At 58.9% G+C, this 230,686-nt stretch carries 214 protein-coding genes and 4 pseudogenes (2 of these 218 only partly in view); 112 read left to right on the top strand and 106 right to left on the bottom strand.

Going from position 1 to position 230,686, the window contains the following annotated elements; all coding sequences use genetic code 11:
• Positions 1-397 carry the 5' portion of a transglutaminase-like cysteine peptidase gene (locus LVY75_03170; GenBank protein ID XAZ20978.1) on the bottom strand. The gene continues 197 nt to the left of window position 1, outside the view, so 397 of the gene's 594 nt are visible here — the first part of the coding sequence; it begins with the start codon at positions 395-397; its stop codon lies off the left edge, out of view.
• 326 nt (positions 398-723) lie between these two features.
• On the opposite strand from LVY75_03170, the gene LVY75_03165 reads away from it, so the two are divergent.
• The 4 genes from LVY75_03165 (at position 724) to LVY75_03150 (ending at position 5,320) form a co-directional block, all read left to right on the top strand.
• A complete protein-coding gene (locus tag LVY75_03165; GenBank protein ID XAZ20977.1) occupies positions 724-2,157 on the top strand; it encodes an O-antigen ligase family protein in 1,434 nt (477 codons plus the stop codon).
• Positions 2,158-2,412: 255 nt separating this feature from the next.
• Positions 2,413-3,621 (top strand): polysaccharide export protein, encoded by a 1,209-nt coding sequence (locus tag LVY75_03160; GenBank protein XAZ21304.1) that lies wholly within the window; start codon positions 2,413-2,415, stop codon positions 3,619-3,621.
• Between the two features lie 219 nt (positions 3,622-3,840).
• Positions 3,841-4,395, top strand: a complete 555-nt coding sequence (locus LVY75_03155; GenBank protein XAZ20976.1) for a hypothetical protein — start codon at positions 3,841-3,843, stop codon at positions 4,393-4,395.
• A 154-nt stretch (positions 4,396-4,549) separates the two neighbouring features.
• Positions 4,550-5,320 carry a hypothetical protein gene (locus LVY75_03150; GenBank protein XAZ20975.1) on the top strand — a complete coding sequence of 257 codons (771 nt, stop codon included), beginning with the start codon at positions 4,550-4,552 and terminating at the stop codon, positions 5,318-5,320.
• Between the two features lie 14 nt (positions 5,321-5,334).
• Here LVY75_03150 and LVY75_03145 read toward each other — a convergent pair whose 3' ends face one another.
• Positions 5,335-6,168 carry a metallophosphoesterase gene (locus LVY75_03145; GenBank protein ID XAZ20974.1) on the bottom strand — a complete coding sequence of 278 codons (834 nt, stop codon included), beginning with the start codon at positions 6,166-6,168 and terminating at the stop codon, positions 5,335-5,337.
• A gap of 666 nt (positions 6,169-6,834) precedes the next feature.
• Here LVY75_03145 and LVY75_03140 point away from each other — a divergent pair.
• Entirely contained in the window at positions 6,835-9,039 is a 2,205-nt protein-coding gene (locus LVY75_03140; protein ID XAZ21303.1) for a polysaccharide biosynthesis tyrosine autokinase, read from the top strand.
• 66 nt (positions 9,040-9,105) lie between these two features.
• On the opposite strand, the gene LVY75_03135 is transcribed toward LVY75_03140, so the two are convergent.
• The 3 genes from LVY75_03135 to ung form a co-directional block, all read right to left on the bottom strand.
• Positions 9,106-9,714, bottom strand: a complete 609-nt coding sequence (locus tag LVY75_03135) for an alpha/beta hydrolase (protein XAZ20973.1) — start codon at positions 9,712-9,714, stop codon at positions 9,106-9,108.
• Positions 9,715-9,728: 14 nt separating this feature from the next.
• On the bottom strand, positions 9,729-10,661 hold the full coding sequence (locus tag LVY75_03130) for a VOC family protein (protein ID XAZ20972.1): 933 nt from the start codon (positions 10,659-10,661) through the stop codon (positions 9,729-9,731).
• Between the two features lie 129 nt (positions 10,662-10,790).
• Positions 10,791-11,483 (bottom strand): uracil-DNA glycosylase, encoded by a 693-nt coding sequence (ung, locus tag LVY75_03125; protein XAZ20971.1) that lies wholly within the window; start codon positions 11,481-11,483, stop codon positions 10,791-10,793.
• Positions 11,484-11,782: 299 nt separating this feature from the next.
• Between ung and LVY75_03120 the strand changes: the two genes are divergently transcribed.
• The 3 genes from LVY75_03120 (at position 11,783) to LVY75_03110 (ending at position 16,099) form a co-directional block, all read left to right on the top strand.
• Positions 11,783-13,207 (top strand): phosphomannomutase, encoded by a 1,425-nt coding sequence (locus tag LVY75_03120; protein ID XAZ20970.1) that lies wholly within the window; start codon positions 11,783-11,785, stop codon positions 13,205-13,207.
• Positions 13,208-13,250: 43 nt separating this feature from the next.
• Positions 13,251-14,678, top strand: coding sequence for a mannose-1-phosphate guanylyltransferase/mannose-6-phosphate isomerase (locus LVY75_03115; GenBank protein XAZ20969.1), 1,428 nt, complete (start codon positions 13,251-13,253; stop codon positions 14,676-14,678).
• Positions 14,679-14,782: 104 nt separating this feature from the next.
• Positions 14,783-16,099, top strand: a complete 1,317-nt coding sequence (locus tag LVY75_03110; GenBank protein XAZ20968.1) for a UDP-glucose/GDP-mannose dehydrogenase family protein — start codon at positions 14,783-14,785, stop codon at positions 16,097-16,099.
• A 222-nt stretch (positions 16,100-16,321) separates the two neighbouring features.
• Here LVY75_03110 and LVY75_03105 read toward each other — a convergent pair whose 3' ends face one another.
• On the bottom strand, positions 16,322-17,806 hold the full coding sequence (locus LVY75_03105) for an SGNH/GDSL hydrolase family protein (GenBank protein ID XAZ20967.1): 1,485 nt from the start codon (positions 17,804-17,806) through the stop codon (positions 16,322-16,324).
• 376 nt (positions 17,807-18,182) lie between these two features.
• Between LVY75_03105 and LVY75_03100 the strand changes: the two genes are divergently transcribed.
• A complete protein-coding gene (locus LVY75_03100; protein XAZ20966.1) occupies positions 18,183-19,244 on the top strand; it encodes an acyltransferase in 1,062 nt (353 codons plus the stop codon).
• Between the two features lie 379 nt (positions 19,245-19,623).
• Here the strand turns inward: LVY75_03100 and LVY75_03095 are convergent, their stop codons facing one another.
• Positions 19,624-20,826 (bottom strand): O-antigen ligase family protein, encoded by a 1,203-nt coding sequence (locus LVY75_03095; GenBank protein XAZ20965.1) that lies wholly within the window; start codon positions 20,824-20,826, stop codon positions 19,624-19,626.
• A gap of 534 nt (positions 20,827-21,360) precedes the next feature.
• Complete coding sequence (locus LVY75_03090; protein ID XAZ20964.1) at positions 21,361-22,215, bottom strand: calcium-binding protein; 855 nt, start codon at positions 22,213-22,215, stop codon at positions 21,361-21,363.
• A 1,151-nt stretch (positions 22,216-23,366) separates the two neighbouring features.
• Between LVY75_03090 and LVY75_03085 the strand changes: the two genes are divergently transcribed.
• The 3 genes from LVY75_03085 to LVY75_03075 all read left to right on the top strand — a co-directional run bounded on the left by LVY75_03085 (position 23,367) and on the right by LVY75_03075 (position 27,426).
• Complete coding sequence (locus tag LVY75_03085; protein XAZ20963.1) at positions 23,367-24,257, top strand: glycosyltransferase family 2 protein; 891 nt, start codon at positions 23,367-23,369, stop codon at positions 24,255-24,257.
• Between the two features lie 581 nt (positions 24,258-24,838).
• A complete protein-coding gene (locus LVY75_03080) occupies positions 24,839-26,104 on the top strand; it encodes a nucleotide sugar dehydrogenase (GenBank protein ID XAZ20962.1) in 1,266 nt (421 codons plus the stop codon).
• Between the two features lie 68 nt (positions 26,105-26,172).
• On the top strand, positions 26,173-27,426 hold the full coding sequence (locus LVY75_03075; GenBank protein ID XAZ20961.1) for a glycosyltransferase family 4 protein: 1,254 nt from the start codon (positions 26,173-26,175) through the stop codon (positions 27,424-27,426).
• Positions 27,427-27,595: 169 nt separating this feature from the next.
• On the opposite strand, the pseudogene LVY75_03070 reads toward LVY75_03075, so the two are convergent.
• The 4 genes and pseudogenes from LVY75_03070 to LVY75_03055 all read right to left on the bottom strand — a co-directional run bounded on the left by LVY75_03070 (position 27,596) and on the right by LVY75_03055 (position 34,374).
• Positions 27,596-28,853, bottom strand: a pseudogene (locus LVY75_03070) (HlyD family type I secretion periplasmic adaptor subunit).
• A gap of 49 nt (positions 28,854-28,902) precedes the next feature.
• The gene (locus LVY75_03065; GenBank protein ID XAZ21302.1) at positions 28,903-30,648 is read right to left on the bottom strand and encodes a type I secretion system permease/ATPase; all 1,746 of its coding nucleotides are present in this window, start codon (positions 30,646-30,648) and stop codon (positions 28,903-28,905) included.
• A gap of 371 nt (positions 30,649-31,019) precedes the next feature.
• Positions 31,020-33,395, bottom strand: a complete 2,376-nt coding sequence (locus LVY75_03060; protein XAZ20960.1) for a hypothetical protein — start codon at positions 33,393-33,395, stop codon at positions 31,020-31,022.
• 163 nt (positions 33,396-33,558) lie between these two features.
• A complete protein-coding gene (locus tag LVY75_03055) occupies positions 33,559-34,374 on the bottom strand; it encodes a hypothetical protein (protein ID XAZ20959.1) in 816 nt (271 codons plus the stop codon).
• 425 nt (positions 34,375-34,799) lie between these two features.
• On the opposite strand from LVY75_03055, the gene LVY75_03050 reads away from it, so the two are divergent.
• A complete protein-coding gene (locus tag LVY75_03050) occupies positions 34,800-35,294 on the top strand; it encodes an acyltransferase (GenBank protein XAZ20958.1) in 495 nt (164 codons plus the stop codon).
• An 11-nt stretch (positions 35,295-35,305) separates the two neighbouring features.
• On the opposite strand, the gene LVY75_03045 is transcribed toward LVY75_03050, so the two are convergent.
• Positions 35,306-36,481 carry an alginate lyase family protein gene (locus LVY75_03045; GenBank protein XAZ20957.1) on the bottom strand — a complete coding sequence of 392 codons (1,176 nt, stop codon included), beginning with the start codon at positions 36,479-36,481 and terminating at the stop codon, positions 35,306-35,308.
• Positions 36,482-36,758: 277 nt separating this feature from the next.
• On the opposite strand from LVY75_03045, the gene LVY75_03040 reads away from it, so the two are divergent.
• From LVY75_03040 to LVY75_03030, 3 genes are read left to right on the top strand one after another with little or no spacing between them, the layout of a single operon-like run.
• Entirely contained in the window at positions 36,759-37,508 is a 750-nt protein-coding gene (locus LVY75_03040; GenBank protein XAZ20956.1) for a hypothetical protein, read from the top strand.
• Positions 37,509-37,559: 51 nt separating this feature from the next.
• Positions 37,560-38,999 (top strand): lipopolysaccharide biosynthesis protein, encoded by a 1,440-nt coding sequence (locus tag LVY75_03035; protein ID XAZ20955.1) that lies wholly within the window; start codon positions 37,560-37,562, stop codon positions 38,997-38,999.
• Positions 39,000-39,021: 22 nt separating this feature from the next.
• Entirely contained in the window at positions 39,022-39,570 is a 549-nt protein-coding gene (locus LVY75_03030; protein XAZ20954.1) for a serine acetyltransferase, read from the top strand.
• A gap of 113 nt (positions 39,571-39,683) precedes the next feature.
• Here the strand turns inward: LVY75_03030 and LVY75_03025 are convergent, their stop codons facing one another.
• Both LVY75_03025 and LVY75_03020 read right to left on the bottom strand, forming a co-directional pair.
• On the bottom strand, positions 39,684-40,313 hold the full coding sequence (locus tag LVY75_03025; protein XAZ20953.1) for an SGNH/GDSL hydrolase family protein: 630 nt from the start codon (positions 40,311-40,313) through the stop codon (positions 39,684-39,686).
• A complete protein-coding gene (locus tag LVY75_03020) occupies positions 40,313-41,434 on the bottom strand; it encodes an acyltransferase (protein ID XAZ20952.1) in 1,122 nt (373 codons plus the stop codon). Before LVY75_03020 ends, LVY75_03025 begins: the two co-directional genes overlap by 1 nt.
• A gap of 604 nt (positions 41,435-42,038) precedes the next feature.
• On the opposite strand from LVY75_03020, the gene LVY75_03015 reads away from it, so the two are divergent.
• Positions 42,039-43,217, top strand: a complete 1,179-nt coding sequence (locus LVY75_03015) for an acyltransferase (protein ID XAZ20951.1) — start codon at positions 42,039-42,041, stop codon at positions 43,215-43,217.
• Positions 43,218-43,373: 156 nt separating this feature from the next.
• On the opposite strand, the gene LVY75_03010 is transcribed toward LVY75_03015, so the two are convergent.
• Positions 43,374-44,381, bottom strand: coding sequence for an acyltransferase (locus LVY75_03010; protein XAZ20950.1), 1,008 nt, complete (start codon positions 44,379-44,381; stop codon positions 43,374-43,376).
• 358 nt (positions 44,382-44,739) lie between these two features.
• Between LVY75_03010 and LVY75_03005 the strand changes: the two genes are divergently transcribed.
• The 6 genes from LVY75_03005 to LVY75_02980 all read left to right on the top strand — a co-directional run bounded on the left by LVY75_03005 (position 44,740) and on the right by LVY75_02980 (position 50,479).
• Positions 44,740-45,999 carry an ABC transporter substrate-binding protein gene (locus LVY75_03005; GenBank protein ID XAZ20949.1) on the top strand — a complete coding sequence of 420 codons (1,260 nt, stop codon included), beginning with the start codon at positions 44,740-44,742 and terminating at the stop codon, positions 45,997-45,999.
• A 62-nt stretch (positions 46,000-46,061) separates the two neighbouring features.
• On the top strand, positions 46,062-46,931 hold the full coding sequence (locus tag LVY75_03000; GenBank protein XAZ20948.1) for a sugar ABC transporter permease: 870 nt from the start codon (positions 46,062-46,064) through the stop codon (positions 46,929-46,931).
• Entirely contained in the window at positions 46,921-47,730 is an 810-nt protein-coding gene (locus LVY75_02995) for a carbohydrate ABC transporter permease (GenBank protein XAZ20947.1), read from the top strand. The genes LVY75_03000 and LVY75_02995 overlap by 11 nt, the downstream gene beginning before the upstream one ends.
• 23 nt (positions 47,731-47,753) lie before the next feature.
• Positions 47,754-48,503, top strand: a complete 750-nt coding sequence (locus LVY75_02990; GenBank protein XAZ20946.1) for a glycerophosphodiester phosphodiesterase — start codon at positions 47,754-47,756, stop codon at positions 48,501-48,503.
• On the top strand, positions 48,500-49,546 hold the full coding sequence (locus LVY75_02985; GenBank protein ID XAZ20945.1) for an ATP-binding cassette domain-containing protein: 1,047 nt from the start codon (positions 48,500-48,502) through the stop codon (positions 49,544-49,546). Before LVY75_02990 ends, LVY75_02985 begins: the two co-directional genes overlap by 4 nt.
• 45 nt (positions 49,547-49,591) lie before the next feature.
• A complete protein-coding gene (locus LVY75_02980) occupies positions 49,592-50,479 on the top strand; it encodes a MurR/RpiR family transcriptional regulator (protein XAZ20944.1) in 888 nt (295 codons plus the stop codon).
• Positions 50,480-50,558: 79 nt separating this feature from the next.
• Here the strand turns inward: LVY75_02980 and minE are convergent, their stop codons facing one another.
• Genes minE through minC form a run of 3 tightly spaced genes read right to left on the bottom strand, consistent with a single transcriptional unit; the run spans position 50,559 to position 52,401 of the window.
• Entirely contained in the window at positions 50,559-50,816 is a 258-nt protein-coding gene (minE, locus tag LVY75_02975) for a cell division topological specificity factor MinE (protein XAZ20943.1), read from the bottom strand.
• A complete protein-coding gene (gene minD, locus LVY75_02970; protein XAZ20942.1) occupies positions 50,813-51,628 on the bottom strand; it encodes a septum site-determining protein MinD in 816 nt (271 codons plus the stop codon). Before minD ends, minE begins: the two co-directional genes overlap by 4 nt.
• 29 nt (positions 51,629-51,657) lie before the next feature.
• Entirely contained in the window at positions 51,658-52,401 is a 744-nt protein-coding gene (minC, locus tag LVY75_02965; GenBank protein XAZ20941.1) for a septum site-determining protein MinC, read from the bottom strand.
• 313 nt (positions 52,402-52,714) lie between these two features.
• On the opposite strand from minC, the gene LVY75_02960 reads away from it, so the two are divergent.
• On the top strand, positions 52,715-53,344 hold the full coding sequence (locus tag LVY75_02960; protein XAZ20940.1) for an alpha/beta hydrolase: 630 nt from the start codon (positions 52,715-52,717) through the stop codon (positions 53,342-53,344).
• A gap of 196 nt (positions 53,345-53,540) precedes the next feature.
• Positions 53,541-54,809: an acyltransferase gene (locus LVY75_02955; GenBank protein ID XAZ20939.1), complete on the top strand. Its 1,269-nt coding sequence runs from the start codon at positions 53,541-53,543 to the stop codon at positions 54,807-54,809.
• A 9-nt stretch (positions 54,810-54,818) separates the two neighbouring features.
• Here LVY75_02955 and LVY75_02950 read toward each other — a convergent pair whose 3' ends face one another.
• Positions 54,819-55,013: a hypothetical protein gene (locus tag LVY75_02950; protein ID XAZ20938.1), complete on the bottom strand. Its 195-nt coding sequence runs from the start codon at positions 55,011-55,013 to the stop codon at positions 54,819-54,821.
• 69 nt (positions 55,014-55,082) lie between these two features.
• Positions 55,083-55,319 (bottom strand): 30S ribosomal protein S21, encoded by a 237-nt coding sequence (gene rpsU / locus LVY75_02945; GenBank protein ID XAZ20937.1) that lies wholly within the window; start codon positions 55,317-55,319, stop codon positions 55,083-55,085.
• A 490-nt stretch (positions 55,320-55,809) separates the two neighbouring features.
• Here rpsU and xth point away from each other — a divergent pair, with 490 nt between their 5' ends.
• On the top strand, positions 55,810-56,607 hold the full coding sequence (gene xth, locus LVY75_02940; protein XAZ21301.1) for an exodeoxyribonuclease III: 798 nt from the start codon (positions 55,810-55,812) through the stop codon (positions 56,605-56,607).
• On the opposite strand, the gene LVY75_02935 is transcribed toward xth, so the two are convergent.
• A complete protein-coding gene (locus LVY75_02935) occupies positions 56,561-56,857 on the bottom strand; it encodes a hypothetical protein (protein ID XAZ20936.1) in 297 nt (98 codons plus the stop codon). The two genes, xth and LVY75_02935, sit on opposite strands and share 47 nt — an antisense overlap.
• 206 nt (positions 56,858-57,063) lie before the next feature.
• Between LVY75_02935 and LVY75_02930 the strand changes: the two genes are divergently transcribed.
• Positions 57,064-57,618 carry a hypothetical protein gene (locus tag LVY75_02930; protein ID XAZ20935.1) on the top strand — a complete coding sequence of 185 codons (555 nt, stop codon included), beginning with the start codon at positions 57,064-57,066 and terminating at the stop codon, positions 57,616-57,618.
• A 74-nt stretch (positions 57,619-57,692) separates the two neighbouring features.
• On the opposite strand, the gene LVY75_02925 is transcribed toward LVY75_02930, so the two are convergent.
• Positions 57,693-57,956 carry a hypothetical protein gene (locus LVY75_02925; GenBank protein ID XAZ21300.1) on the bottom strand — a complete coding sequence of 88 codons (264 nt, stop codon included), beginning with the start codon at positions 57,954-57,956 and terminating at the stop codon, positions 57,693-57,695.
• Positions 57,957-58,246: 290 nt separating this feature from the next.
• Between LVY75_02925 and LVY75_02920 the strand changes: the two genes are divergently transcribed.
• Together LVY75_02920 and LVY75_02915 are read left to right on the top strand one after the other, a co-directional pair.
• Entirely contained in the window at positions 58,247-58,510 is a 264-nt protein-coding gene (locus tag LVY75_02920; protein ID XAZ20934.1) for a hypothetical protein, read from the top strand.
• A gap of 13 nt (positions 58,511-58,523) precedes the next feature.
• Positions 58,524-58,898 carry a GFA family protein gene (locus LVY75_02915; protein XAZ20933.1) on the top strand — a complete coding sequence of 125 codons (375 nt, stop codon included), beginning with the start codon at positions 58,524-58,526 and terminating at the stop codon, positions 58,896-58,898.
• A 91-nt stretch (positions 58,899-58,989) separates the two neighbouring features.
• Here the strand turns inward: LVY75_02915 and LVY75_02910 are convergent, their stop codons facing one another.
• Both LVY75_02910 and LVY75_02905 read right to left on the bottom strand, forming a co-directional pair.
• The gene (locus LVY75_02910) at positions 58,990-59,379 is read right to left on the bottom strand and encodes a hypothetical protein (protein ID XAZ20932.1); all 390 of its coding nucleotides are present in this window, start codon (positions 59,377-59,379) and stop codon (positions 58,990-58,992) included.
• 197 nt (positions 59,380-59,576) lie between these two features.
• Complete coding sequence (locus LVY75_02905) at positions 59,577-61,082, bottom strand: oligosaccharide flippase family protein (protein ID XAZ20931.1); 1,506 nt, start codon at positions 61,080-61,082, stop codon at positions 59,577-59,579.
• Positions 61,083-61,324: 242 nt separating this feature from the next.
• On the opposite strand from LVY75_02905, the gene LVY75_02900 reads away from it, so the two are divergent.
• The 5 genes from LVY75_02900 to LVY75_02880 all read left to right on the top strand — a co-directional run bounded on the left by LVY75_02900 (position 61,325) and on the right by LVY75_02880 (position 65,943).
• The gene (locus LVY75_02900) at positions 61,325-61,996 is read left to right on the top strand and encodes a hypothetical protein (GenBank protein XAZ20930.1); all 672 of its coding nucleotides are present in this window, start codon (positions 61,325-61,327) and stop codon (positions 61,994-61,996) included.
• Positions 61,993-62,622 carry an HAD family phosphatase gene (locus LVY75_02895; GenBank protein XAZ20929.1) on the top strand — a complete coding sequence of 210 codons (630 nt, stop codon included), beginning with the start codon at positions 61,993-61,995 and terminating at the stop codon, positions 62,620-62,622. Before LVY75_02900 ends, LVY75_02895 begins: the two co-directional genes overlap by 4 nt.
• Positions 62,619-64,112, top strand: coding sequence for a glycosyltransferase family 2 protein (locus LVY75_02890; protein ID XAZ20928.1), 1,494 nt, complete (start codon positions 62,619-62,621; stop codon positions 64,110-64,112). Before LVY75_02895 ends, LVY75_02890 begins: the two co-directional genes overlap by 4 nt.
• The gene (locus LVY75_02885) at positions 64,105-64,848 is read left to right on the top strand and encodes a hypothetical protein (protein XAZ20927.1); all 744 of its coding nucleotides are present in this window, start codon (positions 64,105-64,107) and stop codon (positions 64,846-64,848) included. Before LVY75_02890 ends, LVY75_02885 begins: the two co-directional genes overlap by 8 nt.
• 117 nt (positions 64,849-64,965) lie before the next feature.
• Positions 64,966-65,943 carry a glycosyltransferase gene (locus LVY75_02880; GenBank protein ID XAZ20926.1) on the top strand — a complete coding sequence of 326 codons (978 nt, stop codon included), beginning with the start codon at positions 64,966-64,968 and terminating at the stop codon, positions 65,941-65,943.
• Positions 65,944-66,267: 324 nt separating this feature from the next.
• Here LVY75_02880 and LVY75_02875 read toward each other — a convergent pair whose 3' ends face one another.
• The gene (locus LVY75_02875) at positions 66,268-66,666 is read right to left on the bottom strand and encodes a DUF1236 domain-containing protein (GenBank protein XAZ20925.1); all 399 of its coding nucleotides are present in this window, start codon (positions 66,664-66,666) and stop codon (positions 66,268-66,270) included.
• Between the two features lie 196 nt (positions 66,667-66,862).
• On the opposite strand from LVY75_02875, the gene LVY75_02870 reads away from it, so the two are divergent.
• The 3 genes from LVY75_02870 to LVY75_02860 are packed head-to-tail and all read left to right on the top strand — an operon-like array spanning position 66,863 to position 69,105.
• A complete protein-coding gene (locus LVY75_02870; protein ID XAZ20924.1) occupies positions 66,863-67,033 on the top strand; it encodes a hypothetical protein in 171 nt (56 codons plus the stop codon).
• 58 nt (positions 67,034-67,091) lie between these two features.
• Entirely contained in the window at positions 67,092-68,480 is a 1,389-nt protein-coding gene (locus LVY75_02865; protein ID XAZ20923.1) for a sensor histidine kinase, read from the top strand.
• A gap of 1 nt (position 68,481) precedes the next feature.
• A complete protein-coding gene (locus LVY75_02860) occupies positions 68,482-69,105 on the top strand; it encodes a response regulator transcription factor (protein XAZ20922.1) in 624 nt (207 codons plus the stop codon).
• On the opposite strand, the gene LVY75_02855 is transcribed toward LVY75_02860, so the two are convergent.
• Positions 69,102-69,668 carry a hypothetical protein gene (locus LVY75_02855; GenBank protein XAZ20921.1) on the bottom strand — a complete coding sequence of 189 codons (567 nt, stop codon included), beginning with the start codon at positions 69,666-69,668 and terminating at the stop codon, positions 69,102-69,104. The two genes, LVY75_02860 and LVY75_02855, sit on opposite strands and share 4 nt — an antisense overlap.
• A 189-nt stretch (positions 69,669-69,857) precedes the next feature.
• A complete protein-coding gene (locus tag LVY75_02850; GenBank protein XAZ20920.1) occupies positions 69,858-70,436 on the bottom strand; it encodes a BA14K family protein in 579 nt (192 codons plus the stop codon).
• Positions 70,437-70,653: 217 nt separating this feature from the next.
• Between LVY75_02850 and LVY75_02845 the strand changes: the two genes are divergently transcribed.
• The gene (locus LVY75_02845) at positions 70,654-71,946 is read left to right on the top strand and encodes a DUF763 domain-containing protein (GenBank protein XAZ20919.1); all 1,293 of its coding nucleotides are present in this window, start codon (positions 70,654-70,656) and stop codon (positions 71,944-71,946) included.
• 145 nt (positions 71,947-72,091) lie between these two features.
• Here the strand turns inward: LVY75_02845 and LVY75_02840 are convergent, their stop codons facing one another.
• Positions 72,092-72,649, bottom strand: coding sequence for a thioredoxin domain-containing protein (locus LVY75_02840; GenBank protein ID XAZ20918.1), 558 nt, complete (start codon positions 72,647-72,649; stop codon positions 72,092-72,094).
• A gap of 202 nt (positions 72,650-72,851) precedes the next feature.
• Here LVY75_02840 and LVY75_02835 point away from each other — a divergent pair, with 202 nt between their 5' ends.
• From LVY75_02835 to LVY75_02795, 9 genes are all read left to right on the top strand, one after another.
• On the top strand, positions 72,852-73,124 hold the full coding sequence (locus LVY75_02835; GenBank protein XAZ21299.1) for an acylphosphatase: 273 nt from the start codon (positions 72,852-72,854) through the stop codon (positions 73,122-73,124).
• Positions 73,125-73,274: 150 nt separating this feature from the next.
• On the top strand, positions 73,275-73,916 hold the full coding sequence (locus tag LVY75_02830) for a Rieske 2Fe-2S domain-containing protein (protein ID XAZ20917.1): 642 nt from the start codon (positions 73,275-73,277) through the stop codon (positions 73,914-73,916).
• Positions 73,913-74,761 (top strand): aromatic ring-hydroxylating dioxygenase subunit alpha, encoded by an 849-nt coding sequence (locus LVY75_02825; protein ID XAZ20916.1) that lies wholly within the window; start codon positions 73,913-73,915, stop codon positions 74,759-74,761. Before LVY75_02830 ends, LVY75_02825 begins: the two co-directional genes overlap by 4 nt.
• Entirely contained in the window at positions 74,758-75,417 is a 660-nt protein-coding gene (locus LVY75_02820; GenBank protein ID XAZ20915.1) for a glutathione S-transferase family protein, read from the top strand. Before LVY75_02825 ends, LVY75_02820 begins: the two co-directional genes overlap by 4 nt.
• 1 nt (position 75,418) lies before the next feature.
• The gene (locus LVY75_02815) at positions 75,419-76,798 is read left to right on the top strand and encodes an amidohydrolase (protein XAZ20914.1); all 1,380 of its coding nucleotides are present in this window, start codon (positions 75,419-75,421) and stop codon (positions 76,796-76,798) included.
• Positions 76,799-76,821: 23 nt separating this feature from the next.
• Complete coding sequence (locus LVY75_02810; protein XAZ20913.1) at positions 76,822-77,922, top strand: BMP family ABC transporter substrate-binding protein; 1,101 nt, start codon at positions 76,822-76,824, stop codon at positions 77,920-77,922.
• A 3-nt stretch (positions 77,923-77,925) separates the two neighbouring features.
• The gene (locus LVY75_02805) at positions 77,926-79,449 is read left to right on the top strand and encodes an ABC transporter ATP-binding protein (protein ID XAZ20912.1); all 1,524 of its coding nucleotides are present in this window, start codon (positions 77,926-77,928) and stop codon (positions 79,447-79,449) included.
• Entirely contained in the window at positions 79,446-80,546 is a 1,101-nt protein-coding gene (locus LVY75_02800; GenBank protein ID XAZ20911.1) for an ABC transporter permease, read from the top strand. Before LVY75_02805 ends, LVY75_02800 begins: the two co-directional genes overlap by 4 nt.
• The gene (locus LVY75_02795; protein ID XAZ20910.1) at positions 80,543-81,454 is read left to right on the top strand and encodes an ABC transporter permease; all 912 of its coding nucleotides are present in this window, start codon (positions 80,543-80,545) and stop codon (positions 81,452-81,454) included. Before LVY75_02800 ends, LVY75_02795 begins: the two co-directional genes overlap by 4 nt.
• Positions 81,455-81,491: 37 nt before the next feature.
• Here the strand turns inward: LVY75_02795 and LVY75_02790 are convergent, their stop codons facing one another.
• Both LVY75_02790 and LVY75_02785 read right to left on the bottom strand, forming a co-directional pair.
• The gene (locus LVY75_02790) at positions 81,492-82,394 is read right to left on the bottom strand and encodes a proline iminopeptidase-family hydrolase (protein XAZ20909.1); all 903 of its coding nucleotides are present in this window, start codon (positions 82,392-82,394) and stop codon (positions 81,492-81,494) included.
• 66 nt (positions 82,395-82,460) lie between these two features.
• Entirely contained in the window at positions 82,461-83,243 is a 783-nt protein-coding gene (locus LVY75_02785) for a LuxR family transcriptional regulator (protein ID XAZ20908.1), read from the bottom strand.
• Positions 83,244-83,364: 121 nt separating this feature from the next.
• On the opposite strand from LVY75_02785, the gene LVY75_02780 reads away from it, so the two are divergent.
• Genes LVY75_02780 through LVY75_02760 form a run of 5 tightly spaced genes read left to right on the top strand, consistent with a single transcriptional unit; the run spans position 83,365 to position 89,333 of the window.
• Positions 83,365-84,255 carry a proline iminopeptidase-family hydrolase gene (locus tag LVY75_02780; protein XAZ20907.1) on the top strand — a complete coding sequence of 297 codons (891 nt, stop codon included), beginning with the start codon at positions 83,365-83,367 and terminating at the stop codon, positions 84,253-84,255.
• A 51-nt stretch (positions 84,256-84,306) separates the two neighbouring features.
• The gene (locus LVY75_02775; GenBank protein XAZ20906.1) at positions 84,307-85,245 is read left to right on the top strand and encodes an ABC transporter permease; all 939 of its coding nucleotides are present in this window, start codon (positions 84,307-84,309) and stop codon (positions 85,243-85,245) included.
• Positions 85,242-86,093 carry an ABC transporter permease gene (locus tag LVY75_02770; protein XAZ20905.1) on the top strand — a complete coding sequence of 284 codons (852 nt, stop codon included), beginning with the start codon at positions 85,242-85,244 and terminating at the stop codon, positions 86,091-86,093. Before LVY75_02775 ends, LVY75_02770 begins: the two co-directional genes overlap by 4 nt.
• Positions 86,090-87,799, top strand: coding sequence for an ABC transporter ATP-binding protein (locus LVY75_02765; protein XAZ20904.1), 1,710 nt, complete (start codon positions 86,090-86,092; stop codon positions 87,797-87,799). The genes LVY75_02770 and LVY75_02765 overlap by 4 nt, the downstream gene beginning before the upstream one ends.
• A gap of 19 nt (positions 87,800-87,818) precedes the next feature.
• The gene (locus tag LVY75_02760; protein XAZ20903.1) at positions 87,819-89,333 is read left to right on the top strand and encodes an ABC transporter substrate-binding protein; all 1,515 of its coding nucleotides are present in this window, start codon (positions 87,819-87,821) and stop codon (positions 89,331-89,333) included.
• 122 nt (positions 89,334-89,455) lie between these two features.
• Here the strand turns inward: LVY75_02760 and LVY75_02755 are convergent, their stop codons facing one another.
• The 9 genes from LVY75_02755 to LVY75_02715 all read right to left on the bottom strand — a co-directional run bounded on the left by LVY75_02755 (position 89,456) and on the right by LVY75_02715 (position 99,294).
• Positions 89,456-89,986 (bottom strand): winged helix DNA-binding protein, encoded by a 531-nt coding sequence (locus LVY75_02755; GenBank protein XAZ20902.1) that lies wholly within the window; start codon positions 89,984-89,986, stop codon positions 89,456-89,458.
• A 24-nt stretch (positions 89,987-90,010) separates the two neighbouring features.
• A complete protein-coding gene (locus tag LVY75_02750) occupies positions 90,011-93,652 on the bottom strand; it encodes a hydantoinase B/oxoprolinase family protein (GenBank protein ID XAZ20901.1) in 3,642 nt (1,213 codons plus the stop codon).
• A 216-nt stretch (positions 93,653-93,868) separates the two neighbouring features.
• Positions 93,869-94,663, bottom strand: a complete 795-nt coding sequence (locus LVY75_02745) for a transporter substrate-binding domain-containing protein (protein XAZ20900.1) — start codon at positions 94,661-94,663, stop codon at positions 93,869-93,871.
• A 110-nt stretch (positions 94,664-94,773) separates the two neighbouring features.
• On the bottom strand, positions 94,774-95,502 hold the full coding sequence (locus tag LVY75_02740) for an amino acid ABC transporter ATP-binding protein (protein XAZ20899.1): 729 nt from the start codon (positions 95,500-95,502) through the stop codon (positions 94,774-94,776).
• Positions 95,486-96,139, bottom strand: a complete 654-nt coding sequence (locus LVY75_02735; GenBank protein XAZ20898.1) for an amino acid ABC transporter permease — start codon at positions 96,137-96,139, stop codon at positions 95,486-95,488. The genes LVY75_02740 and LVY75_02735 overlap by 17 nt, the downstream gene beginning before the upstream one ends.
• 8 nt (positions 96,140-96,147) lie before the next feature.
• On the bottom strand, positions 96,148-96,831 hold the full coding sequence (locus LVY75_02730) for an amino acid ABC transporter permease (GenBank protein ID XAZ21298.1): 684 nt from the start codon (positions 96,829-96,831) through the stop codon (positions 96,148-96,150).
• A gap of 87 nt (positions 96,832-96,918) precedes the next feature.
• Positions 96,919-97,674, bottom strand: coding sequence for a 2-dehydro-3-deoxy-D-gluconate 5-dehydrogenase KduD (gene kduD / locus LVY75_02725; protein ID XAZ20897.1), 756 nt, complete (start codon positions 97,672-97,674; stop codon positions 96,919-96,921).
• 5 nt (positions 97,675-97,679) lie between these two features.
• Complete coding sequence (kduI, locus tag LVY75_02720) at positions 97,680-98,516, bottom strand: 5-dehydro-4-deoxy-D-glucuronate isomerase (GenBank protein XAZ20896.1); 837 nt, start codon at positions 98,514-98,516, stop codon at positions 97,680-97,682.
• Positions 98,506-99,294 carry a GntR family transcriptional regulator gene (locus LVY75_02715; GenBank protein ID XAZ20895.1) on the bottom strand — a complete coding sequence of 263 codons (789 nt, stop codon included), beginning with the start codon at positions 99,292-99,294 and terminating at the stop codon, positions 98,506-98,508. Before LVY75_02715 ends, kduI begins: the two co-directional genes overlap by 11 nt.
• Before the next feature lie 448 nt (positions 99,295-99,742).
• Here LVY75_02715 and LVY75_02710 point away from each other — a divergent pair, with 448 nt between their 5' ends.
• The 4 genes from LVY75_02710 to LVY75_02695 all read left to right on the top strand — a co-directional run bounded on the left by LVY75_02710 (position 99,743) and on the right by LVY75_02695 (position 103,087).
• Positions 99,743-100,741 carry an ABC transporter substrate-binding protein gene (locus tag LVY75_02710; protein ID XAZ20894.1) on the top strand — a complete coding sequence of 333 codons (999 nt, stop codon included), beginning with the start codon at positions 99,743-99,745 and terminating at the stop codon, positions 100,739-100,741.
• A 104-nt stretch (positions 100,742-100,845) separates the two neighbouring features.
• Positions 100,846-101,733 (top strand): proline/glycine betaine ABC transporter permease, encoded by an 888-nt coding sequence (locus LVY75_02705; protein ID XAZ20893.1) that lies wholly within the window; start codon positions 100,846-100,848, stop codon positions 101,731-101,733.
• Complete coding sequence (locus LVY75_02700; GenBank protein ID XAZ20892.1) at positions 101,726-102,745, top strand: glycine betaine/L-proline ABC transporter ATP-binding protein; 1,020 nt, start codon at positions 101,726-101,728, stop codon at positions 102,743-102,745. Before LVY75_02705 ends, LVY75_02700 begins: the two co-directional genes overlap by 8 nt.
• A gap of 141 nt (positions 102,746-102,886) precedes the next feature.
• Complete coding sequence (locus LVY75_02695) at positions 102,887-103,087, top strand: hypothetical protein (GenBank protein ID XAZ20891.1); 201 nt, start codon at positions 102,887-102,889, stop codon at positions 103,085-103,087.
• A gap of 24 nt (positions 103,088-103,111) precedes the next feature.
• Here LVY75_02695 and LVY75_02690 read toward each other — a convergent pair whose 3' ends face one another.
• The 3 genes from LVY75_02690 to katG all read right to left on the bottom strand — a co-directional run bounded on the left by LVY75_02690 (position 103,112) and on the right by katG (position 107,730).
• Positions 103,112-104,917: a diguanylate cyclase gene (locus LVY75_02690; GenBank protein XAZ20890.1), complete on the bottom strand. Its 1,806-nt coding sequence runs from the start codon at positions 104,915-104,917 to the stop codon at positions 103,112-103,114.
• Positions 104,918-105,111: 194 nt separating this feature from the next.
• A complete protein-coding gene (locus LVY75_02685; protein ID XAZ20889.1) occupies positions 105,112-105,321 on the bottom strand; it encodes a DUF2945 domain-containing protein in 210 nt (69 codons plus the stop codon).
• 225 nt (positions 105,322-105,546) lie between these two features.
• A complete protein-coding gene (katG, locus tag LVY75_02680) occupies positions 105,547-107,730 on the bottom strand; it encodes a catalase/peroxidase HPI (GenBank protein XAZ20888.1) in 2,184 nt (727 codons plus the stop codon).
• Between the two features lie 189 nt (positions 107,731-107,919).
• Between katG and LVY75_02675 the strand changes: the two genes are divergently transcribed.
• Both LVY75_02675 and LVY75_02670 read left to right on the top strand, forming a co-directional pair.
• Positions 107,920-108,852 carry a LysR substrate-binding domain-containing protein gene (locus LVY75_02675; protein XAZ20887.1) on the top strand — a complete coding sequence of 311 codons (933 nt, stop codon included), beginning with the start codon at positions 107,920-107,922 and terminating at the stop codon, positions 108,850-108,852.
• Between the two features lie 105 nt (positions 108,853-108,957).
• Positions 108,958-109,643 (top strand): annotated as a pseudogene (locus LVY75_02670) (MgtC/SapB family protein).
• Positions 109,644-109,783: 140 nt separating this feature from the next.
• Here LVY75_02670 and LVY75_02665 read toward each other — a convergent pair.
• The 3 genes from LVY75_02665 to LVY75_02655 form a co-directional block, all read right to left on the bottom strand.
• Complete coding sequence (locus LVY75_02665; GenBank protein ID XAZ20886.1) at positions 109,784-110,263, bottom strand: carboxymuconolactone decarboxylase family protein; 480 nt, start codon at positions 110,261-110,263, stop codon at positions 109,784-109,786.
• Positions 110,264-110,469: 206 nt separating this feature from the next.
• Positions 110,470-111,366, bottom strand: coding sequence for a LysR family transcriptional regulator (locus LVY75_02660; GenBank protein ID XAZ21297.1), 897 nt, complete (start codon positions 111,364-111,366; stop codon positions 110,470-110,472).
• A gap of 10 nt (positions 111,367-111,376) precedes the next feature.
• Positions 111,377-112,861 (bottom strand): mechanosensitive ion channel, encoded by a 1,485-nt coding sequence (locus tag LVY75_02655; GenBank protein ID XAZ20885.1) that lies wholly within the window; start codon positions 112,859-112,861, stop codon positions 111,377-111,379.
• A gap of 470 nt (positions 112,862-113,331) precedes the next feature.
• Between LVY75_02655 and LVY75_02650 the strand changes: the two genes are divergently transcribed.
• Positions 113,332-114,513 carry an adenylate/guanylate cyclase domain-containing protein gene (locus LVY75_02650; protein XAZ20884.1) on the top strand — a complete coding sequence of 394 codons (1,182 nt, stop codon included), beginning with the start codon at positions 113,332-113,334 and terminating at the stop codon, positions 114,511-114,513.
• Positions 114,514-114,536: 23 nt separating this feature from the next.
• Here the strand turns inward: LVY75_02650 and LVY75_02645 are convergent, their stop codons facing one another.
• Positions 114,537-115,262 (bottom strand): winged helix-turn-helix domain-containing protein, encoded by a 726-nt coding sequence (locus LVY75_02645; protein XAZ20883.1) that lies wholly within the window; start codon positions 115,260-115,262, stop codon positions 114,537-114,539.
• 505 nt (positions 115,263-115,767) lie between these two features.
• On the opposite strand from LVY75_02645, the gene LVY75_02640 reads away from it, so the two are divergent.
• Positions 115,768-116,604 carry an alpha/beta hydrolase gene (locus LVY75_02640; GenBank protein XAZ20882.1) on the top strand — a complete coding sequence of 279 codons (837 nt, stop codon included), beginning with the start codon at positions 115,768-115,770 and terminating at the stop codon, positions 116,602-116,604.
• Positions 116,605-116,746: 142 nt separating this feature from the next.
• Here the strand turns inward: LVY75_02640 and LVY75_02635 are convergent, their stop codons facing one another.
• Both LVY75_02635 and LVY75_02630 read right to left on the bottom strand, forming a co-directional pair.
• Complete coding sequence (locus LVY75_02635; protein ID XAZ20881.1) at positions 116,747-117,508, bottom strand: SDR family oxidoreductase; 762 nt, start codon at positions 117,506-117,508, stop codon at positions 116,747-116,749.
• Between the two features lie 440 nt (positions 117,509-117,948).
• On the bottom strand, positions 117,949-118,587 hold the full coding sequence (locus tag LVY75_02630) for a response regulator (GenBank protein ID XAZ20880.1): 639 nt from the start codon (positions 118,585-118,587) through the stop codon (positions 117,949-117,951).
• Positions 118,588-119,215: 628 nt separating this feature from the next.
• Here LVY75_02630 and LVY75_02625 point away from each other — a divergent pair.
• Positions 119,216-119,971, top strand: coding sequence for an NmrA family NAD(P)-binding protein (locus tag LVY75_02625; protein XAZ20879.1), 756 nt, complete (start codon positions 119,216-119,218; stop codon positions 119,969-119,971).
• An 80-nt stretch (positions 119,972-120,051) separates the two neighbouring features.
• On the opposite strand, the gene LVY75_02620 is transcribed toward LVY75_02625, so the two are convergent.
• The 3 genes from LVY75_02620 to LVY75_02610 form a co-directional block, all read right to left on the bottom strand.
• Positions 120,052-120,492, bottom strand: a complete 441-nt coding sequence (locus LVY75_02620) for a hypothetical protein (protein ID XAZ20878.1) — start codon at positions 120,490-120,492, stop codon at positions 120,052-120,054.
• A gap of 290 nt (positions 120,493-120,782) precedes the next feature.
• Complete coding sequence (locus tag LVY75_02615; protein ID XAZ20877.1) at positions 120,783-121,562, bottom strand: alpha/beta hydrolase; 780 nt, start codon at positions 121,560-121,562, stop codon at positions 120,783-120,785.
• A gap of 458 nt (positions 121,563-122,020) precedes the next feature.
• Positions 122,021-122,767: an SDR family oxidoreductase gene (locus LVY75_02610; protein XAZ20876.1), complete on the bottom strand. Its 747-nt coding sequence runs from the start codon at positions 122,765-122,767 to the stop codon at positions 122,021-122,023.
• Positions 122,768-123,075: 308 nt separating this feature from the next.
• On the opposite strand from LVY75_02610, the gene LVY75_02605 reads away from it, so the two are divergent.
• The gene (locus LVY75_02605; GenBank protein XAZ20875.1) at positions 123,076-124,611 is read left to right on the top strand and encodes a PAS domain-containing protein; all 1,536 of its coding nucleotides are present in this window, start codon (positions 123,076-123,078) and stop codon (positions 124,609-124,611) included.
• 45 nt (positions 124,612-124,656) lie between these two features.
• Here the strand turns inward: LVY75_02605 and LVY75_02600 are convergent, their stop codons facing one another.
• Both LVY75_02600 and LVY75_02595 read right to left on the bottom strand, forming a co-directional pair.
• Positions 124,657-125,043, bottom strand: a complete 387-nt coding sequence (locus LVY75_02600) for a response regulator (protein ID XAZ20874.1) — start codon at positions 125,041-125,043, stop codon at positions 124,657-124,659.
• Between the two features lie 51 nt (positions 125,044-125,094).
• Complete coding sequence (locus tag LVY75_02595; GenBank protein XAZ20873.1) at positions 125,095-125,742, bottom strand: response regulator; 648 nt, start codon at positions 125,740-125,742, stop codon at positions 125,095-125,097.
• A gap of 869 nt (positions 125,743-126,611) precedes the next feature.
• Between LVY75_02595 and LVY75_02590 the strand changes: the two genes are divergently transcribed.
• Positions 126,612-127,262: a response regulator transcription factor gene (locus tag LVY75_02590; GenBank protein ID XAZ20872.1), complete on the top strand. Its 651-nt coding sequence runs from the start codon at positions 126,612-126,614 to the stop codon at positions 127,260-127,262.
• 60 nt (positions 127,263-127,322) lie between these two features.
• Positions 127,323-129,602 (top strand): PAS domain-containing protein, encoded by a 2,280-nt coding sequence (locus LVY75_02585; protein XAZ20871.1) that lies wholly within the window; start codon positions 127,323-127,325, stop codon positions 129,600-129,602.
• Positions 129,603-129,669: 67 nt separating this feature from the next.
• Here LVY75_02585 and LVY75_02580 read toward each other — a convergent pair whose 3' ends face one another.
• The 6 genes from LVY75_02580 to LVY75_02555 all read right to left on the bottom strand — a co-directional run bounded on the left by LVY75_02580 (position 129,670) and on the right by LVY75_02555 (position 137,191).
• Entirely contained in the window at positions 129,670-130,140 is a 471-nt protein-coding gene (locus tag LVY75_02580) for an AraC family transcriptional regulator (protein XAZ20870.1), read from the bottom strand.
• Positions 130,141-130,254: 114 nt separating this feature from the next.
• A complete protein-coding gene (locus LVY75_02575; protein ID XAZ20869.1) occupies positions 130,255-131,244 on the bottom strand; it encodes an ABC transporter permease in 990 nt (329 codons plus the stop codon).
• 3 nt (positions 131,245-131,247) lie between these two features.
• Entirely contained in the window at positions 131,248-132,102 is an 855-nt protein-coding gene (locus LVY75_02570) for an ABC transporter permease (protein XAZ20868.1), read from the bottom strand.
• Positions 132,099-133,877 carry an ABC transporter ATP-binding protein gene (locus LVY75_02565; protein XAZ21296.1) on the bottom strand — a complete coding sequence of 593 codons (1,779 nt, stop codon included), beginning with the start codon at positions 133,875-133,877 and terminating at the stop codon, positions 132,099-132,101. The genes LVY75_02570 and LVY75_02565 overlap by 4 nt, the downstream gene beginning before the upstream one ends.
• Before the next feature lie 58 nt (positions 133,878-133,935).
• Positions 133,936-135,489: an ABC transporter substrate-binding protein gene (locus tag LVY75_02560; protein ID XAZ20867.1), complete on the bottom strand. Its 1,554-nt coding sequence runs from the start codon at positions 135,487-135,489 to the stop codon at positions 133,936-133,938.
• A 187-nt stretch (positions 135,490-135,676) separates the two neighbouring features.
• Entirely contained in the window at positions 135,677-137,191 is a 1,515-nt protein-coding gene (locus LVY75_02555; protein ID XAZ20866.1) for an FAD-dependent oxidoreductase, read from the bottom strand.
• A gap of 50 nt (positions 137,192-137,241) precedes the next feature.
• On the opposite strand from LVY75_02555, the gene LVY75_02550 reads away from it, so the two are divergent.
• Complete coding sequence (locus LVY75_02550) at positions 137,242-137,727, top strand: MarR family winged helix-turn-helix transcriptional regulator (protein ID XAZ20865.1); 486 nt, start codon at positions 137,242-137,244, stop codon at positions 137,725-137,727.
• 53 nt (positions 137,728-137,780) lie between these two features.
• On the opposite strand, the gene LVY75_02545 is transcribed toward LVY75_02550, so the two are convergent.
• The 6 genes from LVY75_02545 to LVY75_02520 form a co-directional block, all read right to left on the bottom strand.
• Positions 137,781-138,554 (bottom strand): SDR family oxidoreductase, encoded by a 774-nt coding sequence (locus LVY75_02545; protein ID XAZ20864.1) that lies wholly within the window; start codon positions 138,552-138,554, stop codon positions 137,781-137,783.
• Positions 138,555-138,565: 11 nt separating this feature from the next.
• The gene (locus LVY75_02540) at positions 138,566-139,291 is read right to left on the bottom strand and encodes an SDR family oxidoreductase (protein ID XAZ20863.1); all 726 of its coding nucleotides are present in this window, start codon (positions 139,289-139,291) and stop codon (positions 138,566-138,568) included.
• Between the two features lie 24 nt (positions 139,292-139,315).
• Positions 139,316-140,590, bottom strand: coding sequence for a D-tagatose-bisphosphate aldolase, class II, non-catalytic subunit (locus tag LVY75_02535; GenBank protein XAZ20862.1), 1,275 nt, complete (start codon positions 140,588-140,590; stop codon positions 139,316-139,318).
• Positions 140,590-141,567 carry a sugar kinase gene (locus tag LVY75_02530; protein XAZ20861.1) on the bottom strand — a complete coding sequence of 326 codons (978 nt, stop codon included), beginning with the start codon at positions 141,565-141,567 and terminating at the stop codon, positions 140,590-140,592. Before LVY75_02530 ends, LVY75_02535 begins: the two co-directional genes overlap by 1 nt.
• 26 nt (positions 141,568-141,593) lie before the next feature.
• Positions 141,594-142,808 carry an ROK family protein gene (locus LVY75_02525; GenBank protein XAZ20860.1) on the bottom strand — a complete coding sequence of 405 codons (1,215 nt, stop codon included), beginning with the start codon at positions 142,806-142,808 and terminating at the stop codon, positions 141,594-141,596.
• Positions 142,809-142,872: 64 nt separating this feature from the next.
• Positions 142,873-143,757 carry a sugar phosphate isomerase/epimerase gene (locus LVY75_02520; GenBank protein XAZ20859.1) on the bottom strand — a complete coding sequence of 295 codons (885 nt, stop codon included), beginning with the start codon at positions 143,755-143,757 and terminating at the stop codon, positions 142,873-142,875.
• Between the two features lie 295 nt (positions 143,758-144,052).
• Here LVY75_02520 and LVY75_02515 point away from each other — a divergent pair, with 295 nt between their 5' ends.
• The 6 genes from LVY75_02515 (at position 144,053) to LVY75_02490 (ending at position 149,373) form a co-directional block, all read left to right on the top strand.
• Positions 144,053-145,486 (top strand): extracellular solute-binding protein, encoded by a 1,434-nt coding sequence (locus LVY75_02515; protein XAZ20858.1) that lies wholly within the window; start codon positions 144,053-144,055, stop codon positions 145,484-145,486.
• A 98-nt stretch (positions 145,487-145,584) separates the two neighbouring features.
• Positions 145,585-146,460 carry a sugar ABC transporter permease gene (locus LVY75_02510; protein XAZ20857.1) on the top strand — a complete coding sequence of 292 codons (876 nt, stop codon included), beginning with the start codon at positions 145,585-145,587 and terminating at the stop codon, positions 146,458-146,460.
• A gap of 4 nt (positions 146,461-146,464) precedes the next feature.
• Positions 146,465-147,301 carry a carbohydrate ABC transporter permease gene (locus tag LVY75_02505; GenBank protein ID XAZ20856.1) on the top strand — a complete coding sequence of 279 codons (837 nt, stop codon included), beginning with the start codon at positions 146,465-146,467 and terminating at the stop codon, positions 147,299-147,301.
• A 4-nt stretch (positions 147,302-147,305) separates the two neighbouring features.
• Complete coding sequence (locus LVY75_02500; GenBank protein XAZ20855.1) at positions 147,306-147,512, top strand: DUF2160 domain-containing protein; 207 nt, start codon at positions 147,306-147,308, stop codon at positions 147,510-147,512.
• Between the two features lie 115 nt (positions 147,513-147,627).
• Positions 147,628-148,635 carry a sn-glycerol-3-phosphate ABC transporter ATP-binding protein UgpC gene (gene ugpC / locus LVY75_02495; GenBank protein ID XAZ21295.1) on the top strand — a complete coding sequence of 336 codons (1,008 nt, stop codon included), beginning with the start codon at positions 147,628-147,630 and terminating at the stop codon, positions 148,633-148,635.
• 12 nt (positions 148,636-148,647) lie between these two features.
• The gene (locus tag LVY75_02490; GenBank protein XAZ20854.1) at positions 148,648-149,373 is read left to right on the top strand and encodes an SDR family oxidoreductase; all 726 of its coding nucleotides are present in this window, start codon (positions 148,648-148,650) and stop codon (positions 149,371-149,373) included.
• Between the two features lie 93 nt (positions 149,374-149,466).
• Here LVY75_02490 and LVY75_02485 read toward each other — a convergent pair whose 3' ends face one another.
• The 3 genes from LVY75_02485 to pobA form a co-directional block, all read right to left on the bottom strand.
• Positions 149,467-150,261, bottom strand: a complete 795-nt coding sequence (locus LVY75_02485) for an aldolase/citrate lyase family protein (protein ID XAZ20853.1) — start codon at positions 150,259-150,261, stop codon at positions 149,467-149,469.
• A gap of 208 nt (positions 150,262-150,469) precedes the next feature.
• Complete coding sequence (locus LVY75_02480) at positions 150,470-151,597, bottom strand: tartrate dehydrogenase (protein ID XAZ20852.1); 1,128 nt, start codon at positions 151,595-151,597, stop codon at positions 150,470-150,472.
• Positions 151,598-151,819: 222 nt separating this feature from the next.
• On the bottom strand, positions 151,820-152,992 hold the full coding sequence (pobA, locus tag LVY75_02475; protein XAZ20851.1) for a 4-hydroxybenzoate 3-monooxygenase: 1,173 nt from the start codon (positions 152,990-152,992) through the stop codon (positions 151,820-151,822).
• Positions 152,993-153,107: 115 nt separating this feature from the next.
• On the opposite strand from pobA, the gene LVY75_02470 reads away from it, so the two are divergent.
• Positions 153,108-153,998, top strand: coding sequence for a helix-turn-helix domain-containing protein (locus tag LVY75_02470; GenBank protein ID XAZ20850.1), 891 nt, complete (start codon positions 153,108-153,110; stop codon positions 153,996-153,998).
• Here the strand turns inward: LVY75_02470 and LVY75_02465 are convergent.
• Both LVY75_02465 and LVY75_02460 read right to left on the bottom strand, forming a co-directional pair.
• Entirely contained in the window at positions 153,995-154,855 is an 861-nt protein-coding gene (locus LVY75_02465) for a sugar phosphate isomerase/epimerase (GenBank protein XAZ20849.1), read from the bottom strand. The two genes, LVY75_02470 and LVY75_02465, sit on opposite strands and share 4 nt — an antisense overlap.
• Positions 154,856-154,925: 70 nt before the next feature.
• Positions 154,926-156,296: an amidase gene (locus LVY75_02460; protein XAZ20848.1), complete on the bottom strand. Its 1,371-nt coding sequence runs from the start codon at positions 156,294-156,296 to the stop codon at positions 154,926-154,928.
• Between the two features lie 233 nt (positions 156,297-156,529).
• Here LVY75_02460 and LVY75_02455 point away from each other — a divergent pair, with 233 nt between their 5' ends.
• Both LVY75_02455 and LVY75_02450 read left to right on the top strand, forming a co-directional pair.
• Positions 156,530-156,862: a hypothetical protein gene (locus tag LVY75_02455; GenBank protein ID XAZ20847.1), complete on the top strand. Its 333-nt coding sequence runs from the start codon at positions 156,530-156,532 to the stop codon at positions 156,860-156,862.
• 72 nt (positions 156,863-156,934) lie between these two features.
• Positions 156,935-157,375, top strand: a complete 441-nt coding sequence (locus LVY75_02450) for a DUF1810 domain-containing protein (GenBank protein XAZ20846.1) — start codon at positions 156,935-156,937, stop codon at positions 157,373-157,375.
• Here LVY75_02450 and LVY75_02445 read toward each other — a convergent pair.
• On the bottom strand, positions 157,372-157,557 hold the full coding sequence (locus LVY75_02445; protein XAZ20845.1) for a hypothetical protein: 186 nt from the start codon (positions 157,555-157,557) through the stop codon (positions 157,372-157,374). The two genes, LVY75_02450 and LVY75_02445, sit on opposite strands and share 4 nt — an antisense overlap.
• A 72-nt stretch (positions 157,558-157,629) precedes the next feature.
• Positions 157,630-158,253 (bottom strand): TetR/AcrR family transcriptional regulator, encoded by a 624-nt coding sequence (locus tag LVY75_02440; protein ID XAZ20844.1) that lies wholly within the window; start codon positions 158,251-158,253, stop codon positions 157,630-157,632.
• Positions 158,254-158,383: 130 nt separating this feature from the next.
• Here LVY75_02440 and LVY75_02435 point away from each other — a divergent pair, with 130 nt between their 5' ends.
• Together LVY75_02435 and LVY75_02430 are read left to right on the top strand one after the other, a co-directional pair.
• Positions 158,384-158,599, top strand: coding sequence for a hypothetical protein (locus LVY75_02435; GenBank protein XAZ20843.1), 216 nt, complete (start codon positions 158,384-158,386; stop codon positions 158,597-158,599).
• A 523-nt stretch (positions 158,600-159,122) separates the two neighbouring features.
• Positions 159,123-159,956 (top strand): IclR family transcriptional regulator, encoded by an 834-nt coding sequence (locus LVY75_02430; GenBank protein XAZ20842.1) that lies wholly within the window; start codon positions 159,123-159,125, stop codon positions 159,954-159,956.
• Between the two features lie 16 nt (positions 159,957-159,972).
• On the opposite strand, the gene LVY75_02425 is transcribed toward LVY75_02430, so the two are convergent.
• From LVY75_02425 to LVY75_02395, 7 genes are all read right to left on the bottom strand, one after another.
• Positions 159,973-160,779 (bottom strand): cytochrome c4, encoded by an 807-nt coding sequence (locus tag LVY75_02425; protein XAZ21294.1) that lies wholly within the window; start codon positions 160,777-160,779, stop codon positions 159,973-159,975.
• Positions 160,779-162,401, bottom strand: coding sequence for a b(o/a)3-type cytochrome-c oxidase subunit 1 (locus LVY75_02420; protein ID XAZ20841.1), 1,623 nt, complete (start codon positions 162,399-162,401; stop codon positions 160,779-160,781). Before LVY75_02420 ends, LVY75_02425 begins: the two co-directional genes overlap by 1 nt.
• Positions 162,391-162,948, bottom strand: coding sequence for a cytochrome C oxidase subunit II (locus LVY75_02415; protein ID XAZ20840.1), 558 nt, complete (start codon positions 162,946-162,948; stop codon positions 162,391-162,393). The genes LVY75_02420 and LVY75_02415 overlap by 11 nt, the downstream gene beginning before the upstream one ends.
• A complete protein-coding gene (locus LVY75_02410; protein ID XAZ20839.1) occupies positions 162,948-163,115 on the bottom strand; it encodes a hypothetical protein in 168 nt (55 codons plus the stop codon). Before LVY75_02410 ends, LVY75_02415 begins: the two co-directional genes overlap by 1 nt.
• Before the next feature lie 7 nt (positions 163,116-163,122).
• Positions 163,123-164,376: a cytochrome c gene (locus LVY75_02405; GenBank protein ID XAZ20838.1), complete on the bottom strand. Its 1,254-nt coding sequence runs from the start codon at positions 164,374-164,376 to the stop codon at positions 163,123-163,125.
• A complete protein-coding gene (locus tag LVY75_02400) occupies positions 164,373-165,035 on the bottom strand; it encodes a c-type cytochrome (GenBank protein ID XAZ20837.1) in 663 nt (220 codons plus the stop codon). Before LVY75_02400 ends, LVY75_02405 begins: the two co-directional genes overlap by 4 nt.
• Positions 165,036-165,359: 324 nt before the next feature.
• Positions 165,360-166,229, bottom strand: coding sequence for a sigma-70 family RNA polymerase sigma factor (locus LVY75_02395; GenBank protein XAZ20836.1), 870 nt, complete (start codon positions 166,227-166,229; stop codon positions 165,360-165,362).
• Between the two features lie 164 nt (positions 166,230-166,393).
• Between LVY75_02395 and LVY75_02390 the strand changes: the two genes are divergently transcribed.
• From LVY75_02390 to LVY75_02380, 3 genes are all read left to right on the top strand, one after another.
• A complete protein-coding gene (locus LVY75_02390) occupies positions 166,394-167,056 on the top strand; it encodes an HAD-IA family hydrolase (protein ID XAZ20835.1) in 663 nt (220 codons plus the stop codon).
• Between the two features lie 30 nt (positions 167,057-167,086).
• Entirely contained in the window at positions 167,087-167,779 is a 693-nt protein-coding gene (locus tag LVY75_02385) for a RibD family protein (protein ID XAZ20834.1), read from the top strand.
• A gap of 307 nt (positions 167,780-168,086) precedes the next feature.
• Positions 168,087-168,545: a carboxymuconolactone decarboxylase family protein gene (locus tag LVY75_02380; GenBank protein XAZ20833.1), complete on the top strand. Its 459-nt coding sequence runs from the start codon at positions 168,087-168,089 to the stop codon at positions 168,543-168,545.
• An 18-nt stretch (positions 168,546-168,563) separates the two neighbouring features.
• Here LVY75_02380 and rhaI read toward each other — a convergent pair whose 3' ends face one another.
• Together rhaI and LVY75_02370 are read right to left on the bottom strand one after the other, a co-directional pair.
• A complete protein-coding gene (rhaI, locus tag LVY75_02375) occupies positions 168,564-169,856 on the bottom strand; it encodes an L-rhamnose catabolism isomerase (protein XAZ20832.1) in 1,293 nt (430 codons plus the stop codon).
• Between the two features lie 50 nt (positions 169,857-169,906).
• Positions 169,907-172,003 (bottom strand): bifunctional rhamnulose-1-phosphate aldolase/short-chain dehydrogenase, encoded by a 2,097-nt coding sequence (locus LVY75_02370; protein ID XAZ20831.1) that lies wholly within the window; start codon positions 172,001-172,003, stop codon positions 169,907-169,909.
• Between the two features lie 208 nt (positions 172,004-172,211).
• On the opposite strand from LVY75_02370, the gene LVY75_02365 reads away from it, so the two are divergent.
• From LVY75_02365 to LVY75_02300, 14 genes are all read left to right on the top strand, one after another.
• A complete protein-coding gene (locus tag LVY75_02365; GenBank protein XAZ20830.1) occupies positions 172,212-173,024 on the top strand; it encodes a DeoR/GlpR family DNA-binding transcription regulator in 813 nt (270 codons plus the stop codon).
• A gap of 47 nt (positions 173,025-173,071) precedes the next feature.
• Positions 173,072-174,067, top strand: coding sequence for a rhamnose ABC transporter substrate-binding protein (gene rhaS / locus LVY75_02360; GenBank protein ID XAZ20829.1), 996 nt, complete (start codon positions 173,072-173,074; stop codon positions 174,065-174,067).
• Between the two features lie 72 nt (positions 174,068-174,139).
• Positions 174,140-175,675, top strand: a complete 1,536-nt coding sequence (locus LVY75_02355) for a sugar ABC transporter ATP-binding protein (protein XAZ20828.1) — start codon at positions 174,140-174,142, stop codon at positions 175,673-175,675.
• A gap of 10 nt (positions 175,676-175,685) precedes the next feature.
• Positions 175,686-176,675 (top strand): ABC transporter permease, encoded by a 990-nt coding sequence (locus tag LVY75_02350; protein XAZ20827.1) that lies wholly within the window; start codon positions 175,686-175,688, stop codon positions 176,673-176,675.
• Entirely contained in the window at positions 176,672-177,682 is a 1,011-nt protein-coding gene (locus LVY75_02345) for an ABC transporter permease (protein ID XAZ20826.1), read from the top strand. Before LVY75_02350 ends, LVY75_02345 begins: the two co-directional genes overlap by 4 nt.
• Positions 177,679-177,999 (top strand): L-rhamnose mutarotase, encoded by a 321-nt coding sequence (rhaM, locus tag LVY75_02340; protein ID XAZ20825.1) that lies wholly within the window; start codon positions 177,679-177,681, stop codon positions 177,997-177,999. The genes LVY75_02345 and rhaM overlap by 4 nt, the downstream gene beginning before the upstream one ends.
• On the top strand, positions 177,996-179,363 hold the full coding sequence (locus LVY75_02335) for an FGGY-family carbohydrate kinase (protein XAZ20824.1): 1,368 nt from the start codon (positions 177,996-177,998) through the stop codon (positions 179,361-179,363). Before rhaM ends, LVY75_02335 begins: the two co-directional genes overlap by 4 nt.
• Before the next feature lie 78 nt (positions 179,364-179,441).
• Positions 179,442-180,197 (top strand): fumarylacetoacetate hydrolase family protein, encoded by a 756-nt coding sequence (locus LVY75_02330; GenBank protein XAZ20823.1) that lies wholly within the window; start codon positions 179,442-179,444, stop codon positions 180,195-180,197.
• A gap of 117 nt (positions 180,198-180,314) precedes the next feature.
• Positions 180,315-181,199, top strand: a complete 885-nt coding sequence (locus LVY75_02325; GenBank protein XAZ20822.1) for an AraC family transcriptional regulator — start codon at positions 180,315-180,317, stop codon at positions 181,197-181,199.
• A gap of 162 nt (positions 181,200-181,361) precedes the next feature.
• The gene (locus tag LVY75_02320; protein XAZ20821.1) at positions 181,362-183,527 is read left to right on the top strand and encodes a TonB-dependent siderophore receptor; all 2,166 of its coding nucleotides are present in this window, start codon (positions 181,362-181,364) and stop codon (positions 183,525-183,527) included.
• Positions 183,528-183,617: 90 nt separating this feature from the next.
• On the top strand, positions 183,618-184,397 hold the full coding sequence (locus LVY75_02315; protein XAZ20820.1) for an ATP-binding cassette domain-containing protein: 780 nt from the start codon (positions 183,618-183,620) through the stop codon (positions 184,395-184,397).
• 3 nt (positions 184,398-184,400) lie between these two features.
• On the top strand, positions 184,401-185,276 hold the full coding sequence (locus tag LVY75_02310; protein XAZ20819.1) for an ABC transporter substrate-binding protein: 876 nt from the start codon (positions 184,401-184,403) through the stop codon (positions 185,274-185,276).
• Complete coding sequence (fhuB, locus tag LVY75_02305) at positions 185,260-187,257, top strand: Fe(3+)-hydroxamate ABC transporter permease FhuB (GenBank protein ID XAZ20818.1); 1,998 nt, start codon at positions 185,260-185,262, stop codon at positions 187,255-187,257. Before LVY75_02310 ends, fhuB begins: the two co-directional genes overlap by 17 nt.
• On the top strand, positions 187,254-188,303 hold the full coding sequence (locus LVY75_02300; GenBank protein ID XAZ20817.1) for a siderophore-interacting protein: 1,050 nt from the start codon (positions 187,254-187,256) through the stop codon (positions 188,301-188,303). The genes fhuB and LVY75_02300 overlap by 4 nt, the downstream gene beginning before the upstream one ends.
• 7 nt (positions 188,304-188,310) lie before the next feature.
• Here LVY75_02300 and mmsB read toward each other — a convergent pair whose 3' ends face one another.
• From mmsB to LVY75_02265, 7 genes are all read right to left on the bottom strand, one after another.
• Positions 188,311-189,192, bottom strand: a complete 882-nt coding sequence (mmsB, locus tag LVY75_02295) for a 3-hydroxyisobutyrate dehydrogenase (GenBank protein ID XAZ20816.1) — start codon at positions 189,190-189,192, stop codon at positions 188,311-188,313.
• Between the two features lie 9 nt (positions 189,193-189,201).
• Positions 189,202-190,797, bottom strand: coding sequence for a GMC family oxidoreductase N-terminal domain-containing protein (locus LVY75_02290; protein ID XAZ20815.1), 1,596 nt, complete (start codon positions 190,795-190,797; stop codon positions 189,202-189,204).
• Between the two features lie 111 nt (positions 190,798-190,908).
• On the bottom strand, positions 190,909-191,898 hold the full coding sequence (locus LVY75_02285) for a branched-chain amino acid ABC transporter permease (GenBank protein XAZ20814.1): 990 nt from the start codon (positions 191,896-191,898) through the stop codon (positions 190,909-190,911).
• 1 nt (position 191,899) lies between these two features.
• On the bottom strand, positions 191,900-192,787 hold the full coding sequence (locus LVY75_02280; protein XAZ20813.1) for a branched-chain amino acid ABC transporter permease: 888 nt from the start codon (positions 192,785-192,787) through the stop codon (positions 191,900-191,902).
• A 4-nt stretch (positions 192,788-192,791) separates the two neighbouring features.
• A complete protein-coding gene (locus LVY75_02275) occupies positions 192,792-193,493 on the bottom strand; it encodes an ABC transporter ATP-binding protein (GenBank protein ID XAZ20812.1) in 702 nt (233 codons plus the stop codon).
• A complete protein-coding gene (locus LVY75_02270; GenBank protein ID XAZ20811.1) occupies positions 193,493-194,278 on the bottom strand; it encodes an ABC transporter ATP-binding protein in 786 nt (261 codons plus the stop codon). Before LVY75_02270 ends, LVY75_02275 begins: the two co-directional genes overlap by 1 nt.
• 3 nt (positions 194,279-194,281) lie before the next feature.
• Positions 194,282-195,493: an ABC transporter substrate-binding protein gene (locus LVY75_02265; GenBank protein XAZ20810.1), complete on the bottom strand. Its 1,212-nt coding sequence runs from the start codon at positions 195,491-195,493 to the stop codon at positions 194,282-194,284.
• Positions 195,494-195,745: 252 nt separating this feature from the next.
• On the opposite strand from LVY75_02265, the gene LVY75_02260 reads away from it, so the two are divergent.
• A complete protein-coding gene (locus LVY75_02260) occupies positions 195,746-196,696 on the top strand; it encodes a LysR family transcriptional regulator (GenBank protein ID XAZ20809.1) in 951 nt (316 codons plus the stop codon).
• Here LVY75_02260 and LVY75_02255 read toward each other — a convergent pair whose 3' ends face one another.
• Complete coding sequence (locus LVY75_02255; protein ID XAZ20808.1) at positions 196,697-197,035, bottom strand: cupin domain-containing protein; 339 nt, start codon at positions 197,033-197,035, stop codon at positions 196,697-196,699.
• A 168-nt stretch (positions 197,036-197,203) separates the two neighbouring features.
• On the opposite strand from LVY75_02255, the gene LVY75_02250 reads away from it, so the two are divergent.
• From LVY75_02250 to LVY75_02235, 4 genes are all read left to right on the top strand, one after another.
• A complete protein-coding gene (locus tag LVY75_02250) occupies positions 197,204-198,391 on the top strand; it encodes an acyl-CoA dehydrogenase (protein XAZ20807.1) in 1,188 nt (395 codons plus the stop codon).
• A 95-nt stretch (positions 198,392-198,486) separates the two neighbouring features.
• Positions 198,487-198,945: a DUF4126 family protein gene (locus LVY75_02245; protein ID XAZ20806.1), complete on the top strand. Its 459-nt coding sequence runs from the start codon at positions 198,487-198,489 to the stop codon at positions 198,943-198,945.
• Positions 198,945-200,306 (top strand): FAD-containing oxidoreductase, encoded by a 1,362-nt coding sequence (locus LVY75_02240; protein ID XAZ20805.1) that lies wholly within the window; start codon positions 198,945-198,947, stop codon positions 200,304-200,306. Before LVY75_02245 ends, LVY75_02240 begins: the two co-directional genes overlap by 1 nt.
• 28 nt (positions 200,307-200,334) lie before the next feature.
• Positions 200,335-200,919, top strand: coding sequence for a VTT domain-containing protein (locus LVY75_02235; GenBank protein XAZ20804.1), 585 nt, complete (start codon positions 200,335-200,337; stop codon positions 200,917-200,919).
• On the opposite strand, the gene LVY75_02230 is transcribed toward LVY75_02235, so the two are convergent.
• Entirely contained in the window at positions 200,909-201,952 is a 1,044-nt protein-coding gene (locus LVY75_02230; GenBank protein ID XAZ20803.1) for an NAD(P)-dependent alcohol dehydrogenase, read from the bottom strand. The genes LVY75_02235 and LVY75_02230 overlap by 11 nt on opposite strands.
• A 240-nt stretch (positions 201,953-202,192) precedes the next feature.
• Here LVY75_02230 and LVY75_02225 point away from each other — a divergent pair, with 240 nt between their 5' ends.
• From LVY75_02225 to LVY75_02185, 9 genes and pseudogenes are all read left to right on the top strand, one after another.
• On the top strand, positions 202,193-202,393 hold the full coding sequence (locus LVY75_02225) for a hypothetical protein (GenBank protein ID XAZ20802.1): 201 nt from the start codon (positions 202,193-202,195) through the stop codon (positions 202,391-202,393).
• Positions 202,394-202,468: 75 nt separating this feature from the next.
• Complete coding sequence (locus tag LVY75_02220) at positions 202,469-202,831, top strand: copper resistance protein CopC (GenBank protein ID XAZ20801.1); 363 nt, start codon at positions 202,469-202,471, stop codon at positions 202,829-202,831.
• Between the two features lie 383 nt (positions 202,832-203,214).
• Complete coding sequence (locus LVY75_02215; GenBank protein XAZ20800.1) at positions 203,215-203,304, top strand: K(+)-transporting ATPase subunit F; 90 nt, start codon at positions 203,215-203,217, stop codon at positions 203,302-203,304.
• 52 nt (positions 203,305-203,356) lie between these two features.
• A complete protein-coding gene (gene kdpA / locus LVY75_02210; GenBank protein ID XAZ20799.1) occupies positions 203,357-205,060 on the top strand; it encodes a potassium-transporting ATPase subunit KdpA in 1,704 nt (567 codons plus the stop codon).
• Between the two features lie 210 nt (positions 205,061-205,270).
• On the top strand, positions 205,271-207,331 hold the full coding sequence (kdpB, locus tag LVY75_02205; protein XAZ20798.1) for a potassium-transporting ATPase subunit KdpB: 2,061 nt from the start codon (positions 205,271-205,273) through the stop codon (positions 207,329-207,331).
• A gap of 12 nt (positions 207,332-207,343) precedes the next feature.
• The gene (kdpC, locus tag LVY75_02200) at positions 207,344-207,913 is read left to right on the top strand and encodes a potassium-transporting ATPase subunit KdpC (GenBank protein XAZ20797.1); all 570 of its coding nucleotides are present in this window, start codon (positions 207,344-207,346) and stop codon (positions 207,911-207,913) included.
• A 64-nt stretch (positions 207,914-207,977) separates the two neighbouring features.
• A complete protein-coding gene (locus tag LVY75_02195) occupies positions 207,978-210,689 on the top strand; it encodes a sensor histidine kinase KdpD (GenBank protein ID XAZ20796.1) in 2,712 nt (903 codons plus the stop codon).
• Positions 210,686-211,378 carry a response regulator transcription factor gene (locus tag LVY75_02190; protein ID XAZ20795.1) on the top strand — a complete coding sequence of 231 codons (693 nt, stop codon included), beginning with the start codon at positions 210,686-210,688 and terminating at the stop codon, positions 211,376-211,378. The genes LVY75_02195 and LVY75_02190 overlap by 4 nt, the downstream gene beginning before the upstream one ends.
• 29 nt (positions 211,379-211,407) lie before the next feature.
• Positions 211,408-211,864 (top strand): annotated as a pseudogene (locus tag LVY75_02185) (PTS sugar transporter subunit IIA).
• Positions 211,865-211,954: 90 nt separating this feature from the next.
• Here the strand turns inward: LVY75_02185 and LVY75_02180 are convergent.
• The gene (locus LVY75_02180) at positions 211,955-212,968 is read right to left on the bottom strand and encodes a porin (GenBank protein XAZ20794.1); all 1,014 of its coding nucleotides are present in this window, start codon (positions 212,966-212,968) and stop codon (positions 211,955-211,957) included.
• A gap of 356 nt (positions 212,969-213,324) precedes the next feature.
• On the opposite strand from LVY75_02180, the gene LVY75_02175 reads away from it, so the two are divergent.
• The 5 genes from LVY75_02175 (at position 213,325) to LVY75_02155 (ending at position 218,110) form a co-directional block, all read left to right on the top strand.
• The gene (locus tag LVY75_02175) at positions 213,325-214,350 is read left to right on the top strand and encodes a sulfate ABC transporter substrate-binding protein (GenBank protein XAZ20793.1); all 1,026 of its coding nucleotides are present in this window, start codon (positions 213,325-213,327) and stop codon (positions 214,348-214,350) included.
• Positions 214,351-214,358: 8 nt separating this feature from the next.
• On the top strand, positions 214,359-215,216 hold the full coding sequence (gene cysT / locus LVY75_02170) for a sulfate ABC transporter permease subunit CysT (protein XAZ20792.1): 858 nt from the start codon (positions 214,359-214,361) through the stop codon (positions 215,214-215,216).
• Positions 215,206-216,093, top strand: coding sequence for a sulfate ABC transporter permease subunit CysW (gene cysW, locus LVY75_02165; protein XAZ20791.1), 888 nt, complete (start codon positions 215,206-215,208; stop codon positions 216,091-216,093). The genes cysT and cysW overlap by 11 nt, the downstream gene beginning before the upstream one ends.
• A 10-nt stretch (positions 216,094-216,103) precedes the next feature.
• Positions 216,104-217,144 carry a sulfate/molybdate ABC transporter ATP-binding protein gene (locus LVY75_02160; protein ID XAZ20790.1) on the top strand — a complete coding sequence of 347 codons (1,041 nt, stop codon included), beginning with the start codon at positions 216,104-216,106 and terminating at the stop codon, positions 217,142-217,144.
• Positions 217,145-217,303: 159 nt separating this feature from the next.
• Positions 217,304-218,110, top strand: a complete 807-nt coding sequence (locus LVY75_02155) for a cell wall hydrolase (GenBank protein XAZ20789.1) — start codon at positions 217,304-217,306, stop codon at positions 218,108-218,110.
• Between the two features lie 20 nt (positions 218,111-218,130).
• Here LVY75_02155 and pepT read toward each other — a convergent pair whose 3' ends face one another.
• The 14 genes and pseudogenes from pepT to LVY75_02085 all read right to left on the bottom strand — a co-directional run.
• Positions 218,131-219,363, bottom strand: coding sequence for a peptidase T (gene pepT / locus LVY75_02150; protein ID XAZ20788.1), 1,233 nt, complete (start codon positions 219,361-219,363; stop codon positions 218,131-218,133).
• A 137-nt stretch (positions 219,364-219,500) separates the two neighbouring features.
• Positions 219,501-220,559, bottom strand: a complete 1,059-nt coding sequence (ugpC, locus tag LVY75_02145) for a sn-glycerol-3-phosphate ABC transporter ATP-binding protein UgpC (GenBank protein ID XAZ20787.1) — start codon at positions 220,557-220,559, stop codon at positions 219,501-219,503.
• A 4-nt stretch (positions 220,560-220,563) separates the two neighbouring features.
• A complete protein-coding gene (locus tag LVY75_02140; protein ID XAZ20786.1) occupies positions 220,564-221,394 on the bottom strand; it encodes a carbohydrate ABC transporter permease in 831 nt (276 codons plus the stop codon).
• Between the two features lie 3 nt (positions 221,395-221,397).
• Positions 221,398-222,333 carry a sugar ABC transporter permease gene (locus tag LVY75_02135; protein ID XAZ20785.1) on the bottom strand — a complete coding sequence of 312 codons (936 nt, stop codon included), beginning with the start codon at positions 222,331-222,333 and terminating at the stop codon, positions 221,398-221,400.
• 94 nt (positions 222,334-222,427) lie between these two features.
• Entirely contained in the window at positions 222,428-223,690 is a 1,263-nt protein-coding gene (locus tag LVY75_02130) for a sugar ABC transporter substrate-binding protein (protein XAZ20784.1), read from the bottom strand.
• Between the two features lie 37 nt (positions 223,691-223,727).
• The gene (locus LVY75_02125) at positions 223,728-224,894 is read right to left on the bottom strand and encodes a PLP-dependent transferase (GenBank protein ID XAZ20783.1); all 1,167 of its coding nucleotides are present in this window, start codon (positions 224,892-224,894) and stop codon (positions 223,728-223,730) included.
• Positions 224,891-225,614: pseudogene (locus LVY75_02120) on the bottom strand (FadR family transcriptional regulator). The gene LVY75_02125 and the pseudogene LVY75_02120 overlap by 4 nt, the downstream one beginning before the upstream one ends.
• Before the next feature lie 182 nt (positions 225,615-225,796).
• Entirely contained in the window at positions 225,797-226,525 is a 729-nt protein-coding gene (gene queE / locus LVY75_02115) for a 7-carboxy-7-deazaguanine synthase QueE (GenBank protein ID XAZ20782.1), read from the bottom strand.
• Positions 226,522-226,878 carry a 6-carboxytetrahydropterin synthase QueD gene (gene queD / locus LVY75_02110; protein XAZ20781.1) on the bottom strand — a complete coding sequence of 119 codons (357 nt, stop codon included), beginning with the start codon at positions 226,876-226,878 and terminating at the stop codon, positions 226,522-226,524. The genes queE and queD overlap by 4 nt, the downstream gene beginning before the upstream one ends.
• Entirely contained in the window at positions 226,878-227,588 is a 711-nt protein-coding gene (gene queC / locus LVY75_02105) for a 7-cyano-7-deazaguanine synthase QueC (protein ID XAZ20780.1), read from the bottom strand. The genes queD and queC overlap by 1 nt, the downstream gene beginning before the upstream one ends.
• 259 nt (positions 227,589-227,847) lie before the next feature.
• A complete protein-coding gene (locus tag LVY75_02100) occupies positions 227,848-228,390 on the bottom strand; it encodes a hypothetical protein (protein XAZ20779.1) in 543 nt (180 codons plus the stop codon).
• 19 nt (positions 228,391-228,409) lie between these two features.
• The gene (locus LVY75_02095) at positions 228,410-229,594 is read right to left on the bottom strand and encodes a hypothetical protein (protein ID XAZ20778.1); all 1,185 of its coding nucleotides are present in this window, start codon (positions 229,592-229,594) and stop codon (positions 228,410-228,412) included.
• A 44-nt stretch (positions 229,595-229,638) separates the two neighbouring features.
• Positions 229,639-230,382, bottom strand: a complete 744-nt coding sequence (locus tag LVY75_02090) for a TfuA domain-containing protein (protein XAZ20777.1) — start codon at positions 230,380-230,382, stop codon at positions 229,639-229,641.
• A gap of 9 nt (positions 230,383-230,391) precedes the next feature.
• Positions 230,392-230,686: the end of a YcaO-like family protein gene (locus tag LVY75_02085; protein XAZ20776.1), read on the bottom strand. It continues 845 nt past the right edge of the window; the window shows 295 of its 1,140 coding nt (coding positions 846-1,140); its start codon lies beyond the right edge, outside the window; it ends in the stop codon at positions 230,392-230,394.

The raw sequence follows: 230,686 nt of genomic DNA, 5'->3' as shown, positions 1-230,686 counted from the left end.
AGCCCATCGCAATGAGATGATCACGCTTCGTCAGCGCGAAATCCTCGCAGTCACCCGATTTCACGTTCACCTGCCAGACATCGCCCTGATCCTGGCTGTCGTTCACCGGGCGGATCGAACGGTTGACCGAGGCATTGACCGATCGAAGCTGCTTGTTCGCGAATTCATTCAGCGAAATTTCCGAAGCTCCACCGCGTGCCTCGCATTCACCGGGGTTTTGCGCGCAGAACATCACATGGGCGAAAGGTGCCGTAGTCCGGCGCTTTTCGGAAATATAGCTGAATGCCGGCGCGGCCTTCAATCCGCGGGCAATACCGGCAGGACCGGCGGCCTGCGCGGTCTGAACCGCAAACAGAGATGCAAGCGTCACCGCAGTAACCAGCGCGTGCTTAAACATTTTCTTACCCCGTTTCGACGACCGCATTGCGGTCGAATATCCATGCCGGTTGAAATCCGGCTTCCATTGGTCGAAGCTCTATCCAGCTTCAGCCAACGACGGGAACATACGGAGGCAGGGCTCTCGATCCGTTTAAATCGTTCTGGACAATTTTAGCGAACTATCTTTTTTCCGAAGCAACCGAATGTGGCGGCCAATTCTGGTACGATTGTCGCACCGGATTCGTGCGGGGTTGCAAAAGTCGCACAATTCTTGCAGAGACAAAAACAGCGGCGCCGGAGGGGCGGCCGACCTCTCAAAGTTTGGCCGTGTCTGTGACGGATAGATTGAAGACCATACTTGCCGGCCTCTACAGCGCGGTGGTGCTGGCTGCGGTCATTCCGTTCGGCCTGGTCGATGCAAAGCCGTTCGCAGCCATCGCAATCTGCATGTTCACTCTGGGTCTTGCGGCGCTATTGCTTTTCGGTGAGCCCCGACGTGCTCGCTGGGTCTTCGTCTCGGCGCTGCTTCTCTTGATCATCACCTCGGCCTGGATCGTTATCCAGACCGTCCGCATCCCCTGGCCATCCCTCGTCAATCCGATCTGGAAGGATGCCGACGGGCTCGCTGGCGCCTCAAGAGACACGATATCGGTCGCGCCGGCAGACACCCTCGCCTCGCTTCTCTATATAGCGCTACCCGGCATGACTTTTTTGACTGGCCTCATCATCGCCGACACGGACAGGCGAGCGCGGCGTATTCTGATCGTACTCGCCGTTGGAGCAGGTTTGGTTTCACTCTTCGGACTTGGCCAGTTCTTGCTCTTTCCGAAGATGCTGCTGACCGAAAACAAGCGCTATTATCTCGACAGCCTCACTGCAGTCTTCGTCAACCGCAACACGGCAGCGACCTTCCTGGGGCTGAGTTTTCTGATGCTGGCGACATTTGCCTCGGAAAACGGCCGCGCCTATTTCGGCTTTTCATCCGCGCAACCAGGCGGATCCAACGAGGGCCTGCGTTTCTGGCTTTTCGCCGGCCTTGGCCTTTCCTGCCTGACCGCGCTCATGCTCACTCAATCCCGTGCCGGACTGTTTGCCACAGGCCTAGGCTCGATCATTTACCTCCCCTATCTCGCCGGTCAGTGGAAAAGCAGACGCTCCAGGCGGCATCCCCAGGCGGGCGCTTCGGCGACCGGAAAATGGTTGACGGCAGCCGGAGCGGTCGCCCTTGTTCTCGTTTTCGCGGCGATATTCGGCGGCCGAGCCATCCTGCGTGCAGACCAGCGAGGCGCTGATGACGATCGTTTCTGCGTCTGGTCCGATACGATACACGCCCTCTCTCAGAACTGGCTGCAGGGAACCGGATTCGGCACATTCCGCACCGTTTTTCCAGCCTATCGAACGCCTGATTGCGGAATTGGCGGCATTGTGGACAGGGCGCACAGCGCCTACCTCGAGGGTTTTCTGACACTGGGAATAATATTCCCTGTCGTCGCCTGCCTGATCTTTTTCGTGCTCATGCGCGCCTTCTGGAGCGGTTATCAGGACCGCCGTCGGCTCAGGCACTACTCAATTTTGGGTTGCGCGGGCACCTTGTTGACAGCAGTTCATTCCGCCGTCGATTTTTCGATCCAGATACCCGGTTTTGCCGTATTCTTCACCGCATTTCTCGCGACGATTATCTCAATTTGCTGCGGGCGCGAAGAAAGGGTCAGTGAAAACAAGAAGGACCTGCCATCCGGCATGAGAATCGAGCGCCCCGCGGAGATCCTCGAAATATGACGATTTAAAGGCTGACGACACATAAAATCGCCACTAAAGAAGATCATAATATTCGTTTGAGTTGTATGCGAATTACCACAGAATCTTAACGCATCAACTCTCGCTAATTTACCATAATTGGAACAATCCATGTTGCCCTATTGCCACAATAACCTTCTGTTAGGTATGCAGTATCTGACAGAGTCGGATATTTACTTGTCATTTAAGTTGCCACCGGGCTAGACGGTGTTAGTGCTATTACCAAGTAGGGTCATGATGGGCATTCCTGTAACTCGACGCGGCAGCATCATTGTATCGATGCTGATCGCGCTTTCCAGCTGCACTTCTCTCCCTAGGTCCGGTCCGGACCACAAGGATATCGACCGCGATGCAGCAATTAAGGTCACAACACCCGAGCGCAAGGTTGGAATCGACTACGTTCTGATCGATCTCAACAAGGGAATCCTGCCCTATTTCGATAAGATTCCGTCCAGCTCTCTGCGGACCGGATTCAGCGGTGGCCGAGGCGGCGCTCCGGACATCCCGCTCGGCTTCGGTGATGTCGTGCAGGTTTCAATTTTTGAAGCTCAGTCGGGCGGTCTTTTCATCCCATCCGACGCGGGCAGCCGCCCGGGCAACTACATCACGTTGCCTCAGCAGACCATCGACAAGTCCGGCACCATCAGCATTCCTTATGCAGGCCGCGTTCCCGCTGCTGGCCGCATGAAGGAAGAAGTTGAACAAGATATTGAGGATAAGCTGGCGAGCCGTGCTATCGAGCCGCAGGTCGTTCTCACGACCACGACCAGCCGTTCCTCCGAAGTAGCCGTCGTCGGTGACGTCAACGACCCGCAAAAGATCGTTCTTTCGCCGGCCGGCGATCGCATCCTGGATGCGATTTCCGAGGCTGGCGGTCTCACGACTCCGAATATCGAGACAAACGTGACGCTGCAGCGTCGTGGCAAGACGGCGACCGTCGCTTACGAAACTCTGCTGAAGAACCCGGCCGAAAACATCTATCTCGCGCCGGGCGACACGGTCTCGGTCGAGCATGAGCGCCGTACATTCATCGCTCTTGGCGCCTCCGGTACCAACAACCGCATCGACTTCGAGGATTCGAACCTGACCCTTGGCGAAGCCATGGCAAAGGCCGGCGGCCTCCTCGACAGCCGCGCAGATCCGCGCGAAGTCGTGGTTTATCGCAAGGTCGACCGCAGCACTTTGCAGCGCCTGAGCATCGACACCAGCCGTTTCAAGGGCAACGAGGTGCCAGTGATTTTCCGGGCAAACTTGCGTGATCCGGCGACCCTGTTCGCGGTTCAGGAGTTCCGCATGGCCGACAAGGACGTCCTGTACGTCTCCAACGCCAAGACTGTTGAACTCGTGAAGTTCCTGGACATCCTGAACTCGGTTACATCTACGGTCAGAGGCGTCTCTAACGATGCTCTCGATACCCGCGATGCAATCCAAGATCTTGGGGATTAAATATATTAAACGATACTTCGAGCGCCTGACATTGAACGGACTGGTGCTCATCGGAGTTTATGTTATAAGCGCCGATATATTTTGGAGGCTGGAATGGTAAGGGCAGGGAAAAATATATTGAAAGGTACGGCTGTATTCGCATTCGGCACTCTTTGCCTTGCGACGTCGTCCTTTGCAGGCAACTGCTTTTCAGGCCCGGGCGCGGCAAGCGGCTCTCAGATGGACGCCTTTAATGCAGCGCCAGCCAGCATTCTCACGGGCAATCCGTCCGATAGCGTGCTTACTGGCTCGGTTCGCGATCTTGCGGCAACCGAAACGAACGTCACGGCAATGCTGCTGACGCTGGCAGCCAATCCTGCAACAACCGATGCTCAGAGAGCAGCTATCGGCGCCGGCCTTGGGCGTGCCGTCAACGTTTGCCGTCCGCAGCACTCCGATCTTGCCGACGAGATTGCGGCAGCCGTGGCAGCAGCAATCGTCAGTAACCCTGCGCTTGGTAGCTTCCGCACAGCATTTGAAGCTTCGCTGACCAACCAGACCGCTGTTGCAGCACTCGGCGGCGTGGGCGCAGGCCCTGCAGGTGGCGGCGACATCAGCGGCCCTGGTGCGTCAGGCTTGGGTGGACCGGCTGATGGCACAGATGGTGGCGGCGCCGCGCAGGGCGGAGGCTCGCTCCAGACCAACGCTTCAGGAGTGGGTTCGCTCCGGACGGGCGCTTCAGGTGGGGGCAATTTTACGATCATCATCAACAACTCTGTTAGCGGCAGCATTTAGTCCGCTTTCAAAATTTGCGTAATTCTATCTTCTATCTAGAGAGGCCGTCCGGCCTCTCCTCTCCTTTCAACATTTAAAGAAAAGCTCCTATATCGCGCGAGTCGTTGCCGGCAGTGGAGCCGATCGTTCCTGCAGCAGGTCGGACCGGTAGGACATGTCTCAGCGCGCCAAGGCAAGCGGACAAACGCGGCGAAGGGCCACGGCCCGGGTTGCGCTGTCAGTTCCCTCTCCCCTATCCGTCCTTTTTAGCCTGACAGTCATTGCGCTACTGGCCTTCGCCATAGCCGATATCAGGCAGTCGGCACGCTTTGCCGATATCTTTCTTGTCGCCGAGAGACTTGAACAATCCGGACAGATCAGCCCTGAAACGCTGGCAAGGACGGCAGCCGACACCGACACGATCGTCTCCGGCGACTATTGCCGCTCGGATATCGTCATGGCAGGCACGACACTCGTGCTGAATAGACTGGATACGGCCAACGAGATCACGGGTTACGAAGCCTGGGCCAAGGCTGCAGACGACGCCGAACGCTACATGCGCCATGCCGTCTCTTGCACGCCGAGCGATAGCAATCTTTGGCTCAGGCTTGCGATCGTTCGTGCCGTAATCGCTCAGGAGCCGAAAGCAATTTCCCGGTTGATGACGATGTCAGCACGGCTCGCTCCTTCGGACGAGCTTGCCCTTCTCGCCCGATTCTACTTTTGGAACCATCTGAACATAACGACGCTTGAAAATGCTCGAACCACGGTCGAGAGCGACGTCAGCCTTCTCTTAAGACTAGGGGATTCGCGGAAAGTCGCACCGGCGTTGACGGCAATCAGCCCCGCCCTCCTGCCCTACGTCAAGCAGGCCGCTGTCGAATTGCCGGCCAACAAGAAAGGTTCACTCACCTGGTTCGGCTTTGATCCTGACAAATTGCCGTAAGGCAAACGGCCGCTTCAGCTTAGCACGACAGCTTGGCGGTTCACGATGCGCAGCACTGTCATCCTGCCAGTGGCGAATGCGCCGGTATCGATAGCGATCCGGCCATTGCCAAAAAACGGTCGAGCGACCGGCGTGTGACCGTGCACCACCAGCAAGGGCAGTTCCGGGCCCCGTGTCAGAAAGGGCTCACGAATCCACATTAAATCACTGTCCCTCTGCTCGGAGAGAGCGACACCCGGCCTGATCCCGGCATGCACGAAAACGATATCACCCACAGTGAGCATCGACGGCATCTCGGCTAATAATTTCTTATGGTGAGTCGGAACCGCATCATTTATTGCGCGCTCCGCTGCCCCATTGCTGCCATGCTTCAGCAAATAAGCAACGTCGATCCCGTATGATTTCAAGGTTTCCGAGCCGGCGAAGCGATACCAGCTCCGAAGCACGTCCGGCTCCTCAAGCAATTGAAGAAACGCGTCGTCGTGATTACCGCATAAGGCGACTTGCTTTATGTTGGGTGGTGTTGGCCTGCCGAGGTGCTCAAGGACATCTTTAGAGGACACGCCACGATCTACGTAATCCCCAAGCATGACTATCAATGCCGTTCCCGTATACCTCGAAAAATCTTCGATTATCTTCTGCTTGGCCTCAAGAAGCTTGCCGTGACAGCCGTGTATGTCACCGATAGCGTAAATGGCAGAAAAATCAGCCGGCTCGAAATGGAGCCTTTGTCGAGCCTGCTCGCGCACCAGAGGCAGCGGCTTGCCTTTGCCCATGAGCTTCTGAAACACCCCAAACAAAGTTGGGCTTATAAAGCTTTGATGGCGCTTCACATGAGAGTTCGACATTCTATTTTGATCCTCGAGGCCCTGTAGTGCGCTCAGCCGCAGCTCGCGCGCATAAGACAGCCCCGCACCTTCCGCGAACTTCTGGCAGGCATTAACAAATAATTAAAAATATACTCACCAGTAACGGAAGCATAATTCAATAAACACCACGGATTAAGCCGCCATACATCCATTTTTATCTCGAACATAAGCTCGATAGCTCCAAAGATTTTCTTACGAATCGTTAAGAATTAATGGATTCCGTTGACATCGGAGCGCTTTTGACCCATCAATACACGCCTAATCTAGAGCCAGAGAGTGAGAAAAAGCTAAATTCCTCTCATAAATTTCATAAAGGTTGGGGTGTCACAGCGGCGTTGCCGGATGCTAAGATAGTCACTGAAAATCACCGCAGCGCAAATATGGCGTCAATGCGGCCTGATGCAGATTGACGGTATCGATGCCGGGGCGCTTTGTCCCGGCTTGAGCTTAAACATTGATTGACGCCACTCGTTCATGTAGCGTGCGCCCACTTTCGCTTGGCTTCCTCGAAGCATTTGATTAAGCGCACCTACAGACCCTTTACCTAATATGACGCAACTTAATGGAGGTCTCGGATTGCTTTCGCCAGATAAGGTCCCGGCATACGCAAACGAAGAGTGGGAACACTCTGAGTCAAGAGACACTATCGACGTTGAAAAGCTGATCGCAATCGCCGGACGTCAATGGCGACCGGTTGCGATTGCAGCAATTGCCTTCCTTGTATTAGGGATTGTTTACATCGTCACCGCAGTTCCAAAATATACTGCAGCGACGAGCGTACTCATTGACCGTGGCAACAGCGAGCTCCTGAGCCAACTTTCCAATGCCGGCGTTCCCGTAGAGGATGACGCATCGGTATTAAGCGAAGTCGAGCTGTTCAAGTCCGACACGATCAGCCTGGCCGTCATAGACAAGTTAAAGTTGCTGGACAATCCGGCCTTTACCTCGCCGGACACCTCGCCAATCGCCATGCTTCGTTCGATGCTCAATTTCCGCAAATGGTTTGCGAGCGCGGATGTCGACGCCGATGATCTGGACGCCAAGCGACGGGCGGCATCTGACAAGATCGTTTCCAATATGGATGTCGAGCGCGTGGGACGCACATACGCTCTGTCCGTAAGCTACACCTCGACGTCGCCGGATCTCGCGGCAAAAATTGCGGGCGCAATCGCTGACGCCTACCTCGTGGACAAGCTGAACTCAAAATACGAGGCGACGCGCCGCGCGAGCGACTGGCTGCAGGAGCGCATCGACGAACTGCGGCAGAAGGCACTTGAATCGGACCTTGCGGTCCAGAAGTTCCGTACCGCGAAGGGGCTTGTCAGCACCGGCGGACAATACCAGCTTCTCAGCGACCAGCAGCTCTCTGAATTGACGACCCAGCTTATTACGGCCCAGGCCGAAACGGCAAAAGCCCAGGCGAAATATGAACGCGTCAAATCGATCATCGACAACAAGCGCACGGATGCGATCGTAACCGACGTTCTCGATAACTCCATTTCCAACGACCTGCGCAAAAAGTATCTCGAAGCTTCGAAGATCGAGGCCGATATCTCGGCTCGCCTGGGACCGGATCATATTCAAGCCGTTCGTTTGCGGGGCGAAATGGCCGAATACCAGCGGCTGATGTTCGAAGAGCTGAATCGTATTGCCGAAAGCTATCAGAGTGAGCTTCAGGTCGCCCAGAGCCGAGAAAAATCCCTTCAGGACAGTGTTACGCAAGCGACCAGCGTAACGGCTGCCGCGGGAGAAACCCAGGTTCAACTGCGCGAGCTTGAGCGTACCGCCGACACGTATCGCAACCTTTACCAGACCTTCCTGGCCCGCTTCCAGGAAGCAACTCAACAGCAGACCTTCCCCATCACGGAAGCGCGCGTCATCACCAGGCCGCAGGTGCCTGTATCAGCCAGCTCGCCAAAGAAGCCGCTCGTCCTTGCTCTTGCGCTTGCGCTTGGTGCGGTCTTTGGCAGCGGCGTTGGTGCCTATCGAGAATTCCGTGACCGGTTCTTCCGAACCGGCGATCAGGTTCGCGATGTCCTGTCGCTGGAATATATCGGTCATGTTCCCGCTGTTGATGCGAAAGAAGCCGCCAACGGCGCCAACGATCTGGAGGCAGGCCGCGGACTGCAAACCGGCAACGGGATCACCAATTACGTGGTCAATCATCCGCTGTCGGCCTTCGCCGAGACGATGCGCAGCGCCAAAATCGCTGTCGACATGGAAAATCCGAGCTCGCGCAGCAAGGTTATCGGCGTCATCTCCAGCCTTCCGGGCGAAGGCAAGTCGACCATCGCCATCAACCTTGCGCAACTCTTGGCGATGCAAGGTTCACGCACATTGCTGATCGACGCCGACCTTCGCAATCCGGGTGCGACGCGCGCCATCGGCCGCCATGCGGAACAAGGTATTCTGGAAGCATTGCTGGAAGGCCGGCCACTGAAGGACGTGCTGCTGCTCGACAGCAAGACTAAGCTCGCTTTCCTGCCGGCCGTGGTCAAGCGTCGGGTACCGCACTCCTCTGACCTGCTTTCCTCATCCATCATGGTCAACATGCTGGATGAATTGAAGGCACATTTCGACTATATCGTTCTCGACCTGCCCCCGCTTGGTCCGGTCGTCGACGCCCGTGCGATCAGCCCGATGCTCGATGCTTCTCTGGCTGTTATCGAATGGGGCCGCACATCGCGGCGCGTCGTTCGCACGACCTTCGCAGTTCAGCCTGAACTCATGCAGAAATGCATCGGCGTCGTGCTGAACAAGGTCGATACGGAAAAGCTGAAGCTTTATCGTTCCTATGGTTCCGGCGAGTATTATTACAACCGCTACTCCGCCTACTATCACGAATCGTAAGAACACATTTCGAGCAGAGCCTGAAATGGATTATGCGGCGAAATTCGCCGCATAATTTTTTTTTGCTCACGTCAGTTCCGAAAAGAACCCGCCGATCGCCTCAATCTCATTGGGGCGGATGTCATGGCCTCCCGAATGCCATTCCGTCTGCACCTGTGCATTCTGGCTCTCGAAATAGGCGGAAAGCGCTTCGGTCAGCGCGACAGGCGAGATCGGATCGCGCTGACCCGCCGTGATCAATATTCTGCGGCCGCTGAGATCGGGATTGGCGCGCGGTCGAAAAGGGATAAGCGGATGAAGCAGAGCTGCCACGTCGAACAGGCCCTTCTCGATAAGCACGTTCGCCAGAATGTTGGCGCCATTCGAAAATCCTAGCCCGAGAATCCTGGATGCACCATGCGTCGAGGCCAGATCCTGGACGTAACCACTCATCTTGTCCGTCGCCCGAGCGAGGTCAGCCATGTCGTAGACACCCTCGCCGGTTCGCTTAAAGAAGCGCGCCGCCCCATACTCGGATACGTCGCCGCGCGGCGAAACGATCGTCGCCTCCGGCAGCAATCGCCTGCCGAAATCGAAGAACTGATTCTCGTCACCCCCCGTCCCGTGAAGCACGAAGAGAATGGGCTTTCCGGGTGCACCGGCATGCAGCCGGTGCACATATCCATTGTTCGTCATCGTTCTGTCTCCGCTTAGGCTTCGAGCGGCTGGAGATGCTGCTCGATAAGGGCACGCAGATGCGCATGCTGCTGTGGCAGCTTCAATGCTTCGCCGAGGTGAGCCGTGTCCTCGTCGCGGTCGAAGCCGGGTTCGTTGGTGGCGATCTCGAACAGTACGCCGCCGGGCGTACGGAAATAGATTGCCCAGAAGTAATCGCGGTCGATGACCGGGGTGACCTGATAGCCCGTGTCCATCAGCGCCTTGCGCACTTCGAGTTGCTTCTCGCGGTTTTCGACGGCGAAAGCGACATGGTGGACGGAACCGGCGCCCGGAAGCGCACGGGCAATATTGGGCATGGTTTCAAGATCGACGAGATGCGCACCGTTCCCGCCGGGAATGATGAGACGTTTGACGCCGTCGCGTTCTTCCTGAACTTCATAACCCATGAACTTCAGAAGTTCGGCCGTGGCACCGTCATCTCTCAGCCGCATGGCAACGGAGTGGAGGCCTCTGATGGCATGATCTTCGCTGACGCCACCGTGCGTCCATGGAGCACGAGCGTCATCCTTGACCTCGACAAGTGCGAAGCCGTCGCCATCGGGACCAGCAAAACTCAGGCGTTTTTCACCAAAGGATTCATCCGTCTTCAAGCCAGTGACATTGAGCTTGGTCAGGCGATCGCTCCAGAAGCCCAGCGAGCCCTGCGGAACCGAGTAGACCGTGGTGCCGACTTCACCTGTGCCCGGACGCCCCTGCGCCATCTTCGGGAACGGGAAATAGGTCATGATCGTGCCCGGGGAACCTGTTTCGTCGCCATAGTAGAGGTGATAGACATCGGGAGCGTCGAAATTGACGGTCTTCTTGACGCGGCGCAGGCCCAGCGCATTGGTGAAGAACTGGTTGTTGGTCCGGGCGTCCTCGGCCATCGATGTAACGTGGTGCAGACCCTTGATTTGATCGAGCATTTGAGACCTCTTTCTGCCCGCAACAGGCGGGCTTTCTATGGGTCATAGATGAGCTTTTCGAGCCGGTTCTCATAGTCCGGCAAGCTGACACGCATTGTCTCCATTTTGTGAACGACAATGCGGCAGCGTTCAAGGATTGACTGGAAGCTGCCAATCAATAGGTTCACGGCCATGCGACTGCAGAAACGCATTCGCCTTGGAGAAATGCCGCGATCCGAAAAAGCCGTTATGGGCGGAAAGCGGCGACGGATGCGGCGCCTTCAGCACCAGATGCCGTCTTGCGTCGACAAAAGCCGCCTTCTTTTGGGCATAGGAGCCCCAGAGCATGAAAACGACGGCTTCACATTCGTCGTTCACCTTGCGGATGACCGCATCGGTGAAACGTTCCCAGCCTTTGCCCTGATGCGAGGCCGCCTGAGATTCCTCCACGGTCAGCACACTGTTGAGGAGAAGCACGCCCTGTTGGGCCCAATGTTCAAGGAAGCCGTGCCGCGCCGGCGAGATTCCCAGATCGGTCGCCATCTCCTTGTAGATATTGACGAGTGATGGCGGAATACGCACGCCTGGGCGAACGCTGAAGCAGAGTCCATGAGCCTGGCCGATGCCGTGATAAGGATCTTGCCCAAGAATCACGACTTTAACCTTCGCAAGCGGCGTCAGATCCAGGGCGCGGAAATACTCTCCGCCTTTGGGGAAAATCTGTCTGCCAAGCTGCTTCTGCTCGACGAGAAAGATCTTGAGCTGCTGCATGTAGGGACTTGCAAACTCGCCCGCGAGCGCCGCTCTCCAACTCTCTTCAAGAGTGACTGACGTGTCGTTCACGACGCAAACCTCCCGGATCGATGCAACCCATGTACGAAAGCCGTTTTAGCAAAATTACCCAGAGCCACAATACGCGACGGCTGTGACGCTATGCCTTGCTATCTCGCAGATGCGAAGAGAGCTTGGACTGTCATAAATTGGAAATTCTCCACCATTACCAAAAGTGCTGGTAACGATACGCAAATGATGGCAATACTTTGCTATGCCGTCTGCCGTTTTAACTATGCCCTAATTTTGCTGTTTACCCAAGCAAATCAGCACAGTAGAAATCGGTTGTTCACAGCGCGAGGGTGTTTCGCATGAAGTTTGGGACAAGCGGCCTTCGTGGTCTTTCGGTAGATCTCACAGGACGTGCATCGGCGCTTTATGCCATGGCTTTCGGCAAATATTTGCTGCAGAGCAACAAAGCCGCACAGGGCGATGTCATTCTGATCGGCCGTGATTTCCGGGAGTCCAGCCCGGAGATTGCCGGCAACTGCGCCGGCGCGCTCGCAAGCCTCGGCTTTAGAGTTCTAGACTGCGGCACGGTCCCGACACCGGCGCTTGCGCTTTACGGCCTGGAAAGAAATGCCGCTTGCCTGATGATAACGGGTTCGCATATCCCGGCGGACCGCAACGGCATCAAATTCTACCGCCCAGACGGCGAGATCGACAAAGCGGACGAAGCAGCGATTACCCGATTTGCCGCCGAAATCGAAGCCTCCGGCGAATCGGTCGTTAGCGAACCTGTAGCCGTTGAGGATCACTCTGCACCGTGCCTGCAGCTCTTCTTTGAGCGCAATGCGGGTCTCTTGCCGGCACGTGCGCTTCTGGGCATGAAGATCGGCATCTATCAGCACAGCACGGTCGCCCGCGACTTGATGGTCGATATTCTCGCCCATTATGGCGCCGAGGTGGTCGCTCTTGGTCGGTCCGAAACCTTTATCCCGGTCGACACCGAAGCCGTTTCTGAAGAGACGATCGCCCTTCTGAAGAGCTGGGCCTCTACACATGGCCTTGATGCGATTGTTTCCACTGATGGCGATGGCGACCGTCCGCTGGTTGCCGATGAAACCGGAACGCCGTTGCGCGGAGATCTTCTGGGATTGATTTCAGCCAATTTCCTCGGTGCCGGTACCGTCGTCACGCCGGTCACCTCCAATTCGGGAATTGAAGCCGCAGGATCCTTCAGAGTCATTCGTACCCGTGTCGGCTCTCCCTTCGTGATTGCCGGCATGGAAGAGGCCGTTGCCGCAGGCAAGAATCTGGTGATGGGCTTCGAAGCGAACGGCGGGCTCCTGACCGCAACACCCTTCGATATCAACGGCCGCAGCGTGCGAGCATTGCCCACGCGTGACTGCTTCCTGCCTATGCTGGCAACGCTTTCGCTCGCCGCAATCCGCAAGGAGCTGCTTTCGATCGTCGCGGCTTCATACAAACTGCCCTTTGCGGCGGCCGATCGTCTTGAGAACTTCCCGGTCGAAACCAGCGTAGCCTTGATGGCTTACCTGCGTGAATCCGACGCCAACCTCGCAGAATTCCTGCAGCCTATTGGCGAGGTCAGCTCGAAAAGCGATATTGACGGCTTGCGCGTGACGTTGCGCGATGGCCGCATCATTCATTTTCGGCCGTCCGGCAATGCGCCGGAAATGCGTTGCTATGTGGAAGCCGAAAGCGAGGCAGCCGCCTTACAACTCTTGAATGCGGGATTGACCCGAATTAAGCGCTGGGCAGAAGCCCGGTAAGCATGCGACAAACCTGGCCGTTCATTTCAAGGAAGAGCATCCGATGACACAGAAAATCGTTCCCGTGATCATGGCTGGCGGCAAGGGCACGCGCCTTTGGCCGCTCTCGCGCGCAACGGCGCCGAAACAGTTCATCCAGTTTGTCGGGGACAAGACCCTGTTTCAGGAAACCCTGGTTCGCGTTTCCGATCCGGCGCTTTACGAAGCCCCTGTCGTTGTGACGAATGAGGACTTTCGTTTCCTCGTCGCGGAACAGGCCCGCGAACTTGATATTCCGCTCGCCGCTGTATTGCTGGAGCCTGTCGCCCGCAACACTGCTGCCGCAGTGGCAGCTGCTGCGAGCCTTGCCTCCGAGCATTTCGGCAAGGAAGCCATCATTCAGATGCTGGCCTCTGATCACGAGATCCTTGCAGACGATGCCTATTTCGACGCCATCCGCACGGCACGAGATGCAGCCCTCAAGGGCAAGCTCGTCACCTTCGGCATTACGCCGACGGAACCGGCGACCGGCTATGGTTACATCGAGGTTGGCAAGCAGCTTGCAAGCGGCGCGCACGAGGTCAAGCGCTTCGTCGAAAAGCCGGCTCGCGAGAAGGCCGAGCAGATGCTGACCGCCGGTGGCTTTTACTGGAACTCAGGTATCTTCATGTTCCCGGTCGCCGAACTGCTTTCCGAAATGCAGGAATATGCACCTGATGTGCTGAAGGCGGCGGACAAGGCACTCTCCAAGGCTACGCGTGATCTCGATTTCACCCGTCTCGATGCCGAACACTTCGCGAAGAGCCCCGACATCTCCATCGATTACGCAGTCATGGAAAAGACGTCCAAGGCCGCAGTCGTTCCCTCCGCCTTCAAGTGGTCGGACATGGGTAGCTGGGATGCCGTTTGGAAAACCGGCACTCAGGATGAAAACGGCAATATCGCCGCGGCCAACACGACGGTCGTCAACACCCGCAACTCGCTCGTGATGACGCATGGCGTTCACCTTGCCGTCCAGGGCATGGACGACGTCGCCGTTATTGCCAGCGAAGACGCCGTTTACGTCGGGCCCCTGAAGGAAAGCCAGGAAGTCGGCAAGCTCGTCAAGCTGCTCGCCGGCCATAAGAAGACATCGAAGCTGACCGAGACCCATCCCACATCTTACCGTCCGTGGGGCGGCTACACCTCGATCTTCAACGGCGATCGTTTCCAGGTGAAGCGTATCTTCGTAACACCCGGCAAGAAGCTGTCGCTGCAGAAGCATCATCACCGTTCCGAGCATTGGATCGTGGTGAAGGGAACAGCCGAAGTTACGATCGGCGACAATGTGCAGATGCTGCGCGAAAACGAGTCAGTCTATATCCCGCTCGGTGAAGTCCATCGCCTTGCAAATCCGGGCAAGATTCTGCTGGAACTTATCGAAGTCCAGACGGGCTCCTATCTCGGCGAAGACGATATCATCCGTATCGTGGACGAGTTCGGTAGAACCTGAGCCTAAGCTTTTTGGCGGTCTTGAACTTGGTTCCCCGCCCCTGTAACACGGATGGTGGTCCGCCTTGATGGTCGGGCCACTTTTCGTTGAATGAAGGTTGCACCATGCGCATTGTGATGATTGGTTCGGGTTATGTTGGGCTCGTCTCGGGCGCCTGCTTCGCAGATTTTGGCCACCATGTAACCTGCGTCGACAAATCCGAAGCCAAAATCAACGCTCTAGAAGCCGGCGAAGTGCCGATCTATGAGCCCGGCCTCGAAGCCATCATCCAGCAAAATCGCAGCGCCGGCCGCCTCGATTTTTCGAAGAATCTCGCTCCTTCCGTCGGCGAAGCCGACGTGGTCTTCATCGCGGTCGGCACGCCGTCTCGCCGCGGCGACGGGCATGCGGACCTGAGCTACGTCTATGCAGCGGCGCGCGAGATTGCTGCCGCCGTCAGGGGCTTTACGGTAATCGTGACAAAATCCACGGTACCGGTCGGCACCGGAGACGAAATCGAGCGCATCTTCCGAGACGAATTTCCGGAAAAGGATATTTCCGTCGTCTCCAATCCCGAATTCCTGCGCGAGGGCGCGGCCATCACCGATTTCAAAAGGCCCGACCGCATCGTGATCGGCACTGAAGATGCGCGAGCCATCGAGGTCATGCGTGAAGTCTACCGTCCGCTTTACCTCAATGAAGCGCCGCTCTATTTCTGCGAACGCCGCACCTCCGAGCTCATCAAATATGCCGCCAACGCCTTCCTGGCGATGAAGATTACCTTCATCAACGAGATTGCCGACCTGTCCGAAAAGATCGGCGCCGACGTTCAGAAGGTCGCCAAGGGTATCGGCATGGACAAGCGCATCGGTGACAAGTTCCTGCATGCAGGACCCGGCTACGGCGGCTCGTGCTTCCCCAAGGATACGCTTGCCCTCGTCAAGACCGCACAGGACTTTGACAGCCCGATGCGCCTGATCGAGACCACTGTTGCGATCAACGACAATCGCAAGCGTGCGATGGGCCGCAAGGTTGTCGCCGCCTGCGATGGAGACGTGCGCGGTAAGAAAATTGCGGTCCTCGGCCTTACCTTCAAGCCGAATACCGACGACATGCGCGATGCCCCGTCCCTGACGATCATCCAGGCTCTCCTCGATGGTGGCGCAACGGTGCACGCCTACGATCCGGAGGGCATGGACGCGGCAAAGGATATGCTCGGTCCGGTTACCTATGGCAAAGACCCATACGAGATCGCCGCCGATGCCGATGCAATCGTCATCGTCACCGAATGGGACGAATTCCGTGCGCTCGATCTCAAGCGCCTCAAGACGATCATGAGAAAGGCGGTTATCGTCGACCTCAGGAACATTTACCCGGTCAACGAAGTGACCAAATACGGCTTCGGCTATTTCGCTGTCGGCAAGAAACCCGAAAAAGTTTGAACCTGTTCCCATTCTCTGGAATGGCAGCGCTCATCCGCCTCCAGTTTGTGAAGGCGAGCACCAGCTGGCAGGTTAAGCCACCTGCCGCGCTGATTGCACCGCACCCTGCCGCGGTCGTCTCTTTGCGGAGTTGCGGGACGGACGAACGCTACCGCTCAAGCCAACAGCTACAAATCGGAAATCCACCGGTCCGAACGCCGATGCAGCGATGGCTGGCGTCTCTCACAGATTCCAGGCTGGACGGGGATCAGTGCTTTTGCGGATGATGATTGGTGAAAATTTCGCGACCAGTCTGTCCTTGGCGTTCTTGTTCCAGTGAAGACGGATTGGCCGCAGCGAGCTTCGAAAATAATCTGCCGGAGCTGCGACATCATCCGATCCAAGCAATCTGAACCGCGGAATGGTTGCCCGCCCGGACAACGGCGCTGTCAATCTCGGTCCATCTTGTGTGGCGTTGAGGCGCACGACCATGCCGCCAACAGCGGCATAACGGCATATTGCAGGCCGGCTGTTCGCCTCGAGACTAAATTCGAGTCCGAGCCAGTCATTGCTCTCGGACAATTCGTAGTCGAACCCGGCTTCAACCCAGTCGCCCACGGAGAGGCCGAGTTTCTCCAGGTCCATATCGGCCCAGGACAGCGTCAACGTACATACCCGAGTGTCGTTTGTGTTGTCCTCGGGATCGATCGTAAAGATCTGCCTTTCCAGGCCGCTAGATACGATTTCCTTTGAGCCGGTAATATTATCCGCCTGCCCCGCGCCGCGTGTTGCTACAAGGCCATCGGCGACAACGCCTTCAACACCGAATCGTTTGCCTTTCTCACCCGGGAAGCCGCCAAGCGGCGAAAGGTTGGCCAACGTCACATCCCGGCTGTAGAAATCGCCTTCCGTCACCATTTTGCGCAGTATGGGCAAAAGCACGGAATAGCGCAGCCATTGGCCCACTGTATTCAAGTGAACATCGTCCTCCGTGATTGCGATGCCTTCGGCTAACGCCTTCGAGAGAACCGCCCGGTCATCAACAACCTTGATGCCGTCCCGCCCGTCGATTGACACGATGTAGTCGGCAAGGCCGTTGCTAATGGCATGCCGCGGATCACTCGCAGGCCAGGCCCCGACCGTGTGACCAATGCGGTCGACGGGCAACATGCAGACGACCCAGATGCCGGCGTCTCGCAGCGGCTTCAAGAGCGTTTCATACCGCGCGATCACATCCTCGAGGGTAATCTTGTCACTGGCGACGTCGTTGGTGCCAATATCCAGGATAACAATGTCGGGCCCCCGCTCAAGGTACCAGGGCAGTCGCGCGAGCGTTTGCGGTATGTGCTCGCCGCCGCGTCCTGCAATCGCCCCCGCCATTCTGCCTGTCACTGCTGCTTTCGTTGGCACGGTCGGATCATACCAGCAGTCAAGATTGAAGCGGTTATCGACGTTTCGCAGCGGTCCGATAGTCCCGAGCCAGTTTGCTGTCAGAATATCGATACGAGGCGTCGGGTTCCCGGGATAGATTACGGTATAACCACTATTGGCTACAAAGCTGTGCCCCAGCCCCATAACCTTTGCTCCAACTTCGAGCGGAAGGCTGGGCAAATCCCGCCTGGTCGACAGCATGGCAGCAGAAAGCGCCGGAGAGTTTTGGACAAAATAGAAACCGCATTGTGCGAACAGGCCGGCGAGAAATGTACGACGATAAATCTGTAAATCCATAAGATTCCATCTCGATTTTTAAACGCTGCAAGGTCGCTCAGTCATGACTGCAAAGTCGACATTTGCATGACAGTCAACGGCTTTGGATCTTGCCCGCGACGGCGGTTTGGCGGGCCAAAACGAGCTTCGACGTTCAAAGCATTCCTTCATCGCCAACCATCAAACTATTTCCGGACGCGCTACGCTCGGCGATGGCTGAAAAATGTTAAGACTATATATGGCCCACATGCCCACGAAACGGACGATGACTCCAACAGGAATGTCTCGGTTGGGGAATGGTGCAACAAACACGGCGACGCACAATTGTTGCGCTTCCTTTCGCTAATGCAGCATGCTATCGCTTCTGCAGCGTAACCTTAATGGCGGGTGAAGGACTATGCCTGTTCGTCAGCATTATTTGACGCTCGATGGCCTTCGCGGCCTTGTCGCGATCTCGGTGCTTTTCTTTCACATCGTTTGGCAAAACGGCCTTGGTCGTTTATCGCCCCATGGTTACCTTGGAGTAGATTTCTTTTTTGCCCTGAGCGGCTTCGTTATTGCAATCGCATATGATGCACGATTGCAACAAGGAATGGGCTTCAAGCAATTTATGATAGTCCGGTTACGCCGACTATATCCTCTCTTTGCACTTGGCATGGCGCTAAGCGCCGCGGTTTTTGCATTGAAGATGATACCCAAAGGTGAATTTAATACTTCGGAATTTGCGTTTGCATCGCTGAACGCGTTTTTGATATCACCGTTCGGGCGAGTAGAAGGCAACGATTATCTATTCCCGTTCAATTCGCCGGCGTGGTCGCTGTTTTTCGAAATTGCGATCAACGCGGTATATGCGCTGGCTGCGATCTACCTCACACTGCCGAGATTATTAGGTGTCTTGGCCGCATCGGCGGTGGCCGCCATTGTAATGGTGACCTATCACGGCAGTTTCGATGTAGGGGACAGTTCGAGCGAGCTCTTCGAGGGCGCCATTCGCGTAACATTCTCTTTTTCGGGCGGCGTTCTGCTCGGCCGCTTGATGATGGCCGGTCGCTTGAGGAACGTCCCGACCGTGTCACCGGTATTGCTGAGCGTTGTCTTGCTCGCGGTCTTCCTGTTTCCGGTCACCCAGTTCAATTTTATCTTTGAACTGGTGTGTGTATTGCTTGTCTTTCCGCTCGTTGTGATGTGGGGCGCGGTGAGAGAGCCCTCACCCCGTTTCGAAGCTGTGGCCAAGTTTTCCGGACTTATATCCTATCCCCTGTATATAACGCACATGCCGGTTGTACTTATCAGTACATACATATGCGCCCGGCTGAAGCTGGAAGGGCTGGCTTTATTCGCCATGATTGGCGCGACGATGTTCATAGCGATCATGTTGGCATATCTCGCCGCGGTCTGTTTTGACGAGCCGATCCGCCGCTTCTTCCGCGCGACATCTGCGCCCCTTCCGACAAGCTGATCCGTTAAAGTGCCTCGCTCAGGCTTGGCTAAAGTATGGCCTATATCGCACCACGGAGCGTGAGAAGACGGCCAATCATTGCAGCCGCCGGCTCACCTGCAAACACAAGGTGACTGGGACCGGGTTCAATGCTCCTCACATTCTGCCGCCGGCCGATTTGGGCGACCTTGCTTCAGAACCGAAGATAGAGCGTCCCGACGCTCGCCCTGCCCAAGGTCTGCAGCGACGCCAAACCTGATCCATTGAAGAGAGCTGCGGCTTTGCGGAAGCGTCGGGCCTCCGTCAGGTTTTTGCGGCCGCCGTTTCAGCTCAACCTGCGGCCACGACGAAATGGCGGCTGAGCAGTGATCGCCGCCAATCAGATCTGGCGCAGCTTGTATTATTCCCCTGGCGAAGCAGCCGCGGCGACTTGATGTGGGGCCTGCTGCATGGCCGGCAATCCCTGTCTCTGGCGCACCCTTCGGGGAACGGGCTTCTTATGTCCCGCCAACAGTGCAAGGAATATAAGCGGGAACTCCAGAGGCGAGGCAAGAGCGTTGTCTGAATTGGAGAGAAACAGGAAGCCCGAATAGGCGAGCATCGCCACCACGTTTGGACGGCCGCCACGAAAACTGGCCTTGAGCACAGCAAGGGTCAGCAGCACATAGAAGATGATCATGCCCGTGCTGCCGAGCTCCACCGACAGGCGAATGAAGTCGTTATGAGCTGAGGTAGAACCGACGATGACCTCGATTTCGTGTGGCGTGATATAGAACTGGTGACCGAAGCCGATGCCCGTATAAGGATATTGGGCAATGACGGTGCGAAGATAGTCCCACATGATGCCGCGACCGCTGTCGCCGCTTTGCAGAAAGCGCGTCGCGAAATTGTCCCAGAACGCCGCCACGATCGCCACACCGCCAACCAGGCCCATCACCACCAACGAAATCTTGGTTGTGATGGTTACACCGCGTTGCACGAGCACCGAAGCACCAGTCACCACTACACAAACCGCCAGTGTCGCTCTGCCTCCAGCAGCAACGAGAACCAGCAGACTGATCAATACGAGAACCACGTATTTTTTCTGACCGCCGAGGACGAGTTGCACTGCGGCAAATACGCCGCACATTCCCAACGCGGATGTGAATGCCGCCGCCGACAATGAGCCCAGATAGCGCGGGACACCAGTCGCAAACTCTGTTGCGATCATGGGTTTGATCCCCACGGCTTGATATGCAAAGCCGAGGACCACGCACACCAAGGGTAGAAATGCGGTAACTTTCCAGATGAGTTGCTGATCTCGATAGCTGGTTTTTCCGGCGAGCAAAGCAAATAGAACAATGATCTGGTTCAAGGAAACCAATAAAACGGACCAACTGAAGCCCTTGTAGGGCGTTGATATACCAAGAATGACAACAAGCAGCAGCTCCCCAAAAAGGAGCGACAATATCGTCCTGTCCGGGCGGCCTCGAAACAGAATTGCAAAGGAAGCAAGTATAAAGAAAAACTTCTCAATGGCATTACTACCGGCGAGATGCAGGGCTGCACCGATATTGAATATCAGCAACACAAGAGAAAAGACGAAGATCGTTCTAAATGCCATATATCGCTTCCAATTGACCCATCTTATTAAGAAGGACGTAAGTGATATGCTCTTTGGTATCAGCAAACCGAATTGAGTATGGTCCTATGTCGAACCAGCGCATGGTTTCAGCAATACGGCCGTCTTCGGAAGAAGCGTGCTCGGCTTGCCGCATCGAAATTCAAGGACCTATATATCTTCAATCCTCGATTTTTCGCAATGCACCATCACGCGCGAATGGGCGCATGACAAGCAACCGGCTGTCCCTGGATCCAGAATTTTCAGGCATCGCGCCGGCGCATTCGCCACAATCAGCGTCCTGATTTTCCAGTAATGAATTTGGGCAGATTATCCAGGCTATTTCGTGGCTAAGCACGCGAGATGCCACCATCATCTGCCGATTGGCAGTCAAATCGTTGCCGGCGCAATGCCTGATTGCCGACAATTAAGGCGGCAGCATCCACCGATACTGCCGCCTTGGACCTTCTAATCACCAGTCCGCCAATCACGCTTTTGCACGCCAGACCGGACTGGTTACCCCATTCCGACTCTCGATTATGCGAAGAGGAAATCGGAAGCGTGGAGATCCGACAAGTTAACGTTCTGCAGCGTCACGATATGGTTCGAGTCAAGGGTGATGACCGTGTTGGCGCCATCCTGAACAGCATGCGACATGATGTCAGCAAACTTGTACTGGCTCACACCAGCTGCGCCGAACTTCAGCTTATCCTGGCCGATGGTGAAATCGGCGATATAATCCGAACCGCTTTCAAAAACGAAAGTGTCCTTGCCGGTGCCGCCAACCAGGTAATCATTGCCTGCGCCGCCGTAAAGGAAATCGTCGCCAGCGCCACCATAGACATCGTCATCGCCGTCATCGCCGAAGACAAAATCGTTACCGTCGTCGCCAAGTACCTTGTCGTTGCCGGCGCCGCCGTATACGCGGTCGTTGCCTTCGTTGCCGTGAACGATGTCGTTGCCTTCGTCGCCGTAAACGCGGTCGTCGCCAGCATCGCCAGTGATGAAATCAGCGCCGATACCGCCGCGCACGATGTCGTTGCCGGTGCCACCGCCCAGAAAATCGTCGCCTGCGCCGCCGTAGATCGCGTCGTTGCCTTCGCCACCCCAGACATGGTCGCTGCCGTCGCCGGAGGCAATGATGTCGTTGCCAGCACCACCGAAGACGAAGTCGTCGCCTTCACGCGAGTTGATTACGTCGTCGCCGGCGTCACCGTAAATTGCATCTTTTCCGCTGCCGCTGCCGATCAGATCGTTGCCGTTGCCGCCGAGTATTTTGTCGTCGCCGTTACCAGAATAGATCGTGTCATTACCGTCGCGCCCACGAATCTCATCATTTCCAGCCGTACCCTTGAGAGTGTCGTCTGAATTGGTACCCAGAACGTTAGCCATTTCGATTCTCCCTTTGAAACACAAGTAAGATATTTATAGTGAAGCGCCCTCGGCTTTCGCTCCCTTGACTATTTAATAATTAATATATTGTAAACCCTGAAGTTGCGAACAAATTTGGGCTGATAAAAATATACTTAATTTGGGATCACTCGCTTAAGGTGTACTTTCATTCAACTACGCGATACCGCAACTATTGCACGTTAAAATATTCAACTGAGGGAATTACAAGAATAGCGATATTGGAGGGTGCCAATAGGGCCAGGAACGTGCAACCAAGAGGCCGACCCGGGCTCCGGATTTTCACTGCGCAAGGCGTCCGGCACACACGTTCATTATAATATCTACCGCAGCACTCGCGACGGAGAGTTCGATCGACTTCGTCCATTCGTCTTGGGCCGTCGATATTCTAACGGGAATGGCTGACCCCCGGCTCAAAGACACGTCGGGCGCTGGGTACGATGACCAGCCGCGAGCGAAACCATCAGCTCTCGCGATGCAGCCTGCTTCCGTCGCCATCGCCGCGCTACGCAAAAGCGCCGAACTGGGAAAAGACGAGTCCCTCAACAGATACCGGGATAATCCAGCCACACCGATCTCGGTCATCGCGGCAGACGAAGCGATGCAGTTCCCGTTATCATCAACTGCCAGGCGTGGTGGGGACAGCCCGAACTTTCGGGATCATTGAGCCGCGAGCTAGCCCGATCTTAGCCCAAAGTAAGGAGCCCGCGCCGCAAGGATCCTTTCGAGACCTCAACACGAAAATGTCCATTTGCCGGCGCCCTCTGCTGAGCCCATGGCGCCAGATGCATTTTCGATTGCCTCCATCGATCGTGAGCTCCTCACCTGTGGAAACCATCCGGCGACATGCTGCTGGAGGCGCCCGCCAAGACCGGCTGCGCGCATTTATTCACTTATAAATGATATCTCGATGCGCATCGTTTGCGGCCTTAGCCATTTGTTTTTACTCCGCTAATCACGCGGATGCTCGCCTTGGGGCACCAACCGGCCTGCCATTATTTCTCGACGAAGGCCCAAGTCAGGCCGCAATGTCGCCAATTTCCCCGGAGATTTAGGCGTTGCAATCGCTTGGGAATATTAATATCCATTCTAGGCCTGAACGGGGCGTAGGGATTCATTCGCGAGGAATTCTAATGGCTTACGCTGTATCAGCAGTAATACCTGTTAAGAATCGGCCTACCGAGATCATCCGAGCCGTAAAGAGTATTTTAGCTCAAACGGTAGTTCCGGAAGAGATAGTCATCGTTGATGACGGCTCGACAGATTCTACTCCGGCGGCAATTAGCCAGCTCGCCGAAGAGCATTCAATTATTAAACCAATTTTCCTGAGCAAAAGCCGGGGCGCCTCTGGTGCCAGAAATGAAGGCTGCCGCGCGGCGGCAGGCGACATGCTTGCTCTTCTCGATTCCGACGATGAGTGGCTTCCTGAAAAAATGGAGCTGCAGCTAAAGCTCCTGACGGAAGATGAAAAATGCCCGGCCGCCGGCTGCGGTATGAAATACGACTATATAGACAGGCCCAGCGTTTCCCGCGTGCCCCCGCGGGTGATCACGCTCGAACACCTCAGCCAGGGAAATATCTTTGGCTCGGCCTCTGTGGCGCTGATCCGCAAAAGCAGCTTCGTGGATGTCGGCGGGTTTGATGAAAGCCTACCGAATTGCGAAGACTGGGATCTGTGGTTCCGTCTATCGCAGATTGCCCCACTCATGAGCACCAGTGAAATAATGGTGCGCTATAGCTATGACGGGAATGACAAGCTTTCGCGCAATATCGACAAGCTCATCCTTGGTCATAACATGATGCGCGACAAGATATTGGCGAGCGTCAGCAATCAGCGCCAGAGAAACATTATCATCGCCGCTCATGAGATGAAGATGGCTGAAATTGCCGTTCGTACGATCGGCTCCCCCACCATGGGCTTTAAACATGCGTGGAAGAGCCTGGCGGCGAATGCAGGCCCACAGAATGTCACGCGTGCTCTGAAGCTGCTGGCAGCAGGCGCTTTCTATTCAAATCGCTACTAGAGAAGTCCTGCATTCAAATGGCTTCGCTGCAAAGTGAGGTCATTTGATGCAGGCATTCTTGTGCCTGATTTGATTTTGCCCACCCTCCCACATCATGTGGGGCGCTGCGAAGACGGATCTATCCGTCCAAATTTCCGGTCGCCTTCAAGAACAGGTTTTGTCCTCCTCCGAATCGCGATTTGGTACGGCGCAGCACAAATCCACGTGCTGAGGGCGACCTTGCCAGCCTCCAAATACCCTATATATGCTGCATTGCACACTGCCCTTCGGCGGCGTTATCATTACTGCGGCAGACGGCCAAAAAACTGTCCGCCAGCATCGATGCACACAAGAGGAACAGAGGGAAAGTAAGCTGACTTTTGTAAAAAAGCGTTTAAAAACAACTCTCTGTCAGCGATGATCGGAACTTCGCTTTTGAGTTTTCGAAAAAATCCCCAGAATGGCTATTTCGAAAATGTCATATGCACTATACAAATGTGATCGAAATTGATCATCGGCAAAACGTTCATTTTTTTGCGGTTGCGTAATCGATGTAAATTTTCGGCTATCGCCGCACAATCACAAACAGCAGGAGCGTGCGAATGAAAATTGCAATCTTTGGCCTTGGCTATGTCGGCCTCACAGGTGCCGGTTGCCTGCTCAAAGAAGGTCATTCCATCGTCGGCGTGGAACCTCACGAAGACAAGGTAAAGCTCATTCTCTCCGGTCATTCGCCGATCTATGAGCCAGGCCTCGACGACCTCCTGGCATCGGGTCTGTCTGACAATCGCCTGACTGTCGTCTCCAAGGTCGGCACATTGCTTTCGGAATGCGACCTGGCCATTGTCTGCGTCGGCACGCCGAGTGCAGCCGACGGCTCGCACAACATGACGTTCATTGCCGAAGTCTCGCGTCAGATTGCTCTGGGCGTGAACGTCGGTCGTGAGAAGCCGTTGACCGTCGTTTTCCGCAGCACGATCCGCCCGGGTTCGATCGACGGATTGATTGCACCGATCTTCAAGGCCCATCTTGGCAAGGATTTCGGGAAGTCGGTTGAAATCGTCTACAACCCTGAATTTCTCCGCGAGTCCGTCGCCATCAAGGATTACTTCAATCCGCCGAAGATCGTCGTTGGCACTCAGAACGGCCAGCCCTCCGAGCGCATGACTGAACTTTACAAGAATATCAGTGCGCCGATGTTTGTCACCGGCTACCGCGAAGCCGAGTTCACCAAATTCGTCGACAACACCTGGCACGCGGTCAAGGTCGCGTTCGCCAACGAAATCGGCCGCGTCTGCGTGCAACTCGATATCGACCCTCAGACGGTACACAAGATCTTCGTCTCCGATACCAAGCTGAATATCTCGCCCTATTACATGCGTCCCGGCGGCCCCTTCGGCGGCTCCTGCCTCCCGAAGGATGTCAGGGCACTGGCCCACATCTCCGAGGAAGTCGGCGCTTTCAACCATCTGGTCGATTCACTGCTGCGTTCCAACGAGGCGCATAAGCGCTTCATCTTCGACTACGTTACGCGCGATGTCGCGCCGAAGGCAAACATCCTCATGCTTGGGCTCGCGTTCAAGGCAGAAAGCGATGACCTGCGTGAAAGCCCCCAGCTTAACCTGGCACATAAGCTGATCACCTCAGGCTACAAGCTCAGCATCTACGATCCCGCCGTCAAGCCGACACAGTTGCTCGGTCAGAACATGGGCTACGCCTTCTCGCATCTTCCATCCATCTCGGAAATCATGGTGTCGAAGGAAGAAGCCGAAAGCACCGAATACGATCTGGTGATCGATACAAACGGAAGTTTGGCAAAGATAGATGTGAAGGCTGCTAAAACAGTTGACACAAATACGCTGCACTAAGAAGCAAAGACACGCCGTCGGCCTCTCCGGAGGCCGATTCTTTGAGAATTACCGAGAGTAGGCAATCGATGGCAATTCAAGAAACAATCGATATGGCCCCGGATGATGCGACAGATCTCAGTGCCTTGCCCTTGAAGGGGCGAAAAGTGCTGATCGTCGTCGAGAACCTGCCGGTTCCCTTCGACCGTCGCGTCTGGCAGGAAGCCCGGACCTTGACCGCAGCAGGTGCGCAAGTTTGCGTCATCTGCCCGACTGGAAAGGGCTTCACCGAACGCTACGAATACATCGAGGGGATCCATGTTTACCGGCATCCCCTGCCGCTCGATGCGAGCGGGGCGTTAGGCTACCTGCTCGAATACGGCGTCGCGCTTTTTTGGGAAACCGTCCTTGCCTGGAAGATTTTCTTCCGTCACGGCTTCGACACAGTTCACGGCTGCAACCCGCCTGATCTGATCTTCCTGGTCGCGTGGCAGTTCCGGCTCTTCGGTGTTCCGTACATCTTCGACCATCACGACATCAATCCAGAGCTCTACGAAGCCAAGTATGAAAAGCGCGGCTTTTTCTGGAGATTGATGTGCTGCTTCGAGTGGATCACCTTCAAGAGCGCTCGCGTCGTCATCTCTACAAATGAGAGCTATCGCGAAATTGCCCAAGTGCGCGGCGGCAAGAAAGCCGACGATATCTACGTTGTCAGAAGCGGACCGGACCTCTCGCGTTTCGTAGCAGTACAGCCCAACGAAGCACTCAAGAAGGGCCGAAAGTACCTCGTTGGGTATGTAGGCGTGATGGGCGCTCAGGAAGGTGTCGATATCCTTCTCGATGCCGTGGCCTATATCAAGAACCAGATGGGTCGCGATGACATTCAATTCGTTCTGGTCGGGGGCGGCCCAAGTGCCAAGGGCCTTGCTGCCGATGCGGAAAGAATGGGCCTTTCGGAGTGCGTGACCTTCACAGGACGCGTCTCGGACCATGATCTTCTCGAGGTGCTGTCGACGTCTGACGTCTGCGTCAATCCTGACCGCGTCAACCCGATGAACGACAAGTCGACGATGAACAAGATCATCGAATACATGGCACTCGGCAAGCCGATCGTTCAGTTTGATGTCACCGAAGGCAGGCGCAGTGCCGAGGAAGCCTCGCTTTACGCGAAGGCTAACGATGCGAAGGATTTCGCCGAGAAAATCGTAGCCCTCCTCGAAAACCCGGAAGAGCGTGCGCGGATGGGCGCCATCGGCCGGAAGCGTGTCGCAAGCAGCCTTGCATGGCCGTATCAGATCCCCAATCTGATCGCTGCCTACAAGAAGGTGAAGCGACAGGGCTGATCTCCGGAGACAGGCAGACAATAAATAAAGCCGCATGAGGTGCTCTCATGCGGCTTTATTTTATTGTTCATTCGCTGAGTTGGAAATCCAGAAGCTGTCGCGCGTCAACCGTTGTCGCTCTGCCCGATTGGCAATTATATTTCTGTCCCCAGCGCAGCCCGGCCGGCGGCTATTCCTCGCGGAAGGTGTGCTTCATCTGGTCGGTTAGCGGCTTGGTCAGATAGGATATGACGGAGCGATCGGCAACCTTGATAAAGATTTCAGCCGGCATGCCGGGGTAGAGCTTCATGCCCTGCAGCTTTGCGAGACTTTCGGGTTCCGGTCTTATACGCACCGGATAATATTTTGCACCTGTGCGCTCTTCGGTGATGGCATCTGGAGATACAGACAGGACCTTGCCCTGAACTTCAGGCGTCGATCGTTGATCGAATGCGGTAAATCGAATGTCGACATCCTGATCGACATGCACCTGATCGATGTTGCGCGTTGCAATCTTTGCCTCGACCGTGAGTGCACGATTGTCCGGCGCCAGCAGCATGAGCGTTTCGCCTGGCGTGACGACGCCGCCAAGCGTATGGACGGAAAGCTGGTAAATTCGGCCGCTCAGCGGCGCCTTCAAATCCAGCCGCTGAAGCTGATCGAGAGCAGCGATGCGGCGCTCCTCCATCTCGGCAATATTGCCCTCGACATCCGTGAGGTCCTTGGAATTTTCAGCACTTTGATCCGCATCAAGCTGAAGAACTTGCAGTTTGATCTCGGCAATCTTGCCCTCTGCCTGAGCACGGTATGCAACCCGGCTACCGCGGCTGCCATCAAGGTCGGCCTTCTGGCGTTTCAAACTGTTTATCTTTTGCATGGTCACGAGCTTCTTCTCATAAAGCTCTTCCGTTGCAGCAAGCTCTTCGTTGACAAGTGTGGTGGCGTCGTCGATCGCCTGCAGCTGTATGGTGTCGCCTTTGATTTCCTCGTCAAGCTGGGCCATCTTCTCTTCAAGCTGCTTTTTGCGTCCGACCATCGAAGATTGGCGCGTCTTGAAAAGCTGCATTTCGCCGTCAATCAGCAGCTTGTTTGCCTCGAGATCGACGCCCTTTGCCTCCAGTTCGTCCATTGAAAAAACTGGGCTGCCCCAGCCGCTCCGCCTCAAGACGACTTCTCCGGACATAAAGCTGAGCAAGATTACTGTTGATGATCCCGAGATTGGCTTTGACAGAAGTCCCGTCGAGCTTCAGCAAGACCTCGCCCGCGTTCACATGGCTGCCTTCGCTGACCGAGATTTCGGAAACGATACCACCAACGAGGTGCTGTATCTTCTTCACGTTATCATCGATTACAACCGTCGCCTCGCCGACGACAGCATTTGAAAGCGTCGTTGTCGCTGCCCACCCCCCGATGTTGCCGACGAGCAGGATTGCCATGGCGACGACCATCACCGAATGGCGCCGCAGCGATCGCTGAGATTCAGATACCGTCACGATGTCACTGCTCCTGGGAATCGCCAACAATTTTCAAGGTCGATCGTTCTGCAGGAATCGGCTTGATTTCCCGCCGCAGAACCTTGGCAAGCACTTCATCCTTGGGCCCGAATGCCGCAAGTTTACCATCCTTCATCATCAGAACGTAGTCACAACCGGCAAGCGCGTTGGGCCGATGTGCGATGATGACGACGATGCCGCCGCGCCGGCGCACGGCGAGAATAGCTTCTGCGAGTGCGGCTTCTCCCTCAGCATCCAGATTGGAATTCGGCTCGTCCAGCACAACAAGGAAAGGATCCTTGTAAAGCGCGCGCGCCAGTGCGACGCGTTGCCGTTGGCCGGCAGACAGCATCGAGCCACTTGGACCAATTTGGGTTTCATATCCGTTCGGCAACCGCAGGATCATCTCGTGCACGCCGGCGATCTCGGCAGCAGCTATAACCGCTTCGGCCTCCGAATTTTGCTGAAACCGGGAGATATTCTCGGCGACGGTACCCGAGAAGAGTTCGATATCCTGTGGAAGGTAGCCGATATGCGCGCCGAGGGCAGTGTCATCCCATTGATCGAGCGCAGCACCGTCAAGCCGAACTGAACCGCGATAGGCAGGCCAGATTCCCGTAATCGCGCGGGCGAGCGACGATTTACCGGACGCACTGGGGCCGATCACCCCGACTGCGCTACCCGCATCGAGCGAAAAGCTGATCCCCATGATGGTGAAGTCCTGCCTGCCGGGAGGGCCGCTCACGAGCTGCTCTACAGTCAGTTGGCGATAAGGTGCGCGTAGCCTGAGCGGCGTCGTATTCTCCGGCAATTCGCGGAAGGTTGTCTTTAGCCGCTTCCATGACTGCTGGGCCGAAACAAATCCCCGCCAGTTGGCAATCGCCTGTTCGACAGGCGCAAGCGATCGTGACGTGAGGATCGACGACGCGATAATGATCCCCCCCGTTGCTTGATTCTCGATGACCAGAACGGCGCCAGTTGCGAGCACGCCAGACTGCAAGACTGCCCGGAAGATCTTGGAGATGGTGGAATAGACATTGCTGGTATCGGACCCTGAACGCGACATCATCCGATAGGCTTTATTCTGATCGAGCCACCTGTCTGCCAGATCGTCTCTCATTCCCATGGCCTGGACGACTTCGGCATTTCTCTGGGCGGCCTGGAGATAGGCATTGCGCCGATTGCCGAGTTCGGTCGCCTGTTTTGTGGACACCTGCGCCGCTCTATGGGTGAGGACTGTCAGCGCGACCAAAACCAATGCGCCTCCGATGGCAATGACGCCGATGATCGGATGAAACATAAAGCATATCGCGATGTAGATGGGCATCCAGGGCAGGTCGAGAAATGCCGCCGGACCGGAGCTCGAAAGGAAGCTGCGGATCTGATCGAAATCACGAAGGGTTTGCAGTCCGTCGCCGTCAACCCTTGTTTTGACCGATCCGATCATGACCGAGTTGAAAATACGTCCGCTCAGCACCTCATCGAAGACTCCGGAAATGCGCACGAGCATACGACCGCGCAGGACTTCGAAAACACCTTGGAAAACGTAGAGAAGAAGCGCCAGCAGTGACAAAGCGATGAGCGAGGGAATGCTGCGACTGGGAATGACGCGATCATAAACCTGCAGCATGAAAAACGAGCCGGTCAGGTATAGAATATTGACCAGGGCGCTTGCCAGTGCGACCACCACGAACGCGCTCTTGCAGCGCGAGAAAGCCTCGGCACCGGTGGTCTTGTTCTGCGGCAGCACAAAGCCAGCTATCAATTTATTCAAATCTTCCACACCTTCTGAACAGCGCCCGAAGGTAATACTCCTCCAGCGATCTTCTCTGTAACATCACAGAAACGTCTTAAAAGATATGCGACACTGTGACAGCAAGGTCGCGCCTCCGATCCCGAACCTAAAATAAAATAAATTTTGGGTAAAATAGAATCTCTCAACAAAATTAACGTCAACATGCCTTTCAAGAGACGTAACAAACACAGCAGGAAAGCCAAAAGATAAAAGAACTTAGCACTTGTTGATCTATCTACGCCAAATCAGCCCTAAATTGGACGAAACCTCGCTGATGAGCGAACATCCAGGCGGGACTAGAGATCGATTGCCCCGCCTATCCGAGGTCAGTAGGTCAATATCACGTCGTCATAACCGAAGAACGCCTTGTTCGCGCCGATAAAAGCGATGTCCTGCGCCGCCTTCCCGCCAGATCCGTCCGCATCGTAGGAGACTACGCCGCTTGCCGAATTGTAGATCACTTGCGGTCCGCTGCTCGTCGTAAATGCTCCGACCTTGGTCAGGATCGTGAATGCCGCCTCATCAAGAATATGATCGCCGTTTGAATCGAGCCCGGCAAATACCGACTCCGATAGCATGAGCTTATCGTCGTCACTGAAGTCCCAGATCGTATCCTTGTTTGCCGCCCCCATCTCGGCAAAGTAGAACGTGTCTGCTCCACCACCTCCATAAAGAGAATCGACGCCGCCGGCGCCAGCGATCGTATTGCTCTGGGCATTGCCGCTAATCATGTTGGCGAGAGCGTTGCCGATACCGTTGATTTCGGCGGTCCCGGTAAGCCGCAAATTCTCGACGAATGACTCGCCGCGGAGATCGACGCCGACGGAAGACCATATCGTATCCTTGCCGCCGTCGGCCAATTCGCCGGTGACGTGATCGCGGGCATCGTTGAAGACGTAACTGTCATCACCGGCGGAACCGTAATAGAGATCGGCGCCTTTGCCGGCGACGAAACTATCGGCCTTGTCCGTGCCTGTATGAGGCGTAGGGGGCGTCGAAGGAGACGTAGGCGTGTCGACTGCCCATTGCGTGGTCGCAGAGAGCGATGTCTGGAGATTGTGCGTATCGAAGTCCGCGGTAAGCGTATTTTGCAACAAAGCGAGCGTCGACCAGCCCTGACCGTCATTGGCCTGAACCAGAGTTGACGTTCCACTCTGGATGACCCGGATATGGCCATCTGCGATCAGGTCACCGCTTCCCCATCCCAAACGCGCGGCAAGAACCGATACATCGATAACGTCGCCATTCGCGCCCATTTGAAAATCCGTGATGACATCTCCGCCTTCGCCCAGCGCATGATAGGCGAAGCGGTCGTGTCCGGTCCCACCGGTCAGCAAATCGGCTTTGTCACCGCCCCAGATATAGTCGTTACCGTCGCCGCCCGAGAGGTTGTCAGCGCCCAGACCGCCAAGAAGCTTGTCGGCGGCAGCCGTGCCGACAAGGGTGTCATTTCCGGGTACGACGCCGGTGAGCAGCACCGTATTGAGGAATTTGACCATCGACTCAGGGATGTTGTATCCCTGAAGAAGGCTCTCGAAGACGCTGTTTTTGACGATATTCGCCTCCGGCGAATTCGATATGATGAAGGCGTAGTTCTGTATTTCACGCAGGATTAGGTTGTCGACAAGCGAATTGCGGGCGTCGCCATCGCCATATTCATAGAACTGTATACCGTAGGCGTCGCCGACACTGCCGCTGTTCGTGAAGGAATTTCCAATCCCTCGGAAATCGCCGAACATGCGCGAATAGAACGAGAGATCATCCGTATAGACTCCGTTCCGGCTCTCCGAATGAAAGTCGTATGCCGAGTTCGATGCGTCGTAGACGACCGAATTCTTGGCAAGGAAATTGATTTCGGCGCCATAGGCCGATGCACTTGCGGCATTTGCTATCGTTCCGATGCCTTGAACCGCGATGGCCTGGCCGACGTGTTCGGCGAAGAGGCCGTCGATCAGCGTGTTCAGCGAAGCACCGGTGTGAATGGCTGCATACAGATTGGCGCCGATGATATCGGTCAGGTGGGCATTGACGTTGTTGACGATGTTGATGCCACCAGAACCGTCCTTTATCGTGACGTTGTCGACGACCGCATCGACCAGATTGCGCAGGTTGAGCAGATCGCCGCCGGTCGTGCTGTATTCGCCGCTCACGCCATCGATCGTGCCGTTCTTGATCGTAAACTGGCCTTCGGCATAGACGGTCGCACGGACATTGGTCGCGTAAAGATTCTGCTCGACGAGTGAGCCTTCAAGAACGACTGTGTTGCCATTGATGGCGATGACTTTGGCCGCCTGCCCAAGCTTCGTCGTCTGGCCCGCATCACCGGGGTCGATATGGTCTCCTGGCAGACTGTCATCTGCAGTCACTTTTATCCAACTGCCGACCTGTATGTTCTGCGGCAGTGTTGCATAGGTGATGGTTGCATTGTTCGATGCGTCGGATCCGAGCGTGACGCTCTGTAGGGGCGATTCCGCTCCCCCAACACCGAGAACTCTCTCGGTAGCCGTGACTTGATGCAGGGTGCCGCCGTTGAGATCTATGGTGACATCGCCTGATCCGATTGCGACATAGATCGCCTTGCTGACCGTGATATCGGCATCCTTTGCCAGCACAACCGTGCCGCCGCCATTGGCAACGGTCGCAAGCGCTTTGCGCAATTCGGTCTCGCCGGCTGTGGTATCGAGGTAGATCGTGCTGGGCATCAAAATCTCCAGAAGCATCAGTGCTGTAGGAGCTATTTTGAGGGCCACGGGTTTAAGATTGGCACCAAACAACAATTAAAGCTTTAATCAACTATCGGTTTTTTTTGAATAATTTTGAGCATATCGCAATTGCGGGGCGAAAACTTCCCGCGTAGCGCGCATCTCACTCCGTCGTGATTGCGACATCAGAAAGAAGCGAAATGTATCCCGATTGCGCTCTTTCATCGGTCCGCTTGAGGGACAGGACGGACAGCGGCGCTCTGAAAAAGACATGATCGTTACTGATGCCGAGAGGGCCGAAAGCGACTGGCCAGGTGGCCGGCTCCGGATAGGCATTGCGCAACCTGTTGTTGCCAAGGAACCAGCGCATGTCCGGCACGATGACGGGCGCACTGAAATCTCCGGCCAGCAAGACAGGCTCGCGAGTGCCCCGGAGCACACGGGTGATAGTGAAGAGTTCGAAGCTATGGAACGTATCGAACCACATCTTGGAAAGACGAGTGGCGAAAACGCGGACGCGCGTTCCATCAATGGAAATGGAAGCGGCAGCCAACTCACTTCCAATAGGGCTCAACTCCTGGAAACGAGGATCCGCAAGAGGCCGGCGCGAGAGAAGCATGACGGTGCAGCGTGCATTGACCGGATCCTCGCAGCCGATGCGAAATGGATAGGATTGGCGGGCGAGATCATGCCGGCTGGCAAGAGAACTGGCACTTGTCACAATAAGAATGTCGGCGTTGGCCCCTTCAATCGTCTGCTGCAAGGCCGCGTCGTCCACCTTTTCGTCAACAATCTTGATCGACAGCAAGCGTAAGGCTGGCACCGCACCCGGTACAGGCGGCTGAGCAAATTCCCTGAGCATCAGGATCGGGTGGGCAATCAACACGACGCAAGCCGCTCCGAGCAGCAGGCTATACCAACGCCGGACGGAGAGAGCGGACAGAAGGATGATGGCAAGGCACGCAAAGCCGATCTGCATCTGCAGTGCACCGACAATCGCCAAGGGCCATATATAGGAGACGTATTGGAGCGAAACGACGAGGAGGAGGACGGAAACGACGATGCAGACAACACGAAAAACACTATGTCTCATTCATATCGGTTCCTGCGATGCGAAAATGCATTGGCGTTAAAGGGCGGAAGTAAAGCCTATTCGGATCTCTTGTGGCATAATTGAGCGGCCAGACCCGTCAGGACGGTGGCTGGATACCCTGCCCGCCCTGATGGCATCGCGACGCTAACAGAAATTCGCGGAGACGCCAGGCAAATGACAACGGACAATCCAAAGCTTTTTGTGGCACTGCACACAAAGCAGCTTCCACCGGCTTGTTGTCCATGCTTTATATGCCCGGCGTTCGGCACCGACAGAACTGAGATGTTCGCGCAACAAGGAGATGGTGTTTAATGGCACGCAGCTTGAACAAATTCCTCTGGCTGAGATCGCTTTTGGTAAAGGCTAAGTACCATTACTATACACGGTTCTGGGGGATGAATATCCATCCGACGGCGACCTTTTCACTGAGCGTTCGCCTGGACAAGACCTATCCCAAGGGCATTCATGTCGGCGAGAAGTCGTATGTCGCGTTCGACGTGGCCATTCTCACGCACGACAGAACGCGTGGGCTTTATCGCAACACGAAGATCGGCAAGCACTGCTTTATCGGCGCCAGAAGCATAATCCTTCCGGGCGTCGAGATCGGGGACGAGTGCGTCATCGGCTCGGGAAGCGTCGTGACCAAGAACATACCGTCGCGCTGCATCGCCGCCGGCAATCCGGCAACGATCATTCGTGAAAACATCGAGGTCGGCCCTTACGGACGTTTTCTGTTCGCCGACATCCCTGAAGCCGAACGTGCTGCCGATCAGAGAAAGAGCGGCACGAATGTCCGAAAGGCATAGGTGTTAGCCAGCTAGTCGCTGTCCCCGGTTTCGAAGAGACGGGTCGCAGGTAAGGCGACGAAGGTATTGGTCATCGGCCGCAGGGGCCGCGCTATCTCATCCAGCTTTTCGGAGAGCTCGGGATCGCGGCTCCTGAAATGGGGCAACAGGACATCGATCCAGGTGACCATGCCGGGCTCGACCTCCTGAGGGTAGCCTATCCGTGCCTCCAATTGGTCGGGATGGAGATACATCGTTGCGGCAAAGCTGGCGATTGCCCGCAGCCTCTTTTCCTGGTCGGGCGTAAGCGTGACGTTGTTGACATCGGCAAGCCGCACCAGGATCGCGATCGCATCCATGGCGAAATTCTGATATTTCAGCGAGCGCCCGCCGCGGGAGAGTTCGCGCGGCAATCCGCCGTCATAGGGTGCTTCATCCAGCGCCGACTTCAAAATATCCATCGACCAGTCGAACCGCTTGCGATCCTGCAGGTGAACAGCCATCAGGCCAACCGCAGCCGCAGCCCAGTATCGGTGGTTGCTATTGCCATCGAGCCAAACATATTTGGGCTCGCGCGGCGCCGGCGTGAATTCTGCAACGAGCATATCCGAAAGCTTGACAAACCACGCCCTGATAGGCGCGTCGGCAGAGGCGGCGGGTGGTGCGATTTCCTTTGCCACCGCGTAGGCGTTCGAAAACGAAATCGTTGTCCAGCCCCCGGCGAGAACAGCCTGACGATGCCCGAGCGGATCATTGTCCTCGACACCGCCCAGAAGCGCATTGGCATCCGCCCAGACGCGGGTCTGTCGAACGATACAGTTGGCGGCGTTTCTTCGCTGCTTTGGCACGTCGAGTGCTGCCTGCATCATGTCCAGCATGCTCTTGGTCACGGCGCCCGTCGGCCACAGGCGCTTTGCGAAGGCTTTCATCGCGACCGGATCGACCTCCGACTGCGTGTAGCTTGGCTTATAAAAGCTGAACAGCTTGCTCATGTCGATCAATGGCGCGACCGGTACCGGGCATATGAAAGGACGCGGTTTCTTGCCCGCACCGGCATCCTGAACCTTGGCAGGTGGCAGATCGAAAAGATAGTGAAGCGGCTCTTCAGCGGCGGCCGGAACGGTGAATAAGAGGAAGGCAAAAATCAGCCACATTACGACGCGATTGAAAGGCTCTTTCTTCCGCCGGGGCTTTGAAGCCATAGGCATCTATCTCTCCAGTTCCGGTGATTGGCTGTGCTGTTCGTGGCAGATAACCATAAGGCGATGTTTGCGGCAAAGTTAACCCTCACCGCCCATTTTCTCCTTTTCAACCCAGACCGCAATGTCTATGTTGCACCGCAAGATCAGGGCCGCAGACCGTGCCGCTTGCTGAAGATTAAACAGCTCTACTGACATATTCTCGAACAATAGAGTAGTCATGCCGAAAATCACACTTTTCTCGACAAGCAATCTAAAGCAGGGTCGCTCGGAGCATCTCCAGAGAATGATCGATTCGATCGCGAGCGCGAAAGCCGCCGATCCTTCGATCGATGTCCACCTTTATCTTCTTCTGCAGAATGTTCCTGACGACGCCGCCGATCCCGCCTTTCCTGACTGGATCAGCACACGACGCATCAATCATCAGATTTCGCTCTCGGCGGCTCGCAATCTCCTGCTTCAGGAAGTGGTCAAGGCCGGCGTCGTCACCGCCGACAGCATCTATGCTTTCCCCGATGACGATTGTTGGTACCCGGAAAAAATTCTAACTTTGGTTGCTAATCTATTTTCAGCGAAGCCAGAGATTGATTTTTGGTTCTGCCGCTATAGCTCAACACCCGAGATTCGAAGTGTTCTGGCAACGGAAGCCCCGGCATTGCAGAAAGTGATATCGAGAGCATCGTCGAACACATTCTTCTTCCGCGGAAGGCTTCTGCCGAACTTGGCGGCATTCGACGAAACATTGGGAGTCGGTGCCCGTCTCAACGGCGGCGAGGATACCGACTACGCGATACGGGCTTTTTATCTCGCCCGTGGCACACTTTTCACAGATGCCGCGCTCGTCGGCCATCGGGATCACGATCCAAGCCTCAAGCCGAAATATTTCCCGGGGACGCTCTACGCCATCGCCGCTCACAAGAGCCGCAGCCTTCCCGGAATAGTCGCCTTCATACGCAAACTTCTTGTCGGCGCAACCTTGGTCATGAGCGGAAAGCTGCCGCTTTCGCGCTATATTGCTGCGGTGCGGAATGCATAACCGCGGTAAGAAGCCCTTCACGTCTTCGCTCAATGCCAAAACGAGGCGCGCATGAATCGTAGTTCCGTACTCTGGTCAGCTGTTCGCAACTGGGGACCGCGCTTTGGCACCATCCTCACCTTTTTCGTGCTGGCCCGGATTCTCGATAAAACCGAGATCGGGATGTTTGCGGCAGCCTATGCGCTGGTGTCGCTGACGGAGCTGTTTGCCGATAACGGTTTCGGCGACGCAATCGTCCGTACGCAGGACATCACGCGCGGCATGACGACGAGCATCCTGATCCTGAACTTCGGCCTCGCCGTCCTTATCTATGCGCTCCTGACGCTTTTCTCCCCCGAAATCGGTGGCCTGCTGGGCGTGACGGGCATAGAGCCTGTTCTGCAACTCGTCGGTCTCTCGCTCGTCCTCAACAGCTTTGGGTATGTTCCGCAGGCCCTGCTCCGCAAGGAGTTTCAGTTCAAGCGCCTCGCCTTCCGCTCATTGGCATCAACCGTATTCGGCGCGCTGACCGGACTGGCCATGGCTTTTCTGGGCTTCGGCGTCTACAGCATGGTCGGTCAGTTGCTGGCGACCACTGTCATCAACGTCGCCTTTCTCTGGTACCCACCTGTGTTGCGGCCTGCCGCCCCGCAGATCGCCGGAATGAAGCACGTTCTCCATTACGCTCTAGGCATCTTCGGGTCTCGCGTACTCAACTACGCCTCCCTTCGAATGATCGAGATCGTTATTCCGATCTTTTTCGGGCCGGCCGCTCTCGCGCTCTATATCATGGGATCGCGCGTTCCGGCGGTAGTCGCACAAATGCTGACCGCCGTAATGGTCGACGTCAATCTTCCGCACTTTTCCCGTCTGGTTGACCGCCCACCACTCCTCAGGGAGGCGTTCTATACGAGCCTGCGCTCACTTTCGATGATCTCCGCGCCGGCCTTCATCTCGATTGCCGCGCTTTCGCCGGAGATCGCCCGCATCTGCTTCGGAAGCAACGGCATAGATTCCGATTACATCATGTTCTTGGCGGCAATTCTCGGAGCGGCCCAATCGATCGGCTACTGCAATGAAGTCATGCTGAATGCATGGGGCTTGCCGCGTGTCGTTTTCCGGATGCAATGCTGCGCCGCACTGCTCGTTGCCGTGATCCTGACTGTTCTTCAACATAGCAGCGTATTTACACTTGTAACGGCATATGTTTGCTGCCATATAACTGTTATTGTTGGAGGTATACTTTACGGATCGCACAAAACTGAAGTTTCTGTAAAAACAATTATCAGCAAGTGTGGGGCTTTCTTCTTGTCGGCCCTCGCAGCCTTGGCCGCGGTTCATTTGACAAGGTCATATGCCATCTCACCCGATTACCCCATATTACTGAAGGCGATGATGCTCGGAATGCTGTTCGTCGCGACTTATGTCGTCGGCATCGGGCTGCTCGACCGGGATGCCCTGCGTGGATGGTGGAACAGAGCGCGAATGATAAGAGCCTGGAAAAAGGCGTAGTTTTCCAAGGAAGCGAGTCGTCATGTTTAGAGAAATAGCTGGAGACTTTCGAAGTCATAAGAGAGCCCTGATCTCACAAGGCTTCTGGGCGCTTGCCTTTCACAGATACGGAAGCGCTGTACGTTCGATCAAGTTCGCGCCTATCCGTCTGCCGCTGAAAGTCATTCATGTCTTTCTTATCAAATTTTCCGAGATCTTTTTCGGGATATATATCGGAGCAAACGCGAAGATCGGCGAGCGATGCGTCATTGAGCATTTCGGATCGATTATCGTGCATTCCGAGGTGCGGATCGGCAATGATGTTCGTCTGCGTCAAGGCGTGACGATCGGCAACAAATCAGCCGACAAGCCGAACGACGTGCCGATCCTGCATAATGGAGTAGACGTGGGCGCGGGTGCGAAAATCCTCGGCGCCGTTGTCATCGGCGAACGCGCAGTGATCGGAGCGAATGCCGTCGTCGTCAAGGATGTGCCGGCAGGAGCTATTGCGGTCGGTGTGCCGGCGAAGATCCGATACAAAGAAACGCCAAGCCCAGCCATCGTCCAGCCGAGATCAAATAACAATCGCTGACCGATATTGCCTGCCAACCGAAAATCGATTGGCGAGCAATGGAATTACGCCAGTCCATTCCAATATCTTAGGAATAATTCTTCCCGGCATGGCAGGCTTTGCCTGAGCTGAGCTCAGTCAGAGCATGTCCCGCCGATCGCCTCGACGATTGTCGGCACCATGACTTCAGCCGCAGCGGCAGGCGTGGGATGGACGCCATCCGGGATTCCTGTCGAGAGTTCGCGGTTCGATAGCTTCGCCCAACCGGCGCTATGATCGATCACCGCAACGTTCCATTCTGCCGCAACACTGCGGTGAGCCGAAATGTAGCTCTCGAGATAGGGTCTGATCGCGCCCCGCAGCCCCGACATAGGGTTCATCACCATCATGAAGATACGCGCATGGGGCAATCCCGTCCGCAGCCTTTCCAGGATGGTTGAAAAGTTCCGCTGGCTGGCACTGACGCTCATCCAGCGGTTCAAGGCAGCGTCATTGGCGTAAAACTCGACGAGCACTATGTCAGGGCTCTCGGCGATCACCCGGTCCACAGAAGACAAAGCCCATTCGGTGGTTGAGCCACTCTTTGCCACAATGGCGATATCAACGGGGCGGTGAAGGCACTGCTCGAGGGCGTTCTCGAGACCTGCCTGCCATCCGCCCCTTGCCGTCAGCGATGTGCCGAACGTTACGATCTTCAGTCCTGCCGCGGCCACATCAGCCCCCTGCAGAAGAAAGAGAGCGATCAAACCGGCAGCAAGTTTCATCAGCCATTGGAACCCGCGGCAACGGTCGTCGGCGCCGCACGCCTTTTCTTCAACTGCATGATCTTCTCTTCGAAGAAGACGAAGGAAGCGATCGCTACGATCATCGTCAGAATGAAGGCCGTAACAATCTGCATGACCTGGAACGCCGTCCCGTCCCGCATCCCCGTTGCTATGGCGACAAGCCGTCCTGACGGACCAAGCAGCAGGCCGTGAAACAGGTAGAAGCCGTAACTGACAACGCCTACGCCGCGGATCAGCGGAAGATCAAGAAATCTGGTCGCGGCAGAGTTCTGGCAGACCGTCACCAGCATGATCAGCAATCCGGACAGAAGCGGCGCAATGATCAGCGCTGCATTCGGATGTCCGCCAAAAATGAAATAGAGGTGCTGCAGAACCAGGAGCACGCCCAGCGCAAGGATCGCCAGACTGGAAAAACGCAGGTTGATCGTGCCGAGCTGTCTGGCGACGAGTCCGAAAACGCCGCCGACGGCAATGGCATAGAAGCCCGACAGGGAGTTGACGCGGAACATGAGTTCATCGCCAAATACCCACAGGCTCGAAACCGCAAGCAGCAGAAGCAGGAATATCAGAAGGCTGGACCGCCAGTATCGTGATGGCAGCCAGATGAACAGCAACGGGAACAGCACGTAGAACTGCTGCTCCACCGCAAGCGTCCACAGGTGGGACAAGGGTCCCAGCCAATCATGTCTGACGAAGCCGATATAGATGTTGGTCGTGTAGGTCACGAGCCAGCTGATACTGCCGTAAAATTTGTCGACATTGTCGCCCGCGACAAGGGTAACGGTCGACAGGAAGATCAGTGCCAGTGTCAAATAATAGACTGGGAAAATCCGCAAGGCTCGATTGCGCATGAAAAGCGCGATCTCTGTCGAAGCATCGGAACTTCCCGCTTCGATGCGCTGCCGCGCCCGAAACAGGATTGGCACGATCAGGAAGCCGCTCAACGCAAAGAATACCCAAACGGCAAGCGTTCCCGATTCCGACCTTTTTGTCAGGCCCGCATGATCGGTCAGTACGAAGAGAACACATATCGCCCGAAGGCCGTCGAGACCTTTGATGGCTTTGCCGACACCGAATACCTTCTGATAGATTTCGTGCATACTGGTTCCTTGGCGGGTATTTACATCAGACCGAAAAGATGGACCTGGCGTCCGGCCATCCATGTCGACCGCAACAGACGTCCTGGCGCTTCATCGGGCAGCTTTGACGGAATTCTGGAGCCTTTTGGAAAGGTTGGCGATGGAGCGCTCTCCAGCATCTACGATTAAATCAGGCTTAAGACTATCAACGGAATGCACCCGTGCCAAGCCAAAACCCCTTCCCGGCGCCATAGCCCCGAGCCATTTTCGATTGGCACCCTAACACAAAGAAAGGACGCGCAAACGGCGCGACTGTGACAATTTCGCGAAATATCGTGATCTCGCCGGAAGCCGTTCCGAATTTTGTTGCAATGCGGTATCATATCGGAATTCGTCGCCAATTTCTCCTGCCCGAATTGAAGCCAGAGAGAAAATGCATCTGGACGCGATGACTCCGGGGTCCTAAGAAAGCAGGGACAAAATCGTTCTCGGCTCTTCTCAGGTACCGATAGACATAACCGCTGCCAACTATGACACGCGGAAGCATAGGCTGGCGCGCATGGGTGACAGCGGTAAAAATCTTGCTTGAATCATCGATGAAAATCGAGCGAACGAAAGGCTTTCAATGACGCTGCTAGCACCTGCCTCCCCGCCGCCGGCCGATAATCCCGCCTATGGTTATATAAGAGGTCTTGACGGCTTGCGGTTTGCCGCGGTCCTGATCGTCGTCGTTGCACATTTCCGGCTCTCGGCCGCGATCCCCGGCGGTTTCGGCGTCACGATTTTCTTTGCAATCAGCGGGTTTCTGATTTCGAGACTCCTGCTGTCGGAAGAACGGAATTATGGGAAAATATCCCTGCCGCGCTTTTTCGCCCGGCGATTCCTGCGGCTGATGCCGCCGCTTTTTCTGATGATCGCCATAACCGTGCCGATCTATCTGATCTTCGATCGCGAAAACGTGCTGGTCAGCCAGATTTTGCTGGCGATCTTCTATCTAGGCAACGTACCGGTGGTGATGAATGTCTTCACGCCGATGCCCGAAGGAATTCACAGTTACGGTCCTTTGTGGTCGCTGGCTGTCGAAGAGCATTTCTATATGTTCTTCCCATTCCTGCTTCTCGCCCTGCGGACGTGGTCTTCTCGCGTTGTACTGCTCATCGGCGTCGTGATTCTCAGCCTGGCGCTGCGCATCCTGGCAGCCTATACCGTTCCAGACCCGGAAAGCTTCAACTACTATTTCACGCTGACGCGCCTGGATTCGATCGCCTGGGGCTGCCTGCTGACATTCGGCCTCGCCAATGAAGCGATCAGGAGCCATTTGGTCAAACTTCGTGGCTGGAAGACCTTCCTGTTCGCCATCATTCTTCTGCTTGGCGGCATTGCCTTCCGCAATCAGTTTTTCCAGGACACCTTCCGCTACACCGTCCACGGCTTCGGCATGTTTCTACTGATCAACGCCTTTGTTTTCGGAACGGCAACGGAAAAACTCGTTCGCCTGGCCGAATGGCGGCCAATCCAAATGGGCGGACGCATCAGCTATGAAATGTATCTGTGGCACCTGCACGTATGGTTTGTCGTCGGGCTGGTTTTTGCTGGAAATTACTGGCTTCGATTCTCGACGAGCGTGATCCTGACAGCCGTCGTAGCCTACGCGTTTTATAACCTGACGACGACAGCGACAAAGCGCTGGTCCAAGAAAGCTGGCAGCAAAAGCGTCGAAGACGAACGCCAGAAGGTTTACCAGACGGTATCGACCGCCGATGAGACTGACGTCCCCGAGGCAAGAACGCGCACCGCCAGCTGAAGCAGGAAGAAATCGAAACGGCTTTCCTTTTGTTTGGAAAGCCGTTTTCAAGGGACAAGACCTAGCAAGCACTTACCTGGAAATTACCCGGGACTGAACCGGGTCCCGCTGTTTCAATTGCGGATACGCGGCCCCTTTTGAACCGCGCCTCTCTCCTCATTCCATCGCGGCAGCGATTGGGCGCAGCGATCCGATGCGGCCGATCGCATACTTGACGATGATTGGCCCGACGACACCTGCCGTTGTCGCAAGGAGGAGAAGCAGCAGCGCCTGATCGCTGACAGAGAAGAACCGCCCGAAGACGGCCTTCACCGCTCCGACAAACATCGTGTTCAACAGGTAGATAGCGAACGCGTTCTGGCCAATGAATTCCAGGACGCGGTTCTGGTTGCAAAGCCGGGAGCGGATAAGACCGTGGAACACGACGAGCGACGCCATGCCGACGAGGAAATAGCGCCATTCGGAATCGAAGGAGAGATAAAGAAGTACGAGGAAGACCGCAGTCGCGGGAATGAAATACCGCTCGACGAACCGCTCCCAAACGTCCTTGTGCAGGCAGGCGATGCAGCCTGCCATGAAGAACGCATAGAACATGAAGATGCGGTTTATGTAGACGTAGTCCAATATCGAGTCATTGTAGAACATCATGACGTGCAGGCCGAACATGATGATCGATGCCGCAAACAATATGTTCAGGCTTACATTCATGCGCGAGAACAGGAACGTCGTGCCGATCGAAAAGTAAAAAAGCACGATCAGGTACCATACGAACATGGACGGGCTCTGCTCGGTATGGATGAAGACGTGCTGAACAGAGAGCAGCAGGTCATTGACCGGCTTGTCGACCGATACGAACTGACCTGCGAAGAATTTTCCGAGAATGACGATGGCCGCCATGATGAAGAACGGAATAAGAAGCCGCTTTGCGCGCTTTGACGTATAGGTCGACAGCGACCCCTTCAGTTTGTGAGCGCCGACATAGACGAAGACATAACCACTCAGGAACATGAAGAGCGGCATGTGGAAAGCGTAGATCGCCTTACGCAGACCAATAGCCCATACAGGGAAAGCTGCATCATAGGTATGCCCCCAAACGACAAGGATGATAGCCAATCCTTTGAGGCGTTCGATATCACCCAGCCATTTACGCTGAGGCCTTGCCATGGGCTGGGGAGCTGAATCCATTTGCGACGTGTTCGCCGCGTCTTCTTGCTGGGACATATGATCTCTATTTAACATTTGAGATAAAGGCGGGCGTCACCGGGAATATCACGCTGTCAGCTACCTGCAAAGCATAAAGCACCGCAGCGTTCGACCAGTCGGACCGCCGACAGAAGCCCGCCCCCCTTCACCGGCGCATTCGATCACGGCCGAACTGAAGCTCTCTGTCACCAGGCATCGGACTTAGAGACCCCCGCCCTCCTCTGTCACGAAAACTTCGCACAGCCTTCAACAAACTGTCTCGTCTGCGCGCTATCCGTCGCCAAAACGGAATGCAATTTTTTTTGCAGAGGAGAAAATTATGTCAAACAAATTGCAGAATACGGCTGCCATCAGCCTTGTCGCTCTGATGTCCATGGTCGGTTCGGCGCATGCCGATACGACCGTGAAGTTCTGGCACAGCTTCAGCAAATCGTCCGGCGAAGCGCTCAACAAGATCATCACCAATTTTGAAGCTGCCAATCCCGGTATCCATATCGAGGGCGAGTTTGTGGGCGATTACAATGACATCGTCGCCAAGCTGCAGGCCGCCATTCCCGCCAAACGCGCGCCTGATGCCGTCATCATGGAAGTCACCCGCTACGGCCTCTTTGCCGACCGCGGCGCCCTGACCGACCTGACACCCTATTTCAACGCCGACCCGCTAAAGGACGACCTTTACGACTACGCACGTGAGGTCGGCGTCTATAACGGCAAGAACTACATCGTGCCGTTCAACTCCTCCACGCCGGTCCTCTATTACAACAAGGACATCCTGGCGCGCGCCGGCTTCACGACGGAGCCGCCGCTGAAGACTTTCGCAGATATTCTTGCCGTTTCGAAGACAATCACCGAGAAGCTCGGCTCGGAAGGCATCACCGGCATTGCAGCCCCTGGCCAGTTTGCGCGCTGGGGTCTCGTCATGTCCAATGACAGCGAGCTCATCGATTCCAAGACCAACGATGTCCTGCTCGACTCGCCCAATACGATCGAAGCCTATCAGTGGATGGCCTCGCTCGTACATGACCAGAAGGTCGCCTCCCCGGATAGCGTCACCGATGAAGATGTCGGCCGCGACGCTTTCTTTGCCGGCAAGGTCGGCATCTCCCTGAATTCGACGGGCGATTACGGCGGTGCCAAGAAGGCGCTCGGTGACAAGCTCGAAGTGCGTCCGATGCCCTGCAACAAGGTCTGCTCGGTTCCGATCGGCGGCGCCGGTATCGGTATCCTATCAACCTCTTCTAAGGATGTTCAGGACGCCGCTTACAAGTTCATCAGCTACGCTGCTTCGCCGGAAGCCAATTCCATCTGGTTTGCCGCAACCGGCTACCTGCCGATCAACAAGAAGAGCGCCGCCCAGCCGGCTGCCATCGAAGCGCTTGCCAAGAAGCAGGGCATCGACGTCGCCATCAAGCAGCTTGATTTCGCTCATGGCCGCGCTCGTCCGCCCGTCGTCACCTGGATGCGCTCGACCGAATACAAGATGTGGGAAGCCATGGCGCTCGGGCAGCGCGATGTCACTGAAACGATGAAGGATTTTGCCGCGCAGACGCGCGAAGAAGCCAAGCGTTCCAGCAACTGAGCCTCTCACTTCAGCAATACGGCGGGTCTTGAACGGCCCGTCGTCTCAACTGTTCCGGTCCCATGCTGCGCAAACTCACACCCTATCTTCTTGTCGCACCGTTGATGATCTTCATCACGGTCTTCACCTACATTCCCGTCATCACCAGCGTGAACCTCAGTTTCCGGCACTGGGACTTCCTGTCGCCGACTATGCCTTTCGTCGGCTTTGAGAATTACCGCCTGCTTTTGAACTCCCGCGACTTCTGGAATTCCTTGCAGGTAACCGCGATCTTTGCGCTGTTCTCGGTGCCGATCCGGCTGGCGCTCGCGCTTGCCGTTGCAAGCTATCTCGTGCGCGAAACCTTGCCCTCAAGGCTCCTGCGCGGTGCGCTGTTTCTGCCCTCCGTAACCTCGACAGTCTCGATCGCCGTTGTTTTCTCCTGGGTCTTCGCCACCGATTACGGCATGGTCAATGCGGCGCTGACTTCGCTCGGCCTCGGCAAGGTGCAATGGCTCCAGGATCCGCAACTCGCGCTCTGGGTGCTGATAGTAGTCAACACATGGAAGCAGCTCGGCTACGATATCGTGATCTATATCGCCGGCCTGCAGGCGGTGCCGCAGGAACTTTATGATGCTGCCGCCGTGGATGGCGGCCGCCGCTTTCATGTCTTCCGGCGCGTGACCGTGCCCCTGGTCATGCCGACCACCTATTTCCTGCTGGTGATTTCGGTGATTGAAGCCTTTCAGGTCTTCACCATCGTCAACATCATGACCCGCGGCGGCCCGGCGGGTGCGACCGATATGCTGGTCAATCTGCTCTACCGCGTCGGTTTTACCCTTTTCGATATCGGCAGGGGATCGGCGCTCGCCGTCCTGCTCTTCATCTTCCTGATCGTGCTCGCGCTGATCAAATCCTTCGTCATCGGCCGGAGGGTTCACTATGAGGCTTAAGAACCGTCTTGTGACCGGGCTCGCGCTTGCTGCCGGCCTGATCTTCCTGTCGCCCGTACTCTATTCGATCTGGATGTCCTTCGAGACAGCGCAGTCCTATTACACGGGCCAGTACGAGTTCACGCTAGACAACTACGTCCGGGCCGTCGCCGAATACAATTTCGCGCGCTACCTGCTGAACAGCATCATCGTGTCGGGCCTGGTGACGCTGCTCGGCATTACGGTCGCAACCATGGCAGCCTTTGCCTTCGCGCGCTACCAGTTCCGCGGCGGCAACCTGCTCTTTGGCGCGACCGTCGCCACGCTGATGATCCCGAGCCATATCAGCCTGATCCCGAACTACCTGACACTCGCCAAGGCCGGTCTGCTCGATACCTATGCCGGTCTCATCCTGCCCGCGATCTCGAATGGCTTTGCCGCCTTCTTCCTGCGCCAATACATCAAGGGCATCCCGAAAGCGCTGGACGAGGCCGCCTATATGGACGGCGCAACACCGCTGCAGGTGCTGTGGCGCGTGATCGTGCCGATCGCGAAGCCCGCCATCTTTTCCATGGGGCTCTACATATTCATTAGTGAGTGGAACAACTACATCTGGCCGCTCGTCGCCGTTGGCAAGGAAGACCTCTACACGCTGCAGATCGGTCTTGCTCGCCTTTATCGCATCAATCCCGGTGAAGGTCTGGTCGATTGGCCACTCGTCATGGCGGCCTGCACCCTCAGCATGCTGCCCGTACTGCTCGGCTTCCTGCTGGTCGAGCGACATCTCGTGCGCGGCATTACGCTCGGCGCGGTCAAATAATCATGAACAAGGACAAGCATAGAATGACACGCATCGCTTCGCATCGCGGCGGCACTCTGGAATTCGGCGACAGCACGCCGCACGGTTTTGCCGCGACGGCAAGAATGGCGCTGGAAGAAGTCGAGTTCGACGTCCATCCGACAGCCGATGGCGCAATCATGGTTCATCACGACGCTACTCTTGACGGAACGACGGACCGCAGCGGCGTGATCGCGGCGATGAGCGAGGCGGAGGTTCGCGCCGCCGTCATCAATTACGGTGCCGGCGGACATCCGATCTCGCTTGCCGAACTCTGCGCCCTCTATGCCGACAGCACGGTTGACTTCCGCTGCGAGATCAAGCCGGGGGTCGACGGTCGCCCCTATGAGAGTTTCGTACCGCATGTCGTAGAGACCCTCGCCCGCCACGGTATGCTCGAGAGGACGATCTTCTCCTCCTTTCTGGTGGAATCGCAGGATGCGCTTTCAGCGGCAACCAGCCGGCCGAAACTCTGGCTCGTCAGCCCGCCAGTGCTGCGTCAGCTCGGGGCCGCGGCTGTTATCGAAGTCGCGAAGTCTCATAATATCCCGGAAATCGGCGTCCACGTGGACACCGCCGATACGGCACTGATGGCTGAAATTGAAGCCGCAGGGCTCGATTTTGGTTGCTGGGCGGCCCATTCGGCCAGGCAGATCGAAAAGGTGCTGGCACTTGGCGTGAAAGTCTTCACGACAGACCGCCCAAGCCTTGCCATCGCCATACGCAATCGCATCGAGGCGGAGACTGCGCAATGAGCGGGATCGTCGTGCGCGATATCAGAAAGTCCTACGTCGGCGGCCCGCAAGTCCTGCACGGCGTCTCCATGGATATCAAGTCCGGCGAATTCATCGTTATCGTCGGCCCTTCCGGTTGCGGCAAGTCTACCCTACTGCGCCTCATCGCAGGGCTTGAGCGGTGCGATGAGGGTGATATCGAAATCGGCGGCCGGCGGGCCAACGATCTCGCTCCGCAAGATCGCGACATTGCCATGATCTTCCAGAACTACGCGCTCTATCCCCATATGACGGTGCGCGAGAATATTGCCTTCGGCCTGGAACTGCGCGGCATGCCGAAAGCCGAGCGCAATGCGCGGGCTCAAGATGTGGCAAAGATGTTGCAGCTCGAAGCCTATCTCGATCGCAAGCCGGGTGCCCTTTCCGGCGGTCAGCGTCAACGTGTGGCGATGGGCCGGGCCATGGCGCGCAACAGTTCCATCTTCCTGATGGACGAGCCGCTGTCGAACCTCGACAACGCGCTGCGGGTCGCCATGCGCACCGAAATCAAAGAGTTGCATCGCCAGCTCGGCGCGACAATCGTTTATGTCACGCATGACCAGACCGAGGCGCTTTCACTGGCCGACAGGATCGCGGTGATGAAGGACGGAAATCTCCTGCAGTTCGACACGCCGGAGGCAATCTATGACCAGCCGCAGAACCGCTTTGTTGCGGGCTTCCTGGGTGTTCCCGCGATGAATTTCATGCCTGTCGAGCATCTTCCGGGCTGGCGGGGCCGACCGGGCCTGACCGCCGGACTAAGGCCCGAATCCATGACAATCCGCGCCGAGGAACCTGCGGAGCCTGCCTTGCCCGTCCGGCTCATGCTGTCGGAAATGACAGGGTCTGATATCATCCTGCATTGTGAGAGCCCGGCCGGACGCATCACGCTTACCAGTCCGCGCAAGGATGTACCGCGCCATTCCGACAACTTCTGGGTCATGTGCGACCTTGACCAGGCCGTGTTTTTCGATAACCAGAGCGGGAGCCGCGTCGATCTTTCAGCCGGAGATCGTCGAATTTAGGCGCCGCTGATCGTTCCGGTTTGGAAAAGCGCAAGAAGTGATGCAATGGAAAGACAAAGCGAGATTCCGCAGCTTCTCGGCGATCTTATCAGCCGCAACTCGACGAAGCTCACCGAGGCCGATACGCGCCTTCTCGACGTGATGATGCAGGATCCTATCCGCGCGGCGATGGAAAACGGCAAAACGGTCTCCTTCCGCGCCGGTGTACATCCGGCCTCGGCGGTGCGGCTGGCACGCCGCCTTGGCTTTAAAGGCTATCCGGAATTCCGGACCTTTCTGCAGGCGAATCTCATCGAAGGCGGCGGCGATTTTGAAAGCCCGGCCGCCCGCATGGCCGCCCGTCTCGTCCGGGCGGAGGACGGCGGCGTGCTTTCCTCCGTTCTCGACAGCGAGATCACTGCGCTCCAGCAGGTGCGCAACGCTGTTGCCGACGCCGATATCAGAGGTTTTTCCGAAGTGCTGCGCGATTGCCGGCGCGTCTTCGTCTTCGGGCGTGGGCATTCTGCCGCCCTCGCCTCGCTCATCGCCCTGAGGCTCAATCGCTCGGGCTATCCGTCAGTCGATCTCGCCAGCCAGATGCATCTGATCGCCGAAGTGCTGGCTACGTTGAAAACCGGCGATGTCGTCTGGCTGCTTGCCTTCCGCAAAGCCTCGCCCCTCATCCATCAGATCCGAATGATCGCAGCCGAAAGAGGTGCCAGGGTGCTGGCGCTGACCGATCTGCTCAGTATCCGCATCGATCCGGCACCCGACAGGCAGATTTCGGTTTCCCGCGGCGACGCCGGCGAATCCCAATCTCTTGTCGTTCCCATGACAATCGCCAACGCGATCATTCTCGACCTGGCCGCGATCGATGACGGCCGCTCGCTGCGGGCGCTTGGGGCCTTCAAGGCTTTCCGCGCCGACTGCGGTCTCTCACCGGTGATCCTGTAAGGCCAGAAATCCGCCACCGTGAGGAACATGAGATTTTCCCGGGAGACATTTCAGCCTCCCGGATAAATCAGCTCGTAGCTCAAGCCGCCCGGGCGGCCTTGGCGGGGATTTCGACGTCGATTTCGAGGATTGAGACGTTCTCGCCGCGATCGATCCTGATCTGCAGGCGATCGCCTTCGATTTCGACATGCTTGGCGATCACAGCAAGGATCTCTTCTCGAAGGATCGAAACGAGATCCGATCCGGGAGAGATTCGTTCATGTGCCAAAAGCAGTTGCAGGCGTTCGCGCGCAACCGGCGCGGTTTTCCTCTTCTGAAAGAAATCGAATACGCTCATGCTGCCCTCCGTCCGAAGATCTTGCCAAACAGACCACGCTTCTCGCCGGGGATCGAAACCGGAAGAACTTCGCCGTTAAGGCGACGGACCGCTTCGAAATAGGCCTTGGCCGGCGCACTGCTCTGATCTGCAAGCGTCACCGGAGCGCCAAGGTTGGACGCACGCAACACATCCATGCTTTCCGGGATGATACCGAGCAGCGGGATCGACAGGATCTCGAGCACGTCATCCACTTTCAGCATGTCGCCGCGTTCGGCACGGGTGACATCGTAGCGGGTGAGAAGCAGATGCTTTTCGATGCGCTCGCCGCGCTCCGCCTTTTCCGTCTTGGCATCCAGAAGACCGATGATGCGATCGGAATCGCGTACCGAGGAAACTTCCGGATTGGTGACGATCACAGCGATATCGGCGTGCCGCATCGCAAGCGTTGCACCACGTTCGATACCGGCCGGGCTGTCGCAGATGACCCAGTCGAAATGCTTCTTAAGCTCGGTGATGACGCGCTCGACGCCTTCTTCGGTGAGGCAGTCCTTGTCGCGGGTCTGGGACGCCGGCAGCAGGAACAGCGTTTCGAGGCGCTTGTCACGGATCAGCGCCTGGGTCAGCTTGGCGTCGCCCTGAATGACATTGATCATGTCATAGACGACCCGGCGCTCGGCGCCCATGACGAGATCGAGGTTGCGGAGGCCAACGTCGAAATCGACGACCACGACCTTCTCGTTTCTTTGCGCCAGCGCGGCCCCCAACGCTGCAGTCGAGGTTGTCTTGCCAACGCCACCCTTACCCGAGGTTACAACAATGACCTTTCCCATATCCCTCTCCTGTTTGAACCATTCACCCGTTAAATCAGTCGCGACGCCATGATCGCATCATTCTCAAGCCATAATTGCGCAGCCTGGCCACGCAGATCCGCCGGCAGATCGTCGGCGGTCTTGTAGATCCCGTCGATTGCCAGAAGCTCGGCCTCCAGCTTGCGGCAGAAGATTCGCGCCGCTGAATTGCCGATCGACCCGGCGAGTGCGCGTCCGCGAAGCGCGCCATAAACGTGGATCGAACCACCGGCGATAACTTCAGCGCCCGAAGCGATGGATCCGATGACCGTTACATCCCCCTCGGGAAAAACAATCGACTGACCGGAGCGCACCGGCTCATGCAGTACAAGCGAAGACGGAGCTGCACGAACAACCGGTGCAACGACTTCTCGCACTTCGGCCGGCTGCGCCTTGTTCGGTTTCCGCGCCTCGGTCTCCGCGCTAGCGGTAGGCATCTCCACATCAGCGGCCGGTCGCCCACCAACCATGCCCGGCGGCATGCTGGCGTCGAGCTGCGATGGTCGCGCGCCTTCAATACCCATCACTCTGACGCCGCGCTCGCCGAGAGCCGCAACCATTCCCTTGAGGGCGGCACGATCCAGCGCGAGTTCACTGACATCCAGAACAACCGGCCTGCCGAGGAAGAAACCAGCTGATCGCGCAGCGAGGTCGTCGAGACGTACGAGCCAATCCTCGAACGGCAAATCAGGTGTCAGCACGACCGCAAGAAACGATCTGCCTTTGATGCGAATGGAGCGCGCTTCGGTTAACACGTTAGTAAACTTGGTTAATTTCGGTTTAAAAGCTTTAGCTGCTTCATGGTTAACAAATCGTTAACGCAGTGCTGATGGAGCCAAAAAATGGCTCCCTGAAACGCTGGCGAACAATCCACTCAACGGCGCACCTCATACGGGTTATATTTCGGCCTTTTGCCTGAAGAATCAGGGCCTTGCTTGATTTGAGGGGCAATAGAAGCCGGAAAGCCTTCGGTCGATTGAGAGCCATGCTCTTGCTAAGATCGCATGTTCGCTCGCAGAGTATCGCCGCCTGTATGACAGACTCAGATCAAGGGCACGCGGAGAAGAAATGACCAGCTTTTTGATTACGGGACCGGAAACGGCAAGTTTCACCATCCTCCTTGCCCATGGTGCAGGCGGAGCGATGGATTCTGCGTCGATGACCGGTCTAGCGAAAGCGCTGGCAGACGGCGGCTTCAAAGTAGCTCGATTCGAGTTTGCCTATATGGCCCAGCGTCGCCAGACCGGAGCGGTAAAGCCGCCTCCTCGTGCAGACCATCTGCTCGGCGAATATCGTGCGGCGATCGATGAACTCAATGCCGGCAACCTGATCATCGGGGGCAAGTCGATGGGCGGTCGTGTCGCAAGCATGATTGCAGACGAGACTTTGGCGGCGAAGAAAATCCGGGGCCTGCTTTGCCTCGGATATCCGTTTCACCCGCCGGGAAAGCCAGACCAGCTTCGCACCGCGCATCTGGAAAGCCTGCAAACGCCCACACTGATCTGCCAAGGAACGCGTGACCCCTTTGGATCAAGAGACGAGGTCGCAACCTATTCGCTCTCCGATCAGATCGATCTGCTCTGGCTGGAAGATGGCGACCACGACCTCAAGCCCCGGAAGAAGATCTCGGGCTATTCCGTTGGCGACCACATGCAAAAACTATCCGCATATGCAGCGGCCTGGGCAAAACGGTTATAGTAGTCGGGGAAATACGCGCATAACGCGATTTTTCTGTCGAAAGCGGCCACTTCTCCGCATTTAAGACTATTCACTAAACATTTTTAAAGGGTTTGCTTGATCGAATGGCGCCCTCGCGCATCCGCGCGGAAATCAGGTCCTGAACGAAGCGGCTCTCAACTGAACATGCGCTTTGTCATCCGGCGGGAAATAAGGCATGGGCACGACTGACAGCAGGAAGATCCACGGCAATCTTTCCATCTATCTCGACCTGCTGCGGTTCGGCGCAGCCGTTGTCGTATTTCTCTCCCACGCGCATGTCTTCCTTCTCCCCTCCATCAAGATCGGACCTCTTGGTTGGGGGCGGGAAGCGGTCGCCGTTTTCTTTGTTCTTTCAGGATTTGTTATCAGCTACGTCAGGCAGGTGAGCGAAAAGGAGTGGCGCGTATACGTTGTCGCCCGTCTCGCCCGAATTATGCCTGTTGCCCTGCTGGCGATTGCCGTGATCTTCGTGGCCGACAGTATCGGGACGCATGCCAACGGCTTTTACTACGATTTCATCAACACCGGCTTTTTCACGCCAGTTTCGATCGAAGCCGCGCTCGCCTATGTGACCTTCACCAATCAACTATGGTTTGCGCATGCCGTTTTCGGCAGCGGCGAACCTTACTGGTCGCTGGGCTTTGAAGTTCAATACTACCTGTTCTTCGGCCTGCTGGCCTTTTCGCCGAACCGCGCGAAAATACCGTTGCTGTGCCTCTGGGCCGCTTTCGCCGGCCCGAAAATCCTGATGTCTATGCCGTTGTGGCTCATGGGCTGGTTGACGATGAAGTGCGTCATCGAGCGCCCACCCTTTCGGCGTCCCATCGCGATCGCAATGATTGCCGCATCGGTCGTGCTGTTCTTCAGCTTGAAATTTTTCGCCGATCGCGCCGCAACCAACATGTACGAGACCTGGTCACCACCTCAAGAAGCGATCAACTTCGTCTACTTCAATCTCATCGGCGTTGCCGTGGTCTTGCATCTTATCGGTGCGGCATCGCTGCTTCGCCAGGCTCGGCCACTGTTCGAAAAGACAGGTCCGGCGATTAGATGGCTGGCTGGCGGCAGCTTTACGCTCTATCTTGTCCACCAGCCGCTCATTCTCATGTTTGCATCCTTCCTGCATCCGGTGGAGGAGCATGTTCCGACGGCGGCAGCCCTGCTGGTTGCCTGCTTCGTCCTTTGTTTCCTGCTGGCAGAGGTCGCCGAACGCCGAAAGAAGTTCTTCGCCCGGCTCATCGTGAGCCTGCTGCCAGCGCTGTCGCGGACAGGCCAGAGAATGCCCGTCGATATTGCTGCCGACCCGGTTATCTCTAACCACGCAACGCCGACGACTTCGCAGCTCATTCGCGTTCTCGAGGAAATGCAAAACGCGCTCGATGGAGAAGAAAAAGTGGTCGACAGTCATGACGCACCACCTCGAGACCGCGTATCGCGCGCTTGAGTGCCCTCCTCAGTGAACGCTCGGGAGCCTTACCGCGGAGGCGAAATCTTCTGCCACCAGTTCGCTGATCGCAATCAGTGTTTCCTCGATCGTAAAACCAGAAGCCACAGTCGCCTCGATCAGATCCTGCAGATCAGGTCCGATAGCCTCGCGGCAATCGTCAAGCCGATCATCGGAAACCGTCAAACTACGCAACTCTTCCATGATGTCCCTTTCCAGAACAGAGGGGCCAGAATAGAGCGCCACCGGCTTATTGCGGCGGCGCTGCTGTTATCAGCGCGCAGACGCGCGGCGTCTTGCTGCCGGTAGAAGCCCTTCACGCTGCATCTTCTTGCGGGCAGCCTTGCGCTGCCGGGCTATCGCCTGGGCTTTTTCGCGGACGCGGCGTTCGGAGGGCTTTTCATAGGCCCGACGCTCCTTCATTTCTCGAAACAGTCCTTCGCGCTGCATCTTCTTTTTCAGCGCGCGCAGAGCCTGTTCAACATTGTTGTCTCTAACGATGACCTGCATGTTTTCTCCTTGCGAATGATGGAACCGAACCCGCTCGCCTGGCGATCTCGCGGCATTCGTCCTGCACGGGTGGGCGCAAATCCAAGCAGGCTTGGATCAAACGATCAGAGGATCTGGCTTTGCCGCTGCGTGGTTGCGGCTGCGATAGGTACTGGACCAGCCAATAGTCGATGTTTGCCAAAGTCTTGTCTGGACCGCGCTTCCTCAAGAGGAGATCCTGCGGTCCGATGGGAGCTTACCCATCCGATACGGGTGATAGGAGGTAAGTAAGAGCGGGGTGACGTTATTGCAAGCAGGCCTGATTCCACCTCGGCGTCCGGGCAAAGGAACTTTCTGAAGCCATGTACATTCCCCTCGCCGAGTGCGGACCGTGTCAACCGGACGCGACGGGGATGGTGAACATGGCGATTTTTCCGGTTTCCCACCATGGCCAACGAAATGGCAGACGAGCACCCAACCTGTCCGGCCCGCCTCGCCGTCTGGAGGTCGATTGAAAATAGCCACCTACAATATCAACGGAATTGTCGGCCGCCTCCCAATACTCGTGCGATGGCTGCAAGAAGATGCGCCAGACATCGTCTGCCTTCAGGAGCTGAAGACTCCCGATGATAAATTCCCCCAACGGGAGATCGAACGCTTAGGCTATCGCGCCGTCTGGCACGGCCAAAAGAGCTGGAATGGCGTGGCAATCCTTGCGAGAGACGTTCTGCCGGTGCTTACGCGCCGAGGCTTGCCGGGAGACCCGGACGACAGCCACAGCCGCTACATCGAGGCTGCCGTAAGCGGTCTGCTGATCTGCTGCGTCTATCTTCCAAACGGCAACCCTGTGCCCGGCCCCAAGTTCGACTACAAGCTGCGCTGGTTTCAACGCCTGCATCACTATGCCGGAGAGCTCCTGGACATCGAAGTCCCGACCCTCCTCATCGGCGACTTCAACGTCATACCGACAGACATGGATGTCTATTCGCCGGAACGTTGGCGCGATGATGCCCTGTTCAGACCAGAGGTCAGGAAGGCCTATGCCAGGCTGGTTCAACAGGGATGGACGGATGCGCTTCGCCACCTTCATCCGGACGAGCGAATCTACACCTTCTGGAAATACTGGAGAAACTCATTCGAACGGGATGCCGGACTGCGGATCGACCATGTTCTTCTCAGTCCAGACATCGCCCCACATCTTCGCTCTGTGAGCGTCCGGCGCAATCCGCGCCGGTGGAACCACACGAGCGATCATGCACCCGTCATGATTGAGCTCGACCTGCCTTACGTGGCGGGCGAGAGCCGTTGAGTTCACAAGTATAGAGCGCCGGCGAAACCTCCTCATCCGCACGCTCCGGAAAAAGTTGCCGGCGTATGCGATCCAGTGCCTCTGCTTCCTTGCGCGTTCTTGCAAGCAGATCGGGGGTAACATCGCCGTAGCGTTTGCCATCCGCCGAAGCAACACCGACCGTCCCGCCGCTCGACAGGAAGTCGCAGAAAGATCGCACGGATCGAAGACGCGTGGTGATCTCGATATAATAGCTATCGTAGCCGGCCATGCTCATCTCCTTCGCTCTCAAAGGTTAACGCGCACTGCGTCAATATGATGGCGCTCATTGCGTGGCTCGGCGGTAGCTTCCTGAAAGCACGGCCCTGAAAGCACGGCCGCGATCGAAGCCGTGGGTCATCACCTGCATGGGCGTTATTCTCTTTTGGTGGAACATTCATCCGTCCACCGCCTTTGTTCTCTCAAGGAGAAATTGCCATGGCCAACGCTCGCACCACTTTCCACGAAGTCGTCTCGGAGATCGCCGCGCTCACGATTTCAAATGCAGCCGATCATATCGGTCAGTGGACGGTTGAATATCTGACCCGACGCGAAATCTTCTATCAGTTTTCGGGAAATTGCAGTCTCGCAGGTGAGGACGTTACCGGGCATCGGTTCGACGGTACACGCGACACGCTGACAGCCCTACCACCAAATCTGCTCGTTCCCGCCATCTCCGATTTCGACAACAACACAATCATGGCCTTCTATATCGGGCCGAGCATATCGGTGACGACGATCGCTCGGGAAGCGGTCGATTGCTCCGTGCGGGCTCCGGAAGTACTGCTGGTAGACATCACCGTCGATGACGAAGATTTGCTTTCAGGTACAAGATCACTGACACGGCTGGCCTTCGTTGGCCTCGATGCCGATGAAGGATGGTCGCCGCTTGTTCCATGCGCCGATATCCTGACCATAAGTGACATGATCCACCCGTTCTGGTGCCACGGCAGACAGGTTGCCAGGGGCGGTCTGCTGCAGATCAGGATCTGACGAGACGATCCTGCGCCAGATGCGAGCTCAAGTCCGGGGCTTCTCATGTTCGTGAGCGGTCGCCGGGTCGTCACTCAGTCGAATAACTCACCACGTCCAATCTGTCCTTGCTTCGCATCGATATCGCTGATCGACGGATCCTCGGCGGGATCCGGATCCCTTGTGTTTGCTTCCTTGAGCGAGCGGGCCGCCTCGACCAGTGCCACTGTTATTTCATCCGTGCTCCAGCCCGCCGCGTTGGCATCAGCGACAAGCGCCTCCAAGGCCATACGGGCAGCGTCTGTCGCCTCCTGATACCGATGCGTAGGATCATTCGTTGTCGGAACTGGAAAACTCATATGCGTTCCTTTCGAGCGTTCGAACAGATGTGGTGTTTGAAGTGAACGCAGAGGATTGCAATTGGATGCGTCGATCATCTCGACGTGCGACGCAAGCCAGCTTGTATCAAGCAAGGCTCCTCGATGAACGCCCGTCTCTTGGCAGCGCGGAGTGAAACCTTGAGTGAACCACACCCGCGCAGAGCGCAGAAACGAAGACCCCGGAACCAACCGCGAGCATATCGGTTGATACAGTGAATTCCAAGCCACGAGAGAAGCGTAACCCGCGGAAAAGCCGAAGGGAGGTTTCAATGTATGTGAGCGACGCAAAGGTAACGCACCGGCACAAGGCCTGGCATGTCGATTTCTTCGGCGATGCCGGTGAGCAGTTGACTGTACGCCTTCCCGAAGCGGCGGCGGCGAGCGAAGAAGCCGCACTCGATCGCGCCAGGGAAATGATGGTGCAGTTGACGCCCTTCGGCACTCGCGGCGGCAAGCCAAGCCTCAATCGCTACGACAGTTTGAGCAACGGCAATTTCGACGACGATCAAACGCTCGTCGGAGTGAAGCATTAAGGGAGGGAGTTGGATGACCATACGACAGGGGAGCTGCGGTTGCGGCAAGATACGCTACCAGGTCGAGGGTGAGCCGAAACGGATCGGGCTTTGCCATTGCACCGACTGCCGGCAGGAAAGCGGCGCAGCCTTTACCTACTACGCCATCTGGCGGAAGGGCGCGTTCATGACCACGGGGGAAACCGCAGTGCATCACGGCCGCCATTTCTGCCCGACCTGCGGTTCGCGGGTCTTTGCCTACGACGAAGACGAGGCCGAGATCAAACTCGGAACGCTTGAGGACGCGCCAACCGGCCTCAAGCCCACCTACGAGCTTTGGATCAAGCGGCGCGAACCCTGGCTACAGCCGGTGGAGGGAGCAGAACAGTTCATGGAAGATCGTATCTGATCGACGTGGAGAGTTTGGCAATGGCCCACAGGCGATCGATCCCTGTTATCGCCGAACTCCCCGTCAATTATTCGCTTCGGGCTGATCACCCTTAGCGAGAACGCAAAAAGGCGAGAGGCATCACTGTCATGCCGGAAGAAGGCAGTGATCTGGACCGTGCCGCCACCAGGAGCGTCACGGCAATGATGCCGGCGAGTTTCAGCCAGGGATAGTTCGCAAGCCGCTGATTGGCTCTCCCATCCGCCGATTGGGCGCGTGTCGAAATGGCGGTCTTTGCCTGCTCGCGGAGGAGAGCGACGCGTCGGCGCAACGACGTCAGGTCCGCCTGCAATCTTGCGAGCTCGGCAGTCTCCTGCTCCTCCGCCGATTGATCGACCCGCGGCAACATAGCCTCCTCCGCTTCGGCCGCCTTTTCGATATCGGCAAGATGTTCATCAACCTCGGCTTTCGTTTTGAATCCGCGCGTTCGTATATCCGTCATGGGCACCTCCATCCGGCGGGTCGATTATCGCAAGATGAGAACGCGCTCAGCGGTGATAAGTTCGAAGCTCGCGGATACATCCCGCCTTGTGCCCGAAATCTCACGCGACAGACAATCGAGTGGGCATCTCGTTCCCCACTGCACGGTCGAGGCGCTCGACCAAAGCTCGGTTTTAGAGGGCATCAGCATCCGGGCCGCTAGCGCGCACCTGTCACATGGTTCAGCTCCGCCATCAGGGCGCGACCGCTGGACCACGCGATGACGACATAGGCAAGCAAGCCAACCACAACCCCCATCAACAAGTCCACCAAGGGCAAATGCAGGCTGCCGCCTGTCATATGCAGGGCCAGACCGACGGCGCCGACCATGACGCAGGCGCCCAGCCCGGCGGGAAGAACCCTGCGCAACAGGGAGGGCCAACGGAAACCCGTGCCGCGCTGCAGGAAGTAGAGAGAGATTGAGGTGGTCAATGCCGCAGCCACGACCTGCGCGATCGCGATATTGACGAGGTCCGGGCGGACCCAGCCGGCAATCGCAAGACAGGCGAGGCTTGTTGCTGTGAACACCATATTCAGCCGTGGCAACAGGGAGACCCGGCCGATAATGCTGAGTACGGGTTCGTTGAGCATCTGGATGACGGCAATACCGCGCGCAGCTGCCAGAAGAATAAGCACTGGGGCGGCCGCGAGCCACTGGACCCCAAGCAGCACGCTGACGAGCTGCTCGGATACGACGGCAAGCCCCATGAAGACGGGAAGAGCGGCAAATGCGGTAGCCGCCATGATCAATGACGTGAGCCGGCTGAGGCCTTCCGCCCCGCCGCCCGCCGCGCTCTGCTGGCGGGAGAAATAACTCCATGCCAGCATTCGCACGGGTTCGGAAATGAGCTCTGTGACCGCGCCGACGATGCGGCTTGCCATTCTGTAAAGGCCGACCTCCGTCGCGCCGATGAAGAACACGATCAGGAATTCCGCACCGTAACTTTGCGCGAACTGCATCAGGCGTGACGCCAGGAGCCGTGTAGAATAGGCAAGCGCCTCGCGGGCGGTTGTTAGTTGGAATTCGAAGCGCGGAAGCCAGCGCGCAAAGCCCGTCGACATCAGGAGAGCGACGATGACGACGCAACAGCGTCCTGCCGCGAGCGCGACAATGCCCCAGCCGAGCAACAGTCCGCCGGTCGTCACCAGAAGGCCCGCAAACTCCGATGCCGCCTGATAACAGGCAAGTTCACGCAGGCGTCGTCCCCTGACCAGTACGCCGCTCTGGCAGATAATGAACGTTCCGGGCACGATGGTCGCCATCAGCAGCAAGAGAGTGACAAAGATCGATCCGGTGGGTGCCAGCCAGACGAGCGAAACGACAAGCCCGATCAGGCCAAGGATGGTGAAGGCGAAACCGCTTGCAAGCGCGCAAAAAAGGACCGTACCGGGCAGCTCTCGATCGTGCGGCGCAGCAATCAGGTATTCGCTCCATCCGGCTTCGGCAATCTTCGATTGCAGCAACACGGTCGAGGAGACCATGGCAAAGACGCCAACGTCGGCCGGTGAGAGGACGCGGGCCGCGACGAGCAACGTACCGATACCGCAGAGCTGACTGACCAGACGAGCGCCCGAAACCCATAGCGCATCCCGCGATGTAGAGACACTACGCGGCTCCTGGTCCTGATCTGCGCCGAGTAGTGATGCCGTACTAGATGTGCCCATGGTCACATGTTCTATTGAGTTTATCTGGAATTTATATTTGCATTATTACGCGTACCGCACGTGTTACCAAAGTAACAACTTTGGTGTATATTCTATGTTGACGATCTATACTCACTTCTGCATAGTCAAGATGGAATTACAATCCTGCATATGAAGATTGGTCGGCACATGCATGGATTTCATCCGGCCCTTTGTGACGACACAAATCGTTTATTGGCCAATTTGGCCGGAGGTACATAATAATGATCATACTTGCACATCGTGGCTGGTGGCTTGCCCCCCATGAGCGGAACACTTTAGGGGCATTCGACAAGGCTTTTGCCGCCGGGCATGGCGTCGAACTGGATGTTCGCGACCTGGATGGCGAACTGGTTATTTCACACGATCCCGCCACAACCGGCGCATTGTCCTTTGCGCGCGTTCTTGAGTGCTATGCAGCAAATGGCGCCCCGGGCCGGCTCGCCATCAATATCAAGGCGGACGGCCTCTGCCCTGCCCTGGTGCCGATGCTGGAACAGTATGGGGTGACGAAACGTTCGTTCGTTTTCGATGCCTCAGTTCCCGATCTCAGGCCCTATCTCGACAGCGGCATCCCGGTTTTCACCCGCTATAGCGAAGTCGAGCTCTACCCATCCTTCTACGAACGTTGCGAGGGTGTCTGGGTAGATTCCTTCACCGAAAAGCCGGCATCCATCGAACGCGCGATTGATGATCTCCGACGCGGAAAATACGTCGCGATGGTCTCGCCGGAACTGCACAAGCGCCCGCATGAGGCAGTCTGGGCTGCCTGGTCCGGCGCATTGCGACAGGCTGCGAAGAGTGGGCTTCCACTCGAGCGGCTGATGATCTGTACCGATCTGCCCGATGCAGCCGAGCAGAGCTTTGCCTGGATGGTTGAGGAGGAAGTCACATGATCCGTGCTGTTTTGTTCGACATGGATGGCGTGCTGATCGATGCCAAGGAATGGCATTATGAGGCGCTGAACCGGGCGCTCGATCTTTTCGGCATGCCGATCGATCGCCAGGCGCATCTCACCACGTTCGATGGCCTGCCGACCCGCCGCAAGCTGGAGATCCTCTCCCGTACCAACGGTTTGCCGAAGGGACTGAACGAGCTGATCCATGAGCTGAAGCAGGACTATACGATGGAGCTGATCTACACCCGCTGCAAGCCGGTGTTTGCCCATCAATATGCGCTCAGCCGTCTCAAGCACGACGGCTACAAGATCGCTGTCTGCTCGAACTCGATCCGCGTCACCATCGAGTCCATGATGCGGCGCGCCGGACTGGCGGACTATATCGACCTCATCGTATCGAATGAGGATGTCACCCGGGCCAAGCCGGATCCGGAAATGTATGTGACGACGATGGAGCGCTTCGGTCTCAGGCCGGATGAGTGCCTTATTCTCGAAGACAATGAATATGGCCTGAAGGCCGCGCGAGACAGCGGCGCTTACGTCATGCAGATCGGAACACCGGCCGACGTTGTCTACGGCCGGATCGTATCCGAAATCAAGCGTGTATCGGAGGTGATGGCATGATCGTCCTGTTCCCCACCACGGGCACAAGCCCGCATTTCAGCCCGGAAGACTACGCCTATCCGCGCCCGCTCATCGAAGTGGCCGGAAAGCCGATGATCCTGTGGGCCATCGAAAACATGAAGTCGCTTGGCGGCGATACGCATTTCCTCTTCCTCGTCGATCAGCAGGATGCCGTCAAATATTCCTATGAGCGGATCTTCGACCTCAGCACCAATGGTCGCTCCGAAGTCGTCATGCTGAAAGGCGCGACCGCCGGTGCGCTCTGCACCTGCCTGATGGCGATCGACAGGATCGACCCGACCGAGCCGCTGGTGATTGCCAACAGCGACCAGATTATCGACACCCGCCTTGCATCCGTGATTGCCGAATTCGAGGCAGCCAAAGCGGATGCCGGCGTCATCACCTTCGAGACGATCCACCCGCGCTGGTCCTATGTGACGCTTGGCGATGACGGCCTGGTCAACCGTACATCCGAGAAGGATGTGATCAGCAACAAGGCGATCGCCGGATTCTATTATTTCCGCGAGGCCCAGATTTTCTTCAAGGCCGCGACCGCTGCCTTGAGGCACGGGGTCACGGTGGATGATCGCTACTATGTCAGCTCCTCGCTGAACGAGGTCATCCTGGATGGCGGCCGTGTCGTTTCCGCAAGCGTTCCGGCAGACCGCTACCACAGCTTCTACAATCCGAAGATGATCGAGAACTTCGAGCTCAATGGGGTCCGCCGCCTGTCCTCCGCACAGGCCCAGCGACCCGTGCAGCTGGTAGTTCCGGCCGCCGGCCGGGGCAGCCGCTTCGCCAAAGTCGGGTTCACCCGCCCAAAGCCCTTCATCGACGTGCTTGGCCGGCCGATGATCCAGCATGTGCTGGAAAACACGCTGCCGCCCGGCGGACAGCCGACGGTCCTGCTGCTGCGAGAACATCTGGACAGCCAGGCGGATGCGGTGGCCGAACTGCGCTCCCAGGGCGTCGGGATCGTTTCGGTCGATCAACTTACCGAAGGCACCGCCTGCACTGTTCTGCTGGCGCGCCAGCACCTCGACGAGGAAGCTCCGCTTCTCATCGCCAATTCCGACCAGGTTGTGGACATGCGTATCGTCGATTTCATCGATGACTGCATGTCGCGCGATCTCGACGGATCGATCCTCGTGTTTCGCGATCCGAAGCGCGACCCGAAATGGTCTTTCGCCGAAACCGATGCCGCAGGTTTCGTGCTCAGGGTTGCCGAAAAGCAGCCGATCTCCGAACTGGCGACGGTGGGCATCTACTTCTTCCGCCGCGCCGGCGATTTCATGAAGGGCGCGCTCGACATGATGGTGCACAACGACCGCACCAACAACGAGTTCTATGTCTGCCCGGCCTATAATTACGCCATTCGCAACGGTGCGCGCATTGGCGTTTACGAGATCGACGTCAGGAACATGCACGGGCTCGGCACGCCCGAGGATCTGGCCGAATATCTGCAGGGTCGCGAGCCTGCCTATGCGTGACGTCGCAACCAGCCCGAGCGCGATGGCGCCGCTGAACATCATCATTCCCATGGCCGGGAATGATTTTGAGCGACCTGACGGCTCGGTGAAGGCGGAAACGCCGGTTGGAAAGACGACATTGCTCGGCGCCACGCTGGAGGCGCGCTCCTGGTGGAGCGGTGCGGCTGTGCCTGTTTTCGTGCTGCGGGACAGGCCAGCATCACAGCGCTACGCCCGCGAAACATTGCTGGCGCGCTATCCAACAGCGCGCATCGTTTGGCTGTCCGAAATGAGCGGTGGCGCCGCCTGGAGCGCTGCGGCCGGTATGGCACTCGTCGCGTTTCCGGACGCGCCTGTCGTCATCGATCTCTGCGATATCATGTTCGATTGCGATGCTGATATTGCCGACATCTTCGCTGCCGACGCCAATCTCGGCGGTCTCGCGCTCACATTCGCTTCCCGCCATCCGCAATACAGCTATCTCAGCCTTGGAAAGGATGGCCGGATGCAGGAGGCAAGGGAAAAGGTCGTCATTTCCGATCATGCATCGGCAGGCGTTTATGCTTTCCGCAACGCCGCCGTTTTTCATCTGGCTCTGGCCCACAGCCTGGAGAACCGAGCGCGCCTTTCGCACAACGGCCTGCTCTTTGTCTGCCCGATGCTGAACGGCGTGGTCGCTCACGGCTTCGATGTCCGGACGCTACCGGCGCGCAATGTGTTCGATGTGAAGATCGCAGACGCGGCCCTTGCCGGCTAGCGTCGACGACGGAGGAAATACTTGTGCCGTCCCGCTTCGACCGGGACAAGCGGAGCCTTGCTGACGATCCCTTGACGCGCTTCGCGGGATCAGAGGACGAGTAAACGGGAGATCATCATGACGGCCGGAACATCAAGCAGATTACCCTCTCTCGCCATTATCATACCCTGCTACAACAATGCTGAAACGCTTGCCGAGGCGCTCGACAGCGCTCTGGCACAGGATTATCCGGACTTCGAGGTTCATATCTGCGACAACGGCTCCACCGACGGCAGCCGGGAAATAATCGAATCCTACTCGTCTCCCTTGCTGAAGCCGGCTCTGCACCGCGACACCGTACCGCGCACGGACAATTGGAACCGCGCCTATACCGCCGGCGCGAATGCTGATTACCTCGTCACACTGCACGCCGACGATCGCCTCGCTCCGGGCGCGTTGCGCGCCATCGGGCGCGCGGCAATGCGCAACCCCGCCCTGATCCACGGCCGTTTCAGGCAGATCACCTATGAAGGAGACCCGATCCCTGGCCACCGCTTCGCGTGGAGTTACAGCAACAGCGGTGAGGCCTTCCGGGAATTGCTGCTGCTCAACAATATGGTCGCGATGCCGGGTGCGACGATCCGGACGGATGTCTTCTTCAAGGCCGGCCGCTGGGATCCGGCCTGGCAATATCTGCAGGATATGGAGCTCTGGTGGCGCTGCGGCGAGCTCGGAGAAGTGGCTTTTGTCGCCGACATGCTTGGCGACCACAGGGCATACAAGCATCCGCAGGCGCTGCACCGGCACGCTGAGGAACATCTGCGCTGGGCGACGCGCAGACTTCGCAACGCTCCAACCGCCCGCCTGCGGCAAGCCGCCGCCGACGGGCTGAACGCCTATCTCACGCGCCTCGAAGCGGAAGTGGATACCTTGCCGGATGTCGCGGCCAGTCTGGTGGAGCCCGTGAGGGCAGCCAGGGCAGCACTCGCGAAGGCACCGGGAACACGCGTAGATGCCCTTCGCCGGCAGAGACTGTTGCGCATGCGGGCCGCCTCGCTCTCAGCTATCACAAAGCTCTTTGGGAGACTTTCACCCTGGCAGGCCTTGTCGCGTTGACGATCGACAGCATTCTCAGTTGAGATCCGTGTAAGCGGTAGTCTTTCAAATCGTTTTCGTGGCACGACTACCGACTGGGTTGGATCTAGTTCCCGGGCCGTTTGACAGGAGGTCGTGATGAGCTTCATCGCGGCCGGTCAGCACTTGCTGCACGCGGATCCATACACGGCCGCCGCGACGGTCATCGTGATCCCCTATGGCAAAGAGGAGTGCAGAGAGAATGCGTGCCATCGCAAGCAGGATCGCGATGACAGGCATGGTCAAGCCACTGGATCTTTCTTCGTGATGGAAGGAGACGCGGCAGATGCCGCGTCGATGTTGAGGTTAGTTGATGACCTGGATCACCTTGCGGGAAGAAGGCTCGACGATGACACGTTCATCGTTCACGATCGCATAGGCATATTTCGGATTGTCCGGAATGGGCGTTACGACAACAGTCTCCGGCAAGGCGTGGCCGACAACGACCTTTTCCTTGACGACCACGCGGGCCGAAGGAGCCGGAGCTTCGCGAACATAGGTGACGACCTTCTGCGGCGGCGGATCGATGGCCGTGCCGACAATTGCACCGGCTACGCCGCCGACTGCCGCACCAACCGGGCCACCGACGATCGCCCCGGTTACGGCGCCACCAGCGGCACCATTGACCGTCGAAGACTGGGCGAGTGCGATGCCTGACATGAGAGACGCGGCAACGGCCGTGCCCACAACTAGCTTGGAGAGCATTTTCTCCTCCTCTGGTTTCGAGGCGGCCTTCTTGACCGCTGCCAAACCAACGACCGGTATTCCTTGCTGTTCCGGATCCCGGACCTCAGTCGGACTGGCTTCAGACTTTGGTCCGATGCCGCGCGGACTGAAGTCCCTGCTCCGGAACGCACTGCCTGCTCGCCCGTTCGGCCCTCCATCGAAAGAGGAGTTAGTGATGGACGACAGGAACGAAATCCCGGAAATTTCCAGCGCATGGAACGCATCCCTGCTTGCGCTTGTCATCTTTCTTGCCGTCATGCTCTACGTCTTCGGCACGGCCATGTCGGGTGATACCGACGAGTTGACCGCCAGCATTCGCGGCGCCGATGTCGTCCAGTCCAGGTGAGGTGGAAAAGTCCGGCCGATGCGATAGTTTGCATGGATCGTCGCAAATCAGGTTGGAAATGAACTGGCTCATACGGTGGAACGCCCGCTCCCTCGCCTCCCAATTCTTCATCATGGGAGGACTCGTCTCACTTGCCGCAATGTTCGGGATCGGGCTCATCGTCACCCGACTTATCGAGAATGCCGTCATCCACAATTCCGGGGCCGCAACAGCTCTTTACGTCGACAGCGTGGTTGCACCCCTGCTTCCCGACATGCAGACGGAATCGCTTCTCGACGACGCAAGTGCCCAGGCGCTCGATGAAACACTCGGACAGGGCGCACTTGGCCGCCGGCTCGTGTCGTTCAAGCTGTGGCGCCGTGACGGCACGATCCTCTACTCCAATGAAAAGGAGCTGGTGGGGAAGACATTTCCGGTCAATGGCAAACTCGCCCAGGCGTTTGCCGGCTCGCTGGTCGCGCGTTACGAAGTCGCAAGCGACCCTGAAAGCGCCGAAGAGCGCAATCTGGGCAGGGCGCTCATGGAAATATACAACCCTGTCTTGCAGCCTTGGTCGGGAGAGGCCGTGGCTGTGCTTGAATTCTATGAGACTTCCGAAGGGCTGGAGGACAGCCTTGCACAGGCACGGCTCTGGAGTTGGCTGGCCGTGGCCGGCCTGACCGCGATTTTCTTCCTCACCCTCTCCATTCTTGTCTTTCGCGGCAGCCATACGATCGAAGTGCAACGCGAAGCGCTAAAGGCCAGGGTAGACGAACTCTCCGCACTTCTGGTTGAAAATCGCGGCCTGCAACGCCGACTTCAATTGTCTTCCCAGCGCGCCGCGGCCCTGAACGAAACCTATTTGCGCGGCATCGGTGCCGATCTGCATGACGGCCCGGCGCAGCACATCGCCTATGCCTCGCTGCGGCTCGACAGCAACCTGCTTGTCGACGCCGCTGTCCAGCCGGAGGCACGCGAAAAGGAGCTCACCTGGATCCGTTCGAGTCTCGCCGAGGCGATGAAGGAGATCCGCGACATCTGCAAGGGACTGGTACTGCCGCAAATCGAGAAGGCTTCGATTACGGAAATCGTGAAACGCGTTGTCGAAGCCCACCAAGAAAAGACCGGCACTACTGTCGATACAAAAATTGACGAGGACGATCCGGAACTTGCCACCGCTCTCAAAATTTGCATCTACCGCTTCGTTCAGGAGGCGCTCAACAATGCCTATCGCCACGGAGGCGGCGTGGAGCAGGCAGTCAGAGCAACATCACACGGCGGCGCCGTCCGCGTCGAAGTCAGCGACCGAGGCGAGGGTTTTGATCCGACGCAGGTAAGGCCGGCGAGCCTCGGTCTTGCCGGGCTCAAAGAACGGATCGATAGCCTTGGCGGGGAATTCGACATAATAACCGGCGAAGGCGGAACGACTGTCATCATGACCTTCGCGCCTATGGAAGTGGAGGATTAGGATGACGTCCATCAAAATCGGCGTGGTAGACGACCATCCCCTGTTCCGCGAAGGGGTGACCCGCAGCCTCTCCGAGGTCAGCGATTTTGTCGTCGTCGGAGAAGGTGCCAACACATCTGATGCAGCAATGATCGCCGCCGATACCCGTCCGGACGTGCTGCTTCTCGATGTGTCGATGCCCGGGGACGGCCTTTCGGTGATCGACGAAATCCTTTCCATAAGCCCGGAGACCAAAATTCTCATGCTCACAGCTTCAGAGGAAGTCGATACGCTGGTCGAGGCGCTGCAACGCGGCGCAAAAGGTTACATTCTCAAGGGTGTCGGCTCCCGCGGGCTGGCGGACGCCATCCGCACCGTTTTCAAGGGAGCCCGCTACGTCTCCCCGGCGATGTCAGCCAAAGTCATGGAATATTCGTTGAGCGGGCAGGCATCGGACAGGGACGCGCTTACTCCTCGGGAACGCGAGGTGATGGATCTCGTGGCGCAAGGCCTTTCAAACAAGCACATCGGCCTGCGTCTCGACCTGCAGGAGAAAACGGTAAAGCATCATATGACCCAGATCCTGACAAAACTCGGCGTAACGAACAGGACGGAAGCTGCCTTGCGGTGGCGCGAAAAACGCTAGCGCAGGAGGCGCGTGAGCCGCGTGCTGTCAGCCGACGTCGCCCGCCGGTTGATGATCGTACGGCCTTTCGAATCCTTCATGATGTAGCGTCCTGCACGTAGGGTTTCGGTTATTCCATTCGTATGCCGGACATCGATCGAGCCGTCCGTATCTTCGGTTGCGCGTGCTCCCGATGTCGATGACGCATTGCCCGTGCTGCCGCCTCCGGTCGAGCTGGATCGTCCGCTCCCGCTGCTGTTGCCGCTGCCACCCGAATTACCGTTTCCGCTCCCCCCGCCGTTGCCGCTCCCGCCGCCATTGCCGTTGCCGTTTCCCCCGCCGTTACCATTTCCATTTCCCCCGCCATTACCATTTCCGTTTCCGCCGCCGTTGCCGTTTCCACCACCTCCGCCATTACCGCCGTTGCCGTTCCCATTTCCCCCGCCATTGCCGTTATCGTTCTTTGCAAAGGCTGCTTGGCTGGCGAGCGAGGGAAACGAACCCGCCACATCAACCTTCAGCGGCGCAGCGGCAAGAAAACTCGCGCCGCAGCCCATCAGAAAATTGCGCTTGGAGATCACCATCGTCGCTTGCCTTGTCCTTTTTCCTCAAGTGTCTGCTCAAAGCAGGAAGCATGAGATTGACCGCTTGTTCCGAAATTGCAAGACGGTCGGACATAGGTGCCAGATGACCTCGGACTTTGGTCCGGGGCAAAAAGCAAGCGTCATCACCAAGGACGCGATCTTCTCACGGGAAGACTAAAATGATCTTGCCTAGATTACGGGAGCTACACACTGACGTCTTGGCCCGTCGAATGGCTGATAGCTGTTGTCCACAGCGCGATAGGAATTATAGCGGGCGGCGCACCATGATATATGCGGGCTCTGGGCTGCGTCCGCCGCGGGTAGCCCGACGGAGGGCTCTCTTTCTTCGATCACGCACGGTTTGCGGGGTCCCCCGTCAAAAGGCTGATATGTGTTGTCGGCCACATTATAAGACCGATAACGTTGCTGGCACCGGCTGAGATGACGACCGTCAGCCGTCCATTCCTGCTTCGGCTGCTCGATCGCCCCTGTCATCGTTGCATCAGGCGGCGCAATGGCCGTTACGCCAACCAGCTTGGCCGGCGTTGAGGACAAATCGTTAGCCGCAGCTTGAAGGGGCGGAAGCCGCTCGTAATTTTGGGTTTTTGGATCAACGTGTGTCGGTATCGTCGTCCAGAGCGGCGCATCGAGGTTGGCGAAATGATGCGGCGCCGGTTCGCGAACCCCATAGGAGGCAAAGCCGAGACCGCCAACCAGAACGATCGGGATCACCGGCAGAAACATGGATGGTGTAGCAAGCGACTTCATGACTCAGTCTCTCATTCCCAGTTGACATAGAAATTAGGAAGTGAGGTTTCGGTTCCGCAGCCGGATGGGAAATCGCATCTTTTGATGCTTATTTGGCCGGGATGGTGAGCCGCCTCCTGTAAATAGGAATTTATTGCCATCGCCCCGATTTTGACGGATAGCTGTTCTATCGGTTGATCCCGTCGACCGCAGCAGATTACGGGCAGAAAGAGTAAGCATGTCGCAGAGAGCGGGCAGCGCCGACCTCCCCCTTCACGGAGGGCGCGTGCCGCCATGGCTGGGTAACCGTATGACGACACTCGGCGCGCTGATCGCCGAGGCAATCGTGCACCATTACGGGCGCGATGAATTCCTGCGTCGGCTTGCCCATCCCTTCTGGTTCCAGTCCTTCGGCGCCGTCATGGGCATGGATTGGCATTCCTCCGGCATTACGACCAGTGTACTCGGGGCGTTGAAACGTGGACTGAAACCACTCTCCAAGGAACTCGGCCTTCATGTCTGCGGCGGGCGCGGTGCGCAATCGCGCAAGACGCCGGACGAACTGATGGCGATCGGTGATCGCACCGGCCTTGACGGTGCCGGCCTTGCAAAGACAAGTCGCCTGGTCGCCAAGGTAGATAGCGCAGCGGTGCAGGATGGTTTCGATCTCTATCTGCACGGCTTCATCGTCGCCGATGACGGCCATTGGGTGATCGTCCAGCAAGGCATGAACGGCGACAAGCGCCAGGCGCGGCGCTATCACTGGTTTTCCGAAGGACTGGAGAGCTTCGTCAATTCCCCGCATGCGGCGATAGAAGGCCGCTCGCAGGGTGAGATCATCAATCTTGCCGACCGCCGCGCTGAAAAATCCCGTCACGACCAGCTCGATCTCCTTGCAACACTTGGACCGGATCGCATCATCCGCGAGGCGGCAGCCCTTGCCCTGGCGGCCGGTCCCGCACCCGCTCCTGAGCCGGCAGAACAGCCGATGCTGCCGCACCTCATCATGCCCGCGCACCATGATGTGCGCGAGAGCGACGTCAATATGCGGCGGCTGCACGGCAACCTTGCTGCCGCTGCTGATCGTGGACCGGTCGATTTCGAGAATCTGCTTCTTGTGCCCGGCGTCGGCGCGCGCACAGTCAAGGCGCTGGCGCTCGTCGCCGAAGTCGTGCACGGCGCGCCCTGCCGTTTCTCCGATCCTGCCCGCTTTTCGATCGCTCACGGCGGCAAGGACAGGCACCCCTTCCCTGTACCGCTCAAAGTCTACGACGAGACCATCAATGTGATGAAATCCGCGATCGTGAAGGGCAAACTCGGGCGCGATGAGGAACTGCAGGCCTTGCGTCGTCTCGATGACCAGTCGCGCAACATGGAGCGGTACGTCACGGGCCCCGACCTCAAGGAAATTGTCGCAGGCGAATTCCGGCAGTCCTCGACCTTCGGCGGCCGAAGCGTCTTTGGCTGGGAACAGCCGCCGGAAGATACGCCTGTGGAAGAAACAGCACGCCCTCGTAAAGATCTCCGCTGAGCGCGTGCGTGCCACCGGTATCGAGCATTTCGGCGGTTTTCATCTCGAAACGATGAGGACGCGGCGCGAACGGAGTGTTCGTCGCCGAGAAGCGATCGACAGGAACATCCAGTCCTGAGATCGCTTCCTCCACATTGTTGAACGGCTAGCCGATCAGCAGCTTAACCCAGGCCTCGACATCATCGCCGCTGCTCAGGTCCGGCCGCACCAATCCGTCGATCATAAAGGTCGGCGAGACATGGATGCCGTTCTGGCGGGCATATTTGCAGTGCCATTTGATCTCCTTGTCGAGATCGGGGATAGCGAAGGCCTCTTTCAGCGCCACGCCGCTGTAGTGCTCGAGGCGCTCGATGATCTCATTCGGGGTGGCATCCATATTAGGACCGCCGGCGTGACGCTCGAACTCGAATTCCTCACGATGGGCGGCGACGGCCGCCATGACCTTCTTTGCGGTTTCCTTGCCACCATTCAGTGTCGAGGCTGCAAGAACAGAACGCACGATCACGCCGGAATAGAGATGCCAGGGCTGCGACTGCAGGCGGATCTTGATTGTGATCCTGTCCGCTCCGGCCTGTTCGAGCAACGCATCCAGCTTGTTGAACGTCCTGACGGAATAGGGGCAGGTCGGCTCCAGAAAGGCCTCGAAAATGCGCGGTCCGAAACCCCAAGCGAGCGGGTCTGCGTGCCATGAAGTCGTTGTCATGTTCATGTCCTTTTGTCCTGCGGATCGATGTTACCGGTCAGCATAATCGCCGGAGCAGCCTCCGTCGCTGATGATATGGCTGTTTCCTGCCTAATTATTCATGGCACATGAAAGGCATAAGACCGTTCGTTCCATCATCCCCCTTTCACAACGGCACCAAGCCGCTATGCTGATCCGCACGGATCAGATGATGGATAATTCGATGACGCAGACACGGCAGGGGGAATTGCGCGAGCGAATGACGATCCTCGGCGATGTCGATGCGGCCTCGTTCATCCCGTGGATCCGTCGCCATGCCGATAAGCTGGGACTGTCCCAGGATTTCTTTTACACAGGCACCGACCGAATCGAACTTGAGGTCGCGGGCCCCGTTGAGCTGATCGACATGCTGGAAATGGGGTGTTCGCTCGGTCCGATCGACGTCTGGGTGGACGAGATTCATCGCAGGATTGTAGACCCTGCCGACACACCGTAGCCCTGACCACATTTGAGCCCTGCCCTTTATTTAATCATTGTTGCCAATGCGGTTTTTTTATGCAAGCCTCTGACAACTGAGGCCGCTAGCTCGGCAACCGTGCGCGGCCAACGGCGCTAAAGCCTTGGGAAAATTGAGGACTTATACGTTATGCCATCTGATACGGCCGGCTCTTGGACGCCAGTCGCCCTTTCTGCTGATCTGCCGCCGGCAACCGTCATACCGGCCTGGACGCCAGCAGGATCGATCGCTCTCTGGCGCACTCAGTCGGGGCGCGTATCGGCATCGTCGGATCGCTGTCCGCATCGCGGGATGCGATTGTCCCACGGCTTCGTGCGCGGCGAGGCACTCTCCTGCATCTATCACGGCTGGAGCTATTCTCCGGCGGGAGGATGCATCCGCATCCCTGCCCACCCCGACCTCGTGCCGCCGGAAACGATCCGTGTCGCAATTCATGAGGTCGAGGAATCGGGTGGTGTCATCTGGGTTGCCGTTGGAGAACCCTCGGCGTCACAGCCATCGCTTGATGATCTCTTGCCGTTGCGCTCGTTGACTGCCGAGGCCGGCATTCCGGCGCTCGAAGCCGCTGCGGGCGCGAAAATTGGTATGGACGGGCTCATTCCAATTGCGAACTGTCCATGGGTCCGGCTGCTATCGACTGAGCAAGCAGGGCGCACGCTCATTCACGTCATGATCGAAAAGGATCGCAGCCCGGCGGACCGTGTCACGGCGTCCCGCGTCGCCGAGGCCGTGCGTCGGCAGGCGGAAGCGCGGCAGAAGGAGGTGGCATGACGAAGGCTGGCGCAATGATCGACGAATGGTATCCGGTCGGCCTTTTTTCCCGCCTCAGCGAAACCGGCACAAAGACCGCTCTGATGGGCGAGCCCATAGAAGTCGCGCGCACCTCCGATGACAATGCGCAGGTGACATCAGCCGATGGGCGCAGCCTTCCGGTCCGCATCCGCTACGGCCATGTCTGGTCGTCGCTCGGCAATCCCGGCAAGGAGCTTTTTGCCATTCCCGAGGCGGACCAGCCCGGCCGCCGCTTCGTCGATGTGGGCGTCGTGCGGGTGCGCTGCTCACCGCTGCGGGCGGTCGAGAACTTCCTCGACATTGCCCATTTCCCCTTCGTCCATACCGATATTCTGGGCGCCGAGCCTCATACGGAAGTCCAGAACTACAAGGTCGAGATCCGCGAAGACGAGGACGAGGTCTGGGCAACGCAGGTGAAATTCTATCAGCCGCAGGCCGCCAAATCGGCGACCGGCGGCATCACCACCGAATATATGTATCGCGTGCCGGCACCTACCTGCTCGGTACTCTACAAGACCTGCCCTCCCCGCCCCAGCGAATGGGACGTCATTACCCTCTTCGTCCAACCGCTTGCGGAAGACCTTTGCGACGTGTGGCCATGGATGGCACTCTTTGATGACGACACACCGATGACAGATCTCATTCATTTCCAGCAGATGATCTTCCTGCAGGACCGCTCGATCCTCGAGAACCAGATCCCAGCCCTTCTGCCGCTCGATCCCGGCATGGAAATACCGACCCGCGCGGACCTGACTTCGGTCGCCTACAGACGCTGGCTCAAGCGCCACAACTATACCTACGGTGCACAGTTGGTCGCGCAATGAAGCTCTACGACTACATTCTCTCGCCGAGTTGCTACAAGATCCGCCTGATGGCGGCGATCCTCGGTATCAAACTGGATATCCGGGCGGTGGATTTTCATCCTGGCGCTGAACATCGCGGTCCGGAACCTCTGGCGCTCAATCCGGCAGGGTCGATTCCGATCCTGGAAGATGGCGATCTCGTTCTGACGGAATCCTCCGCCATTCTCGCCTATCTCGCCGCCCAAGGCGCGCCGGAATGGTTGGGTACAAGCACGCCTGAAGAGACGGCGCGAGTGCAGCAGTGGCTGTCCTTCTCGCATCGGCTGACCGCCAGTCTCGGCGGCGCGCGGCTGCATGAAATGCTTCTGCGCCCCGGCAATATCGAAAGCCTTCAGGCGCAGGGCATCGCCGCGCTGCGCGAGCTGGAGGCTGGTCTCTTCGAACAGCAGCTTCGCGGTATGCGCTTCCTGGCGTCGAACCGCGCCACGATCGCCGATATCGCCTGTTTCCCCTATGTGGCGCTCGCGCCCGATGGCGGCATCTCGCTCGATCCCTATCCAAACATCCGGCTCTGGTTGAGGGCCGTCCGCAGCCTCGGCGGCTTCATCGAGATGCCCGGCATTCACCGCCTGCACGAGCTGAAGCCCGATCCTCATCCTGCGAAGGAGGAAAGCTGAGATGGCCGGCTACCTCCTGAAAAATTGCGCAGCCGTCATCGTCAATGAGGGCAACGGACCAAGCGTGCGCCGGAACGTGGACGTGCTGACCAATGGTCCGGCGATCCAGGCAATTGGCACGAACCTGTCACAGGAGCCCCTGCCATCAGGCACGATCATCCAGGATGCCGCCGGCTGGTTCGTTTATCCCGGCCTCGTCAACACGCATCACCATTTCTTTCAGTGCTTCGTGCGCAACCGGGCCGATCTCGACTGGACGAAACTGTCGGTCATCGAGTGGCTGGACCGCATCTACCCGATCTTCTCGCGGCTGAACGAGGATTGCTTCTACCATTCCTCGGTCACCGCCATGGCCGAGATGATCAAGCATGGCTGCACGACGGCTTTCGACCACCAATATTGCTTTCCCCGGCACGCCGGAAAGCGCCTGATCGACCGGCAGTTCGAGGCGGCCGAGCTTCTCGGCATGCGTTTCCATGCAGGCCGCGGCGGCAATACGCTGCCGAAATCCGAGGGATCGACGATCCCGGATGCCATGCTGGAAACGACGGATGAATTCATAGCCGATTGCGCCCGGCTGATCGACAGCTACCACGATGCCGGTCCCTTCAGCATGCGGCAGGTGGTCGTTGCGCCCTGCCAGCCGGTCAATTGCTATCGCGAGACCTTCGTTGAATCCGTTGCACTTGCCCGTGACCGCGGCGTGTTTTTGCACACCCATGTCGGCGAAGGCGAAAGCCCTGTCATCGAGGCACGGCACGGCATGCGTACGGTCGATTACTGCACTGAACTCGGCTTTGCAGGTCCCGACACCTTCTATGCTCACTGCTGGGAACTGACGCATGACGAACTCCGAAAGATGGCGGCAAGCGGCACCGGCGTCTCCCATTGCCCGGAACCGGTCTACCTTGTCGGCGCAGAGGTGACGGATATTCCGGCCATGTCGGCCTTCGACCTGCGCGTCGGGCTTGGCTGCGACGGCGCTGCCTCGAACGACAATTCCAACCTCATGCACTGCATCCACTCCGCCTATATGCTGCAATGCCTGTCGGCATCGACACGCGCTCACCCTGTTCCGCCGCCGGTCGATTTCCTTGATTACGCAACGACGGGCGGCGCAAGCCTGCTCGGCCGCGGCGACATCGGCCGTCTTGCCCCGGGCATGGCAGCAGACCTTTTTGCGATCGATACGCGGCGGATGGATTATGTCGGCACGCGACACGACCCGCTGAGCCTGATTGCCAAGGTCGGGATCGGCATGCCGACTGACCTCACCATGATCAACGGGCGCATCGTCTGGCAGGCAGGTGAATTCACCGGCCTCGACGAATTCAAGCTTTTCGCGGACGCCGAAGCGGCGCTCGCGACTGTGGAATTCTGAACAACCAAAAGAGGGGAACTGACATGTCCAACAATCTGACCCGCAGAACGCTGATGAAGAGCGCCGCGGCTGCTGGCCTTGCCACGGCCTTTGCCGGCCGCTCTGCATTTGCTGCCGACGAACCGCTCGGCATCGCTCTCGTCGTACCCTCGCCGATCGGCGATGTCGGCTGGGGTCACGCGCTTGCCGCCGGCATCGATCCGATCAAGGCCGCCTATGGCGACAAGGTGAAGGTCACGATCATCGAAAACATCGCCGAGGGCCCGGATGCCGATCGCATCATGAACAAGACGGTCGCAGACGGAAACCATTTCCTGATCGCCGGCTCCTTCGGCTATCAGAACGGTGCACTGCAGATCGCTCGCCGCAATCCCAAAGTCACCGTGCTGCATGCCTCGGGCTTCCAGGTCGCGCCGAACTTCTCGCCCTTCGCTGCCAAATATTTCCAGGGCACCTATCTGCTCGGAATGGCGGCCGCCGCTGTCTCCAAGACCGGCAAGCTCGGCTCGGTTTCGGCCTTTGCCATTCCCGAACTGATCACCTCGATCAATGCCTTCACGCTCGGCGCGCAGGCCGTCAAACCCGACATCGAAGTCTCCGTCGTCTGGGTCAACTCCTGGTTCGATCCGGCCAAGGAACAGGAAGCCGCCAAGGCTTTGATCTCGCAGGGTTGCGACGTCATCTTCTCGAATGCGCAGGATACGCCTTCGGTCATCTCCGCCTGCGAGGAAGCCGGTATCTATGCCTTCAACCTGAACTCCTCGATGAAGAAATATGCCGAGAAGACCTATCTCGGCTGCGTGGCCACCGACTGGTCGCCCTTCTTCAAGGCTTCGGTCGATGCCCACCTCGCCGGCACCTTCAAGGGCGCCAACGCCTTCCTCGGCGTTGCCGACAAGGTGGTTGAGGTTGTCGACTGGAACCCGGCCATCCCAGCCGACACGATGAGCAAGATCAAGGAAATCGAGGCCAAGATCGCCAGCGGCAGCTTCTCGCCGTTTACAGGCCCAATCGCCAAGGCGGATGGCAGTGAAGGTGTCGCCTCCGGCACCACGCTGACGGATGCCCAGATCGTCGCGATGGATTGGCACGTCAAGGGTGTCAAGACGCCGTTGCCGAAATAAGCCATGGAAAGCCCGCTCCTGTCGCTACGCGGCATTTCCAAGAGCTACGGCCAGGTCCATGCCAACCAGCAGATCGACCTTGACGTCGCTCCCCGCTCGATCCATGCCATCCTCGGAGAAAACGGGGCCGGCAAATCGACTCTGATGAAGCTGATCTATGGCGTCGAGCAGCCGGACAGCGGAACTGTTGCCTGGAACGGGCAGAACCTCAGCCTTGCCTCTCCCGCAGAGGCAAGGCGTGCCGGCATCGGCATGGTCTTTCAGCATTTCTCCCTGTTCGAGAGCCTGACGGTCGTCGAGAATATCCGCCTGATCGTCGCCGGCAACAAAGCCGAACTTGCGGAGCGTATCCGCAAGCTCGGACACGAATTCGGCCTGGAGGTCGATCCGCTCGCCCATGTGCACTCGCTTTCGGTCGGCGAGCGACAACGCGTGGAAATCATCCGCTGCCTGATGACCAATCCGAAGCTGCTGATCCTGGACGAACCAACATCCGTCCTGCCGCCGCAGGCCGTGGAGAAGCTTTTCGAGACCCTGCGCCGGCTGCGCGACGGCGGCGTTTCCATCCTTTTCATTTCCCATAAGCTGGAAGAGATCCAGTCGCTCTGCGACCGCGCGACGATCCTGCGCGGCGGACGCGTGACCGGTCATGTCGATCCGCGCGAGCATGATGCCCATGACCTTGCCCGTATGATGATCGGCCGTGACATGCCGGAACCCATGCCGGCGCTGCCGCTTGACGAAGGCGAGAAGCGGCTGGAACTGATAGGGCTCGATTACAGGCCGGGTGATCCTTTTGCCGTGCCGCTCTCCCAGGTCAGCCTTGTCGTCCGCGCCGGAGAAATCCTCGGCATTGCCGGGATTTCCGGCAACGGCCAAAGCGAGCTTGCCGCGCTGATCTCCGGCGAAACGATCCTGCCGCGCGACCAACGCGACCAGATCTTCATGATGGGCAAGGATGTCGGCATGCTCGAGCCGGCAGCCCGCCGGCAGCTCGGATTTGCCTTCGTGCCGGAGGATCGGCTCGGCCGTGGCGCGGTCCCCGAAATGTCGCTCACCCTCAATAGCCTGCTGACCGCCCATCCCCTCAATCTCGTCAAACGCGGCCTGCTCGACAAGGCACAGGCGACCGCCTTCACCAAAGAATGCATCCGTGACTACGACGTACGCACGCGCGGTCCCGAGGCCGAGGCCGGCTCGCTCTCCGGCGGCAATTTGCAGAAGTTCATCGTCGGGCGCGAAATCATGCTGGCGCCGAAGCTGCTCTTCCTCGCCCAACCTACCTGGGGCGTCGATATCGGTGCTGCCTCGGCAATCCGCAAGCGGCTCATCACGCTGCGCAACGAAGGCATGGCAATCCTCGTCATTTCCGAGGAGCTCGAAGAATTGTTCGAGCTCAGCGACTTCATCCAGGTCCTTCACCACGGCACACTGAGCCCGACGCTCGTCACACGCGATACGAAGCCCGAGGACATCGGCCGATACATGATCGGCGCCCAGTCACAGCGCGAGAAAGCGATTGCATGAGCAGACCCGTGTTTGCCGCCTTGCCAACCCTTGTCCGCCGGGAACGCGCCTCGCTTGCCGCTACGCTGCTCGCCCCGCCGATCGCGCTCGCCGTCACGATCATCCTCAATCTCGGCCTTTATGTCGTCATGGGGCGTGACCCGGCCGCAGTCATCTATGCGATGCTGATCGAGCCCTTCTATTCCTGGGCGTCGTTTTCGGAGGTGCTCCTGAAGACCGGGCCGCTGCTGCTCATCGCGCAGGGGCTTGCGATCGGCTTTCGCGCCAAGGTCTTCAATATCGGCGCCGAGGGGCAATTCGTGCTGGGAGCGATCTTTGCCTCTGCCATTCCGATCTGGTGGCCGGACGCCACCGGCCAGTGGATCTGGCCGGCAATGCTGCTGCTCGGCATGATCGGCGGCGCGCTCTGGGCATCGCTAACTGCCTTCTGGCGAGTGCGGCTCAATGCCAACGAAATCCTGGTCTCGCTGATGCTGAGTTTCGTCGCCGCGCAGCTTCTCAATTATCTGCTGCTCGGCCCCTGGAAGGATCCGAATGGCTTCAACTTCCCGCAGTCGGTGATGTTCCAGTATGACGCCATGGTCCCGATCCTGTTTGAAGGAACACGCGTCAACGTCTCGCTGATCCTCGCCGGTATCCTGTCGGTTGCTGCATGGATCTTCATGCAGAAGAGCTTCATCGGCTACAGGTTGCAAGTCGGGGGGCTGGCGCCACGCGCTGCAAGCTATGCCGGTTTCAAAGAGAGCTGGGCAATCTGGCTGTCGCTGCTGATCGGTGGCGCGGCCGCTGGGCTGGCGGGTTCAGCCGAAGTCGCCGGCCCGCTCGGCCAGTTGCAGCGCTCGATCTCGACCGGCTACGGCTATGCGGCAATCATCGTCGCCTATCTCGGCGGCCTGCATCCGATCGGCATCGTCATATCCTCCATCGTCATGGCCGCACTCTACATCGGCGGCGATAATGCCATGGTCTCGGCCAACCTGCCGATTGCTGCCGTCCGTGTCTTCCAGGGCAGCCTGCTGCTCATCTATCTGATTGCTGTTGCCTTCGTCCGCTATCGCCTTGCCTGGCCCCCCGCCGCCATCCGGAGCCCATCATGAATGCGATCGAGTTCATCCTGGCCGGCATGCTGGCGGCTGCGACACCCTTTCTGCTGGCGGCTCTCGGCGAACTGGTCGTTGAACGCGCCGGGGTTCTCAATCTCGGCGTCGAAGGATTGATGGCATTCGGCGCCGTCATTGCCTTCATCATCGTCTATCATGGTGGCGGCCACATCCTCGCATTTGTCGCGGCCGGGCTCGGCGGCAGTCTGCTGTCACTGATCTTTGCCGGCATCATCCTCGGCTTCAACGCGAACCAGGTCGCGACCGGGCTTGCGATCGGCATTCTCGGCCAGGGCCTGTCGGCACTCTTCGGCAAGAGCTATGAAAGCCTGACAGTCAAGGCGCTGCCGAAAATCACAATTCTGGGCCTTTCCGATATCCCGGTCGTCGGCGGCCTCTTCACACAGGATATCGTTGTCTGGCTCTCGCTTCTGGTGACGGTCGCGATCTGGGCGGCTTTCGCCTATGCGAAGGTTGGACTGGTCATTCGCGCCGTCGGTGAAAACCCGAAAGCAGCCCATGCGATCGGCTACCCTGTCATCGCCGTCCGCTTCGCCGCCGTGGCATTCGGCGGAATGATGGCGGGCTTTGCCGGCGCCTATGCGTCAACGATCTATACGCCGCTCTGGGCGGATGGAATGATTGCCGGCCGCGGCTGGATCGCCATTGCGCTCGTCGTCTTCGGAACCTGGCTGACAGGCCGGATATTCCTCGGCGCGTGTCTCTTCGGTGCCGTATCGCTGATGGGGCTAGCCGCGCAGGCGACTGGGCTCGACGTGCCCTCGCAGTTGCTGGCGTGCCTGCCCTATCTGGTAACGATCGTCGTCCTCGGCATCATCTCCGCGGACCGCCGCCTGTTGAAGCTAAACGGCGTCGCTTCGCTCGGCGAGCCGTTCGAACGGTAGAGGAGGTGCGGCCGTCGGCGCCGGCCGCAGGGCGCGATCAATCGTGCCTTGTAAGGAAGGCAGAAACAACGTCCAGGCAAAGCTCGCGTTCCTCGACATGCGGCATGTGGCTGGAATTCTCGAAGAGCACCCATTCGCAACCCTGCACATGATCGACATAGGGTTTGACGACGAGCGGAGTCGCCTCGTCATATTTGCCAGAGATCAGAAGCGTGGGCGCCTCGATAAGCGGCAACCGACCTTCGATCGTCCAGTCCTTCATCGTGCCGATGACGTGGAATTCAGTCGGACCGTTCATGTTGCGGTAGACGGTATTGTCCTCGTCCATGATCGCAAAAGTGCGCGCGACTTCCGGCGGCCAGGGAGAAACCCGGCAGACATGCAGGTCATAAAAGACGCGTGACGCGGCAATATAGTCCGGATCGGTGATGGTTCCGGCTTCCTCGTGTTTCAGAAGCGTGTCCTGCACCGCCTGCGGCAGCTCTTCGCGCAACCGGTTCGCCTCGGCCACCCAGGTATGCATGTTGGCCGGCGAATTGGCGATGACGAGCGCCTTCAGGCCCTTTGGCCGGCGCACCGCATGTTCGGCGCCAAGCATGCCGCCCCAGGACTGGCCGAGAAAGGCATACCGCTCCTGAATGCCGAGATGTTTCAGGAGCGCATCGAGCTCTTCGAGGAAGAGCGCCGGCGTCCAGAAATCCGGTCCCTTGTCGGGTAGTCGCGTGGAATTGCCGTTGCCAAGCTGATCGTAGTGGATGACAGCGCGGCCATCGAGCTCCGCAACACCCTTGAAGGAATCGACATAATCATGCGTGCAGCCGGGGCCGCCATGGGCAACGACAAGCGGCAACATGCCGGAATCGAGCGAACCGGTGATGCGATACCAGGTCTGATATTCGCGAAACGGCAGAAAACCTTCCTTCGTCGAAACTGCGGCCACTTATATCTCCATCCTCTAGGGCAATGATGGAAAAGCATAACGTGGCCGAAAAGCCGAAGGCAGCTATTAGAAGTTATAGGATGGGCGGTCTTCCAGCAGCCGGTAATGAGTGGCGCGCACCACTGCCTGCGTGCGGTTGCGGGCGCCGAGCTTCTTGGCCGCCGCATTGAGATGCATGACGACCGTCGGCACGGAACGATTGATGATGCGCGAAATTTCCTTGGCCGAAAGTCCCTCTGCCGAATGGCGCAGGCATTCCCGCTCCCGCTCTGTCAAACGGACCTTGCCGACCCGCAGCGCCTCAGCGTCGAAAAGCGAATAGGCGGCCTCATGGAAGACATGGGCCAGCAGATTGAAATCGGCGATATAACGTAGTGCGTGGTGCTCGAAATCGCTGTCAACGCCGAAACGGATGCCGGTCACAGTCGCATAATCGCCACGCGGCATATGGACGGGAACCGTCACGCCCGTCGACATGTCGCGCTCGTTGAGGAAACGCGTCACCGGCGCCGTGTCGTCACTCATGAAGCGGTTGATCAGAGTGTCGGCGTCCCTGTCATAGTTCCAGAAGAAGGGCGCCGAGGTGCGCAAGGCCACCTGTTGCACCGGATCGATGCGGAAATAGCCGCGGTCGAACCAGTATTCGCGCATATCTTCGGAGATATTGCGCAGCTTTAACATCGACGGAATCATGATCCCTCCGTCGATGTCATAAGGCACCGGCGTGTAGTCGTAGATCAGGGCCTCGAAACCGATCTCTTTCATTGCCGCGAAAACCTGATCGATACGCCCGTCCAGCGTCTGATGGGCTGAGAACTGCCGTCTGATCGTTCCGATTTCGTCAAGCATCGCGGACTCCCGGTGGTTCCCCACCCTATCACTTCTTATAGCTGGCGAAGAGCGTCGTTTCGGATAAAAATTTAGCCATGCCCAATTATTGAGCAAGCGAAATCTTCTGCCGGAGCGGTGAATGTGGCGTGAAATCGAGCCTGAGGCGCGACATGAGATTGAAGTCGACGGCTACAAGGTGATTGCCTACAGCTTCGGAACCGGCAGCGAGACTGTTTTCTGCCTGAACGGCGGCCCGGGTCTGCCCTGCGACTATCTGCGCGAGGCTCATTCCTGTCTCATCGACAAGGGTTACCGCGTTGTCGCCTTCGACCAGCTCGGCACCGGCGCCTCCGACCGGCCGACCGACGCATCGCTCTGGACCATCGGCCGCTATGTCGAAGAAACCGAGACGGTGCGAAAGGCGCTGGGTCTCGGTAAAGTCCATATGCTCGGCCACTCCTGGGGCGGCTGGCTCGCGATCGACTATGCACTGACCTATCCGGAAAACCTGCAGACGCTGATCCTCGAAGACACCGTCGCCGACATGCCGCATCTGATCTTGGAGCTGGAGCGACTCCGGGCCGCCCTCGGGCCTGAGACGGTGGCGATGATGCAGAAGCATGAGGCGCAGGGAACCTACAATCATCCCGAATATCTCGCGGCCGTGACCATCCTGAACTATCGCCACGTCTGCCGCCTGCCGGATTGGCCGGCGCCGGTGCGCCGCTCATTGGATGACTGGAACATGGGTCCCTATGAGACCATGCAGGGGCCGAACGAATTTCTCTATATCGGCAATCTGAAGGACTGGAACCGTGTTCCCGACCTACCGCGGGTGAAGGCGCCGGTATTGATTACGACGGGCGAACATGACGAGTTGACGCCGGCCTGCGCGCTGCGCATGAAGCTTGCGTTGCCAAATGCCGAACTCAAGGTTTTCGCAAACGCCAGCCACATGCCGTTTTACGAAAACCCGCACGACTATTATCCCGCACTGGTCGATTTTCTATCGCGGCACAGGGCAAGCTGATGCAAGATCAGGTGATCGGAACCCGCCGAAGACAAGGGGGCGAGCGCCGCCATGCATCGCTATAAATTCATACTGACCCGGCCGGTCCAGTTTCTGCCCGTTATCTTCGGCATCAGCGTCATCACCTTCATCCTGGTGCGATTGATCCCCGGCGATCCCGCCCGCAACATTCTCGGCACGCGCGCAACACCGACGGCTCTTGCCAATATCCGCGCCCAATACGGCCTCGATCAGCCCATGTGGCTGCAATACTTTTACTTCCTCAAGAACCTCGCGAATGGCGAGATGGGCAAGTCGATCCTCTACAAGATCGACGTATTTCCGCTGATCGCCACGCGCATCGAGCCGACGATCGCGCTGGTACTGACAAGCGTCATCCTGTCGATCCTGATCGCCGTGCCGATGTCGGCGATTGCAGCTCGCAATGCTGGCCGCGCGCCTGATCATGCAGTACGCGTCATCTCCACATTCGGGATCGGCTTTCCGCCTTTCTGGCTCGGCCTGATGCTGATCATTTTTTTCAGCGTCGAACTCGGCGTCCTGCCCGTCTCCGGCTACGGCACGACATTTACCGACAAGCTCTCTCATCTCATCCTGCCGGCGTTGACCGTTGCGTTGTCGCTCTCGACGGTGCTGACCCGCAGCCTGCGCTCCGCGATGATCGAATCCCTGAAATCGGATGTAGCGACAGCCGCTCGCGCCCGCGGCATGCCTGAGAGCATTGTCTTCTGGCGCCACGTCCTGCCGAATTCGCTGGTACCGACAATCAATCTTCTGGCCGTCAACATTGGCTGGCTGATCGGCGGCACCGTCGTCGTGGAAAGCGTCTTTGCCCTGCCGGGCATGGGGCAATTGCTGGTGCGCGCCATTTTCTCGCGCGACTATATGGTCGTTCAGGGTGTAGCGATGACATTTGCCTGCGCCACCGTGCTCGTCAATTTCATTGCCGATATCGTCACCGTCGCTGTCGATCCGAGGGTGAAGCTATGAGCGTCGAGGCCTTTACTCCCTCACCGGTCGCCTGGCGCCGTTTCCTCGGCCGCCGGCTGACACTCGTCATCGGCGCCGGCATTCTCTTGTTCTTCCTGCTTCTGGCGATCGCCGCTCCGCTGATCGCACCCTTTGATCCGATCCTGCAGAATGCCGATGTGCGGCTACAGCCGCCCTCCTTCGCCCATCTCTTCGGCACAGACAATTTCGGCCGCGACATACTTTCGCGCGTCATATGGGGCGCCCGCATCGACCTGCAGATCGCCGTCATCGGCGTGATCTTCCCGTTCCTGATCGGCACGACGGTCGGCACCATAGCCGGCTTCTTCGGCGGTATCGTCGATGCGGTTTTCATGCGCCTCGTCGATATCATTCTCGCCTTCCCGTTTCTTGTCTTGATGCTGTCGATCATCGCCATTCTCGGCCCGGGCCTCAGCAGTTTCTACATTGCCATGGCGCTGGTCGGCTGGGTCTCCTATGCACGCCTCATCCGCGCCCAGATGCTGGTCCTGAAAAGCAGTGACTACGCGGTCGCAGCCGTCAGCCTCGGCTTCAGCCGTTTCAGGATCATGTTCCGCCACCTTCTGCCGAACGCCATTGCCGGCTCCATCGTCTTTTCCATGTCGGATGCCACACTGGTGCTGCTCAGCGGCGCGGCCGTCAGCTATCTCGGCCTCGGCGTGCAGCCTCCGCTCGCCGAGTGGGGCGTCATGGTCGCTGAAGGGCAGAGCTTCATCACAACGGCATGGTGGATCACGCTTTTCCCAGGCCTATCCATCGTCTGCCTCGCCTTCGGCTTCAGCATGCTGGGTGATGCGCTCGGCGAACTTCTCGGAGTTCACGAATGAGCGCTTCGGTCCTTTCCGTCCGTGACCTGACGGTCAGGGTTCATCTCGATGGCGGCGCGCGAACGCTGATCGACCATGTTTCTCTTGATCTCGCCAAGGGCGAAATCCTGGGTCTGGTCGGTGAGAGCGGCTCGGGAAAGAGCCTGCTCTGCCGTTCGCTCGTCCGGCTGCTGCCCTCCTCTCTGATCAAGATCGAGGGCGGCGCCGTCCTGCTCGAAGGGCGTGATCTGACGACGGCAAGCGAGGCCGAGATGCTGGAAGTTCGGGGCGGCGAGATCGGCATGATCTTCCAGAACCCGACGAGCCACCTCGATCCGGTCATGCGCATTGGCGACCAGATTTCCGAGGGCATCCGCTATCATCAAGGGCTCGGCGCCAAGGAAACACGGGCAGCGGCGATCGAGATCCTGACGCAGGTTGGCTTTCCCGATCCCGTTCGCCAATATGACAGTTATCCGCACGAGTTTTCCGGCGGCATGCGCCAGCGCGCCATGATCGGCGTGGCGCTCTCCTGCGACCCGAAGATCCTGATCGCCGACGAGCCGACGACGGCACTCGACGTGACGATCCAGGCGCAGATCCTGAAACTCTTGCTGGAGATCCGAGAAAAGCGCGGCCTGTCGATCATCCTCATCACCCACGATCTCGGCATCGTCGCCCAGACCTGCGACCGCATCGCCGTCATGCGCAATGGCAAGCTGCTTGAACAGGGGCCGAAACGGACGATCCTCTCCCGGCCGCAGGACGCCTACACGATCAATCTGATCAACAGCCATCCCTCCATGCCGGACGAGGCGCCAATGCCGGAGCCGCTGCTCGCGTCTTCCGCAGCATCGACCAAGCCGCTTCTCGAGATCGACGACCTGCATGTGCGTTTCAAGGTTGGCGGCAGCCTGTTCAAGAGCAGTGCCAAGACGGTAAGCGCCGTTTCCGGTGTCAGCCTGCAGGTCATGCCGGGCGAAACCATCGGCATCGTGGGCGAATCCGGCAGCGGCAAGAGCACACTCGCACGTGCCGTACTGGGGCTGACGCCGATCTCCTCAGGCCATGTGTCCTTCGGAGGGATCGATCTCGCTCAGCAGCGGGCTGCCGGACTCGCAAAGCTGCGGCGTGAGACGGCCATGGTCTTTCAGGACCCTTATAACGCACTCAATCCGCGCCTCACGATCGGACAGATGCTTGCCGAGGTGCTGAAGGTGCAGGGCAAGGTGCCGGCGTCGGCCATTCCGGAGAGGATCGGCGAATTACTCGATCTTGTCGGGCTGGAGCCGGAGTTTGCAAATCGCAAACCCCGCAGCATGAGCGGTGGTCAGTGCCAGCGCGCCGGGATTGCCCGGGCGCTCGCTGTCGATCCGAAGCTCATCATCGCCGACGAATGTGTTGCGGCCCTCGACGTCACGATCCAGGCACAGATCATCGCGCTTTTCCGTGAGCTCACCGCAAAGATGAACCTGACGCTGATGTTTATCGCCCATGATCTCGCGATCGTGCGCAATCTCTGCGAACGCGTGGTCGTCATGTATCGTGGCGAGATCGTCGAAGAAGGCCTCTCGGAAGAGGTCTTTGCGCGGCCGAAACATCCCTATACCGCGGCGCTGATCGCCGCCATTCCCGATATCGATCCGGACAAGCCGCTTCTGAGCAGCGCCAGCTTGGAAGACGAGCTGCAATCGATGCCGGCACTACCCGTCAAACGCATGCCATAACAACGAAGGGAACGAACGCATGATCACCAGATGGAAATCAATCGGGCTTGCAGCACTTCTTGCGGGCCTGACGCTCAGTGCATCCTATGCCGAAGCCGCAGGTGTGCTCACCATCGGCCGTCGCGAGGATTCTACGACATTCGACCCGATCAAAACGGCGCAGAATATCGACAACTGGGTCTTCTCCAACGTCTATGACGTTCTGATCCGCGTCGACAAGACCGGCACAAAGCTGGAGCCCGGCCTGGCCGAGAGCTGGACGGCGTCCGACGACGGACTGACCTATGTCTTCAAGATCCGCGATGCGAAATTCTCCGACGGCTCGCCGCTGACGGCGGAAGACGCGGCCTTCAGCCTGCTGCGTATCCGCGATGACGCAGGCTCGCTCTGGAGCGATTCCTATAAGGTCATCGACACGGCCGTCGCAACCGATCCGCATACGCTGACGATCAAGCTCAAGAACCCTTCCGCGCCCTTCCTGTCGACGCTGGCACTGCCGAATGCATCCGTCATTTCCAAGGCCGGCATCGAATCCATGGGGGCCGACGCTTACGCTGAAAAGCCCATTTCGTCAGGCGCCTTCACCGTAGAGGAATGGCGCCGCGGCGACCGCATCATCCTCAAGAAGAACCCAAATTTCTGGCAGGCAGACCGGGTAAAGCTCGACGGCGTCGAGTGGATCTCGGTGCCTGACGACAATACCCGCATGCTGAACGTGCAGGCAGGCCAGCTCGACGCGGCGATCTTCGTGCCCTTTTCGCGCGTCGAGGAGTTGAAGAAGGACGCCAACCTGAACGTATTGGCCGATCCTTCGACCCGTGAGGACCATCTGCTGATCAACCATGCCCATGGCGATCTCGCCAAGAAGGAAGTACGCCAGGCGCTCGACATCGCAATCGACAAGAAGGCAATCGTCGATGCCGTCACCTTCGGCCAGGGCACAGTCGCCAATTCCTACGTTCCGAAGGGCGCGCTCTATCATTACGCCGACAATCTGCAGCGCCCCTATGACCCAGAAAAGGCCAAGAAGATGCTGGCCGATGCCGGCGTCACCAACCTGACACTGAACTACCTGATCCGCGCCGGTGACGAGGTGGACGAGCAGACCGCCGTACTGGTGCAACAGCAGCTCGCCAAGGCCGGCATCACTGCCAACCTCCAGAAGGTCGACCCGAGCCAGGAATGGGACATGACGGTTGCCGGCGATTACGATATCTCGGTCAACTACTGGACCAACGACATTCTCGACCCGGACCAGAAGACGACCTTCGTGCTCGGCCACGATTCCAACAACAACTACATGACGAACTACAAGAACGATGCCGTGAAGGAGCTGGTCGCCAAGGCCCGCCTGGAACTCGATCCGAAAAAGCGCGAGCAGATGTATATCGATCTGCAGAAGACCGCCAAGGACGACGTCAACTGGATCGATCTCTACTACAGCCCCTACATCAACGTCGCACGCAAGAACATCGACAACTTCTACCAGAACCCGCTCGGCCGCTTCTTCCTGGAAGACACGGTCAAGAACTGAGCCCTGACCTTGCTAGCGTGCTCCGCCTTTCAAGGCGGAGCACGCTTTTGACAAGGGAACGGATATCCGGGCCCGTTAGAGAGCCGGGAGAATGGCGGCGTCTCTGCTTTCGGCCGTTTCGATCATAAGGTCGCCGCTGATCTCGCCGCCTGCTCGTAATAGCCCGAGAGCGCTCTCAGGTGGGAGGCGATACCGGACAAATCCTCCTGCGATAGTCCCGACACTTTCGTCGCCTCGACCAGAAGCCGCTCGCGGATTTCCGAATATCGCGTCAGCGCCTCCAGGCCTTTGTCGGTGACCTGGATGACTTTTTCCTTGCCGGATTTTCCGGTTTTGACGAGGCCGGCCGCATCAAGCTTTTTTACCGCGTAGTTGGCGACATGAGTGTCTTCGATATCGAGCACGAGGCAGAGGTCGGACAATGTCTTCGGCCGGCCGCGATGGCGAACCGAGTGAATGATGAGGATCTCGACGGGCGACAGACTGGGCACCCCGGCGGCAGCCATGCAGCGCACCATCCAGCGATTAAACGCGTGAGAAAAGAGGACCGATCCGTATTCGAGCTCCGAAAGAGCCGGCGAGCTGCCGAGTGCCAGATGGGCCGACGAGACGATCAGATCGCGGGGCGCCTTTTGTTCTTTCGATTTTTCCATTGAACGCACTTCCATCCCAATTGCTCAGGCATCTCTCGGTCCGTACCCGCCGCCTGTTGGCGTCACGACAGTAAAGGCTTCACCCGCTTCCAACACCGTGTGGGCAGCACCGATCAGTTCATCAATCGTACCGTCGTTTCGGCGAACGTAATTGCGGCCGGTCTGTCCATCTTCGCCACCTTTCAGCCCGAACGGTGCCACGCGGCGATGACCGGAGAGAACGGCAAATTCCAGCTTCTCGAGCGTGCGGATCGTTCGCTGCGTGCCGTTGCCGGCATGCCACTGACCGCGGCCACCGGAATTTGGCCGGATATGGAAATCCTCGAGCACAACGGGGAAACGGCTCTCCAGGATTTCCGGATCGGTGAGGCGCGAATTGGTCATATGCGTGTGCACGGCATCCGCACCGTTGAAGCCCGGGCCTGCCGGCGCACCGGAGCAGATGGTTTCGTAATATTGGTACTTGTCGTTGCCGAAGGTCAGGTTGTTCATCGTGCCCTGGGCCGCGGCCATGGCGCCGACGGCACCGATCAGGCAATTGGTAACGGCCTGGCTGACTTCGACATTGCCGGCAACGACGGCTGCCGGATAAGCGGGAGTCAGCATGGTGCCATCGGGAATGACGATATGGATCGGCCGCAGGCAGCCGGCATTCATCGGAATATCGGCTTCGACCAGCACCCGGAAAACATAGAGCACGGCAGCGCGCGTCACCGGCGCCGGCGCGTTGAAATTGTCGGAGCGCTGCGCTGAGGTGCCGGCAAAATCGACGGTTGCTTCGCGTTTTTCCCGATCGATGGAAATCCTGACGACGATCTTGCAGCCCTGATCCATCTCATAAGAAAATTCGCCATCCGGCAGGCGGTCGAGCACACGGCGCACGCTTTCGGCGGCGTTATCCTGCACATGGCCCATATAGGCATCGACCACGTCCTCGCCGAAGAGCGCGATCATCTTCTTCAGTTCCGCCACGCCCTTCTCATTGGCGGCAACCTGCGCCTTCAGGTCGTTGACGTTCTGTGCCAGCGTGCGCACTGGATAACGCGCACCAGTAAGCAAATCCGCAAGAGCGTCTTCGCGGAATTTGCCACGATCGAGCAGCTTGAAATTGTCGATGTAGACGCCTTCCTCCTCGATATGCGTCCCGAGAGGCGACATCGAGCCCGGGGAGATACCGCCGATATCGGCATGGTGCCCGCGGCTCGCCACCCAGAAACGGATGCGTGTGCCGGCATCGTCGAAGACGGGCGTACAGACCGTGAGATCGGGCAGATGCGTGCCGCCATTGTAGGGCGCATTGATCAGGAAGACGTCGCCCGGATGAATGACCGGATTTTCGCGGATGGCAGTGGCGACAGACGCGTCCATGGAACCGAGATGAACCGGCATATGAGGCGCATTGGCGACGAGATTGCCGTCCGTATCGAAGACCGCGCAGGAGAAGTCCAGCCGTTCCTTGATGTTGACGGAATAGGCGGTGTTCTGCAGCGTGACGCCCATCTGCTCGGCAATCGACATGAAAAGATTGTTGAAGATCTCCAGCATGACCGGATCAGCCTTGGTTCCGATCGCCGTGCGCTCCGGCAGCGCCTTGATGCGGGTGAGTACGATATGATCGCGCGCCGTCAGCTTCGCCTGCCAGCCGCCTTCCACGACGATGGTCTGGTTCGGCTCAATGATGATGGCCGGTCCGGTCACGGTCTGGCCGGGCTGAATGCCATCGCGCATGACGACCGCCGCGTCATGGCTTTCGCCCTGCGAATGGAACAGGGTGCGTCGGATGGGCAATGCCTCGCCCTCAGCCGCTTCGCCACGATCAACGTCGATTTCGGCGGCCGCACCACCGATGCATTCCACCTCGACGGCTTCCACGACCAATGGCTTGTCTTCGGCGACGAAGCCGAAGCGGCGCTTATGCAGGATCTCGAATTCCCTGCGCAGGCGCGCCGCGTCGTCATCCTGCGGGAATAATGCCTCGACGGCGAGCAGCGTATCGGTGCCGGCATAGCGGATATGTGCACGCAACACCGTCTTGATCTTGCCGGCCTCGACGCCCTGTGCCACCAGCTCCGGCAGGCACTCGCCCTGCAATTCTCTGCCAAGCGCTGTCATCGCTGCCGGTGCGGCCGCATCGAGCGGCACGCCGAGCGCCTTCTGGCGGGTGGAGCGGATATCGGCAAGGCCCATGCCATAGGCCGAGAGCAGGCCGGACATCGGATGAAGAAGTATGCTCTTCATGCCGAGCGCATCGGCCACCAGGCAGGCATGCTGGCCGCCGGCACCGCCAAAGCAATTCAAAGCGTAACGCGTCACGTCATAACCGCGCTGGACGGAAATCTTCTTGATCGCCTCGACCATATTGGCAACGGCAATGCGGATGAAACCGTCGGCTACCTCTTCCGGGCTGCGTCCGTCACCGATCTCCGCTGCAAGCGTGGCGAATTTCTGCCGCACCGTCTCGATATCGAGCGGCTGGTCCTGGTTCGGGCCGAAGATCGTCGGGAAGAAATCGGGCAGCAGCTTGCCGGCCATGACGTTGGCATCGGTCACCGCAAGCGGCCCGCCATTACGGTAGCAGGCGGGGCCTGGGAAAGCGCCTGCGGAATCAGGCCCGACGCGGAAACGGCCGCTTTCGAAATGCAGGATAGAGCCGCCACCGGCCGCCACGGTATGGATCAGCATCATCGGTGCACGAACGCGCACACCCGCCACTTCCGTTTCGAAAGCACGCTCATATTCGCCGTCGAAATGCGCGACGTCAGTCGAGGTGCCGCCCATATCAAAGCCGATCACGTGGCCGAAACCTGCCTGCTCGCCGGTCTTGGCAAGACCGACCACACCGCCGGCCGGGCCGGACAGGATCGCGTCCTTGCCCTGAAACATATCGGCTGCCGTAAGCCCGCCCGAAGACATCATGAACATGACGCGCGCACCGGTTCTCGCGACGTCGAGCTCATCGGAAACCTGACGCACATAGCGGCCGAGCACCGGCGAAAGATAGGCATCGACAACAGTCGTATCGCCACGACCGACCAGTTTGATCAGCGGCGAGACTTCATGGCTGACGGAAACCTGCTCGAAGCCGATGGCGCGCGCGATGCGCGCGGCCGCTGCCTCGTGTGCGGGATATTTGTAGGCGTGCATGAAGACGATGGCGACGGCGCGGTAACCCTTGCCTCGCAGATCGCGGAGTGCTGCTTCGGTCGCGGCTTCGTCGAGTTTTGTCTCGACGGTACCGTCGGCGAGAACACGCTCTTCGAGCTCGACCACATCCTGATAGAGCGCTTCCGGCTTGACGATCTCCGTCGCAAAGATCTTCTTGCGCTCCTGATAGCCGATGCGCAATGCATCGCGAAAACCCTTCGTCGTCACAAGCGCCAGAGGTTCGCCCTTGCGCTCCAGAAGCGCATTGGTGGCGACGGTGGTGCCCATGCGCACCTCGCCGATCAGCCCGGCCGGGATCGCTTCACCAGCGGTCAGGCCGAGATGCAGGCGAATGCCGTGGACGGCGGCATCGCGATAGGCGTCCGGATTTTCAGACAACACTTTGCGGGCATGCAGGGCACCGGAGGGGTCGCGCCCGACAATATCTGTGAAGGTGCCCCCACGATCGATCCAGAAGTCCCAGCTACCAGCCGCAATGCCCGACAAAATCGCCTCCGCCATTCGCTTCCAATATCACTAAGAAATCATCGATAAATCGTCAACGTTTTACAGAGAACAAAGTCGCCACAGGTATCGATGGAAGGACGGCGTAGCAGAAGCCGGATATTCAGGCGCATAAAATCGAACGCCGCGGCCCAAGGGCCGCGGCGACGAAATCGGCAGAAATTAAGGATCGTCGAAGACCGGCGCCATGAAGGTATCGGCGCCGCTATTCGATCAACGCGAGGTCAGATCGTCGGGCAGTTCGGCATTGTGGTACTTGCGATAGATGTCGCGCAGCACCTTGTTGTCGAAATTGGTCTTGACCCACTGGTCGAGCCAGGTCTTGAGACCAGCTTCACCCTTCGGAATACCGATGCCGAGATTGGTTTCCTTCTGCGTGAACTTCACCTGCAGCGGATGATCGGCCATCTTCTTGTTGATGCCGTTGATGACAGCCGACTGGCTGGAGAGGATATCGACCTGGCCGGAGACAACAGACGTGATCAGCGTGGCATCATCCTCGAAGCGAACGACATCGGCGCCCTTCGCATTGGCGGTGATGTCCTGGTCGTTGGTCGTCGCGCGGGTAACGCCGATGCGCTTGCCGTCGAGATCGGCATAGTTCTTGATCTCGACGCTCGGCTGAGCTGCGACGACGAGTGCCAGCGTCGCATAAGGAACGGAATAATCGATCGCCTTCTTGCGTTCCTCGGTAATGCCAAGCGAAGAGACGACCATATCGGCCTTGCCTGTCTGGACCGAGGGAACGCGCGCAGCGTTGGTGATTTCCACCAGTTCCAGTTCGACGCCGAGATCCTTGGCGATCAGCTTCGCGGTTTCGACGTCCGAACCGGTCGGCTTGAGGTTTTCATCGACGAAGGAATATTCCGGAATGCCCATCGCGACCGCGATGCGCACCTTGCCCGCCTTCTTGATATTGTCGAGCACGTCGGCATGGGCAACACTTGCCAGCGCCAGCAAGCCTGCGCCCGCCAAAAGTGCCAGTTTCGAAATCATTGTCTTCGGCATACTCCAAGTCTCCTCTACCTGATTGCCTCTGCCCGCTCTTTGTCGGGCCTCCTGTAAAACCCGCACCGGTTCATCCGGCGCAGGCAATTCCCTCCCGCAAGTACCGGGGTCTAAAGCTCTGCAGCCATGAATTCCTTGAGTTCCGGTGTCTGCGGATTGCTCAGGATATCGGCGCCACCCGTCTCCCAGACCTTGCCGGTATGCATGTAGATGACGCGGTTGGCGGCGCGCTTGGCAAAGCCCATTTCGTGGGTGACGACGATCATCGTCATGCCGCCGCGAGCGAGATCTTCCATCACGCGCAGCACCTCGCCCGTCAGCTTCGGGTCGAGAGCAGACGTCACCTCGTCGAACAGCATCACCTTCGGCTGCATGGCGAGCGAACGGGCGATTGCCACGCGCTGCTGCTGGCCGCCCGACAATTGCTCCGGATAGGCATCGATCTTTTCCGAGAGACCGACCTTGGCGAGCACCTGCCTGGCGATCTCGAAGGCCTGGTCCTTGCGCATGCCCTTCACGCGGCGCAGCGCCAGCATGATGTTTTCGGCAACCGTCATATGCGGGAAGAGGTTGTAGCTCTGGAACACCATGCCGATATCCCGGCGCAGTGTCCGGAGATCGAGCTTCGGATCTTCCACGCGGTGGCCGCACACTTCGATCGAGCCGTCCTGGATCGTCTCCAGCCGGTTGATGCAGCGAAGTGCGGTGCTTTTGCCGGAGCCGGACTGGCCGATCAGCGCCACCACTTCGCCGGCATTGATTTCGAAGGAAACGCCCTTCAGCACTTCCAGCGCGCCGAAGCGCTTGACGACATTGGTGAGTTTAACGGCGACCGACATTGAGCTTCCTCTCGAGAGAGCGGCTCCAGACCGACAGCGGGTAGCACACAGCGAAATAGAGAAGCGCTGCGATGCCGAACACCAGGAAGGGCTGGAACAGGGAGTTGTTGATGACCTGCGCCGCACGTGTCAGCTCCAGGAAGCCGACGACCGAGGCGAGCGAGGTATTCTTGACGAGTTGGACGAGGAAGCCGACCGTCGGCGGCGTGGCGATCCGCAGCGCCTGCGGCAGGATCACGTCTCTCAGCGCCTGCCAGCGCGTCAGGCCCAGGCACTCGGCCGCTTCGAACTGAGTGCGCGAGATGGATTCGACCGAGCCGCGCCAAATCTCGCCCAGATAGGAGCTCGAATAGATCATCATGCCGAGGCCGGCCGCGACCAATGGCGGCACGGAGATGTTGATCACCCCAAGGCCGAAATAGAGGATGAACATCTGGATCAGGAGCGGCGTGCCCTGGACGATTTGGATGTAGACGAGGGCCGCACGCCGTAGCCACAGGAAGCGCGAGATGCGGCAGAGCATGACGAAGAAGCCGGCAACGCCGCCGAGCAGGAAGGCGAGTGCCGACAGCACCACTGTCCAGACAAGGCCGCCCAGCAGATAGATCAGGTGATTGAAGGAAAATCCACCGAGCATGGCAACCTCTAGAGCGACGTGCCGAGCCGGCGACGGCGCGGGAAGGCGATGAGACCAAGACCGTAAAAGCCAGCCCGCATCAGATAGGTGATGGCGATGTAGAGAACGGCGACCACCATGTAGGTCTCCAGCGAACGGAATGTGTTCGACTGGATGTTGTTGGCAACGCCCGTCAGTTCCTCGGCGGAGATCTGCGAGGCAATCGAGGTCGATAGCATCATCAGGATGAACTGGCTGGAGAGTGCCGGATAGACGCGTTCGATCGCCGGCAGGAGAATGATGTCGCGATAGATCTGCAGCTTCGACAGGCCGAGCGCTTCAGCCGCCTCGATCTGGCTCGGATGGATGGAATCCATGCCGGCGCGCACAATTTCGGCCGTGTAGGCGCCGACATTGATGACCATGGCGAAGACGGCAGCCGCGATGATTGGGAGGCGTATGCCGACGGAGGACAGGCCGAAGAAGATGAAGAAGATTTGCACGATGAACGGCGTGTTGCGCACGGTCTCGACATAGATACTGACGAGAGCACGCAGCGGCGCGATATCCGAGCGGCGGGCTATGGCGCAGGCAACGCCGATCACCAGACCGATGATCACCGAAAAGACGGTGATCTCGATCGTGACAAGCGCGCCCGACAGGAAGTCGCTCCAGTAGGGCAGCAAGGCCGAAAAATCGAACTGGTACTGCATGTCCTCCTCCATTCCGGCCACGCCAACTCCACAGACGCGACCTCGCCTCCCCGCAGGAAGGCGTCATGTCTCTTCCCGGCTGTCGCCTCAGCGCGCCAGCCAGCCTCCATCGACGGGCAGAACCGTGCCGTGTACATAGTCGGATGCTGACGACGCCAGGAACACGGCCGCACCGCCGATATCGCCGGGCTCTCCCCAGCGGCCCGCCGGGATTCGGGCCAGGATGCTGGCATTGCGATCGGCATCCTCGCGCAGCGCCGTCGTGTTGTTGGTCACGAAATAGCCAGGAGCGATGGCGTTGACGTTGACGCCCCTGCCCGCCCATTCGCAGGCAAGCAGCCGGGTCAGACCTGCAAGTCCGCTTTTTGAGGCGGTGTAGGACGGGATGCGGATGCCGCCCTGAAAGGAGAGCAGCGAAGCGATGTTAATGATCTTGCCGCGCCCTTTTTCGAGCATGTGGCGGGCAGCAGCCTGAGACAGAAAGAAGGCTGTCTTCAGGTTGACATTCATCACCGCGTCCCAGTCTTCCTCGGTGAAATCGATCGCGTCGGCGCGGCGGATGATGCCGGCATTGTTGACGAGGATATCGAGGGCTCCAAAGCGCTCCAGCGCTTCCGCAACGATCGGCTTGACCGGCTCGATCGTGCCGAGATCGGCTTTGATGACGTGGAATTTTGCGCCCGCCTTGGCGACCAGTGCTTCCGTCTCGTCCATAGACGAGCGGCCGACGGCGACGATCGAGGCACCCGCCTCGGCAAGCGCTACGGCAATGCCCTGCCCGATGCCGGTATTGGCACCGGTAACGACGGCCGTTTTTCCCGAGAGATCGAAAAGGGCCTGCATCGCCGTCACCTCAGATCGCCGATTGCGATATGGTCCATATCGGTAAAGCTCTTGTTGTCGCCGGCCATTGCCCAGATGAAGCTGTAGTTCTTCGTTCCGGCACCGGAATGGATCGACCAGGGCGGTGAGATGATCGCCTGCTCGTTGGCGACGAGCATGTGACGCGTCTGCTGCGGCTCGCCCATGAAGTGGAAGACGCGCTGGTCGGCATCGAGATCGAAATAGAGATAGGCTTCCATGCGCCGGTCATGCGTGTGGCTCGGCATGGTATTCCAGATGCTACCGGTATCGAGGCTGGTGAAGCCCATGGTCAGTTGGCAGGACTGGCAGACCTCCGGGTGGATATATTGATAGATCGAACGCTTGTTGGCGGTTGCCGCCTCGCCCGGCGTAAGGTGCCGCGCCTTGTCACGCGTCAAAAGCACCGTCGGATGGCCGGCATGAGCAGGCGTCGAAACGAGGTAGAATTTCGCCGGATTGCCGGCATCGGCGCTTTCGAAGCTGACATCGACCGCACCCCTGCCAACATAGAGGCAATCGTACTTCGCCAGAGCGTAGCTGGTGCCATCGACGATCACGCGACCGGCGCCGCCGACATTCAACACACCGAGCTCGCGCTCGGCCAGAAACGTTTCCTGGCCAATCGCCTTCGGCGCGGTCAGCGCGAGAGCCGCCCCGAGCGGCGCAGCACCGCCGATCACCATGCGATCATAGTGGGAATAGGTGAGCCGGATGTCGCCAGGCACAAACACCGTCTCGACCAGGAAGTGATGCCGCAGGGTTTCCGTATCGAAACCCTTGACAGCTTCGGGATGGGAGGCGTGTCGCACGTCAATCTGCATTGGAATTATCCTTCTCTCCTCCGGAGGCCGCCATCTGCGGGGCATCCTCAATGAAATAGGCTGGGTCGAGCATCTCGGCCTGTTCGACCTCGTGCAGCAGCTTGCCTAGATGGAACTCCATGGCGGCCTTTGCGCCATCCTTGTCACCCGTACGCATGCAATCGATGACGGCTGCATGTTCGTCGATGACGCGCGTCAGGCGGCCTTGCTGCGGCAGCGTCAGCAGGCGGTAACGATCGCTGTGAACCTTGACCTGCTGGATGATTGCCCAGATGCCGGGGAAGCCGGCGATAGTGCTGATGAGCTGGTGGAAATCATTGTCGATGATATGGAAGCCTGCGACATCACCTTCACGGTGACAGGCATCGAGATCAGCAAGATTGCGTTCCAGCGCCCTTAGACCCGCCGGCGTCATCTTTTCGACCGCGATCGAAACCGTTGTATCCTCCAGCGCCTTGCGCACGAGCATCGCCTCGTAAAGCGCCCGCCGCGGAATACGGGAAACGAACGTGCCCGACTGCGGGAAGACGTCCACCAGACCGTCATCGGCAAGACGGATGATCGCCTCGCGGATCGGCGTGCGGCTGACGCCGAACTGCGCCTCGAGCTCCTTCTCGTTCAACAGTTCCATGGGCTTGCGGCGCAACGACACGATGTCATCGAGAAGCGCATTGTAGACCAGCGTTGCCGCTCGCGGTGCGGCTGCGCGCTGATGCGAAAGCACCGTCACTCCTTGAAGGGAGCGTTTCTTGCGCGTGATTCCGGTGGGCGAATTCATCGCGTTCCTTCACCGGCAAGATCTGAAAATTGGGCATCTAAAGCCATCGATAACCGCCTCCCTTCGGCCTGATGAGGGAAGTAATATATTAGTATCCAACTTCTGACAAGCGCATCCTTCGTTTTCGAAAATTGCGTCGTGGAAGGGTCGGCGCGGGATGAGGACAGCCACCAATGCTGCCCATCTTGGATGCTCGAAAGCCACAACTCATTATGCAGCCCGATGGTATGCCGCTGCTACGGCAACAACCATAGCGCGATCGCGTCAACCCGACATTCCGTAAGCGACGCCGTATTTAAGACAGCATTGAAAGACGGCTCTAATGCGCCATTTTTTGACGTAACCAGAATGGCTGTTGCAGCCCTAAAGCAGGCTCAATGCAGGGGTCGGCGTGCGGTGCCGCCGGCGCCCGGGTTCAGGATGCACCGCGACCAGAGGGAACAAAAAAATGAAAGTACTTTTGGCATCCACCATCCTCGCAGCTGGCGCCATGCTCACGGGCGGCAGCGCTTTTGCCGCCGATTGCGGCAATATCACAATCGCAAGCATGAATTGGCAGTCGGCAGAAGTGGCTGCAAGCCTCGATAAGTTGATCCTCGAGGAAGGTTATGGCTGTTCGGCAGAAATCGTCAGCGGCGACACCGTCCCGACGCTCACCTCCATGGCGGAAAAGGGAGAGCCGGACGTTGCGCCGGAAGCCTGGGTCAGCCTGCAGCCGGAGCTGGTCAAGCGTGGCCTCGAAGGCGGCAAGGTCGTCCAGGGCGCCAAGATCCTCTCTGACGGCGCGATACAGGGTTGGTGGATTCCCAAATACATCGCCGACGCCCATCCGGACATCAAGACCATTCCTGATCTCCTGAAACATCCCGAACTCTTCCCGGCGCCGGAAGACAAGAGCAAGGGCGCCGTCTTCAACGGCCCGCAGGGCTGGGGCGGCACTGTCGTTACCGCGCAGCTCTTCAAGGCCTATGATGCGGAGAAGGCAGGCTTTACGCTCGTTGACACCGGTTCTGCCGCAGGTCTCGATGGCTCTATCGCCAAGGCCTACGAAGGCAAGCAGGCCTGGGTCGGCTATTACTGGGCACCGACCTCGCTGCTCGGCAAATACGAGATGGTCAAGCTCGGATACGGAACGGAATATGATGCGGCCGAATGGAAGCGTTGCACTTCTATTGCCGATTGCGCCGATCCCAAGCCGAATGCCTGGCCGTCCGATGATGTGCAGACGCTGATCAGCAAGAGTTTTGCCGATCGCGGCGGCCCTGCCATCGATTACCTGAAGAAGCGCGCCTGGACCAATGATACTGTCAACAAGCTGATCGCCTGGATGACCGATAACCAGGCGACAGGTGAAGACGGCGCCAAATACTTCCTGAAGAACAACGAGCCCCTCTGGAAAGACTGGGTCTCGCCGGAAGCCGCCGAAAAGATCAAGGCTTCGCTCTAAGCACTCAGACATGACATGGGCAGCCTCGGCGCTGCCCACACAATCCTTCGGCGCGACGGCCAAAACAACAATCGGCCGCCGCCACTATCTATTTGGGGACCGGTATGGATTGGCTCTGGAAATTTCCGACAATGAATGACGACATGCTGCGCGAGCTGAAGAAGAGCGTCGACGAAGGATTTCGTGCCTTCACCCGCGCCTATGGCGACAGCATCGAGGCTGCGTTCAGCCCTCTGCAAAGCTTTCTCATCTGGGCAGAACGGCTGCTGACCGGCACACCCTGGCCAATCATTCTCATCGCTTTTGCCGCCATTGCCTGGTTTGCCAGCCGCAGCTGGAAGGTCGTCATTGGCTGTGTTCTGACGCTTCTTGTCATCGGTTATTTCGACATGTGGCAGGATACGATGAAGACCGTGTCGATGATCTTCGTCTGTACCGTGCTTTCGATCGTCATCGGCCTGCCGCTTGGCATCATGATGGCGCGCTCGAATGCGATGCAGAAAATCGTCAATCCGATCCTCGACGTCATGCAGACCATGCCGAGCTTCGTCTACCTGATTCCCGTCGTCATGCTTCTCGGCATCGGTCGCGTACCTGGCGTCATCGCCGTTGTCATCTACGCGCTGCCGCCGATGATCCGCCTCACCAATCTCGGCATCCGAATGGTGGACGAGAATGTGCTGGAGGCAGCTGACGCCTTCGGTTCGTCGAGCTGGCAGAAACTTCGCAACGTCCAGCTGCCGCTGGCGCTGCCAACCATCATGGCCGGCATCAACCAGACGATCATGATGGCGCTTGCCATGGTGGTCATTGCTTCCATGATCGGTGTTCAAGGGCTTGGCCAGCCGGTTCTCAAAGCCATCTCCAACCAGTACTTCACCCTCGGCGTCTTCAACGGTCTCGCAATCGTCGGCATTGCCATCATTTTCGACCGGATCAGCCAGGCCTATGGCCTGCGGCTCCAGAAGCACCGGGAGATCGTGCATGGGTAGTAATTCGATCGAGATCCGAAGCCTCTTCAAGATCTTCGGTCCGCGCGGCCGTGATTATGTGGATGCCGTCAGCAAGGGCATGTCGAAGACCGAGCTCAACAGGGAGCACGGTCATGTGCTCGGGCTGAAAGACATCAACATCACCATTCCCGGCGGCAAGATCACCGTGATCATGGGCCTTTCCGGCTCCGGCAAATCGACGCTGATCCGTCACATCAACCGACTGATCGACCCGACTTCGGGCGAAGTCCTCTATGGCGGCGAGGACGTCTGCCGTATGGACGCCTTGCAGCTTCGCGAATTCCGCCGCCGTAGGACGGCCATGGTCTTCCAGCGTTTCGGTCTGCTACCGCATCGCAACGTGCTGCAGAACACTGTCTACGGCCTGGAGATCCAGGGCGTCGCCAAGGCGGAACGCGAGGAGCGGGCCAATGCCTGGATCAAGCGCGTCGGCCTGGAGGGCTTCGGCGGCCACTATCCGAACCAGCTCTCCGGCGGCATGCAGCAGCGCGTCGGCCTGGCGCGAGCCCTAACCAACGATGCCGAAATTCTCCTGATGGACGAGGCCTATTCGGCGCTCGACCCGCTGATCCGCGTCGATATGCAGACCGTCCTTCTCGATCTGCAGAAGGACCTGAAGAAAACGGTCGTCTTCATCACCCACGATCTCGATGAGGCGCTCCGGCTCGGGGAGAAAATCGCCATCCTGCGTGACGGCGAGGTGATCCAGCAGGGTTCGGCGGCCGAAATCGTCCTCAATCCCGCCAACGACTACATCGCCGCCTTCGTAAAGGAGGTCAATCGGGGCCGGGTCATCAAGATCGGTGCCGTCGCGAAGCAAATTCCGGTCGAAAGCCAGCTGCAGCTTTGCGAAGACATGGATATCGAAGGGGCATTGCGCGAAATGTCCCGCGCCGGCGTCTCGTCCGCCACAGTCATATCACAGGAAGGTCAATTGCTCGGCGGCGTTTCATTGCAGGAACTGCTGGCGCTGCTCCTTCACCAGGCATGAAAATCTTAAGCAATCATGCGGCATGGGCTCAAACACATGCCGTTTGTTTAAACATGGTTAATTTTTTCGTTATAATGATCTTGGAGAAGGAACCGAACGATACGTCCGGATGTTGATAGCACGCTGTGGAGGACCGTGAAGATGTTCAAATTTTTCTCGATGAAGCCGTCGACCGAAGACTTCGATGCTGACACCGGCACCTATGCCGACGGCATGACCGACCGTTACTATCGTGATCTGACCGGCCGCACCGAACACCGCTACCGCTCGGCCCATGAGCGCGATTACGGCGCAGCCCGCGAGATCGTCGAATTGGCGCCACACGGCGTCGTCGGCGGCTGATCGCCTCTCGCTTCTTTGTTGATATCAGGCGCGCAACGTTTCCTGCGTTGGCCTGCGCAAACTGCTTGCAAGAACAGTTTTGTTGCGGCCCTTGGCCTTGGCGTCGAGAAGGGCCGCGTCGGCGCGGCTGACCAGCGTATCGACCACGCCTTCTGCAGGTGATGCCGCCACTCCGATGGATACCGACACCGCACCGATGATCTGACCTGAATGTGAAAGTGCCGCTCCACCGATCTGCGCGCGCAGCTTTTCAGCTAATTCGAAACCATCCTCCTCGCTACAGTCCGGCAGCAGAATTGTGAATTCTTCGCCACCGAAGCGGAATGCGTTGCCGATATCGGCCACAGCGCTGCGCAGAACCTGCCCGACATACTGCATGACCATGTCGCCCGCATCGTGGCCGAACTGGTCGTTGAAACGCTTGAAGTGATCGATGTCGATCATCAGGCATGCGAGCGGCTCCTGGCCCTTGTCGCGCCCATGTCGGTGCAACGTTTCGTCCAGGAAACGGCGGTTGAAAAGCGCCGTTAGCGGGTCGCGGATGGCGAGATCGGTCAGCTTTTCACGAAACTGCAGGTTGGCGACCGCCAAGCCCACATTTTCGGCGATCAGTTCCAGATAGAGGCGAACACTGTCCAGCGCCGGTATTTGCCCGTGGCGCTCCTCCAGATAGAGAAGACCAATCATGTCACCCTGCGCCGTCAACGGGAAACAGGAGGAGGCAACACCGCTTCCTTCCACATGCTGGCAGGGCACATCTCCATCGCCGGTGCCGCTCATGTGCGGGCGGCCGCGCCGCAGGCCCCAGCACGCACTGGCGGGAAAAGCCGCCTGCGCATTCACAGGCTCCAGCCATGTGCCGGTTTGCGCAAGAACGGATTTGTCCTCGTCGAGGATATAAAGACTTCCGGCAATACCCGGAAAGATTTGCGGCGCGAAGCGCGCGACGACATCGGCCAGTTCATATTGATTTTCACAGGCCTGAAGGCGGTGCATCATCTGCAGGATGAGATCCTTGGTATGCTGGTCAGCGCGTCGCTCCGCGTCCAGGCGCTCACGCTCAAGTCCGTTTTCACGAAAGATCTGGATCGCCTCGTTCATTTCGCCGATCTCATCGCGGCGATGATCGTCAGGGACCTCGACCGCATAATCCTGCTTGGCAAGTCGGCTGACGATGCCGGTCATACGCACCAGAGGCATAGCCACGCGACGGCGAAGGATAAAGTAGAGCACGGCAAGGAAAAGCAGGCCGGTCATCGCCAGCATGATCTTGGCGACAAGGTTCCATTGGTCGCTGCGCCGGCGCGCGTCATCGAGCGCCGCTCCCGTGCGTGTCGCCGTGACGTCGCGCAGATGCCCGGCCGACTCCATGAGAGCCGTTTGCAACCGCTCATGCTCGGAACCGAAAAGCGTTTGCTGCGCTGCCTGTCTGTCGCCCTTCTGGAAAGAATCGATCGCGGCGGCTTCCACGGCGTCAAGCGCCTCAGCCTGCTTGTTCATGCCCTCGATAATATTCCGCTCCACGGCGGATATGTCTCTCGCCGCGATCTGCTCGGCCGCCGTCTCGCGCCGCCGTTCGGTTTCCGCGTCCGCCTTGAAGGCATCGAGGTGGCGCTGTTCACCGCGCATGACATAGAGCCTTGCCTCATCACTGGAGAGTTCGGCACCCATCTCGAGCTGTTCGGTCAGCGTATCGAGAACAAGATGCTCCTCAACCGCACGCCGCTCATCCTCTGCACTACGCGACGACATGATAAAGGCGGCAGCCGAAAGCGCCGTGAGGATCACGGTAATGCCATAGGCCCAGTTGGTGATGGTGCTGATGCGCATAACTTCCACTTTATTTACAGAGACTTACCGCGTCCGAAAATCTCAATGTTACAAAAAAGTGAGAAGCCTATTATTTCACAGATCGAGTTCAGAAAAAATTAATAGGCCCGCAGCGTTTCCGCTCGGGCCTCTTTCATTGGTTTCGACTTCGCGGCCGCAAACGCATCGTGCCAAAAGCAGAACGGCAGGTTCAATCACTTTCTGCGCAATTGCTCGGGTTTGTGAGCCGCTCTTTTGCCGGACTTTTCGCTCTCGACAATATATTGCGGATCCGACTTCGAGGCTTTTACCTCGTGCCCTTTGATTTTCGTTGGCGCCGTCTGCTTCTTGACCACGCTGCCGACCGTTTCGCCCTGGCTCGTATTCCAGGATACCTTGTCGCCCTTCCTGAGCTTCTCACTCATCGTCTTTCCCTTCAGCGAAACAAGTTGCCTTGCAGGAACGCTTCAATGACGGGTTTGGTTCGTACAGCATGATCCGAGAGCACGCGGCTGCGAAATCACAGCGCGGTCCGTCAAGGCAAAGAAATGTCGAAAGGAAACCTGGCTAATAGGCAGCGCGCGGCGGGCGAAGACTGCCCACACATTACCCCGGACGCGGCGACCGCCGCGTCCGGGGTAGATTCATGATCAGACGAGATCGAAGCGATCAGCGTTCATGACCTTGTTCCATGCGGCAACGAAGTCCTTGACGAACTTCGCCTTGGCATCGGACTGGCCATAGACTTCAGCGAGCGCGCGCAGCTGCGAGTGCGAGCCGAAGATCAGGTCGATGCGGGTACCGGTCCACTTGACCACGTTGGTCTTGCGGTCGCGGCCTTCATAAACGCCGTCCTTGCCGGCGAGCGGTGCCCAAACGGTGCCCATATCGAGCAGGTTGACGAAGAAGTCGTTCGTCAGCGCTTCCGGATGCGCGGTGAAGACACCATGTTCCGGCTTGCCGGCCGTCAGCACACGCAGCCCGCCGACGAGAACCGTCATTTCAGGCGCGGTCAGCGTCAGCAGCTGGGCGCGGTCGACAAGGGCTTCTTCCGGCTTCATGAACTGCAGACGCTTGCTGTTCACATAGTTGCGGAAACCGTCGGCACGCGGTTCGAGAGCCGCGAAGGAAGCGGCATCGGTCTGCTCCTGCGATGCATCCATGCGACCGGGCGTAAACGGCACGACGATGTCCTGGCCACCTGCCTTGGCAGCCTTTTCGACACCGGCCGCACCGGCGAGCACGATCAGGTCGGCGAAAGAGACCTTCTTGCCGCTGGTCTGAGCTGCATTGAAGTCCTTCTGGATGCCTTCGAGGGTGCCGAGAACCTTGGCGAGCTGTGCCGGCTCGTTGACTTCCCAGTCCTTCTGCGGGGCAAGACGGATGCGCGCGCCATTGGCGCCGCCACGCTTGTCGGAACCGCGGAAGCTCGAAGCGGATGCCCATGCGGTCGAGACGAGTTCCTGAACGGAGAGGCCGGACGCAACGACCTTGGCCTTCAGATCAGCAATGTCCTTGTCGTCGATGAGCGCGTGATCGACGGCCGGGATGATGTCCTGCCAGATCAGGTTTTCTGCAGGAACTTCCTTGCCGAGATAACGAACCTTCGGGCCCATATCGCGGTGGGTAAGCTTGAACCAGGCGCGGGCAAAGGCGTCTGCGAACTGATCCGGGTTTTCGAGGAAGCGGCGCGAGATCGCCTCGTAGATCGGGTCGACGCGCAGCGCGAGGTCGGAGGTGAGCATTCGCGGCAGGTGCTTCTTCGAAGAATCGAAGGCATCCGGAATGGTGGCGCCGGCGCCCTTTGCGACCCACTGATGGGCGCCGCCCGGGCTTTTTTCCAATTCCCATTCATAACCGAACAGGTTCCAGAAGAAATTATTGCTCCACCTGGTCGGGGTCGTCGTCCAGGTGACTTCCAGCCCGCTGCCGATGGCATCGCGGCCGACACCGCTGTTGAACTTGCTCGCCCAGCCGAGGCCCTGCGCCTCGAGCTCGCCACCTTCAGGATCGACGCCGACAAACGACGGGTCACCCGCGCCGTGGGTCTTGCCGAAGGTATGACCGCCGGCGATCAGTGCCACGGTCTCTTCGTCATTCATCGCCATGCGGGCGAAGGTCTCGCGGATGTCGCGAGCCGATGCGAGTGGATCAGGCGTGCCGTTCGGCCCTTCCGGGTTGACGTAGATCAGGCCCATCTGCACGGCGCCGAGTGGCTCCGCGAGCTCGCGTTCGCCGCTGTAGCGCTCGTCGCCAAGCCAGGTGCCTTCCGGACCCCAGTAGAGCTCTTCCGGCTCCCAGACGTCGGCACGGCCGCCAGCAAAACCAAAGGTCTTGAAGCCCATGGATTCGAGCGCGACGTTGCCGGTGAGGATCAAGAGGTCGGCCCAGGAAATGCTGTTGCCGTACTTCTGCTTGATCGGCCAGAGCAGGCGGCGGGCCTTGTCGAGATTGACGTTATCAGGCCAGGAGTTGAGCGGCGCAAAGCGCTGCTGACCCTGACCGGCGCCACCGCGGCCGTCGGTGATGCGATAGGTGCCGGCGCTGTGCCAGGCCATGCGGATGAAGAGACCGCCGTAGTGGCCGAAGTCTGCCGGCCACCAGTCCTGTGAGTCGGTCATCAGCGCGTGAAGATCCTTCTTCACCGCATCGAGATCGAGCTTCTTGAACTCCTCGGCATAATCAAAATCCTTGCCCATCGGATCCGAAAGACCGGAGTGATGGTGAAGCATCTGCAGGTCGAGCTGGCTCGGCCACCAGTCGCGATTGCGTCTGGCGCTTGCTCCCGAATGATCGACGGGACATTTGCCCGCGCTGTCAGGTTTCTGGTCCATAGTTTTCTCCTGTTGCTCCAGGCAGCCATCCAGAGACAGCCTGTCCGTTAAACTATTGGGCCTGATTGCATGCTTGACGCCTTGCTGCTGGTTGAGCGTGCTAGCATGCATCCTCCCTCCCCTCCCTTTTATCGGAAGCGTGTGATAATTTTAAGTTGGATTTACTGATAGCTGCGATAAGTTCATCTTATGACCAACCTTACGCTCAAACAGCTTCGTTATTTTGAAGCGCTGGCACGCCATGGCCGCTTCCGGCATGCGGCCGATGCCTGCGCCATTTCGCAACCCGCTTTGTCGATGCAGATCAAGGAGCTGGAGGAAGAACTCGGCGGAGATCTCTTCGAGCGCGGCGCGCGTGAAGTCAGGCTGACCGCCTTCGGACAGCTCTTTGCGATGCGTGTGCGCGACATTCTGAGAGCTGTCGACGAGCTCGGAGATCTTGCCCGCGCCTCGCAGGACAGACTGCTGACGCGGCTGAGAATCGGCATCATCCCGACCATCGCCCCCTATTTGCTGCCGGCGATCATCAGCGATCTGAACAGGACCTTCGACAATATCGAAATACAGGTGCGCGAAACCTTGACGACCAGGCTAGTTCACGAAGTGGCGCAAGGCGAGCTGGACTTGGCTGTCGTCGCATTGCCGGTGTCCCAGCCGTCGCTTACCGAGATCAAACTATTCGAGGAAGAGTTCGTGCTGGTTCGCCACCGCGAAGACGAGGGCAAGCCGGTGCCGGAACCCGAGGCCTTGCGCGAAATGCGCCTGCTTCTCCTGGAAGAGGGACATTGCTTCCGGGATCAGGCCTTGTCCTTTTGCGGCATCGAATCGACCCGCCCCCGGGAGATTATGGAGGGCAGCTCGCTCTCGACGCTCGTACAGATGGTCAGCGCCGGCATCGGCGTCACCCTGATCCCAGAAATGGCCGTGCCCGTGGAGACACGCTCGGCGGATGTCTCCATTTCCCGATTTCGCACGCCTCAGCCGTTGAGAACGATCGGCATCATCTGGCGCAATTCGACGCCCCTGGTCAAACAACTGCTGCAGATTTCAGAGGTCATTCGTCACTCGGCCGCGAGCCTACATCAGCGTGTCGATCCGGCACGAGCCGGTGTCAAAGGCTGATTTCCGCTGCTCCACTGGCCCGCCCCCGGCCGCGCTCTAGCTTCCCACGCTTGAAACCTTCGGAAATAGAGCACGGGAGCGGCTGAATTGGATCTCATCGACCTGATGCCCATAACGCCGAACTGGACGGATATCGCACTTCGTCGGCAGCAACCACCGTCGCTGGCGCATTTATCGGCCTCGACAGGGAGCGAGGCGGACATGCCGCCGGATTGCGCACCACCATTCTCGTTGGTCTTGCCGCCTGCCTTTCGATGATCCAGGCAAATATCCTCCTTGCAACGAGCCAAAGCGCAAACGGATCGATGGATATCCTGCGATTCCCACTCGGCGTCCTCACCGGCGTGGGCTTCATCGGCGGAGGCGCAATCCTTCGACGCGGCGACATCGCAACCGGTGTCACCACCGCGGCGACCTTGTGGCTGATAACGGCAATTGGCCTGTGTTTCGGCGGCGGTCAGATCGCCGTGGGCGCCGTCGTCACCATCCTTGCCGTCCTCATCCTTTCCCCGCTGAAGCATGTGGACCGATGGATATCAGGCAACCAGAAGGGCACCGTATCGATCAGACTGGAAAACGTTTCAGGATTTCCCGACGTGAAGGCGGCAACTCCTGAACTTTCCGAGGCGATCTTCACGGGGCTGAGGGATATCGAGGGCGGGCATCGCCAACTGATTTACGAGATCCGGTGGAAGTCCGTCGGCGGTGTTCCAAGCGCGGATCAAGTTGCTGCATCATTGGAAAAAAGCTTCCGTGTGACCCGGTTCGAGTATCGCACGACAGCGACATGAAGAACCAGCTTTAGGCAGCACCGGCATGGCCTCCACGCAACGCACTATGCCGCAATATTGTCGGCTCTTTGTGACTAAAGAAGCCGAAATAGAGTCGTCGCAGCCGCATTCCCATGCGGCCGCAATATCGGTCGTCGTTTTTATTGCAAACCGGCCTTGTCCAGGCCGTAAAGCTTGTCCGCGGTGCCCGGAACAGCCTTGACCGCGATGCTGATCCGGTTCCATGCGTTGATGGCCATGATCTGGAAGGTCAGGTCGGATACTTCCTTCTCGGAAAGCTGGCCGCGGACCTTCTCATAAAGCTCGTCCGGAACGCCGGTGTCGGAAAGCTTGGTGACCGCTTCCGTCCACGCAAGGGCGGCGCGCTCGCGCGGGCTGAACAGCGTCGATTCACGCCAGGCGGCGACGTGATAGAGACGGAGTTCACGTTCGCCATGGATCTTTGCTTCCTTGGAATGCATGTCCACGCAGAAGCTGCAGCCATTGATCTGGGACGCGCGGATTTCGACCAGATCCCTGGTCGTCTGCTCGATGGAGCTCTCCTTCAATTCCATGCTGAAGGCGGAGAGCTTTTTGACGAGCTCTGGTGAAAGCTGGGCGTAATTCAGTCTTTGCGTCATGTCATCCTCGTCCTTCAAAATCGTTCATTTGGGGAACAGACCGCCGAGGCAGGCGGTCACGGAATGAGTACCAAGCGCGAGGAAAAACGGTAGCTAACCATCGGTTGGGGATAGACCCAACGGTATGAGCGGCCTTGTTGGGCAACCCAACCCTGTCCGAGATTTCGGGCCTGGCTGCCGGATCTGCATTGATCGCACGACCGTGCTTATTGGGGTGCGTGCTTACGCATTTCGGTCTCGATGAAATCCGAAAAGAGCCGCAGGCGGTAAGTCGGCATCCTGCCAAAAGCGTGGACAGCCTGGAACGGCATCATCTCCAGTTCGAGCTCGGGCAGAAGCTGGATCAATTCCCCTCTATCCAGCTCCTCCTGAACGATGCATTTCATCAGATAAGCGACGCCCACACCGCTCAAGGCCGCGATCCGGATCGCTGTCGCTGTGTCGAGGTCCACCTCTCCTGTGGGCATCATCGTCGAGCCATCGCCAAAGCGAACGGGATATGTACGGCCGTCGATCGCGTAGCGCGCGAAGGGTATTTCACGCAACCTCTCCACCGAACTCACCTGTCCCCAAGTCTCGATAAACGCAGGCGATGCGACCAGTACCATCTCCAGATGCACCAGCGTGCGCATCATCAAGTCGCTTCCCGTGACCTTACCGACGCGAAACGCGATGTCGTAGTTTTCGCGGATCAGGTCCACATGCCGATCCGTCGTCCCGAGATCGAGCGTTATGCCGGGATGCCGCGGCAGGAAGCGTGTGAAGATGGGCGGCATGAGAAGCCTCGCAAGCTCGCTTGGCAGGCTCACACGCAAATGACCGGTCGCGCCGCGATCCGCTTGAAAGACATCCGAAGATTCCTCGATCTGCCGGAGAAGTGGCGCAATGTTTCCGAAGAATGTTTCTCCATCCGGTGTCAGCGTAAGGAGACGTGTCGAGCGACGAAAGAGCTTGAGCCCGAGCAGGCTTTCCAGCCGGGAAACGCTTTTCGATACGCCCGACGGCGTTGTCCGCAGGCTGCGCGCCGCCGCACTGAAGGATCCGGTTTCGACGGTTCGGACAAACGCTACCAATCCCGCTGCCTCACCTAGCAAACTGCCCACGGCGCGATGGTCACCCATGTGCATGATTGCGGAATACCGATCGAATGGCTTGCAGCAGGTAGGACCGCCGGCGATCATGCTGCATGGCATGATTGCCCATGTTCCCGCTCAACGCCTCCCGATAGGCGAGATTTGCTGCAAGATCCTCCGCGAGCTCGGGGCGACCGCCCAGAAGTGGTGCAAAAGCTTCCTTGCTGATTTCATAAACGGTCACCCGTGTTACCGCCTGAAGCGCATGGCTCTCGCCAATTCCGGCAAGGAAGCCACCTTCGCCAAAAAAATCGCCGGGCGCCAGGCGCGCCGCCTCCTCGCCGTCTCTTCTCATCGAAACGATCCCGGCCCGGATGATCATCAGGCTGGCAAGAGAATCGCCTTCTTTTGCGATCTCATCACCGGGAGAAAAAATGCGCCTGGTCGCGGATGCCGCGAGCGCTGTTGTCTCCTCCTCTGTAAGCACCGAGAAAATGGGGATCGCTTCGATGAGGCTTTGCGCCGGGCCCGTGCTGGAGGCCGATGCATTCTGTGCAATGACCTCAGTCGCCGTGATGACCTTGCTGAGCGGCATCGCAAGCTGAAGTCCGCTGGACTTGCAGTGTCGGTATACGAGGTCGATGACCTCACTGCGGGCGACACCTCGCTTCAGTGGACTGGTGACTTGAAAATACAGTTCCACATCAACCGCACTGGCGTCGATGCCGACAAGTGAAACGGCCGGCGGCGGATCCTTGATGATGGAGTTGCAGCTATCCAGCACCGTTTGCATGACGCCGCGGATGACGTGCGGCATGCGTGTCGGCACAATCCGGATCGACAGCGTAATCTGATGATTTTCATCTGGCCTGCTGATATTGGTCAGCCCAAGCTTGGCAAGCACGCTGTTCGGCAAGACGACGATATTGTGAGCGGCTGTCAGCAGATGCGTCGAGCGCCAGTTGCTGGCAACGATCCGTCCTTCCGTGCCGTCGCTGAGCAAGATCCAATCGCCGATGACATAGGGGCGCCCCAGGGTCAGCGCGATCCCGGAGAACACGTCCCCCAGCGTATTCTGCAAGGCAAGACCAAGGATGACGGCAATGACGCCTGATGTCGCCAGCAACGTCCCGATCGGAACGCCAAAGACGAAAGCCATGACCGACAAGGCGACACCGAGATAAACGACCGCGATCAAAAGGTCCTGAATGAGCCTCGCCTCCCGTGGCCTCCCATCCAGTACGATGTAGATGCGCAGAAAGCCGATGACGGCCCATGAGAGATGCACCCACCAGAATATCTTCGCAGAGACAAAGAGCGCACTCATGCTTTCCAGATGCGGTGGGTCGAAGCGAAACGGGACAATCCCTGCCAGCAGAAGAACAATCGTCATCGCGGTAAAGAAGGCGATCTGCACGATCAGGCGCGCGTATGGCCGGGACCGTCCCTGCAGATGCCATACGACTATGCCTGCTATGCCCAGGACATTCAGCAAGACGACGAACGAAGCGATTTCCTGCGGCATCCGGTTTTCTCATCGGCAAAAATCACAAGGGAATACAGCACCAGCCGTCGCTTGCGGGCAGAGACAGGCTGATCGGGAAAGATAGGTTTTGAACTCGCTCCTGTCGGTCTATGGCCGACGGCAGGTTCTCAGAAAAACGGCTAAAGGCATCTTGGAACCCGCCTCAAGATCGACGCCTCTGAGTTCGGGCGGTCATTCCCGCCGTTTAGCAGAATCCGGACTTTCAACGCGCTTTCGTAAAATCCGCTGTCATAAAGGCGAAGCATGATCGGGCCTTTGGCAATAAGTCCTCGGCGCATAGCATAGTCGCCCGTCAGCCCATCTGACTATTAAAACAAGAGTGGGCTTGACACCAAACCTGATATGCTGGCCGCTTGCACCGCAAAAAGAGCCATCGCGTTGAGCACAATGCCGGGTCGGAGCGCCGTGCTTCTGGCCAAACATAGAGTCCGCGGTTAACGAGACGAAAAATGCATAATCTCGACAGTGCCAACCGTCATTCCCTCGCGAACTGGCTGATTTCAGGCGTTAGAGACGAGTTGCAGATCGAGCCCATATTTCTGCAACTCTGCGACCGTCTTGCTTCCTGCGGCGTTGCTCTCAGCCGCGCCAGCCTCCATCTTCGCGTTCATCATCCCCAGTGGCTCGGAACGCGAGTCGTTTGGGTCAAGAATCACCGCGAAGCGGATATCACGACGATCGGTTACGATGTCGAGGCGACCGACGCTTTCCTCAGAAGTCCGTTTCGTGCCGTCATCAGAAGCGGCGTCGAGATCCACCAGCGGCTCCAGATCCACGGGCCGCATCAATTTTCCGTCTTCGAAGAGCTGAAGCAGGAGGGCCACACCGATTACATCGCCTGGCCGATCGACCATACCCAGGGCAAACGACACCTTGCGACGTTTTCGACGAGCGAACCGGGCGGATTTACCGATGAGGAAATGGCACTCTTCCGCGAGATCCTTCCGCTGTTTTCACTGGTCAGCGAAATTCGCCTCAAGAACCAACTGGCGCTGACACTTCTGCAGACCTATGTCGGCCCGCATGCCGGGGAACAGATCCTGGATGGAGCGACGACGCGCGGTAGCGGGACGTCGGTGAATGCCGCCATCATGATCTGCGATCTCAGAAATTTCACCAAACTCTCCAATCGCCGGCCACGCGATGAGGTTATTTCCATTCTGAATCAGTATTTCGATGCCATCGCCGATCCGATCGAAAGACACGGCGGAGAAATCCTCAAGTTCATGGGGGATGGATTGCTGGCCGTCTTTCCCCTGGAGAAGGCCGATGCCTGCACCGGTCTCCTTCGGGCTGTCATCGAGGCGCAAGAGGCGATCAAACGCTTCCAGGGAGCGGCATTCGGATACGAAGTCCGCTACGGCACGGGCATTCATCTCGGAGAGGTGATGTACGGCAATATCGGCTCGAAAAAGAGGCTGGATTTCACCGTGATCGGCCCCGCCGTGAATATCGCCTCCCGCCTTGAAGCCTTGACGAAAGAACTACAGCGCCCGGCCCTGATGTCGGCCGATTTCGTTCGAATGGCAGGATGTTCGGACCAGACGGAATGCCTGGGTTTCTACAACCTCAGAGGTTTCGAAGAACCGGTCGAGGTTCACGCTCTTCGCCTTCCCCCGGTCGGAGGCTGACGCCCGTCGGTAAAGATCAGGACCTATCGTTTGAGGCGCAGCCCCTCATCCACCATCACATTGCAATCCAGAATATAGCCGGTTCCACGCGCCGTCTTGATCAGGCTTGGTTTTGACGGCTCCGTTTCCAGTTTGCGTCGCAGGCGCAGAACCAGCGCGTCGATACTTCGATCGAAGACCTCTTCCGAATGGACGCGACTTGCCGCAAGCAGCCGCTCACGGGACAGGACTTGTTTCGGTGCGTTCAGGAACGCGACCAAAAGATTGAATTCGGCGGCGGTCAGTTGCGTCTCGCCAACGCCCGGCCGCGTAAGTATTCGCTGACGCATGGAGAGCATCCAGTCGCCAAACATGTAAGTACGTCGCTCCCGCCCGGCATCGGGTGCGGACCTCACCCTCATCGCCGCCTTCAGTCGTGCCAGGAACTCTCGCAGACCGAATGGTTTGGTGATGTAATCGCTTGCGCCAAGCTCAAATCCCAAGACCTTGTCGGCTTCCTCGGTGCGGTCGGCACTGGTGATGATGACAGGCGCCGCCGAGAGTGTTGCCAATTGCTGCACGATCTCGAGGGCGTCCTCTCCCTTAAGGTTGAGATCGATGACGAACGCATCGATCACGTCCCTGGAAAGCGCACTTTGCAATTCATCGCCAGCGCTGACGGCAGTAACGCGAAACGACTGTTGCATGAGAAAATCACGGATGAGACTGCGCGCAGAGTGATCGCTATCGGCAACGAGAACATGCTGCATGGGCTTCTCCGTCCGGCACGGGAATGGAGCACAGCCCAGCCGAATATGACAATGACTTGCGATGAGTTGTCTTCAATGGCGCCCCTCTCCGCTCATAGTCGAAGCGCGCCTGTCGGACGATCAAACGTCCGTTTGGGTTTCGCCCGAAAATCTGCGGGTTTACGGTGTTCCTGAATCGCCGCTCTTCAGATCCCTTGATGCCCAAGGCTGACATTCGGGCGTCCGAATGGCCATTGATGAAACGGAAGTATAGCTTCTCACAATCCCCATAAAATATAGCTTCTCCAAGCTTGGTTCGGCGACACTACTCCTCCCAAAGCAACCAGTTCGCGGCACCTACCAAGCATCTCAAAACAAGGAGAACTATATGGATCCGCAACACTTTCGGCCAACGCGCCGAGATACGATGGCGGGGGCGATTACATTTGCAGTCGCTGCCGCAACCTTGAGATTTTCTGCATCCGCAATGGCTGATGAGCCAAAGAACGCAAAGGAAGAACACACCATGAGCACCGAATACGTCACGACCAAAGACGGCGTCCAGATCTTCTATAAGGACTGGGGTCCGAAGGACGCTCAGCCGATCGTCTTCCACCACGGCTGGCCGCTGAGCGCTGATGACTGGGACAACCAGATGCTTTTCTTCCTCGGCAAGGGTTATCGCGTCATTGCGCATGACCGCCGCGGACACGGCCGCTCGACCCAGGTCAGCGACGGTCACGACATGGACCATTATGCCGCCGACGCTGCGGCCGTTGTTCAGCATCTCGACCTCCGCAACGCAATCCACGTCGGCCATTCGACGGGCGGCGGCGAAGCAACCCACTATGTTGCACGTCACGGCAAGGGGCGCGTCGCCAAGCTCGTTCTCATCGGGGCCGTCCCGCCGATTATGGTCAAGACGGCGGCCAATCCGGGCGGCCTGCCGATCGAGGTCTTTGACGGCCTTCGCACAGCACTGGCAGCCAACAGGTCGCAGTTTTACATCGACCTGGCCAGCGGCCCGTTCTACGGCTTCAATCGCCCAGGTGCTCAAGTCTCGCAGCCAATCGTCCAGAATTGGTGGCGGCAGGGCATGGCCGGTGGAGCAAAGGCCCATTACGACGGCATCAAGGCGTTCTCGGAAACGGACTTTACCGAAGACCTGAAATCGATCGAGGTGCCCGTCCTCGTCATGCACGGCGACGATGACCAGATCGTCCCTGTCGCCGATTCCGCACCGCTCTCCGCAAAGTTGCTGAAGAACGCGACCCTGAAGATTTACAAGGGCCTGCCCCATGGCATGGCGACGACGCATGCAGACATCGTCAATGCCGATCTGCTCAGCTTCTTCAAGGCCTGATGATTTGGGGCGCTGCTGAGGCGCCCCTTTTTCGAATAGCATTGCGATGAGCTTCGGGAACTGTCGATCGCAATGCACCACCCAAAACGATCAAAGCCCCTTCCGGGGCTTTGATTATTTCAACGCAGATTTTGATGCCCGGTCAGTGACCCGGAGGTGGGGTAGCCGTCTTGACCCATTCGGAGTACCGCGTCTTGCCGATCCGTACCTGATTGCCGGGCATAAGGGAGCCTTCATTCAGCAGAGCACCGAAATAACGGGTCTGATCATCGGCAACCACTTCGCGCTTGTCGCCGATCTGCCGCATATAGCGGGTGACGGCATCCGCAATCTTGATCGGTTCCGGACCAGCGATTTCGACGGTGGCATTCAGCGGATTACCGAGAACGACATCGACGAGCGCGTCGGCAACATCGTCCGAGAAGATCGGCTGCATCATCGCCGGTGAAAGGTGAACCTTGTCGCCCTGCACGCCGGATTGAGCGATGCCGAACATGAATTCGAAAAACTGCGTCGAGTGAACCAGGGAATAAGGAATCCCGGATTCCTTGATGATCTTCTCCTGGGCAAGCTTGGCGCGCATGTATCCGCTCTCCGGAAGGCGTTCCGTGCCGACGACGGACAGTGCAACATGATGCTTCACGCCTGCAGCCGCTTCGGCGGACGCAATGTTGCGACCCGCGGTCTGGAAGAATTCCATCACGGCCTTGTCTTCGAAGGACGGGGAGTTGGAGAGGTCGACCACGACCTGTGCTCCCTTGAGAACGTCGGCAAGCCCCTCGCCGGTAATCGTATTGACGCCGGATGCGGGAGAGGCGGCAATAGTCTCGTGGCCCTTGGCCTGGAGGCGCTTGACGAGCTTCGAACCGATCAAGCCGGTTCCGCCGATAACGACGATTTTCATAATCTGCTCCTTTTTGCTGTACCAAAGAGTTGAATGAACCTCCCGCTGCGCAAGCGAGGCGGGGCGGTAGTCAGGTCAGACCGACTTTGTCCGGACCGGGCGCTGCGCCAGCAGCCACAACCCCGCGAGCATGGTGAGAGGCTCTGACGATCTCTCCGTAGAATGAATGGGTTGCGTCATCGGTTCGGTCCTGGATTCCTGTGGAAGAGACGGCAGCCTTGAGCCGGCTGCCAGGACCTAAGCCTAAGCGATTGTGGTTGGACGCATACCCAAACATACGTTGGGGATCGGACTGCAACCCATGTAACCGACCAGAAACTCAGCCGGGAATACCCGGCCAGACGGGCAGCGGCCAAGCGGCCATCGCCAGTTTACACAGAGATCGAGGCAAGCCAGTCTTTCCGGAGTTCGATTGCTTCGGGCGCGGAACGGCTCAGGCATTAACCCCGCTGAAGCTGTTCGACCTTGCGCACGAGGTCCGCCAGAGAGCGGCACTGCATCTTGCGCATGAGGCTCATGCGGTGAAGCTTGACCGTCATTTCGCTGATACCAAGCTGATAGGCGACCTGCTTGTTCATCAAACCGCTCGCCACCGCATGCATGACCTCCTGCTCCCTGGGTGTCAGGCTGTCGGCAAGCGCCTGGACGCGTTTCAACTCTTCATTCGACTTGCGGCGTTCGTCATCTATCCTAATGGCGTGATCCACGGCGTCGAGAAGAACCTGGTTGATGAAGGGTTTCGTGATGAAATCGGTCGCGCCCGCCTTCATTGCCCTTACACTGGTCGGAACATCCGCGTGGGCCGTGAGGAATATGAGCGGCAGTTTGCTGCCGAGCGCCAGAAGCTGGCTTTGAAGATCAAGCCCCGAGCCCCCTGGCATTCGCATGTCGACGACGATGCAGCCTGGCGCATTGACATCGGCCCATTTGAGAAATTCCAGACCGTTTGGGAAAGCTGATGTGCGCTTGTTCGTGACCGTAAAAAGATCCACGAGGGCACTGCGCATCTCCGCGTCATCGTCGATGACGTAAACGACCGGCTCGGCGCTCTTGTCCGTTTTCACCTGAGCGTTTTGCATCGAATTACCTCTCTGGCATCTGAGAGATTCCGACCCTTGAATGCGCCCGTATCCCTCTGCTTTACCCTTTGTCGGCTCTCAGTCACCAAACATGCCAGCCGCCAGATCAAAACAGGCTACAGCCGGCCGGCATGATGCGAGCCTGCTCAATGAGACGCCAATCGATAGCATAGGATATGCGCCGGCGGACGATACACCTTGGTTTACCATCGCCCGCTACGGGCATGCGTCGTCATCAAAGTGGAACAAAACCGGCAGTAAACGCTGCCGGTCTTGCCTGCTCGACGACATAAGCCGGATGGGTTGGACGCTCGGCTGCCATTTCGTTGGCCGCAGGAAGAAACCGGAAAAAGCCCTGCGTTCATCATCCCCATCGTGCCCGGTTAACACGGCTCACAGATACTCAGATACTGGCCGATGCCATGCCAGGCATCCCTAACATTGGTTTGCCAAACCTTGGTTCGGGTTCGGATCTTACGCTGGGTAAATGACATTAATCGCTGGAACATGAGGTTCGAGCGAACACCCGTCGCCCCTGCTTCCGGTCAACCCAAAACTTCGTTTTATCGATCCGCCCCCGGAAACGGCTATCCTTTCAGCATGTCGGTCACTATCCCGAGGGCGTGAGATGAAGATTTTGGTTGTTGGTGCGAGCGGGATGATGGGATCCAAGATCGTTCGCGAATTGGAACGAGCGGGTCAAACCGTCAGTGGGGTGTCGACCAGTACCGGCGTCGACGCCTATACCGGCCAAGGGCTGAGGGCGGCGCTTGCCGACGCGGACGTGCTGATCGATGTCACCAATTATGGATCATTCGGTGATTCAAACGCGCTCGGCTTCTTCAAGCAGGCAGGCAAAAATCTGCTGGCGGCAGCGAAGGATGCTGGCATCGGGCACTATCTTGCCCTGTCCGTGGTCGCCACGGACCGGCTGGTGGAAAACGACTATTTCCGCGCAAAGATGGTGCAGGAGAATCTCATAAGGGCCTCTGGGCTACCTCATACCATTGTCAGGTCCGCCCAGTTCTTCGAATTCTTCAACGGCATCATCGATTTGGCAGCCGATGGGAATGGTTTCCGGCTGCCACCCTCTCTGGTCAGACCGATTGCGGCGGACGAGGCTTCGACCTTGATATCAAGGATCATGATAGGCACGCCCCGCAATGACATCATCGAGATCGCCGGCCCGGACCCTGTACAACTGGACCAACTGGCGCGCGAGATCCTGACGGCGACGGAAGATCCACGCTCGATTGCGATCGATCCGACAGCGCCGTTCTTCGGTGTCGAACTTGCCGAAACGACACTCCTTCCAAGAGCCGATGCGCTTGCCGGAACCGTGACGTTCCACGACTGGCTTTCCCGATCGATGATGGCGGCTTAGTGCTTACGCAGATGCTACCGTCGCAGACGAAAGAGGAGGCGCCGCAAAGCGCCTCCTCTTTTATGGCTTGAGCAATCGCACTACGCCCGAATGCCTGCAACGCCTTGCCGGCTCGCGGAGGCTGTGGCCTGCTGAATTGCCCAAAGTGTTGCAATGATCCCGAAGATCGCGGGCAGGCTCACCGCCGGGAAGTCGCGCAGGATCACCGACGAAGAGCAGATGCCGACAGCGACTTCCCAAAGATGAAACGTTGCATGGGCGATGAGCCAGAGGGTCGCCCCGGCCCACATCTCGACCCGCCGGCCAGGCTTCCAGGCCCCAAAGGCAAATGCAAGCGCTATGAAGCCCTGGATGATGCCGATATCGCGAATGAAATGCTGGTTGTACATCCCTGTATCGGTGACGCCGGGGATAAAGTAATACCAGCTTTCGGGATCGTAGAGCATGTACAGCGCCAGCCAGCCGGCAAGCAATATGTTGAAGCCGACCATCGCGTAGACAATGAATTTCGTGACCTGCATCGCAACCTCCTTGGATAAGCGGGCCTCAAAATTACCATCCAAACCTGAGGCTTACCTCCCAAACCAAGGTTGGGGAGCCGAACGCGAAAGCGACTGGAACGCAGCCGACGACCTCTTGAGACAGGCGAGAAACTACCTGCTGGCAATCAGCTTGCAGAAAAAGGCCATTCATCATCATCTGCCGGCGATGCACAATTTCAGATTGTTTAGAGCTGCGCCCCTACCGCAATAGCATTTGGGCTCCGCCAACGAGGACGGAGCCCATTCGGGAACAACTCGAAGATTGAGCCTTACTTGGCGGAAGCCGCGTCTTCGATGATCTTCGCAACCTTGTCAGGATGAGAAACCATTACGACGTGGGATGCACCCTTCACGACGACGGTTTCCTTGGAATGGGCACGCTCAGCCATCCAGCCAAGAGCCTTGGCGGGAATGTTCTTGTCCGCGTCGCCGTAGATGAACCAGGACGGAATGGTCTGCCACGCCGCGCCGGGGGCTGCCTCGGTCAAGGCCGCCTCGGTGATCGGACGCTGGGTTGCTGCCATCAGCTTTGCGGTCTTTGCCTGCACATCAGCAGCGAACTGCTCATGAAACTTGTCCTGCTGGATATACAGATCCTTTCCGCCATTTTCCAATGCAACGGGCTCGGCAAGCGTCGGTGCCAGGGTGCTGCCTGGGAACTTGCCCGAGAGGTCGGCAGCAGACTCGCCCTTCTCGGGGGCGAAGGCAGCGACATAGACCAGTGCCTCGACATTTTTCGCCTCTGTTGCGGCCTCGCTGATGACCGAACCGCCATAGGAATGACCGACGAGAACCACCGGCGTCTTTATCCCTGCGACGACACGACCGACATAATCACCATCCGACTTCACACTACGCAGCGGATTGGCGACCGCGACAACCGGATAACCGTCCTTTTCGAGGCGAGCGATAACATCGTTCCAGCTCGAAGCATCGGCAAATGCGCCGTGCACGAGTACCACGGTCGGCTTTGCAGATTCAGCGGCAGCAGGGACGGCAAGAGCTGCCAGTGCGCCGAGTGCGAATACGGATTTCAGGATTTTATGCATAAGTGGCTTCCTCTTTTTGATTGTGCACAATTTAATATGGCGCAATTATTCAGGTGTCGAGTCTTTTTTGTTCAACTAATCGCGAGCAAATGGATGGGAGAATGTTTCGGATGCCACCGGGCGCTGCGATAGCCGACGTGAGCGGCGCTATCATTGTATTGGCCGCGCTCCGCAGCAATCCAAACCTCCGTTCTAGGGCTTTTCGTGCGGTAACGACTGAAGAGTCGCCCACGGGTCGCCCTCAAAACCGGTTTGCCTGGGGGCTACCGGCGTTGTGAGGCCCGATCCTGACCGCGTCGGCCATACAGCCCTCGTTCGATAAATCCAACCAATGTCTGATTTTGCGTCGGAGCGCACGTTGTCCTCCACCGCGGGCCGCAGGCGTAATGGCACTAATCCGAGCGAACGCTCGCGCGGCCGGCACGCGATCCGGCCACACGAAATCTCACGCGCCAGTGTCAGGCCACGCACATGCCTCCATCGACGTGAAGTTCGATTCCGTTCACGAAGGTACCAGCCGAAGCGAGGAAGAGCGCGGCCTGAGCCAGTTCTTCGGGGCGCCCGAGACGTCCTGCCGGTATCAGGTCAGCCATCTGCTGCTCGAATTGCGGACGGTTGCTTTCACTGACGCCGAGTTTTCCCAGGATCTCGGTTTCGACCGGACCGGGGCTAAGAATGTTGACACGGATCCGGCGCGATTTGAATTCAATCGCCCAATTGCGGGCAAATGCGGCGAGCGCAGCCTTGGTGCCGGCATAGACAGTGTGGTTCGGCAGAACCTTTGTCCCGGCCAGAGAACTCGTGACGATAATATTTCCGCCATCGCGCATATGCGGAGCGATGGTCTGAACACCGAAGAAGACGCCGCGCGTATTGACCGCAAAGTGCTGGTCGTATTCGGCCTCACTGACCGCCTCTGACGCCGCGAGATTGATAATGCCGGCATTGGCCATATAGATATCGACTACGCCAAAGCGCTCCGTAACCTCAGTCGCGAGCCGGCGATGGAAATCGATGCTGGCAACATCGCCACAAATTCCGATCGCTCCATGGCCAATCTCGCGAACCGCGTCGTCAATAACATCCTGACGACGTCCGGTGATGACGACTTTCGCTCCCTCCTTGGCGAAAAGGAGCGCCGTCGCCTTGCCAATCCCGCTATTGCCGCCGGTGATGACAGCCACTTTATCCTTTAGATCTAGCATCCTAATTCTCCTTGTTGAGACCCAGGAAATAAGCTGTCGCATCGGTCTCCATTAGCCGTGCGCAAGGACAAGGAACTGTGCCCAGAATAGACAAATGAACAGCGCGGGCGGTCATCTGTCTTGAAACCCGGCTGCAGATGAGAGCGCCCACTCGTCATCGACGGGACAACCATTGGGCGGATCGAAGCGATCTGATGCCAAGATACGTTCGCGTATGAATTGCTTCCGTCTTCCACTGTATCGTGGGATAAATCCTGTGCAGGGCATTTCAGCCTGTTGAGACGCGAATGTGTCGCCGGGAGCGGGGGATGATCGTCAGCCGGAGCGCCAGGGCATTGCGCAAACGAGAACGGGCGCTTGCCGAACTCGTCGATAGGGTGCCATCTCACATCTGGCGGCTAACGGCAGACGGCGAGCCAATCTTTTTTAACAAGCAGATGATCGATTACCTCGGCCGGGATATCGCCGATATCCAAAAGCCAGGCATGAGCCGGCTCGAAGCAATGATCGAGATGGCGATCCATCCCGATGATGCCGCGGGCTTCAGGGATGCGCTCCGATATTGCTTCGCCACCGGCAAAAGCTTTTCCACGCGATACCGCCTGCGCCGCCATGATGGCGTCTATCACTGGATGTCGAGCCGCGCGGATTCGATACATGACCGGCATGGGCGCATCAGCCAGTGGTATGGCCTTTGCCATGATATCGACGATCAGGTCCACGCCGAAGAGGCGCTGCAGCGAAGTGAACGGCATCTTCAACGGCTCATCGATGCCTTGCCGGTACACATCTGCAGTTGGACGCCTGCGGGAGAGCTCTCCTATGTCAGCAGACGCTACATGCAGGAACTCGGACTTTTCAAAGCAAATTTCGAGGAGTTTGCACGGGCAGCGCAGGAGCTTCTCCATCCCGAGGATGGGCCGGAAGTGAAGCGCAGGATCAGGCATTGCATCCAGGCTGGCGAGGCTTTCATGATGCGATACAGACGGCGCGGGCCGGACGGTACGTTCCATTGGACGGAAGGCCGCTTCGAGCCCCTTCGCGATAAGAACGGCGCAGTCGTGGAATGGTACGGCCTGTCGATCGATGTCGAGGATCAGGTTCGCGTGCAGGAGGCCTTGAGCCTTGCCCAGCTGAACCTTGCGCGTGCAAGCCAGGCAGCAAGCCTGGCCGAGCTTTCCGCTTCGATCGCTCATGAGATCAGCCAGCCTCTCGCGGCCGTCATATCAAGCTCGGATGTCGGCCAGCGCTGGCTCTCAGCGGAACCACCCAATATAGAACGGGCGCAGAAAGCGGTCGAACGTATCTCGGCAAGCGCTCATTCCGCCGTCGAAGTCGTCGGCCGCATCCGTGCTTTATTCAAACGCTCGGAAACATCGAGAGATTATACCGCACTCGATAGCGTGGTCAGAGAAGCGCGCGACCTCATGGCCGAGGAGGCGATGCGGCGGCGCGTGCGCATGGATCTCGAGTTCGAGCGAGACCTTCCGCCGATCGCCTTCGATCGGGTTCAGGTTCAACAGGTCCTGATCAATCTGATCCGCAACGGCCTGGAGGCCATGGATTCTGCCGGCAACGACCGCGTCCTGCGCATTCGCGCCTGCCGCGCCATGGATGCAGTGCAGATCGAGATCAGCGATCGCGGCCCGGGCGTCGAATTCCCCGATAGAATATTCGAACCCTTTTTCACGACGAAAGGACAGGGGATGGGAATGGGGCTGGCGATCAGCCGCTCCATCATCGAATCTCACGGTGGACGGTTGAGCGTGGAGCAGGCCGATCCACACGGAGCGAAGTTCGTTTTTACCCTGCCGTTTGAGATGGAACAGGCCGCTCACGCGTGACAACGCAATTCCGAATGCAGGACCTGCGCACTTCTGCAGGGTATTTTAGCCTCCGCGATAATCCCTGATCGCGCGCTCCAGCCACGACATCAGCAAATCGGCATTGACGGGTTTCTTGAGAAAGGCAACAGCACCTGCCTGAGAGACGGCGGCTTCGACCTCCTTGTCCCCGTGTGCCGTCATGATGATGACAGGCGGATGGGATGGCAGTCTGCCTAATGCCTGGAGCATCTCTACGCCTGACATTCCCGGCATTCTGACATCGGCAAGAATGCAATCAGCAAGCGAATAGCCTTTTTCGCTCAGGAATGTCTCGGCTGACTCATAGAGCTCGCATTCATAACCGGCCGCCTCGAGCAAATCCTTGAGGGATTCCCTGAGATAGCGATGGTCATCAATGACGGCGACTGTCTTGTTGGGGGAACTTGCCATTGCGTAAGTACAATTCTTCTTTTTCGGGCAATGAGCCAGGCGCCACGCAGGTTACTGATACAGTTTGAGATCCGGTTTCAACATGTCAAATTTGCGAACGAGCTCCGCGAGGGAGCCGGCCTGCATCTTTTTCATCATTCGTCCCCGGTGCAGTTTCACCATGATTTCGCTGATCTGCATTTCATGTGCAATCTGCTTGTTCATCAATCCGGCTGCGACATAATGCAAGACTTCCCGCTCGCGCGGAGTAAGCCTGGCCTCGCAAATTTGCAACTGGGCGCGAATAGCAGCCTCTTTCCGGTTCTCGGCATCTCGCCTGATTGCTTCGCCGACGGCGGCGATCACGGCGCTGCCTGCAAACGGCTTGATCAGGAAATCCGTTGCTCCTGCCTTCATTGCCTTTACGGTCAGCGGAACACTTCCGTGACCTGACATGAAGATAATGGGCATGGTGTTGCCGGCAGCGGCGAGCTGGTCCTGAAAGTCCAGGCCACTGATGCCGGGCATCCGCACGTCGAGGAGAATGCAGCCTGCCTGCCTCATATCGCAGCGCTCCAGAAAATCCGAAGCGCTCTCGAATGCGATAGCCTTCATCGCCACCGACTCGAAAAGGTCCACGAGAGAAGCCCTGACAGGGCCTTCGTCGTCGACGATACAGACAACCGGCTCGTCGCTCGTGCTGACTTGATCGATCATCATGGCTTTCCGCGCCTCCAAACGACTGCTTTGCAGAGCCCCGCTACCGCCGTACAGCGATGAAGCATGACACTGCTCCATTCTGCCGCGTTCATGAAGGGGTTCCCGTCAGCTGAGGGCCACGCCGAAATTGCAACTGGCGACGTGGTCATGTGGCAACAATACTACCATGCGGCCCCCTTTGCCAAAATACGCCAAGGGTCTAGGTTCGGCCGCGAGATCGATCGGCAAGTCGGTCAAATTCCCTCATTATTGCAAACAGGTAGTCCGCTCATTGCGTCAGGTAAGCCGCGCGGATGCACCCGCGCAGAACCATCGCAAGGCACACCTTCGTTGCCCCCGTCGCACACCTTCGTATAACTGCTTAGCCCGCTAGCCGCCTGTAAGCTGATCACGACCAAGATCGATCAAAGGCGGTTGTGATGAGATATGACCCAAGCTCTCGATACAGGCCTCTCGAGACGCCCAGGCTTCCGCTCCTGATCATCGGCGGTCTGATAATCGCAATACTTGCATACCTCGGCTATGGGGCCACATCGGCGCCCAAGGCGTCCGCAAAAATCTATGTGCCGCTCGCGACATCCTCGTCGTCGCAAGCCGAACCGAACGTCGCATATTTTATCGTGAATGGCGAAACGCTCGCCATGCCAATCGAGCATCGGCCGACGGCGTTCAAGGTTGCGTCCCGCTAGCCGAAGCCGGGCGTATCTCTGCATAGCATCATGCTGGGCCGCAAGAACCCAGACATATAAAAATGTGCTCCGCAATATATACTTGGTTTAGTTGCCCCCTCCTTCAATTTTCTCGTCGATGACGGTATTCTCACGCAGTTCGGGGAAGCGGCATGTCTGCTGGCAGTTGGAGGATCATGCATGGGGGTGGCCACCTCCAAGGGGTCGAAAAGTCCGGTCGCGATTTTGGTTGATGACGATGAGACCGTTTGCGCGGCTCTGGAGAACCTGCTGAATTCGGTCGGCATCGACGCAATGACATTTTTATCGGGCCGAGAATTTCTCGAAGCGAAGCTGCCCGACCGCCCGAGTTGCGTCGTCCTGGATGTTCGTATGCCCGGCATTAGCGGTCTGGACCTGCAGCATCATTTGACCCGCAATGGCGTCACCACACCCGTGCTTTTTCTGACGGCACACGGGGACATTGCAATGAGCGTGCAGGCAATGAAGGCCGGCGCGCAGGATTTCCTGACCAAACCCGTACGGGACCAGACCTTTCTCGATGCCGTGTCCAGCGCCATCGCAACAGATATCAGCCGCAGGAACGCCTTGTCTGCAGCCGATCGATACGTTTCCCTTTTTGAAACCCTCACTGTACGCGAACGCCAGGTTCTGAAGCTGGTCGTATCCGGCGAAGTCAACAAACAGATAGCCTTCTCCCTCGGGATCAGCGAATTTACGGTGAAGCTTCACCGCAGCAATATGATGAAAAAGATGCAGGTCAGTTCGGTGGCGCAGCTTTTCAATGTCTGGCAGGCGCTGCCGTCGCATGTCCGGATGAACGATGGCTGAAATTATCCACCAGCGTCAGGTCGGGGAAAAGACACCGACAGCAAAGCAAAGAGGACTCCCATGCAGTTGACATCGTCAAAAGAACGGATCGTCACGGCCATGGCTATTGGCGGCAGCGGCATCCTGCTGGCAGGGCTTTTCGCAGACACCTCCGGCATTCTCGTCGCAATGGTCGCCATCTGGCTCTATACAAGCTGGCGCACAGGTCTGGCCGTGCTGCTCATCGGCTGTTTGTTGACGGCGACCATCATTCTCTCCCCCGCCAATTTCGGCGATGATGAACCCGTGCGGGTCGTCATGTTCGCCTGCTCGGCCACTGCGCTCTGGTTTTTCATCAACGTCTTCAAGCCGCAGAGCCTGTTCGACCGCGTTTACAAGAATATCCAGCCCAATATCGAAGACATTCCGGGCTTTGGCTGGTCGGCCTATCCTGACGGCCGCCTGCGCTTCCTGAATCCGAAGGCGCTCGACTTTGTCGGCGTGACTGCGGAGGAGATGAGCAGGATCGCCAAGCTAGACAATCATTCATGGTGGAGCCTCTTCGTGCATCCCGACGATGTCGAGGGATGCAAGCAGCGATGGGAACACAGCCTCAGGACAGGCGAGCCGATCTTCGAAGAGCAGCGTGTGCGACGCGCCGACGGGACCTACCGATGGCTTCGCGATTCCGCCATCGCCTCGCGTGACGAACACGGCCACATTACGGCGTGGTTCGCGACATCGGTCGATATCGACGATCAGCGAAAGGCGGAAGCTGCTCTGCGGGAAAGCCGGGAGCAGCTGCAGCAGATGATCGACACAGTCCCGGCTCTCATCTGGTGCGCCAGCCCGGCCGGCGAAACCTCCTATATCAACAAGCCCCTTATGCACTGGACCGGGATTTCGCTGCAGGGCAATGATCCCGTGGATACAAGGAGGTTCGCGACAGCGATCATCGACACTATCCACCCCGAAGACCAGACGCTGTTTCAGGAGAGCCTTTCACGGGCTTTCAAAACCGGCGAACGCTTCGCCCTGAAATATCGGCAGCGGCGCTGCGATGGCGTCTATCGCTGGATCGACGGGAAAGCCGAGCCGCTTCGCGATGCCGATGGCCAGATCATTCAGTGGTACGGCGTCTGCCTCGACATCCATGACGAGATGGAAGCGCATGAAGCAGCGCGCCAGCGGGAGGCGGAACTGCGCCTCATCGTCGATACGGTACCGTCTCTGATCTGGCTCATGACCCCCGAAGGACTTCCCTGCTATCTCAACAAGCGCTTCTCCGAATGGGCCGGGCTCAACGAAGGCGATATTCATTCGAGGACGACGGAAGAGGTCGCTGCCGAAGCAGAACTTGTCCATCCCGAGGATCGCGCCGCAGTGACGGAGGCGTTCAGACATGCCATTGCAACGGGTCAGCCCATCAATCACAAGGGCCGGCTTCGCCATAAGGACGGGCAGTATCGATGGATGGATTCACGCGTCGAACCCCTGCGCGACGAGAATGGCAAGATCATTCGCTGGTACGGCGTCAATCTCGACATCGACGACGAGGTCCGTGCGCAGGAGGCACTGCGCCAATCCGACGAGAGATTGGCAAGGGCGTTGCGCGCCGCCAGCATGTCGGAACTTTCCGTCTCGATTGCACATGAACTCAATCAACCGCTGCAGGCGGTGGTGGCCAATGCGAATGCATTCCGCCGTTGGCTGAGCGCGGAACCGCCGAATCTCGAACGCGCCCTGCGGTCCGCCGACTGGATTGTGCGCGATGCCGATGCGGCCGCCGAAGTGGTCAGCCGCATCAGGGCACTGTTCGGTAAGACCGCCTACCCCAGAACCGCAGTCGATCTGAACAATCTGATCAACGATGCCTGCGAACTGATCGCCGACAGGCTCGCCTCCAACAAGGTGAAGCTCGATGTCAATCTCGATCCTTATCTGCCTTCCACCAGCGCGGACCATGTGCAAATGGAACAGGTGATCCTCAACCTCATCCGCAACGGCATCGAAGCGATGCACGATATCGAGCCCAGAGCCCGTACACTAAAGATCGAGTCCAGATTGCGGGACGGCGACACCGTCGAAGTGGAAGTGAGCGACCTGGGCACCGGGATCAGCGACACCGAGAAGATTTTCGAGGCGTTCTACACGACGAAGCAGGATGGGATGGGCATGGGCCTTGCGATTTGCCGATCCATCATCGAATCCCATGGCGGACGACTGTGGGCCGAGAATGGGCTTCGCGGCGGTGCATCGATCACATTCAGCCTGCCGGTGCGCGACCTTCTCGCCAAGCCGGCGCCGCGCGAAATCCACATCAGGCCGTCAGTCAAAGAACTCGAGGCCCTGTCGGCATGACTAGCGGCGACAAACGCACCCCGCTGGCTCTCGCCATCAGTTGATCGTGGCGGGGGAGTAATCCGGCTTAACTGGCACCATCTTGAGCGGCGCTTTGCGCCGCCAGATCTTGGCGCCATTGGCTGGGTGTCGTTCCGACGAAACGCCGGAACAACCGGCTGAAATGCGCATGATCCGACAAGCCGCAAGCAAAGGCGATATCACCCATTTCATGCTCGGAGGCGAGCAGCAACGTCCGGGCACGTTCGATCCGCTGCTGCATGACAAAAGCATAAGGTGACATGCCGAAGCTGATCGAAAAGGCGCGGCGGAAATGGCCAGGGCTGAGCTTTGCCGCAGCCGCCAGATCTTCGACACGAACCGGCCCTTCCAGTCTCGCATCGACATAGTCAGTGACGCGTTTGACCTGCCAGTTGCTGAGCCCGGTCCTGCGGCGGACATTTGTCTCTGAGACCTGCGACCGATCACGGGGCTCGGAGGAACCGCCGCAACGCGGCACCGCCAAAACGCCTTCCTTCAACCTGATCTCGTCATCCATCAGACCGCCCCATGCAACAGCGGGATCGCCATATCCAGATGAACTCTGATCGCCCCGGAAATCCATAGGGTTGAGGACTAGCGAACTAGGCCGGAGGGATAGGTTTCAAGAATGCTACAGCTCGATCCGCGGATCGGCGAGCGTCTGCAAAATTTCGACGACAATGTTTACGAGGATGTAGAAAGTTCCGAGAACAACCGTGACTCCGAGGACTGCTGGAAGATCGGCACTGCTCAGGGACTGAACCATATAAAGCCCAAGGCCCGGCCACCCGAACACGAGTTCGACGATCAGCAGGTTGCCGAACAGAAGCCGGATCTGCAGACCAACCATCGCTAATGCCGGAGATGCAGCGTTGCGAAGACCATGGCGCAAGACGACCACCGCCTCCCGAAGACCCTTTCCCCGTGCAGTTCCGATGTAGGGCTGCTGCATCACTTCGCGCAGCGCACTGTCGAGGCTTCGTCCCACCGCCACGGCAATCGGCAGCGCCAGAGCCAGGGCCGGCAGGAGCAGATGTCTGGCGGCATCCAGGCTGAGGTCGCCCCGGCCGCCGATAAGCGCGTCGATCATGTTGAAGCCAGTCGGGCCGCCTATATCGTCCTTGCTCATCCGGCCCGAACCCGGCAACCAGCCAAGACGGAACCAGAGAAAATAGACCAAAAGCAAGGCCGACATGAACGTCGGAACCGAGCCGGCCGCGATTAAGAGGAATCTCAACCCTCCAGAGCCGCCCAGGATACGGGGCATCACCGCAATGACAGCTGCCAGTACAAGGCCGATGCAGAGAGCCGCTAGTGACAGTTCGAGTGAAGCGGGCAGATATTCTCTTATATCAGCGGCCACGGGCTGACGGGTTCTGGTCGACGTCCCGAGATCACCTTCAGCGAGCCGCGAGAGAAACCGGCCATACTGGACGATAATTGGATCATCGAGGCCGAGTTGCTGGCGAAGAGCGTTCACACTCGAAAGCGGCGTGAGCGGTCCGGCGATAGCGCGCGCGGGATCTGCCGGAATGATGCTTTGCAGGCAGAACACGGCAAAGCTCATTGCCAAGAGAACGACCACGAGACCCGATAGGCGCCTTATAAAGTAGACCAGCATATCCTAGGTTCCTCGCAACGCCGTGCGAAGGCCGTCTCCCGCAAGATTGGCGAGAAGACAGATGAGAAAAATGGCCGCCGCCGGCAATATTGGCAGCCACCAATAAATGGACAGACTATCAAGCGCCCTCGATGTCATCGCCCCGAGCTCAGGCGCCGGGGCAGGTTGGCCGAGCCCGATGAAGGACATGAGCGACATCGTCATAATGGCCGTTGCGACGTCCAGTGTCGCCGCCACGAGCAGGGCCGGAAGTGCGCCCGGAAGAAGGTAGCGCAGCAGCAGGCGCGGGCCGCTGATACCGGCGATTCTTGCAGCCTCGACATGCGGACGACCGTTCAACCGCCGAAGCTCGTCGCGGGATATGCGCGCATACCAGGGCCACCACGCGATACCCATCGCAATCATCGTATTAGTAAGTCCTCCACCCAGGGTGGCGATTATCGCCAGCGCCACCAGCGTCGATGGCATGATCAGGAAGAACTCGGCTACCCATTGCGCCAGCATGTCGAGCCTGCGGCTGATGAGACGGGGTATCATGCCGACGCATGTGCCGACGACGAGGCTGATGAGGACAAGGGCAAGCGCGGGCAGCCATGTATATTGGATACCGATGACGATACGCGAGAAGAGATCACGCCCAATCTCGTCTGTCCCGAACCAGTGCTCGGCGGAAGGCGGCAGATAGGCCGCCGCGACACGGAGCTGCGGGTCGAATGGCGTGAGCCATGCGGCGAACAAAGCGATGATCGTTACGGCAACTACGCCAAAAAGCCCAATCCGGTCGATCCAGCTGGTGCGGCCGAGAACAACGGGCCAGCGCACGAAGCGTTCCTCGGGAAGGAACTCGGGAACGTTCATAGGTCCGGTCCGCTTGTGCTCGCTTGGGTTCTCGGCATCGCTGCGAGAACGGAGCCCATCGATGGTACATTAAAACCGTCAGTGATCTTATCTGGATCACCCTGCTGCACTACCCGACCTTCATCCAGCACAGCGATACGATCGGCGATTATTCTTGCGGCGGCGAGATCATGGGTAACGAAAAGCACCGCCATGTCTAGGCGGCGTCTGATCTCGCCGAGAAGGTTCAACGTGGTGGCAGCAAGCGATACATCGAGCGCGCTGATCGGCTCGTCGCAGAGCAGGAGTTTCGGCGGCACGATGATCGCGCGGGCGATGACGGCACGCTGGCATTGACCAATGGACAGACCGGCCGGCAGTGAAGACATGAGGCTCTCATCGAGACCGACCATTTCAAGCGCCCTGCCAACCTTTTGAAGGCGCTCTGCCTTGCTAAGACCGAGATACCGTAACCGATCGCCGATCTGTTCGCCGATGGAAAGCCAAGGCGTGAGGGATGCTGCAGCATCCTGAAAGACAATTTGTGGCGCATTGTCGATACGGAAAATCTCTCCACCATCAGGCAGCAGAAGTCCGGCCGCGAGCCTGATAATCGTCGATTTGCCGGCGCCGCTTTTCCCAAGCAGGGCCAAGCACTCACCAAGCGCGACCGAAAGATTGACCGATTCCAGCACCTGCTGAGATCTGCGGCGACCAAAGGGGCCGGTGGACGTAAAGCTCTTCCTGACACTGGACAACCGCAGCGCTTCCACGGGCTTCGCCGCTGTGACCATCGGCCAGACTTCCGTAGAAAGAAGTTGATCTGCGCTGGATTTGACCAGGTCGGTGAAGAAGCACGCCGCGGTGTGGCCGCTGACAGAAAGCTGCGTTGGTTGGGGCCGGCTATTTAAGCACTTGTCCCGGACGATGAGGCAACGGGAGGCATAACAACAAACGTTTTCCGGATCGGCGAGCCTCATCCGCTCGGCCGGCAGAGTAGGCAGAAGGTGCGTGCGATCCGTGTCAAAATCGAATCGAGTGGCAAGCAGACCGGCGAGATAAGGATGGCCGGGATTTGTCAAAACATCTGCCGTTCTACCCAATTCCAGAATCCGCCCGCCATAGATTACAAGCACGCGATCCGCGAGCGATGCAGCTGCGACAAGATTATGGGTGATGAAAAGAATTGCAGTCTGCTGCTCCCGAGCGATCTTGCGTAGCAGTTCGAGAACCTTACTTCGCAAGGGTAGGTCGAGTGAGGTAATTGACTCATCGGCAATCAGAACTTTTGGCTGTGCCATCAATGCCATCGCGATCAGTACGCGCTGGCGCTGCCCACCAGACAGCCGATGCGGAAATGTGTCGAGTATGGCTTTCGTGTTCTCGAGTCCGACCCTGCCAAGCCAATCCCCGATGAAGCTGTCGTCTCCAGCGGCCGATTCCCGGAGTTGATGGCGGATCGTCATCGTCGGGTTGAGGGCACCCATTGGATCCTGGGGAATGGCACGCACAAGCGAGTGACGTGCCGCACGAAGAACCCGCGGCTCTGCCCCCACTATCTCCAAACCGGCAAGATCGATCGAGCCGCTGATCTTCGGCTCGCTAGAGGCCGGCAGAAGACCCTGAATTGTTGCTCCAAGCGTAGATTTGCCCGAGCCGCTCTCTCCGACGACCGCAATGATCTCACCCGGAAGCGCCTCAAAATTGATCCCATCGAGCACAAGGTGGTCACGATCGCTTCGCCGCAGGACGACACTGAGATTGGCGATGGAGAGGACTGCCTTGCTCACAGCCATCATGCCTCACAGGCTGAGTTAGAGCCACGAACTCCGTCTGAGGCCGTCACCCCGGCCATCAGCGTCTCACGCTCGAAAAATCGATGCTGCCTCTTGGAAAGACCGGCCGCAGACCCAGATCCTTCAGCCCCGTGCGATGAACTACAACGTCGTCGACATCGACGAGCGGGATGAAATGGCCTGCATCGAAATACATCTGGCCGGCTTTTTCATAAAGCGCGTTGCGCGCGGCGATATCCGCTTTGGACGCGCCTTCCGCGACAAGCGCATCCGCATCCGGAAGCGCCCTGCCGTAAAGATTGAGCGGCGCATCCTTGGTGAAGAAGGCCTTCGCCTGATTGTCGGGATGAGCCGCGTCCGGTGAAGCGATGATCAGCAGCATGTCCGGAGCTGCAGGGTCGCCCTTCATGGCATAGGCCGCCCCCGGCGGCATGATATGGGAGGTGGCCTGGACACCGATGAGAGATAGCCCGGCGATCATCAGGTCGGCAATACGCCCGTAGCTCGGATTGGCGCTGTAGAGTCCGATGCTGAGGGTGACCGCTCCGTGCCTGGCGATGGCAGATTTCGCTGCCTCGATATCCGTCGGAAACTGCACTGGCTGACCTGGATCCAGCATGATGTTCGGATAGAGCGATTTCGAGACATGCGCATATTGCCCGAAAGCATCGCTCGCCCACAAATTCGGGTTGATCGCGGTCAGAACCGCCTTGCGAACCTCGGCATCGTCGAGCGGCGATCCCGGCTTAATGAAGGCCTCGTATTGTGTCATGCTGGGAGCCGAGGTTATTTGCAGATCGGCTGGCAGGCTACTGACCTGCGCGAACGGGAAATTGGCAGGTACGGCATCGATCTCACCGGCTTTCAATTTGAGAATCTGCTGGCCGATATCGGGAATGACCATAAATTCCACCTTGCCGAAAAAAGGTTTGGCCCCCCAATAGTTTTCGTTCCGCTCGAGCACATATCGCTCACCTCGCTTGAATTCGGCGAGCTTGAAGGGCCCGGTTCCAACCGCATGATCGGTCAGCCATCCCGTGGCAAGGTCGCCCTTGGCATGATCGGAAAGGGCTCCCGGGCTGATGACTTTCGGCCCCCACGGGCTTGCGAGACTATCCATGAAGGAAGGCTGTGTATGGCGCAGCGTGATGACGACGGTGGAAGCATCCGGTGCTGCGATATCTGCCATGTTGGCGAGCGTATAGTTCTGGACAAGACCGCCGTCGCGACGGCGCTTGAATGAGGTGACAACCGCATCCGCGTTCAGGGCCGTACCATCATGAAACTTGACGCCGTCGACAAGGTGAAACGTATAGGCCAGACCGTCCCCCGATACCTCCCAGCTCTTTGCCAGCAAGCCGGCGATCTTCGTTGAGCCGGCTTCATATTTGACGAGACCCTCGTAGACGCTGTCGAGCGTCGTCAATCCGGCAACCTCAAAACCGTTGTCGGGGTCGAGACTGCCTATGTCGGACGAATAGGGAATGCGCAGGACATCTTCAGCATGACCCGTAACAACGAAAATCAGCAGTCCAAGTGAAAGGGCAAGCAGGCGAAGACCGATAGCTCGGCTGGTGCGTGCGAATATCGAAGCGAACAGGAATTTCGGCATGAGTGATCCGTTATTGTGTCATACCGGTCGCAGGCGACGGAAGCACAAGGCGGCCAAATGCCCGATGCGCAACCGTTGCCAACGCCGTTGTCATCACAATTATAGCGGCACGTTGCTGAAAATCCTTGAAGATTCCGCGCCATAAATATTTGCGGATTCGCTGCCGGACATATCGCGGAAGCATGTTTCAATGCGTTACCGTTGCACCTGCCTGCAATCCGACAGACCGAAGATAGGTTTCCAATGCTGCCACTTCGGGCTGCGATACGATCGCGCCGATATAACCATCGGGACGGACAAGGATCCACTCGCCCGACGCGATATCATAGGTTTCGCGGAACCGGTTTTCGCTGTCGGTGAGATCGCCGCCTTGTCCAATCCTATGAATATGCAGGCCCTTGCGCGGCTGAATGGAAATGGCTGCCGCCTCAAATCCAAGAAGTGTCCAATGCGGGCCTTTGAAGAGCTCAAACAGCCGGGTAGCCTGACCTGCGGCACCCTTCAGCAGCGCATCGGGAGCGCGGTCCCCGGCGAGGATACGAGCCCGACGCAGCGGATCGTCAAGCGACAGGCTGGAACCGCCATAGCCGATGTCAAGCTGGTGAACCTCGCGGCCACGCCGCATCTCTCCACGCTTCGCGTCGTCGAGCAGCCTGGTGGCGAGCCCCAGCATGTCCGCTGCGATCAGACGGCGCTCTTCCTCATAGGTGTCGAGCAGCCCCTCTGGAGCACCCGACAGGACGGCTGCCAGTTTCCAGCCAAGATTATAGGCGTCCTGAACGCTGGTGTTCAGGCCCTGGCCACCTGTCGGCGGGTGGGTATGGGCTGCGTCGCCGGCGAGAAAGACACGGCCAATGCGATAACTATCGGCAAGCCGGGCGTTCATATTGAATGCCGAAGCCCAGGAAACCGATTGAATATTGATATCGGTGCGGCCTGTGCGCTCAGCCGTGAGGGCCGAAAGCCCCTCGGCGGAGAGATCGACTTCACCCTCCAGGGGTATCGGCCCCTGCATCTGGAAGAGGCCCGTCTCGGCCAAGGGGCAAAAGGAGATCTGCGTTTCCATCGATCCCTCGTTGAATCGATGCCAGACGTCTCTGCTCAAACCTGTCAACGTCACATCGGCGACGATCGCGCGAACGCCGAGCGTCTTTCCCGGAAAATCGATGGAAAGTGCATGGCGGACAAAGCTTCGGCCGCCGTCAGTACCAACGAGGTAACGCGCCCGCATGATTTGCTCTTCTCCGCCCTTGGAAATCCTCGCGGTAACCCCTTGCCCGTCCTGCTCGAAGGCAATCAAAGCGCAACCAAATTCCGGGTAGTGACCGAGTTCTGCGAGGCGTTCGCGCATTGCTGCCTCCGTCAGAAATTGGGGGACGAGAAGCGGCGTGCCGTAGGGCTCGGCCGGGATCGGTTCACCGACCTCGAAAAGCGCAACATCCTTCACGCTACCGTCGCCATGATATTCGCGCTGGTGCGGATAGAGGCTGCTGGAACCGGCAATCCTGTCGACGATACCGAGATCCTCAAAGACTTCCAGGGTTCGCGGCTGGAGGCCCTTGCCGCGTGAGCCGCGAAACGGATCATCCATTTTCTCGATCAGCCGGAAGGATATGCCGCGCCGCGCCAGATCGATCGCCAGTGTCAGGCCGGCAGCGCCGGCGCCACAAATCAAAACATCGATTGCATCTTCATCTGTCATTGCCGTAGCTCCTCATTTATGTGTATTATGCACATAATAGGAGAACAGGAATGCCGTCAACAAAAAATGTGCAAAATACACATATCTCAAACTGTATCCGTGACCTTCATGGATCACTGCTTGAAATCGTCAGCGTCATGAACCGTCCGCAACGCGACGAAGCAATGGTCAGGGAGGCTGGGATTTCGCTCGACCGTGCGCTCTTTCCCCTGCTGGTGGGTATCGAGAGACTGGGGCCAATCGGCGTAGTCGAGCTGGCCGACCGTGCCGGCCGCGACTACACGACAGTCAGCCGTCAGGTCGCCAAGCTGGAGAGCCTCGGCCTGATCCAGCGTCAGGCCAGCGCGACGGACCGGCGCGTCAGCGAAGCAATCGTGACCCCGCAAGGCAAATCGATGACGGATCGTGTCGATGCCGCGCGCGAGCGCATGGGGATCGAGATATTCAAGACCTGGGATCCCGATGATCTCGACAATCTGGTCCGCCTGATGCGCAAGTTCGCCGATGCCGTGAGGGACGACCCGGCTCGGAGTTGAACCTGATGGAATGCAGGCGCCTGTGGACACGGCGCCTGCGAACTATAGCGCATCTACCAGCAGGTGAAACCTGCGTCGACGCTGACGATTGCACCCGTCATCAGGCTTGCAGCACCCGATGCAAGGAAGAGAACAGCGCTGGCAACCTCCTCCGGCGTGCCCATTCGTCCCATCGGCGTATCGTTGAGCCAGATCGGAATCCGTTCACGATTGGCTTCGACTGCCGCAACCATCGGCGTTTCGATATAAGTCGGCGCGACGGCATTGACCCTGACGCCGTGCTGGGCCCACTCGGCGGCCATCGAGCGCGTTATGTGGTGCACAGCCGCCTTCGAAACATTATAAGGTGTCTGCGCCTGCGGCCGGTTGCAGATGATGCCCGACATCGAACCGAGATTGACGATCGCACCGCGTTTCATCGCAACCATGTGACGGCCGAAGGAACGCGAGCACCAGAAGACGCCATTGACATTGACGTCCATCATCCGCAGCCAGTCGGCGTCGGTGACGTCCTCCGACGGGATGCCGTTCTTGCCGATCCCTGCATTGTTCACCAGGATCGATGCCGGCCGGCCACCATCGGCAAGCTCATTGGCAATGGCCTCCATGCGCGCGGAATCAGTGACGTCACCCAACCGTAACTCGATGTCATATCCCTTGCCCCGAAGCGCCAGCGCTTCCTCTGCGTCGGCTTCGTTACGCTCGATCACGATGACGGCGGCACCAGCCTCGGCGAGCGCATGGGCGCAGCAAAGTCCAATGGCGCGTCCGCCGCCGGTAACGACAGCCCGTTCGCCGTCGAGGCGGAATTTTTCCTGATAGCTCATAGCTCGGCTCCTCAAATGTCGAATGCGCTTGGTAGAACGACGATGTCGCGGATCGTGACGTTACGCGGACGCGTCAGCATGAACATGATGGCGTCAGCCACCTCCTTGGGTTCGATCAGGGCCCCAGCTTCCTTCGCCTTGCGGAGGTTTTCCTCCGGCCAGTCGGCAAGCAGCGCGCTGATGACAGGACCGGGCGAGACGGAGCCGACACGAATACCGCTTTTCAGAAGCTGGCGGCGCATGGTCTGGACGAAGCAATGCATCGCCCATTTCGACGGCGAATAGACCGGCTCCCAGGGAACGGGCGCATGGCCCGCGACGGAGCTTGTGACGACGATGTCGCCGGTGCCACGTTCGATCATGTGCGGAATGACGGTCCGGACGTTCTTGATGACGACATTGACGTTCAGGTTCAGCATCCGGTCGATGGCATCGAGATTGGCGTCCGCGAGGTCACCGCCGATATAGGTGCCAGCATTGGCATGAAAGATATCGAGCTGGCTTACCTTGGACAGCACGCGATCGAGAAGCCCGGCGCATGCCTCGGGATCCAGGAGATCCAAAGCGAGAGGTATCGCCTGTGCACCGAGGCGCTCGCAGGCAGACTTCAACGCTTTCTCGTCACGGTCAACAAGAACGACCGTGGCACCCGCCGCGATCATCGCCTCCGTCGACGCCATACCGATACCGGAGGCCGCGCCCGTGATCGCAGCAACCTTCCCTTTCAACTCGTTCATTCCTTCCTCCTCTGTTGGGCGGCCTCATCTCGCTCCGCCGCATGCTGCATGATATTCGGCAAGGCTTTTCGTCACCCGCCAGACCAAAACCTCTTCCGGATCGAGTGGCGCATCGGAAAACAGTGCGGCTGCCGGCATGTGCTGCCAGAAAAGCGGAAGTGGCACGGCTTTCCCTGCAAGCGCACCGTAAAGGCGCGCGACCGCGGATTGAGCCGGCTCAGACGTCCAATAGTATCGGATGCGATCAGACAGCGAGTAATGACGAAGCCAGCGCTGCTCGTCCTCCGTACCATGATAGTGACGGCTCCAGTTTTCCGGATGCGTCAGCATCAAAGCCTCCATCGCAGCGTATAGCGGACGTTCGCCATAATCAGACACGAGGTCGGATGCGATCAGATCCAGCCCGTAGAGGGCCTCGCGCAGGACAAAGGTCAGTTCCGGCCCAACCTTGAGGATCGGAAAACCGTCTTCGACGAGTGCGCTCAGCGGACGAGTGCCCTGATAATCGGTGGAATGCGCTTCGAACACGAATTGTGGCTCGTCCTCGAGCACCTGCTTCAACGCGTCGATCCTGCCGCGATCATAGCTGATGACATTATGGTTGCCGAACTCGACGCCCGGCTGCACCACGAGGCCGATGGCACGCGCAAACGCCTCAGCAAGGCCGGCCTGTGCGAAGATACGACGATGGATATCGATCGTCCGTCTGGCGGCCGAAGCCTCGGTCGGCTCGATCGTGGTCAGCGCGTGATCGGCACCACCGGGAGGAGGAACCTCCGTGCCGATTACATAGACCGGCATGGCGCCTCCTGCCCGCCTTGCCGCGGTCTCCGCGACGGCGGCAAGCCGTGCAGCGCGATAGGCGGTCGTCTCGTCGTCCAATGCGGCGGGTTCGCCCAGGCAGCCCATCGACGCGTCCAAGTGGATCTTGCGGAAGCCGGCATCGATATAGGCCGCGACCATCCTCTCGGCTTCCACCATGGCCTCTTCGGCCGCACGATCCCGCCAGGGATTTGGCCCGAGATGATCGCCTCCCAGCACGATGAGATTTTCTGGGCACCCCTCCTCTTTGGCGACGCGCAGGACGAGGGCCGCAAAGTCCTCAGGGGTCATGCCCGTATAGCCGCCCAGGTGGTTGACCTGGTTGCAGGTGGCCTCGATCAGAATCGTGCTCGAATGAGCCCGCCCATGACGCAACGCCGCTCTCAAGACGATCGGATGGGCCGAGCAGACAGAGGTAATACCAAGAGGACGACCCTGAGCCCTGAGCGTGGCCAGTTGATTGAGCGCAATCTGCATCAGGAGCGCCTTTCCGTTGAGGCGATGAACGCGTCGAGCTCCTGACGTGTGCCGGCACCCTCCATCGGGCCACGGATCGCAACATTACGCGCACCTGCAGCCGAACCATAGGTGAGAGCCTCACCTGGAGGCATTCCGAGCCGCCGGCAGGTGAGGTAAGCGCCGCCGAAGCAATCGCCGGCACCGGTCGGATCGACCTCGTCGACGAGGAATGCAGGAGCATCGATACGGCCTCCATCCTTGCCGAAATAGGTCGCGCCTTCGGCACCGCGCTTCAGCACGATCTCCTTCACGCCGATTTCGAAAAGGCGGCGGATCGCTTCGGCTTCGCCTGGCACACCTGCCGCCCTCTCGAGCTCCTCACCCGACGGCAAGAGAAGATCGGCGGCAGCGACGAGCCGGGAAAATCGGCGTTCGGTGTCCTCATCGAGCTGCAATTCCTTGCGGATGTTCGGATCGACCGACAGCGTACCGCCCCGCGCCTTCACGATGTCGACTGCCTTGTCGATCACCTCCCGAGCACTCTGGACGGAAAGTGCCGAACCCATCACGTGAAGGTGCCCGCTGCGGCTGATGAGATCGCTGACGTCCGGAGACCAGCCGAAACGTGCGGCCGCGGACCTTGCGATATTATAGACGAAGTCGCGGGAACCGTCGTTGCGGTAGCGGACGAAGGCGCTTCCCGTCGGATAGTCAGGATCGACGGCAATGGTAGAGACATCGACGCCGTCACGCCTGAGGCGGTCGACATTGACACGACCGAAATCGTCATTGCCGACCGCTCCGACCATGGCCGCCGAGCCGCCGAGTCGGCCGCATTGCGAGATGAAGATCGCCGGCGCCCCGCTGGCGAACGGGCCAAAAAGAGGCTGAGCCTCAAGGAATCCGTCTCCGACGGTCGTAGCAACGATCTCCACGAGGATCTCACCGACGCAAACCGTGGGACCGAGACTGTCCGGAGCCAGCACTGAAGTCATTGCAATCCTGCTTTCGATAGGTGTCGCTAAGTCGCTGTTGATCGTTGTAAGGCGCCGTCTTCACCGCCGAATTCCTCGTTTTCGAGAGAGAGGAAGCGCTGGTGCAGCATGCACGCCGCGCCGAAGGCGGACCCGAATTCCGCATCGTCATCAACGACGATCTCGGGTGTCGGAAAAGGAATGTTCTGGCCCTCCGCCATGTGGACCGCCACACGGGCAGCCACCATCGGATAGAGCGAGGCCACGGAGCCGCCGAGGACAATCCGGACCGGATCGAGCAGACGGCAGGCCTGCAGCAACGCATAGGCAAGATGCCGCGACCACATCTCCGCTATGTTCACCGCGTCCGGGACACGGTCGCGAACGTCGGTGAGGAAATCCTGTAGATCGACGTCGGTACGGCCGGTCGCTTCCCGGTACTGCCGGATCAGCACCTCGCGGCCGATCAGCTGCTCGAATTTCTGTCCGCCGCTTCCCGGTACGAGGGTATGGCCGATTTCGCCAGCAAGGCCATGACCGCCACGAAACAGCTTCCCGTCGATCATGATCCCTCCACCGACGCCGGTCTCCATGAGCAGGAAGAGCGTCACCCCGGAAATGCCGCGACGATAGCTGTCACCGATGGCGAAGGCGTTGGCATCGTTCTCCACCGCAATCGGCACCTCGGCCGGAAAGGCGCTGCGGCCGATCTCCTTCAATGGCACCTCTCGCCAGCCGATGATCGGCGCAAGCGTGACAATTCCTTCCGGCCGGATATGCGCCGGCGCGGATATGCCCAGCCCCCTGCAGCGCTCGACCATTTCTGTCGACATGGCGTTCATGAGGAGCTCGACGCCCCGCGCCACAGCTTCCTCCACGGTCGAGGACTCCGCCTGGAAGGCCAGCCTGCGACAGGCACGGACGTCTGCCGAAAGATCCACGACGACAGCAGATATGTGCTCGACGCCAAGCTCGAGCCCGGCGAAGAATGCTGCATCCGGCACCAGTTCGAGCATGATCCCCGGCCGGCCGGCGCGCGATTGCTCCGAACGCTGCTTGCTGCTCTCCTCCGACTCCTGGACCAAGCCGCTTTCCGTCAACTCGGCAACGATCTCGCCCGACGACGAGCGGTTCATTCCAAGCTTCCGCGCCAGATCGGCCCGACTTAGGCGGCGATGGCCGTAGATCGTCTGCAGGGCAGCGACGATGTTGTTCTGCCTGATCCTGCGCGGCGAGCTTCCGATGGAGACGGTGTCGTTCATCTTCATTTCTCTTCAAATCGACTGCTCCAGCCTACACTTTCGAAGCAGATCGGCAGAAGGATTATCAAGGGCGCGCGTTCGTGACGCGGCGGCGTTTCGCTTCTTCATATTTCAGCTCGATATAGCGCTTGGCATGTGCCGCCAGCGGGTCATTGTCGGTCCAGGTGTCACGCCAGATTGCGCAGGCGAGCGAAAGGCCTTCGTCGACGACGGCGGTTGAAAAGCTCTCGAACACGATGTCGCGCTTGTAGTCGATATCGAGCAATGCATCGAAGATCAGGTCGAAGTTGATCACGCCGTCACCGAGATAGCCGCGGTTGCTTTCGCCGATGTGGAAGTAGCCGATCTTGTCGCCGGCGAGCCGGATCGCAGCCGCCGGATTTGCTTCTTCGATATTCATGTGGAAGGTATCGAGATGCAGGCGGACATGGTCCGATCCGGTCTCGGAAATGAACTTAAGTCCCTGGGCCGTCGTATTCAAAAGGTTCGTTTCGAAGCGGTTCACGACCTCAAGGACGAGGTCGACGCCCGCATCCCTTGCAATATCCGCAGTCGCAGCGATCGCGGCGACGCTGTTGTCCCAGCCCTTCTTCGTGGGCTGTCGATTATATTTGGTATGGGCAGAATAGAGGATGCCACCGAGCTTGTTGCCGCCGATGTCGCGCACCGCATGCACTGCATCGGCCAGCATCTGCCTACCGGCGGCGATGGCCGCCGCATCCTCGCTTGAGATATCCTTGTCGACGGGCAGGCCCATCGTCACGCCGATCTCGAGGCCGAGAGATTGCGCGAGCTTCGCCAGACGATCGAGATTGAATTTCTCCGGGCGCAGATAGGCGAATTCGATCGTGCGATATCCGTGCTCGGCCGACTTGTTGAGGGCCATTTCGAGGCCCTCCTGGGTTTGGCCGCCTGTCCATACAAATGAATGGATACCCAATCGACGCATGGCCATTTTCCTCCGCTGGATGCCTGCCTTCGCGCAACAGCTATGTTATTTAGTATGGCAAAGCAACAAATAAATTCGAGGATCGTAATTTTGCCTTTGCGAGGTAAATCATTGCGATGCAGCAATGTTATTCCTGCATCCTATCTCCGTCTCTCTTTCGTAAATTACTTTCTACCGAAAACAATAACATAGCTTGCATATTTGCAGGTTTAGACAACAAATATTGCGTAGACGGCATTTTTCCTCTACACAAAGGTCCGGCGACATGATCTCGCTGCTATCTGGGAGGATTGAAATGAACTACGCTTTGAAGGCCAGCGCGCTCGCGCTGACGCTCAGTCTCGCCACCGCTGCCTCGCCGGCCTGGGCAGATTTCTGGTCCGACGCCGGCGCCAAATTCAAGGGCGTGACGCTGCACGGAGTGACCGAAAGCACGCCGCCGTCCAACTACATCAAGGATGTGCTGGCGCCGGAATTCGAGAAGAAGACGGGCATCAAGGTCGAAATCGAGACGACGTCCTGGGATCAGATGTACGACAAGGCCATCAAGGACATGGAGGCCAAGACCGGCATCTATGACATGGTCTATATCGAACAGGACATCATCTATTCGTATCTGTCTCGGGATTTCCTCGTCGACATTACGCAGACGCTGAAGGATCAGGCGGACCTGAAGGCGCCGACCTACGACGACGCAAACTTCACCAGCTTTGCCGACTACTTCAAGGACAAGAAGGGTGATCTCTTTGGCGTTCCGATGGAAGCCTTCCTGAAGACCTACCTCTATCGCAAGGACCTTTTCGACGATCCGAAGATCAAGGAAGCCTTCAAGAAGGAGACTGGCAAGGACCTGAAGCCGGCGACCACGCATGAAGACTACACGCAGATCGCCGAATTCTTCACCAAATACGGCAAGGATAACGGCATTGAGCTCTGGGGCACCACTGCGCAGGCCCATACAGGCCACGCCGCGTCCTGGTATGAATATTTCGAATCCATCGCTCCGACCTTCGGTGTCTACAACTGGGGCATCGACGCCAGCAACAACTATGCTGCAACCGTCGAACATGGCGGTGCAATGAACAGCGACAAGGCGAAAGCCGCGCTGAAATACTGGCTGCATCTGCGCGACATTGCCCCGCCGGAATCGACCCAATCGACCTGGACGGAAACCGCCACGACCTTCGCTGCCGGCCGTGTCGCTCAAGGATTGATCTACGGTGAGAACGCCGCATGGATCGCGAGTGATCCTGCACAGTCGAAGGTGGTCGACAAAGTGGGCTTTGCCTTGCCGCCGCTGGAACCGGGCGTTCTGGAAGACGCGAAATCCGGAAAGGGCTATATCGGTTATTATGACGGCGGCGCCTTCGGCCTGCCGGTTACATCCAAGAACAAGGAAGCAGCCCTGCTCTTCCTCCAATTCATGGGTCAGAACGACGTGCAGCCTGATTGGGCGATCGCGGCACCGCGCATTACCAACAAGGCGACCTTCGACGATCCGAAGGTCAAGGCGATGGATGTCAAGCTCGGCGGTTTCTACACGATGCTGAAGGATGAGGGCAAACTCTTCGCCGGCGCCCCTCCGTATCCGTTCCATGCCCAGCTGCGTGAAGCAACCCTGCCGATCTTCTTCGACATCCTGACCGGCAAGATCGCGCCCGACGAAGGGCTCGACCAGATGGCGGCCAAGACGGAAGAAGAGCTCACGTCGCTCGGCTATCGCAAATAGGTCATCCTCCCCAACTTGGCGGGTCGTCTTCGCTTGGCGACCCGCTCCTTTCTTGACTTGAGAGGCCGCCCCCGTTGGGTGCCGAAGAGGATGAGGCGATGCATTCACAAAAACTTGGATGGCTGCTGCTGTCACCGACGATCCTGATCCTCGGGCTCTTCGGCATCTTTCCTTTCATCTACGTTGTCTGGGTTTCGTTTCACCAGTGGAACCCTTTCGCCGCAAATCCGCTGATGGTCTTCAACTGGGCTTCGAACTACCGGACCCTCGTTTTCGACAAGCAGTTCCTTGCTTCGCTCGGCATCACCATCGCCTTCGTGTTCTTCGCAGTCGTTTCCGAACTGATCCTCGGATACATACTCGCGCAGGCGCTGATGAAGGACTTTCCGGGAAAAGCGTTCTTCCGCACCATCCACACCCTTCCTCTGATAATGGCGCCCATCATTGTCGGATCGGTCTGGAAGCTGATGACGACACCGTCGATCGGCATCATCCCATATCTGCTGCGAAGCTGGTTCGGTTACGATCTGAACATCGGCCAGAGTGCGCTCGCGGCATTCACTATCACTGTCATCATGGACGTCTGGCACTGGACGCCGCTGGTCACCCTGTCCCTGATCGCTGCCTTGGTCTCGCTTCCGCCAGATCCCTTCGAGCAGGCGCAGATCGATGGCGCCGGCAAGAGCCAAATCTTCTGGCATATCACGCTCCCTCTGATCCGCCCTGCCCTGCTGGCCACGGTGTTCATCAGGCTCATGGACGCGCTGCGCACGGTCGACGAAGTTCTGATGCTGACCGGAGGCGGTCCGGGGTCGTCGACGCGCTATATCGGCGTTCACATCTTCAGAGAGGTTTTTCCGAAAACGAACTACGGCTACGGCTCAGCGATCTCGGTCGTCGTGCTTTATCTCACCATCGTCGTCTGCTGGCTGCTCTATGTTGGCCTGATTGCTCCCCGCGCGAAGAAAGGCTGATGCGATGAGAAGACAGAACCCCTGGCTTTCAGTTCTCTTGTGGACGCTGATAAGCTTTGCAACTCTCTTCCCGATCTACTGGCTCTTCGTCATCTCGCTGAAGCAGCCCTTTGACCTGTTTTCCACGCCAGACGTCGTCCTTCGGAGCTTCTTCTGGAAGAACTACCAGGACGTACTGACGAACGAGACCTTGCGGCGATACATGATCAACTCGCTGGTCATTTCGTCGGGGAACGCGATCCTGGTCACGACCCTCGGCTTTCTTGCCTGCTACGCACTGACGCGTTTCGATCTCGCAGGCAAGGAAAGCATCTTCTTCTGGACGATCACCAACCGCATGGCGCCACCGGCGGTCTTCCTGTTGCCGCTCTTCCTGTTGCTGACACAGGTCTACAGGATCGGCGACTTTTCGCTGGCTGATACCAGGCTCGGCATGATCCTGGTCTACTGCTCCTTCAACCTCCCCTTCGCCATCTGGACCCTGCGTCCGACCGTAGAGAGCATTCCGAAGGAACTGGACGAGGCCGCCTATATGGATGGCGCAAGCCCGTGGATGGTGCTCTACGACATCGTCTTTCCCTTAGCGCGACCGGGCCTTGCAGTGACGCTCATCCTCACCTGGGTGTTCGCGTGGAACGAATATCTGCTCGCCGCGACACTCACCAACTTCAACGCCCGCACGTTGACAACGGGACTGTCGGAATACGTGACGACGACCGGGACGGCCTGGGGCATCATGGCAGCGATCTCGATGCTGACCTTGATCCCGGCCCTCATCGTCTTTTCGGTGGTGCAGCGTCACATCGTTGCCGGGCTGACCTTCGGCGCAGTGAAAGGATAGCGGGATGGCCTCGAATTCTCGGAACAATGAAAGACAGCCAGGCTTCCTGCCGATCGAGACGAACTGGTTCGACAGGCTGTTCATTTCGGTCGTAATCTGGGTCGCTCTCTCCCTGCTCTGGATGCGGTTCATCGAACCGTTCGGGCTTTCGGTGTGGTTTGCGGCGGCAATCTCGGCCGTGCTCGGCGCCTACATCATCTGGAAGGGGTGAGCCGATGAATTATTTGCACATTACCAAGACGCAAGCCGAGCTGGATTAGGGAGAAACGACTTTGGCAAACGTACAGGTCAGCGACGTCACCAAGAGATATGGCGCGCTTCAGGTCATGCACGGCGTCAGCGTCGATATCGAGGATGGCGAATTCGTCGTTCTGGTCGGCCCCTCCGGTTGTGGTAAATCTACGCTGCTGCGCATGATCGCCGGTCTGGAGACCGTCAGTAGCGGCGACATCAGGATCGGAGGGCGGGTGGTCACCAATGCTCCGCCGAAGGAACGCGACATTGCCATGGTCTTCCAGAGCTACGCGCTCTATCCTCACAAGACAGTCGCCGAGAACATGGGCTTTCCGCTGAAAATGGCGAAGCGTCCGAAATCGGAAATCGCCGAGAAGGTCGGCAAGGCGGCCGAGATCCTTGATCTGACGCGTTATCTGGACCGTTATCCGAAGCAGCTGTCGGGCGGTCAGCGACAGCGCGTCGCCATGGGCCGGGCGATCGTCCGCGACCCTCAGGTCTTTCTGTTCGATGAACCGCTGTCCAACCTCGATGCCAAGCTTCGCGTCACCATGCGCGTCGAAATCAAGGAGCTGCACCAGCGCCTGAAGACGACGACTGTCTATGTGACGCATGACCAGATCGAAGCGATGACCATGGCGAACAAGATCGTCGTCATGCGCGACGGAAGGGTGGAGCAGGTCGGTAAACCACTCGATCTCTATGACTTTCCGGCCAATCTCTTCGTGGCTGGTTTCATCGGCAGCCCGTCGATGAACTTCCTTCAAGGCAAGGTCGCAACCCGGGAAGGCAAACAGGTCGTCGTCACCGATCAGGGCGTCGTCCTTCCCGTCGGAGGCCTAAATGCCGAAGATGGGAAAGCCGTAACCTATGGCATCCGTCCCGAGCACATCACCATCGCCGAAGACGGTATCCCGGTTGAGGTGTCGGTCTACGAGCCAACAGGTTCCGAAACGCTGATCTTCGGCCGCGTCGGCGGAGTACCGATCGATGCCCTCATCCGCGAGCGTATCGAAGTCACACCCGGCAAGGTGCTGCATTTTCATATTGATCCCCGCCGCGTTCACATCTTTGATCAGGCAACGGGACAGCGATTGTAAGGCGAGGAGCATATGAATTTCGAAGGTAAAAAAGTAATCGTCACCGGCGCCGGCAAGGGTATCGGCCGCGTTGTCGCAGAGATATTGGTCAAACGGGGCGCCAAGGTCGCGGCACTGACCAGAAGTGCTGATGACGTCGTTTCGCTGCGTGAGGACTTAGGCTGCCAGGCCATTCAGGTTGATCTTGCCGACGCAAACGCCACTCGGGAGGCGGCGCGCGCCGCACTTCCAGCGGACTTCCTCATCAGTTGCGCGGGAACGACCGAACTGCAGTCCTTCCTCGAAACCACGGTCGAGGCGTTTGACCACCTGATTGCAGTCAACACGCGCGCTCCGATGATCGTGGCACAGGAATATGCACGATCCTTGATCGAAGACGGTCGCCACGGCGCCATCGTCAACGTGTCCTCCGTCGCGGCCTTCGTCGGCATCCCCGATCATGCGGCCTATTGCGCTTCGAAGGGCGGCCTGGACGGCCTGACGCGTGTCATGGCCAAGGAATTGGCGCCGCAAGGGATTCGTGTAAATGGCGTTCATCCCACGGTGACCTTGACGCCAATGGCGATCAAGGCCTGGAGCGATCCCGAAAAGGCGGCGGGAATGCAACAGCGCATCCCAGTCGGCCGGTTCGCGGAGCCCGAGGATGTGGCGGAGGTGATCCTGTTCCTACTGTCGGACGAAGCCGCGATGGTCAACGGCATCTCGATGCCTATCGATGGCGGTTACATGATCGCGTAGCGCCCTATGTTCCCTGGCCGAGCGCGGACCGGCCAAGAAAACCGCCAACATCTGACGATACTCAACATGCAACTTCGTTGGGGTTTCGGCGGGTCAACCGGCGGAAGCAATCTTCCTGGCCGCGTTGATCGCCCTGCGCGCACCTGATCGCAATTGAGCGGTTTCCGCTCCGGCGATGACGAAGGCGAAACCGAACTTCAGAAGCTCGCCTGCACGCTCGCCGTCACCGGCAAAAGCGCAGGCGAATTTTCCATGCGCGCGGCAACGCGCAACTGCGTGCTGCATGGCGCTGTCGATCTCAGCCGCATTCGGTGCGACCTGATCGCCATGGGAGAGCGCGATGGAAAGGTCCGAGGGACCGATGAAGATGCCGTCGACGCCGGCGACGCCGAGGATATCATCGATTGCATCCAGCGCCGCGCGCGTCTCGATCATGGCGATTGCGACCGTCAGGTCATTGGCGTTCTTGAGATAGTCGTCCGCCGAGAGACCGGTATGATTGAGCGCCAAAGAGGGACCCCAGCTGCGCTCGCCGGCCGGCGGGTATTTTGTGGTCTTAACGAAGGCCTTCGCATCCTCGGCCGAATTAATCATCGGCGCGATGATGCCGGACGCGCCGGCATCGAGCAGGCGCGAGGCAGAGGCGAAATCGCCGACCGGAATACGGGCGAGCGCCGGCTTGCCGGCAATACGCACATGGCTGACGGCAGCCGCTGCAGACGGCAGGTCCCACATGCCGTGCTGCATGTCGAGGACGACGGCATCGAAGGCTTCCTGTGCCAGGTGATTGACCAGCAGCGGATCGGGAATGCCCACCCAGGCGGAGATCATCCGGCTTTCATTGTTCCGGATCCGGGCTGCAAAGCCTTCGATGTCAGCTGCACTCATGGCATTCTCCTCAATTCGCCAGACCACCAATAGCCGTATATTTGACTTCGAGGAACTCTTCGACGCCGCATTTCGAACTTTCCCGGCGGATGCCGGACTGCTTCACGTCGCCGAAAGGAGCGACCGCCATCGAAATGAGTCCCTCATCGATACCGATGAATGCCGAATTCGAGAGCCACGGCAACCCGGAAGATGCGGCCGGCGCGGATCAGACAGTCGAAATAGTCTCGTCACCAGGGGCGAAATTCGATCCTCGCAGAGCCTCGCAAACGGCGCGCGTCACATCCGCCGTCGTGGCCTTGCCACCGAGATCCGGAGTGAGAATGCCGGCGGCACAGACCTGTTCCACTGCCGAGATCAGTATCTTTGCCGCGGCCGTTTCGCCGAGATGTTCCAGCATCAGCGATGCCGTCCAGAAACTTCCGACCGGGTTGGCGATGCCTTTGCCGGTAATATCGAAAGCCGAACCGTGAATCGGCTCGAACATCGACGGAAAGCGGCGCTCGGGATCGACATTGCCGGTCGGTGCGATACCAAGCGAGCCGGCAAGTGCGGCCGCAAGGTCGGATAAGATGTCGGCATGCAGGTTGGTTGCAACGACTGTGTCGATGCTCTTTGGTTTTGCGACCATGCGGAAGGTCATGGCATCGACCAGTTCCTTATCCCAGGTCACGTCGGGAAAGTCCCTGGCTACTTCGGCGGCGATCTCATCCCACAGCACCAGACCGTGACGCTGGGCGTTTGATTTTGTGACGACGGTCAGAAGCTTGCGCGGACGCTTCTGCGCCTCGCCGAAGGCAAAACGCATGATGCGCTCGACGCCCCGGCGCGTGAAGATCGAGGTTTCGGTCGCCACTTCCTCCGGCAGGCCGATATGCGCACGGCCGCCATGGCCGGAATATTCCCCCTCGGAATTTTCGCGCACGATCAGCCAGTCGAGATCGCCTTCCTCCACGCCCCTCAGCGGGCTTCTCACGCCCGGAAAGATGCGCGTCGGGCGGATATTGGCATATTGGTCCAGACGCTGGCAGATTGGCAGGCGCAAACCCCAGAGCGTGATGTGATCCGGCACGTCGGGTGCGCCGACGGCGCCGAAATAAATCGCGTCAGCCTCTTTCAACAGAGACAAAGCATTGTCCGGCATGAACGCGCCGGTCCTGCGATAGCGTTCGCTGCCCCAGTCATAGTGATCGACGTCGAGCGCAAAGGCACCGCTGCGGGCGGCCAGCACTTCAAGCACTTCAAGGCCGGCAGCGATGACTTCGGGGCCGATACCGTCGCCGGGAACGGAGGCGATGCGGTAGCGTCGTAGCTGCGTATTGGTATCGGCGTTCATGCGATCCCCACTAATCATCAAATCGTGCCAGCAGCATCTGCTTGGCAATTATCCGGTTGCACCTTCAGCCTGTTGGCGATCCTGCTTTTCATGGCTGTTGATTTCTTGCACAGATAACCAGGATTCTCGACGATATTTTGCGGTATTTTCTACGCGCGTCTGGCGCGGAATGACGCTTCACTTAGAGCGCGATGCGGCAGGCAATGGGCCTTCACCTGCCCGTCAGAACGGCAATCCGACATAGTTTTCCGCAAGCGCTGTCGAGGCGGCGCGCGAATGGGTCAGATAGTCGAGTTCCGCTTCCTGAATCTTCTGATCGAAATCGCCAGTATCGGGAAAACGATGCATCATCGTCGTCATCCACCAGGAAAAGCGTACCGCCTTCCAGATGCGGGCAAGCGCTCTCTGCGAATATGCTTCGAGACCGGCTCCCGAACGATCATCGTAGAATTCCCTCAGGCCCTCGAACAGGTAATGCACGTCGCTTGCAGCAAGGTTCAGCCCCTTGGCGCCGGTCGGCGGCACGATATGGGCGGCATCGCCGACAAGGAAGAGGTGGCCGAAGCGCATAGGCTCGGCCACGAAGGATCGCAGCGGCGCTATCGACTTTTCGAAGGATGGAGCGGTCTTGAGGGCCTCGGCGTGATGGGCCGGCAGGCGGCGGCGCAACTCGTCCCAGAAGCGCTCGTCGCTCCAGTCTTCGACCTTCTCGTCTAGGGAACACTGGATGTAATAGCGGCTGCGCGTCGCAGAGCGCATGGAACAGAGCGCGAAACCGCGCGGATGATTGGCGTAGATCAGTTCGTGATTGACCGGGGAGATATCGGCGAGCAGACCGAGCCAGCCGAAGGGGTAGATCTTTTCGAAGCTGGTGATCGCTTTCTCCGGAACCGCCTTGCGGCTTGGGCCGTGGAAGCCGTCGCAGCCGGCGATGAAATCACAGTCGATACGGTGAGTGACACCATCCTTCTCATAGCTCACGAAGGAAGAACCACCAGCGAAATCCTGCGGCACGACATTGGCGGCCTCATAGATCGTCGCAGCACCGCTTGCCTCGCGCCGCTCCATCAGGTCACGCGTCACCTCGGTCTGGCCGTAGACCGTGACGCGCTTGCCACCGGTCAGGCCATAGAGATCGATGCGGTGATCGCGTCCGTCGAAAGCCAGTGAAAAGCCGTCATGCGGCAGACCTTCAGCATGCAGCCGGGCGGCCGACCGTGCCTCATCAAGAAGACGGACGGTGCCCTCTTCCAGGACGCCTGCCCGAACGCGGCCAAGAATGTAGTCCTTGCCGACCCGATCGAGAATGATGTTGTCGATGCCGGCTTCCGTCAGCAACTGACCGAGCAGCAGGCCGGAGGGGCCTGAACCAATGATGGCAATTTGGGTGCGCAATTGTTTCCTCCACGCAACTGGCTTATGGCAAATTGTGACCTTTAGCCCTTCCCGCAGCAATGGACTTTCCCACCGAAAAATTGCACAAAACGAACATGGGAACGGAAGGAAACCCATGACGAGACATGTGCCGACCTATGAGCTCTACGGCGAGATATCGGGCAACGAACCCGACTTCTGGCTTCACTGCGAAACAATTCCCTCGCGCAGCAGCCTGCACCGTTGGGAGATCAAATTGCACCGGCACGCGAGCTTCTTTCAGATATTGTACATCGACGCTGGCGAAGGCGATGCTATTTTCGGCGAGCAGAGCCACGCCATCCAGCCGCCTGCGGTTGTCACGGTTCCTCCCGGTCTCGACCATGGCTTTCGTTTTTCGCGTGATATCGACGGTCTTGTCGTCACCATGCTGAGCGCCAACCTCAGCCACCCTCCCGGCGACCGCAGCCTGCTCGGCGAGTGGCTCGCCGTCCCTCATCTCACGGCGCTCGATCCTCAAGATCCCGACGCAGCTTATCTCATGCAGAGCTTGAAGCGGCTCGGCGAAGAATATCGACACGACCGCAGCGGCCGTAGCGAACTTCTCGCCTCCTACGTCGCGGTCGCGCTACGGCTAACGGCCAGGATTTCCCATCAGGAGAATGTCAGCCGGTTTCCCGCTGATGAAAACGAACGGCGGATGGAGCAGTTGACAGGCCTCATCCAGCAGCATTTCCGCTCACACAGACCCGCTTCATTCTATGCCAGGGAAATCGGCGTCTCGCCGACCCATCTCAATCGCATCGTTCGCTCGGTGACCGGAAAGACGGCTCACGACCTGATCGCCAACAAGCTCATCGACGAGGCCAAGCGTGAACTCGTCTTCACGCTCGCAAACGTCCGGGAGGTCGGCTATCGACTTGGCTTTGCAGACCCGGCCTATTTCTCCCGCTTCTTCCTCAAGCATGCGGGCGAGACGCCCAAGGATTGGCGCAAGCGGGAGAAGAACAGGCTGGAGCGAACCTAGGCCGTTCGACGCGCGGGAGCGTCGGCAAGGAATTCCTCGATGAACTTCTTCTGCAGCAGGATGCCGTCCCACTCATCCGCAAAGAACGGTGAATCGTAGATCAGCGTGTAGGGCCCGGCATAGCCGGCCTTTTCGCACATTTCCAGGCATTGGCGGTAGTCTGCAGCATCAAGCCCGGAAGCGTTGTAGTCGGCCTTGGCATGGCAGATTTCGGCGCGGCGCATGATATTGGCCAGCCCTTCGTATTTGGCGGGTGCCGCCCAGTTTCCGAGATCACCATTGAGGCCGACCTTGCCGTCGAGTTCGTCGAGCAGCCGGTTCATTTCCTTCGGCGAGGGCAGAAGCGCGAACCAGTTTTCGGTGACAACACGCACGCCGCTTCCCGTCGCCTGCCCGGCCAGCCATTTCAGGTGCCGCGCGGACCGCGCCAGATTCTCCTCGTTCGGCGCCTGCTTGCCGGCGATAACGCGAATGCGCTCGGCGCCGAGAGACCTGGCGATTTCGATCCAGCCGGCAATCCAGCCTATGTCGCGCTCCGCCGTCTCGGGATTGCTGGGGTCGCCGTCTTCCACGAGCAGTGTCTGGAAAAGAATGTTGGAGGCCTTCAGCGCGTCACGGAATTCCGAGAGGTAGCCAGCATCAAGGCTCGGCAGATGGAACGAGCAGACCTCCAGCCGACCAAGTCCGCGCTCGGCGAGCATGCCGGGTACTTCGAGCAGGCTGACAGTGCCCTGCCCATAGGGTTCCTGGCGTGCTGCACTTTTCTGCGGATCGGGACCGTAAGGGTAGGTTGCACCCAGCATCCGATGAAGCGACCACGTGGAAACCGCAAACCGGCCGTTCTGCAAAGCCTGCATCTTTCAACTCCTCCCATTTCCTCGGGACGACATTGGCAAGAATGATGCGCGGCTTCAAGCCCGCAATCACCTAGATCCGGTCACCGCGAATGACAGCTTCCGCCGCCAGCGAGACCGCGAGAAGTGCATCGTCGCGATTAGCCGGAGCCGAGAGAAGGAAGCCGGCCGGCATATCCGCCTCGCCCTTGCCGCAGGGGATGGAAACGCCGCACCAATCCAGGAAATTACCGAGCGCCGTATTGCGCAGCGTCTTGCCATTGGTGGCAACGAAAAGCTCGTCGTCACGCTCCAGTGCGGCAATCGGCGGCGCGACATGGGCAACCGCAGGGAAGGCGATCAGGCGATTGCCGATCAGTCGCTCGGTATCGGCGATCAACCGGGCGCGTGCAGCAAGAATGGCGATATAGTCGGGCATGCTGGTCTTTTCGCCGAGACGGGTGCGCATGACGACGCGATGATCCATGCGCGCGGCCTCCGGCCCTGCAAGCCTTTCGCGATGGAGAGCGAAGGCTTCCGCAGTCACGAGCGCGCCATGTTTTGCCATTAGCGAGATGATTTCGTCGAAAGCCGGGATTTCGATCGAACTGATAAGCGCGCCGGCAGAACGCAGTCGCTCGACACCGCCTTCGAAGGCTTCGGCGACACCAGGCCCCAGACCATCGAGCACGACATTCCTGGGTATGACGATATCGATGCCTTTCAGCGACTGCCGGGTAATGATCGGGGCGGTCAGACCACGCATGGCGGCATCGATCCATATCGCGTCCTGGACGGACCGGCAGAGCGGGCCGAGCGAATCGAGGCTCGTCGCCAGCGGATAGACGCCTTCCATGGCATAGCGCCCGCGCGTTGCCTTGTAACCGACGATGCCGTTCAGGGCGGCGGGAATACGCACCGAGCCGCCCGTATCCGTGCCCATCGCAACCGGTACAAGGCCTGCGGCCACCGCCACGCCCGCACCGGAGGACGACCCGCCGGGAATGCGCGGTTCATCCTTGCTATGGGGATTTTCCGGCGTACCGTAGTGCGGATTGATGCCGAGTCCGGAGAAAGCGAATTCACTCATATTGGTGCGACCGACCGCCAGCATGCCGGCATTCTTGAGTAGCGTGACGATGGCCGCGTCGTGCTTCGCGGGTGCGTCGTCCGTCAGGACCACCGAACCGGCCGTGGTCGGCATGCCCTCGATATCGAAAAGATCTTTCCAGGCAATCGGAATCCCGTCGAGTGCACCGAACGAGCGGCCGTCACGTATACGCCTGGAGGAAGCATGAGCCTCCCGCATCGCCCGCTCGCGCAACAATACCGTAAAGACCGCCTTGTCGGCATATTGCTCGATCCCGTCGAAAATCGCGTCCGCGACATCCACAGGATCGACCTCGCCGCTCTGGATGAGTAGGGAAAGCTGAGCGATAGACATCGCACCGAAAGCAGGGGTCATTGGGAAAGTCCTGTGGATATCGAACAGGATTTACCTCCTATCATTTGGCAGGACCAGCCCTTGCACGGCTTTTCACGATGATTAGTACGATTTTGTGAACACTGAGTTTGATTTAGCGCTCTTCAATTTACTGCAGTTAAGACACACATGCGGTGCTGCACGCGGGAGCCGGATCGGCATGCCATTAGCTTGCCTTCCCAAGCCGTATCCCGGTGCATTGCAGGAGACTTGAAATGACACAATCTGAAACTTGGACCTCCGGTCACCAGGATATGGTGCACCAGCATGTGAAGGAGGACGTGAGTTACGGCGAAGCTGAACGCGATTACGCCGACCACGTCAGCGCACAGAAGCTGTCGGTCCTGGAGCGGATCGTGGTCGTGGGCGCCCTCGTACTGCTGAGCTTTGTAGGCTTCACAGCACCGTCGGCACAGACATCAGCGACCGATCCGATGACGACTTCGGCTATTGAAGAGCAAGCGCCTCCGGGTGATAGTCTGGTGCCACACCACCAGCGCTACGGCCATTGCCGTGAAACGAGCCCCTACGCAGACAAGGTCTGCTAAGGGCAAGCGATTTTCGCCGGGCATGGAATCTTTCGTCTGACGTGCATTTCAAGCATAGGAAAGGAAAGAACCATGGCCGGCGACTTGGATTACGACCTTCACCGCTTCATCGAAGCGCAGAACGGCATATACAAGCAGGCTCTTGCGGAGCTGGAAGCCGGTCGCAAGCGCTCCCACTGGATGTGGTTCATCTTCCCGCAGATCGCCGGTCTTGGAACGTCTTCAATGGCGGAGAAATATGCCATTCGCTCGGCAGAAGAAGCCTCGGCCTATCTCGCTGACCCCATCCTCGGCAGCCGCCTTTTGCGCTGCGTCGAGGCAATCCTCTCCGTCAAGGATCGCAGCGCGCACGATATCATGGGCTCCCCGGATGATCTGAAGCTTCGCTCCTCCATGACACTGTTTGCCGCGGTCAGCGATCACGGCTCGCCCTTTCACAAGGCGATCGATCATTTCTACGACGGAAAATTCGACGAACGGACAATTTCCGTCCTAAGTGCCGGCAACGGCTAACCTGGAGTATGCTCCAGCGCCGCGATCTCCTCAGAGATTTCCTCGATACGCTGCCTCAGATCGATTTGCGTACCGTCGTCCACTTCCTCTTCGCCAAAGCAATAGCGTGCATCGTGCAGTTCGAGTTTGGCTTCAAGCTCGGCGCGTCTGGCATATAGGTGCCGGAGATAGGTGTAATTCATCTCTGCCTCCAGATTGCCCCCAGATCAGCAGAACGACCATCCAACCCCTAAGGTTCCCTGGCTGCGACAATATCAGCCGAAAGCGGAGATCGCCACATTGCAGGCTTTTTCAAAATGGCAGGAGCAGCCACCATCCGCCATGGCCTGACGGGTAACACGCGCACCCTCAAGCAGCAGTGTCAGCGTATCGGCGAGCAGTTCCGGCTCGCGCGAACCGGCAGCCACACAAAGGGCCGCAAGACGGTTGCGCTGCATCGCCTTGTGACGCTCGATCAACTCGTGCGCCGGATGGCCTTCGCCCTTCAATTCGATGGCAGCGTTGGCGAGATCGCAACCGGCGGGCTCGCCGTTCAGACAGTGAGCTCTGTCCTCGACCCAGGCAAGCAACTGGCCGCGTGCGTCGCCCGGGTGTGCGGCTTCGAGATCGCGCCAGATCTTCTCGGCTTTTTCGGAGGCGCGGCGCAGTGTCTCGCAGACCAGCTCATCCTTGGAGCCGAAATGCCTGTAGAGCGTCATCTTGTTGGTGGCAGCCGCATCCGCAATGGCATCGACGCCAATGCCGCGAATGCCGCGCTCACGGAAAAGCTCCGACGCTGTCGAGACGATACGTTCCCTGGGAGGGATTCGATCATCTGAAGCAGCTACGGAGATTTCATTCAATGATTCTGATTTTTTCGCGGACGAAGTCCTTGACATCGATGTGACCGATCGGTAACAAATGCATTGTTACTTACCGGTAACACCACTCTTCGCAGAAGTCAATGCCAGGAGCACTTGGCAGCGGGAGTGGAACACGGGCGACCGCCCACGAAAGGAGGACCGTACCATGAGAAAGACCAGAGAAGATTTGACCATTTCCGAAGCCCTTCGCGACCCGCTGATCGCCATGGTGCTCCGCGCCGACGGCGTGAAGCTTGAAGATTTCAAGCAACTCCTTGAGACGGCCGCACACAAACGCGAGCCGCGTCCCTCCACGGTGAGCGAAATGATCGGGTCCTTTGCCAGCCGCGCCAATCTGCCGGCGATGCCCTGCTTCGGCTGACCTGACCACTGGCCCCACAAGGCCCGATCGGCACTGGGGATAAGCCCTGTTCCCAGACGGGCTGCCGCTATCAGGCGGCAGCCCTTGCGATGTCGTGATTGCTCACATCTATATCGATTCCCAATAATTCATCCCGCGACCTTGAGACGCTCGCCGCCGGGGGCGCCATCCTCTGACAACGCCCACCGGCGGTGGCTCGGCAAGCCGCAAAAGGGGCGTCGGCTTGCCACTGCTGACCGCGATGTCTGGCAGGAGACTTGGCCGACATCCGATCAGCCGGTATCGCTGATGGGACGAAAACTCAAACTGCGGCTTGTTGTTCCGTCTGCGGCACCGCCGATGCGTGACGGGGCGCCCGCAGATGGATCTGTCGCCTGCAATTACAGCACGTCCCATGACGGCACCCGATGCCCGTCTGCGGCAGCCACCGAAGATTTCATATCCAGAAATTTTGCGATTTGCTTCGCGGACGGCTATGCCATAGTAATGTAACAGGTTCGCATGATATCAGAGGTATGTTGAATTGGACGGAAAGACATCCCCCGCAATCCACTCCGAAGATGAAGACCCGGCCGAAGGGACCGGCGCCAAGGGCGCGCGCCGCGCACGCGTCAGCGGCATCGATCGCGCGCTGCAGGTGATCGACCATCTCTACGAGACGGGATCGCCGGCCGGCGTCTACGCCATCGCCAAGGCAGTAAAGGCACCGCTTTCTACCGTCTATGTCATCGTCGACGATCTGGTCGAAAAGAATATGCTGACGCGGCAGTCCGACGGGTCGATCTGGCTCGGCTCGCGGCTCTACCATTACGGCCTCGCCTATGCGCGGTCGCTCGATTTCATGAGTGTCGCGACGCATGAGATGCATGACCTTTGCCGCCAGGCCGGCGAAACCGTTCAGGTCTGCGGCCGTGACGGCGATTTCATGCTGGTCCTGGCCATGGCCGATGGCCCCAGTCATTTCCAGGTCGCCTCCCGCGTCGGTACTCGTGTACCGCTCAACTGGACTGCATCTGGCCGTCTGTTGGTCGGGCATCTGCAGGAAGACGAGCGGGTCGAGCTCTTCAAGCGCTGTGCCCGCTCCTCGCCGACGGGCCGCGCAGAGATCGATCCCGCAACACTATCGGAATCCGCCGGAAAAGCCTTTGAATCGCGCCTCTCGATCCAGGCAGGCGAATCCGATTATGCGGTTGCCTGCATCGCCTCGCCGATCTGCGATCGTGAAGGTCAATGCGTCGCCACCATTTCCATCGTGCTGCCGGAGCAGAAAGCCTTTTCTGACGAAAGCCACTATACCGCACAGGTACGCAGTTCCGCCGAGCGCATCGAAAAGTTGATGGGCTGGCGCAGCCATTAAGCACTATTCGGACGGGTCATTCGGCCGCCAGTGGCTCCTTATTGGCATAGTATTGGGCTGCCTGGTCGATTTCCTCGGGCGTCATCGCGCGAGCGACATTGCGCATCTGGCTGCTGATGTCGTTCTGCCGTGAGCCGGATATAAAGGCCAGAAGCTGGGTCTTCAGATACAGTTCCGACTGACCCTCGAGCCAGGGGCTGCCGAGCTTGTTCTCGATGCTGCCATGGCAAGAACCGCAAGGCGCAATGCCGCGCGTCGGCGCGCCGCTCGCGACGATCCGCGGCACAGGATTGCTGCCTGACGGATGAAAGCCTGGAAGGCGCGGCAGGTAGGAATAATAGGCCGCCAGATCCTGCATGTCCTGCTCGGTCAGCTTCACGGCAAACGGGCTCATGACGGCGTTGACACGCACACCGTCCTTGAAGTCACGAAGCTGCTTGTAGACGACGCTTGCGTATTGTCCCGCAAGGTTGGGAGAGTCGGCACGACTGACGCCCGTGGGGCCGTGACAGATCGCGCATTGCTGGGCCAGTGTAGCGCCCCGCCCGATCGCCTCCTCGTCCCGCTTTCTCGGCACCGCCGTCGCGATCTTGACCAGGGATGTCTTATAATCCGGCGTGATCGTTTCGGAAGGCGTTCCCGGCCGCGGCAATCCCGCGGCCCGACAGATGGAATCCCAGATGCCCGCTACCTGACCTCCTGCCTCCAGGCGCGGCAGCAGCACAAAGCCCAAACCTGCTGCTACGACAAAGATGCCCGCGGTGACGGTCACGCTCGTGACCGTCCAGCGATTGCGGAAGCTGATCATCTTTTCGCGAGGCATCATCGTTCTCCCACATAGACTGCGGGCACAGATGTATCGTCACGCACGGCGAGCTGAAGGATTGGATATCCGTAATTCGTAATGGTCAGCCCGATCATCAGAGCGATCCAGAGACCGTAGCTGTTAAGCGCAGCAGGCACCCTGGTCGGCGGATGGACGGCGATCGCGAAGCGATATTCCTCGGGCTCTTGCCGCACCGAAAACTGCGTGCGGACCAGAATGGCAATGAAGAGAATTCCCGCCGCGACGAGAATGAACCCGCCGAAGACGGAGAACACGACCGATAGGGCCTCGTTGGCGAGCGCCGGATCGGTATAGTCGAAGAACGACATTCGGCGTGGCATGCCGAGAATGCCGACATAGTGCCAGGGAAATGTCGTCACGATCATCCCGATGAACCAGAGCCAGAGCTGCAGCCTGACGAGCCCGAGGCTGACGATCTGTCGACCGGTCAAATGGGGCCAGAGATCATAGGCGATCGCAAAATACATGATGACGATGGCGCCGCCGAAGATGAGATGGAAGTGCCCTGTTATCCACTGCGTATTGTGGATCGACGCGTCGAGCTGGTAGCTCATGTTGATGAGCCCGCCCGCCCCGCCGAAACCGAGCATGATGAAGGAGAATGTCACGGCCAGCATCATGGGGTTGCGCCACGGCAGGACCTTCAGCCAACCGAACATGCCACGGCCGCCGCGCGCGCGGGCGGCGATCTCTATCGACGCGCAGATGGTAAAGACGGTCAAGAGTGTCGGAAGCGCAACGAGCGCGGTGAAAGCGGAGTGGATGAACTTGAAGCCTGCGCCGACCTGCGGATCGGCAAACGCGTGGTGGATGCCGATCGGCATCGCGACGACCAGGAACAGGATGAAGGAAATCCGCGCCATCGTATCGCTGTAGATCCGCCCGCCGATCGACCGCGGCACGATCGTGTAATAGGCGATATAGGTCGGCATCAGCCAGAAGTAGACGATGGCGTGCAATGTCCACGAGAAGAACACGCGGGCAAGACCTGCATCGATCGTCGACTTGAAGCCCAATGCTACGGGAATGATCTGCAGCAGAAGTTCGAGCGCCGCACCGACCGCAGTCCAGCCCCAAAGATAGGAGCCTGCGACATTGGCAAACATCGCCAGCGGGACGGGAGCGCCCGGGTTGGCCTTTTTCCAGATGCCCAGATTGACGGACATCAACGCCACCCAGATCCAGGAACCGACGACGACCATCACGACGCCGATATAGTAGAATGGATTGCCGATCAGCGGCGGATAGAATGTATAAAGAACGGAAGCCATGCCCAGGGCTACCGGAATCATCGCGATGACGGAGCCGACGGCAATCAGCCAGAACCCTGCCCATGCCCAGCGCACACCAACCAGGTTCTGCTTCAGGGAAGACTCGCTGATCGCATAACCGAAGGCCATCGCCACAAGAGTCGGGAATACATAACCCATGACGGTGCCATGCGCCGTCAGCGAGCGATAATACCATTCCGGATTGTTGACCCACGGAGACAACGGGCTGCGGACATACATCTGCCAGGCGCCGAGCAACAGAGCCAATCCGAAAACCGCAAAGGCGAGCCAGAAATGCGCAAGGATCAATCTGCGATTATGGAGCACAGGAAAGCCTCCTCTTGTCCGCCATTTCCGAGAGGAACTGTTGCTTGTCCACGACCTTCACCCTTGCCCACATGCCTTCATGACCGACGCTGCAGAACTCCTGGCAGGGCATCAGGTGGTCGCCGGGGGCTGCAAAGCTTGCCTTCTGGATCGACACGTAACCCGGTACGAGCATCGTATTGATGTTGGTGCCCTGAATGAGGAAGCCGTGCACGACGTCGGCGCTGGTGGCGCGGAAGGTGATCGGCGTCGCGGCCGGTACGACGATACAGGGCGGCGAGAAGGAATATTGCTGGCCGATCGCCCGAACCGTCACCGAGCCGTCAGGCTCGACCGCGCTCCCGAGATTGGACTCGATGAATTCGCCTGCGAGATGGATCGTCGTGGGATCGATGGTCTCGACGGTGGCTTGCGGCATCGTTGCATTGTGAATGCCTGCGAAAGCTGCCATTCCCGCGAGAAAGACGATGATGAGGACTGCAACTGTCGCCCAGCGCCGTTCGACACGCTCCGAGACTGCCGCTGCCTGATTATGCATATCGGTCATCAGCCGCTCCTGGGCACGAACACGAGCAGATAGAAAAGTATCCACATGAGGACGACGATCGCGGTCGCTATCCCCGCTACGGCAAGGGCGCCGTGTGGTCCCTCGGCGACGATCTGTTCGACCAAGGCGTTGTCAGGAGCGTCTGCTGGATCTTCCGAATTGATCATGGCGTCCTCATTGAAGTGGAGCAGAACGAAGTTTGTTCGCCTCGGCGGCAGTGACCGGCGTGCCGCGATTACCCCATGCGGTCCGGATGTAGGAGACGACGGCCGCCACCTCGTCGTCCGAAAGTGTTACCGCAAAGGGCGGCATGCCGTGCGGCATGGGGTTCTTTTCGGTCGCAGGCGGATAGCCGCCATTGAGCACCATGCGGATGCCGTTGACTGCCGATTCCATCTGGATCGACTGATTGCCGGCGAGCAGCGGATAATGCGGCGGTCGGCCTTCGCCCTGGGCGCCATGACAGCTGGCGCACTGCTTGTCATAGACTGATTTGCCGAGACTGATCAGAAGACTCGCCTCTTCCGTCCTGACGGAGGAGCGAGGCGGTGTGGGTTGGTCCTGCGCGATGCTCTTCAGGTAGACGGCCATGGCGCGGATGTCTTCGTCCGTCATGTACTGGAGACTATTGAAGACCACCTCCGCCATCGGGCCATAGACAGCGCCCCGCGTCGAGATACCTTTCTGCAGGAGATCGGAGATCTCCTCGATCGACCAGTCGCCAAGCCCGGCCTCCTTGTTGGAGGTCAGCGATGGCGCATACCAGTCCTGCATCGGAATCAGTCCGCCCTGGAAGGCTTCCGATTCACGGCTTCCGCCAAGCGCGTTGATCGGCGTATGGCACATGCCGCAATGTCCGAGCCCTTCGACCAGATAGGCCCCCCGGTTCCATTCCTCTGACTGTTTGGCATCCGGCGTGAACTCGCCTTCCTTGAAGAACAACGTCCGCCACCCGAGAATGAGAGAGCGGTTGTTATAGGGAAAGTCGAGCTCATGCGGACGGTTCGGTTGATGCACCGGCGTGATCGTCTTCAGATAGGCAAAGATCGCGTCACTGTCTTCGCGGGTGACCTTGGTATAGGAGGCAAACGGCATCGCGGGATAAAGCAGGCCCCCGTCCGGATAACGGCCATGATGCATCGTGTTGTAGAAGTCGTCGGCAGACCATCGGCCGATACCCGTCTCATCCGGCGTGATGTTCGATGTATAAAGCGTGCCGAAAGGCGTCGGCATGGCTCGCCCGCCTGAAAAGAGCTTTCCGTCGGGCGCCGTATGGCAAGCAACGCAGTCTCCGGCGCGCGCGAGATATTCTCCCTTTTTGACCACATCGGAGGAAGCGTCCTGCGGGGACTGCGCTGCGACCGGGGAAAGAGCCGCAACAAACGCCACCAGGGCAAGGGCGGGCAAAATTCTCAGATGCGCGCTCATGGCTTATTGCCCTCCGGCTGGCTGCCACATGCAAAAGGCAGAGAATAGGATCCGGCAGGAGACGGCGCGGGATCTGCGGGCTGAGGCTGATTGGCGAGATAGGCGGCGACGGCACGCACATCGTCTTCCGTAAGGTGCCCGGCCACAAGCTGCATGCAGTCAGGCGCGATTGCCGTTCGCGTACCATAGCGCCATCCGCCGAGCTGTGCGCTGATATAGCTTGCCCGCAATCCGAGAAGTCCGGGGATTCCGGGTGACTGCCCCGTCAGGGCACCGCCATGACAGCTGACGCAGGCCGGAATCGAGCGGTCGAGGTCGCCCTGCGTGACGAGCGCATGCCCGTGATCGAGCACCGCCTGACTGACGTCAGGTGGAGACTTTTCGGGCAGAGCCGGCCGCTGGTCGGCGAAATACTCGGCAAACTGCCGCAGGTAGTCGTCTGTCAAATAGGCGAGCAGATAGTTCATCGGCGGGTACTTGCGCCTGCCCGATTTGAAGGCTTCCAGCTGGTTATGGAGATATCCTGCAGGCTTACCCGCAAGTCGCGGGAAATAGGGGTCGTTCGTGCCCTTCCCTTCCACACCGTGGCACGGGGTACAGGCTTGAACGCGCTCCGCCATGTCATCCGGATAGGCCTTGGCTTCCTGGGCAGGGGCCATGCTTGCTCCCAGGAAGAAAAGACAGCATGCCAGGAAGGTCTCTCGTATGAGCACTACGTTTCCTCCGGAGCACAAACCACAGGTGAAAAATCTTGATGGGCGAAAACCCGGAAAGGCATGATAGCGACGGGGCAGATTCGATCCGGTCCGCGCCGAATAAGTAGCCGCATTCGACAATCCTCGCCTTGACAGAAATCAAGAAAGTACGCGAACCGCTTGATATTGGCGATTTTTTATATGGACGAAATCGCCCTCTTTCGATCTGCTTTCGGGACCGGCGACCGGCCTTCGCCCCCTTGTGGGAAAGACTTAGCGATGTGATCGTCAGCCTTCGAAGATCGAATAGCCGATATCGCGCAGATGATCCGGATCGGCAATCGCATCGACCGTCGAGATCCTGTCGCCCTCGAAGCCCAGCGCCAGCACAACGCGCAACTGCCCGTGGATGAAAACAACAAGACCGATTTCGCCATCGACAAGTGCAGCTTTCGCCGACGTCGCCCGTCCCTTGAAGTTTTCGGCGACGGCTTGAGCGCCGTGAAGCGGAGTGACGTCCCCGAGCTGGATCGCGGTCGCATCCGGCCGGAAGACCGCATCCGGCGTGAGCACTGCAATCAGCCCCGCCAGATCGCCGTTGCGCGAGGCGAGGAGGAAAGCCTCGGCAATGCTCCGCTTCCGCGTAAGGTCGACATCAGGCGTTTCCGGTTGCCCCAGCACCCGGCGCCGGGCGCGGCTGGCAAGCTGCCGGGTGGCGGCAGCACTTCGCCCGATGACTGCGGCAATTTCCTCGAACGGGAGATCGAACATGTCGTGCAGCACGAAGGCAACGCGTTCAGCCGGCGAAAGCGTTTGCAGGACCACGAGCAAGGCGATGCCGACGGAATCGGCGAAGGCTGCCTCCCGTTCCGGATTGCTGGCAATATCGACAATCGCGCCATGCGCCGGCAGGTCGAGCGGCTCTTCATGGCGCGTCTTGCGCGAGCGCAGCATGTCGAGACAAATGCGCGCCACGACTGTCGTCAACCAGCCGCCGAGATTATCGACACTGCCTCTGTCCGATCTTGTCAGGCGCAACCATGCCTCTTGCACTGCATCCTCCGCCTCCGCCCGGGAGCCGAGCATGCGGAAGGCGACGGCCCGCAGATGCCCACGGTTCGCCTCGAATTCCTCGGCCAGCCATCTTTTCTCGTCCATCGATCCATTCCTTATCCTGTTGCATCAAAGACCATGACGAACGGAAGCGGGACGATGTGACAGGAGCGGAATCACATCAAGCCCATGAAATTCTACTGGCGACTTGACCTGCCGCATTTTTCATTGGCTGATGGCGCGTATATCCCTCCCAATGGTGTTTCCCGATGTCCTCCCGATTTGATAGTTCCAGACAATATGCCGCCTTCCTGTTCGACATGGATGGCACGATCCTGAGCTCGACGGCGTCAGCAGAGCGCGTCTGGGGACGCTGGGCGGAGCGGCACGGGCTGGATGTAGAAAAATTCCTGCCGATTATGCACGGATCACGAGGTATCGACACGATCCGGCGGCTGAACCTTCCCGGCGTTGATGCAGAAGCAGAAGCTGCGCAGATCACCGAAGAGGAAATCCAGGATGTCGAAGGCGTCATCGCGCTGCCGGGTGCCGCCGATTTTTTGGCTTCGCTGCCGCCAAACCGGTGGACGATCGTCACCTCTTCACCGCGTCGCCTTGCTGAGCGACGGCTCGAGGCAGCCGGCCTTCCGATGCCGCAGGCGATCGTGACGGCGGAAGATGTGACCGTCGGCAAGCCCGACCCGCAATGCTATATCCTCGGCGCGGAGAAGCTCGGTTTTGCAACGCATGAATGCCTGGTCTTTGAAGACGTCGAAGCCGGCGTAAAGGCAGGAGCGGCAGCCGGCGCCGATGTCATGGTCATCACGGCCGCCGGTCACAAGCATTCGCTGAAAGGTTATCCAGAGATCGAACATTATGCCGATGCGACCGTTGTCATTGCTGACAGCGGCCACCTTTCGATCAAGTTCTGAGTGCCTGCCGCACAGCCGAAAGGAATTCCCATGAAGCCGGAAATTGTCTGCCTGATGATGTCGTCGCTCGACGGCGGCCTGCATCCGAGCAAATGGACCGAAAGCCCCGATGGCGGACGCAAGGAATGGTCGGCGCTCTATCAGCAGATCCATGAAGAACTGCAGGGCGACGCCTGGATTGTCGGGCGCGTGACAATGGCCGAAATGGCGAAGGGAGGGCCGCATCCGCCACAATCTGCCGGCTCTGTCGAACGGCCGAACCATTTTGCCGATCGCAAGTCAAACAATTACGCGATCGCACTCGACACGTCGGGCAAGCTGCATTTCACGCGAGCAGATATTGAAGGCGACCATATCGTCGTCATCCTCGGCAATACCGTGCCGGACAACCATCTCGCAGAACTCGCTGCCGACGGCATCTCCTACATCGTTTCGCCATCAGTGGATATCGACCTGCCCGCAGCGCTCGATGTGCTGGAGAAGGAACTCGGCATCCGCAAACTTCTGCTCGAAGGCGGAGCCGCGATCAACGGAGCCTTCTTTGCCGCTGATCTTATCGACGAACTCTATCTGCTTGTCGCGCCGGCTCTCGACGGTAGCGGCGGCCAGCCTATCGTCACCTTCGAAGGCGGATTGGCGGGCAAGACACAACTCTCGCTGATTTCGGCCGAGACGAAAGACAACGGCGCCGTCGCCTTGCGATACAAAGTCCGCACCCGATAGCGATTGCGGACAGCCACAGGTACGAGGCCGATAGATCCCCGCCCCCAACCACCTCTGAGCCTGATATCGTTGTCGCCGGCGCAGGAGCCCGGGATTGGAACTTCAAGGCGTTTGAGAGCCTGTGGGCTGCTGGCGAAACGGCCTTGACGATGGCCGTTCATTCCTGACGTAGCAGATGCTCAGGTGTCTCATCTTTTTACGCTGCCCTCGTCACACTCTCTGCCCCTGGTCCGTCAAGTCCATGACGAACGAAACCGGCAACTGCCCGGCTTTGCGTCAAACGGAACACGTCATCAGGAGACTGAACATGCAAGAGAGAATGGGAAATCCAGCCCTCGTCATCCCCGACGCCATGCAGGCACTGAATGCCCTCGGCAAACTGCCGGTTACGGTCGGCCTTGCGCCGGGATTTCTGGAGATCATCTATCTGCGCGCCAGCCAGATCAACGGCTGCAGCGTCTGCATCGATGGACATTGGCGCATTGCCCGCAAGCACGGCGAGACTGATGAGCGGCTGTTTGCCGTGGCCGGCTGGCGCGAAGCCCCCTACTACAGCGACGCCGAACGCGCCGCGCTGGCACTGGCCGAAGCCGTCACCCGCCTCAGCGACCGAGCCGATCCGGTGCCGGATGAGGTCTGGGAGGAATGCACGCGCCATTACGATGGCAAGAGCCTTGCGGCCCTCGTCATCGCAATTGCCAATATCAATGTCTGGAACCGGCTGAACGTCGCCACCCGGCAGGTCGCGGGACAGTGGAAGCCGTGATCGACGGCTTCCAACCGATCAGATGATACCACCGCCGCCGGAGACGGAGGCGGGACGCTCAGCGGCTACCTTTTTGCGGTAGCCGCTGGTGCGGTAGGCAGCGATCGGGTCGATCGCACCGCCCGCGCGGCGGCGCGCTTCGGCCAGAATCGGCTCGACATCGGCGCGGTAGGCGCGCTTCAGCGTTTCCGACGCCATCAGCGCGTCATTGTCCTGCTGATAACCGTCGAGCGCCTTACGGTCGACGATCAGGGCCTGCGCATAGGCACGGCGGATTTCGTTGGCGCTGTTGATCAGGCTTTCGATCGGATCCGTCACATTATGCGACTGGTCGATCATATGGGCCGGATGGAAATCGTTGACGCCGCGCTGTTCGGCATCGACGAGCTCGTTGAAAACGAGGAACAGGCGATAGGGCTCGATCGAACCAGCATCGAGATCGTCGTCACCATATTTCGAGTCGTTGAAATGGAAGCCGCCGAGCTTGCCGAACTGGATAAGACGGGCGACGATCATTTCGATATTGGTATTCGGTGCGTGATGACCGAGGTCGACAAGGCAATAGGCCTTGGGACCGAGCGTCTGGGCGATCAGATAGTTGGTGCCCCAATCCTGCACGATCGTCGAGTAGAAGGCTGGCTCGTACATCTTGTGTTCGGAAAAGAGCCGCCAATCGTCCGGCAGCGCCTTGTAAATATCAGCCATCGAGGCGAGATAACGCTCAAACGCCTTGGTGAAGTTGCTCTGGCCGGGAAAGTTGGAACCGTCGCCGATCCAGACGGTGAGCGCCTTGGAGCCGATCGCCTTGCCGATCTCGATGCATTCGATGTTATGTTCGATCGCCTGTTGCCGGGTCGCCGCATCTGTGTGGCTGAGCGAACCATATTTATAGGTCAGCTTCTGGCCGGGCGCATCGGAGAAGGTGTTGGAGTTCATCGCGTCGAAACCGAGGCCGAGCGCATCGCCCTTCGCCTTCAGATCCTTAACATCGGTCTTGTCCCAGGGGATATGCAGGGAAACGGTCGGCGTTGCCTGCGTCAGCTGGTTGATGACGGCGCAATCGTCGAGCTTGTCGAAGATACCGCGCGGCTCGCCGGTGCCCGGGAATCGTGCAAAGCGCGTGCCCCCGGTGCCCACGCCCCAGGAGGGCACGGCCACGGTGAATTCCGAGACCTTGCGGGTGATCGCCTCGATATCGACGCCGCGACGGGCGAGTGTGGCGCCAAGCGCTTCGTAGTCAGCCTTCAGCGCGCCAGCACGCTTGTCGTTTTCCGCTGCGACCAGATCCGGCGCAATCCTGAATTCAGCCATGTCTTCCTCCCAGAGATTTTGTTGCGGCGGGCAATACCCGCCGCTCGCTATCAGCGCGTGAAGCTTTGAACATTGCCGGCATCGACATTGATGATATTGCCGGTCGACTTGGCCGAAAGATCGGATGCCAGGAAGTAGACGGCTTCGGCGATGTCTTCCGGGAAGACGTTGAGCTTCAGCATGGAACGCTTGCGGTAATGTTCCTCGAGATCGTCCACTTCGATCTTTGAAGAAGCCGCGCGCTGTTCACGCCATTCGCCGCTCCAAATCTTCGAGCCGCGGAGCACAGCATCCGGATTGACGGTGTTGACGCGGATGCCGGCCTCTGCGCCTTCGAGCGCCAGGCAACGGGCAAGGTGGATTTCGGCAGCCTTTGCCGTGCAATAGGCGGCCGCATTCGGTGAAGCGGCAAGACCATTCTTCGATGCAATGAAGACGACGTTGCCGCCAAGCGCCTGACGGCGGAAGAGACGGAAAGCCTCGCGCGAAACGAGGAAATAGCCGGTCGCCAGAATGTCGATATTGCGATTCCACGTCGAAAGCTCTGTCGTCTCGATCGGCGCCGAAGACGCGATGCCGGCATTCGAAACGAGGATATCGATGCCGCCGAACTCGACGCAGGATTCGGCGAAGGAAGAGATGACTCCGTCTTCCTTGGTAACGTCGAGCTTCAGAGTGCGCACCGCATCCGCGCCGTACTTCTTCACGAATTCGGCTTCGGTCGATTCAAGTGCGGCCTGATCGATATCGGCAAGTACCACGCAGGCGCCCTCGCCGACGAGGCGCGCAGCCGTGGCGCGGCCGATACCGCCGGCGCCGCCGGTCACGAAGGCGACCTTGCCTGCCAGGCTCTTCGGCTTCGGCATGCGCTGCAGCTTGGCTTCTTCAAGCAGCCAGTATTCGATATCGAAGGCTTCCTGCTCCGGCAGGCCCTGATATTCTGACACCGTCGAGGAACCGCGCATCACGTTGATTGCGTTGACATAGAATTCGCTGGCGATACGAGCCGTCGCCTTGTCCCGGGCAAAGGACAGCATGCCGACGCCCGGCACCAGGAAGATGACCGGATTGGCGTCACGCATGGCAGGCGAATTGGCGTGCTTGCAGGCATTGTAGTAGCGCGCGTAATCGGCGCGATAATCTTCAAGCGCCTTGTCGAGGCCGGCGATGATGGCATCGACATCAGGCTTTGCCGGATCGAGATCGACGATCAGCGGGCGGATCTTGGTGCGCAGGAAGTGGTCAGGGCAGCTGGTGCCGAGCGCACCAAGCGGGCGCAGGTCCTTCGAATTGACGAATTCAAGCACGGCGTCCTGATCATCGAAGTGTCCGAGCTTGCGCTCCTGCTTGCCGATACGGCCGCGGATTTCCGGCATCAGGCGGGCGGCAATGGCGCGGCGCTCTGCTACCGGCAGGCTCTGCACGACGGCACCGCCGAAGATCGTCTTGGCTTCGGTCTGGCCGGCGAACCATTCGATCGCCTTGTTGATGATATCGAGCGTCAGTTCGTAGCAGGCCTTGGCATCGTTTGCCCAGGTGAAGAGGCCGTGGCTCTCGAGCACGACACCCTTAGCGGTGGGGTTCGCCTTGACGAAAGCTTCAAGGTCGAGGCCGAGTTGGAAGCCCGGGCGGCGCCACGGTAGCCAGCCGATCGCGTCACCGAAGATCTGCTTGGTCAGTTCCTTGGAGTTTTTGGAGGCGGCGATGGCGATGATCGCGTCCGGATGCATGTGGTCGACATGCGTAAAGGGCACGAAACCATGCAGCGGCGTGTCGATCGAAGCGGCGCGGGCATTGAGGTTGAAAGTGCAATGCGGCAGGAAGCCGACCATGCGGTCTTCGTCTTCGACGCCCTTGTAGATGCCTTTCAGCGATTCCAGCTTGTCCTGATAAAGTGTCGCGAAACCGTCGAGCTTGATCGTGCCGACATCACCGCCCGAGCCCTTGACCCAGAGAACCTGAACCTTGCCGCCGCTTAGCGGGTCGGTTTCCATGACCTTGGCCGACGTGTTGCCGCCACCATAATTGGTGATGCGCTTGTCGGCACCGAGCAGATTCGAGCGATAGAGAAGCTTGCCGGGCTCATCGAGGCCCGCCGCATAAGCATCATCCCACCGGTTCTCGAGAAGTCGAACCTTTGCCGCCATGTCATCCTCCCATATAGGCTTGTGTATAGGCCTGCGGGCGCCGCGATAAGCACGCCCTTTCGCTCACGGTATCGCGCATCAAAATGGCGCTTGTCAATCGAAAACGATCAAATTCGATTATGTTGCATCGCAATATGAAAATTTATGATCGTTTCTGATTGACAGGCTTTAACGGATACGAAATAAATATGACAAGAGGAGGAGCCCAATGCACGAACGCGAACGCCATCGCATTATCTTAAGCGCCGTCCAGGAAAAGTCCGTCGTTACGATTCAGGACATTTCCGAGCTGACGGACGCTTCTGAAGCGACGATCAGGCGCGACATTGCGGCTCTTCACGTGCAGGGTAAGATCCGGCGCGTTCGTGGCGGCGCGGAGGCTGTGCACCCGCCGCAGCTTGGAAATCTTGCAGGACGCCCGTTCAGGGTTTCAGAATCGGTCAACATCGATAAAAAGCGCTCAATCGCGCGTGCAGCCGTCGATCTCTGTGAAGCGGGCGACGCCATCATCATCAATGGCGGCACCACGACCTTCCAGATGGTGCATTACATGGCCGGCCATCGCATGCAGGTCATGACCAATTCCTTCGCCATTGCCGAACATCTGGTGAAGCATTCCAAGAACAGTGTGACAGTGCCGGGCGGCGCGATCTATCGCGAGCAGAGCCTGATCCTGTCGCCCTTCGACAATGATGCGATCCGCAATTTTTATGCGCGGCGCATGTTCATCGGCGCCCAGGGCGTCGGCCCGCTCGGCATCATGGAGGCGGATGCCCTCATCATCCAGAGCGAGCAGAAACTGATGCACCAGGCCGATGAACTCATCGTCATGGTCGATTCAAGCAAATTCAATCGCCGGTCGAGCCTCATTCTTTGCCCGCTCGACCGCGTATCTGTGGTCATCACCGACGACGGCATCTCGGAAGAAGCGGCTCGCATGATCGAGAATGCCGGCGTCCGGCTCGTCGTGGCAAGCGCGGTGGCCCAGGCTGTGAAGGAGGATTCCTCGTCGGTCGCATGAGGCGTCGGCGAGGTGTGGAAGTCTAAATCTTAGTGGGAGGACATGACATGAAACTTGCAAAGACACTTGCAATCGGTGTGGCTTTTGCCGTCGCCATGATGGCTGGCGCCGCAAGCGCCAAGGACATCAAGATCGGCCTCGTCGTAAAGTCGCTCGGCAACGGCTTCTTCGACGCCGCCAACAAGGGTGCCCAGGAAGCAGCCAAGGAACTCGGCGGCGTGGAAGTCATCTACACCGGCCCGACGAGCACGACGGCCGAAGGCCAGATCGAAGTGATCAACTCGCTAATCGCTCAGGGCGTCGATGCCATCGCGATCTCGGCGAATGACCCCGACGCCGTCGTTCCGGCGCTGAAGAAGGCTACCCAGCGCGGTATCAAGGTTATTTCCTGGGACTCCGGCGTTGCTCCGGAAGGCCGCATCCTGCAGCTCAACCCGTCTTCGAACGAGCTGATCGGCAAGATGTGCCTGACGCTCGCCAAGGATCATCTTGATGGCGGCAAGGGTGACTTCGCCATCCTGTCTGCAACGACGACCTCGACCAACCAGAACATCTGGATCGACCAGATGAAGAAGCAGCTCAAGGACTTCCCGGGCCTGAACCTCGTCACCACCGTCTACGGCGACGACCTCTCGGACAAGTCCTATCGTGAAGCCGAAGGCCTCCTGAAGTCCAACCCGAACGTCAAGGTCATCGTCGCTCCGACGACGGTCGGCGTTCTCGCTGCCTCCAAGGTTGTCGAAGACAAGGGTCTGGTCGGCAAGGTCTACGTGACCGGTCTCGGCCTGCCCTCTGAAATGGCTGGAGCGATCAAGTCGGGTGCCACGAAGGAATTCGCCATCTGGAACCCGATCGATCTCGGCTACTCTGCAACGCAGATCGCCTATCACCTTGCAAAGGGTGATGCCGATGGCAAGCCGGGCAGCGAAATCGAGGCCGGCCGCATGGGCAAGATCAAGATCGGCGACAATGGCGAAGCCGCGATGGCCGACCCCTTCGTCTACAATGCCTCGAACATCGACCAGTTCTCCAAGGTCTTCTGATTTCAGAGATCATGAACGGACACCCGGCGGCTCTGCCGCCGGGCTTCTCTTTCGATGGTGGTAAGCTTGCTGATGTCCTCTGCCCTTCAACACCCTGTCGCGGATCAAAAAACCGATGACGCATCCGCCATTCTGGAAATGCGCGGCATCTCGCAGATCTTTCCGGGCGTGAAGGCGCTCGATAATGTCAGCATCGCGCTTTATCCCGGCAAGGTGACGGCACTGATCGGCGAAAATGGCGCCGGCAAGTCGACGCTCGTCAAGATCCTGACCGGTATCTATCGCCCCAATGAGGGCGAGATCATTGTCGACGGCAACTCGGTGCATTTTGCCACCGCGCAGGCCGCGATCGATGCAGGTGTAACCGCCATCCACCAGGAGACCGTGCTCTTCGACGAACTGTCGGTCGCCGAAAATATCTTCCTCGGCCACGCGCCGCGCACCCGCTGGCGTACGATCGACTGGAGCGAGATGAACAGCCGCTCACGGGCGCTGCTGACCTCGCTTGAAAGCAATATCGATCCAACGATCCGCTTGAAGGACCTCTCGATTGCGCAGCGCCATCTCGTGGCGATCGCTCGCGCTTTGTCGATCGAGGCCCGGATCGTCATCATGGACGAGCCAACGGCTGCGCTGTCGCGCAAGGAAATCGACGATCTCTTCCGCATCGTCGAGGGGTTGAAGGCAAGCGGCAAGGCAATCCTTTTCATCAGCCACAAGTTCGACGAGCTCTACGAGATCGCCGACAATTACGTCGTCTTCCGCGACGGCCGTGCCGTCGGCCACGGAAAGCTCAAGGAAACACCGCAGGACGAAATCGTCCGCATGATGGTCGGGCGTGACGTCGAGAACGCGTTCCCGAAAATCGATGTGGCGATCGGCGGCCCGGTCCTCGAAGTCGAGAAATACAGCCATCGCACCGAATTCCGTGACATTTCCCTGACGCTGCGCAAGGGCGAAATCCTCGGTATCTACGGGCTGATCGGCGCCGGGCGTTCGGAGCTGGCCCAGTCGCTCTTCGGCATCACCAAGCCGCTCTCGGGCAGTTTGACACTTGAAGGCCGTTCAATTTCGATCAACTCGCCGCATGACGCCATCCGCGCCGGCATCGTCTACGTGCCGGAAGAGCGCGGCCGGCACGGCCTGGCCCTGCCGATGCCGATCTATCAGAACATGACGCTGCCGTCGTTGACGCGCACCTCACGCAAGGGCTTCCTGCAGGCCGCGGAGGAATTCGCGCTCGCCCGCAAATATGCCGAGCGGCTGGACCTGCGCGCTGCTGCCCTTTCCGTACCGGTCGGCACACTTTCGGGCGGCAACCAGCAGAAGGTCGTCATCGGCAAATGGCTTGCCACCATGCCGAAGGTCATCATTCTCGATGAGCCGACCAAGGGCATCGATATCGGTTCGAAGGCTGCCGTTCATGGCTTCATCAGCGAGCTTGCGGCAGAAGGTCTCTCCATCATCATGATCTCTTCCGAACTGCCCGAGATCATCGGCATGTCGGACCGTGTGCTCGTCATGAAGGAAGGCCTGTCGGCGGGATTCTTCGAACGCGATCAGCTTTCGCCGGAAGCGCTGGTGCGCGCGGCGACCGGAAATGCATGAGGTGACGGGCATGATGAGACTGATCAGAAAACGCGAAACCCTGCTCTTCGCCATCATCGTGGTGATGATTGCCGTGTTCTCGACGCGCGCAGCCGATTTCGCCACACCGGATAATCTCGCCGGCATCTTCAACGATACGGCAATCCTCATCATCCTGGCGCTTGCCCAGATGACGGTGATCCTGACGAAATCGATCGACCTTTCGGTCGCAGCCAACCTCGCCTTTACCGGCATGGCGATCGCGATGATGAACGCCGCCTTTCCCGGACTGCCGCTCATCGTTCTCATCCTTGCGGCAGTTGTGATCGGCGCAGCCCTCGGATCGATCAACGGTTTCCTCGTCTGGCGGCTCGAAATACCGCCGATTGTCGTTACCCTCGGCACCCTCACCATCTATCGCGGCATGGCCTTCGTGCTTTCGGGCGGCGCCTGGGTGAACGCGCATCAGATGACGCCGACCTTCCTTGCCGTTCCTCGCACGCCGATCCTCGGCTTGCCTGTACTGAGCTGGGTCGCCATCATCATCGTCGCGCTGATGTACATGCTCCTGCGCTACAGCCCGTTCGGCCGCTCGGCCTATGCAACCGGCGGCAATCCGACCGCCGCCATTTATGCCGGTATCGATACGGGCAAGACGAAATTCCTGGCCTTCGTGCTCTCAGGCGCGCTCGCCGGTCTTTCCAGCTATCTCTGGGTTTCCCGTTATGCGGTCGCCTATGTTGATATCGCCAACGGTTTCGAACTCGACAGCGTCGCGGCCTGCGTCATCGGCGGCATTTCGATTGCCGGCGGTGTCGGCTCGGTTGCCGGCACGGTGCTCGGCGCGCTCTTCCTCGGTGTCATCAAGAACGCCCTGCCCGTCATCGGCATTTCGCCTTTCACGCAGATGGCGATCTCGGGAACCGTCATCATTCTCGCCGTCGTCTTCAATGCAAGGCGCGAGCGCAATCGCGGCCGCATCATCCTGCGGGATCGCGCAGCAGCGGAGGTCGCAGCATGAGCGCCGTTTCGTCAACACCCGAAAAGCGCGTCATTCCCGATCGCCTCGGCACACCCTTCAAGCGTGTCATGTCAAGCTGGGAAGTGCTGCTCTTCGGTGTGGCCGTCCTGATCTTCATCTTCAATTCCGTAGCTTCGCCCTATTTTCTCGATGCCTGGAATCTCTCTGACGCGACCTTCAACTTCACCGAAAAGGCGATGATCGCCTTTGCAATGGCGCTGCTCGTCATCGCAGGTGAAATCGACCTGTCGGTTGCCGCGATCATCGCGCTTGCTTCCACAGCCATGGGTGCTGCGGCACAGGCCGGCGTCGGCACACCGGGCCTCGTGCTGATCGGCATCGGCACCGGCCTTCTCTGCGGCATCTTCAACGGCGTGCTCGTTTCCGTGCTGAAACTGCCGTCGATCGTCGTCACCATCGGCACAATGAGCCTCTTCCGCGGCATTTCCTACATCGTGCTCGGCGACCAGGCCTATGGAAAATATCCGGCTGATTTCGCCTATTTCGGCCAGGGTTACGTCGTCTGGGTTTTCTCTTTTGAATTCGTTCTGTTCATCGTACTGGCGATCCTTTTCGCCATCCTGCTGCATGCGACGAATTTCGGCCGGCAGGTCTATACGATCGGCAACAATGACTTTGCCGCCCGCTTCTCCGGCATTCCGGTCGAGCGTGTAAAATTCATCCTCTTTCTGCTGACCGGTGTGATGAGCGGCATCGCCGCCGTCTGCCTCACCTCGCGCCTCGGCTCGACGCGCCCGTCGATCGCTCAGGGATGGGAGCTGGAAGTCGTCACCATGGTCGTGCTCGGCGGCATCTCGATCCTCGGCGGTTCCGGCACGATCGGCGGCGTCGTTATCGCCGCCTTCGTCATGGGTCTCGTCACTTTCGGTCTGGGGCTCCTGAACGTACCCGGCATCGTCATGTCGATCTTCATCGGCCTGCTCCTGATCATCACCATCGCGATCCCGATCATCGCCCGCCGCATCAAAGCCATGAGCGCCAAATGACCCTGGAAAAACACGCCTTCAAGATGAAGCTCAATCCTGGCATGGAGGCCGAATACAGGAAACGGCATGACGAGATCTGGCCGGAACTGGTCGATCTGCTGCATCAGTCCGGCGCCAGCGACTATTCGATCCATCTCGACCGCGAGACCAACACGCTTTTCGGCGTGCTGACCCGGCCGCAGGATCACACGATGGCAAGCCTGCCGGACCATCCCGTCATGAAGAAATGGTGGGCGCATATGGCTGACATCATGGCGTCCAATCCCGACAATTCGCCCGTACAGAGCGACCTCGTTACTGTTTTTCATATGCCATGAGCGATTACCGCCGCATCGCCGTTCTCGATATCGGCAAGACAAACGCCAAGGTCGTCGTTCTCGACAGCACGACGGGCGCAGAAATCGCCGTCCGCAAGGAGCCGAATACGGTCATCCGCGACGGCCTTTATCCGCATTATGATATTGAAGCACTCTGGAGCTTCGCTCTCGCCTCGCTGAAAGCCTTTGCGAGCGAGCCGGGTTTCGATGCGATCTCGATCACCACGCATGGCGCGGCCGCCGCCCTGCTCGGCGCAGACGGCAAGCTTGTGATGCCCGTCATCGACTATGAACATGAATACCCACAGGAGATCCGCGACGCCTATGACGCGTTGCGGCCGCCCTTCACCGAAACCTTCTCGCCCCGTCTTTCAATGGGCCTGAATATCGGCGCACAACTCCATTACCAGAAAACGGCTTTTGCCGAAGAGTTCGCCAAGGTCGCAACCATCCTCACCTATGCGCAATATTGGTCGGCACGATTGACCGGCGTGGCGGCAAACGAGGCAACCTCGCTCGGCTGCCACACGGACCTCTGGAACCCGAAGACCGGTGCCTACTCTTCGCTGGTCGATGCGCTTGCCATTCGCGACCGGATGGCGCCGATCCATTCGGCCTTTGATCCACTCGGTCCCGTTCTGCCGGACATTGCCGAAGAAATCGGTCTCTCGGTGCCGGTCTACTGCGGCATCCATGATTCCAATGCTTCGCTCCTGCCGCATCTCGTCGGCCGCGAGGCGCCCTTTACCGTCGTTTCGACCGGGACCTGGGTCATCAATTTCGGCGTCGGCGGGGATCTCGCCCATCTCGACGCCAAGCGCGATGCGCTCGCCAATGTCGATGCCTATGGCCGCGCCGTGCCCTCCTCCCGTTTCATGGGCGGTCGCGAATTCGAAATCCTGTCGGCCGAGATCGGCAAGGTTGGCGACGCTGAGGCAAAAGCTGCTATCGCAGGTGTCGTCGAAAGGGGCATCATGCTGCTGCCGAACGTGGCACCCGGCTCGGGCCCCTTTCCGGGCAAGGTCAGCCGCTGGATCAACGTGGAAGATGCGAGCCGCGACGAACAATATGCCGCTTCCTGCCTCTATCTCGCATTGATGACGGAGGCCTGCCTCGGGCTGATCGGCGCCAAAGGGCCAATCATCGTCGAAGGCCCTTTCGCATTGAACGAGACCTATCTGTCGCTGATTGCCGCAATCACCGGCCGTGATACGATGGCGCTGCCGGGCTCTACCGGCACCAGTCAGGGCGCTGCCCTGCTTGCCGGCATCAAGCCGGTATCCGGGGTGGAAAAACACTTCTCCCCCCAGGCAATTCCAGGCCTGCCCGCCTACCGGGAGCGCTGGTACGCCGCGATGGAATAACAGTCTTTCCAAGACTAGCCTTGTCCACGTCGGCTGCGCCGCTACTGTGGCACCTCTCGATTTGATGGAGGAAACAGCATGATTGATTCATTCGACCCGCGCGCACTCGCCACCAAACTCCGCGGCTTGCGCCAGGCCGCAAAGCAGGAGCCGACGAGCGCCTTTTCGCTGCCGGCTGATCTGAACCAGGCGATGGAAACCCAGAATGCCGTGAAGGCTGAAGAAGGGATCGCGAGCAACGCCTGGAAGGTCACGGTCTCGCCCGAGGGCCAGCCGGTTACAGCGCCTCTCCATCCCTATGCCGAAGCCGTCTCCGGTGCGACCATTGCCTGGTATCCGGGCCTGAAATTCGAAACCGAAATTGCCGTTCGCTTCGGCAAGGATCTGCCCTACCGCAAGGGTGCCCCCTATAGCCGCGCCGAAGTGCTGGAGGCGATCTCCACCGCCTATCTCGGCGCCGAACTGCTGGTCAGCGCGGTCAGGGAAAGCGGTGCTGTCTCCTTCCTTCTCTTCCTCGCAGATCGCCTCGGCAATAGCGGCTATGTGCTCGGCCCCTCCATCGCAAATAGTTTCATCGATACCGCCGCAAGCACACCGCTGAAGGTCACCCAAGGCAGCAAGACAATCTATGACGGCCTAGCCAAACATCCGAAGGGCGACGTCGTGACCTGGCTGGTCGACTACGCCAACGACCCTCTGCGCCCTGAAGGTTCACTGAAATCGGGCGCGCTTGTCACCACCGGCACGCTCAGTGGCGCCGTCGAACTCACCGAACCCGGCGAGATCGACATCCGCTTCGGCGACAGCGCAAGGTTGACCTTCTCCGTCGTCTGATATCGGCATTTCCACCCGCATGAACTGGGTGATTGTCATCCCACTCCGCCTCCTGTATTAAACTTGAGTTTATGACGAAGGTTTATTTCGGTCGTCCGGCCGGAGACAGAAGTGGAAATGACGTTTCAACCGCGCATGCAAAACAGGATTCACGGCTTTTCCGTCACCAAAGGCGTCAATCGCCGGGTGTGGAACGGCATCGTGGCGGATGTCTGGGATGTGGACTGTGCTCCCCATTCCGGCGGCTACTACGTATCGCGCGACCCGCGGCTTTTCATCCTCCTTGAGAAGCGCGGGCCGGGCAATTCGCAGGTAAAGCTCTCGCCACGTGCCCACGGCACGGTCCAGGACACTGAAAAGCGGCCGATCTCCTATGTGCCGGCCGATATGGAAGTCTGGGCAGATCTGGTGGATGTGCATTCGCTGCGCCATCTCGATATCCATTTCGATGTCGAGACGATCAGCCGAAGGCTCGGCGATGATCTCGATCCGCAGCGCCTCGCCAATGCCCAGCTCCTGTTTTCCGACGAGCGGCTGTTGTCGCTCGCCCAGCTGATTGCCGCCGAATGCGTCAATCCGCAGCCGCTGCATGATCTCTATGGCGACGGCCTGTCGCTCTCCCTCATTATCGATGTGCTGAAGCTTACCAAGGTGCAGCCGCGCAAGCGCAGCAAGCTTGCCGGCTGGCAATTGCGCCGCGCCACCGATTTCATCGAGGAAAACTGCCTGCGCAACATCCGGCTTGAGGAACTGGCATCCGTCACGGGCCTGTCGCAATCGCACTTCAGCCACGCCTTCAAGGCATCGACCGGTGTTGCCCCGCATCAATATCAGACCAATCTCCGCCTCGATCGCGCAAAACATCTGCTCGTGCGCAGCGAGTATCCTCTGACGACCATTGCCGTCGAAACGGGCTTTGCCGATCAGGCCCATTTCACCCGTGTCTTCCGCAAGAATCTGGGAACCACGCCGGCGAACTGGAAAAAGGCGCAGATTGCGTAAGTGCAACACGCCTGAGCTTTTGCACGCCGCGCGGAATATTGCCCAAGAACGTTCAATTTCCACCCGATCAGGACAATCCGCCCAATTAAATTTGAGTTAAACACTCGACTTATTCAAGGCCATTGCGCGGTAGGAAAAGCCGCGGCACGAGTGGGGTAATCTATGCGAGCGCAGACCAAAGGGCTCACCTTCAGGACATATCTATTGGCAGGAACGGCTGTCACCGGCATCATGGCGATCTCTTCCGCCGTTGCCCAGGATGCCAATCCGACGCAGTTGGCGCCGATCGTCATCCAGGGCGCCGGCGATGAAACCGCCACCAGCCCCGTCAAAGGCTATGTCGCAAAAACCTCTTCCACAGGCTCCAAGAGCGATACGCCGCTGAACGAGATCCCGCAGTCGGTCTCCGTTATCGGCAAGCAGGAAATGGACGATCACGGCATCACCAACAAGATCGACGAGGCCCTGCTTTATACGCCAGGGGTCACGACCCAGCCCTTCGGCAATGACCCCGATACGGACTGGTTCTATATCCGCGGCTTCAACGCCACACAGACCGGCGTCTTCTTCGACAACCTGAACCTCTTCAGCTACGGCTTCGGCGGTTTCCAGATCGATCCGTTCATGCTGGAGCGCGTCGAGGTTCTGAAGGGGCCGGCCTCGGTTCTTTACGGTGGCGCCAATCCGGGCGGCATCATCAATCTCGTGCGCAAGCGCCCGCTCGACGAGCCGCTTTATTACACCGACATCGGTATCAACAGTAACGGCAACGCCTTCACCGGTTTCGACATATCCGACAAGGTTGGTTCCAGCGATACGATGACCTACCGTATCACCGGCAAGGTCTCCGGCGGCGACAACTACTCGGATTTCTCTCATGATTTCCGCGGCTTCATCATGCCGCAGCTGAAGATCGCACCTGACGATGCGACGAGCTTCACCGTCTGGGGTTATCTCGCAGGCCTCGATCAGGTCCATACCGGCAACGGTTTCTTCCCATATGTCGGCACGGTCGTAGACGCGCCCTTCGGCAAGATCCCGCGCGACGCCTTCTACGGCGAGCCCGATATCGACGACGGCAGTTATGTCCAGAAAATGATCGGCTATGAATTCGAGCACGAATTCGACAGCGGCGTGAAATTCACCTCGAACTTCCGTTATGGCCGGCTCGACAAGCATGAGCAGGGCCCATACCTCAACGGCTATGTCGGCGGCGTGCCGACAGCACCGGATTACAATCTGGCTCGTATCGGCTTCGAAGGCCGTTCCGGCGTCGATTCCGTCGGTATCGACAATCGCATCGAGGGCGAGGCCGAGTTCGGCGGCGCAACGCATAACCTGCTCGCCGGCATCGACTACAAATATTACCGGTTGGACAATTGGCAGGCTTGCTGCGGCTCTAACCCGATCAGCGCAACCGATCCGGTGTACGGCACGCCGCAAGGAGCCAATTTCGTTTACGCCGATGGCATTGTCACCATGAAGCAGATCGGTATTTACGCTCAGGACCAGATCCATTTCGGTGATGGCTGGCTGCTGACATTGAATGGCCGTTATGACCATGTCGATATCGACTCCGATGCCGCGATCGGGACGAGCTACAGCTTCGATGATGGCGCAGCCAGCGGCCGTGCCGGCCTCGCCTACGAGTTCGACAATGGCCTGACCCCCTATGTCAGTGTCGCAAGCTTCTTCAACCCGTTGATCGGCACCGGCATTTCCGGCCCGCTCAAGCCTGAGGAAGGCTATCAGATCGAAGGCGGTGTCAAGTATGAGCCGACTTTCTTCGACGGCGTGATTACGGCCTCGGCGTTCCAGATCGACAAGCGCAACAATGCCGTGACGAACCCGGTCACCTTCGAACAGAGTCAGCTCGGCAAGGTGCGTTCGCGCGGCTTCGAACTCGAAAGCAAGGTCAACGTCAACGACAACTGGAAGGTCACTGCCGGGCTCGACTATACCGACATGGAAGTGCTTGAAAACGAAGCCAACCCGCTTCTCGTCGGCAAATCCCCTTACATCACGCCGAAAGTCAAGGCTTCGCTCTGGATCGACTATCTCGTCACGACGGGCGCGCTGGAAGGGGTGAGCTTCGGCGCCGGCGTTCGGCATCAGGGCTGGTCCTGGGCTGACGAAGCCAACACCGAGAAGGTACCGGCAGCGACCGTGTTCGACGCGGCCATCCGCTACGAAAAGGAAAATTGGGCGGCGTCGCTCAACGTCGCCAATCTCTTCGACAAGGAGTATGTGTCGAGCTGCCAGGGCCTGACGGTCTGCGGTTACGGTGACGCACGCACGGTCACTTTCAAGCTTAGCAAGAAATGGTAAGTTGACAAATCGAGTTTAGTTTTTCAGGAAGCTGCATGAAAGGGAGGGCCTGGTCCTCCCGAACCCTTGCAGCAAAGCCGGAGTTTCCTCGTGTCCACGCCCTTCCTGAACCTTGCCGGGATCGATTACGCGATAGGCAACAGGCCGATACTCGACGGTATCGATCTGACACTTGAGGCTGGCCGTATCTATGGCCTCGTCGGCCCAAACGGCTCCGGCAAAAGCACCCTTCTGAAGATCATTGCCCGGCAGATCGCCCCGAAGAGCGGGTCCATCTCTTTCGACGGGAAGGCGGCCGCCGACTGGGGCAGTCGCGCCTTCGCCCGCCATGTCGCCTATATGCCGCAATTCACGCCAGCAACCGATGGCATGACCGTACGGGAACTGGTGGCGCTCGGCCGCTTCCCCTGGCATGGCACGCTCGGCCGCTTCAGTGCCACCGATCGCGACATGGTCGAAGAAGCAATCGTCCGCACGGAACTTGAGGACTTTGCTGATCGTCTTGTCGCGAGCATGTCTGGCGGCGAGCGCCAGCGCGCCTGGATCGCCATGATGCTTGCCCAGAACGCCCGCTGCCTGCTGCTCGACGAACCGACCTCAGCACTTGATCTCGCGCACCAAGCCAGCGTGCTGTCGCTGGTGCAGGAACTCAGCCATGAGCGCGGGCTAACCGTCGTCATCGTACTGCACGATATCAATCTCGCGGCGCGCTACTGCGATGCGATCATCGCGCTCAACCGTGGCCGCATCACCGCCGAAGGCACGCCAGCCGATATCATGCAGGCCGACATGCTGCAGTCGATCTTCGGCGTCGGCATGGGTGTTTTCCCGCATCCGGTTCGCAACGAGCCGGTCAGTTATCTGTTGTAGGCCATGGCATTTTTCTCCCGCAGGCAGCTTCTCGCCGGTGCGGCGGCCACGCTGTCGGCCCCGGCTTTGCTGCGGGCGGCCGATAGTGTGCGTGTCGCGACCCTCGATTGGGCCTTGCTCGAAACCCTGCTGGCAATCGGCGCCAATGTTGTTGCCGGAACAGAACTTCGCCAGTTCCGCGAGGTGGCGGTCATACCCGCGGTGCCAGATGATGTCGCCGATCTCGGCCTGCGGGGCACGCCAAACCTCGAAGTACTGCGGTTTGCCCGACCGGACCTGATTTTCAATTCGAACTTCTACGCCTGGGCGGATGCCCGTATGCAGCCGATCGCACCCGTCGAAAGCCACGCGATCTACAAGCCCGGCGAGAGCCCTTACATGCTGGCAGAACAGGCAACAATCGCCATCGGCGATCGCCTAGAGCTTGATGCTGCGAGAAAGCTCACAGAAGAGCTTGCCGGAAGGCTGGACCGATACAAGGCCGCATTTGCGGCGGGCGACGGCCGGCCTGTCCTTCCGATAAATCTCGGCGATGCCAGGCATTTTCGCGTCTTCGGTTCCGACAGCATGTTCGGCGAGGTGCTGAAGCGCGTCGGTCTGATCAACGCCTGGCAAGGCGCGACCAGCTACTCGGCTGCGGCCCCTGTCGGCATCGAGACGCTGGCCTCCATGCCGGATGCCTGGATCGTCATGATCCCGCCGCATCCCGTTGATGCGCTCGCCACGCTGTCGACAAGTGCCTTCTGGAATGCGTTGCCGGCGGTACGCGAGAAACGCGTGCTCGTACTTGGTTCGATCAACCCCTACGGCGCGCTGCCTGCTGCCAAGCGCTTCGCCGATCTTTTGCAGGAGGGGCTCGGTCATGCATGGAATGGCTAGCCTTGCTCAGCCCGCCCGCGGTCACAGACTTCCGCTTGCGGCGATTGTGCTTCCCGCCCTTTGCGTCGCTGCCTTCGTGTTTCTGATCGCGACACGCCCGCAGGTGCCTGACGATGCCGTTCAGGCGGCCGCCCTCGATAGCGTTTTGCTCTGGAACAGCATCCTCCCCCGCTCTGTGCTGGCGCTGGTTGCCGGTGCAGCGCTCGGACTTTCCGGAACGTTGTTGCAGCGCGTGCAGCGCAATCCGATAGCCGATGCCTCCACACTCGGCATTGCCTCCGGTGCAGAACTGGCGATGACGGCAGCGCTCAGTTTCTCGCCGTTGCTGATCGGCCCTTCGCGAGAGATCGTCGCTTTCGGCGGCGGCCTTGGCGCCGTCGCGATCGTGTTGGCGCTCAGTTGGCGACGCGGGCTCGATCCGGTCACCGTGGCGCTCTCCGGCATGATCGTCAGCATGATCGCTGCAGCGCTGAGCGTGACCCTCATCCTCGCGCGCGGCGAATATGCCATGTCGATCTATATCTGGGGTGCTGGCTCGCTCAGCCAGCAGGACTGGGATGGCGTCATCACGCTCGCACCCCGCCTCGTTCTCGGCTTTGTCGCGGCCCTGATCCTGATACGACCGCTGCGCATCCTGACGCTCGACGACAGCAGCGCCAGAAGCCTCGGCCTCGCGCTGCATATGGCGCGTTTTGCCGTCCTCGCGCTCGCTGTCTGGCTTGCAGCCTCGGTCACCTCTGAAGTCGGCGTCATCGGCTTCCTCGGCCTCGCAGCACCAGCCATCGCCAGGCTCCTGGGTGCGCGCAGTACCGGAAGCCTGATGATCGCTGCGCCACTGACCGGCGCCGCTTTGCTGTTCCTTACCGATTGCCTGACGCAAATTCTCGGCCCCGGCTTCACCGATCTCGCCCCTACCGGCGCTGCCACCGCGCTGCTCGGCGGTCCGCTGCTGCTGTTCCTGCTGCCGCGCGTGCATTCCGTCCCGGCCGTGGCAGCACAGTCAACACAGGCGCTCAAGAGGCTGTCGAAGCCAATCGCCGCCCTTGCCGTCCTGTCAGCCGCAATCCTGCTGCTCTTCGCACTCTTCCTCACGCTCGGTCCGGCCGATGATGGCTGGCATATGGCCACCGGCGTGCTCTTCACTGACCTCCTGCCTTTCCGCCTGCCGCGCACGTTAGTTGCGGCCGGTGCCGGTGGCATGCTCGCCGCCGCCGGCTTCATCATGCAGCGCGTCACCGGCAATCCGATCGCCAGTCCGGAAGTGCTCGGCATCAGCAGCGGCGCCGGCGCGGGCCTGACTGTCGCGCTCTTCCTGTTCGGCTTCCCCTCGCCCGTCATCATGCTGCTCGCTATGGCGCTGGGCGCGCTCGCGGCTTTCGGCGCGATGATCGCCATTTCCGCTCGCGCGCAGTTTTCGCCAGAGCGCATGCTGCTCGCCGGTGTCGGCATCGGCGCCTTCGCAATGGCAATCGTCACGATGGTGCTCGCGCAGGGCGACATGCGTGGTTACATCCTGCTCACCTGGCTTTCGGGCTCGACCAATCGCGCGGGTGCTTTTGAAGCCTGGACGGCAATGATTTCGCTCATCGTGCTGGTGACGCCGCTGCCCTTCCTCGGCCGCTGGCTGACGATGTTGCCGCTCGGCGGCAATTCCAGTCGATCTCTTGGCCTCCGGGTCGGCGCAAGCCGCCTGGTTCTGGCCGTGCTCGCCGCACTGATGACGGCGATCGCTTCATTCCTGGTCGGCCCACTCAGCCTCACCGGGCTCATCGCCCCGCATCTGGCGCGTCTGGCCGGCTTCGACCGGCCTGCACATCAGCTTGCTGCGAGCGTGCTTTCGGGCGCCGGGGTGCTGATGACGGCCGACTGGCTCTCGCGTGTCGTCATCTACCCCTATCAGGTGCCGGTCGGCCTTTTCGCCGCGCTGATCGGCGGCCCCTACCTCATCTGGCTGCTTTCGCGAAAGGACATCAAACAATGATGGGCGAACCCTTTACCGCATCCGGCGTCGCAATCGCCGTCGATCCAGGCCGAATGCTCGACGAGCTTTGCTCGCATTTCGTCGAGCACAGCACCGTGAAGCGCGACGGTGATCTGGTCACGCTGGAAATGATTACCGGCAAGGCCGATATCCGGCACGAGGGCCGCAAGCTCGAGATCGAACTCACGTGCCGAAGTGCGCGTGCACTCCAGAATGTCCGCTCGGTGCTTGCCGAGCATCTCTTTCAGTTCGCCGGCGAAGACACGCTGGAGCTGACATGGTCGGACGCACCGAAAGCCGACCAGCTACCGGATCTGCGCGAAATCCGCGTGATCGGCGCTCGTAACATAAGCCCGCATATGCGCCGGGTGACTGTGGCATGTGATGATGCCAGGCATTTCGCGCACGGCGGGCTGCACTTCCGCCTGCTGATCCCACCGAAGGGTCGTGCGCCCGTCTGGCCAAAGCTCCGCTCCGATGGCCGCATTGAATGGGCGAAGGATGAGGATGCGCTGACCGTGCGTATCTACACGTTCCGCAGGATCGATCTGGAACGCGGCGAGATCGATATTGATTTCGTGCTGCATGAAGGCGAAAACATGCCCGGCGCCGAATGGGCGGTGAATGCGCAGCCCGGCGATATCGCCGGTGCACTCGGCCCCGGAGGCGGGGGGGTTCCCGATGCCACGTCGATGATCCTTGCCGGAGACGAGACGGCGCTGCCCGCGATCTCGCGCATTGCGGCAGAAGTTCCCGCGGGAACGCAGTTGCGTATCTTCCTCGAAGTCGATGGTCCCTCGGAGGAATTGTCGCTGCCGTCCGCTGGCATTGTCGACCTGACCTGGATGCATCGTAACGGCGCGCCGGCCGGCACCATGGGTCTAATCGAAAGCGCCATCAAAGGCGCACTGACGGATGTCGGCGCAGAGACCTTCATCTGGGCCGGCTGTGAACGATCCGAGGCCAAGCGCATCCGCGATTTCCTCAAGACCGAACGTGGCCACGACCGGCACAAGATGAGCATCGGCGCCTATTGGGAGCGGTAGAGGCGCCTTATGCCTTTTCGCGGAACATCTCGATAATGGCGGAGAAATCCCTGCCGCCGTTGCCGAGCTTCTCGAAGAGTGCGTAGAGCTGCGCGGCTTCCGCACCAAGCGGCGTGGACGCACCGCTCGCGAGTGCAGCCTCCTGCGAAAGCCTCAGATCCTTCAGCATCAGTGCTGCAGCAAAACCCGGCTTGTAGTCATTGTTGGCCGGCGAGGTCGGCACCGGTCCCGGCACCGGGCAATAGGTGTTGATCGACCAGCATTGGCCGGATGAGGTGGAGGCGACATCGAAGAGCGCCTGATGCGAGAGACCGAGCTTTTCGGCAAGCACGAAGGCTTCGCAGACGCCGACCATGGAAATGCCGAGGATCATGTTGTTGCAGATCTTCGCCGCCTGTCCGGCGCCTGCCTCACCGCAATGAACAATCTTCTTGCCCATAGCCTCTAGGATCGGCTTTGCCTTGGCAAAGGCCTCTTCCGAGCCGCCTGCCATGAAGGTCAAGGTACCGGCGCTCGCTCCGCCCGTGCCGCCGGAAACGGGTGCGTCGAGCGACAGGCAGCTTGCTGCTTTCGCCATTTCGTGCGCCTTGCGGCTGCTTTCGACATCGATGGTCGAGCAATCGATGACGAGCGTACCCCGCGCCGCCGATTGCAATATGTCGGCCCAGGCCGTCAGCACGTGCTTGCCCTGCGGCAGCATGGTGATGATGATCTCGGCCTCCTTGACCGCCTGGCTGGCATGGCTGGCCGGTTTCACACCGCTTTCCTCCGCAGCCTTCAGCACCGGAGCCGCGAGATCGAAGCCAAGAACCTCGTGGCCGGCTTTGACGAGATTGGCAGCCATTGGCCCGCCCATGTTGCCAAGCCCGATAAATCCGATCCTTGCCATGCTCTTCTCCTATCTGTTGTCCTCGATGATCATGGCCGCCGCCTTTTCGGCAATCATGATCGTCGGCGAATTGGTATTGCCCGAAGTGATGGCCGGCATCACCGAGGCATCCGCGATCCGGAGCCTGCCGAGCGCCCGCAATCTTAGCCGCGGATCGACGACGCTGTCCCTGTCGATGCCCATGCGGCAGGTGCCGACCGGATGAAAAATCGTCGTGCCGATATCGCCTGCCGCCTTTTCCAGTTCCGCCTCGTTTCGGTAGCTCGGCCCCGGCTTGAACTCCTCTGGATGAAAGCGGGCGAAGGATGGCTGCGCGACGATCCGGCGCGTCAGCTTTATCGAGCGAACAGCTATGTCGCGATCGCGCTGTGTCGAGAGGTATTTTGGCGCAATGACGGGCTGAGCGGCAAAATCGGGGCTGGAGACATGGACAGAACCGCGGCTTTCGGGCCGGAGATTGCAGACACTCGCCGTGATTGCCGGAAAGGCGTGGACGGGATCGCCGAACTTGTCGAGGGATACAGGCTGCACATGATACTGCAGATCGGGTGTTTCCTTATCAGGGCCAGACCGCGTGAAGATGCCCAGCTGGCTTGGCGCCATCGCCATGGGTCCGGAACGGTGCATGAGATATTCGAGGCCTATTGCCGCCTTGCCGAGCAGCTTCGACGCTTTTTCGTTGAGTGTCGGCACACCTGTCACCTTATAGGCAAGCCGAAGCTGCAGATGATCCTGCAGGTTCTCCCCGATGCCCTTCACCTCGGTCAGCACGTCGATGCCGGCCTGATGGAGAACGTCACCGCGGCCGACGCCTGACAGCTCCAGAATGTGTGGCGAGCCGATGGAGCCGGCCGAAAGCACCGTCTCCTTCGCTGCATAGGCCCGCTTCGCCCTGCCGCCATGCTGGAACTCGACGCCGGTGACGGAGCCCTCCTCAACCAGCAGCCGCCGCACCTGCGCCTTGGTCATGACAGTGAGATTGCCGCGTTTCATGGCCGGGCGCAGAAAGGCCTTCGTCGCGTTCCAGCGGATGCCGGCGCGCTGGTTGACGTCGAAATAGCCGGAGCCTTCGTTGCTGCCGCGATTGAAATCTGCCGTTTCGGGAATGCCGGCCTCCTTGGCCGCCTGCTGGAAGGCATCGAGCACATCCCAGCGCACGCGCGCCTTTTCCACGCGCCATTCGCCACCGGCGCCATGCATCTCGTCCTCGCCCTTATAGTGATCTTCCGACTTGCGGAAATAGGGCAGCACGTCGTCCCAACCCCAGCCGGTGCAGCCCATCTGCCGCCAGAGATCGTAGTCGCGGGCCTGACCGCGCATATAGATCATGCCGTTGATGGAGGAACAGCCGCCGAGCACCTTGCCTCGCGGATAATTCAGCGCCCGCCCGTTCAGCCCGTCCTCGGGCGCGGTCGTAAAGCACCAGTCGGTGCGCGGATTGTTGATGCAATAGAGATAGCCGACGGGAATATGGATCCAGTGGTAGTTGTCGTTGCCGCCTGCCTCCAGCAGCAAGACCCTCGTATTGCGGTCGGCCGATAGCCGGTTTGCGAGCACGCAGCCGGCACTGCCTGCCCCGATGATGATATAGTCGTAGCGATCCATGGATCATGCACTCCGAAATGGCTGCCCTCCCGCCTCCCCGGGGCCGCGGAGGCGGGATTTTGCGGCGCCGCTGCACATCTTTTCCCATTGCAGGAAAAGAGGTCCGCCCGTTCAGCGGCGGTAGACAAAGCCCAGTTTACGCCCGAACCGCGAGGCGTAGAATTCGCCGATAATACCACGGCGGAAGATCAGCACGCAGATCATGAAGACCACGCCGGTGATGATAGTCACCGGAAATTCTGAGGTCGCGAGGTAATTCTGCAGTGTCACGACGAGGCCAGCGCCGAAGACCGGGCCGATCAGCGTGCCGATACCGCCGAGCAGGGTCATCAGGATCACCTCACCCGACATCTGCCAGGCGACATCCGTCAGCGTCGCAAACTGAAAGACCAGAGCCTTGACCGATCCTGCCAGCCCGGCAAGAGCTGCCGACATTACGAAGGCTCCGAGTTTGTAACGCGCCACGGAATAGCCGAGCGAGATTGCCCGTTGCTCGTTCTCGCGGATCGATTTCAGGATCATGCCGAAGGGCGAATTGATGAAGCGCCAGATGATCAGAAGTCCGATCAGGAACACCGCCAGCACGAAATAATACATGTTGGTGGAGCTGCTGAGATCGACGAAGCCGAAGAGGTGGCCGCGCGGCACTGACTGGATGCCATCCTCACCTTCAGTGAATTTTGCCTGCAAGCAGAAGAAGAAGAACATCTGCGACAGCGCCAGCGTGATCATGGCGAAATAGATACCCTGGCGGCGGATCGCAAAGAAGCCCATGACGAGGCCCAGAAATGCGGCCCCGGCGACGCCGACGAGGATGCCGAGCTCGGGCGGAAAGCCCCAGGACTTCACCGTATAGGCGGTGAAATAGGCAGCTCCGCCGAAGAAGGTGGCATGGCCGAAGGACAGCAGTCCCGTGTAGCCGAGCAGCAGGTTGAAGGCACAGGCAAAGAGCGCGAAGCAAAGCAGCTTCATCAGGAAGATCGGGTAGAAGAAGAAGGGCGCGAGCAAGAGAAGCAGGAGCCCGATGATCAGGAACGCGGTCTGCACCGATAAAGCAGTGCGGCTCTTTTCCGTTCGGATGGTTTCGGTGATGTCAGCCATGTCACGCATCCCGGCCGAAGAGGCCCGCGGGCCTGATGAGAAGCACGATCGCCATGATGACGAAGACGACGATATTGGAGGCCTCCGGATAGAAGACCTTGGTCAGGCCTTCCGCGATGCCAAGCACATAGCCCGTGATGATGGCGCCCATGATCGACCCCATGCCGCCGACGACGACCACGGCAAAGACGACGATGATCATGTTGGAGCCCATCAGCGGCGAGACCTGGTAGATGGGGGCGGCGAGCACGCCGGCGAAGGCCGCAAGGCCGGCGCCGAGCGCATAGGTAAAGGTCAGGAGCACCGGAACGTTGACGCCGAAGACCTGCACGAGCGTGGCGTTTTCCGTCGCCGAGCGCAGATAGGCGCCGAGCTTGGTCTTTTCGATCAGCAGCCAGGTGCCGATGCAGACGACGAGCGAAACGACCACCACCCAACCGCGATAGATCGGCAGGAACATGAAGCCGAGATTCACGCCCCCGGCCAGTGCCGGTGGCGTCGCATAGGGTTGGCCGGATGAGCCGTAGAGATAGCGGAACGTGCCTTCGACTGCGAGCGCCAGACCGAAGGTGAAGAGCAGGCCGTAGAGCGGATCGAGATCATAGAGGCGGCGAAGGAAGAGCCGCTCGATGACTGCGCCGGCTAGCCCGACGATGACGGGCGCCAGGATCAGCGACGGCCAGTAGCCGATACCGAGATAGTTCAAGAGCAGGTAGGCCACGAAGGCGCCGAGCATGTACTGGGCGCCGTGCGCGAAGTTGATGACACGCAGAAGACCGAAAATGATCGCAAGACCAAGGCTCAGCAGCGCATAGAAGGACCCGTTGATCAGGCCGATCAGCAGCTGGCCGAGCAGTGCCTGCAAGGGAATGCCGAAGATCATCGTCATCGCGTTACACTCCCAGAACCTTGTGCAGCATATCCATGCGCTGCGGCAGTTCGCCGACAGGGAATTCCGAGACCATCTGCCCATGATCCATCAGATAGAAGCGATCGGCAATACGGCTTGCGAAACGGAAATTCTGCTCGACGAGCACGATCGTCATGCCGCGCTCCTTCAGCGTCCTGAGAACCTCGCCGATCCGCTGCACGATAACAGGCGCCAGCCCCTCAGTTGGCTCATCGAGCAACAGCAGGCGCACGCCGGTGCGCAGAATGCGGGCGATCGCCAGCATCTGCTGCTCGCCGCCCGAGAGCTTGGTGCCGGAACTCGTGCGCCGCTCGTAAAGGTTTGGAAAAAGCTCGTAGATTTCATCGAGAGTCATGCCGCCGGGCGCCACGACCGGCGGCAGCATCAGATTTTCCGAAACCGTCAGCGTCGAAAAAATACCGCGCTCCTCCGGTACGAAGCCGATGCCCTTATGGGCGGTCTTATGCAGCGGCACCTGCATCATATCCGTACCAGCAAAGCTGATCTTTCCCTTCCGGGAGCGCACAATACCGGTGATGGTGCGCAAAGTCGTCGTCTTGCCGACGCCGTTGCGGCCGAGAATGGTAATCATCTCGCCCTCGCCGACCATCATATCGATGCCGTGAAGGATATGGCTTTCGCCATACCAGGCGTTCAGCCCCTGAACTTCCAGAAGCGGCGCCATCAGTGATGCTCCTCCGTGCCCATATAGGCCTGGCGCACGCGCTCATCCTGACTGACTGTTGCGTAGTCGCCCTCGGCGAGGATCTCGCCGCGCTGCAACACGGTGACATGCTGGCAGATATTGGCAACGACGGACAGATTGTGCTCGACCATCAGAACCGCGCGGTCGCGGGCGACATCGCGAATGATGGCGGAGACGACGCTGACATCCTCCTGCCCCATACCGGCCATCGGCTCATCGAGAAGCAGCACTTTCGGATCGAGCGCGAGAGTGGTCGCAATCTCCAGCACACGCTTGCGCCCATAGGAGAGGTCGGCGGCGATATGATCACGCTCCTTGGAAAGCCCGACACTGGCGAGCAATTGCTCGGCCCGATCATTGAGACTGTCGAGCGCCGAAAGCGGTCGCCAGAACTGTGTGGAAAGATTATTCGGCCGCTGCAGGGCGACCCGGACATTATCGAGCACGGAAAGATGCGGGAAGACGGCAGAGATCTGGAACGAACGGACGAGGCCCATGCGCGCCACGCGGTCCGGAGGCGTCCTGGTGATGTCGGTCCCCATCAGCGTGATGGCGCCTGATGTCGGCTGCAGGAACTTGGTGAGCAGGTTGAACACCGTCGTCTTGCCGGCACCGTTCGGCCCGATCAGTGCATGGACGCTCGCATCATGCACATCGAGATCGACATTCTTGACGGCCGTGAAGCCGCCGAAATCGCGTCGCAGGCCGCGGGCGGAGAGTACCACCCGCGGCTTGGCTCCAGTTTCAATCGCGGAAACCGCCATCGTTCACTTCACCAGATCGCAGCCGCTCTTGGCGGGATCGATATAGGCTTCCTTGCCCGGGATGGTGGCGAGAACGTTGAAGTAATCCCACGGTTCCTTGCTTTCCGCGGGCTTCTTGACCTGCAGCAGGTACATGTCATGGATCATGCGGCCGTTCGGGCCAACCGTGCCGCCACGGCCGAAGACGTCGTCGACAGGCATTTCGTGCAACTGCTTGGCGACGGCCTCCGTCTCATCCGTTCCGGCCTTCTGGATCGCCTTCAGATATTGCAGAACCGCCGAATAGGTGCCGGTGTGGATCATGTTCGGCATCTTGCCGGTGCGGGCAAAGAATTTCTTGGCGAATGCGCGGCTGTCGTCGTCGCGGTTCCAGTAATAGCCTTCCGTCAACGTCAGGCCCTGAGCTGCTTCGAGGCCAAGGCCGTGAACTTCGGCGAGCGTGAAGAGCAATGCCGCCAGATGCTGGCCACCTTGGGTGATACCGAACTCTGCCGCCTGCTTGATGGCATTCGACGTATCGAGGCCGGCATTGGCCAGGCCGATAACCTTGGCGCCCGATGATTGTGCCTGCAGCAGGAAGGACGAGAAATCCTGTGTCGACAAGGGATGGCGTACCGAACCGACGACCGTGCCGCCGCTTGCCTTTACGTAGTCGGTGGTCTGCTGTTCCAGCGAGTAGCCGAAAGCGTAATCCGCCGTCAGGAAGAACCAGCTGTCGCCGCCCTGCTTGACCAGTGCCCCGCCGGTACCGACGGCAAGTGCATGGGTGTCATAGGCCCAGTGGAAGCCATAAGGCGAGCAGGCCTTGCCGGTGAGATCAGTCGTCGCAGCACCCGTAACGATATCGATCTTCTTCTTTTCCTTGGCGACCGCCTGGACTGCGAGCGCAACCGAAGAGGTCGTCAGTTCCATGATGGCATCGACCTGTTCGGTGTCATACCACTGGCGGGCAATGTTGGAGGCGATATCAGGCTTGTTCTGGTGGTCGGCATCAACGATCTCGACCGGCATGTCGAGTACCTTGCCGCCAAAGTCCTCGACGGCCATCTTCGCGGCCTCGACAGAGGATTTGCCGCCAAAGTCGGCATAAACGCCCGACTGGTCGTTCAGGATGCCGATCTTGACCTTACCATCGGAAATAGCTGCGCTCTGGGCAAACACGGCAGTGCTGCTTGCAAGCAAAAATGCAACGGACGCAATGAAATTCTTTCGCATATTCTCTCCTCCCAGAGATTGGCCAGATCGCGAATCTGTTCAAATTTGGCGACCCGCTCTCCTCAAAGCGGCCGCTCCACCCTTACGATCACGGAATTTCCTCCACGAGGCAACTGGCGGTTTACATCTAATTCCAAACAGTATCTGTTCGTTTTTGAACAGATACTGTCATAATGGTGCTCCGCCAACAGTCGCAGCGCTCTCGTTGCCGGGCGGCATTAGACCAAAGACGTAGACGGATGGGCGACGCCGATGAGCCATGCTTCGCAGTTTACTTGGGACGATCTGCAGTTTTTTCTAGCCGTCGCCCGCACCGGCCAGCTTTCGACGGCGGCCCGGCAGTTGCGCTCAAGCCATGCGACCGTCTCACGACGCATCGATCGGCTGGAATTCGCATTGAAGGTCAAGCTCTTCGAGCGCAATCCGCGCGGTTACGTGCTGACTGCCATGGGCACACGTTTTGTAGAAACCGCCGAGAAGATGGAACAGGAAACGGAACGGCTGCGCGCCGATCTCGCCGATGGCTCGCTCAGCCAGCGCGGCCTCGTGCGCCTCAGCGCACCGGAAGGTTTTGCGAATTTCTTCTTTGCGACCGTCCTGCCGCAATTTGCCGCCCGCCATCCGCATCTGGCACTGGAACTCGTCACCATCCAGCAGATCATGTCGCTTTCCCGTAAGGAGGCGGATATCTCGGTCGTCCTCGACGAGCCCAAAGGTGGCCCCTACTTTGCGGAAAGGCTGACGGACTATCATCTGCAGGTCTACGCCTCGCGCGACTATCTCGCCCGCGCAGCACCCATCAACACGCGTGACGACCTGCTGAACCATCCCTTCATCAGCTATATCGAGGAAATGATCTTCGCACCGGGGCTCGATTATCTCGGCGACGTGCATCCGCGCATCAAGCCGCAATTCCAGAGTTCCAGCATCTTCGCGCAGTTGACGGCCACGAGAAACGGTCTAGGCCTCGGCATCCTGCCCTATTTCTTTGCCTGCCGTTATCCCGAACTGGTGCGCGTGCTGCCTGACGAGATCGATCTCAAGCGGCATTACTGGATCACCTGCCATCGGGATCTGAAGCAGGCGCCGCGCGTGCGCGCCGTCATCGACTTCCTGCGCGAAGCCGTGCGCAGCGAAGACGCCTGTTTCATACCGCCCTACATTGGCTCCGCCGCAGCTCGAAAGGCAAAGGCAGAAATGTGACTACTTCAGGAATTCGGCGCGATGCGGAGTAAAGGTGTCGATGAGGCGCCCCTTTTCCAATGCCTTGACACCATGGACCAGATTGGGTGGCACAATGAAGCTGCCGCCCTGTTTCAAGACTTCGGTGCGACCATCGATCGTCACCTCGAAGCTACCTTCGGCGACATAGCTTGCCTGGATATGCGGGTGGAAATGAGCCGCACCCACGGCGCCTGCCTCGAAAGCGACCTCCACCATCATCATCTCGGGCAGATAGGCCATGATACGGCGAGTCACGCCCGGTTCGGGGTTTACCCATTCGGCACCTTCCGCCGATACGAAGAGATCGCTCGATGACATGTCTGCTCCTCACATCCGAATCCATTGCGCGCAAACTGGCGCACCAGCCGGCATTTGAAAAGATGTGCCCTGATCTTTGTCGGGATGGTCGCCTTGTTGACGCCGCAAACAGGCAGGTCTATGCGACCTTAAGTCAGGCATGCGTGATTACAGGTGAGGAGACTGGACATGCGGCATACGCGCGAGGTTTTCGACTGGGCTGATCCGTTTCGGCTCGTGGAGCAGCTGACCGACGAGGAGCGCATGGTGCAGGACACCGCCCATGCCTACGCGCAGGAAAAGCTCGCCCCCCGTGTCCTCGAAGCCTTTCGCAACGAAAAGACCGATCCGGAAATATTCCGGGAGATGGGTGAACTCGGCCTTCTCGGCCCGACGATCGATCAGGAATATGGCGGCGCTGGCCTCGGATACGTCGCCTACGGCCTGATCGCCCGCGAAGTAGAGCGGATCGACAGCGGTTACCGTTCGATGATGAGCGTACAGTCCTCGCTTGTCATGGTGCCGATCGACGCCTTTGGTTCCGAAGAGCAGAAGAAGAAATATCTGCCGAAGCTTGCGACCGGCGAATGGATCGGCTGTTTTGGCCTGACCGAGCCCAATCACGGCTCTGATCCGGGCTCCATGGCGACACGGGCAAAGAAGGTCGATGGCGGTTATAGCCTGACGGGCTCCAAGACCTGGATCTCGAACGCGCCGATTGCCGATGTCTTTGTCGTCTGGGCAAAGACCGAGGATGGACTTATTCGCGGATTCATCCTGGAAAAAGGCTCGAAGGGCCTGTCGGCTCCAAAGATTCAGGGCAAGGTCGGACTTCGCGCCTCGATCACAGGCGAAGTCGTCATGGACAATATCTTCGTACCGGAAGAGAACCTGCTGCCCCATGTCAGCGGTCTCAAGGGACCGTTCACCTGCCTCAACTCCGCTCGCTTCGGCATTGCCTGGGGTGCGCTGGGCGCGGCCGAAGCCTGCTATGCAACGGCTCGGCAATATACGCTGGACCGCCAGCAATTCGGCCGGCCGCTCGCCGCCAACCAGCTCATTCAAAAGAAGCTTGCCGATATGGCAACCGAAATATCGCTCGGGCTCCAGGGATGTCTACGTCTCGGCCGCATGAAGGAAGAGGGCCATCCACCCGTCGAACTGACATCGATCCTCAAGCGCAATTCCTGCGGCAAGGCGCTGGAGATTGCGCGAGCAGCCCGCGACATGCTGGGCGGCAACGGCATTTCCGACGAATTCGGCGTCGCCCGCCACCTCGTCAATCTCGAGGTGGTCAATACCTATGAAGGAACGCATGACATTCATGCGCTTATTCTCGGTCGCGCGATCACAGGCATTGCAGCCTTCTCCAACTGATTCAGCCGCGCACGAGGCGAATTGCAAGCTGGATAACAATGTGCAAACCTCCCTTGCCGCGGCAGACAGGCCGACGGCGCAAGGGGGATTTGCATATGTTTCTGCTGCTCGCACTTCTGATCGGCGTCATTGCCGGTCTTCGCGCCATGACCGCACCTGCCGCTGTCGCCTGGGGCGCGGCGCTCGGCTGGTTCGATGTCTCCCAGACACCGCTCGCCTTCATGGGCTACCAGTGGACACCGTGGATTTTCACGGTGCTGGCTGTCGTCGAGCTCATCACTGACCAGCTGCCGACCACCCCCTCGCGCAAGGTGCCCGTCCAGTTCGGCGCACGCATTGTTATGGGCGCACTTTCCGGCGCAGTCATCGGCGCGGCCAGCAGCCTGCTCTTCGGAGGCCTTCTCGCCGGCGTCATCGGCGCTGTCATCGGCACGCTTGGCGGGGCTGCGGTGCGCAGCAAGCTCGCGGCCTCTTTCGGCCAGGATCGCCCGGCAGCCCTGATAGAGGATGCCGTGGCCGTCATCGGCGCCATTATTATCGCGTGGGCAGTCTGATGAAGAGCTTCGACGCAATCTTCATCGGCGCCGGCCAGGCCGGCCCATTCCTCGCTGCCCGCATGGCGGAAAAGGGTATGAAGGTGGCGCTGATCGAACGCAAGTTCCTCGGCGGCACCTGCGTCAACGCAGGCTGCATGCCAACAAAGACGTTGGTCGCAAGCGCGCGCGCCGCCTACGTGGCGCGGCACGGCGCCGAATACGGTGTGCGGATACCGGGCGAAATCGCGATCGACATGAAGACCGTGCGGGGTCGAGCAGAAACAATCATCATGAATGCCCGCAACGGTTTGAGCAGCTGGTTCGGCGGCATGAAAACCATGACCGTCATCTACGGCCACGCCCGCTTTACGAGCCCGAAGGAAGTCGTCGTCAACGGTGAGACGCTGACGGCGCCGAAGATCTTCCTCAATGTTGGTGCTCGCCCTGTCGTCCCCGACATGCCGGGCATTGCCGATATCGAGTATCTCACAAGCACCGGTATCATCCATCTCGACAGCCTGCCGAAGCATCTTGCCATTATCGGCGGAAGCTATATCGGCTTGGAATTTGCACAGATGTACCGACGTTTCGGCGCCGAGGTAACGGTGATCGAGCGCGGCCCGAAACTCGCTTCCCGCGAGGACGAGGATATTTCCGATGCGATCGCCGATATCCTCAGATCCGAGGGCATCAAGATCCATACAGACGTCAAGGATATTAGCTTCGCCAGAACCACCAATGGCGCGACGGTCACGGTCGACAACGAAACGATCGAGGCAAGCCATGTGCTCGTTGCGACCGGTCGGACGCCGAATACCGACGACCTCGGTCTCGATGCCGCTGGCGTGGCCACTGACAAGCACGGCTTTATTACCGTCGATGACCGGCTGGCAACCAATGTCGAAGGTATATGGGCACTCGGAGATTGCAACGGCCACGGTGCCTTCACCCATACGTCCTACAATGACTTCGAGATCGCCGCAGCTAATCTGCTGGACGGTGGCGACAGGAAACTGTCGAGCCGCATTCTCGCCTACGCCCTCTATATCGATCCGCCGCTTGGCCGCGTCGGCATGACGGAAAAGCAGGCACGCGCCTCGGGCCGCAAGATCATGGTGTCGACCCGCCCGATGAGCAAGGTCGGCCGCGCCAATGAGCGCGGCGAAACCAAGGGCTTCATGAAGGTGGTCGCGGATGCGGAGAGCAAGGAAATCCTGGGTGCAGCGATCCTCGGGATCGAGGGCGACGAGGTTATTCACGGCATCATCGATGCGATGAATGCCGGGACGACCTATCCGGTACTGCAGTGGTCGGTACCGATCCATCCCACCGTTTCGGAATTGATCCCGACGCTTCTGGGTGATTTGAAGGCGATCTGATGGATCGCAATCAGCCGGAGGCCGGTCATTGAATATCGAACTGCTGATCGAAAATTATGGCCTGCCGGCAATCTTTCTCGGCACCGCCTTCGAGGGCGAAACCGCTGCCTTTCTCGGCGGCGTCATCGCGCATCGCGAGCTTCTAACCTATTGGGCCGCCTCGATGGCAGCTTCGGCGGGATCATTCGCCGGAGATCAGATGTGGTTCTTTGCCGGCCGCTATGCCGCCCAATGGAACTTCGTTCGCCGCGTGATGGAGACACCGGCGCTTGCACGCGTCACGCGGCTTCTCGAAAAATATCCGACCGGCTTCATCTTCGCGTTCCGCTTTCTGGTGGGATTGCGGACGATCAGCCCGATCGTCATTGGCACGACACACATCTCGACGCAGAGGTTTCTCGTGCTCAACCTCCTGGCGGCGCTCGTCTGGGGACAGCTCTTCACCGCGCTTGGTTATGCCTTCGGCCACGGAATTCACCAGATATTCGGCCGCCTGCCACTGCATCATCATCTGCTGATAGCACTTGGCGCCGCGGCCCTGATCGCGGGCGCGGCGCTGGTGCTTCGCAAGAGGAAATTTGGTCAAGTACCCGTAAAGGGTCCTAGTCCATGACGATCTGCAGTTTGACATCATCAGGACGTGCCTCGACCGCACGATCGAAGGCCTTGATCGAATCTTCGAAGGTGAACGTCTCTGATATCAGCGGCTTCAGGTCGACACGCCCCGATCCGAGAAGCGCGATCGAGCGCTCATACTGATGCGCGTAGCGGAACACCGTCTCGATGCGAATTTCCTTCGTCGAAGCCGTCGAGACGTCGAAACCGACAGGATTGACCGGCAGGCCGACGACGACGATAGCGCCGCCCGGACGTGGCAGAGACATGATCGTCTCCCAGGCCTTCGGTGAACCTGAGCATTCGAAGACGACATCCGCACCCCAGCCATCAGTCAGCCGGCCGACTTCCTCAGCAAGGTTCTTTTCGCGAATGTTGACCGGAATGACACCTTGATACTGCGCAGCTATATCGAGCTTCGGCTGGGCAAGATCAGCAACGATCGCACGGGAGCAACCGCCAGCGAGAGCGGCGATCGCAACCATGGTGCCGATCGGGCCGGCACCGAGGACAACGGCTGTATCGCCGGGTGCGATCTTCGCCTTGGTGGCTGCCTGCATGCCGACCGCGAAAGGCTCGACCATTGCGCCTTCGGCGAAGCTGACATTGTCCGGCAGCTTGAACGTATAATTGGCCGGGTGCACGACCTCGGGGGTTAACACGCCGTGGATCGGCGGCGTCGCCCAGAAGGTGACGGCCGGATCGACATTGTACATGCCAAGCCGGCTTGCCTTGGAATTGGGATCAGGAATGCCAGGCTCCATGCAAACGCGATCGCCAACCTTCAGATGAGTAACGCCGGAGCCGACCTCGACCACCGTGCCCGCCGCTTCGTGGCCGAGCACCATCGGCTCGTTGACGATAAATGGACCGATTTTGCCGTGCGTATAATAATGCACGTCGGAGCCGCAGACACCAACGGTATGGATCTTGATCTTGACCTGCCCCGGACCTGTCTCCAGAGGCAGATCGATATCGCGAAGCGCAAGCTCATGCTGGCGCTCCAGAACCAGCGCACGGACTTTTGTCATGATCGGTTTCCTTCCCTATGGCTCCCGCGGTTCATGGGGCGCCGTTGCGGTGACTATAAGACTGCAAGGCCTAGCAATTCAATCGTCTCTGTCAGGCTTTTGCTCGCCATGTGACGAAATGCTCACGTAATTATCACCCGAAAGATAAGCTCTTCCTAGACGTCCGTATGATTCCGGAGAAGCCCGGCGAGGACTACATTTATCTTCAACGACCACGACAAAGTGGGAAGGAGAAAAGCGATGAAGCACGACAACGACAATGTCGGCCGAAACTTGGTTTCCAACTCTCAGATCACGCGGCAGCTCCGCGAATTCTGGCGCATCCTGGTGGATGAGGCTGTTGCTGCAATCCATCAGGATCGCGAGCCGCAGGCATTGCTTCAGCCGGTTAGGGTTGTTGCACGGGCGCGGGATCGAAATCGGCCTCCGCAGCGTTATTAGGCATGCGCCGGCATGGCGTGGCGGGGGCATGACGCTTCCGGCACCATGCGGATCGGCAATACAAGGAAGACCGTCATGAAATCGATTGTGTCATTCTGCCTGTTCGCATCTCTTATCTTTGCCGCAACCGAGGCGTCGGCGGCGATCGAGGAAGCATCCCTTCCGCCACCGCAGCAGGAAGAAAGGCTGGTGCCGGCCAATCTGGAGCTCACGTTCACTGGCCCTGTCGATCTCGCTCGTTCGACCGCCACCCTTCTCGATGCCCAGGGCCTGACATTGCCGACCGGCAAGCCGTTTCTTTCAGGACCGGAAGGTTCGGTCTTCAAGGTTCCGCTCGATCCGTCCATGGCGCCCGGTGTTTATACACTCAACTGGCGCGTACTCTCGATGGACGGCCACAGCGCCGAAGGCCATTACCAGTTTAGGGTTGAGCCCTGAACGCTGCGATATTTCGCCACCCGATATTGCGCCGTGTCATTGGACACGGCGTTTTTGTCTGTTGAAGCGTTCTCACTGGCCCCTCCGACCGCATAAAGGCATTTATAAGATTTTTATATAGATACCCTTCGCCCAATCTCGAACCTTTATGCCCTTCGGTCGCATATTAATGTCCGAGAGATCGCAAAGATCATCTCCACGCCAGAAAGCATAAAAGGTGCCGCCTTTGCGAGCCGGCGCCCTTTGTCTTGTCTGACTCCAAGAATAACAACCGGAGTCAAGATCGATGATGGATATAATTCTACTCGGCACTGCAATCGTATTCTTCGGACTTTGCTTTGCCTATACACGCGCCTGCGACAGGCTTTGACAGGAGAGAACAGATGACCCTCGATTACATCTTGAGCGGTGCCGTGACCGTGTTTCTCACCGTCTACCTCACCTACGCTCTCATCCGCCCAGAACGTTTCTGAAAGCGCCGGCGCTTCTCATCCAGAAGCAGCCGGGTACTGAAAGTTTCCTCCCATGACCCTCAACGGATGGCTTCAGATCCTGCTCTACTGCGGGATCGTCCTTGTGCTCGTCAAACCGCTCGGCGGTTACATGACGCGTGTCTTCAGCGGCGAGCGCACATTCCTCTCACCGGTCCTCGTTCCGATCGAACGGGGGCTTTACGCCGTCGCCGGCACCAGCGAGCGCGAAGACCAGCACTGGACCTCCTATGCCTTCGCCATGCTGATGTTCAACCTTATGGGCGTCATCGTTCTCTACCTCCTGATGCGGTTCCAGAACGTACTGCCCTATAACCCGGCCGGCATGGCCGCGGTCGGGCCGGAACTCGCCTTCAACACCGCCACCAGTTTCGTCTCCAATACCAACTGGCAGAACTATGGCGGCGAAAGCACCATGTCGTACCTGACGCAGATGATGGGCCTGACGGTTCAGAACTTCGTGTCGGCTGCGACCGGCATGGCCATCGCCATCGGCCTGATCCGCGCCTTCTCGCGTGCCTCGGGCAAGGCGATCGGCAATTTCTGGGTCGATATGGTCAGAGCCACACTCTATATCCTGCTGCCGATCTGCATCGTGCTGACGCTCGCCTATGTCTGGCTCGGCGTACCGCAGACGCTTGGTCCCTATGTCGATGCGACCACGCTCGAAGGCGCCAAGCAGACGATCGCCCTCGGCCCCGTTGCCTCGCAGCTCGCCATCAAGATGCTCGGGACGAATGGGGGCGGCTTCTTCAACGCCAACTCGGCCCATCCGTTCGAGAACCCGGACGCAATCTCAAACCTCATTCAGATGGTCTCGATCTTTGCGATTGGCGCAGCCTTCACCAACGTTTTCGGCCGCATGGTCGGCAACCAGCGCCAGGGCTGGGCGATCCTGACGGCGATGGGCGTCCTCTTCATCGTCGGCGTCGGCATCACCTACTGGGCTGAAGCTGCCGGCAACCCGCTGATGCACGCATTCGGCTTGGCTGGCGGCAACATGGAAGGCAAGGAAGTCCGCTTCGGCGTCGCCATGTCCTCGCTGTTTGCGGTCGTTACCACGGCTGCCTCCTGCGGTGCGGTCAATGCCATGCATGGCTCCTTCACCGCGCTCGGCGGCCTGATCCCGCTGATCAACATGCAGCTCGGCGAAGTCATCGTCGGCGGCGTTGGTGCGGGTTTCTACGGCATCGTTCTCTTCATCATCGTCGCTGTCTTCGTGGCAGGCCTGATGGTCGGCCGCACGCCGGAATATCTCGGCAAGAAGATCGAGGCGAAGGAAATGAAGATGGCCGTTCTTGCCATCCTTTGCCTGCCGCTCGCCATGCTGGTTTTCACCGCGATCGCCAGCGTCCTGCCTTCGGCAGTCGCCTCGGTCGGCACGGCCGGCCCGCACGGCTTCTCCGAAATCCTCTATGCCTATACGTCGGCTGCGGCCAACAACGGCTCGGCTTTCGGCGGCCTGACGGGCAATACGCCCTGGTACAACATCACGCTTGGTCTCGGCATGCTGATGGGCCGTTTCCTCGTCATCGTCCCGGCGCTCGCCATTGCCGGCTCGCTGGTGACGAAGAAGACGGTTCCCGCCTCTGCTGGTACCTTCCCGACTGACGGACCGCTCTTCGTCGGCCTGCTCATCGGCACGATCCTGATCGTCGGTGGTCTTACCTTCTTCCCGGCATTGGCCCTTGGCCCTGTTGTCGAGCACCTGGTCATGATCGCCGGCCAGACCTTCTGAGGTTTGCCGATGATTATCCGTCACAGGCTCCGAAAAGCCTTCCATCCACGTCCCGGTCTGCCGGGGCGTGGAGCCCAGCGGATGCCGCGCGCCTCCGACATCATCCTAGTGATGATGGCAGGCCTGCTCGTCGTCGTCTGCGTTCTCAGAATTTTACAGGGCTGACCGGCAATCCGGTTCGCCATCCTCGTTTCAAAGCTGGAGTCTCTTATGAGCCAGGCAAAATCCGCGAGCATCCTCGATTCTCGCATCCTCATTCCGGCCGTGGGCGCTGCTTTCACCAAGCTCAACCCGCGCACCCTTTCCAAGAACCCGGTCATGTTCGTCGTGGCCACGGTCTCGGCGCTGACCACAGTCCTGTTCCTGCGCGATCTCGTTTCAGGTAACGGCAATCTCGCCTTCTCCTTCCAGATCAACCTCTGGCTCTGGTTCACCGTGCTCTTTGCCAACTTCGCCGAAGCCGTCGCCGAAGGCCGCGGCAAGGCGCAAGCAGACTCGCTGCGCAAGGCGCGCACCGAGACCCAGGCGAAGCTCCTGACCGCCAACAACGGCACCGGCTACCGCATGGTACCTGGCACCAGCCTGAAGGTCGGCGATCTCGTTCTTGTCGAAGCCGGCGATATCATTCCCTCCGACGGCGAAGTCGTCGAGGGTGTTGCCTCCGTCAATGAAGCAGCCATCACCGGCGAATCCGCCCCTGTCATCCGTGAATCCGGCGGCGACCGCTCGGCCGTAACTGGCGGCACTCAGGTGCTCTCCGACTGGATCCGCGTGCGCATCACGGCGGCGGCAGGTTCGACGTTCCTCGATCGCATGATCTCGCTCGTCGAGGGCGCCGAACGTCAGAAGACGCCGAACGAAATCGCGCTCAACATCCTGCTTGCCGGGATGACGCTGATCTTCGTTCTCGCCACGGCGACGATCCCGAGCTTTGCGGCCTATGCCGGCGGCTCGATCCCGATCATCGTGCTCGTTGCCCTCTTCGTCACGCTGATCCCGACCACGATCGGCGCCCTGCTTTCGGCGATCGGTATTGCCGGCATGGATCGTCTCGTCCGCTTCAACGTGCTCGCCATGTCCGGCCGCGCCGTAGAAGCTGCCGGTGACGTCGACACGCTGCTGCTCGACAAGACCGGCACGATCACCCTGGGCAACCGCCAGGCCACCAGCTTCCGGCCGGTCCGCGGTGTCGCCGAACAGGATCTCGCCGATGCGGCGCAGCTTGCCTCGCTCGCCGATGAGACGCCCGAGGGCCGCTCCATTGTCGTGCTCGCTAAGGAAAAATACGCGATCCGCGGCCGCGACATGGCAAGCCTGAAGGCCACATTCGTACCCTTCACCGCCCAGACCCGCATGAGCGGTGTCGATCTCGAAGGCTCGGCGATCCGCAAGGGTGCCGTCGATGCTGTGCTCAACTACGTCAACGGCGATGCTTCCTCGAAGAACGGAGCCGAAGTCGTGCGTGAACTGCAGTCGATATCGGACGAGATCGCCAAGGCCGGCGGCACGCCGCTCGCCGTTGCCCGCGACGGCAAGCTGCTCGGCGTTATCCAGCTCAAGGATATCGTCAAGGGCGGCATCCGCGAGCGCTTCAATGAGCTGCGCCGCATGGGCATCCGCACCGTCATGATCACGGGTGACAACCCGATGACGGCCGCCGCCATCGCTGCCGAAGCCGGTGTCGACGACTTCCTCGCCCAGGCAACGCCTGAAAACAAGCTGCAGCTGATCCGCGAAGAACAGGCCAAGGGCAAACTTGTCGCCATGTGCGGCGACGGCACGAACGACGCTCCTGCTCTGGCCCAGGCCGACGTTGGTGTGGCGATGAACACCGGCACGGTCGCAGCCCGCGAAGCCGGCAACATGGTCGATCTCGACAGCGACCCGACAAAACTCATCGAGATCGTCGAAATCGGCAAGCAGCTCCTGATGACCCGCGGCGCGCTGACGACTTTCTCGATCGCCAACGACATCGCCAAGTACTTCGCCATCATCCCGGCGATGTTCCTGACTTTCTACCCGCAGCTCGGCGTACTCAATATCATGGGTCTCGCCACGCCGCAGAGCGCCATCCTGTCGGCGATCATCTTCAATGCGCTCATCATCATCGCCCTGATCCCGCTGTCCCTGAAGGGTGTGCGCTACCGCCCGATCGGCGCCGGTGCGCTGCTTTCCCGCAACCTGCTGATCTACGGTCTCGGCGGCATCATCGTCCCCTTCATCGGCATCAAGGCGATCGACATGGTCGTCGCATCCCTCGGCCTCGCCTAAGGAGTTACAACAATGCTTAGAGAACTTCGTCCGGCAATCGTCATGATCGTTGCCACCACGGCCATCACCGGCCTCCTCTACCCGCTAGCCATGACAGGTGCCGCACAGGCCATCTTCCCCTACCAGGCTAATGGGAGCCTCGTTGAAAAGAACGGGCAGGTTATTGGCTCCACGCTGATCGGCCAGGCCTTTACCAGCGACAAGTATTTCCATGGCCGTCCGTCCGCTGCTGGCGATGGCTACAATGCAGCGGCGTCCTCGGGCTCCAACCTCGGCCCGACCAGCCAGAAGCTGATCGACCGCGTGAAGGGTGACTATGAGGCTGCCAAGGCGAGCAACCCGAATGCCGATGTTCCCGTCGACCTCGTCACCGCTTCGGGTAGCGGCCTCGACCCGCATATTTCGCCCGATGCCGCATACTTCCAGGTACCGCGCGTCGCCAAGGCCCGCGGTATCGATGAAGCCAAGGTCAAGGCGCTGGTCGATGCAGCCGTTACGGGCCGCGAACTCGGCCTGCTCGGCGAACCGACCGTCAATGTTCTGGCGTTGAACCAGAGCCTTGATGCTTCTATGACTCAGTGAAGGTTGAGAGCCCCGGAACGCTGCAATGCGCGCCGGGGCTTGCTCGTGAAGAAAGACCGAACGCATGCCAGACGACAACCGCGACCAGGCCGGCAGGCCCTCGCCCGATGCGCTTCTCGAAAAGGCCCGGGCGGAGTCGCGCGGACGCCTGAAAATCTTCCTGGGCGCGGCACCCGGCGTCGGCAAGACCTATGAAATGCTGGTCTCCGGCCACGCCAAGATCGCCGATGGCCTCGACGTCGTGATCGGCGTCGTCGAAACCCATGGCCGCAAAGAGACCGAGGCGCTGCTCGCCGGTTTCGAAATCATTCCGCGTGTGGAGATCGCCTATCGCGGCCAGTCGCTCGAAGAGATGGATCTCGATGCCATTCTCGCGCGCAAGCCCGATCTTGTTCTCGTCGACGAACTTGCCCATACCAATGCCGAGGGCAGTCGCCATCCGAAGCGCTATCTCGACGTCAAGGAATTGCTCGACCGTGGCATCGATGTCTATTCGACGCTGAACATCCAGCATGTGGAGAGCCTGAACGACGTCGTTTCGCAGATCACGCGCATCCGGGTGCGCGAGACAGTGCCGGACTCCGTGATCGACGTGGCTGACGACATCGAGATCATCGACCTGACACCCGACGACCTCATCAAACGCCTTCACGATGGCAAGGTCTATGTGGCAAAGACCGCCGAGCGCGCGCTGACCAATTATTTCACGCCCGGCAACCTGACGGCGCTCCGCGAACTCGCACTGCGCAAGACCGCCCAGCGCGTCGATGACCAGTTGCTGAGCCATATGCAGGCGCATGCTATTTCCGGCCCCTGGGCTGCCGGCGACCGTGTGCTGGTGTCGATCGACGATCATCCACGCTCTGCTTCTCTGGTCCGCTACGCCTCGCGCATGGCTGCGCGTCTGCGTGCCCCCTGGGCGGCCGTCTATATCGAGACCAACCGCTCCATCAATCTCTCGGAAACGCAGCGTGATACGATTGCCGCCACGCTCCGGCTTGCCGAGCAGCTTGGCGGCGAAGCGATCACCATTCCCGGACGCGAGGTGACTGAGGGGCTGGTGCGTCACGCCACCGCGAATAACGTCACCCACATCGTCATCGGCGCGCCGAAAAAGCCAACATGGCGCGAATGGTGGTGGAACCCCTCCATCACCGACGAGCTGATACGGTGCGCGGGCGATATCAGCGTCCATGTGATTTCCGGCAACGAGAAAGATCCGACCGCGCAGCGTGGCGTAAAGGCGGCGCCGAGCACGGCTGCGCTGGACTTCCGGGCTTACGCACTTTCAACGCTCTACGTCGCCATTGCGCTTGTTGCCGGCGTGGTGCTCGATCAGGTGCTCGACGTTCGCAATCTGGCGCTCGTCTTCCTGATGGCGGTGCTGACATCAGCCGTCATCCATGGCCTCAGACCGGCGCTCTATACCTGCATCGTCAGTGCCCTCTCCTTCAACTTCTTCTTCCTGCCGCCGCGCTATACGTTGACGATCAGCGATCCGGAAAGCGTGCTCGCGCTCTTCTTCTTCCTTGGTGTCGCCGTCATCGCCTCCAACCTGACGGCAACCGTCCAGCGGCAGGCGGCCGCGGCCCGGCAAAGAGCGCGCACGACGGAAGACCTCTATCTCTTTTCCAAGAAGCTTGCCGGCACCGGTACGCTCGATGACGTCCTCTGGGCGACGGCCTTCCAGATCGCCTCGATGCTCAAGGTGCGCGTCGTTCTCCTCCTGCCGGAAGATAATTCCATTGCCGTCAAGGCCGGCTATCCGCCTGACGATACGCTCGACGATGCCGATATCGCCGCCGCCCGCTGGGCCTGGGAACATAATCACGCCGCCGGTCGCGGCGCTGATACCCTGCCCGGGGCCAAGCGCCTCTATGTACCATTGCGTACCGGTCGAACGGCCGTTGGCGTCATCGGCCTCGACAGTGACCGCCGGGACGGACCGCTGCTGACGCCGGAACAGCAGCGGCTTCTCGATGCGCTTGCCGATCAGGCGGCACTCGCCATCGAACGCGTGCAACTCGTTGCTGACGTCGATCGAGCCAAGCTTGCGGCCGAAGCGGACCGCCTGCGCTCTGCTCTGCTGACGTCGATCTCCCACGATCTCAAGACGCCACTTGCGGCGATCCTCGGCGCGTCCGGCACACTGCGCGATTACTTTGATTCCATGTCAGCGGATGACCGGACAGATCTTCTGTCGACGGTCGTCGATGAATCCGAACGTCTCAACCGCTTCATCGCCAATCTGCTCGACATGACGAAGATCGAGTCCGGCGCCATGGAGCCGAACTATGCGCTGCACTATGCAGGAGATATCGCAGGCAGCGCGTTGCGCCGGGCTGCAAAAATTCTCGATCACCACAGGACGGAAATGACAATCCCTGCCGACCTGCCCATGGTCCGCGTCGATCCCGTTCTCTTCGAGCAGGTCCTCTTCAACCTTCTCGACAATGCCGCCAAATACGCGCCCGAAGGCTCTGTCATCCGCATCGAAGGTTGGGCGGATGCCGATAATGTCGTCGTACAGGTCTCCGACCAAGGCCCGGGCATTCCTCCTGCAGACCTCAACCGTGTCTTCGACACGTTCTACCGCGTGCGCAAGGGCGATCAGGTGCGCGCCGGCACCGGCCTCGGCCTCTCCATATGCCGCGGCTTCATCGAGGCGATGGGTGGGACGATCACAGCCGGCAACCGGACAGACAGGTCCGGCGCCGTCTTCACCATCCGCCTTCCAAAACCGAACGACATTCCAAAATTGGATGAACTCAAATGACCGGTTCAGCCGTCAAGATTCTCGTCGTCGATGACGAGCCGCCAATCCGCAAGCTTCTGCGCGTCGGCCTCACCGCACAAGGCTACGAAGTCCAGGAGGCCCCGAATGCCGGTGCCGCCCGCCAGTCCGTCAAGGATGATCAGCCCGATCTCATCGTGCTCGATCTTGGCCTTCCCGACATATCAGGCCACGACCTTTTGCAGGAATGGCGCGAAGACGGGCTCACCATGCCTGTCGTCATTCTCTCGAGCCGTACCGACGAGGCCGGCATCGTCAAGGCGCTGGAAAGTGGTGCCGACGACTATGTGACGAAGCCCTTCGGCGTCAACGAACTCGGTGCCCGTATCCGCGTGGCGCTCCGCCACCGGCTGCAGCAGCAGGGCGAAAAGGCGATCTTTCAGACCGGCGGGCTGTCAATCGATCTCGTCAAGCGCATCGTCAAGGTCGACGGCAGGGAAATCAAGCTGTCGCCGAAGGAATACGACATCCTGCGCGTGCTCGCCCAGCACGCCGGCAAGGTGCTGACACATCAATTTCTTCTGAAGCAGGTATGGGGTCCGGCCGCGGACGTGCAGTATCTGCGCGTCTACGTGCGCCAGCTGCGGCAAAAGGTCGAGCAGATTCCTGACCAGCCACACTATATCACCACAGAGACCGGCGTCGGCTACCGGCTCCGTGAGCCTGACTGATACCTGCCGAAAACAGCATCGAGAATGTAATGAACCTCTCCAATATCATCCGGCCGGAGCACACCTTCATTGGCCTGTCGGTGACCACCAAGTGGCGCGCGCTGCAGACGATTTCCGAAAAAGCCGGCAAGGCCTTCGGCATTGACGGCCAGAGCGTGCTGAAAGCGCTCGAATCCCGGGAGAAGCTCGGCTCCACCGGCATCGGCAACGGCATCGCTGTTCCTCATGCAGCCATCGACGGCATGACGAGCCCGCGCGGGTCTCTTGATCCGCTTCGCCCAGCCGCTGGACTTCGATGCGATCGACGATATCGCGACGGACATCGCCTTCGTGCTGCTCTTCGGGGAAAACAATCGTGGGGAATATCTGAACGTGCTCGCCGCCATCGCCCGCAGGCTTCAGTCGGATGGCGTCCTGGCGGCCATGCGCAAGGCGAAAAGCACAGATGAATTCTATTCGGATTTCATCGCGGATTCACGCGTCTGAAGAGAAATTCGCTTCGCGCTTCCGACCTTCTCCCCGCCATGGCGGGGGGAAGGCAAATCGAGGACAAGGGGCCGCTCCGGCCCCTTTTTATTAGAAGTCGCGCTGGAAACGGAGGAAACCGAAGGTTTCGTCGTCGCCGTCTTCTTCGTCGTGATACTGGACGCTGAGCTTGCTGCGCAGATTGTCAGCAATCCGGTAGTCGATGGTGACGCCGGTCGTATAAGCGCTGCCGCCGCTGAAGTCGCCGTCAGCATCGATATCGATCTTGTCGAAGTACTGGAAGGCCGGGGTGACGGCCCACTTGTCGGTCAGCTTGATCTTGTACTCGGCTGCGACCGTCCATTCGGACGCTTCGTAGTAGTAGTTGGCGCCACTGGCCCAGATGCCAGCGAGGCCGAGAGTGCCTGGACCGATATCGGCATAAACGATAGCGCGGATGGCGCCTTCTTCGTTATCCGTATCGTAACCACCAAGCAGGTAGCCGCTGAATGCGCCACTCTTGAACGAGACCTGGGCTGCAACGCCGAAGTTGTTCGGGCCTTCACCCGGCTTCTCGACATAGTCTTCTTCAAGTTCGTCGACCGAGACACCGGCTGCGAAGCTGTCGGTCTCGTACTGATAACGGATCGAGTTGTGGGTCGTCTCGTTGCTCGAGAGCGTGTCCGTCTCGCCGCTCAGATCGTCGTCCCACCAGCTGTACAGCTTACCAGCGCGGAAGCCGGCAATGTCGATATAGCCTTCATCGAGCAGGGTTTCCTGATCGGTGGCGTTGTCAGCGTTGGTACGCAACGTGATAACGCCCGTGAGCGTGCCGTACTCGGTGTCGTTTTTGGTCTGGAAGGTAACCTGACCGCGAGTCCAGAAGTTCACATCGGAATCACCCGAGACGTTCTGGCCAAAACGAACTTCAGTACGGATGTAACCGCTGATCTGAAGGCAGGTTTCGGTGCCCGGGATGTAGAAGTAGCCAGTCCCGTAGGCGTCGCAAACGCGAACATATTCTACGGGCTCCGGCTCGGCGGCGACGATAGCGTCGGCTGCATGTGCTCCGGAAACCGCTGCAAGGGCGGCAACAGAGCCAAGAAGGATAGTTTTAATAGACATCAGAAAGACCTTTTACGGTTTGAAAGAGGCAAGCAGTGTTTCAAGGACACCCCCACCATCGGTCGCCGAATCCCAACGACCGGAAGGCCATGTAGGCACTCGAAAGCGTCACCGCTGCAAAACAAGACTAAAAATCGACACACGAATGTCACTTTCCGGCTCGAACTGTGGCAGAAAAATCACGACTGTGGCACGGTGCCTTAATTGGCCGCGGCCAACTTGGCAGCACGTCCCATTCGCAATCTCGCACTGAAAATGGGATGGCTTTCTAAGGTTGGTCCCCGGAACCGGAACAATCTTCGTTTCATTATACGACCTAGTTGATAGAGTTTAGCGTATAACCACGGAGGGTTCCCATGCAGACTTTAAGGTTCACCCGGCTCGTCGCGGCCGCGGTCATGGCAGGTAGCTTTGCCATCGGCAGTGTCGCACCGGCATTCGCCGACCAGACGCTTCTGAACGTGTCCTATGACCCGACACGCGAATTGTATAAGGATTTCAACGCCGCCTTTGCTGCGAAGTGGAAGGCTGACACCGGTGAAGCCGTGACGATCCAAGCCTCTCATGGTGGTTCCGGCGCACAGGCGCGGTCGGTCATCGACGGCCTTGATGCTGACGTGGTAACCCTCGCCCTCGAAGGCGACATCAACGCGATCGCAAAGGCCACGGGCAAGATCCCGGCCGACTGGAAGACCAAATTCCCGAACAATTCGACCCCCTATACATCGACGATCGTCTTCCTCGTCCGCAAGGGCAACCCGAAGGGCATCAAGGATTGGAGCGATCTGATCAAGGACGATGTGCAGGTCATCACGCCGAACCCGAAGACTTCCGGCGGCGCCCGCTGGAATTTCCTTGCCGCCTGGGCATGGGCAAAGCAGGCGAACGGCGGTGACGAAGCCAAGGCGCAGGATTATGTGACCAAGCTCCTCCAGCACGTTCCGGTTCTCGACAGCGGCGCACGTGGCGCTACGACCACATTCGTCCAGCGCGGCCTCGGCGATGTTCTGCTTGCCTGGGAAAACGAAGCCTATCTCTCGCTTGAGGAACTCGGTCCCGACCAGTTCGAGATCGTGACCCCAACCTTCTCGATCCGCGCCGACCCGCCGGTCGCAATCGTTGACGGCAACGTCGATAAGAAGGGCACCCGCAAGGTCGCGGAAGCTTACCTGAACTACCTTTATTCGGACGAAGGCCAGAAGATCGCGGCAAAGCACTATTACCGGCCGATCAAGCCGGAAGCAGCCGATGCGGCTGATATTGCCCGCTTCCCGAAGCTGACGCTCGCCACGATTGACGACTTCGGCGGCTGGAAGGATGCACAGCCGAAATTCTTCGGCGATGGCGGCGTATTTGACCAGATCTACAAGCCGGCCCAATAATAGGTCTTATGAGCGCACATAACCCCACACGGTGGCGGTTCAAGCGGCCGAGCGTCATTCCGGGTTTCGGACTGGCGCTCGGCCTTACCTTGATCTGGCTTACCCTCATCGTCCTTATTCCGCTGTCTGGCCTCGCCTGGCGGTCGAGCGCACTCGGCTGGGAGAAGTTCTTCGGCATTGCATTCGACCAGCGAACGCTGAGCGCCCTGCGGATCAGCTTCGGCAGCGCCTTCATTGCCGCCTGCCTCAATGTCGTCTTCGGCGTCATCCTTGCCTGGGTGCTGGTACGCTACCGGTTTCCCGGAAAGCGCATTATCGACGCCATGGTAGACCTGCCCTTTGCCCTGCCGACGGCCGTCGCCGGCATCGCGCTGACCACCCTCTACGCTCCGAACGGCTGGGTCGGGCAGTTCCTGACGCCACTCGGCATCAAGATCGCCTTCACGCCGGCCGGCATTGTCGTCGCCCTCATCTTCGTCGGCCTGCCCTTCATTGTGCGGACGGTCCAGCCGGTCATGGAAGAGATCGACAAGGAAGTGGAAGAGGCTGCCGCCACGCTCGGCGCCAATCGATTCCAGACAATCGCACGCGTGCTGCTGCCGGGCCTTGCGCCCGCGGTCCTGACGGGTTTCGCCCTCGCCTTCGCCCGCGCGGTCGGCGAATACGGCTCGGTCATCTTCATTGCCGGCAACTTGCCGTTCAAATCGGAAATCGCCCCACTGCTGATCGTCATCAAGCTCGAAGAATATAACTATGCAGCAGCGACCGGCATCGCGGCGGTCATGCTGATCATCTCCTTCACGATGCTGCTTGTCATCAATCTCATCCAGAGCTGGAGCAGGCGGAGGTACGGTTATGGCGTCTAATGCTACCTCAACCGTTTCAACCGCAGAGCCGCACAAGGTTCATTCGGCTATCACAGAGAGCAAGATCGCCCGTATCACGCTGGTCGTCATTGCGCTCGTCTTTCTGCTCTTGATCCTGTTCCTGCCGCTTGCAGCCGTCTTCGTCGAAGCTTTTCGCAAGGGTGCCGGCGCTTTCTTCACAGCACTCCAGGATGCCGAAACGTTCTCGGCGATCCGCCTGACGCTGATCGTTGCCGGCGTCAGCGTGCCGCTCAACCTCGTCTTCGGCATCGCCGCTGCCTGGGCGATCGCCAAATTCGAATTCAAGGGCAAGGCGTTCCTGACGACACTGATCGATCTGCCCTTTTCGGTCTCGCCTGTTATCTCGGGTCTCGTCTTCGTGCTGCTCTTCGGCGCCAACACCTGGCTCGGCCAGTGGCTGAGCGCCAATGACATCAAGATCCTGTTTGCGGCGCCGGGGCTGATCCTTGCCACCATGTTCGTCACCTTCCCCTTCGTTGCGCGCGAGCTTATCCCGCTCATGCAGGAACAGGGAACGCAGGACGAGGAGGCAGCTCTTTCGCTCGGCGCGAGCGGCTGGCAGGCCTTCTGGCACGTCACCTTGCCGAACATCAAATGGGGCCTGCTCTACGGCGTCCTTCTCTGCAATGCCCGCGCCATGGGCGAATTCGGTGCCGTTTCGGTCGTGTCAGGCCATATTCGCGGGCAAACCAATACGATGCCGTTGCAGGTGGAAATCCTCTACAACGAATATAACTTCACCGGAGCCTTTGCGGTCGCTTCGCTTCTGGCCTTGCTTGCCCTCGTCACGCTTGTTTTGAAGACGCTGCTGGAAATGCGCTATAGCGCGGAAATCGCCGCCAGCCGGCGGCACTGAAGGAATTAGAATGGAAGTACGCGTCCAAAACCTACGCAAGGAATTCGATCGTTTTCCGGCGCTGCACGATGTCTCGCTCGATATCCGCTCAGGAGAACTGATCGCACTGCTCGGCCCGTCGGGTTCCGGCAAGACCACGCTGCTACGCCTCATCGCCGGCCTCGAAAGCCCGACCGATGGCCTGATATTTTTCGGCGACGAAGATGCGTCGGGAAAGACGGTCCAGCAACGCAATATCGGCTTCGTGTTCCAGCACTATGCGCTTTTCCGCCATATGACGGTGCTCGACAACGTCTCCTTCGGCCTGAAGGTTCGCAATTCATCGCGCCGTCCGCCGAAGGCAGAGATTCGCAAGCGGGCGCTGGAACTGCTCGATCTCGTACAGCTTTCAGGTCTTGAAAAGCGCTACCCGGCACAGCTTTCCGGCGGCCAGCGCCAGCGCGTAGCTCTTGCCCGCGCCATGGCGGTCGAACCGAACGTTCTGTTGCTTGACGAACCCTTCGGGGCGCTCGATGCGCAGGTGCGCAAGGACCTGCGCAAATGGCTGCGCGAAATCCATGACCGCACCGGCCACACCACCGTCTTCGTCACCCACGACCAGGACGAAGCGATGGAGCTTGCCGACCGAGTCGTCGTCATGAGCCAGGGTGCGATCGAACAGGTCGGTACGCCGGACCAGGTCTATGACAGCCCCAATTCGCCCTTCGTCTTCGGCTTCGTCGGCCAGTCGAACTGCCTGCAGGTGGAAGTTGCCGGCGGCGATATCCGCTTCGAAGGGCGCTCGCTGGGTCTCAACGCCGATGGTGAAGCTGATGGCGCTGCGCAGCTCTATTTCCGCCCGCACGATGTCCGGCTCTGCGAATCGGCCGAAAACTGTATTGCCGGCCAACCGGTTGCAAGTCGGCGCGTCGCCGGTACCCGCCATATCGAACTCGACATCGGCAAGGACCGCCCGCATATCGAGATCGAGCTTCCGCCGAGCGAGGCCGACAGGCTCGACCGGTCACGCGTCGCCTTCAAGCCCACGCGCTGGAAGCTTTTCCGAAGCTGACACCGTTGCAATACCGGCTCCCGCCAGAATCGTATTTTGGCGGGAACCCTTTGTTATTTTTGTTATCTGCGGTTGTTTGTATTTTTGTCACATGCCGGGTAAAACGTTTTCGCTAAGATCGAAAAGGGCTGGACTAATTCCAATAGGAGGCACCTAGCGTTGAGGGCGGAGATTTCCTTTGGAAAATCCCTGGTTGGGATTTTATTCGTAGGACTTGCGGCTGCGAGCTGCACGACAACACCGAAACCGGCAGCGCCGGCAAAAGCCAAAACAAAACAGGCTCAATCGGCAAAAGTCACTTTCAATTACACCACCAAGGATCGCGACTGCCTGAAGCGCGCGATGTACTTCGAATCGCAGCATTCGGATGAGGATGGCTATATGGCCGTCGGCAGTGTCGTCATGAACCGACTCACTTCCGGCGCCTATGCCGGCTCCATCTGCGGCGTCGTCGCCCAGAAGAAGCAGTTTGCGCCCGGTGTCATGACTCGCGAGGTCAAATCTCAGGCGGAGCCGGAGCTTACGACCGCGGCTGACGCGATCCTGAGCGGCGAACGCCATCCGGCCGTGAAGGACGCGATGTTCTTCCACACGGCAGGGTTGAAATTCCCCTACAACAACATGCATTATGTGACGGTCGCAGGCGGCAATGCCTTCTACGAGAAGCGTGACGAAGACGGCACGCTCGAAACGCCGCCACCGCTGCCTTCCTACGAAGTCGCGATGAACTACGTCCCGGGCGAGAGCATGCTGCCGCCGCAGTTCGAGATACTGATCCCGTCGGACGTTCCCGTCCCGATCCCGTCTCCCGACCCCGCAGCGACGGCGAGCGTCACTCCTTTGCCGATGCCTGCAGCAGCGACTGCGATCGAGCCCCAACCCGGTACGCCCATCGCCATCCCAACACCCCGCCCCGCTTATGACAGCGTGATGCTGCGTCCAAGCATTTCGGCGAACGGCACCTGAATTCAGAAGGATGAAGAGCGCTAGGCGCGCTCTTCCCAAACCCTGGCAAGCTCCACGATCGTCCTGACAGCCTTTTCCATATCCTGGCGGCTGATCCATTCGAGCGGCGAGTGGAAGGCGTGGCCGCCAGCGAAGATGTTGGGGCACGGCAGGCCCATGAAGGAAAGACGCGAACCGTCAGTGCCGCCGCGGATGCTGCCGCGCACCGGTGTCATGTCCGCCCGGCGAACCGCTTCGACGGCATTCGCGACGATCTCGGGATGGCGGTCGAGCACCGTCTTCATGTTGCGATACTGTTCCTTCACGTCGAAACGATAGGTCGACCCCGGGTAAGCCTTCATCACATCCTTGACGATCGCTTCGAGCATGGTCTCCTTTTCGGCCAGACCCGCATCGGTGAAATCGCGAATGATGAGGCTGATTGCAGCCTTTTCCATCGAGCCTGCCACCCCTGTCGGATGGATGAAGCCCTGCTTTCCCTCGGTCGTTTCCGGGGCGATCTCTTTCGGCAGCCGGTCGATGATCGCGCCTGCGATCTTGATCGCATTTTCCATCCGATCCTTGGCAAAACCCGGATGGATTGCCACGCCGGCGATAACAATATCGACGCTATCTGCCGAAAAGGTTTCATCCTCGATATGGCCGGCGGTCTCGCCATCCATCGTGTAGGCAAATTCCGCGCCGAGCTTCTTCAGATCGACCTTGTTGACGCCGCGACCAACCTCTTCATCCGGCGTGAAGAGGATCTTGATCGTGCCATGCTTGATCCCCGGATTGTCGACGAGGACTTGAGCCGCAGCCATGATTTCCGCCAGGCCCGCCTTGTCGTCTGCGCCGAGCAAAGTCGTTCCATCGGTCGTGATGATATCGTTGCCGATCTGGTTTTTCAGCTCGGGATGTTCTGAAACACGGATCACCCGATTTGGATCACCGGGAAGCTGAATATCCCCACCGGCATAGCCCTTCACCATCTGCGGCTTCACGTTCTTTCCGGTGAAGTCAGGCGCAGTGTCCATATGCGAGCAGAAGCAGATGACTGGCACGCTCTTGTCCGTATTGGCCGGAATAGTCGCATAGACATAGCCGTACTCATCGAGATGTGCATCCGAAAGGCCGATCGCCAGGAGCTCCTCGACAAGAACCCGGCCGAGATCCTTCTGTTTTTCGGTGGTCGGCTGCGCGGACGAGGCGGGATCAGATTGCGTGTCGATGACGACATAGCGAAGAAAACGGTCGAGAACAGTGTCTGTCATAATATCCAGTCCAGCATAATCATCACCCGGTCATATAGCCATCGAAGGGCCTGGGATGAAAGCTCTTTTCCGCTACCGGCAAGGCCGCATCACCGCTCCTTCCGTTGCCTGAAGACAGGCAATTGCCCTCCCTCGGTTCAATCGACCCGGTTGCCCTCACCGTTGAACACATGCAGATGCTTGGCCGGGAAAGTGACATTGACCTTCGGTCCTGCACTCAGCGCATCACGATCAAGCGTGAAGATCTTGAATGGCAGGCCGTGCAGCGAAAGATGCAGGATGATGCCGAAGCCGGTCGGCTCGACGAGCTCGACGTCGGCGCTAATTCCGGACCCGTCATTCGTCATGGTGACGTGTTCCGGCCGAATGCCGATGGTCACCTTTTCGCCGTTCGGCAGGCCAAGGGACTTGTTGAGCGGTACGATCGTGCCGTCCTTCAGCTTCGCTCCGCCTGCCTCATAACTCGCATCGAGGAAATTCATGCCCGGCGAACCGATGAAGCCCGCGACGAAGAGATTGGCGGGGCGGTCGTAAAGCTCCAAGGGGCTGCCGACCTGCTGCACGACCCCACCATGCATGGCGACGATCCGGTCCGCCAGCGTCATCGCCTCGATCTGGTCGTGAGTCACGTAGATCGAGGTTGCCTTGAGGTCGCCATGCAATTTCTTGATTTCGGCGCGCATCTGTTCGCGCAGGCGCGCATCGAGGTTCGACAGCGGCTCGTCGAAGAGAAAAGCCTTCGGCTGGCGCACGATGGCGCGGCCCATGGCGACACGCTGGCGCTGGCCGCCGGAGAGCGCCTTCGGGCGCCGTTCGAGCAGCGGGTCGAGGCCGAGCTTGGAAGCCGCACCGGCAACGGCACTCGCGATCTTCTCCTTCGCCGTCTTCCTGAGCTTCAGGCTATAGCTCATATTGCCGGCAACATTCATGTGCGGATAGAGCGCGTAGGACTGGAACACCATGGCGATGTCGCGGTCTTTTGGGTGCAGCTCGTTGACACGATTGCCGGCAATGCGGATTTCACCATCAGTCACCTCTTCGAGGCCGGCGATCATGCGCAGCAGTGTTGACTTGCCGCAGCCGGACGGGCCGACGAGGACGACGAATTCCCCATCCTTGATTTCCAGATCGACGCCATGCAGCACCGGGAAATGGCCGTAGGATTTCTTGATATTCTTGATGTCGATCGATGCCATGTGACTAACCCTTGACCGCGCCGGCCGTCAGGCCCTGGACGAGATAACGCTGGATGAGCAGGAAGAAGAGGCCGGCCGGGATAAGCGCCATGACGCCTGCCGCCATCATCTGCCCGAAATCCACGGAGAATTTCGAAACGAAGGTAAGAAGGCCAACCGGGAAGGTCGCCGCGTCATTGCCGTTGATCAGCATCAATGCAAAGAGCAGCTCGCTCCACGCCGCCGTGAAGACGAAGCCGAGAGTTGCCGCAATGCCGGGCAGCGTCAGCGGCAGGATGATCTGACGGAAGGCCATGAACTGGGTGGCCCCATCGATCATCGCCGCCTCTTCGAGGTCCTTCGGAATGCCATCGAAGAAGGACTGCATCAGGAAGGTCGCAAAGGGCACATTGAAGGCGGTGTAGACGATGACGAGACCGGTCAGGCTGTTCGTCAGGTGCAGGGGCGACAGAATCTTGAAGATCGGCGCCACCAGCATGACGAGCGGGAACATCTGTGTCAGCAGCATCAGTGCCACGATCCAGTATTTCGCCCGGAAGGTGAAGCGCGACAAAGCGTAGCCGGACAGCGAGGCACAGATCGTCACCGTGATCGCCGTCGAAGCCGAGACGATAACGCTGTTCTTGAAGAAGGTTGGGAAGGCGCTGTGCTGCAGCACGAAACTATAGTGTTCCCAAGTGGTCCGCGACGGCCACATGCGGACGCCTTCGGTATAAAGCAGGTCATTCGGCGTTACCGAGACCTTCAAAAGCCAGAAGAGCGGGAAAAGCGCGAAGATGACATAGACGAGGATCGCCAGACGGTGCGCGATGATGGGGAGAATGGATCGTCTCATGGCTCAATCCTTGGCCAGCAAGCTCTGCCGCAGCAGGATGATCAGCATGGAATAGGCGAGAAGCAGGACTAGCAGCACCAGCGCAATCGCCGAGGCATAGCCGAAATCGAGCCGCTTGAAGGCCTGGGTGAAGATGTAGCTCGCGACAATCTGCGTCCTGTCCGCCGGGCCGCCGCCAGTCATGACGACGATGAGATCGGCGAAATTCGAAATCCAGACGGTGCGCAGCATGACAGTGATTGCAATCGTCGGCGCCAGAAACGGCAAGGTGATCGACCTGAACCGCTGGAACCAGCCGGCACCGTCGATCGAGGCCGCTTCATAAAGATCGCGCGGGATCGCCTGCAGGGCTGCGAGCAGCGTGATGGCAAAGAAGGGAATACCCCACCAGACATTGGCGATGATCGGCCCCCACATCGCATATTGCGGATCGGAGAGAATATTGCCCGGCTCACTCATCAGCCCGAGCCCAAACAGCCAATGCGGGATCGGCCCGATGACCGGATTGAAAAGCCAGGCCCAGTTCAGGCCGGCAAGGAATGACGGTACGGCCCAGGGCAGGAAGACCAACGCCTGAATGACGCCCCTGCCCCAGAACGGCTTGTCGAGCAGGAGGGCGAGGATGAGACCGAAGATGAATTGCAGGATGACGGAAGCGCCGGTCCACCAGAGCGTATTCTTGAGCGCGCCGTAGAAGGCCTTGTCCTGTGCAAGCTCGCGGAAATGCTCGATCCCGACGAAGCCACCTGAAAAAGGATTGAGAAGCTGGATATCGCGGAAGGCATAGGAAACGCCGACCACCAGCGGGACCAGCATGACCGCAATGATCAGGATCAACGAGGGCGCGCTATAGAGATAAGGCTCCGAGGCATCGGCCAGGCGCCGCAGCCATGGCCGGCGGTCGTGGCGCATCTCGAGCGTGTCGGCGGTGATAGTCATTTACCCGATACTTCCCCTTGCGGCACTTCGGCGCGCCGTCTGTCGTTGCATGAGCGGCGGCGGAAGATATCCGCCGCCGTTTGCGATTTTGGCCTTACTTCTTGGCCAGGAACTTCTGCTGCGCCTTGGTGAGGTAATCGGCCCACTGATCGGCGAGATCCTTGGCCGAGATGTCACCGAGCAGCGCCTGCTGCGAGGTCTTGATCGCCACGGAATCCTTGAAGAAGGCGAATTCCTCGAGGTAGGTCGGCATGACCGTCGGGACGGTGTCCTTGTCGGCGAGTTCCTCGAACCAGCCCTTGAACTGGTCACCGGCGTAGAAGGGATCCTTCTCGGCAGCCGTATAGGCCGGCAGAGCGCCGATCTTCTTGTTCCACTCGATATTGCCTTCAGGCCCTTCGAGCGTGGCGATCAGCTTCCAGGAGAGGTCCTTGTTCTGGCTCGTCGTGAACATCGACCAGCCGCCGTAACCGATAGTCGGATAGGACTTGCCGGCCGGCCCCTTCGGCAACGGCATGACGCCGAAGTCTTCCTTCTTCATGCGCTCGGCAATGGCGATCAGCGCATCCGGATCCTGGTCGAGGAAGGCGCAGGTACCGGAATAGAAGCCGGCGACGACTTCGTTGAAGCCCCAGTTGACGCTATCCTTCGGTGCATAGCCCTTCTTGTAGAGATCGACCATCCACTCGATGCCCTTTGCCCAGCCTTCGCTGTTCATGGTCGAGGTGCCATCTTCGTTGAAGTACTTGTTGCTGCCGGCCATGGAGGCGGCAAAGATCATCCAGCCGTTCAGGCCGCCCGGACCGCCGCGCATGCAGTAGCCATATTTGCCCGGCAGCTTGGAGACGGCTTCGGAGGCCTTGGTGAAGTCTTCCATCGTCTTCGGTGGTTCCTTGACGCCGGCGTCTGCGAGCAGCTTCTTGTTGTAGAACATGGCGCGCAGATAGAAGCCGTAGGGCAGCATATAGGCGGTGTTATTGACGTCACGGCCGAGGTCGAGCGCGCGAGGCGTCAGTTCCTTGGTGTGCTCCCACTTCGCAAGATAGGGCTCGAGGCTCTCGAGCATGCCGTTGTTGGCATAGAGCGACAGCCAGGTATCGGGCATTTCCATCACGTCGGGCACATCGCCGGCCGAAACCATGGTCGCGAACTTCTGGAAGGCTTCGTTCCAGGGCAGCGAGATGATATCGACCTTGGTGCCGGGATTGGCGGCTTCGAACTTGCCGACGATCGACTTCAGCGTTTCGGTGCGCTCTGGGCTGGTGATGACTTCGACGAGCTTCAGCGTCGTGTCCGCAAAGGCCGTGCCTGCCATCATCGTGGTTGCAAAGAGCGTTGAAAGAATAAGCTTTTTCATTTTCGGTTCCCCTCCGTCGTTGTTTGTGAGGTTTCAGTTAAGAGGCGACAGCAATCGCCTCCTCGATATCCCTCCACAGGGCCTCGGTTCCTTCGAGGCCGATATGGAGGCGCACAGATCGCGGGCTGATACCGAAGGTTTGTGCGGAATTCGGCTGTGCCTTTTGCTGCAGCACCACCTCGCCCGGTACGATCAGGCTTTCATGTCCACCCCAGCTTACGCCCAGTTTGAAAAGCTTGAGGTGATCTGCGAAGGCTCTGACATCGATGCCCTCGCGGAATATGAAGGAAAAGAGGCCCGACGTGCCGTTGAGGCCGTTGGGCAAGCGGTTGGCAAGGCCCGGATGACAGACCTGCTCGACTACATCGAGCGCCTGCAGGCGCTGAGCGATCGTCAAGGCCGCTGCCTCATGTGCCCGCATGCGCAAGGGCAAAGTCCGGAGCCCCCGGATCAGCAGCCAGGCATCGAAGGGAGACAGCTTGCCACCGAGATAGGGATAGGATTCGGCCTTGATGCGCGCGATCATCTCCTTCGAGCCGGCGACGATACCGGCGACGACATCGCTGTGGCCGCCGAGATATTTTGAGGCCGAATGAATGACCAGGTCGACACCGAGCGTTATCGGCCGCTGGAAGAATGGGCTCGCCCAGCTGTTGTCGATCATTGTGACCACGCCGTGCTTTTTGGCGAGTGCCGCCAGCGCGCCGACATCATGGGCTTCCATGACCCAGCTCGTCGGACTTTCCATGTAGAAGACCTTGGCACCCGGCAGCGCCTTGGCGACCGCCTCTTCATCACGACCGTCGACATAGGTCACTTCGACCTTCATTCGCTTCAGGATCGTGCCGAATAGCCGGAAGGCATCCGGATAGACATGCTTGACGGCGACGATGCGGTCGCCCGGTTCCACAAAGCTCAGAACGGCAGACGAGATCGCCGCCATACCGCTTGCAAAGCCCAACGCATCTTCAGCCCCTTCGAGCTTTGCGAGCATCTCCTCGAACATGCGCACGGTCGGGTTCAGGCCACGCGTATAGATCGGCCGCACCTTTTCGCCGCGATAGGAGGCGATCATGTCGTCATAGTCGGAGAAAGTGAAAAGCGACGTCTGGAAGATCGGCGGCACGACCGCTTCGGCGAAGTTGCCTTCGTCATGGGCGGTGATCAGCGAGGCAAGGTCGAACGGTTCGAGGCCGTCAGTCATCGGGACATTTCCTTGATGTCTTCCTCGACCACGTCGAGGATTTTCAGTGTCTCACGCCGCGCCGCTTCGGTGTCCTGGGCGGCGATGGCGTTGAAAAGGGTGCGGTGAAAGGGAAAGGACCGGCGGGCAAAGTCCTGCCGGTCGAAAGGATGCGTCCAGAACCGTTCGAAGGTCTCGCGCATCTGCTCGAGAAGCTGGCGGAACAGCGGATTATGGGTGGCATCATAGACCGCCAGATGGAAGGCCAGGTCTTCCGGACCCGATGCGCCTTGGGCTATATGCACCCGCTCCATCTCGCAGAGCTTTTCCTCGATGAGCGAGAGATCCTTCCCGGTGCGCCGGCGTGCAGCCACCATGCCGGCTTCGCATTCAATGCCGCGGCGAACTTCCAGCGTCTGTAGCAGAACATCGCGCAGATGCGTCGTATCGAGTGACAGCGGCATATGAACGGTATCGCGAGAAAACCGGTTTCAGTAGATAGGTTCCGCTGCCCTTGCGCGTCTCGATGACGCCGAGCGCCTGGAAATGCCGGATCGCTTCACGAATGGTGGAACGCCCGACGGCCAGGGCCGCCATCAGCTCGCGCTCCGCCGGCAGCCGGTCACCCGCCTGAAGCCGGGCATCCTCGACATAATGCGCCAGCGCATCGGTCACCTGACGCGCGCGATCCATCGCCGGAAGGGGCCGGATTACCGGCCGGTCGCTAGCATTTGCCTTCATGGTTCCCCAGGTTCTTTTTCAAGGCAGCCGACCTATTAAATTGGTCTGACATCTTAGCATTTCTGAAAGATGGGAAGCCGTCAAGGCAGTTTTACGTTCCTCTCAACGGATAGATGGCGACGCCGCAGGGACCGGCGACAAGGTCGCAAATCCCCGGCGGTCCGAGATTTCCTTGGAGGCGATCACACGCCCCGCATGTTTCCCCAGAGCAGAACGTGGAGCTGCGGGAGAACGCGCGCGTCGAACCACCGGTCCGAGGCGACCCGATCGACCAGCCAACGCATGCGGTTGAGAATGCCGTCGAGATCGATCAGCACTTCATCTTCCACCGGCGGCGTGTGATTGCCCGGCTGGAGAAAGATCGGAAGCTCTTCGAACTCCCTGGCGACCGACCTTGCAAAAGCGTAGTCAAGCTCATCGAAGATGACGATCTTCATAGCGATCCTGGGACCATTGCGTACAGCTGCCACGCACTCCCTTAGTTCACCCGCCTTGAATCCCATGCCGCTAGAAGGTGGTTTGGGGCTGAGGATCAAATGATCCAATTCTGCAAACCAGTCCTGGGCGATCGAGCCCTGCGTTTCCAAAGCGAATTGATAGCCGTCGCGCTTTCCCCTGGTTATCAGCGGCCCAAGTGGCTGAATTGCCGGGTTTCCACCAGACAAGGAAATCGTCAGCGGACAGCCCTGAGAGAGCGCTTCCACTTTCGACCAGATGTCGTCGACCGACATCGGCGTCCATTCGTCGCGGAAGGCGCTGTCGACGGCATGGAGGGTATCGCACCATTCGCAGCGATAGTCGCATCCGCCCGTTCTGACGAAGACTGTGGGAAGGCCTATGAGCGGCCCCTCCCCCTGGATCGTCGGTCCGAATATTTCGCTGATGCGGATCTTTTGCTCCCTGACCGTCATGGGCGATATTCCGCCCATGTCTTCGGCGTCTCGCTTACCCTGACCGCCGATGTTTCCGGCAGCCTTTCCTTGCACCAGTCGTAAAAATGCTTGGCGAGCCATTCTGACGTTACCCGCTCATGGCCTAGCGCATCATTGAGATGCCGGTGATCGAAGCATTCGTCGATATACCGTTTGAGAGGCGCAAGCTCGTGATAGTCGCGGACAAAGCCGTCCTCGTTCAAGTCGGAGGCCGAAAGCTCGACCTCGACGATATAATTGTGCCCGTGGAGACGCGCGCACTGGTGGTCGTCAGGAAGATGGGACAGCTGATGCGAGGCGGAAAAATGGAACTCCTTGGTGATCCGGTACATCACTTCGCCTCTTCTGCTCTGTACCCACCCGTCGCAGCAATCCAGAAATCCGGATCGTCATAGACGGTCGGATCCTCGACACCGGCGAGATGGAAAGCTTCGCGACGCTCGACGCAAGTACCGCATCTTCCGCAATGCAGGCGACCGCCCTTGTAGCAAGACCAGGTCTCCGCAAATGGCGTTCGGTGCCTGGCGCCATCGATGACAATGTCGGCCTTCGTAGCGTTCACATAGGGAGCGAGCAATCTGACGTTTGCATAGCCCTCGAGCGCATGCTGTTGCATGACTTCGAACGACGAAATGAAGCCCGGCCGGCAATCGGGGTAGATGAAATGGTCTCCGCCATGGACTGCGATCGCCACGGCGTCTGCCTGACGTGCTGCGGCCAGCCCGAATGCAATCGCCAGCATGATGGCGTTCCGGTTCGGCACGACCGTTGCCTTCATCGTCTCCTCTGCATAGTGGCCGTCTGGCACCTCAATATCGTCCGTGAGGGCGGAGCCGGTCAGGTGCTTGCCCACGTTCGAGACGTCGATGATGGCATGCGGAACGTCGAGCTTCTGTGCGCAGAGTGCCGCGAATTCCAGCTCTTTGACATGCCGCTGACCGTAGTTGAAGGAAATCAGGCCGATCAGTTGGTGGCTCGCCGCGATCTTGTATGCAAGCGAAATGGAGTCGAGTCCGCCTGAGCAGACGACAAGTACTTTCATTTTAGGATCCCTTGTTTTGTTGAACCGGGTGGGCTGCGACCGGTTAGCGGAGGCACGTACTAAACTTCCGATGCCGCAAAGTCCAGTAACTTTGCCGGCAAGAACCATCAATGCAGAAGCACCTGCAGGACATGCGGGACGCCTCTCGCGAAGACAGACCGTCGCGTCGTGTCGGACCGGGACGAGCAGGTGACGCCTGCTCTCCGTCCTGGCGTCGAACGGAGAGCAGGCAGGCCTTGATCCGGACGCTTGCCGGTTCTCAATCGCGAAGCCGCTGCGGCGCCAGCGATTGCGTCTGCGCATAGGCGAGTGGCGAACGGTTACCGGGAAGGTTCTCGTCAAGGATCAGCGTCTTGATATCGTCGGAGCGCACATCGAGCGCAATCACGCGTTCGAGTTTGTCCAGCGACCAGACGGAATAGCCGAGTGCGTTCGAGTAGCCGCAATCGCATCCGCAGTCATCCCCCTCTATTTCCGTGGCCTTGACCGGGAGATACATGATCCGCGGTTTCGGGAGCTTGTAGCAGTGTCCCTCATAGGCATAGCCATAGATCACGCCGATGCTGACTATGTCGACCTTCCCGGGATCGATCAGAATGTGGCAGTTGTCCACCCTGAGCTTGATCTTGTCCTTGCCGGCTTCAACGCCACCATCCCGGATAGGTTTTGCCTGGGCAGCTTCGGATCGCTGCTGGGCTTCGTCGGGCGGACAATATTCGTTTCGTCCATAGAGACGAACCTCGCTTGGATTGAATGGCAGATTGCCTGTTCCGACGAACGGATTTTCAGAGCAGCAGCTCATTTTCCCCTCCTGTTCTGGCTCACCTCGAGCCGATGATTTCACGCCATACAAAGTTTTCCTCCAGTTGCGCGGCGGCCCGTATATCCGCAGCCGAGACAATAGCCAGCGCGGCATCCCCAAGACGCATCGCGCCCGGATCCAGCTTATGAAGTGCAGCACCGATTGCCCCTCCCACTGAATCTCTCGCCTTGATCAAGGCGAGCTTGAAGAAAAGCGGTTTGTCGCGAAAAGCCTCCGCCGTCGTTTGCCGGAACCAGTCAAACTCGTCCTGCGTCAGATCGCGAAGATTGACAGAGAGCAGACGATGATCGGCGCAGCCGCTGGCGACCAGCTCACGGTGATAAAGTTCGACGATCGTATCAAAGATCGCACCGAGGAAAGGCAACGAGCGATCATGGGCCTCGGTCGTGACTTGAGACATGCGCCGGAAGTTGGTCGCAAGGCGAATTTGCGTCTCCGGACTTGTTTCGGCAAAGCGATTGAGTTCGTTGTAAAGGAGGAGATTTCCTTTCGTCCGGCGCAGCAGCCGGTCGATGGCCGATTCGAAATGCAGAAATGAAATCAACGATATGCTGTCCGAGATGGCCTCGGAGAACGGGAAGAAATCCGCGTCACGGGAAAGGCTGTCTGGAAGTCCCATCTGCGAGAGCGTGACCAGATGGCCGATCTCATGAGCGATCGTGTCGAAATTCAACGCATAGGGCGATTCTTCGCCACCTGCTTCGGAGCAGCCGAGCTCGATGAAGCCGAAGCCCGCATGCGCATTGTTCCACCGGACAAAGGGAATGATTTCGAGCCTTGAATAGTAATCGGAGAAGAACCAATGCATCGGTCGGGCGAGATAATTGCGCCAGACGTCCAGAACGAAATGAACGCAGGCATAGGCATGAACGCCGAGATAATCGCGTGATCTCGGATCAAGGCTGTCAAAGTGACCATCAGGGCCGGATCGGACGGAGCGCCGTCGAGGCCCGCGATAGGGTGGGAAACCGCTGAAACCGTAGGGCTCCTTGTCGAACAGCGGATCGGCGACATACATCAAGATGTCGCTTGGACCATCGCCAATCTCATCAGGCAATATGGACAGCAGAACCCGGTCCGGTTGCTCATAGCCAAGGATAAAAGGCGGCTGGGGAAATATCCAGCATCGCGTTCCAAGAGCCTGCGCGGACTTTTCAAGTGATATGTCGGGATATAATTCCATAGCTCAACTCCTCGGTGAGATGAGTTGTATGGCAATTTATTAAATTAGTAAGTTCTAATTAACTTGATGTCAATAGATCCGGCTTCCAGATCGCGAAGGAAAGTATTGGTTATCGTACAGGGCAGCTTCTCCTGTTTTAACTTCGAGAGTGCAGGAGCGAGTTGCAGTGCCAGTCTGGCATCGGCTTTCTTCTGCATAATGAGATGGCTGCGGAGCAAGGCTGCCTTCTCCGGCAGCCATTGCGCTGCAATCACTACCTTTCTGAGGGAGCGCTCCCGAAAATTAAGCCGTTGGGCCGCCGCGGTACCGGCATCCATCTCGGCTTTGGAGATCAGGCCATGACGAAAGAGCGCCTTAAAACTGCGCTGAAGGTCGACCAAGGCCTCCGTGAGAGGCGTGAAGCCGAGTTCGGCAGGCCCGCATTGGACTGCGACGGCATCTTCCGCCGTTAGCGGCCACCGCCTGTACCAGCGATAGATGAGGCCGACACCGATCATTCCGAACGGGTGCAGTTCTGCAGCCCGGAGCGCGCCCATGCTTGCCGCGCCGATCATCACGATGCCTTGCGACAGCGCCCAGAGAATTTCCTTATGGCGCACGGCGGGTCTGTCTTCAAAGAAGCCATCAATCAAAACCATCGCTTTCGGGCGAAACGCGTGCGCGGCAAGGATGATGTCTCCCTGCGAAACAGGCTGCAGGTATATTGCGTCGAGAAGGCACTGCGCCTCTGGCAAACGCAGGGTCGGACCGAGAAAAACGAGTATTGGGCCGTCCTTGCTCTGATCCATTCCGGATCCTCACCGCTCGACGGAAAAGGGGCGCATGCCAGCGAGGATCGTGCGCACGCAGCGAATGCTCGGATCGTTCAACAAAGCAACCGGAACAGCAAGAACCGGCCCCAGTCCAGCAGCGATGACCCGCTCCAGAAGATCAACGAGGTCGACGGCAGGCGGCAAAACACCGGTAAAATTGGTCGATTGAGCGTTTTTGCCAAGGATGAGATCGCGCGCGTCGGCAAGCATTGCCTTGCTCGGCCTCAGATAATGTCTCCGCGTCTGATCGTCACGCGCACCGGATATCGCACCGGCACGG

The sequence above is a fragment of the Sinorhizobium sp. B11 genome, from assembly GCA_039725955.1.
Taxonomy (GTDB): Bacteria; Pseudomonadota; Alphaproteobacteria; order Rhizobiales; family Rhizobiaceae; genus Rhizobium.
The sequence above is the reverse complement of the archived record's forward strand: the minus strand, read 5'-3'. Positions and strand labels throughout refer to the sequence as shown.

Coding starts and splice junctions, on each gene's coding strand:
- LVY75_03160 (XAZ21304.1), top strand. CDS start 2,413: ATGGGCATTCCTGTAACTCGACGCGGCAGCATCATTGTATCGATGCTG.
- LVY75_03155 (XAZ20976.1), top strand. CDS start 3,841: ATGGACGCCTTTAATGCAGCGCCAGCCAGCATTCTCACGGGCAATCCG.
- LVY75_03150 (XAZ20975.1), top strand. CDS start 4,550: ATGTCTCAGCGCGCCAAGGCAAGCGGACAAACGCGGCGAAGGGCCACG.
- LVY75_03145 (XAZ20974.1), bottom strand. CDS start 6,168: ATGTCGAACTCTCATGTGAAGCGCCATCAAAGCTTTATAAGCCCAACT.
- LVY75_03135 (XAZ20973.1), bottom strand. CDS start 9,714: ATGACGAACAATGGATATGTGCACCGGCTGCATGCCGGTGCACCCGGA.
- LVY75_03130 (XAZ20972.1), bottom strand. CDS start 10,661: ATGCTCGATCAAATCAAGGGTCTGCACCACGTTACATCGATGGCCGAG.
- LVY75_03120 (XAZ20970.1), top strand. CDS start 11,783: ATGAAGTTTGGGACAAGCGGCCTTCGTGGTCTTTCGGTAGATCTCACA.
- LVY75_03115 (XAZ20969.1), top strand. CDS start 13,251: ATGACACAGAAAATCGTTCCCGTGATCATGGCTGGCGGCAAGGGCACG.
- LVY75_03110 (XAZ20968.1), top strand. CDS start 14,783: ATGCGCATTGTGATGATTGGTTCGGGTTATGTTGGGCTCGTCTCGGGC.
- LVY75_03105 (XAZ20967.1), bottom strand. CDS start 17,806: ATGGATTTACAGATTTATCGTCGTACATTTCTCGCCGGCCTGTTCGCA.
- LVY75_03100 (XAZ20966.1), top strand. CDS start 18,183: ATGCCTGTTCGTCAGCATTATTTGACGCTCGATGGCCTTCGCGGCCTT.
- LVY75_03095 (XAZ20965.1), bottom strand. CDS start 20,826: ATGGCATTTAGAACGATCTTCGTCTTTTCTCTTGTGTTGCTGATATTC.
- LVY75_03090 (XAZ20964.1), bottom strand. CDS start 22,215: ATGGCTAACGTTCTGGGTACCAATTCAGACGACACTCTCAAGGGTACG.
- LVY75_03085 (XAZ20963.1), top strand. CDS start 23,367: ATGGCTTACGCTGTATCAGCAGTAATACCTGTTAAGAATCGGCCTACC.
- LVY75_03080 (XAZ20962.1), top strand. CDS start 24,839: ATGAAAATTGCAATCTTTGGCCTTGGCTATGTCGGCCTCACAGGTGCC.
- LVY75_03075 (XAZ20961.1), top strand. CDS start 26,173: ATGGCAATTCAAGAAACAATCGATATGGCCCCGGATGATGCGACAGAT.
- LVY75_03060 (XAZ20960.1), bottom strand. CDS start 33,395: ATGCCCAGCACGATCTACCTCGATACCACAGCCGGCGAGACCGAATTG.
- LVY75_03055 (XAZ20959.1), bottom strand. CDS start 34,374: ATGCAGATCGGCTTTGCGTGCCTTGCCATCATCCTTCTGTCCGCTCTC.
- LVY75_03050 (XAZ20958.1), top strand. CDS start 34,800: ATGGCACGCAGCTTGAACAAATTCCTCTGGCTGAGATCGCTTTTGGTA.
- LVY75_03045 (XAZ20957.1), bottom strand. CDS start 36,481: ATGCCTATGGCTTCAAAGCCCCGGCGGAAGAAAGAGCCTTTCAATCGC.
- LVY75_03040 (XAZ20956.1), top strand. CDS start 36,759: ATGATCGATTCGATCGCGAGCGCGAAAGCCGCCGATCCTTCGATCGAT.
- LVY75_03035 (XAZ20955.1), top strand. CDS start 37,560: ATGAATCGTAGTTCCGTACTCTGGTCAGCTGTTCGCAACTGGGGACCG.
- LVY75_03030 (XAZ20954.1), top strand. CDS start 39,022: ATGTTTAGAGAAATAGCTGGAGACTTTCGAAGTCATAAGAGAGCCCTG.
- LVY75_03025 (XAZ20953.1), bottom strand. CDS start 40,313: ATGAAACTTGCTGCCGGTTTGATCGCTCTCTTTCTTCTGCAGGGGGCT.
- LVY75_03020 (XAZ20952.1), bottom strand. CDS start 41,434: ATGCACGAAATCTATCAGAAGGTATTCGGTGTCGGCAAAGCCATCAAA.
- LVY75_03015 (XAZ20951.1), top strand. CDS start 42,039: ATGACGCTGCTAGCACCTGCCTCCCCGCCGCCGGCCGATAATCCCGCC.
- LVY75_03010 (XAZ20950.1), bottom strand. CDS start 44,381: ATGGCAAGGCCTCAGCGTAAATGGCTGGGTGATATCGAACGCCTCAAA.
- LVY75_03005 (XAZ20949.1), top strand. CDS start 44,740: ATGTCAAACAAATTGCAGAATACGGCTGCCATCAGCCTTGTCGCTCTG.
- LVY75_03000 (XAZ20948.1), top strand. CDS start 46,062: ATGCTGCGCAAACTCACACCCTATCTTCTTGTCGCACCGTTGATGATC.
- LVY75_02995 (XAZ20947.1), top strand. CDS start 46,921: ATGAGGCTTAAGAACCGTCTTGTGACCGGGCTCGCGCTTGCTGCCGGC.
- LVY75_02990 (XAZ20946.1), top strand. CDS start 47,754: ATGACACGCATCGCTTCGCATCGCGGCGGCACTCTGGAATTCGGCGAC.
- LVY75_02985 (XAZ20945.1), top strand. CDS start 48,500: ATGAGCGGGATCGTCGTGCGCGATATCAGAAAGTCCTACGTCGGCGGC.
- LVY75_02980 (XAZ20944.1), top strand. CDS start 49,592: ATGGAAAGACAAAGCGAGATTCCGCAGCTTCTCGGCGATCTTATCAGC.
- minE (XAZ20943.1), bottom strand. CDS start 50,816: ATGAGCGTATTCGATTTCTTTCAGAAGAGGAAAACCGCGCCGGTTGCG.
- minD (XAZ20942.1), bottom strand. CDS start 51,628: ATGGGAAAGGTCATTGTTGTAACCTCGGGTAAGGGTGGCGTTGGCAAG.
- LVY75_02960 (XAZ20940.1), top strand. CDS start 52,715: ATGACCAGCTTTTTGATTACGGGACCGGAAACGGCAAGTTTCACCATC.
- LVY75_02955 (XAZ20939.1), top strand. CDS start 53,541: ATGGGCACGACTGACAGCAGGAAGATCCACGGCAATCTTTCCATCTAT.
- LVY75_02950 (XAZ20938.1), bottom strand. CDS start 55,013: ATGGAAGAGTTGCGTAGTTTGACGGTTTCCGATGATCGGCTTGACGAT.
- rpsU (XAZ20937.1), bottom strand. CDS start 55,319: ATGCAGGTCATCGTTAGAGACAACAATGTTGAACAGGCTCTGCGCGCG.
- LVY75_02935 (XAZ20936.1), bottom strand. CDS start 56,857: ATGGCCGGCTACGATAGCTATTATATCGAGATCACCACGCGTCTTCGA.
- LVY75_02930 (XAZ20935.1), top strand. CDS start 57,064: ATGGCCAACGCTCGCACCACTTTCCACGAAGTCGTCTCGGAGATCGCC.
- LVY75_02925 (XAZ21300.1), bottom strand. CDS start 57,956: ATGAGTTTTCCAGTTCCGACAACGAATGATCCTACGCATCGGTATCAG.
- LVY75_02920 (XAZ20934.1), top strand. CDS start 58,247: ATGTATGTGAGCGACGCAAAGGTAACGCACCGGCACAAGGCCTGGCAT.
- LVY75_02915 (XAZ20933.1), top strand. CDS start 58,524: ATGACCATACGACAGGGGAGCTGCGGTTGCGGCAAGATACGCTACCAG.
- LVY75_02910 (XAZ20932.1), bottom strand. CDS start 59,379: ATGACGGATATACGAACGCGCGGATTCAAAACGAAAGCCGAGGTTGAT.
- LVY75_02905 (XAZ20931.1), bottom strand. CDS start 61,082: ATGGGCACATCTAGTACGGCATCACTACTCGGCGCAGATCAGGACCAG.
- LVY75_02900 (XAZ20930.1), top strand. CDS start 61,325: ATGATCATACTTGCACATCGTGGCTGGTGGCTTGCCCCCCATGAGCGG.
- LVY75_02895 (XAZ20929.1), top strand. CDS start 61,993: ATGATCCGTGCTGTTTTGTTCGACATGGATGGCGTGCTGATCGATGCC.
- LVY75_02890 (XAZ20928.1), top strand. CDS start 62,619: ATGATCGTCCTGTTCCCCACCACGGGCACAAGCCCGCATTTCAGCCCG.
- LVY75_02885 (XAZ20927.1), top strand. CDS start 64,105: ATGCGTGACGTCGCAACCAGCCCGAGCGCGATGGCGCCGCTGAACATC.
- LVY75_02880 (XAZ20926.1), top strand. CDS start 64,966: ATGACGGCCGGAACATCAAGCAGATTACCCTCTCTCGCCATTATCATA.
- LVY75_02875 (XAZ20925.1), bottom strand. CDS start 66,666: ATGCTCTCCAAGCTAGTTGTGGGCACGGCCGTTGCCGCGTCTCTCATG.
- LVY75_02870 (XAZ20924.1), top strand. CDS start 66,863: ATGGACGACAGGAACGAAATCCCGGAAATTTCCAGCGCATGGAACGCA.
- LVY75_02865 (XAZ20923.1), top strand. CDS start 67,092: ATGAACTGGCTCATACGGTGGAACGCCCGCTCCCTCGCCTCCCAATTC.
- LVY75_02860 (XAZ20922.1), top strand. CDS start 68,482: ATGACGTCCATCAAAATCGGCGTGGTAGACGACCATCCCCTGTTCCGC.
- LVY75_02855 (XAZ20921.1), bottom strand. CDS start 69,668: ATGGTGATCTCCAAGCGCAATTTTCTGATGGGCTGCGGCGCGAGTTTT.
- LVY75_02850 (XAZ20920.1), bottom strand. CDS start 70,436: ATGAAGTCGCTTGCTACACCATCCATGTTTCTGCCGGTGATCCCGATC.
- LVY75_02845 (XAZ20919.1), top strand. CDS start 70,654: ATGTCGCAGAGAGCGGGCAGCGCCGACCTCCCCCTTCACGGAGGGCGC.
- LVY75_02840 (XAZ20918.1), bottom strand. CDS start 72,649: ATGACAACGACTTCATGGCACGCAGACCCGCTCGCTTGGGGTTTCGGA.
- LVY75_02835 (XAZ21299.1), top strand. CDS start 72,852: ATGACGCAGACACGGCAGGGGGAATTGCGCGAGCGAATGACGATCCTC.
- LVY75_02830 (XAZ20917.1), top strand. CDS start 73,275: ATGCCATCTGATACGGCCGGCTCTTGGACGCCAGTCGCCCTTTCTGCT.
- LVY75_02825 (XAZ20916.1), top strand. CDS start 73,913: ATGACGAAGGCTGGCGCAATGATCGACGAATGGTATCCGGTCGGCCTT.
- LVY75_02820 (XAZ20915.1), top strand. CDS start 74,758: ATGAAGCTCTACGACTACATTCTCTCGCCGAGTTGCTACAAGATCCGC.
- LVY75_02815 (XAZ20914.1), top strand. CDS start 75,419: ATGGCCGGCTACCTCCTGAAAAATTGCGCAGCCGTCATCGTCAATGAG.
- LVY75_02810 (XAZ20913.1), top strand. CDS start 76,822: ATGTCCAACAATCTGACCCGCAGAACGCTGATGAAGAGCGCCGCGGCT.
- LVY75_02805 (XAZ20912.1), top strand. CDS start 77,926: ATGGAAAGCCCGCTCCTGTCGCTACGCGGCATTTCCAAGAGCTACGGC.
- LVY75_02800 (XAZ20911.1), top strand. CDS start 79,446: ATGAGCAGACCCGTGTTTGCCGCCTTGCCAACCCTTGTCCGCCGGGAA.
- LVY75_02795 (XAZ20910.1), top strand. CDS start 80,543: ATGAATGCGATCGAGTTCATCCTGGCCGGCATGCTGGCGGCTGCGACA.
- LVY75_02785 (XAZ20908.1), bottom strand. CDS start 83,243: ATGCTTGACGAAATCGGAACGATCAGACGGCAGTTCTCAGCCCATCAG.
- LVY75_02780 (XAZ20907.1), top strand. CDS start 83,365: ATGTGGCGTGAAATCGAGCCTGAGGCGCGACATGAGATTGAAGTCGAC.
- LVY75_02775 (XAZ20906.1), top strand. CDS start 84,307: ATGCATCGCTATAAATTCATACTGACCCGGCCGGTCCAGTTTCTGCCC.
- LVY75_02770 (XAZ20905.1), top strand. CDS start 85,242: ATGAGCGTCGAGGCCTTTACTCCCTCACCGGTCGCCTGGCGCCGTTTC.
- LVY75_02765 (XAZ20904.1), top strand. CDS start 86,090: ATGAGCGCTTCGGTCCTTTCCGTCCGTGACCTGACGGTCAGGGTTCAT.
- LVY75_02760 (XAZ20903.1), top strand. CDS start 87,819: ATGATCACCAGATGGAAATCAATCGGGCTTGCAGCACTTCTTGCGGGC.
- LVY75_02755 (XAZ20902.1), bottom strand. CDS start 89,986: ATGGAAAAATCGAAAGAACAAAAGGCGCCCCGCGATCTGATCGTCTCG.
- LVY75_02750 (XAZ20901.1), bottom strand. CDS start 93,652: ATGGCGGAGGCGATTTTGTCGGGCATTGCGGCTGGTAGCTGGGACTTC.
- LVY75_02745 (XAZ20900.1), bottom strand. CDS start 94,663: ATGCCGAAGACAATGATTTCGAAACTGGCACTTTTGGCGGGCGCAGGC.
- LVY75_02740 (XAZ20899.1), bottom strand. CDS start 95,502: ATGTCGGTCGCCGTTAAACTCACCAATGTCGTCAAGCGCTTCGGCGCG.
- LVY75_02735 (XAZ20898.1), bottom strand. CDS start 96,139: ATGCTCGGTGGATTTTCCTTCAATCACCTGATCTATCTGCTGGGCGGC.
- LVY75_02730 (XAZ21298.1), bottom strand. CDS start 96,831: ATGCAGTACCAGTTCGATTTTTCGGCCTTGCTGCCCTACTGGAGCGAC.
- kduD (XAZ20897.1), bottom strand. CDS start 97,674: ATGCAGGCCCTTTTCGATCTCTCGGGAAAAACGGCCGTCGTTACCGGT.
- kduI (XAZ20896.1), bottom strand. CDS start 98,516: ATGCAGATTGACGTGCGACACGCCTCCCATCCCGAAGCTGTCAAGGGT.
- LVY75_02715 (XAZ20895.1), bottom strand. CDS start 99,294: ATGAATTCGCCCACCGGAATCACGCGCAAGAAACGCTCCCTTCAAGGA.
- LVY75_02710 (XAZ20894.1), top strand. CDS start 99,743: ATGAAAGTACTTTTGGCATCCACCATCCTCGCAGCTGGCGCCATGCTC.
- LVY75_02705 (XAZ20893.1), top strand. CDS start 100,846: ATGGATTGGCTCTGGAAATTTCCGACAATGAATGACGACATGCTGCGC.
- LVY75_02700 (XAZ20892.1), top strand. CDS start 101,726: ATGGGTAGTAATTCGATCGAGATCCGAAGCCTCTTCAAGATCTTCGGT.
- LVY75_02695 (XAZ20891.1), top strand. CDS start 102,887: ATGTTCAAATTTTTCTCGATGAAGCCGTCGACCGAAGACTTCGATGCT.
- LVY75_02690 (XAZ20890.1), bottom strand. CDS start 104,917: ATGCGCATCAGCACCATCACCAACTGGGCCTATGGCATTACCGTGATC.
- LVY75_02685 (XAZ20889.1), bottom strand. CDS start 105,321: ATGAGTGAGAAGCTCAGGAAGGGCGACAAGGTATCCTGGAATACGAGC.
- katG (XAZ20888.1), bottom strand. CDS start 107,730: ATGGACCAGAAACCTGACAGCGCGGGCAAATGTCCCGTCGATCATTCG.
- LVY75_02675 (XAZ20887.1), top strand. CDS start 107,920: ATGACCAACCTTACGCTCAAACAGCTTCGTTATTTTGAAGCGCTGGCA.
- LVY75_02665 (XAZ20886.1), bottom strand. CDS start 110,263: ATGACGCAAAGACTGAATTACGCCCAGCTTTCACCAGAGCTCGTCAAA.
- LVY75_02655 (XAZ20885.1), bottom strand. CDS start 112,861: ATGCCGCAGGAAATCGCTTCGTTCGTCGTCTTGCTGAATGTCCTGGGC.
- LVY75_02650 (XAZ20884.1), top strand. CDS start 113,332: ATGCATAATCTCGACAGTGCCAACCGTCATTCCCTCGCGAACTGGCTG.
- LVY75_02645 (XAZ20883.1), bottom strand. CDS start 115,262: ATGCAGCATGTTCTCGTTGCCGATAGCGATCACTCTGCGCGCAGTCTC.
- LVY75_02640 (XAZ20882.1), top strand. CDS start 115,768: ATGAGCACCGAATACGTCACGACCAAAGACGGCGTCCAGATCTTCTAT.
- LVY75_02635 (XAZ20881.1), bottom strand. CDS start 117,508: ATGAAAATCGTCGTTATCGGCGGAACCGGCTTGATCGGTTCGAAGCTC.
- LVY75_02630 (XAZ20880.1), bottom strand. CDS start 118,587: ATGCAAAACGCTCAGGTGAAAACGGACAAGAGCGCCGAGCCGGTCGTT.
- LVY75_02625 (XAZ20879.1), top strand. CDS start 119,216: ATGAAGATTTTGGTTGTTGGTGCGAGCGGGATGATGGGATCCAAGATC.
- LVY75_02620 (XAZ20878.1), bottom strand. CDS start 120,492: ATGCAGGTCACGAAATTCATTGTCTACGCGATGGTCGGCTTCAACATA.
- LVY75_02615 (XAZ20877.1), bottom strand. CDS start 121,562: ATGCATAAAATCCTGAAATCCGTATTCGCACTCGGCGCACTGGCAGCT.
- LVY75_02610 (XAZ20876.1), bottom strand. CDS start 122,767: ATGCTAGATCTAAAGGATAAAGTGGCTGTCATCACCGGCGGCAATAGC.
- LVY75_02605 (XAZ20875.1), top strand. CDS start 123,076: ATGATCGTCAGCCGGAGCGCCAGGGCATTGCGCAAACGAGAACGGGCG.
- LVY75_02600 (XAZ20874.1), bottom strand. CDS start 125,043: ATGGCAAGTTCCCCCAACAAGACAGTCGCCGTCATTGATGACCATCGC.
- LVY75_02595 (XAZ20873.1), bottom strand. CDS start 125,742: ATGATGATCGATCAAGTCAGCACGAGCGACGAGCCGGTTGTCTGTATC.
- LVY75_02590 (XAZ20872.1), top strand. CDS start 126,612: ATGGGGGTGGCCACCTCCAAGGGGTCGAAAAGTCCGGTCGCGATTTTG.
- LVY75_02585 (XAZ20871.1), top strand. CDS start 127,323: ATGCAGTTGACATCGTCAAAAGAACGGATCGTCACGGCCATGGCTATT.
- LVY75_02580 (XAZ20870.1), bottom strand. CDS start 130,140: ATGGATGACGAGATCAGGTTGAAGGAAGGCGTTTTGGCGGTGCCGCGT.
- LVY75_02575 (XAZ20869.1), bottom strand. CDS start 131,244: ATGCTGGTCTACTTTATAAGGCGCCTATCGGGTCTCGTGGTCGTTCTC.
- LVY75_02570 (XAZ20868.1), bottom strand. CDS start 132,102: ATGAACGTTCCCGAGTTCCTTCCCGAGGAACGCTTCGTGCGCTGGCCC.
- LVY75_02565 (XAZ21296.1), bottom strand. CDS start 133,877: ATGGCTGTGAGCAAGGCAGTCCTCTCCATCGCCAATCTCAGTGTCGTC.
- LVY75_02560 (XAZ20867.1), bottom strand. CDS start 135,489: ATGCCGAAATTCCTGTTCGCTTCGATATTCGCACGCACCAGCCGAGCT.
- LVY75_02555 (XAZ20866.1), bottom strand. CDS start 137,191: ATGACAGATGAAGATGCAATCGATGTTTTGATTTGTGGCGCCGGCGCT.
- LVY75_02550 (XAZ20865.1), top strand. CDS start 137,242: ATGCCGTCAACAAAAAATGTGCAAAATACACATATCTCAAACTGTATC.
- LVY75_02545 (XAZ20864.1), bottom strand. CDS start 138,554: ATGAGCTATCAGGAAAAATTCCGCCTCGACGGCGAACGGGCTGTCGTT.
- LVY75_02540 (XAZ20863.1), bottom strand. CDS start 139,291: ATGAACGAGTTGAAAGGGAAGGTTGCTGCGATCACGGGCGCGGCCTCC.
- LVY75_02535 (XAZ20862.1), bottom strand. CDS start 140,590: ATGCAGATTGCGCTCAATCAACTGGCCACGCTCAGGGCTCAGGGTCGT.
- LVY75_02530 (XAZ20861.1), bottom strand. CDS start 141,567: ATGACTTCAGTGCTGGCTCCGGACAGTCTCGGTCCCACGGTTTGCGTC.
- LVY75_02525 (XAZ20860.1), bottom strand. CDS start 142,808: ATGAACGACACCGTCTCCATCGGAAGCTCGCCGCGCAGGATCAGGCAG.
- LVY75_02520 (XAZ20859.1), bottom strand. CDS start 143,757: ATGCGTCGATTGGGTATCCATTCATTTGTATGGACAGGCGGCCAAACC.
- LVY75_02515 (XAZ20858.1), top strand. CDS start 144,053: ATGAACTACGCTTTGAAGGCCAGCGCGCTCGCGCTGACGCTCAGTCTC.
- LVY75_02510 (XAZ20857.1), top strand. CDS start 145,585: ATGCATTCACAAAAACTTGGATGGCTGCTGCTGTCACCGACGATCCTG.
- LVY75_02505 (XAZ20856.1), top strand. CDS start 146,465: ATGAGAAGACAGAACCCCTGGCTTTCAGTTCTCTTGTGGACGCTGATA.
- LVY75_02500 (XAZ20855.1), top strand. CDS start 147,306: ATGGCCTCGAATTCTCGGAACAATGAAAGACAGCCAGGCTTCCTGCCG.
- ugpC (XAZ21295.1), top strand. CDS start 147,628: ATGCACGGCGTCAGCGTCGATATCGAGGATGGCGAATTCGTCGTTCTG.
- LVY75_02490 (XAZ20854.1), top strand. CDS start 148,648: ATGAATTTCGAAGGTAAAAAAGTAATCGTCACCGGCGCCGGCAAGGGT.
- LVY75_02485 (XAZ20853.1), bottom strand. CDS start 150,261: ATGAGTGCAGCTGACATCGAAGGCTTTGCAGCCCGGATCCGGAACAAT.
- LVY75_02480 (XAZ20852.1), bottom strand. CDS start 151,597: ATGAACGCCGATACCAATACGCAGCTACGACGCTACCGCATCGCCTCC.
- LVY75_02470 (XAZ20850.1), top strand. CDS start 153,108: ATGACGAGACATGTGCCGACCTATGAGCTCTACGGCGAGATATCGGGC.
- LVY75_02465 (XAZ20849.1), bottom strand. CDS start 154,855: ATGCAGGCTTTGCAGAACGGCCGGTTTGCGGTTTCCACGTGGTCGCTT.
- LVY75_02460 (XAZ20848.1), bottom strand. CDS start 156,296: ATGACCCCTGCTTTCGGTGCGATGTCTATCGCTCAGCTTTCCCTACTC.
- LVY75_02455 (XAZ20847.1), top strand. CDS start 156,530: ATGACACAATCTGAAACTTGGACCTCCGGTCACCAGGATATGGTGCAC.
- LVY75_02450 (XAZ20846.1), top strand. CDS start 156,935: ATGGCCGGCGACTTGGATTACGACCTTCACCGCTTCATCGAAGCGCAG.
- LVY75_02445 (XAZ20845.1), bottom strand. CDS start 157,557: ATGAATTACACCTATCTCCGGCACCTATATGCCAGACGCGCCGAGCTT.
- LVY75_02440 (XAZ20844.1), bottom strand. CDS start 158,253: ATGTCAAGGACTTCGTCCGCGAAAAAATCAGAATCATTGAATGAAATC.
- LVY75_02435 (XAZ20843.1), top strand. CDS start 158,384: ATGAGAAAGACCAGAGAAGATTTGACCATTTCCGAAGCCCTTCGCGAC.
- LVY75_02425 (XAZ21294.1), bottom strand. CDS start 160,779: ATGCCTCGCGAAAAGATGATCAGCTTCCGCAATCGCTGGACGGTCACG.
- LVY75_02415 (XAZ20840.1), bottom strand. CDS start 162,948: ATGACCGATATGCATAATCAGGCAGCGGCAGTCTCGGAGCGTGTCGAA.
- LVY75_02410 (XAZ20839.1), bottom strand. CDS start 163,115: ATGATCAATTCGGAAGATCCAGCAGACGCTCCTGACAACGCCTTGGTC.
- LVY75_02405 (XAZ20838.1), bottom strand. CDS start 164,376: ATGAGCGCGCATCTGAGAATTTTGCCCGCCCTTGCCCTGGTGGCGTTT.
- LVY75_02400 (XAZ20837.1), bottom strand. CDS start 165,035: ATGGCCCCTGCCCAGGAAGCCAAGGCCTATCCGGATGACATGGCGGAG.
- LVY75_02395 (XAZ20836.1), bottom strand. CDS start 166,229: ATGGACGAGAAAAGATGGCTGGCCGAGGAATTCGAGGCGAACCGTGGG.
- LVY75_02390 (XAZ20835.1), top strand. CDS start 166,394: ATGTCCTCCCGATTTGATAGTTCCAGACAATATGCCGCCTTCCTGTTC.
- LVY75_02385 (XAZ20834.1), top strand. CDS start 167,087: ATGAAGCCGGAAATTGTCTGCCTGATGATGTCGTCGCTCGACGGCGGC.
- LVY75_02380 (XAZ20833.1), top strand. CDS start 168,087: ATGCAAGAGAGAATGGGAAATCCAGCCCTCGTCATCCCCGACGCCATG.
- rhaI (XAZ20832.1), bottom strand. CDS start 169,856: ATGGCTGAATTCAGGATTGCGCCGGATCTGGTCGCAGCGGAAAACGAC.
- LVY75_02370 (XAZ20831.1), bottom strand. CDS start 172,003: ATGGCGGCAAAGGTTCGACTTCTCGAGAACCGGTGGGATGATGCTTAT.
- LVY75_02365 (XAZ20830.1), top strand. CDS start 172,212: ATGCACGAACGCGAACGCCATCGCATTATCTTAAGCGCCGTCCAGGAA.
- rhaS (XAZ20829.1), top strand. CDS start 173,072: ATGAAACTTGCAAAGACACTTGCAATCGGTGTGGCTTTTGCCGTCGCC.
- LVY75_02355 (XAZ20828.1), top strand. CDS start 174,140: ATGTCCTCTGCCCTTCAACACCCTGTCGCGGATCAAAAAACCGATGAC.
- LVY75_02350 (XAZ20827.1), top strand. CDS start 175,686: ATGATGAGACTGATCAGAAAACGCGAAACCCTGCTCTTCGCCATCATC.
- LVY75_02345 (XAZ20826.1), top strand. CDS start 176,672: ATGAGCGCCGTTTCGTCAACACCCGAAAAGCGCGTCATTCCCGATCGC.
- rhaM (XAZ20825.1), top strand. CDS start 177,679: ATGACCCTGGAAAAACACGCCTTCAAGATGAAGCTCAATCCTGGCATG.
- LVY75_02335 (XAZ20824.1), top strand. CDS start 177,996: ATGAGCGATTACCGCCGCATCGCCGTTCTCGATATCGGCAAGACAAAC.
- LVY75_02330 (XAZ20823.1), top strand. CDS start 179,442: ATGATTGATTCATTCGACCCGCGCGCACTCGCCACCAAACTCCGCGGC.
- LVY75_02325 (XAZ20822.1), top strand. CDS start 180,315: ATGACGTTTCAACCGCGCATGCAAAACAGGATTCACGGCTTTTCCGTC.
- LVY75_02320 (XAZ20821.1), top strand. CDS start 181,362: ATGCGAGCGCAGACCAAAGGGCTCACCTTCAGGACATATCTATTGGCA.
- LVY75_02310 (XAZ20819.1), top strand. CDS start 184,401: ATGGCATTTTTCTCCCGCAGGCAGCTTCTCGCCGGTGCGGCGGCCACG.
- fhuB (XAZ20818.1), top strand. CDS start 185,260: ATGCATGGAATGGCTAGCCTTGCTCAGCCCGCCCGCGGTCACAGACTT.
- LVY75_02300 (XAZ20817.1), top strand. CDS start 187,254: ATGATGGGCGAACCCTTTACCGCATCCGGCGTCGCAATCGCCGTCGAT.
- mmsB (XAZ20816.1), bottom strand. CDS start 189,192: ATGGCAAGGATCGGATTTATCGGGCTTGGCAACATGGGCGGGCCAATG.
- LVY75_02290 (XAZ20815.1), bottom strand. CDS start 190,797: ATGGATCGCTACGACTATATCATCATCGGGGCAGGCAGTGCCGGCTGC.
- LVY75_02285 (XAZ20814.1), bottom strand. CDS start 191,898: ATGGCTGACATCACCGAAACCATCCGAACGGAAAAGAGCCGCACTGCT.
- LVY75_02280 (XAZ20813.1), bottom strand. CDS start 192,787: ATGACGATGATCTTCGGCATTCCCTTGCAGGCACTGCTCGGCCAGCTG.
- LVY75_02275 (XAZ20812.1), bottom strand. CDS start 193,493: ATGGCGCCGCTTCTGGAAGTTCAGGGGCTGAACGCCTGGTATGGCGAA.
- LVY75_02270 (XAZ20811.1), bottom strand. CDS start 194,278: ATGGCGGTTTCCGCGATTGAAACTGGAGCCAAGCCGCGGGTGGTACTC.
- LVY75_02265 (XAZ20810.1), bottom strand. CDS start 195,493: ATGCGAAAGAATTTCATTGCGTCCGTTGCATTTTTGCTTGCAAGCAGC.
- LVY75_02260 (XAZ20809.1), top strand. CDS start 195,746: ATGAGCCATGCTTCGCAGTTTACTTGGGACGATCTGCAGTTTTTTCTA.
- LVY75_02255 (XAZ20808.1), bottom strand. CDS start 197,035: ATGTCATCGAGCGATCTCTTCGTATCGGCGGAAGGTGCCGAATGGGTA.
- LVY75_02250 (XAZ20807.1), top strand. CDS start 197,204: ATGCGGCATACGCGCGAGGTTTTCGACTGGGCTGATCCGTTTCGGCTC.
- LVY75_02245 (XAZ20806.1), top strand. CDS start 198,487: ATGTTTCTGCTGCTCGCACTTCTGATCGGCGTCATTGCCGGTCTTCGC.
- LVY75_02240 (XAZ20805.1), top strand. CDS start 198,945: ATGAAGAGCTTCGACGCAATCTTCATCGGCGCCGGCCAGGCCGGCCCA.
- LVY75_02230 (XAZ20803.1), bottom strand. CDS start 201,952: ATGACAAAAGTCCGTGCGCTGGTTCTGGAGCGCCAGCATGAGCTTGCG.
- LVY75_02225 (XAZ20802.1), top strand. CDS start 202,193: ATGAAGCACGACAACGACAATGTCGGCCGAAACTTGGTTTCCAACTCT.
- LVY75_02220 (XAZ20801.1), top strand. CDS start 202,469: ATGAAATCGATTGTGTCATTCTGCCTGTTCGCATCTCTTATCTTTGCC.
- LVY75_02215 (XAZ20800.1), top strand. CDS start 203,215: ATGACCCTCGATTACATCTTGAGCGGTGCCGTGACCGTGTTTCTCACC.
- kdpA (XAZ20799.1), top strand. CDS start 203,357: ATGACCCTCAACGGATGGCTTCAGATCCTGCTCTACTGCGGGATCGTC.
- kdpB (XAZ20798.1), top strand. CDS start 205,271: ATGAGCCAGGCAAAATCCGCGAGCATCCTCGATTCTCGCATCCTCATT.
- kdpC (XAZ20797.1), top strand. CDS start 207,344: ATGCTTAGAGAACTTCGTCCGGCAATCGTCATGATCGTTGCCACCACG.
- LVY75_02195 (XAZ20796.1), top strand. CDS start 207,978: ATGCCAGACGACAACCGCGACCAGGCCGGCAGGCCCTCGCCCGATGCG.
- LVY75_02190 (XAZ20795.1), top strand. CDS start 210,686: ATGACCGGTTCAGCCGTCAAGATTCTCGTCGTCGATGACGAGCCGCCA.
- LVY75_02180 (XAZ20794.1), bottom strand. CDS start 212,968: ATGTCTATTAAAACTATCCTTCTTGGCTCTGTTGCCGCCCTTGCAGCG.
- LVY75_02175 (XAZ20793.1), top strand. CDS start 213,325: ATGCAGACTTTAAGGTTCACCCGGCTCGTCGCGGCCGCGGTCATGGCA.
- cysT (XAZ20792.1), top strand. CDS start 214,359: ATGAGCGCACATAACCCCACACGGTGGCGGTTCAAGCGGCCGAGCGTC.
- cysW (XAZ20791.1), top strand. CDS start 215,206: ATGGCGTCTAATGCTACCTCAACCGTTTCAACCGCAGAGCCGCACAAG.
- LVY75_02160 (XAZ20790.1), top strand. CDS start 216,104: ATGGAAGTACGCGTCCAAAACCTACGCAAGGAATTCGATCGTTTTCCG.
- pepT (XAZ20788.1), bottom strand. CDS start 219,363: ATGACAGACACTGTTCTCGACCGTTTTCTTCGCTATGTCGTCATCGAC.
- ugpC (XAZ20787.1), bottom strand. CDS start 220,559: ATGGCATCGATCGACATCAAGAATATCAAGAAATCCTACGGCCATTTC.
- LVY75_02140 (XAZ20786.1), bottom strand. CDS start 221,394: ATGAGACGATCCATTCTCCCCATCATCGCGCACCGTCTGGCGATCCTC.
- LVY75_02135 (XAZ20785.1), bottom strand. CDS start 222,333: ATGACTATCACCGCCGACACGCTCGAGATGCGCCACGACCGCCGGCCA.
- LVY75_02130 (XAZ20784.1), bottom strand. CDS start 223,690: ATGAAAAAGCTTATTCTTTCAACGCTCTTTGCAACCACGATGATGGCA.
- LVY75_02125 (XAZ20783.1), bottom strand. CDS start 224,894: ATGACTGACGGCCTCGAACCGTTCGACCTTGCCTCGCTGATCACCGCC.
- queE (XAZ20782.1), bottom strand. CDS start 226,525: ATGACGGTCAGGGAGCAAAAGATCCGCATCAGCGAAATATTCGGACCG.
- queD (XAZ20781.1), bottom strand. CDS start 226,878: ATGTACCGGATCACCAAGGAGTTCCATTTTTCCGCCTCGCATCAGCTG.
- queC (XAZ20780.1), bottom strand. CDS start 227,588: ATGAAAGTACTTGTCGTCTGCTCAGGCGGACTCGACTCCATTTCGCTT.
- LVY75_02100 (XAZ20779.1), bottom strand. CDS start 228,390: ATGAGCTGCTGCTCTGAAAATCCGTTCGTCGGAACAGGCAATCTGCCA.
- LVY75_02095 (XAZ20778.1), bottom strand. CDS start 229,594: ATGGAATTATATCCCGACATATCACTTGAAAAGTCCGCGCAGGCTCTT.
- LVY75_02090 (XAZ20777.1), bottom strand. CDS start 230,382: ATGGATCAGAGCAAGGACGGCCCAATACTCGTTTTTCTCGGTCCGACC.